Raw genomic sequence first — 175,861 nt, forward strand, 5'->3', positions numbered from 1 at the left:
TCGTCTGCAGTGATGAGTTGTTTTGGAAAAGCTTGCGAACGCAGGCAGAAGATAGTGCAAAAGGGGGCGAATAGGAATGGAGACGCTGAGGGCGAAACGGATTGCCGAGGCTGGGGAGGTCGTCCCGGTGATGTATGAAGGAAAATCGGTGATCATTCAACATGTCGATGAAGAGCAAGAAATGGCGCGCATTTATTTCGTCGATGAACCGGAACGCGAGCAAGATGTGCCGGTGCGTCTGCTCGAGGAACGATAGGCGATGGGCAAGTCGTCGCTGTTTTGTCAAGGGAAAGCCGATGACACGTCTTGTTCTGGTATGATATAATGATTGAAAAAATGACGTTTGAACATTGGAGTGACAAACATGAACATCGGCTTTGGAGAAATTGCGCTTATCGTCTTTTTCGCTTTGTTGATTTTTGGTCCGAAAAAGCTGCCAGAATTAGGACAGGCAGCCGGCAAAACATTGCGTGAATTTAAAAACGCAACAAAAGGCATCATCGATGACGACGAGAGGACAAAAGCACAAAAATAAGAGGCTAGGCAAAGAGGTCTAGCCTCTTATTTTTGTATTTCGTCCACGAGCCGTCAAACGATCTGCCGGTTTCCTTCGCTGGTCTGACAAAAAAGAGACAAGCTTGACTAGGAAAGGCCATATACATATATGAGAACATGTTGTTCGTTTCTTGTTGGCCGAATGGCCAACGCGGCGGAGGGATCAACCATGGTAATGAAAAAAATGATGGCAATCGTCGGGGGAAGCCTGCTGCTTGGCATCGGCATCAATGTATTTTTAGTTCCCCATCATTTGCTTGATGGGGGGATGATCGGTCTTGGGCTGATCGCCAAATACGTCTGGCACGTTCAGGCGGGGTTGACGATGATCATCTTGAGCGTCCCCCTTTATTTGGCGGCTTGGTTTTGTTACCGTCCGTTTTTTTACAACAGCTTGCACGGTCTTCTGTTTTCCTCGTGGATGATTGATGTATTATCGGTTTTGCGCGGCATTGTGACGTTAGATCCGCTCTCGAGTGCCATCATTGGCGGGATGCTTGTCGGCGCGGGCATCGGTCTGATGTTGCGAGAGGAGACAAGTACGGGCGGCACCGATTTACTTGCTCAGTTTATTTCCAAATGGACGAATTGGAACGTTGGGGTCATTATCTTTGTCATTGATGCCTGTATTATTACGAGCGGAAGCATCCTGATCGACTCCGTGCCATTCGTTCACTCCCTTATTGTTGTCACCGTTGTCGGTGCAGTGACAACGATATTGACGCGCCAAAAAACGATGGGGGTGTAGTCTAATCCCCATCGTTTTTCACGGCAGCTCTTCTTATGGGCGAAGACTATGTCGAGCCACTTTGACGTTTGGAGGCGGAAAAACGTACACCATGTCAATGGAGCGAGAGAATGGCTTATGACGAAGCGGCTGCGGATTTAGCCAACTCGAGCGCGCGGTAGACGTTAATGAGCCCATAGCCGTAATGCGGGTCTTTTCCGCGGTCGCCCAAATCGTCAGCACTTTGAATAATAATATTGCGCACTTCGTCATTGGTGAGGCGCGGGTTGACCGAGCGAATTAAGGCAGCGAGTGCGGTGACGTGCGGCGCAGCCATTGACGTGCCGGAAAGGGCGGCGTACCGATGTCCGGTAAACGTGCTGGCAATGTTTGTTCCAGGCGCGACGACGTCTACATAATCGCCATAGTTAGAGTACAATGCGTACGAAAGATCAGGGTCTACAGCCCCAACACTGATCACTTCCGGGTAAGCGGCCGGAAAGCTCGGCTGGGACGTGCTGTCATTGCCGGAAGCCGCCACAAGCACGACGTCATGGGCATCAGCGTATCGGATCGCTTCCTCGAGCACCGAAGATGGCTGGTAATTGCCGAGGCTTAAATTAATGACTTTCGCCCCGCGGTCAACCGCCCAATAGATGCCTTTGGCTACATCGATGCTCGTCCCGTAGCCGTCAGCGTTTAACACCTTGACTGCCATGATTGGGTTGAACCATGTGATGCCGGCGATCCCTTCCCCATTGTTTGGTTGTGAGGCGATAATGCCGGCCACATGGGTGCCATGGCCGTTTTCGTCATCCGGAGAGCGGTTATCAGCCAACACGTTGTATCCGTGGCTGAGTCGATGGGCTAAATCAGGGTGAGTTAGGTCGACCCCGCTGTCGATGATGGCGACAGGTACGGTTTGTTTGCCGCGTGACAACGTCCAGCCGGCTTCTGTATCAATGGCGGGCAAATTCCATTGGTAACGGGCGTAAAACGAGTCGTTCGGCACATCCGTTTGCCGCGGAAGGTCGTTTTGCATGTAAATGTAGTTCGGTTCGCAATAATCAACTGTCGGAAGCGTACGGAAATAGCGGCGCATTTCCTCGTACGTTCGTTTGTGCGAACGGAACACAAACACCTGATTCAACCGTTTGACCAGCCGTCCGTCAATGGCCGCCTCCATTTGCCGAATGTCATGGTTCGCAGGTGTTGTCCGGAAACGGACGATAATTTCATTATAAAAGTAGTGGCTTCGGTCGCCGCGGCGGTTATGGCGGATTTCTTGGATGCGTGGATGCTCGTTTAATCGTTGTTTCAGCTGTTCCCCCGCGCTAAGGCTGTCTAGGGTGACGACAGTCGGATGCGTATGCGCGTCTTTGGTGTCAAACGGCTTAAGCCGCGGAGGGACGGGAGCGTTTTTTTCGGTCGCCGGCCGGCTGAAACTAACGGCAGCGACGACAATCAAGGCGACGACTGCACTGATGGCTATCCATATTGTCGATCGGCGTTTCACCATGTTCACCTCCTTTTTTGTTAGGATGGGCGAATGACGGGCAAATGATGAAAAAATGGGATTCTCCCTTTGACAGGGGAATCCCATGAATCCATTTAGTGACCGGCCGATTGCACCATTTGTTGTGCTGCTTGTATATCCAGACGCAGCTGCTCTTGGACATTGGTCGGATGATAGTATCCTTTGTTGACCATATATTGGCTAATTTGTTCATGAAATGCAATCGCGTCATTTAAATGTTGTTTCAGTATGTTGCGCACTTCCGGGGTCGCTGCTTCGGCAAGAGCCGTCGCACACCCTTTGATCGCACTTTTTGCTCCAATGAGATAGTCAGCAGCGATTATTTGCTCATTTAATACACCGATTGGCATCGTTGTTGACTGCATCGTTGTTCCTCCTTCGTTCATTACGATAATAAGTTTTGCAAGTCGAGGATGTGCTGCGTCGTTTTTTGAATGTCTTGCTCGATGAGCGATTTCAGTTGCGGGTCGCTCACCATTTGCCGCATGGCCATACTTTTAGCGAGGCATGTATTTTTAAACATAAGTAGTTCGTGCAACTCCAACGCTTCGTGTGTTCCTATCACTTTCATCCCTTTCACCACCCTTTTGTGACATAGTATGTGCCTGCCTAGGTGCGGTATAAGTGGGGAGTGATGGAAAAGTTGGGGTGTGGAGTTTCCAAACAGCTGAATAATTGAAAAAAGAACCACATGTACCTCGAGTTTTCTTGGTGACAGGATACAAATTGTTACCGATGGCGGTCGCGTAGGTGTTGGTATGAGCTGCGTATCGATCCTCAGAAAAGTGGTTGAAGGGGATGCCGAGCCATGATTGAGGTTGCGGGCATGTGATTGATTGGTGTCGCTCACGTTGACCGCATTGGGAACAGTTCCCTTGCAATGGCCGCTGCTTGGCGGCTCACACTAATAGGCAAGGGAGGGAAAACAATGAACGAAACATGCTTTTATTGTCAGTGCGAGTGCGACGACAACGTGCATTACGTTTCGTTCTATACAAACGGCAAGGAACACGAGGAAACGCTCTGTCCGGAATGTTATGAAGAGTGGTTGCAAGGCATGAAAGGTTGATCTCTTTCCTAGCTTTTTCCTTGCTTGAGAGCAAGGTTCTTTTTGGCGGAGATAATAAACAAAACCGCACCGCGATCAAATCGGTGCGGTTTTTTCCGAGAGCGGCGGGGTGACGATGGTGTCATCCAAGTTGCACGTTTCGTCGTAACAACGGTATACAGCCCCCTTCCCCCTCGGGGTATGGAGCGACAGCAATAAAATGTGCTCACTTCCAGTGCGGGTGACCTTTGTTTCCATTTTGAGCGCCATATCATTCAGCGTCAGTGAGTAAAAACGATATGTCAAGCCAAGCCATGTACGTTCAGACTGGACGGTATCCGGATGATGGCGGATGAGTTCAGCGAGCTCGGCGAACGAATGACTTTCCCGCTGCATCCATTCATGGAGGGCAGAAGTTGTTTGCTTTATCCAATTTTTCCATGACAGTTTCATCAGCATCACCTTTTTTCATCCAGCATGCCCGTTTCCGCCGCTCATTATACAGGCAACCGGATGGAGAAGGTCGTCATGTTGGCATCAGACGAACAGCTGATTTCCCCGCCGTGGTCTTCGATCACTTTTTTACAAATGTAAAGGCCGATGCCCGTCCCTAATTTTTTTGTCGTAAAAAACGGCTCAAAAATGGTTTCAACAATATCAGCAGGAATCGCCGGACCGTTGTTGGCGATTTCAATGATGACCCTTCCTTCTTGGGAGCGGGCAGCAATCTTGATGCGGCGCGGCTTTTCCTTTTCTTTTACCGCTTCGATCGAGTTAAGCAAAATGTTTACTAATACTTGGCGAAGTTGGTCTTTATAGGCAAAAATATGTATTGATTCATCGATCGCCAACGAAATGTCGACATCGCTGTCGACGATCGTCGCGTATAAAAAATCCATGATTTCCTCTAACAATTGGCGCAGCGAAAATGTTTCTTTTTCGCTCTCAACAATTTCTTGGCGCGAGGCATGCAAAAATTGTGAAATGCGAAATTTCAGCTGCTGCAGTTCATGATCGATAATGTCTAAATATGGCAAATGAGGATGCTCAAATTTTAACAATTGGATAAAACCGATAATGGCTGTCAGTGGATTACGAAATTCGTGCACAAAACTAGACGACATTTGCCCGAGCAAGGTCAGCCGATCTTGGTGCGACCTGGCGATCAACATATTTTTCTCGCGCAGCTCTGCTTCTTTCAGTTCGTTATATTCCTTGACGGCATGAAATAAAAATTGGTCAAACAGCTCGTTCATATGGTCGATGAGCGGAGCTAGCTCGGTGATCGGCAATGGCGCGGTTAACGCGTGCTTAATGATCAACCGCCGCCCCAAGTTAACGTTGTAGACAAGGGTTCCGATCCCAGCGTTCATTTCCGCCCGTTCCTTGGCGACTTTGTTGGCTAGTCGTTCAACGGTCTCACCGGACAGCGACTGCGATAACGCTTCTTTGACTAGCGTAAACATTGCCAAGCTATTTTGCTCAACACGGTCAATGTATTTATCATCAGCGGCAATTTTCATCTGTTGCCGCCAATGGGCAAGAAAGCAAGGCAGATGGGCTTCTAAATGGGTGACGAGCTGTTGTGCGGCAGATACCAAAAAAATCCACCTCTCTTTCCATCTTTTATTATCATTATAAGAGGGAATATCGAACTAGAACAGAGGGAAAATCATAATATCAGGCGTGTTGATTATCCAATAAAATCCAAAGGGTATAGAAAAAAGAGCACCTTTCCTGTAGAATGTGAGTAGCGACACAAACAAACCCAGGAGGTGCTCTCTATGAACAAGCATACCACACTCCCGAATTTGATGCAAAAACTTGTTTCGGATGAAGAGATTCAACTGATTGCCGAAGCGGTTGGGTATCGTGATTCGTCTCGAACCTTTACGTTGCGCGAGTTGATTCACTTCTTCCTGCTGGCCGCCATGCATCAATGGAAAAGCTTTCGCCACGGAGCCGATGTGGGGCCTCTGTATGGATTGCCGCGATTCCATTATTCAACTGTATCCAAGAAAGCGAAAGAAGTTCCCTATGACATCATGAAACGCTTGTTGGCGTTGATCATTTCCAAGTGCAACCGCCAAACCCGCCGTTCGCTTCGGTTTCCCAAACCGCTTCGGGTGGTGGATTCGACGACCGTCACGGTCGGGAAAAACCGCCTGCCATGGGCGCCGTATCACGGCGAACGCGCCGGAGTGAAGCTGCACGTCGCGTATTCGCCGGAATCCTCGTTGCCGGCAGACGTGGTGGAAACCATCGGACTGCGTCATGATGGCCCGGTGGGAGAACAGTTGACGAACGCTCAACAAGTGCTGGTGGAAGACCGGGCGTATTTCAAAATCGAACGCCTCGATCGATTTGTGGAGCAGCATCAGCTCTTTGTCATTCGGATGAAGGACAACATCGAACTTCATCAGAAAAAAAGCTTGAAACGCCTTTCCAGCACATCCTCATCGGTTCAAGCCGACTTCACGTGCCAGTTGGGGACGAAACAATGCCGCTCCACCAAGCGTCACCGGGTGGTGATCTTTCGAGATGCGAATGGCCGCGACATTCGGGTCGTGACGAACCTCTTCCATGCGTCTGCGGAAACCATTGCCGACATGTACCAACAACGTTGGACTGTTGAGGTCTTTTTCCGTTGGGTGAAGCAATATCTGAATGTCCCGACCTTGTTTGGCACGACGGAAAATGCGGTATACAACCAACTGTTTGCGGCGTTCATCGCGTATGTGTTGCTGCGATGGCTGTATGATCAAACCAAAAAACAGACGAACGTCTCTCTTTCCTTCATTTCGTTCGTTCGCCGTTTTTTCTCTGGGCAGCTTCCTCTCGATTGGAAATCCGGGATGGCCGCTGCTTTGTTTGAGTATGCCCAAATTTATGGAAGGCGTATGTCTAATTTTGGATAATCAACACTCGTGTCATAATATAATCCGATAAAACTAGTTTTCTTTCACAAAAAAGACCAAGAAATGCCTGTCCACATAGGAAAGACAGACTGTTTGAACAAAAAAAGAAAAATCATGTATAATGAAGCAGACAGAAATATCTTCCAAAAAGGTTGGGGAACGTCATGAAACTGTATGACTCCATTTTAGACTTAATTGGCGGCACGCCGATCGTGAAGTTGCGGCGTCTTCCAGACCCAGACGGGGCGGATGTATATATGAAGCTTGAATCGTTCAATCCGGGCGGCAGTGTCAAAGACCGGCCCGCTTGGGAAATGATTCGTCGGGCTGAAGCGGAAGGGAAAATTACACCGGGAAAAAGCACGATCATCGAACCAACGTCCGGCAACACCGGCATCGGTTTAGCGATGGTATGCGCCGCTCGAGGTTATCGTTGCATCATTACGATGCCAGATAACGCGACGACCGAGCGGGTGAAAATTTTAAAGGCCTACGGAGCAGAAGTGCATTTGACACCGGCGGAGAAACGGATGCAAGGGGCGATCGATGAGGCGAATCGGCTCGCCAGCGAAATCCCTGGCAGCTTTATTCCGATGCAATTTGAAAATCCGGCCAACCCGGATGCGCACCGGCATACGACGGCAGTCGAAATTTATGAAGCGTTTTCCGGCCGGCTCGATGCGTTCGTGTTGACGGCCGGCACCGGTGGGACGGTGACCGGGACAGGAGAAGAGCTGAAAAAACGCATTCCGAATTTGCGCATTTACGTTGTCGAGCCATACGGCTCGCCCGTGTTGTCGGGCGGTAAACCAGGACCGCATAAAATTCCCGGCACGGGCCCAGGGTTTATCCCGAGCATCTTAAACCGTTCGATTTATGATGACATTTTTTTGATCAAAGATGAAGATGCCCAACAGATGGCACGTGAACTGGCGGCGAAGGAAGGGATTTTGGTCGGTGCCTCGGCCGCTGCGAGCGCCTATTACGCCGTCAAAGTGGCCAAGCAGTTTCCAAAAGGAGCGCGCGTTCTTTGCATGGCGCCTGATTCGGGCGAACGGTATTTGTCGTCCGATTTATTCGCGGATTAAGCAGAGGATGCAAACGTTGGTTTCACGGCTTGTTGCCTTGCAAAGGAAGGGACATTCCTCTCCGTCAAACAGGAGAGGAATGCTTTTGTTTATAGAAAGCAGGCAATAAGGCAGCCGTTGCTGTTCCCTTTTACTTTCGGACAGCCGTCAAAAGGCTCACGAAAGGTGGAGAGGAAGTGTTGAGGTTTGGAAAGAGAACAACGGTGGAACAACATCGCACGCATTGCCTTAACGTTTGTCATCGCGGCATCGGGCGGCGTCGGCTTCGCCCTTTTGCGCATTCCGCTTCACTGGGTGCTCGGTCCAGCGGCAGCGCTGCTTGTAGCGGGACATTTTCTGAAAGGAAAGCTGTATTGGCCGACGGCCATCCGCAACGCGGGGCTCATTCCGATCGGTTATACGCTTGGCACGGCGCTGACGGCAGCGACGCTTGGCGAGATGGTCCGGCAGTTGCCGTCAATGCTGTGGGCGACAGTGTTGATTTTGCTCTTTAGCTTCCTGTTTTCTTGCCTGATGGCGAACGTGACCGGTATTCCGCTCCGCTCTGTCGTCACTGGCAGCATTCCAGGCGGTTTGTCGCAAATGATCGTTCTTGGTGAGGAGCTAAAAGGAGTCGATATGACGGTCGTTACGCTCTTTCAAGTGATGCGCCTCATGGGCGTTGTCTTTCTCGTTCCGTTCATCGCCTTGAACCCGCTCTTTTCCGGACGCTCTGGAGCGGCTGTGGACGCCGGAACCGCACAAGAGCCGGATTGGACGATTGGTCTTGCTTTATTCTATTTTGTCGTTACCGTTGCCGGTGCACTCGTTGGCAAGCGCATGAAACTGCCGACTGCCTATTTGCTTGGCCCGATCATCGGAACGGCGGCGCTTGTGGTAGCTGGGGTGCCGGCGCCGGATTTGCCAGCACCGATATTGGATATCGCGCAAATTACGATGGGGGCTTATCTTGGTTTAATGCTCAAACCAGCCGACATCAAGGGGAAGCGGAAAATGATGCTTACGGCGGCTGCCATGGGTTTTTCTCTTATTTTGTTTTCTATGGCTGCTGCGTTCGTATTGACAAGCTTGCACGGCGTCCCTTATTTGACCGCGTTTATCGCTTTGGCGCCAGGCGGCATGGATCAGATGGGGATTTTGGCGCAAGAAGCGAAGGCGAGCCTGGCGATCGTTACGAGTTACCAAATGTTCCGCATTTTCTTCATTTTGTTCGTCGTCCCGCCGGTGCTGAAAAAGCTGTTCGCTGCCCGATGGTTTCAACGGATCGAACGTTGGCAAATGCGGCATGGCGGATGAGCATGGCGGATGAGGAAGGACGCGATGGCGATGGTCGCGGAAAAGTGAGGGCTGTGACAAGTGTCAGATATATGCTAAACTAGAAAGAAAAAGGAGGGGAGTCGCGATGAATCATTCGACCGTTTACCGTCCGCATAGCCCGATCGCCAAGCTGGCTGTTTCATTTCTGGCGGCGCTTGCTGTTGCAACGGCAGGGCTGTACGTGGGACAATGGGTGCCGGCCGGCCTTTATTTGCCGCTTTACGCGCTTGAACTGATTTTGCTTCTTGTGATGATTTTCGCCCGCCGCAAAAAAGCGGTCGGCTATCCGCTCATGTTTGCGTTTATGCTCGTCTCCGGCGCCACGCTGCACCCGCTGATCGGCTATTACATTTCCGTCATTGGTGCTGCGGCGGTGTTGAAGGCGTTTATGCTTGCGGTCGTATCGTTTTCCGGCGTCGCCATTTATGCGGCGAGAACGAAAGAAGATTTTTCGTTTCTTGGCGGGTTTTTAATGCTCGGCCTGTTTGCCTTGCTGGGCTTATTGATCATCCAATGGTTCATTCCGTTCTCAAGCATCGGGCAAATGGGAGTGGCGGCGTTAGGAATTTTAATCTTCCTCGGTTTTACGATTTATGACATCAACCGCCTCGCCCGCTACGGCTTTACGGAAGCCGATATCCCGATGATCGTCGTCAATATTTATCTTGATTTTATCAACTTGTTTGTTTATATTTTGCGTTTTTTCGCCAGCGATGAAGATTGAGCGCCAAAAAAGGGCTGCTTCCCAAAGGAGCAGCCCTTTTTCCGTGATGGTGTCATTAAAGCGGCAAATCGCGTTTGGAAAAAGTGACAATCCCCGCTGTGTAGCTGATAACGCCGATTGCCAATAGCAGACAGGATGGGAGCCATTCCGCTTGACCTTGAGCGATGGCTCCAGGCTCGAAGGCGGCAAAAATCGATCCATACCGGAGCCATTCCGCTTTTTCAGTCAGCTTGCCGATGAGATCGAAACTGTAAAACAGAACGGTGATCCCGCTGGATAAAGACAGCGCTCGTTTTTCGTCATTGGCTATGGCGCAAAAGAAAAATGAATAGCCGCTAATGGCGAAAAAGAGAAGAAAGCCACTGACATTGATTGCGAGAAATCGTTTTTGGTGCAGAGCATCATTCGTGACTAGCCATGCATCGGCAGCAAAGCCGGCCGCTGCGGAGGTGAGGATGATGGCTGCTAGTCCAGTGAGCAGCACGAGCGCTTGGGTGAAGGCGATGGTCTGCCGGGAATTCGGCGTCGCAAGCAAATATGCCATCGAACCGCGGTCGATGGGCCGAGCCAGCAGTTGATTGGCAGCAGTAATGCAATAAATGGACCCGAGCAAAAGAAACAGCAATCCGTAATATTCGCCGGCGATGAATTCAAGCAAATTGCCCATACCGGTGATGTTGAACGCTTTTAGAAACCCGCTTGGCAGCTGCTGTAAATAATGATTGATGATTTTTGAGTCTGCCAACGATGGATAAATGGCAGCCACCAGTACGATGTAAAAGGCAGATCCGGTCGAATAGCCAATGATCGTTTTTGTCTGTGCTTTGAGCATTTGTTTGTATAAGGAGACATTCATTGTTCATCCCCCCGGCGGTCATAGTAATGCATAAAAATATCTTCTAGGCTTTGTGTGCGGAGATCGAGATTTTGCACTTGGTATTGGGCCAGCTCGCGAATGAAGGCATTGTAGTCTCCTTGCACCGCGATGCAAACGTGGCGGCCGTCATGGTGGATGACCTCGAGCGGCGAGGAAAGCAATTGGGCAACCTCCTCTTCACGAGACAACATGACATCGAACAGTTTCCGCTGCATCGATTGCAATTCATGAACATCGTTGACCGCCATCAAGCGGCCGTCTTTCATGATCGCCACCCGGTCGCATGTCCGCTCGATTTCAGGGAAGATGTGCGAAGATAAAAAGATGGTTTTTCCTTTCTGTTTTTCTTCGCGAAGGAGATCGATAAACGTTTGCTGCATCAGCGGGTCGAGGCCGGATGTTGGTTCATCGAGAATGATCACTTCGGGATTATGCATGAGAGCGGCGACAAGGCCGACTTTTTGTTTTGTTCCTTTGGACATTTTCCGGATAGGGAGGCGGGTGTCTAATTGCAACCGTTCAATTAGTTCATCACGATAGCGTGTCGTTTTCATTCGCCGCATCCCGGCGAGCAGGTCAAGCAGTTCCATTCCAGTCATTCCTTCGGGAAAAGCGATTTCACCCGGTAAATAACCGACCAATGCCTTCACGCGGACGGACTCTCGCCAACAGTCGAATCCATGGATGAAAGCGCGTCCTTTCGTCGGTTTCAGAAATCCAAGCAAGTGCCGGATCGTTGTTGATTTTCCCGCGCCGTTCGGCCCTAAAAATCCGAACACTTCGCCTTGGCGGACGGTGAAGGTGACATCAAAAATGCCCCGGCCGTTCGGAAAGACTTTCGTTAACTGTTGCAATTCGATCATGACATGATCTCCCCTAGAGATAAATTTTGAAATGTTTATATAAAAATATTTCATTCCTATTATATTTTAAAATTTAAGTGTTTATCAATTAATTTTGTAATTTTTATTTCTGTTTTATTAAAATTAAGGGTAGAATGAAAATAAAAGAAAAGCGAGACGGAAGGTGGTTTTTGATGAATGGATTTGCCAAGCGGACGGAACAAAAAAAACAGGCGATCAAGCAAACGGTGTTGGAGTTGCTGCGGACGAGCGATCCACGCGGGATGACGATCCAAATGATCGCCAAGCAGGCTAACGTGTCGCCAGTGACGATTTACAATTATTTCGGGAGCAAGGAACATCTCGTCCGCGAAACGCTTATCGATTATATGATCCGCCAGGTGGAAGAATACGAAGCCTTTTTAAAAGAAGACCGCTCATTTGCAGAAAAAGTGAAATATATCATTTTTCAAAAGAAAAAAGTGTTGGGAGAAATCCAAGTTGACTTCATTCATCGCCTTATAAAGGAGGATGATGAATTTCGCCGTTCGGTCGATGTGCTTTACGAAACGAGGGTGCTGCCGCTGGTGATCGAAATGATTCGCGAAGCCCAAGAAAATGGAGAGATTGCCCCGTACTTATCCATTGATACGCTGCTTTTGTATTTGAATTTATGGCGCGACGTGTCAGAGAAAATCCCTGTTTCTTTGTACAGCGAACGGCTGATTGATGAGCTGCTGCTTCTGTTTTTTTACGGTGTGAAAGGAGAACAGGAGCGGTGAAAAGCAGGAATTGACGGAAAGGGAGGCGAATAAGGGAGAAAAATGGGGGGAGGAGTATGATGAAATTTGCCGTCAATGTATCAACGATTTTTACTGAAGTGCCGTTTCTTGATCGATTCGCGAAGGCGAAGCAGCACGGATTTTCGCTTGTGGAGTGCCAGTTCCCGTATGCGGCGGCGCCGGAAGCGATTGCTGATGAATTGGGAGAGCACGGGTTGTCGCTCGTGTTGATCAATTTGCCGGCTGGCGATTGGGAAAAGGGAGAGCGCGGGATCGCGATTTTCCCCGACCGTCATGATGAATTTCGCCGCGCTCTTGAAGACGGTGTGCGTTATGCACTAAAGCTTGGCGTGCCGTGCCTTCATTGCATGGCCGGGGTCGTTCCGAAGAGTGTACCGCGGGAACAGGCGAAGGAGACGTATCTCCGCCGCCTCGACGAAGCAGCGACAACGCTTGCCGCCCATGGCCTGACGGTAACGATTGAGCCGATCAATCCGTTCGATATGCCGGGTTACTTTTTAACGAATATTGAGGAAGCTGCGGCGATCATTCGCGAACTCGGTCGGCCGAACGTAAAGCTGCAGTATGACGTGTACCATATGGCACGGCTTGGTTTTGATGTGGCGGCAACGTTTGCCGCTTACGAGCCGCTCATTGCCCATGTGCAGTTTGCTGATCACCCGGGTCGGCACGAGCCTGGAACAGGAGTGCTGCCGTACGACGAGATTTTTTCGTTTTTGCAGGAATGCGGCTATGATGGGGTGGTTGGACTTGAGTACATCCCCGCGCGGGAGAGCAGCGAAAGTTTTGCTTGGTATGACGCTTATCGCATGAAAGGAGGAGTAGGACGATGACGAATGTCGGCTTTATCGGGTTGGGGGTGATGGGCTCGCGCATGGCGAAGCGGTTGCTTGATGCCGGGTTTCCCGTAACCGTGTACAACCGCACGCCGGAAAAAGCGGCGATTCTCGTTGAATCTGGCGCCCGGCAGGCAGAAACGATCGCGGCGTTGGCGAGTGAAGTCGATGTGATTTGTACATGCTTGTCCATGCCTGATGATGTCATCAATGTCTACACAGGGGAGGGCGGTGTTCTTAGTGCAGCCCGTCGAGGAGTGATTTGTCTCGATTTTACGACCGTCGGTCCAAAGACGAGCCGTTTCGTAGCCGGACGGGCCGGTGAGCGCGGTGTCGCTTATTTGGATGCGCCGGTAAGCGGGGGGCCGGAAGGAGCAGAACAAGGAACGCTTACGATTATGGTCGGTGGCGATCAAGCAGCATGGGAGCGGGTACGGCCACTTCTGAGCGTGTTAGGAAAAACAGTCGAATATTTAGGGGAAAGCGGCGCCGGCAGTGCGGCGAAAATACTCAATCAATATTTAGTTGCCGTCCATTCCGTCGCTGCGGCAGAAGCGATGGTCGCCGGCGTCGCTTATGGGTTGGATGCTGGAAAGTTGTATCGGTTGTTAAAAGAAAGCTACGGAGACAGTCGAATGCTGCGCCGCCATATGGAGCAGTTCGTGCTGCCGCGTCAATTCGCGCCTGGTGGGGCGGTGAAGTATGTACATAAAGATGTGCGCTTGGCGAATGCGTTCATGAACGAAATCGGCATCAATCGCTGCCTCGGCTCCGAGGCTGAAGAAACGTTTGCGGCGGCGATGGACGCTGGCCTTGCTGATTTGGATATGTCGGCGGTCATCCAACTATTTGAGCGACAGGTCGGAGTGACAGTAAAAGAGACAGAATGAGCAGAATGGTGTGTGAATTCAAAAAATTCATTGAAAAAAAGAGCCATCAATGCTTTAATAGAAGTAGAGTCACCTCCTGCAGGAGGTGGATTGGCTGAAACGTCAAGCACGTTTCGCTTTTTTTAAAAACTAAAAAAGAAACGTTGTTTCGTATTACGGAACAAAGGAGGGGCAATCATGCTCTCGTTGACATGGCTGGATGAGTTATGTGCGTTTTTGTCTCCGGAACAAATGGAAGTAAACGAATCTCCTCATCCGCTTGGCAATAGCGGTGCGGTGACCGTTTACCCGCAGACGGAAGAAGAAATCGCCGCTGTGCTCCGTTATGCCGACCGTCAGGGCAAAAAAGTCGTTGTCATGGGCCGCGGTACGAAACGAGGGTTTGGCGGACAGCGGGAACAGGCGGATATTTTGCTGTCCTTAGAAAACTATGCAGGCATTGTCGAACATGCGGCTGCCGACATGATGGTCACTGTGAAAGCGGGGACGGTGTTTGGCGATTTGCAGCGTGAGCTTGCCCCGTACCGACAAAAAGTAGCCTTAGATCCGTTCTGGCCGGATGAAGCGACGGTTGGTGGGGTGATTGCGGCGAACGACAGCGGTCCGAAGCGGCTTGGCTACGGAGCGGCACGCGATTCGGTCATTGGGCTGCGCATTGTGTATCCGAACGGTACGGTCATCCGTTCCGGCGGTAAAGTGGTGAAAAACGTCGCCGGTTATGACATGAACAAACTGTTTATCGGGGCGATGGGGACGCTCGGTGTGCTGAGTGAGGTTACATTAAAGCTCCGGCCGCTTGCGAAATATGAAAGTGTTGTATTGCTGTCGTTTCCAAGTGGCGATGTCCAATCGATTCACTCGTTCGCTGTTTCCTTCCTAGATACGATGATGGAGCCGATTTGTTTTGAACTGCTTACCCCGACGCTCGCCGAACGATTGACGGGACGACCTGTCTATACGCTCGTGATCGGATTTGAAGATGTGGAAAAGGCCGTTCACTACCAGGAGCAGTGGGTGGAGCGCCTCTGTCCAAAAGCAGCTTCAATGGCCGTTTTAGCCGGCGAGGAGGCAGAAGCGTTTTGGCGGACATTTTATACGATCGCGCCGAACGGGCGTCTGACGACAGCGGGAGGGGGCGTTGAAGCGGCGGTGAAAATTGGCGTTGTCAACTTGGATGTGCTCTCGGTTTTGCGAGAAAGCGAGTTAATCGCGGATCGCTGCCACGTTCAAATTGAGGCGAACGGCGGATTGGGTCATGGGCTTTGCCAAGCGTATGTGCGCGGCAGCGAAGAGGGAGTGATCGCCGCCGTTGAGGAGCTGCGCCAAATGGCGGTTCGCTTGGGCGGCTATGCGGTCGTCAGGCATTTGCCATTTTTCTTGCGCCAACGCATCGATGTCTGGGGAGGAAAGCCAGCGTACTTTTTCCTGCTCGAAGGGATTAAGCGGAAAATCGATCCGAATAAAACGGTCAACGATCAGCGCTTTATTGGGGGGATTTAACGATGAGTACAGTGACGAGTGAGCGGACGGGCAGCCCGGCGTGCGCAACCGCAAGCCTTGGCAACTACCGGTTTGCCGACTTGCCCGACCCGAGCAAATGGGCGGATTGCGTTCATTGCGGTATGTGTTTAGAGTCGTGTCCGACGTACGAACAAACCGGTGAAGAACAACATTCTCCACGTGGTCGTGTTCACTTGATGAAGTCGGTCGGTGAAGGGAAGCTTGATTTAACGCCGGATTTGCTTGACCCGATTTTTACGTGCTTAGACTGCCGCGCCTGTACGACAGCGTGTCCGGCTGATGTTGATGTCGGCGGTCTCATTGAACAAGTGCGCGGCCAGCTCCGCCAGGCGGTGCCGCTCACGGGGTGGAAGGCGCTTGTGAACGACTTCTTCTTAAAAGGGATATTCCCGCATCCGTCGCGCCTTGATTGGCTTGGTCGTCTGCTGAAGCTGTACCAACAAAGTGGACTGCAGACAGTGGCGCGCAAAACGGGGATGCTGCGGGTAATGCCGGACCATTTGGCCGAGATGGAAGCGATTTTGCCGAAGGTCGGCACGCCGGTGCGGAAAAAGTATAGGAACGAGCCGTTGATTAAGGCAAAAGGGGAAACAAAGCGGACGGTCGCGATCTTGACTGGCTGCATCATGGACGTGATGTTCTCAGATATTAACGAAGCGACGATCCGCGTGTTGACCCGTAACGGCAACGATGTCGTCATCGTCTCTGATCAGACGTGTTGCGGGGCGCTTCACGTTCATGCCGGCGACCGCGAAACGGGGCGGAAGCTCGCCAAGCAAAACATCGAGGCGTTTCAAGGTGTGGACCATGTGATCGTCAACGCCGCTGGCTGCGGTGCGATGTTGAAAGAATATCCGGAATTGTTCCGCCATGATCCAGAATGGCATGAAAAGGCGGAACAGTTTGCCGCGAAAGTCGAGGATGTGTCTAAATTTTTGTATGATACGGGCTTCAAGGCGCCAAAAGCAGAATTGAATGTGCGCCTCACGTATCACGATGCGTGCCATTTAGCTCATGGACAAGGCATCCGTAAGGAGCCGCGCGCCGTCATTGAAAGCATTCCAGGCGTGGAGATGGTCGCCATGCCGAACGCTGACCGCTGCTGCGGCAGTGCAGGGATCTACAACCTCACCCATCCGGACATGGCGCAAGCAGTGCTTGAAAGCAAAATGCAAAACGTGCCACAAGATGTGGAGCTCATCTCGATGGGCAACCCGGGCTGCATGTTGCAAATGGCGCTGGGCGTCATGAAGCATGGGCGAAATCAAAAAATCGTCCATACGGTGCAATTGCTCGATTGGGCATACCAAAAAGAGGAAGGGAAGGACGTGCGCATATGAGAAAACGGCCCATTGCAACGAATGACCCGCATATTCGGGCGCTTGCCCGCATCGTTGGGGAAGAGGCGATTTTGTATCGGAAAGAAGACTTAATCGCCTATGACTGTGACGGTTTCACCGTCCATCGCCATTTGCCCAAGGCGGTCGTGTTCCCAAACAGCACTGAGGAAGTGGCGGCGGTCGTCAAATATTGTCATGAGCATGAGCTGCCGTTTCTTGCCCGCGGTGCCGGCACGGGGCTAAGCGGTGGAGCGATTCCATTAAACGGAGAAGTCATTATCAGCCTGACAAGGATGAAGCGGCTTTTGCACGTCGATCTCGAAAACCGGCGCGCTGTCGTCGAGCCAGGGTTTGTCAACTTGAAGTTGACGAATTCCGTCGCCCACCGCGGCTACTACTACGCGCCTGACCCGTCAAGCCAATATTGCTGCACGATCGGCGGCAATGTTGCGGAAAACGCCGGTGGCGCCCATTGCTTAAAATACGGAGTGACGACCAACCATATTTTGGGACTTGAAGTAGTCTTACCTGATGGTGAAGTGATTGAAATCGGGGGAAACGGTGTTCCCGACCCACCCGGCTACGACTTGCTCGGGCTGTTGACCGGATCGGAAGGGACGCTCGGCATCGTAACGAAAATTACCGTTCGCTTGCTAAAAAATCCAGAGGCGAAACAGACGGTGCTTGCGTATTTTGATGAAGTGGAAGATGCCAGCCAAACCGTTTCCGACATTATTTCGGCCGGAATTGTGCCGGCGGCGCTCGAGATGATGGATCAAACGGCCATCGAGGCGGTCGAAGCAGCTGCGTTTCCAGTCGGACATCCAAAAGATATTGCCGCACTTTTACTTATTGAAGTGGACGGCATTTCCGCCGGGATTGGCGAACAAATTGACGATATTTTAACGATTTGCCGCCACCATCATGTGCGCGAAGTGAAAGTCGCTGAGTCGGAAGAAGAACGCGCTCGCTGGTGGGCGAATCGGAAAACCGGCTTTGGTGCCATGGGGGCGATATCACCCGACTATTTAGTGCAAGACGGCGTCATTCCGCGCAGCCGGCTGCCTGAAGTGTTGCGAGAAATTGCGAACATTAGCCGCAAGTATGGACTGAGAATCGCGAACATTTTCCACGCTGGTGACGGCAACTTGCATCCGCTCGTCTTGTTTGACGCCAGCCAACCAGGGGAGACGGAGCGGGCGCTTGCGGCCGGAAGTGAATGTCTCAAGGCGTGCGCGGCCGTCGGCGGGTCGATTACCGGGGAGCACGGCGTCGGTCTTGAGAAAAAAGAAGAGATGCGCTTTATTTTCAGCGATGAAGAAATCTTGGCGCAAACGGCGATCCGAGACGTGTTCAATCCGAAAAACTTGCTCAACGCGGGCAAGCTGTTCCCAACACCGGGGCGGTGTGTAGAGACAAAACAGGTGTCGTCGACAGTAAAATGAAAATTTTACAAAAACGATTGTCAGCGGTTTCGTTTCATGATATCATCTTTTTAGATTAATTTAGAAACAGTGTTTCGCAATAAGAAACAAGAAAGGAGAAAGAAACGATGACTGAGTATGTGCAAGCGGGGACAATTCAAGTCGCGAAAGTGTTGTATGAGTTTGTCAATGAGGAGCTGTTGCCGAACAGCGGACTTGACCAAGACAAGTTTTGGAGCGATTTTGCCGCGCTGATCGCCGACTTGACGCCGCGCAATAAAGAGTTGCTTGCGCGTCGCGACGAGATTCAGGAGAAATTGAATGAGTGGTATAAAGAACACCGCGGCCGCTTTGATTTTCATGAATATAAAGCGTTTTTAACGGACATCGGCTATTTGGAGCCAGAAGTGGAGGATTTTGAGATTACGACTGACAATGTCGATGAAGAAATTGCCGTGCAAGCAGGGCCGCAGCTCGTCGTTCCGCTGACGAACGCCCGCTACGCGTTAAACGCTGCCAACGCCCGTTGGGGCAGCTTGTATGATGCGCTGTATGGCACGGACGCCATTAGTGAAGAAGACGGCGCCGAGCGCGGTTCGTCGTACAACCCGGTGCGCGGAGCGAAAGTCATTGCTTACGGGCGGCAATTTTTAGATGAAGCAGTACCGCTTGTGGAACACTCCCATAAGGATGCTGTCCAATACGCCATTGTTGATGGGAAGCTTGTCGTGACGACAGAAGGAGGGGCGACGACAGGGCTGAAAGAGCCGGAAAAACTCATCGGCTTCCAAGGCGAGCCGCAAAACCCGACGGCGGTGTTGCTGAAAAACAACGGCCTTCATATTGAAATTCAAATCGACCGTGAACATCCAGTCGGCAAAACAGATAAAGCCGGCATCAAAGACATCGTCTTAGAAGCGGCCGTGACGACGATTATGGACGGCGAAGATTCGGTCGCAGCTGTCGACGCCGAGGACAAAGTGGTCGTGTATCGCAACTTGTTCGGGTTGATTAAAGGCGATTTGACGGCGACGTTTGAGAAAAACGGGAAACGGCTGACGCGCACCTTGAATCCGGATCGTGAGTACAAAACGCCAGATGGCGGGGAGCTTGTGCTGCCGGGTCGTTCGCTCATGTTCGTGCGCAACGTCGGCCATTTGATGACAAACAACGCTATTTTGGATGCGAACGGCGAAGAAGTGTATGAAGGAATCATCGATGCGGTAGTTACGAGCTTAATCATGAAACATTCACTCATCGGCAACACGCGCTACTTGAACTCGCGCAAAGGCTCGATTTACATCGTCAAGCCGAAAATGCACGGATCGGCAGAAGTGGCATTTGCCAATGAGCTGTTTGACCGTGTCGAGGATATGCTCGGCCTTGAGCGGAATACGATTAAAATTGGTGTTATGGATGAAGAACGGCGGACATCGCTCAATTTGAAAAACTGCATTTACGAAGTGCGCGACCGCATCGTCTTCATTAATACCGGCTTCCTCGACCGGACTGGAGATGAGATTCATACATCGATGGAAGCAGGACCGATGCGGCGCAAAAACGATATGAAGTCGTCGACATGGCTGGCCGGCTATGAAAAATCGAACGTGGCGGTCGGGCTCGCAGCCGGATTCCGCGGCCGGGCACAAATCGGTAAAGGGATGTGGGCGATGCCGGACTTGATGGCGGAAATGCTGAAACAAAAAGGTGCGCAATTAAAAGCCGGCGCGAACACCGCATGGGTACCGTCTCCGACTGCTGCTACGCTCCATGCGCTCCATTATCATCAGGTGAACGTTGCTGCCGTACAAAATGAGCTGGCCAATGATCGGAATGATTATCGCGACGACATTTTGCAAATTCCGGTTGTCGACAACCCGCAATGGACGGCGGACGAAATTCAAGAAGAGCTCGACAACAACTGCCAAAGCATTTTAGGTTATGTTGTCCGTTGGATTGACCAAGGGATCGGCTGCTCGAAAGTGCCGGACATCCACAACATCGGATTGATGGAAGACCGGGCCACGCTCCGCATTTCGAGTCAAATTCTCGCCAACTGGCTTCACCACGGTATTTGCACGAAAGAGCAAGTGTTGGAGACGTTCAAACGGATGGCGAAAGTCGTCGACGAACAAAACGCCGGCGATCCGAACTACCGCCCGATGGCGCCAAACTACGACGATTCAGTGGCGTTCCAAGCGGCATGCGATCTCGTGTTCCTCGGCTATGAACAGCCAAATGGTTATACGGAGCCGATTTTGCATCGTCGCCGCCAAGAAGCAAAAGCAAAATTTGCTGCCGTTCAACAGTAAGCGATCCATTGCAAATGAACAAGGGCCGAGCGCCCTTGTTCATTCCTACTCTTATTGATTAGAAAATTCAAAAAATAATAGAAAGGGGGCAGCTCCTAGTTGCTACTGGCCGGTTACAGAACGCAAAGCAGCATGAAGGCGGCATAGATGGGACGAGGTTAGTAGCTAGGGATTGGTTATGGAAAATTTGCGGGAACGAGCATTACTTGTCCACCGACAGGCAAAAGGAAAACTGTCGGTTGAAGTGAAAGTGCCTGTTGTGGATGCAAATGACTTAAGCGTCATTTATTCGCCGGGAGTGGCTGAACCGTGCAAAGAAATTTACGCCAACAAAGATGAGATGTATGACTATACGATAAAAGGCAATTTCGTCGCCGTTGTTTCCAACGGTACTGCGGTGCTCGGGCTCGGCAACATCGGTGCGCGGGCGGCGCTTCCGGTGATGGAAGGGAAAGCCGCCTTGTTTAAAGCGTTCGCCGGCATTGATGCGGTGCCGCTTTGCTTAGACACCGAGGACCCAGAACAAATCATCCAAACTGTCAAACTGCTCGAGCCAACATTTGGTGGTATCAATTTGGAGGATATTTCCGCCCCTGCCTGCTTTATCATTGAAGAGCGGCTGCGCCAAGAAATGGCGATCCCTGTGTTTCACGATGATCAGCACGGTACGGCTATTGTCGTCGCCGCTGGGCTGACGAACGCCTTGAAAGTTGTCGGCAAACGGCTCGCCGATTGTCGGGTTGTCATCAACGGTGCAGGCGCTGCCGGGGTGGCGATCGCCAAACTGCTGTTGTCGATCGGGGTCGGCGACCTCATTGTTTGTGATACAAAAGGCGCGATTTATGAAGGGCGCCCACACGGTATGAATGCCATGAAAGAGGAATTAGCAAAACAGACGAATCAGCGCCGTGTTTCCGGGATGCTGGAAGAGGTGATTTCAGGTGCCGACGTGTTTATCGGCGTCTCAGTTGCCGGTGCGCTGACGCCGGCAATGGTTCGGTCGATGAACCGGGGGGCGATTGTATTCGCCTTGGCCAATCCGGTGCCGGAAATCATGCCGGATGAGGCGAAAGCCGCAGGCGCTGCCGTCGTGGCAACCGGCCGCTCAGACTTGCCGAACCAAGTGAACAATGTGCTGGCGTTCCCCGGCATCTTCCGCGGTGCGCTCGATGTGCGGGCGACGCAAATTAACGAGGCGATGAAAATCGCTGCTGCCGAAGCCATCGCCGGGCTCATTCAGCCGGAAGAACTGACTGAGGAGTACGTCATCCCGAACCCGTTTGACCAACGTGTTGTGGCGGCGGTCGCTTCTGCTGTTGCCCGTGCTGCCATCGAGACCGGGGTGGCTCGGAACAAGGAGAAATATGAGGGAAAAACCTTGTTAGAGAGGGGTAACCACCAATGAAGTTTGCCCGTTTTATCGCCGCTGGCGAGATTCGCACCGGTGTAGTGAGCGGCGAAGTCATCCGTGAAATTGAAGGAGACATGTTTACGGCTTGGGATTATACCGGCAACGTATTTCACTGCAATGACGTTTCGTTTGTGGCACCGCTTGTGCCGCGCCATGTGATCGGCATTGGCGCTAACTACGTGGCAGCGCGTGAACAACTGCCGGCTCAACTGCCGGACATTCCTGTCTTTTTCTTTAAACCGTCTTCATCGGTCATCGGTCCGGAAGCGGACATTGTCATTCCAAACGGAATCGACGAAGTGAAGTTTGAATCTGAGCTGGCTGTTGTCATCGGCAAAGAGGCAAAACAAGTGAGCGAGGAGAACGTATGGGCGTACATTTTTGGTTATACGGTCGCCAACGATGTCACTGCGCCACAATTTTTCCATCCAGATGGGCATTGGACGGTTGGAAAATCGTTCGATACGTTCACACCGCTAGGGCCGGTTATTGAAACGGAACTCGAGCCACGGTCGGTGTCGGTTAAAGCGCGGGTCAATGGCGAGGAAAAACAAAACAGTCCGACCGAGCTGATGATTATCTCGATCAGCAAAATGATTTCGTATTTGTCTTCTGTGATGACGCTGCAGCCGGGTGATGTCATTTTAACGGGAAGCCCAGTCGGCGCTGAGCTTGTCGGTCCGGGAACTGTCATTGAGTGCGAAGTGGACGGCATCGGCACGCTCCGCAATACGTTCGTCGCCGCCAAAGCGCCGGCCGTCTCCTCCTAGCAAGGATCACACGCTATGTTCCGCTGTTTAGGAGAGGCGCTTATCGGCGTAGTGCCCGACGTGACACGGCGTCGCCTTCTGTGCCCACCGCTGCCGAGGCGCCTGCAAACGCCCGGCCGTTCGTGTATAATGGCGAGTGGAGAGAACAAATCGAGGTGAACAAAATGGAAAAAGAGAATATCGTCAAGTCTGTCAGCCGGGCACTTCAGATTATTGACATCGTCAGCACGAAAAAAGATGGGCTGGGTGTTACGGAAATCGCTAAACAAATGGACATTAACAAAAGCTCAGTGTACCGCATTTTAACGACGCTCGCCCAGCATGGTTATATCGAGCAGCATCCGGAAACAGAGCGATATAAGCTCGGTTATAAGTTTTTAGAAATTAGCTCGAAATTGCTTGATTCGATCGATTTGCGCCAAGAGGCGCGGCCGTATTTGCGCCAGCTTGAAAAAGAAACGAACGAAGTCGTCCATCTCGTCGTCTATGATCAAGGGGAAGTCATTTATATTGAAAAATTAGAGGGAACGGAAACGCTGCGCATGCATTCGAAAGTCGGCAAGCGGGCGCCGATGCATTGTACAGCGGTCGGCAAGGCGATTTTAGCTTATTTGCCGCCAACAGTTACCGCAGAGATCATCGATCGGAAAGGGCTGCCCAAGCATACCGATTTGACGATCACGGACCGCGAGGCGTTTTTCCGTGAGCTCGATTCCGTCCGGCAAAACGGATATGCACTCGATTTGGAAGAAAACGAGTATGGCATCCGTTGTGTGGCTGTTCCGATTTTTGATTACACCGGCAGTGTTGTTGCTGCTGTCAGCGTCTCCGGCCCGACGATTCGCATGACGGATGACCGTATCGCCGGGCTCGCTATGCGCATGCGCCAGATCGGCAAGGAACTCTCTGCTCGGCTTGGCCATCGATCGGCCCATTCCGTCCAGCTGTAACAGCTGGGCGTTTTTTTCTGTAGCCGGCTATAGCGTCGACAGTACATCATGGCGAGGCATGCCATCTAATAGGTGATAAGCGTTGTATCAAAAACTCCACACGGGCTATTTCCGTGAGCATCACGGGGCAAGCAGAGACAGGGGAAGGGGCATGGGGAGAGCAGTTTGCTTTGGCTGCCGCTGTTTTTTGCCATGCAAATAGAAGGAGTAGGCTATTCTCTCTTATTTCTTGTAAAATAGAAACGAGGTGATTTGCAACGTGAAAAAACAGACGCTTTCTGAATGGATCGAACAGCTCCGCCAAGATCCGAATGTCGTGTATTGGCACGAAATCGAACCAAAAGAAGCTGATACGGTCCCGTTTCCAGCCGAGATCGACGCGCGGCTGCGCGCGGCGCTTGAAGCGCGCGGCATCGCCTCGCTTTATACGCACCAAGCGGCGGCGTATGAGGCGGTGCAAAGCGGGCGGAATGTTGTTGCTGTGACACCGACTGCTTCCGGAAAAACGCTTTGCTACAATTTGCCTGTGCTTCAGGCGATCGCCAAAGCGCCCGAAAGCCGCGCCCTCTACTTATTTCCAACCAAAGCGCTCGCTCAAGACCAAAAAAATGAATTGAACGAAATAATCGCTGAGATGGACGTGCCGATTTATAGCTATACATATGACGGCGATACAGCACCGGCGTTGCGGCAAAAAATCCGCCAAGCCGGCCATATTGTAATCACGAATCCGGATATGCTTCATACGGCGATTTTGCCGCATCATACGAAATGGATTTCACTGTTTGAACAGTTGCGTTATGTCGTCATCGATGAACTGCATACATATCGAGGGGTGTTTGGCAGCCATGTGGCAAACGTCATCCGCCGCTTAAAACGAATATGTGCGTTTTACGGCAGCCAGCCGACATTTATTTGTACGTCAGCAACGATTGCTAATCCGCAAGAGCTGGCTGAGCGGTTGACCGGCGAGCCGATGACGCTCATTGACAACAACGGGGCACCGCGCGGGCGGAAACATATCGTATTTTACAACCCGCCGGTCGTCGAACGGACGATGAACGTTCGCCAAAGCGCAACAAAAACAGCGGTGGAACTAGCACGGCAACTGCTTGTCAATCGCATCCCGACGATTGTTTTTGCCCGCAGCCGCGTCCGTACCGAACTCATTTTGAGCCATTTGCAGGCGGCGGTGAAGGAACGGATTGGCGAAACGACGATTCGAGGCTACCGCGGTGGCTATTTGCCGAATGAACGGCGTGCCATTGAAAACGGGCTACGCAATGGGGACATTATCGGCGTGGTCAGTACGAACGCACTCGAGCTTGGCGTCGATATCGGCCAGCTGCAGGCGTGCATTTTGACCGGCTATCCGGGAACGATCGCCAGCACGTGGCAGCAAGCCGGGCGTGCCGGACGGCGTCATGGCGACTCGCTTGTGATTATGGTTGCCAGCTCGAGTCCGCTTGACCAATATATCGTCTCCCATCCGGAATACTTTTTCGCCCGTTCTCCGGAGACGGCCCGCATCAATCCAGACAATATGCTCATTTTGGTCGATCATTTGAAATGTGCCGCATATGAGCTTCCGTTCCGGCGCGGCGAGACGTTTGGCGGCATCGACGTTGAAGACGTGCTCGACTTTCTGGTCGACCAAGGAGTGCTTCATGAGCGGGCCGGGCGTTGGCATTGGATGAGTGATGCCTTTCCGGCGCAAAACATTAGCTTGCGCTCGGCGGCCCAGGAAAATGTGGTAATCATCGATATTTCAAATATAGCGCGCCACCGCGTCATCGGCGAAATGGACCGCTTCAGCGCCATGACGCTGCTCCATGAAGAAGCGATTTATTTGCACGAAGGGACGCAATATCAGGTTGAAAAGCTTGACTGGGAGGAGAAAAAAGCGTACGTCCGCCAAGTCGATGTCGAGTATTTCACCGATGCCAATTTGGCTGTACAGCTTGACGTGCTGTCTAATGACCGGAGCGAAGAGCGCGGGGCGATGGCGGTGCACTACGGTGATGTGTCCGTCCGGGCGATGGCGACGATTTTTAAAAAATTGAAACTGTCAACGTTTGAAAATATCGGCTCGGGACCGATTCGCCTTCCGGAAGAAACGCTTCATACGTCGGCAGCATGGTTTGAATGGAAAGAAGTTCCATCGGAATTTTCCCCAGCATTATTCGAACATTTGCTTGTCGGCCTCGCCAACGTGCTCAGCCATCTTGTTCCGATCTTTGTCATGTGCGACCGCTCGGACGTTCACGTTGTTCCACAGCTGAAGGCGCCGCACTCCGGACGGCCGACGATTTTTCTTTACGACCGCTATCCGGGCGGTGTCGGCTTATCGGAAGCTGTATTTGAACGGTATGAAGAAATACTCGAGAACGTAAAGGAATGGGTGAAGCGCTGTCCGTGCAGCGATGGTTGCCCGTCATGCATCGGCGTTTCCGACACAGGGGGGCAGCCGGTGAAGCGTGAGCTTATTCAGTTTTTAGATGAACAGCTTGCAGTATGGAGCGGCTCGCTTGTTTCGCACCGCAGTTGTGAAGAAAACTGAGTGGCGTCGCCAAGCTTGAGTGCCAGCGGGCGGGGAAACTAAAGCGGCTTTCTTGAGCGTTCGCGCGCTAAATTTATAGGAGGAAGAGAGCGAGCGGAAAGGAGGAGGGTGAATGAAACCGAAGCTGTCGCAGTGGAAAGAGCTGCTTGCCGCTCGGCACAAAAAAAAGACGGCGGATGAAAAGAACGAAATGGAACCGAGCGAACGTGGGGCGACGGACGTGCCTTATGTTGACATTTGGCAGGAATACGGGACGAAGCCGTACTGGTTTGCCGGGGATTATTGCCTCATCCGGGAGACGGTGTACCCGCTTGATTATCAGCATGGCTGCTACCGTCTTGGGGCGCTGCATGATGTGCACCGGCGCTGGCAGGAAGCGTCGTTTTCCCACCCGCTCTCGTGCCGCGGATTCGCTGTTAGCGACCTATTCTTTTTTGACACAGAAACGATGGGGCTTTCAAGCGGAGTGGGAACGGTCATGTTTCTGCTCGGCCATGCCCGCGTCCTTGGCGATCGCATCATCATCCGCCAGCACGTTTTGCCGCATCCGGGGGCGGAGGTGGCGCTGTATCAAAGCTTTTTATCCGATGTCGACTATACGACTCTTGTTACGTATAATGGAAAGGCGTTCGACTGGCCGCGGCTAAAAACACGCCATGCCCTTGTCCGCGACATGGTGCCGAAGCTGCCGGCGTTTGGTCACTTTGATTTGTATCACGCCGCTCGTCGTTTATGGAAAGACAAGCTCGATTCGCTTCGCCTAGCGGAGGTCGAAAAGCACATTCTTCAGATTGAGCGGGATGATGATGTGCCCGGCTTTTTGGCACCGATGATATACCAGGAATTTTTGCAAACGCCTCATCCGGATCGGATTATGCCGGTATTGCGCCACAACGAACAAGACGTGTTGTCGCTCATTGCGCTCTACATCCATTTATCGATTCAGTTGCTCGAAGCGATGCAGATCTCTGACCCGCGGGAGCAGCTGGCCGCGGCCCGTTGGCTCGAAGCGGTGGGGGAAACGGCGGCTGCTCGGGGCGTGTATGAACAAGCGAGCAGCAAAGAGGTGAAAGAAGCGCAGGCGGCGAAATGGCAGCTGTCGCTTTTGTATCGGAGAGAAAGGCGCTATGAAGAGGCGGTTGCCATTTGGCGCGACTTGTTCAATCATGGAAGCGCCTCTTGGAAGACGAAAGCCGGTCTTGAGCTGGCAAAAGCGTATGAGCATCATTTTCGCGATGCAGCCGAAGCGCACCGCTATGCCGCCGCAGCGTATGAAGCCTGGCGCTCGCTTGCCAAAGCAAGTCGGCAAGGCATGGAGAAGGAGGAACAGGAGTGGCGCAAGCGGCTTGAGCGGTTAACGCGCAAGAAAAATAAGTTAGGGAAATGATAGGCCCATTTCCCTGGCAAGCGCAAAATATGACAGAAAAATAAAAAAATTTTCCTTTTCGTTTCGAATCTTGTAGAAAAAAAGAAAAATGTGTACAATGGCATCGGAGTGAACGAAAACGATGGCAGGGAGAAGAGCGCGATGCGGAGCATGTACAAAAAAATTTTGTACCTCTTTTTTATTGTTATTGGCTTGACGTTTGTCGTTTTCCATTATGTGTATTAACGCAGTAATTCGTGAACGTTTTCCCAAATGAGGCTATGGCCGAACCGGGTTGCGCGGCGTCTTGAAATCGCGGGGCGGAGGAATAAGTGCGGCTGTCATTATGTATAAAATGGGTGCTTACACTAGTACAAGACCGACCTGTTCATCATAGGCTAGTATTGTCAATCAATAGCTTAGATGATGAAAGGAGAAGGATGCTATGCATTGCCCACCGTATGTGACGGCGCCGATCGTCCATCCGCCTCTATGCCGTGTTCAACACCATTTCCAAGCAACGATTGTACCACACATTCACCCATCACACACAACACACGTTTTTCATCACTTGTATGAACATCGTCATTATTTCCCGCATACGGAATCGGCTGTTGCTCAGGACGCCAACCGGCACTTGTGTTGTTCGGGGCCGATGGGGCCGTTTCCAGCTAGATACTAGATGTGAAAAACAGGGGCCGCTTCGTCGGCTTCTGTTTTTTTTGGCGGCGAATGGCCAACGCTGCCGGTTGTGTCGTCTTGGTTAGCGAGCGTTTTTCCGCGCGGGCAGGAAGGTTGCCTTCTAGCGTTATGTTGTCTGATTCTACGTGTTCGGCAGCACAAACATCAATTGACAACCGGCGTAATTTCTGAAAAAATAAAGGAAAGATGATTGTTGAATGCGGATTGAGGTGAAAAGCCATGTCAGCCAATCAGGTAAAACTGACACCAAAAGACATTTTGGAAAAGGAATTTAAGGTAAGTATGCGGGGGTACAATCAAGACGAAGTGGATCAATTTTTGGACATCGTTATTAAAGATTACGAGGCGTTCCAGCAAGAACTTGACGAGCTGCGCCAAGAAAATGCCCGACTGAAGCGGCAAGTTGAGGAGTTGCAAAAGCGGCCGACCACGCCGACAGGAACGACGAACTACGATATTTTGCAGCGCCTGTCGAACTTAGAGAAACATGTGTTCGGCCGGAAGCTGTATGAATAGATAGTTTGAAGAACAAGGTCAGTATATAAAAATAACAAAATTTCCCTCTTGATTTCATTCGAAAAATCATCTATACTGTAAGATGCTCGCAACGTTAATCATGTTCGGGTAATCGCTGCGGCCGGTTTCGGCCGTAGAGGAAAGTCCATGCTCGCACGGTGCTGAGATGCCCGTAGTGTTCGTGCCTAGCGAATCCATAAGCTAGGGCAGTCTGGCTTCGGCTGGGCTGACGGCGGGGAAAGAACCTACGTCCGAATGCGGATATGGTTCGATTACCCTGAAAGTGCCACAGTGACGGAGCTCTAAGGGAAACCTTAGAGGTGGAACGCGGTAAACCCCACGAGCGAGAAACCCAAATGATGGTAGGGGCACCTTCCCGAAGGAAATGAACGGAGGGAAGGACAGGCGACGCGTGTTGCCTGTAGATAGATGATTACCGCCGGAGTACGAGGCGAAAAGCCGTTGGCAGTACGAAGGTACAGAACATGGCTTACAGAACATGATTAACGTGGTGATGGAAGCGTGAAAAGCCCTCCTGCATGAAGGAGGGCTTTTCGTTTGCGTGTTTTTCGCAACTAGGCGGATATAATGGAAGTATGTCCAATTGGTGCGATACATACCGTTTGCGAGGGGGAATAGAATGAAATCATTTTCCATCATTGCGACGGCTGCGATGGGGCTCGAGTCGGTTGTTGCCGAAGAAGTGCGACGGCTCGGCTACGAATGCCGGGTGGAGAACGGCAAAGTGACGTTCGAAGGCGATGCGCTCGCCATTTGCCGAGCCAACCTTTGGCTGCGCACCGCCGACCGCGTGAAACTGAAAGTTGGCGAATTTCGAGCGACGACGTTCGAGGAGCTGTTTGAACAGACGAAAGCATTGCCGTGGGCTGATTATTTGCCGAAAGACGCTGAGTTTCCGGTCATCGGGAAATCGGTGAAGTCGACGTTGTTTAGCGTTTCAGACTGCCAAGCTATCGTCAAAAAAGCGGTCGTGGAAAGTTTAAAAGAGCGCTACCACCTGTCATGGTTTCCCGAAACCGGCCCGCTTTGCCGCATTGAAGTAGCCCTTCATAAAGACATTGCCACGTTGACAATTGATACAAGCGGTGTCGGGTTGCATAAGCGCGGCTACCGTGCTCGTCAAGGAGAAGCGCCGCTTCGGGAAACGCTTGCCGCTGCCTTAGTATTGCTCACGAACTGGACGCCGGATCGCCCGTTTGTCGATCCGTTTTGCGGTTCGGGCACGATCGCCATCGAAGCGGCGCTCATCGGGCAAAACATCGCCCCTGGGTTTAACCGCGATTTCGTTTCTGAACAATGGCCTTGGATCGGGGAGCGCGCATGGAATGAAGCACGCCAAGAAGTGGAAGATATGGCACGCTATGATGAGCCATTGGATATTTGCGGGATTGACCTTGACCCACACATGGTGGAAATGGCCAAGGCGAATGCAGCCGAAGCTGGGTTGGCCGATCTCATTTCTTTTCAAACAGGACGGGCGGAACAGTTTCGGACAGATAAATCGTACGGGGTGATTGTCAGTAATCCGCCATACGGTGAACGGCTCGGCGAACGGCGGGAGGTCGAAGCCCTCTACCGCGCCATCGGCCGCACTTTCTCCGCCTTAGACACATGGTCGGTATACATTTTAACTGCCCATCGCGGCTTTGAAACTCATTATGGCCGCCCGGCGACGAAGCGGCGCAAGCTGTTTAATGGCTTTATTGAGACGCATTACTATCAATATTGGGGGCCGCGGCCGCCACGCCGAAGCTAGAAGTTGACTTCTCGACGGTCATCCATCATAATATAATCTTGTTACTAGAATTAAGGCGCGCAACGATGTGGTTGCGCGCTTATGCATGATGATGCCGGGGGACTTTATGTCAATTGGAGGGGTGGCGGTGATGAGCCATAAACGTTATCCGTTTCTGTTAGAAAAAAACGAAAACTTTTTTGATAAGCTCAGCCAGTGGATCGGTGATGTCTTTTACGATACGTTGCCGGAGGCCGGCTTTGAGCTGCGCGATGAGCAAGTTTATATGGCGTTCCAGCTCGAGCGCGCATTTCGCGAAAAAAAGGTGATGTTTGCCGAAGCCGGAGTCGGTACAGGGAAGACGATCGTCTACTTGCTATACGCGATTTGTTACGCACGTTATACCGGCAAGCCGGCCATCATCGCCTGTGCAGATGAAACGCTTATTGAGCAGCTCGTCAAAAAAGAAGGAGATATCGCCAAATTGTCCAATGTGCTCGGGCTGCATATTGATGTCCGACTGGCGAAATCACCCGATCAATATTTATGTTTAAACAAGCTTGAAGAAGTGACGACATACGACGATGGCGATATTGAGCTATATGAACAAATTTATGACAATCTGCCGGCTTTCGTCCATGACAATAAAACGATGCAGTCGTTTTATCGTTACGGCGACCGGAAAGAATACGCCCATTTAACCGATGAGCAATGGAAAAAAATCGCCTGGGATCCGTTTCAAGATTGTTTTACGTGTGAAAAGCGGCACCGTTGCGGTCAGACGCTTTGGCGCGACTATTACCGGAAAGCGGCCGATTTGATCGTCTGTTCACACGACTTTTATATGGAGCATGTGTGGACGTACGAGGCGCGCAAGCGGGAAGGACAACTGCCGCTCTTGCCGGAGGCGAGCTGCGTCGTGTTCGACGAAGGACACTTGCTTGAGTTTGCCGCACAAAAGGCGCTTACATACCGAATGAAAGAGACGACGCTTGAGATGTTGCTGACGCGGCTTCTTGAAAACGATATTCGCGAAGAACTCGCCTATTTAATTGAAGAAACCATCGAAACGAGTGGGCGCTTTTTTACCGAATTGAAAGCGTGCGCGAAAGACATCCCTGGCTCAAACCGGAAAGAAATTTCACCGTCGCCGCAGCCCGAGCGCTGGGCGAAGCGGCTGCGTGACCAAATCGTTAGAATCGGCAATGAGCTCGTGTTTGAAAGTGAAACGTATACGATTGACCATTATCAGCTGAATATTGTTGACGAATACTTAGACCAAATTCACTATTTGCTCGACTTGTTTTTAACAAGCGCTGATGCCATCGCGTGGCTCGAGTCGTCGCGCCAAGAGGCCACACTTGTTGTCATGCCGCACACTGTGCAAGAAGTACTGCGTGAAAAAGTGTTTGCGAAACGCATGCCGTTTATCTTCTCATCGGCGACGTTATCGAACGGCAAGTCATTTCAATATATGGCTGACAGCTTAGGGATCGATGACTATTTATCGTTCAGTGTGCCGTCGCCATTTGATTATGACGAGCAAATGACCATTTATATGCCGACGTTCCGCGCTAATGAGGCGCTGTTTGCTGAAAAATACGCCTATGCGATGAAGAAATTGCGTGAAACGGGCGGACGGGCGCTCATCTTGTTTCCAACGCGCGAGGAGCTGCTTCAGTTTAAAGAAGCGGCGGCCGGGGAACCGTTCTCATTTTTGTTTGAAGGCGACCGCGAGATTAGCGATTTAGTCGCCGAGTTCCAACGCAACGAAGAAACCGTGCTTTGTTCGGAACATTTATGGGAAGGGCTTGACATTCCGGGATCGTCGCTGTCCAATGTTATCATTTGGTCACTGCCATATCCGCCAAACGATCCAGTGTTTCAGGCGAAGCGGAAGGCATATAGCGATCCGTTTTGGGATGTCGATGTCCCGTATATGCTTCTCCGTCTCCGCCAAGGGGTCGGACGGCTCATCCGCACGCGCGATGATCGCGGCATCGTCTCCATTTTTGTTACCGACCAGGAAGACAAGCAGGTCATCGCTGCGATCAAATCGGTCTTGCCAACATCTGTGAGGGAAGAGTAGCGTTCTTCCCTCTTTTCTTTTGGTGAAAAATGACGTTTCTTCGCGATCAAGGAGGAAAAGAGCACCTAGTTATGGAAATGATGATACGGCCATCCAAAACGAATAGGGGGACTGAGCATGGTGAAGCGAATGGAAGAACAGTTTTTGCAGTATGTCAAAAAAATGATGGGGTATCATGAGGCCATCAATTTAATGTATTGGGATTTGCGGACCGGTGCTCCGAAAAAAGGGGTGGAGCAGCGCTCTGAAGTGATCGGCATGCTGTCGGAAGAAGCGTTTAAAATGTCCACTTCAGAGGAAATGGCAGCGTTTATCGCCAAGCTGTCGCCAAAAGAGGTGTATGAACAGCTTGATGAAGTGACAAAACATACGCTTGATGAATGCAAAAAAGAGTATGAACGGAATAAAAAAATTCCAGTTGATGAGTATAAAGAGTATGTCGTGCTTTGCTCAAAGGCGGAAAGCGTCTGGGAAGAAGCAAAAGCGGCCGCCGATTTTGCCCGTTTTCGCCCGTATTTGGAGCAAATCATCGAGTTTCAGCGCCGCTTTATCAGCTATTGGGGATATGAAGGGCATCCGTACAATACGCTGCTTGATCAGTACGAGCCGGGCATGACGGTTGAGTTGCTTGACGGATTGTTCGGTCAATTGCGCGAACGCATCGTTCCCCTTGTGCACGCCATTTCTGCTGTGTCCGATAAGCCGGATACGTCGTTTTTGTTTGCGCCGTTTCCAAAGGAAAAGCAGCGCGCCTTTCTTTTGGAGTTGCTCAGGGAACTCGGCTACGATTTCGGCAAAGGGCGGCTTGATGAGACGGTCCATCCGTTTGCGATCGGGCTTAATCCGAACGATGTACGCATCACAACACGGTATGATGAGCGCGATTTTCGCACCGCTGTTTTCGGTACGATTCACGAGTGCGGCCATGCCCTCTATGAACAGCACATTTCTGAAGCGCTTGTCGGCACGCCGCTCGCGAGTGGGGCGTCGATGGGCATCCATGAATCGCAGTCACTTTTTTTGGAAAATATGATCGGCCGTCATCCATCGTTTTGGAAACGGCATTATCCACGTTTGCAGCAATACGCACCGGAACAGTTTGCGGACGTTTCACTTGACGCGTTTTATCGGGCGATCAATGAGGCGAAGCCGTCGCTGATTCGCATTGAGGCTGACGAGCTGACGTATCCGCTTCACATTATGGTTCGATACGAAATAGAAAAGCAGCTGTTTGCCGGAGAGCTCGAGGCTGCTGATTTACCGGACGTATGGAACGAGAAATATGAACAATATCTTGGCATCCGTCCACATAATGATGCGGTCGGCGTTTTGCAGGATGTCCACTGGTCAGGTGGCAGCTTCGGCTATTTTCCATCCTATGCGCTCGGCTATATGTACGCGGCGCAGTTTAAACAGGCGCTCGAAAAAGAGTTGGATCTTGCCCAATTGCTTGAGGAAGGGAACATCACGCCAATTCGTGAATGGCTGACGGCCAACATTCATCGGTTCGGCAAAACCAAAAAGCCGCTTGATCTTGTGCGTGATGCGACGGGGGAACCGCTTAATGCCGATTATTTAATTCAATACTTGGAAGCGAAATATAAACCTCTTTACAGACTGTAACATCGTTGCTGAGGAAGTCTTCGGATCCAAGCGAGACGACGTGGAAGCAGTTCAAACAATATCCCCCTCTTCACACCGAAGAGGGGGATAGCTTTTACCATAATTTATATCCTTTCGACCCTGGCGGGGCGTTTTGAATAATGTCGATGAGCGGAACGGTATATGCGATCAAAATAAGCGCAACGACAATGCCGATCCAAAGTTTCCAGTTTTCGAACACCAACACGACCCGTTCCTGCGGGGCGGCCGCTTCGGCGACTGGAAATTCTGTTTCGCCTTTCGGAGCGAAAAACGCCAAATTGATGACGATGACGAGCATGAGAATAATGCCGATAAACAAGATCGTTCCGCCGACAGCTTGTGCGATTTGGTACGGAATCCATTCAAGTGCTTGCGGCGAATTGCCGTACGTTGAGAACGCTGAACGTCTCGGTGCCCCAAGCAAACCGGCAAAATGCATCGAGCCGGACATAAATGTCATCCCGACGGCCCAAACGATCGTTTGAATGATGGCAAGGCGGTTCATCGCCTTCGTCAGCACCCGACCGGTCAAATGCGGGATGAGCCAGTACGATGCACCGAAAAATGTTAAGACAACGGTTGTCGCCACCGTCAGATGGAAGTGCCCAGTCACCCAAATCGTATTATGGACGACTTGGTTGAGCTGATGCGAGGCGTTAATAATCCCGCCTGTACCGGCCGGAATGAAAAACAGCATTCCGACAAACGGTGCGAAAAAGCGCGCATCTCCCCACGGCAGTTTCCGCAGCCAGCCAAACAAGCCTTTTGCTCCTTGCGAGCGGCCGTATGATTCAAACGTCGCAAACATGGAGAACGCCGTCATCAATGATGGAATGATGACCATAAACGTCAAGACGACTTGCACGTATTTCCAAAACGGTGAAATCCCCGGCTCAAGCAATTGATGGTGGAAACCGACCGGAATCGAAAACAGCAAGAACAAGATAAACGCTAACCGTGCGAGCGAATCGGAGAACATTTTGCCCCCGATCACTTTCGGAATGACGGCGTACCAAACCATATACGCCGGTAACAGCCAGAAGTAAACGAGCGGATGCCCGAAATACCAAAACAGCGTCCGGCTTAACAGCACGTTCACCCGTTCAGAGAGCCCGAGCGACCATGGGATAAGCTGAAAGACGACGGTTGCGGCAACACCGAGCGTACAGATGAGCCATAGCGCCATATTCGTTACTGACATGAATGTCAACAACGGGCTCGCCTGGCCGCGATGCGCTTTCCGCCAGCGCGCATAATGGGCAAACATCGCAAAACCGCTCACCCAGCTGCCGACGACAACAAGCGCTAAACCGATGTAAAAGCCGGCATGCGCTTGCAGCGGGGCATAAAATGTATACAATACAGCCGCTTGCCCCGTGAGGATGAAAAAGGCGCTCATGGCTGTTCCAATCGTCATCAGCCAAAAACCAATCCATCCGACCCGGCGCGTGCTGTCCGTGAATGCCCCAGCCGTGCGGCTGACAGCAGCAAACTGAAAGCCGATAATGAAAAAGGTCGTCAGTACAAGTCCGAGCAAGACGCCGTGCGTTGTTAAAATCGTATAGTAGCTGATGCCACCCGGCAATTCAAACTTGCCGGAACGGACGAGCGTTTGCAATAAGCCGGCAAAGCCGCCTAATCCGAGAGCGATAAAAGCGACAAATAAATGCGCCAACGCCAGTTTGGCGTCGCGGCGATCGACTTTTTCCAACGGTTGTACCATGTTACTCCACCACCTTAATGCGTGCCGTCATCATATGATGGCCGGCGCCGCAATATTCATTACAAAGGATCGTATATTCGCCCGGTTCATCAAACGTAGCCGTCAAGCTGTTGACGTAGCCAGGTTCGACCATCATGTTTATGTTTGTTCCTGGAATTTGAAATCCATGGATAACATCCTTCGAAGTAACGTTAATCGTCACTTTTGCTCCTTTTGGAATTTCAATTGCATTTGGTGTAAAGGAAAAGGCAGCAACGACGATGTTCAGTTCGTATTCATTCTCTCCTTTTTTGACAAGACCCGGCTGATCAAATGGCGGGGTCGTGTCTACTTTCTCTGGATCGATTGTCGTCAGGCAGCTTGGCGGCTGCTGTCCGGCAGCGAAAGCGCTCACACCGACGACGGTTAAGAAGACAACGAGACAGCCGATACCAAACGTCAGCCAAATTTTTTCGTACTTATGAATGTGCACATCAAGTTCCTCCTTCGCCGCTTATATCCGGTTTAGAAATAAAAAGTAGACGCTGACCCAAGCGAAAATGATGAAAAAGCCGAGCAAAAATACGGACGCCAGCGTGCCGCCGAGACCCGGCTCTTTCTCTTTTTTCGTTTGCTGGATCGTCGTAGTCGTTTTTGTCCACTCCGGTTTTGCCATGCTGTATCCCTCCTCTTTTTCAAATTCATCCCCCAGAACAGTAGTGAGGCAGGAGTGCCAACCGGCGGATTTCCCTGCTTTGACACTATCATAACTGTAGGAAACTGTGGTCACAGTGACTTTTCTCACAAAAATGATGTAGGAAGTTTGAACAAATGGTGACGATTGTGAAAAATGTATGAACAAGATGGAAAAAAAAGAGGTGCTGCAATGAATGATGGTTCTTCGTTGTGGCGTAGCTGGCATCGGTTTTGTTAATGAGAAGAATGAGAATGATAAATGAATGATAGTAAAAGGGTAAAAGCGAATAATTGTCATTTTTTATCCATCAATGTTCGTCTTTTTTAGTAAAAAATGCTTCTCAACCGCTGTCGCTCATGGTATACTGCTAATAAATGAATCACGCTGACTCACTCATATAATCGCAAGAATACGGCTTGCGAGTCTCTACCAGCCGACCGTAAATCGGCTGACTATGAGTGGCAATGTCAGGAGGGAGGCGGTCATGGCCGCCTTGTGCCTTCCGTTTTGCTTCGGCTTAAAAGACATTGCCTGACTCATGGAATGGGTGAGGCCGGTGTTTTTTAAGCTTTTTTTATTGGAGGGAATCAGTATGCGCGAATTGCTCGAGAAAATTGCCGCCGAGGGGGAGGTCGTCGCGGACGGAGTGCTCAAAGTCGACCGCTTCTTAAACCATCAAGTCGACCCGCACCTTATGAAACGGATCGGTGAGGAGTTTGCTGCTCAGTTTCACCGTGAGCGGCCGACGAAAGTGCTAACGCTTGAGTCATCCGGTATTAGCCCGGCGCTTATGGCTGCCTATGAGCTCGGTGTGCCTCTTGTCGTTGCCCGCAAGCGGCGACCGCTGACGATGACTAGTGAAGTGTATCGCGCGGAAGTATATTCTTTTACGAAGAAGGAGACGAACGAAATCATTGTTTCCCGGCCGCTACTGGATAGCAGTGACCGGGTGCTGATTATCGATGACTTTTTAGCCAACGGCCAAGCGGCGCTCGGGATGGTGGAGGTCGTCCGTCAAGCTGGAGCGGATGTTGTCGGCATCGGTATTGTCATTGAAAAAGCGTTTCAAGACGGCGGCCGGCTCCTTCGTTCGCAAGGATTCCGCGTCGTTTCGCTCGCCCGCATCGCCTCGCTCAGCGATGGCGTCATTCGATTTCACGAAGAGGTGATGAGCTGATGAAAATGAAATGGTGGCAAATCGGGTCATTAGGCATTCAGCACGTATTGGCAATGTATGCCGGGGCGATCGTCGTTCCGCTTGTCGTCGGCGGTGCGCTTCAGCTATCGGGAGAGCAGCTCACCTATTTAGTAGCCGTTGATTTATTGACGTGCGGCATCGCGACGTTTTTGCAAGTATGGAAGAATAAGTTGTTTGGCATCGGCTTGCCGGTCATGCTTGGCTGTACGTTTACGGCGGTCGGGCCGATGATCGCCATCGGCGGTCAATACGGAATGACAGCCGTATATGGTTCGATCCTTTGCGCTGGGCTTGTCGTCGTGCTCATCAGCCCGTATTTCGGCAAGTTGCGGGCGTTGTTCCCTCCGGTTGTCACCGGTTCGGTCGTAACAATTATTGGCTTGACGCTCATTCCGGCGGCTGTGAACAATATGGCCGGAGGACAAGGAGCAGAAGATTTTGGCGATCCAACTAACTTGGCGCTGTCGTTTGGCGTGCTCGCGCTCATTGTTGTATTGTACCGCTGTTTCAAAGGCTTCATTCGCTCGATTGCCATTTTGCTTGGAATGGCCGCCGGCACTGTTGTCGCGGCCGTGATGGGAAAAGTAGACTGGACGGCTGTCACCGAAGCATCGTGGGTTCATCTGCCGCAGCCGTTTTATTTCGGTGTTCCATCATTCCATGGCTCGGCCATCTTGACGATGGTGTTGGTCGCTATCGTCAGCCTCGTCGAATCGACCGGCGTCTACTTCGCGTTGTCTGATATTTGCCGTCGCCGGTTGACGGATGAGGATTTGGCGGGCGGTTACCGCGCCGAAGGGTTGGCGATCATCGTCGGCGGGCTGCTAAATGCGTTTCCGTATACGACATACTCGCAAAACGTTGGCCTCGTTCAATTATCGGGGGTGAAAACGCGAAACGTCATTTATGCCGCCGCTCTGTTTCTCATCTTGCTTGGATTTGTGCCGAAAATCGCCGCTGTGGCGACGATCATTCCAGCCCCGGTGCTCGGCGGGGCGATGCTCGCCATGTTTGGCATGGTCATCGCTTATGGCGTGAAAATGTTGAGCCAAGTCGACTTGACTGTGCAAGAAAACTTGCTGATTATCGCTTGCTCGATCGGCGTGGGGCTCGGGGTGACGGCGGTACCGAACTTATTCGCCGAGCTCCCGGCCGGCCTCCGCATTTTGACGGATAGCGGCATCGTCGCCGGCAGCATGACGGCCATCATCTTAAATGCAGTCTTCCATTTCGGTAAGGTAAGAAGATCGGCTACATTGCCGTTGCAGGAACAAAAAATTTCCTAATCGTGTTGTCCTTTCTAAATATCCAACATATTTAGACTCAAAATATGTTAGAGTGTCGTCTACATGTCATCAACGTTTTCTGATCAGATTGATTAAGAAAACGGGGGTGACATTTTTTATTTGCCATGAAAAAAATCAACTATGTGTTTAGATAATGTGTGGTGAACCATATCAAAAGTAAATGAGGTTTTTGTGAAAATTTGAAAAAGCGAGTTTGAAGTTCAATTCTGATCTGGTAATTATTTGAATTTCGTGAGATTACATCTCTGTTATATGAATATAATAGGACTTAACATGCTTACTCTTGTTTCTTTCCCGATTCATAAACAAAACCCCTACTCATTAAAAGCAGGGGTTTTGCTATAAGTAAATGATGATTTATTTGGTTTCAAAGTCGAAGCAACCTCTGAAATAATGACTACTCTCCCCCAGAACGGGGATCCTTGTTCGGTGTTACATCTTAAAAACTGAAAGAATCATCGCGTTTTAGTTTGCCATCTTCCATTTTATACACTTTATCGCAGTATTCCAGCATTCGTTCGTCATGGGTAACCATAATCGCTGCTTTGTTTCTTGTTTTTGTTTCTTTTGCTATGAGTTGAACCACTTCATGGGCGTTTTTCGAATCAAGACTTGCTGTTGGTTCATCTGCCAAAATAATAGAAGGATTGTTTATAAAAGCTCGAGCAATTGCAACTCGTTGGCGTTCTCCTCCTGATAATTGTTCGGGTAATTTTTCCATTTTTGCTGCTAAACCGAGGCTTTGTAACAATTCTTTAGCGAATTCCTTATCTTCCTTTACAAGTTTCCCTGACATTCTTTTCACGACAAGTAATTGTTCCAGAACATTTAAATAAGGGACGAGATTACTGTTTTGTAAGATAAATCCGATTTCCTTGAGCCGTAATTGGGCCAAATCCTTAGGTTTTAATTCATTCAGGCTCTTACCGTTAATGATGACCTCACCTTTCGTTGCATGAAGCAATGCACCTGCAATCGCTAGAAATGTACTTTTACCTGAACCTGATGGACCAATGACAGCAATAAACTCACCTTGTTCCACCGTTAGGGAGACATTATCAAGGGCAAGAACTTGATTTTCACCTTGTTGATACAGTTTAGAGACATTCTTGAATTGTATTACGGACATTATTCCATCCTCCCAATCGCTTGAAGCGGATCGATTTTTGTAATTTTTCGAACGGAAATCAAGGAACTTAAAATCGAAACTACAAGTAATAAAAGGGCATAAACAACAACTAATTTAGTATCAAGTGAAAATGGCATTTCATCCGGAAGAATAAGGGCTGTCCCATAAGTTAACAAGATTCCTACCACAATACTAATTGATGATAATAGAAATACTTGAGATACAATAGCTTTTCCGAGAAAACGATTGCTGGCACCAATGGCTTTTAAAATGCCAAACTGATTCGACTTTTGCAAGGTAAGTACATAAAAGAATACTCCGATTACAAATGCCGAGATAGCCAAAAGGAAGGCGAGCATCATCATAATTGTGCCATTCTCTTCTTTATAACCAGGCATTCCTTGTATGGCTGCGGCCTTGGTGACTGTTTCAGTATTCTTGAAGTGCTTATTTAATTTCTCTGGATCAATATTTTCCCCTTGCAGCATAATGGCATTTACAGGTTTTTCAATTCCTTTATCAGAGCCCGGTGCTGCAAATTGAATAGAGCGCCATTTATCTAGAGTAGTAAAAATAGCCGGTAAATGGTTGTATGTTTCATTTGTAACAAACCCTACAATTTTCACTTTTTCTAATGAGCCTTCTATTTCCAGCGTATCACCAATCTTAAAGCCTTTTTTCTTTAACGTATCATTGACTATAACTTCTAAAGGCTTATCTGCTTGAAGTGGCTTGCCTTCGATCACACTCGGTTCTAGAAAACTGCCAGGTGTGATTCCCAAGATGGCAACATCTACTTTTACTTTATCAGCAGAAGCAGACTTAAATACAGTTCCCATGGTTGCACCCATTGCTGATGCAGCTGTAACATTAGTTTGGTTTTCCAGTTCTTTTACCAATGATTCACTCAATAACGATCGGCTCATAGAGGCTCTCGATCCTTCTTCAAAAGTTACATAATGGGCATTCATATTTTTAAATGTTGCTGCACTAAGAGTGGAAAGGCCATTACCCAGTCCCGAAAGAATGAATACCAACCACGCAATCAGGACAGTAATAAGCCCAATCATTGAAAATCGTAATTTTCCATGCTTTTGTAACCGTCAAGTAAAATTGAACACTTTTTGCTCATTAATTTTGAACAGTTTCATCGCTGAAAATGGAAATTCTATGCTTCATGCGATAGCTGTCTCCGTTTAAATGAATCACCTCTGCCCGATGAATAATTCTATCTAATACGGCTGTAGTGATCGCTGGATCCCCCAGTAGTTCTCCCCATTCACTTGGTCCCTTGTTGGACGTTAAAATAATGGATGATTGATTGTACAAGTCATTGATCAAATGGAAAAACAAATTGGCTTCTCGTTGATCCATCGCCATAAACATGAGATCATCGATAATCACGAGGTTGGATTCTCTTAGACGCTGAAGACGAATTCGAGATTTGCGAGTGATTTCTTCTGTTTTTAACGCTTGAATCAACTCTCCCATGGTAATAAACGTCACTTTATACCCTTGATCAATCGCCTCCATCCCAAGTCCAATCGCTAAATGGGTTTTCCCTACACCTGGCGGTCCTAATAAAATTAAGTTAAAAAGTTGGTCTAACCATGCGAGTTCCCGCAATTGATGAAATTGCCGTTTTGTCAGTGATGGCTGTTCATCCAGCTGAAACTCGTCCAATGTCTTGTAATACGGGAAAGCTGCCCATTTTAGACGCCTTTCCCGTGCTTTTTTCTCCCGACAATCTTGTTCATACTGTAATACTATGGACAAAAAACGAAGATAGGTCATCTCGTTTGTTTCTGCTTGTTTCACTAGTACAGGCAGGTGAAAAGCCGTTTCTGTCAAACGCAACGTTCGCAATAACTCTTGTACTTTCGCCAGCTGGCTCATTTCGTTCTTCCCTCCAAAATCTCAATATATTCTTCGATGCTTCTGACAGCTGGTTGAGCTTCCAAAACCGAAAGGTTCCCCTCACGTAATGGTTGAATTCGGTTCACTGAAACGACTTTGTCGGAAGTGTTCCATCTATGTTGTCGTTGTAAGTAACCGACCATATCTGTAAATGCAGAGGCGCTATACAACTGTAATTCCATACATTTTTGCAGCGCTTGGCTGCACAGAGAGAGTGGAGATTGAGCCAGCTGCTTTTGAATGAGCTGTAATTGATCCCGTATATATCGTGGATCACGAGTGTTGATTATCCAAAATTAGACATACGCCTTCCATAAATTTGGGCATACTCAAACAAAGCAGCGGCCATCCCGGATTTCCAATCGAGAGGAAGCTGCCCAGAGAAAAAACGGCGAACGAACGAAATGAAGGAAAGAGAGACGTTCGTCTGTTTTTTGGTTTGATCATACAGCCATCGCAGCAACACATACGCGATGAACGCCGCAAACAGTTGGTTGTATACCGCATTTTCCGTCGTGCCAAACAAGGTCGGGACATTCAGATATTGCTTCACCCAACGGAAAAAGACCTCAACAGTCCAACGTTGTTGGTACATGTCGGCAATGGTTTCCGCAGACGCATGGAAGAGGTTCGTCACGACCCGAATGTCGCGGCCATTCGCATCTCGAAAGATCACCACCCGGTGACGCTTGGTGGAGCGGCATTGTTTCGTCCCCAACTGGCACGTGAAGTCGGCTTGAACCGATGAGGATGTGCTGGAAAGGCGTTTCAAGCTTTTTTTCTGATGAAGTTCGATGTTGTCCTTCATCCGAATGACAAAGAGCTGATGCTGCTCCACAAATCGATCGAGGCGTTCGATTTTGAAATACGCCCGGTCTTCCACCAGCACTTGTTGAGCGTTCGTCAACTGTTCTCCCACCGGGCCATCATGACGCAGTCCGATGGTTTCCACCACGTCTGCCGGCAACGAGGATTCCGGCGAATACGCGACGTGCAGCTTCACTCCGGCGCGTTCGCCGTGATACGGCGCCCATGGCAGGCGGTTTTTCCCGACCGTGACGGTCGTCGAATCCACCACCCGAAGCGGTTTGGGAAACCGAAGCGAACGGCGGGTTTGGCGGTTGCACTTGGAAATGATCAACGCCAACAAGCGTTTCATGATGTCATAGGGAACTTCTTTCGCTTTCTTGGATACAGTTGAATAATGGAATCGCGGCAATCCATACAGAGGCCCCACATCGGCTCCGTGGCGAAAGCTTTTCCATTGATGCATGGCGGCCAGCAGGAAGAAGTGAATCAACTCGCGCAACGTAAAGGTTCGAGACGAATCACGATACCCAACCGCTTCGGCAATCAGTTGAATCTCTTCATCCGAAACAAGTTTTTGCATCAAATTCGGGAGTGTGGTATGCTTGTTCATAGAGAGCACCTCCTGGGTTTGTTTGTGTCGCTACTCACATTCTACAGGAAAGGTGCTCTTTTTTCTATACCCTTTGGATTTTATTGGATAATCAACACGCCTGATCGTGGATAGTTTTTTCGTATACGTTCGAGATACTCCTTGGCCGCATCCGGATTTTCAAATTCATGGGCAATCCTCTCGAGATACACATCGATCCCTTTCGCTCGATCACGCAGATGATTCCGGTTTTGAATGAGTTTCCCTTTGCCGTGAGTGATCGGGTGTTTCCCTAAGTATTCCCCGGTTTCCAAATCATAGATCAGGAGTTCTTGTTCTGCCTCTTGAATGACGATTTGCACCGTTTTCCCAAACGATGTATAGGTTCCGCACGGAACCGTGTATCGATTGGATTTGTACAGAATGGTATTGTCCTTTCTCACCGTCCTTGTTATACTGTTGGTAAGGTTTGTTTTGGGGACACCAGTCACGTCCAATGATGGAGAGATCGGTCGTAAGTGTGCTTTTTCGAGTTCGAACACATCGGCCGGTCTCTTTTTTGTCGTATTATGAACTCTGCCGTTTCCTGTTCGGCGCAGCCAATTCCATCCTTGTTCATTCCATGCATCGATAGTAGTAAAGATCCGATGTTTGGCAAAGTTATGTTTGATAAATCCTACGACGTTTTCGATTTTCCCCTTACTTTCCGGATCTGCCTTTCGACATACATGAAGAGTCAAGTTTCGTTGTCTCCGATAGGCTTCAAATTCGGCCGTGAGAATGAGATCCCCGGCATTTTCGCTGACCACAATCAGGTTGTCCTGATCGTAAACCAGTTCGTTTGGGATTCCCCCAAACCATTGGAACGCATTCTCGTGCGCTTGGATGACATCTCTCGTCGTAAAGGACGATTCAGCCACTCCATGTATTTATAACGGGAGTGCGAAAGAACAAAGGCGATAAAATATAACACGATATCCTTTCCTTGTTGATTTTTTACTTTGACTTTTCCAAAATCGACTTGCGCTTGGTGACCCATTGGTGGATCTGGCACTGCTTGATATTGGCGGACAGAAGTTTCTTTTGGGATGTTCCACTCCTCTCGTAAATTCCTCACATAGCTGCGGACCGTACTTTCTCCCACACGGAGATCGGGATATTGTTCCTCCAGCCAATCTTGTACTTGAGACGCTGATAGATCTGGATGCTTCTGAATCCAATGTAAAATAATCTCTCGGTAAGGGTCTAACTTTTTTCTTCGCTGCTTCGTAGAAGCCAGCCATATCGTCATTTCCTCTGGTGAACGTTTTAAATAGTTATATAATGTCGTTCTGGATATGTTTAATTTTTTAGCGATAGTGGCTTTACTAAATCCTTGCTTTAAGAGCTGATAAATTTCCATGTACACTTCCCACTTATCCACCTTTTCCATCCCTCCAACAGCTAGATAGCATTCAACATCTATCATAGCTGTTCGGAGTAAAATTGGTAAATGAGTGTTCAATTTTATTTGTCGGATTCTGTCCATTTTAGTTTAGCAGTTACATGCTTTAACTCTCTTATAGCAAGAAACAATGTACGCCACTCCTTCTATAAAAAATTTTTAATCACATTTGATTAATTAGAGTCTATTAGTTTTTTGTGATTAGTCAAATGTGACTATATACAAAAAAATTATTTGTTTATTGCGTTGATGGTGTTGCAAAACTAGAGTGAAAACTCAAAATTATGGATAAATATGCATAATTGCACATGTAATAGATGGCGATGAAGCCCGTGCCACCGAGGTTGTTCTAACCCATTCATCTTTCATTGGTTAAATACTCGTTCGATGGTGCTACGGAGGCCAAACAGTCACTTCCCAAATCGAGTGTTCAAGAAGACGGGGATCACCCGGCCATAGGCATCGTGTCGTTCCTCGCTATTGCGTCAGTTCATCGGGGAAACGAAAAAGATGTCCCATTGCTCGGCCGTTTTACAGATCTGTTCCCTGTCATAGGCGGCATCCTCAAGTGCAAACTCGATGTCCCATCCTTGCAGAGACGAAAGCAGTTCCGGTGCCACTGCTGCGTCATTTCGATGGGCGGTAGTCAAAACATGGGATAAAATGGATCCCTTCCGTGGTGGTACACAGATGCAGTTTATCTCCTTTGAACCAATGGTACCGAGTCGACATGCCCTAATTTGCTTGGGAATCATACAGGCTGCTTCGAAGAGCTGTACGACCGATCATCACTACTTTTGGTTTTTGAACACCTAAATCGTTTAGAAGTTGGGCATTCCAATCGGAAAATCCTTGTTCTTGAAACCATTGACTGGCTCTTGAAAAAGTAGACAGATGAGGAACCTCCAGACGTTCACAAATTCGTCGGAAATAGCCAAACCGGTGGAGGATGTTCACCAACTGCCGTAAAGAATCCATCGCGAAGTAGGTTTTCAAAAAGAAACATGTGAGCAGTGCCTTTTTAGACACTGGGGGTCTTCCTGTCACATACGGTGTTTCCAGAAAAGAAAGTTGGCCGATGTATCGAAATCATGCCTCTAAAAGAGGATCGATTTCACCCATCAGTGCATGTTCGATCACGAAATTGGAAATCATGATCGTGTCCACCCCTTGGTAGTTGGTTTTGGTCACTGTATATGATTTCCAAGGTGGTGGATTTTTTATGTGCATTTATGCATTCGTTATGCGTTTTGCAACACGTTCTGCGTTGGTAATAAAAAAAAGAATCCTCGGTGGCTTTAACATCATAAGTATATAAAACTTAATTCGAATAAAGAAGAGATTGAATGGTTTTTTCAAGAAAGGAAATTTCTGCTTCTAACATTGTAATTTTATGTTCGACTGCAAGATTAACACCAGTTTGATTTACATGTACAGGGGTTTGTTTAAGTTGATCAATTAGTGTTTTGTTTTTCTTTAATCGTTCTTTCAAGGCTGGTATTGCTTGGTCCATAGGAAGAAAATCAATAAACATTAGCCCAATATCCCCTTGATAATTAACACTTTCAGCAGAAGACAGATTGTTTAATAGCAATTGGTAAAAATACTTTCGACCTCTTTCATTTATAGAATACACTTTGCGGATGGGTCTATTTCCTTTTTGCTCAAACTTAATATCAATAAAGCCCTTTTGATGTAGTTTATCCAGCGTAGCGTAAGCAGTAGACTTTTTCATATCTGTAACTATACTTAGGTTTTTTTCGATGAATTCATTAATCTGATATCCGTGTTGGCTTTGTCCCATTAGTAACCCAAGTAGAATTAGTGAGCGGTGTTCCACCGATATCCTCCCTCTAGAAATGTTGATTTATCAAGGCTTTTCGGCCTCTCAGGGGTGTCCAAAAAATATTTTTCGACAAAATCCCTTACATCCTTTTTCAGTTTTGTGGATATCTTACAGACCTAGGGTGCGCTTCGCGGCCATGGCTGGTTATATTTTCCTGACGTGGGGAGAAGCATATTCGATGCACCCTTTGGATCTCCGCGTCGCTGATGAGGACGAACCCTCCCATGTCTCCGGGCGTCTTCGCGCCAACATTCCCTCGTTCGGTCTCGTCATCAGGCGGAGGCCGGCCAAGCTCCTTTAGGGACTCAAGGTCGAATGGATGAAATCACGCCAGCTTCTCCGGTGTCATCTCGTTGTCCAACGATTCTTCCGTTCGCAGGGGGAGGCCTTAGGCCGCCCGTTGCACTTGGGACAAGACGTCCTGCTTCATTCGCTCCGCGTCAAACGCTTGTTTCTTCGTACAAATCGCAAACAGCACATTCAACAGCTTCCGGCACAAGGCGACGATGGACTGCTTTCCGGTCAGCGGGTTGACGGGGCGGGTTGTGTAATATTCATGCAGCTCGCGAAACGCCTCGTTGTGCCGGATCAGCGGAATCACCGCCCGAAACAGCACCGAGCGCAACCGTTTCCGTCCCCGTTTGGAGATGTGCTTTTGCCCTTTGCGCTGGCCGGAGGAGTTCTCCTTGAGCGTCAGGCCCGCCAACTTCACCAATTGGCGCGGGTCCCGATAATGGGCGAAGCTGCCGATCTCCGCCAGCAGATCGATGATCGTGGCGTCTCCCAACCCGTCGACCGTTTTCAACCATTGGTACTCCATCGTCGTTTGAACCAATGCCTTCAACTCGGCGTCCAGTGCGGCGATCTCCGCCTCCAATTGGCGGTATCGGCGGACGAGCGCGGCGATCTCAAACCGGGCCATCGTCGTCCCTTCCGTCACCCCAATGGAGTCCTTCGCGGCGTTGATCAACGCCTGAATTTTGGCCTTCTGCGGGCATTTCAGCCCTTCGCTTTGCCGGTACACCTCGATGAGCTCCTCGGCGGTCCGACCCGCCATATCAGCCGGAAGCGGCGTCCACTCCAACACCGAAAGCGCCGTTTTCCCCAAGTCACGAAACACGGTCCAAAACTCTGGAAAATACCGATCCGTCCAGCGGACGATCGCGTTTTTCACCGCCGTCTGTTCCTTGCGGAGCTTCTCTTTGAGCGTGCTCCCCACGCGCAAATCGGCTTCAATCTCGTGCAGCAGCCGGGGAACGAGGAATCGTCCGTCTTTTGCCAGTCTGGCAATGACCAGGGCGTCTTTGGCGTCGTGTTTCGTCGGCAGGTTGTCATCAAGTTCTTTCGACCGGCACACATGCGCCGGGTTGACCATGACCAACGGGATCCCGTGCTCCTCGAGGAAGTAGGCCAGGTTCAACCAGTAGTGCCCGGTCGGCTCCACGGCGACGATCACCTCTGACTTCCCGAACGCTTGCATCGCCCCCTGAATCGCTTTATACAGCTGTTGAAACCCCTCTTTCGACTGGAAGATCGGGAACGATTTGCGAAGCACGCGCCCCCGGTCATCCACGAAGCAGGCGTAGTGGGTTCGTTTCGCGATATCAATACCCACGACAAGCGTTTGTTCGGTGACTTGATCAATTTTATAGTTTTGTGTACAATTCATCTGAAGTCCTCCTTGGTATGGTGAGTGATGTGGTTGACACCCCTGCATCATACCAAGAGGGCTTTTTTTGATCAAGTCCCCGGAAAAGCTCCTAACGGGAATGCTCCTTTCTTTCACACTCTTTCTACGTTCTCTCGTATATTTTATTGGTAGTCAATTGAATGTCAATTCAATATTTTGGAGTTTTGGGTAAAGTTTGGATTTTCTTCGTTATTTTTAGAAAGTTATCGACTGTTTAATATCTATATTAACAGGGCCCCATCATCATTTTTTAATCGGAATAATCATCTTTATCGATTTTTAAATTCATTATAGGATATAAGCAATCAAAGAACAAATAGTTAAATTGATCGATGGTCACAGACATTAAGGGACATGAAATATCCCGCCGCTTTTCGGCTAGGAAACCATCGTTCACAGAACGCAGCAAAAAGTCAACGAAGTGTCGCTAAACGAATCTGGCAAGGGCTCATTCCTCAATCATTTGTACTATGCTTGCTTGAGTAGGAAAGCGAAATCCGCATCTTGAAAGCTGGATACACAACAAACGTCTTTATAGATGTCCCCGCTTATGACCATTTTTCCTTCCAAAACAGGCTGGTTTTGCCCACACCTGTTTTTTTGTTTGCCATAACGTTTCTTTCATTTTTTATGCTGCTTTTCTGTCGGCCACGAAGAAAAGGAGAGAATCGACCTGCTGTTTCCGAAAAAATAGGCGTATAAATGTGTTTTCGCATGCATATAGTCCGGCTTGTTGCACACTCTAATAGAAAAGAAGAACAAACCGAGGTGTTTGTATGCCGATCCTTTTATCTATCGGCACCGCAAAGATGCCATACATGGTTTCTCAACATGAGGTGAAACGTTATGTCGCCGAGTTGTTTGCCGGGCGTCTAATGCGCGCTGAACGGCTGCTGCAGGCGTTTGACAACGGCGGCATCCGCACGCGCACCTTTGTCAAGCCGCTTGCTTGGTATAGCCTGCCGCGCGGCTTCGGGGAGAAAAATGAGGTGTATATCGACAGTGCCGTTCGTTACAGTGGCGAGGCCGTCAACGACTGCTTGCATAAAGCCTCTACCGGCCCGATTCCGTATGAAGCGGTCGATGCGCTGTTTTACATCTCAACGACCGGTTTGTCGACGCCAAGCATCGAGGCGCGGCTGATGAACGTGCTGCCGTTTTCACCTTCTGTCGTTCGGGTTCCGATTTGGGGGCTTGGCTGTGCGGGCGGGGCAGCGGGACTGGCTCGAGCAGCCGATTATTGCCGAGCGTTTCCTAATGCCAAAGCGCTCGTGATTGCCGCTGAGTTTTGCAGTTTGACGTTCCAAGCGAATGACTTATCAAAAAGCAATGTAATCGGCACATCGCTTTTTTCTGACGGGGTGGCATGTGTGCTTGTCGCCGGCGATGAAGCGGCGCCAAAAAGCGGTGCGCCGCGTATCATCGCTGCTCGGTCGGTGCTTATGCCTCGTTCGGAGGACGTGATGGGTTGGGATATTCGTGATGAAGGGCTGTTTGTCATCTTTTCGAAAGATATTCCGTCAATCGTCCGCAGCTGGCTGCGACCGCAAGTGGAATCGTTTTTACAGGAAAACAAACTGCTGCTCAGTGACCTTCGCTATTTTATTGCCCACCCGGGCGGGAAGAAAGTGATCGAGGCGTACGAAGAAGCGTTCGGGTTCGGCCCGAAGCAGACAGAGGCTGCTAGAGAGGTGTTAGCCCAGTATGGCAATATGTCGTCAGCCACCGTTTATTTTGTGCTGGAGCAAGTGATGCAGAAGCCGCTTGCGCCTGGGTATGGGCTGCTCGTCGCCCTCGGCCCTGGCTTTAGCGCCGAGATGGTGCTGCTTAAATGGGAGGGATGATGATGCGGTTTGCATTCGTATTTTTGGTGGTGGCTGGGATGCGCTTGTTTGAGCTTGTGCTTGCAAAACGGAACGAACGGTATGTGAAAGCACTCGGAGCGAAAGAGGTTGGCGCCCGCCATTATCCGTGGATTGTATTGATGCATATACTCTTTCTTTTGTCGTTGGCTGTTGAGGCACTGCGAAAAGGCGCGCGCCCGTCGCCACGCTGGCCATTTTTGTTTCCGTTCTTTCTTGCTGTCGAAGGGCTGCGCGTATGGACGATTTTATCGCTCGGCCGCTTTTGGAATACGAAAATTTTGATCGTGCCCGACCGCCCGGTCGTGAAAAAAGGACCGTACCGGTGGATCCGCCACCCTAATTATGTCGTCGTCGCTTTGGAGATCGTGTTGCTGCCGCTTTTGTTCCAAGCACCTATGACCGCGCTTATCTTTTCACTTCTTAACGCAATCATGTTATCCATTCGCATCACCGCTGAAGAACAGGCGCTGTCAGCGTTCACTGATTATAAGGAGGCGTTTCAGGCTCGGCCGCGTTTTTTGCCGCTAGGAAGAAAAACGGTCGTGCGCGTTTAAGCAACTGCATGAAAAAACAGGAACAGCTAATCAGCGAAAGGGGACCGCGGATCGTTCTTATTTGGCAACAGCGGTCGCCCTTTTGCGGTTGACACAAAGGGAAACAAGCATATTTCCAACTAACTCCTGCTTGCCAAACGAACGGGCGGGATTTTTTTGTTTTTCTATTGGGAAATGGGACGAAATACAGTAAAATGAATGTAAACGATATTGACGGAAACAAGGGGTTTGGGTCATGGGATATGTTGCAACTGAGCGGCCGTCATTGCGGCCGTGGCTGGCGAAAATGATCGAGATGTATGAACAGCTTCAGACAACGGGGGACAAAGAAAACGCGAACAAAGTGAAGCAGCTTATGGAAAAAATGGCAGCCGGGGAGCTTATTGTCGCATTTTGCGGTCATTTTTCTGCCGGCAAATCAAGTTTGATCAACGCGCTGCTCGGCGAACCGCTGTTGCCGTCGAGCCCGATTCCGACGAGTGCGAATCTTGTGAAAGTGAAAGCCGGTCGGGATTATGTGCGCGTCTTTTACCACCGTGATGCGCCGGTCGAGTACGAACCGCCGTACGATCCGGAACTGATTCGTGCTCAATGCCGGGACGGGGAGACGATTGAATGGATTGAGATTAGTCGTGAAACAGACGCCATTCCGCCAGGAGTCGCCATCTTGGACACGCCGGGCATCGACTCGACGGACGACGCCCACCGACTGGCGACCGAGTCTGCACTTCATTTAGCTGATGTCGTCTTTTATGTCATGGATTATAACCATGTACAAGCGGAATTAAACTTTCAATTTACGAAACAATTAACGGACGAAGGAAAAACCGTCTATTTGATCATCAATCAAATCGACAAACACCGTGAGGACGAACTGCCGTTTGCTGCGTTTCGCGACTCGGCGGCTAGGGCGTTCCGAAGTTGGGGAGTCGAGGCGGCCGGCCTGTTTTTCCTCTCGTTAAAAGCGCCGGACCATCCGCATAACGAATGGCATGAGCTGTCAGCCTGTTTGCGTCAGTTGTTTGCGGACAAAGATGAGTGGCTCGTCCGCGGCGCCGAAGCCGGTTTAAAACGGATCGCCGACCGTCATATCGAACAGCTTTGTACCCGACATGAGCCGCTTGAACAAGAAATGCGCATGCAGCTTCAGAAGCTTGGCGGCGCGGATGATGAGGCGGCGGCTATGGAGGAGCTTGGACGGTTGGAGACGGAGTTGGCTAAGTGGCAGACGGCACCCAAGCGGGTGGAGGAGACATTTCGGACCGAACTTGAGCACGTGCTACAAAACGCCTATTTGATGCCGTTTGAAACAAGAGCGCGGGCGGAAGCGTACTTGCAGGCCATGCGGCCCGATTTTAAGGTGGGGTGGTGGTTTGCAAAGGCGAAAACAGAAGAGGAGCGACAACGGCGGTTCGCTGCGTTTTACGAAAGCGTCAAGGCACAAGCGGAGGCGCAAATTGAATGGCACGTCCGCCAGTTGCTTCTTCGGGTTGGAAACGAATGGAATGCTGACCGTGCTTGGCTTGGTAAGTGCCAGCAATGGACGGTGGAGTGGGAGGCGACGCTGCTCGCCAGCCTCGTCAAACAAGGCGCGGATACAAGCGGTGCGGCGCTATTAAACTATACGGATGAGGTCGCTGCAGCGCTGAAAAAATGTTACCGTGACTCGGCGTTCACCTTGTTTGCTGAGCTCTTGGAACAAATCGCCAAACAGGCGGCTGCCCAAATGGATGCATTGAGTGATGAGCTTTCGAGGGCGCGTGAAAAGGTGGAGCTCATCGGCCGCCTCGCCCGCCTCAAATTCGAGCGGGAAGAGCGCCAACGCTCATTTGAACAGCTCATCGCCGCTCCGGGTGATGACGCAACGCTTGATGAGACCCGCCTTGCTTTGCTGACTGCGCCGCCTGATTTCCGCAAGGCGCGCCATGTGGAAACGCCAAAACAGCAAGTCGCTGCCAAAGAGCAAGCGCTCGGTCAGAAAGGCGCGGTGGCTGGCAACGAATTGGAGGACGAAAGAACAGGGGAATCCCGTACGCCGTCAGCCGGTGGAAAACGGCGTAGCGAACAGGCCGCCGACCGGCTTGATGAAGCGGCGGCTTACCTTGAACAAGCGGATTTGTTGCGCCGTTTCGCTGGCCCGCTGCGCGACAAGGCGAGCCGGCTCCGCACGCGCGCGTTTACGGTTGCCTTGTTTGGCGCTTTCAGCGCCGGCAAGTCATCACTTGCCAACGCTTTGCTTGGCGCACCGCTTTTGCCGTCTTCGCCGAACCCGACGACCGCCGCTATCAGCAAAATCGCACCGCCCGACAAAGAGCACCCGCACGGTACGGCGATCGTAAAAGTGAAAAGCGAATCGCAAATTTGGGCTGATATACAAGCATCGCTCAGCCAGTTCGGCCATCAGGCGGATACATGGGAGGAAGCGCTTCGCCTCTGTGCCCGTCTTGCCGAGTCTGGGGCCGAACATCCGGCGCAAAAGCCGCATGTTGCCTTTTTGGCGGCCGTTGCGGCCGGCTACGAGCGGATGTGCGATCGATTTGGGGCAACGCTGTCGATCCGTTTCGAGGAGCTGGAGGGGTATGTGGCTGACGAAGCGGTGTCGTGTTTCTTAGATGAGGTTGTGCTGTATGCCGACTGTCCGCTCACCCGCCAAGGGGTGACGCTTGTCGATACGCCGGGAGTCGATTCGCTAAACGCCCGCCATACCGGAGTGGCGTTCCATTATATGAAACATGCGGACGCGCTACTGTTTGTGACGTATTACAACCATGCGTTTTCGAAAGCGGACCGCGAGTTTTTGCTTCAGCTCGGGCGGGTCAAAGATGCGTTTGCGCTTGACAAAATGTTTTTCATCATCAATGCGGCCGACTTGGCTCAATCAAAGGAAGAACTTGATGCTGTCATCGCCTACATGAACGATGAGCTCGCCCGTTTTGGCATCCGTTTTCCGCGTCTTTATGCTCTCTCAAGCCGCATGGCGCTGGCGGAAAAAATGGGGGTGGAGCCTAGCGCGCGCGGCGTCTTGGCGGATTCCGGTTTGCCCGCCTTCGAAGCAGACTTTTTCCGTTTCTTGACGGAAGAGCTGACTGAGGTGGCGGTCGAGAGCGCCTATGCTGAGCTCGAGCGGGCGTGGCAGACGGCGGCGGAATACGCGCGGGCCGCTGGGCAGAGCGAGGCGGAAAAAGCGGCGAAGCGGCGCGCGCTTGAGGAAGTCAAGGTAAAAATGCGCACCGTGCTCGCCGATGCCGTCGATGCCTACGGCCAGCACGCACTTGGCCAAGAAGCCGACGAACTGCTTTATTACGTGAAACAGCGTGCCTTTTTCCGCTTGAATGACACGTTTAAAGAGGCGTTCAATCCGTCGGTGCTTCGCGACGACCAAGGTCCAGTGCGCCGGGTGCTTGAGCGTTGTCTTGACGAGCTGCTTGCGTCCGTTGGCTTTGATTTGGCGCAAGAGATGCGGGCAACGAGCTTGCGTGTTGAGGCATTTTTGCATAAACGGCTTGCCGAGCAGTTCGCTCGCTTGAGCAGTGAGCTTCGCCGCCTTGATGAGGCGCTCGCACTCGTGCCGCCGGAGTCGTTTGCTTTTGCGGCACCGGAGTTCGCCAACGCCCTTAGCGATGTGGATCGGGGACGGTTTGCTAAGGCGCTTTCACTCTATAAAAACGCGAAATCGTTTTTTGAGCGCGATGAGAAGCGGCGGATGAAAGAAGAGATTGAAGCAGCGCTCGTTGAGCCGGTTGATCGGTATTTGGCCGAGCAAAAAGAGCGGCTCATCTCCGTATATGCCAAGCAATACGAGGATGCCGTCGCTGCGCTTACGGCTGCGCTCACCGATCAAGTTGACAGCTATATGGACGGTTTAATGGCAGCGCTCGCTGAAACAGCAGACTCCGAGGCGCTCAGCCGGATCGAAGCGGCGCTTCGCGGCCTTCTTTCTAGAGAAGACAGGGAGGCGCGCTGATGAACCGGTTTCACGCTTGTGCGACATGTATCCACTACGGCATAGAAAAGCGGGCCAACGGGTTATACACGTATTGCCGCCGGCTCGGCTATGCGACGAAACCGAATTACCAATTCAACTGCTGGATACCCAAACCTAATGTCCAGCGTTTGATGGAAAAAGAAGCAAGAAAGGACGAGAACCATTGAGTGAAGTGCATCAAGCGATTACTGCCCACGTACAAAAGCAGCACGCCATCTTAAAAAAGTTTGCCATGCTCGATGCTGAGCGCGAGCGGCATATCGAAGAAGCGGTCGAGCGGTGCCGCCGCGGCGAGTCGTTTACGGTCGAGCTGATCAATGAAGTGACGAAACAAATGAATGAACTGGCCAAAGGGGGCCTCGTACCGACCCGCCGGTACGTGACGCCGGAAATGGTGCGCGAATATGTGAGCCGCCTTGAAGGAAAGCGATCGTAACAGCGGGGAATAGATGAGGCTGTCATCAAGCTGCAGCCCATAGGAGCAGCGGCTGCCCGTCCATCCTCCTAGGGGCAGGCTGATTGGCAGGCAAAATGAAAAGGGGGAGAAGAACATGGCGTCTCTCGTTTCCCATGAATGGTTGCTTACTCATTTGTCTGAAGAAAACATCCGCATTCTTGATTGCCGGTTTTGGCTTGGTGATCCGTCTAAAGGAGCGGCCGTTTACCAGGACGATCATATTCCTGGAGCGGTGTATATGGATTTGGAACGCGATTTGTCCGGTCCGGTGGCGGAGCATGGGGGGCGTCATCCGCTGCCGTCCGCTGCTCAGGCGGCAGAGGTGTTTGGCCGTGCCGGCATCGATGAAACGGTGACGGTCGTTGTCTACGATGATCAACATGGGGCGATGGCTGCGCGCTGTTGGTGGCTGCTTCGCTATTTTGGCCATGAGCGCGTTTATGTGTTAGACGGCAATTACAGCGAATGGAAAAAGAAAGGGTATCCGGTGACCGACACGATTCCTGCCGTGTCGCCGCGGCGGTTTCAGCCGCAGCCCGATCGGTCATGGCTGGCAACGGTCGATGAGGTGCGCGCTGCTGTCCGCGATCGATCGGCCGTGCTCATCGATTCGCGCGAGTGGAAGCGATACGCCGGTTTAGAAGAACCGATCGACCGCCGACCTGGCCGCATTCCGGGAGCAGTGCATCGGTTTTGGAAAGATGGAGTGGCAGAAGGAGGCTATTGGAAAAGCGCAGCCGATCAAGCCGCTCGGTTTGCCGATCTTGACCGTGAGGCTCCGTTGATCGTCTATTGCGGCTCCGGCGTCACTGCCTGTCCGAACGTGCTCGCATTAAAAGAAGCCGGCTACCGAAACGTTCGGCTGTATGTCGGCAGTTTCAGCGACTGGATTTCCTACCCGGACCATCCGGTCGAAACGGACGATCCGTCATCTTCTGCATAAATGTTTTCAGGCAAGCGTATGGCAGGACCGCCGTCCCATGCATAGTTTTTCTCCGGCGGGCGATACTATGCGTGAATTGACTGAACTAGAGGAGGAGAGAGCGCATGGGACGGACTAAGCTCGGTAATGCCAATGCCCAACGGAACAACAACGCGAAAAAGAAAAATGGTTTTAACGAGTGGACGAGCGAATTCGCTTCCTACGCTGAAGTGGAAGCAGAAAAAATGAAAAATGACCATAAAAACATCCGTTAACGACGAGGGAGGTGTCCCTCGTTTTTTGGTGCAATCATTAGCGTTGGCAAGGACAAACGTATGTGCTATAATCATGGACAGAATGCCAAAGGACGCTGGCCGGCAGGGAGGGAAAAAGGTGCGAAAATGGTTGGTCATTTTGTTGTTTTTAACGGTTACTGGATACGGCCTTTGGAACGCGATGGCCGCGGAGAAACCGAATGAGGCAAGCGAAACCGAAACCGGCCCGAAAATCGGCCATGCTGCCCCCGATCTGACGCTGCCGACGCTTGGCGGCGAGCCGGTCAAGCTGTCTGATTTGCGTGGCAAGGCGGTCGTCCTCAACTTTTGGACGTCATGGTGTCCGCCGTGCAAAAAGGAAATGCCGGAACTTGAGAAGTTTTACAAACAGCATGGTCGTGAAGTCACATTGCTTGCTGTTCATTTGACTACACAAGACACGCTCGATAATGCGGAACGGTTTGTGAAAAGCAAGAAGTTAGCGCTGCCTGTCGCTTTAGATGTCCGCGGCGAAGCGCTTCATTACTATCGGGTTCAAACGATTCCAACGACCTATATCATTGATCCGAACGGCGTCATTCGGCAAAAAATCGTCGGTCCGGTGACTGCGGCTCGGCTTGAGAAAGAAACAGCGCGTTTCCGTTAACCATCAGTTGGTTTAACGGAAGGCGCTTTTTTTCATGACTCATTATTTTTCGAAAAGTTGTCATAATTTTTATCTTTTTTGGGCATGAATAAAAGTACAATAAAAGTGAGGGGAGGTTGGAGCAATGAAACGATCCCGCAAAATGACTCTCCAAGAATTGATCAGCGAGAATAAGCGGCAATTGCTAAATGACCGGGAAGCGCTCGAAAAGATCGAGAAAAAGCTGGAAGAGCGGATGCTTAAGAAAGCAGAATAACCCATGCATAGCGGTTCTCCGGGCGGACAGACTAGATGGCGAGGAGGCGAAGATGATGAGCAATCCGAAAAGAAGCCCCAACCACTTTGCGCCGAACCATATCGGCACACAGCCTCGCGCCGCTGGTGGAAACAAAGGCAAACAAATGCAAGACCAGTCCGGCCAACACGCTCAAGTCATCCAAACGAAGGGTGAATGAACCGAAACTTGCGTGAAGGAGGAAACGTCATGCCACGTCCGAAACCGGATGACCGCAGCGACAACGTCGAAAAGTTGCAAGATATGGTGCAAAATACAATTGAAAACATCGAAAAAGCCGAGGAAACGATGCAGTTTGCTTCTCCTGAAGAGCGGGAGCGAATCCGCGAGAAAAATCGCCGCCGCGAAGAGGCGATTGCCGCCATGCGCGCGGAAATTAAAGATGAAGCAGCTGCTCGCGAACACGGTTACCAATAAACGAAGCTGCCCCAATCGGGGCGGCTTTGTTTTTTCTGCTTGCCGCTTGAGCCGCCGGACGAACCAATGGTAACATAAAAGAGGAGAACCGGCAAAAAATGGAGGGAGAACGAACATGAAAGTAGCAGAAAAACAAATTGAAGTGCGCTATGCGGAAACGGACCAAATGGGCGTCGTTTACCATGCAAACTACTTAGTTTGGATGGAAGTTGGGCGTACGGAGTTAATCAAACAACTTGGCTTCCATTATGCCGAGATGGAGAAAGAGGGCGTCATTTCGCCGGTCATCGACTTGCAAGTGTCGTACAAAAAACCGCTTCATTACGGGGAAACGGCGACCGTCCGCACATGGATCGACGCTTATGATGGTATCCGTGTCACGTATGGCTACGAAATTCTCGCCCCGGACGGGGAGGTGGCAGTGACCGGCAAGTCGCAGCACGTTTGCGTCAAGCGCGATACGTTTCGGCCGATCGTCATTCGCAAATATTTTCCCGATTGGCACGAAGCGTATGAGCGGGCGAAACGGTAAAGGAGAGCATTGCGATGGCGTTTGGCATTCGCCGACATGAACTCGCGGCGTGGAAGGAGAAAGTGAGGCGCGGAGAAATCGCTTTTTTGACCCATTATTGGTATGACGAACGGTTTCCGCATTGCACGACGGTGACGAAAGTTGGTTGCGCCGATATTGATAAGCTGGCTGCTTGGGGACGGCAATACGGGCTGAAAGAAGAGTGGATCGACCGGCGCAATGAATTTCCGCACTTTGATTTGCTCGGAGAGACGCAAGCGCGCATTTTGCGGCAAGAAGGGCGGCTTGATGAGCTGGCACGGTTTACGAAACGGGGGAGGAAGGAATCATGATCGATTTGACAGTGATGAAAGAAATGGCGAAACATACGCTAATTGACACACTTGGCATCGAAATTGTCGAACTTGGTGAAGGACGCGTCGTGGCGACGATGCCAGTCGACCAGCGCACGCACCAGCCAGCTGGAATCTTGCATGGTGGGGCCTCAGTCGCGTTGGCTGAAACGGTGGCGAGCATCGGCGCGTACGCGCTTGTGGATCCGCAAACGGAAAACGTCGTTGGTTTAGAAATTAATGCAAACCATGTTCGCGCTGTTCGCAGCGGAACGGTGACGGCAACGGGAACAGTGCTGCACCGCGGCCGAACGACGATGGTGTGGGATGTACGCATCACGGATGAACAAGGGCAGCTCGTCTGCGTCTCCCGCTGCACGATCGCCATCATTCGAAAAAGCTAGCGCTAAGGCTAGCTTTTTCACTGTTTATTGGATCAGAAATACCGGTTCATCACCTTTTTCGTCTAAATCGATCGTCAAATCGTGCCCGTCAAAATACCATTGGTCGCTGTCTTCGACAAAAAAGGTCACGCCATCAACCGTCGTCTGCGCCGCTGGCTCTCCTGCCGGCTCGTCCTTTGCTATGCCGAGTGAAAACCCTTTTTGTACGGTGCCGCATCCCCCGTAGCGGGCGAACAGGCGAATCGCATCACCGGGTTTTAGTCCGAGCTCTCGCTTGTACCAATCGAACGCTTTTTTCGTGATCGTAATGTTCATGGCTTCCCCTCCTCACTTATTTATTATAAATGAACGGATGGAGCCGGTAAAATGATTGTGTGAACATTGGCTGACAATTTTAGGATAAAACGCTTTCCACAAAGTAGCACCCTCTTGCCTTGCTTCAATCGAGTAAAATGACGGCTAGCAGCAAACAGTAAAAGCAAAGGAGGTGAGAGCGGTGAATAAAAAGCTGCCATTTGCGCCAAGTTACGAATCCGATGGGGTAATGGGAAAGAGCAAAAAGCATCCGCGCCGTTCAGAACGAGGACAAACCAACAAACAAGCGTCTGATTTTTTCAACACAACGCCATCGAGTGAATAAGGCAGCCGGAGCAGCAATGTTTGAACATTATGCCGTTTGATGAATAAAGTAGCCAGTAGGCTGCTTTTTTTCATGGCAACTACTATACAAATGAACTGGTCCGCGTTATCATTACTTGAGGAACATTTTTTTGAAAGGAGTGGCGTTTTCGTATTATGAGTAGTTCAAGTTCGAACGAACCGGAACCGGAATATAGCGGGGAACGCGGCCTGTTCCTTTTCTCGCCCGCTGCTCATCATACGAAAACGGGCTCCGGGCGGAAAGGAAGAGGCGCCGCCTTCCTCGCGTGAAAAGGAGGAAGGATGCCAAATGATGAAAATGTATTTGTCCGATGCCAACGGAAAAATGCGGGAAATTGACCGGATTGAAAACGGCTGCTGGATCAATCTCGTTGCCCCGACGGAGGATGAAATTCGCTACATCGCTCACCATTTAGACATTCCGATCGATTCGATCAAAGACGCGCTTGATGACGAAGAGCGGTCGCGCGTCGAAAAAGAGGATAATCATGTGTTGATTATCGTCGACATCCCGATTGTCGCCCATGACGAAGTTGACGGCCCGATGTACGAAACGATTCCGATCGGCATGATCATTACGAATACGTGCTTTATTACGGTCTGTTTGCAAGAAAATCCGATTTTTGAGGAATTTTCAAAAAACAAAATCAAAAACTTTTACACGTTTATGAAAACACGGTTCGCTTTGCAAATGCTTTACATGATTTCGACATATTATTTGCGTTATTTGAAGCAGATTAACCGGCGGACGAGTGAAATTGAAAAAGAGCTGCACCAGTCGATGAAAAACAAAGAGCTGTTTTCACTTCTTAGCATGGAAAAAAGCTTAGTGTATTTTATGACGTCGCTGAAAGCGAACAATATCGTCATGGAGCGGCTCATGCGTCTGAACTATTTGCGCATGTACGAAGATGATCAAGATTTGCTGCAAGATGTCATTATTGAAAACAAGCAGGCGATCGAAATGGCGGAAGTATACAGCAGCATTTTAAGCGGCATGATGGATGCATTTGCTTCCGTCATCTCGAACAACTTAAACATTGTGATGAAATTTTTGACTGCCATTACGATCGTCATTTCGCTGCCAACGATGGTGGCGAGTTTTTACGGCATGAACGTGCCGATTCCGTTCCAACACTCCCCGTACGCCTTTGCCGTCGCTATGGTGCTTGCCGGTTCGCTGTCGGCAGTAACGGCATACATCTTTTGGAAAAAACGATATTTTTAACGGTCAGGACATATTTGAGTTGGCAAGAACGTATGTTGGTCGGAAATATGAACGGCTGCCCTGTCATTGGGGCAGCCGTTTTTGTTTGCGGACCGCGACGCCGCCGGAGAGGATAAACTTCATTGCCTCTTCCGGCGAGATATCGATGACTTCGACTTGCTCTTTCGGGACGAGAAGGGTAAGCCCGGCGACTTGAAACGTCTGTGGAATATAGACGGCGACATAATCAGCAAGCGGATCGTGCCAGGCGCCGACATTGTCCATCGTAATGAAGCCAAGGCATTTCCAGCCGCTCTCCGGCATCGTGACGAGCACGACTTGCGAAAACGACCGTTTTTCTCCGACAAAAGAAGCAATCGTATCTTTAGCGACCGAATAAACGGTCTTCATCAAGGGAATGCTTTCAAGCAACCGATCGACAAGCCGAATGAGACGGCCGCTCACATATTGCGTCGATAGCCAGCCGCAAACAGTGATGAGCACCACTGTTGCGACCAAGCCAAGGCCGGGGATGTAGCGGCCATCCAAATACGGCCGGACATACTGGCCGAGCAACCCGTCCAAAACAGCGAACACTTTATAGCATACATAGACGGCTAATAAAATCGGCACGATCGTTAGCATGCCGTTTACAAAATTTTTCACAAAAAAGCGCATCTGTTCTCCTCCCGTTCCTTTACCTTCTATCAACATACCAATTTTTTTCGATTTGCACAACCATTAATAATGTCGAACATTATAGATTTATATCGCTATAAAAGTTCGGTTTTTGTCTTGACGAATAGGTGAATGTCGCGTATACTTCCGAATGGAACATATGAAATGGGGGATGGCACAATGAACAACCATTACGATGTGATTGTGGTGGGCGCTGGACCTGCCGGCATTTTTACGTGTTACGAACTGACGCTCAAACTGCCTGGAGCGAATGTGCTGCTCATTGACAAAGGGCATGATATATATAAACGCAACTGTCCGATTTTGCAGAAAAAAATTGAGAAATGCCCGCCGCCAGCCGGCAAAAAAGATTATGCCGGCTGTGTGCCCGCCTGTTCGATCACGAACGGCTTTGGCGGGGCTGGAGCGTATTCGGACGGCAAGTTCAACATCACGAGCGAATTTGGCGGCTGGATGACCGACTATTTGCCGGCCTCAACCGTGCTTGAGCTCATCCGTTATGTGGATGAAATCAACTTAAAACATGGAGCGACGACGTCGATTACCGACCCGATGACGGACAAAGTGAAAGAGATTGAGCGGCGCGCTTATGCCGCTGGGTTGAAGCTGTTGCGCGCCTATGTTCGCCATTTAGGCACAGAGCAAAACTTAGCGATTTTACAAAGCATTTTTGAATATTTGCGCGAGCGGATTACGATGCGCTTTAAAACAGAAGTAGATGATATCGTGACGGAGCGGACGGAAGACGGCCATGAAGTGAAAGGGGTCGTCCTGAAAAACGGTGAAACGTTGACGGCGGAAAAAGTCGTCATCGCTCCGGGACGCGACGGCTCAGTCTGGCTGAGCAAATTGTTGCGCAAGCGCCGCCTGCGGATGATCAACAACCAAGTCGATATCGGGGTGCGCGTCGAAACATCGAACATTGTCATGCAAGAAATTAATGAGCATTTGTATGAAGGAAAATTTATCTTCAACACGTCGGTCGGGACGCAAGTGCGTACGTTTTGCAGCAATCCGTCGGGGCACGTGGTTGTCGAAAATCATTCTGGCATTATGCTTGCCAACGGCCACGCGTACAAAGATCCGAAGCTCGGCAGCAGCAACACGAACTTTGCGCTCCTTGTCTCGCATAAATTTTCCGATCCGTTTGATAAGCCGAATGAATACGCCCATGAAATTTCCCGGTTGGCGAACGCTTTATCTAACGGCGGCATCATTGTGCAAAAATACGGGGACATTTTAAAAGGACGGCGGTCGACGGAGAAACGGATCAAAGAAGGATTTATTGAACCGACACTAAAAGAGGCGGTGCCAGGCGATTTAGGTCTTGTCTTGCCGTACAACACGATGAAAAGTTTGATCGAGATGACAGAAGCACTTAACCATGTCACTCCAGGGCTCGCGTCTGAGCATACGCTGTTTTACGGCGTTGAGGCGAAGTTTTATTCGGCGCGTCCAAAACTGAACGATCGGTTTGAAACAGAAATCGCGGGGCTGTATGTCGGTGGCGACGGCGCCGGCATTACGCGCGGCCTCGCCCAGGCAAGCGCTTGCGGCGTTTGGATCGCCCGCGACATCGTTGAAAAACTGACGCGTTAAGCAAAGGAACAAGACAGGCTGTCCCAAAACGGCGGCCTGTCTTTTTTGTGTTGAGCGAAGGTGGCCATTCACAACACCGCGGACGTTGCTGTTTTGGATGTTGAACTATAGTAAACTCAATTTATAAATAGGTTGACAATTATCCGTCTTGTCCGCTACGATAAATGTAATGATGTGGAAAGGGGAGAGGGAAAATGCCAAATTGGCTGTCATTAGCTGAACAGGTGATGGAAGGATACGAGCTGGCCGATGAAGAGGCGTTGGCGATACTCGACTGTCCGGACGACGAGCTGCTCCTTCTTTTGCAAGGGGCGTACCGAATCCGCTCGGTCTATTACGGCAATAAGGTGAAATTGAATATGATCATGAACGCCAAATCCGGCCTTTGTCCGGAAAACTGCGGCTATTGTTCGCAGTCTGCCGTGGCGACGGCGCCGGTGAAGACGTATAAAATGCTCGATAAAGAAACGCTGCTGCGCGGGGCTGAAGAAGCGTACCGTTTGCAGATAGGGACATTTTGCATTGTCGCAAGCGGCCGTGGTCCGAGCGATAAGGAAGTAGACATTGTTGTTTCCGCCGTGAAAGAAATTAAAGAACGGTTCGGTCTGAAAGTGTGCGCCTGTCTCGGGCTGTTGAAGCCGGAACAAGCAGCGAGGCTGAAAGAAGCGGGCGTGGATCGCTACAACCATAATATTAATACGTCGAAACAACACCATCCGAACATTACGACGTCTCATACATATGATGACCGGGTGCGGACGGTGGAAACGGTGAAGGAAGCCGGTCTTTCGCCGTGCTCGGGCGTTATTATCGGCATGAAAGAAACGAAGCAAGATATTGTCGATATGGCGCGCAGCTTGCGGGAGCTCGATGCCGATTCGATCCCGGTCAACTTTTTGCATGCGATTGACGGAACGCCGCTGGCCGGAACGAATGAATTAAATCCGCGTTATTGCTTGAAAGTGTTGGCGCTGTTCCGCTATATGAACCCGACAAAAGAGATACGCATCGCCGGTGGACGGGAAGTGAATTTGCGCTCGCTCCAGCCGCTCGGGCTGTATGCCGCCAACTCCATTTTCGTCGGCGATTATTTAACAACCCTCGGGCAGGAAAAGTCCGCCGATTACAAGATGCTTGAGGACCTTGGCTTTGAGATCGAGTTTTCTCCAGCGCCGCAAATCGGAGCCGTATAACGGTTGATAAGGTTGGCCTAAAAGGTTGCCCTTCCTTAAGAGGTGCAACATATTGTCTTACGGTATATGATGACGGAAAAGGGTGCCCCGGTTGTTTTTTGGGACACTCTTTTTTCATGTGCGCCGCTAGAAAGAATCATAGGTGTGGAGGCGGCATACTAGGAGTGAGATCTAGGGCAATCAATTATTGAGGCGGTTTGACCAACGGAGGGAGCTAGCCTATTTGTGCTTCTTTGTTGGCACGAAGGGATGGTTATAAAAGTCGCCTATCTTTGGCATGAAAAACGGGTTTAGCGCGTACGATGACAATACAAGCGGTGAAAAAAGGCTTCACAAACATGAAAAAGCTCATTATAATAGCAACAAAGAGAAAGGAAGAGGATGGGGAAACATGGAAAAATCGTTTTACCGCTACTTATTGCGCTTCCGCCATGGGCATGAAGAAGATCCTGTTGTGCGGTTTGCGAACGGGGCGTATGACGACCACAGCTTTCCGAAAGGATCAGCGGATTATGAAGAATTAAGCGGCTATTTGGAGTTAAACGGTGATTATTTGGAAAGCATGGTTATTTTTGATGAACTGTGGGAGCAGTTTTTGCATGAAACATAACTAGGAAGGCGTTCCTGTTTTGAATATTGGTAGCGTTTTCAATCTGCTTTTTCCGCGCTGGCAAAGGTGTCCACCCTTTCATGCATGCATATACTATACTAACCATTTGTTCAAAAGGGTGGGAGATGCCAATGAGCACGCCGAAACGCCCGAAGTTTTCCGTCGGCGATATCGTTGTCAATACATTGTACGGAACGGTCGGAACTGTGACGGATATTCAACAAATTGATGGCACGTTTTTATACGAAATTAACCATGGCCATAGTTTGTTTACCGAGCAGGCGCTCGTTTTATTATCTGAATTTACAGATGATTTGTGGATCGCTGAAGAAATTGAAATCGAGTTGCCGTTTTTTCTCGGCGAAATTGTCCGTGTTCGTGATTATGACGGCCATTTGTTCAAAGTCGTCGGGGTTCGGACGGAAATTTACCGCTACTATGGAGAAGGATGGGAAGAGACGATTTATGAATTGAAGCGGCTGACGGACGGTTGGGAAATTGAAGTCCATCTTGAAGACATTACTCCGCTAGCTGATGGGGAAGAAACGTCCGTCACGCTTGTGCAAGATATTGTCATCGCTACGCCGATGAACGCATCGCTTCTGCTGCCGTCGGCTGATAGCGAAAACCGCGAACCATCGGTCGACGAGCTGCTCGACATGTACAACGACTATAAAGCGCTGTATAAATGGTTTGGCGATGATCAATATAAACGGATGATGGAAACGGTTGTTCAACGTTTACAAGAGATCGTCAATCACCAGAATAGAAACTGACAAAGAATAAAGAGAAAATATGGAATGCCGGCGAAAATGACGAGCGCAGCCAATCCGTTTACAACTGTTTCCATCATTTTATCCAATGCAGTCAGCTTGTCCATTTCGTTCCGACCTCCGTCTTTTTGTTTTGTTAATACATATGTATGGGGAAGGCCGAAAAAGTAGTACAACATGATTTTTGACATAAAACGGAAGACGGAGACATACAACATTACAAAGGGGGCGAAATGCGGTGAAGGAAATTGAAGTGATTATTGATACAGAGGAAATTGCCGAGTTTTTTTACCAAGAGCTCATTCGCCGCGGCTTTGTGCCAACGCAAGAGGAGCTGGAAGAGCTTGCTGATATCACGTTTGACTATTTGCTAGAAAAATGCATTATTGATGAAGAAATTGATGTCGACGACGAGTAAACCTCGTCGTTTCAGACTGTTGACAAAATGGGTTTCAGACGAATGTCTGAAACCCATTTTGTTCCATAAATAGACTATGTTTTCAAAAAAAGTGGGTAGGATGGGAAGCCATGCAAAGGAAAAGAAAGGGCGGTGCTTCGCCTTCCATAGGTAATTCGCCAGTTTTTTTAAATTCATGGCAGCACAAACAAGCATCGCCTGCGCCTCATTTTTTTCCAATCCCCGGTAATGCGTCCAGCGCAGACCATGCTTCTCTTTCATATCGGCGAAATCCCGTTCAATCGTCTCTTTTCGGAGGGCATAGAGTTCCCGGTATTCCGGAACATACCGCAAATGCTCTGCTTCTTCATAGTAGTCCTGCCATACGTGGCGAGTGACTACTTTGGTGTAGCTCTTGCTTTGCGTGCACTGATGAAGATACGGACAGCTTCGGCACACCGCCGGGTCCGATTTGTATTCCCGGTACCCTTCCCGATTCGTAGTAGAGTAAGATAGAACTTGATCATTGGGGCATAGATAACAATCAAAATATTCGTCATACACAAAATCTGATTTCCGAAAGAATCCATCTTTTGTTTTCGGGCGAGTGTACGGCCAAATCGGCTTTACCCCTTGTTCGAGTAAATACTTGGCAATGGCAGGAGTTTTATATCCTGCGTCTACACACACGGCTTCCGGACATGATTGGATTTCCCGTTTCACTCGTTCGAACAGCACAAAAAACGCTTGACTGTCATGGACGTTGGCTGCCGTCACGTAGGTCTGTAGAATCCATCCGTTGCGATCACAAGCTGTATGATACGAATAGGCAAACACTCGCTCCCGTTCATTTTTCACCAACAGTCCGCGACGACGAGTAAACCTCGTCGTTTTTATGATTTCTAAGGCGGGGTTAGACGCCCGCTGACTTGGCCGCCGCGATGGCGGCTGCTTTCATCATGGCCAAATGCCGTTTGTAACGATCGGTCATTTCACCTGACGCTGGAAGCGGAAGCGTCTCAAGCGCCCCCACGATCGTGTCATCGGTGAACCAGTCGCGCTGATCGCTAAAAGAGTGCGTAAGATCCGGCCACGCGGCCTCAAGACGAGGGCTGTAAAGGCGGCGGCCATCGTATGTTGCAGTGAACGATTGCGGCCAAAAGTCGGCGCGTGAACCGCTATGGGGAACACGGCGGGCAAAGCGATAAGCGCGGCGAAACAGGCGCGCATTAAACAGCAGTAAACTGTACAGCGTTTTGCCAATGTGGATGCGGTGATGAACATCAGCAAAATCGCGCACGGTCGTGCCAACTAAAGCACCGCGCCGGCCGCGCCCTAGAGGGATGAGCACATCATTGAACCCGAGCCATTGCTCAGCAATAAACGGCCAGCTGGACAGCACACGGGTGCGGAAAAACGGGTGCTCGATGACGCGAAGCTGGATGTACTGCTGTTCGTTAATGATTAAGGCGACAGTCAGCAGTGCCGCGTCGCCCGTTTCCCAAAAATGTTCCCAAAACGCTTTCATAAACCGGGAGACAGACAAAGATGGCAGCAAATGAAACAGCGGCGTTCCTTGACGCTTGCTTTCCTCATACAACAAGAGCTGCGGATAAGCGTCGTGAAAAATCAATGCATTGGCTCGCTCCAAAAACAAAAAGAGCGGCGCAGCCGTTTCTTTTGGCAATAAAAACGGGAGAAGGCCGCCGCGCAAGTCGGTCATGTTCCAGCCACCGTTACGCGAGACGAGATGAGCCAAAAACGCCCAATGTATTTCCGAGTGGCGCTCGAAAAACGCCAAATAGGCCGCCGTACGTGTGACGTTATTGCGGTTATGTTCCGCTGTTTTCCGCCGGATGGCTGCAACGATCGCTGTCTCCTCGGCGCTAAGTTGCCTAGGCGGCGAGGGCGAAAGGCGGGCGGTCATCCGGCGAAGCAAGTCAGCATCAGCAAGGCGAACCGGATGGCGGTATAAAAACGAACGATAAGCGTATTGGAGCGGGCGGCGCAACAAGGCGAGCGGGCGGTTGGGCATCTAGTGTTCCTCCCTTGTATAGATCGCAGATTTTGTCAAAAAAACCATGGCCGTTTCGACAAAAGGTGTGCCGTTTTGCCGAAGGAATCGACAAATGCAATCACTAATATTATAGGATAAAGACGACTGATTTATCGTGGGAAGGAAGAGGAAAACCATGGTTCGTTTATGGAGGAAAAAGATGTGGATGGCAAAACGTGCATATGAAGCGACTATTTTTCAAACGCCGCGCTTCGGGGAACCGAAATACCGACAAGTATGCCGGCTTACGGTGACAGCTTCAGATCATCACGAGGCGCTGTCAATCTTGTACCGAATGTTTAACGTTGTCGATTTGATGCCAAAAAACTGCCAGGCCCGATTTATGGGGACGGGTGATATTGTGCTCATCGATGAAGGACGCAAAGGGCAGACGTATTACCGTCTCTGCTCGGGTGGGTGGAAACCGGTGGAACGCCAGCGTGTTATTTTGACGGAATATTCAAAAATATAATCACACACGGATGGCTGATGGTGGTATAATAAAAGAAAAAATGTCGAATAACAGCTAGCGTTTTAGGGAACGGATAAGAAAGGAAAGGAGGCGGATTCGGTGGAAAATCAAAACCAGCGCCGCGACAACCGGATGGTGGCGCCGGGAATTGATGATGACGAGGAACTGAACGAAAAAGCAACGAAAGAAGAAATCGAACGCGGGGACTACACGAGAGTTGTCACGCTTGCTTGGGACGAAGTTGAGCCGTCGGAACCACGATAGAAACCCTTGTGTGGCACAAGGGTTTCTGCGATTTGTCACGATTCGGGGTTGTCGTGATGACCTGGACCGTTTTTCCGACCGCCGGCCGCGGAATATTCTTTGGCGTGCGCTTCGTCTTCGGCGATCAACGCTTCTTTTGGAATATGGTTATTCTTTTTCTGCCCGTTAATGCGGTTGCGGTGTTTTTTACCCACTGTTTTCCCTCCTTGAACCGTTGTCGTCGTTAGTGTATGCGGTCAAGGGGAGGTTCATTGGAGGAAAATGTTTGCAAACAGCTTCAGAACAGGCAGACCGGAATGAAGAGAGTAGAGGGAAGGGGACGAAACGATGGCCGCACTTGCGTTGTCACTGCTCTTATGTATTGTCTTGATCGCCGTGTCGCTTTGGGTGAAAGGGCAGATTGAACGGTTTTTGTTCCGCTGGAGAAACATTCCTCTTCTCCACGCCGCTAATATCGTAGCCATTGCCGCCATCGTCGCTGCTATATATTATCGATTGGGCGGCATTGACGTTTACTTGCGCAACTTGACGGAAATCAGCGGATTTTGGTATGTGTTCATCGGAGCCATGCAGCTGATTTTGCCGCTGTATTTGTTTGCTTGCTGGCTGCTCGCTAGGCAGCGTGAGCGTGAGAAAAAATATACACGCAGCAAAGATAAAAAGGTGCTGTATATCAATGAAAAGTATTTGGCGCGTCGCCACCGCGACCATTATCGGTCCAAAACGTCATAAAGGGAGAGCGGTTCTCCCTTAAAATTTTGTCTTCTCTTTTTTTGACGTCGACGGTTGGTTGTAGGCTTTTGACGACGGATTTGTTTTATTCGCATACTCCACCGCCTGCTCCAGTTTCTTTTTCACCGTCTTTCCTCCTTTCCTGACAAGTGAGCACGAATAGTATGCCCGATTGCCCCCTCAGCTACTCGAGATAAGACTGCCATTTTCCGCAAACATATGATATGATAAACAACGTCTAGCTTGATCATGATAGAAGGAGGAATTGCATTGAGCGTTCATATCGGAGCAAAGCCAGGGGAGATTGCCGAACATATTTTGCTGCCGGGCGACCCGCTGCGTGCCAAATATATTGCTGAAACGTTTTTGGAAGGGGCGGTATGCTACAACGAAGTGCGCGGCATGCTCGGTTTTACCGGAACGTATAAAGGGCATCGCATTTCCGTACAAGGAACCGGGATGGGAGTTCCATCGATTTCAATCTATGTTAATGAATTGATTCAAAGCTATGGGGTCAAGACGCTCATCCGCGTCGGCACGTGTGGGGCGATTCAGCCGGATGTGCGCGTGCGCGACGTGATTTTGGCGATGAGCGCATCAACGGATTCGAACATGAACCGGCTCATTTTCCGCGGCCGCGATTATGCGCCGACAGCTGATTTCCACTTGCTGCGGACGGCATACGACGTTGGCATGGAAAAAGGGCTGGCACTTAAAGTCGGCAACGTCTTTACTGCGGATATGTTTTACAACGATGAGCCGAATTGGGAAACGTGGGCGCGTTACGGCGTGTTGGCCGTTGAGATGGAAACAGCGGCGCTCTATACGCTGGCGGCGAAATTCGACTGCCGGGCGTTGTCTGTGCTGACCGTGAGCGATCATATTATCACTGGGGAAGAAACGACAGCCGAGGAACGGCAAACGACGTTTAACGACATGATTGAAGTGGCGCTCGAAGCGGCGATTCGCAACGATGCGTAACAGTTGTGCCGAGACCGTCTAGCGCGCTTCAAGAAACAGAAAAGGGGAAGACGAATGAACCAACGATGGAAAATAGCAATGTTGGCGTGCCTGCTGCTCGCTGGCTGCCAAACAGGGGAAAGTGGTGACCGCAGCTCGGTCGGCTCGTCTGAACAGCCCCCGGAAAGCGCGGTGCAGCCAGGCAGCCATGAACCGGGTGAAACAGACCAACACCCGGTTGACCCAGTTGACCCCGACTTGCAGCTTGAGGCGAAATATTGGAACGTCATTAAGGTGGAAAACGGGAAAAAAGTGATTATGAACCCGGATAACATTTTAGTGCTCGTTAATAAAGAACAGTCGCTTCCGCCTAGCTACAAGCCGGCCGATTTAGTTGTGCCGAACGTGCGGTTCTCGTTTGATGACCCGAAGGCAGAGAAGCGGCATATGCGGGCTGAGGCGGCTGCGGCGCTTGAAGAGCTGTTTGCTGCCGCCCGCCGCGACGGCATTGAACTTGTGGCCGTCTCCGCCTACCGGTCGTATGAGCGGCAGCAAGTGGTTTTTGCGGAAGAAGTGCGGCAAAAAGGGGAAGCAGAAGCCGTCCAAGCGGTCGCCTATCCGGGGCAGAGCGAGCATCAAACCGGGCTTGCGATCGACATTAGCAGCCGCTCGGCCGGCTATCAGCTGACGGAAGCGTTCGGAGCGACAAAAGAAGGACAATGGGTCGCCGCCCATGCGCACGAGTACGGGTTTATTATCCGCTATCCGAAAGGAAAGGAAGCGGTGACCGGCTATAAGTATGAGCCATGGCATATCCGTTATGTCGGGCGGAAGGCGGCCGTGGTGATGAAGAAGCGTGACTGGACGCTTGAAGAATATTTTCAAGCAGTAAAAAAAGTGTAAACAGAACTAGGCGCCTCCTTTCGTGTGATGACACATGAAAGGAGGCGTTGTTCATTGACTGGAAAGGGGGCATCATTGTTTAGAACAGTGATGAATGTCTTGTAAGCTATGTTTCGCACCAAAACACGCAATAACCGAGCCGGTCGCCGAATTGTGCAGTCAGCTGCTGATGCATCTGCCACATCTTTGCCATTTCCGGCGTCGATGGAAAGGCGACAATAAACGGTGCTCCTTGGCTCGGCGCTTCCGTAGCGGCTGTGTAGGAAAAATGGCGGCAACGGAATCCGTTTTGTTCAAGCGCCTCTTTCCACCCAGCCGGCGTCATCAGCCGCCGGAATCCATAAAAAGCGGCAATTTGCTGCTGCTCGGTTGCGGTTAACTTCTCATGACATGCTTCAATGCCGACGAACGTTCCACCTTTTTTGAGCACTCGGCGAATTTCAGCGAGCGCTTCTGGCAGTGAAACGAAGGCAAGCACTGACTCAGAAAGCACGAGATCGAATGTTTCGGCAGGAAACGGCAGCGCTTCGACCGAAGCGCGGTACAGGCGAACCGGGACGGCCATAGCGGCAAAGCGCTGTTTTGCTTTGGCGATCATTGTTGGATGGAGATCGATCGCCGTCACATCGGCACCGTACTGTTCGGCGATATACGCCGCTGTCTGTCCCGTTCCACAGCCGACGTCAAGCACCGAAGTTGAATGATCAATATAGAGTTTACGTAATATATTTTTTGTTAACATAAAACCTCCCGGGTGGGCGCCATCGATCCCCATTTCGGCCAACCAGTCCAAATACGAAGTCATGTTTTTCTCTCCTTTTTGCTTGAATTGGTTTATCATACGCAAAAGAGCTCGGTTTTGTCTTTAGGCAAAAAAGTTTGCTTGTCTCTATACTCATGAAGGGAGGCAATTTTCTTGCTATAGACCCAACCGATACCAAGCTGGTACACTGATACGTGCAAGAACGAAACAGCTAGGTTGGTGAAAAACGTGGAGTGGAAACAACGGGCTGAGGCCGGCGCGCTGCTAAGCATCGGTGTCTATCTTCTGCTGGCGGCCTGCAAACTTTTGGCTGGATCTTTAGCCGGGTCGGACGGAGTGAAGGCGGACGGCTGGAACAATTTGAGCGATGTGATCGCTTCAGTGGCTGTCTATATTGGCATGAAAATTGCCCAAAAACCACGCGATCGCAATCATCCGTACGGACATTCGCGGGCGGAGAACATTTCATCGCTTTTGGCCGCTTTTTTGATGATGTCGATCGGTATTGATGTTGTCATCAGCGGAGCTGGTGCGCTGCTTCATGGCGGAAAGGCGGACGCCCCTGATTGGCCGGCAGCGGCGGTTGCCCTTGCTTCGGCAGCGGTCATGTTCCTTATTTACACGGTCAATACCCGGTTGGCGCGGCGGACGAATAGTACAGCGCTCGCCGCTGTGGCGAAAGACAATTTATCGGATGCCCTTGTCAGCGTTGGAGCGGCAATCGGCATCATCGGGGCGCAGCTTGAGTGGCTCTGGCTTGATCCGCTGGCGGCTCTCATCATCGGCGCGATCATTTGTAAAACAGCATGGGAAGTTTTTATGGAAACAGCGCACACGTTGACCGACGGTTTTGATGAAAAGCGGCTTGCCGTTTACCGGGAAGAAATTGCTGCGGTGGAGGGTGTGCGTGATGTCGCTGACATTAAGGCGCGCACATTAGGTAATGATATTGTGCTTGAAGTGACGATCCGCGTTGATTCGCGTTTAACAGTGGCGAAAGGTCACGAAATCGCTGACGAAGTCGAACGTCTGATGAAAAAACGGCATAACATTCGTTCAACGCATGTCCATGTCGAACCAGAAGCGCGTGTGGATCGGCAAGGTTAAGGCGGCTCGCTTGTTCGTGTTTTACGGCGGACGTTTTCGACATAGTCAACGGCTCCTGATAGGGGGAAAGTCGTTGTTTGCACCATATCGGTCGAATGCTGTCGTGCTCAAGACAAGGTTTGTTTTTAACGGCGGGCGGGGAGTCGTTTTTGGCAAGCAATAGAACGAACACTGTACAGAAAGGGCGTCAGCCTATGGCGATTAACCATTCCCCTCGTCCGTTGCCGGAAGGAACGTTCAAACGCCATGCACCGACGGGCGGCCAATCGTGTTGGTTTCATTTTATCGCTGCTGTCAAGTCCGATTTGGAGCGACTTCTCTCGTCATTGTCGATCCACCCGCTCGCCGAAAAACGGCTGATCGATGGAACAGGCATTCCAACCGTCGATGAGTATGAAGGATACATCTTTCTTTCGTTGTTTATCATCGACCCGTCCGGTCGGATGGCAAACGTCCGCCTGCTCGCCGCGGAGCGGCATATCATCGCTACATGGATGAGTCTCACTCGTTCATCGGCCCTGTGAAAGAACGGCTGTTGGACCATTGCGATCAGGTGCTTTACCCTGGTTATGTGTTATTACCACTTTTTAAACTTGGCTGCTGCCTGCTTTTTTGCAGGTGATTGACCAAATGGCTGACCGCATCCAAGGGCTCGAACGGCAAGTATTCGAGACTCTGTTCGCGAATGAAATCGGGCGCGATATTTATCGGATGAAAACGTATCTTCATGAGCTGCGGCAAGTCGCCGAAGCACAGGAAAAACGATTCGCCATGTTGAGCTTCCGTATATGAACGCAGAAACGAATCCGTATATCGACGAGGTGGCGTCCCGGTTTGCCTGCGTTCCGGCGGCGCTTGATGCATTTAAGGAATCGTTGTCCGCCATCTTCGATTTGCAGCTGTCGCTTAAATCCGACCATATGAACGTCATTATGAAGACGGTAACATTAGTGAGCGTCATGTTTTTACCGATGACGTTTATTGCCGATGTCTATGGCATGAATTTTACATTCATGCCGGAGTTGAAATGGCGATACGGTTATCCGTTCGCTCTGTTGCTTATGGCTGCTGTCGCCGCACTCATCGTCCTCTATTTCAAACGAAACGGCTGGTGGGGGGAGATAGAAAGAAAAATAGGCGTTTTTCCACAAATATGGGCATTTGCCCGGCCGTTTGGGCAGGTGGGCGCATATGATGGCTCCGTGAATCCATAAGGGGAGGTGCCCGCCATGAGCGGTTTCGTCAGCAACGGTTATACACTTGTTATCGTCTTATTCATTTTATTAATTATTGTCGGTTGTGTTTGTGTCGGTTGGTAAGCGCCAGCCTAGAAAAACATAAAAACGGAAACAGGCAAAACAGTGCAGCCAAGCAAGGCTGCAAAAGGAAGCGGGGACGAGCGCCGTCTCCGTTTTTCGTTTGCTCGTCGGACGGCGCGTCCTGTTTTTTGATAGATAAAATGAGGCGGCAGCGGTATAATGGAACGGAAATGATCAAGGAAAAGGGGAACGTGACATGGGGTATTTTCGGGAAGAAAAGCAAGGTATCACATATACCGCCGTCTCGTATTTGTTATGGGGTGTGCTGCCGCTCTATTGGAAACTGCTTGAGGCGCGCCCAGCGCTTGAAATTTTAGCCCATCGCATCATTTGGTCGTTTGTCTTTATGGTGATTCTTTTGGCGGCGACTGGCCAGCTCACTGTCTGGAGACAAGAGCTTAAGGCGATGCGCCGCCGGCCGGCGTTGGCGTGGGGGATTGCCGCCGCCGCCCTGCTCATTAGTGCCAACTGGTTTATTTACATATGGGCGGTGACCAACCACCATATTGTCGAGGCCAGCCTCGGCTATTACATCAATCCGCTTGTCAGCGTGGCGCTTGGGACGATCGTATTGCGTGAACGGCTCAGCGTTGGACAATGGTTTGCTGTTTTTCTTGCTGCGGCCGGCGTGACCGTGATGGCAGCGGAATACGGCTCATTTCCATGGGTTGCTCTATCACTCGCTTTGTCATTCGGACTTTACGGCTTAGTGAAAAAGTTAGCGAGTGTTGACTCATCCGTCGGGCTGACGTTGGAAACGATGGTTGTGATGCCGCTTTCGGCCGTTTACTTATTATGGTTATACAATGAAACACCGGCGCTCGTCGAGGCAGCGGCATGGTGGCAATGGGTGCTCCTCGCCGGGGCCGGACCGGCTACGGCTGTGCCGCTTTTGTATTTTGCCAAAGGGGCAAAGCGCGTGTCGATGACAATGCTCGGCTTTTTGCAATACATTGCGCCGACAATCAGCCTTCTCCTTGGCGTCTTTTTGTTTGACGAACCGTTCACGAAAGCCCATTTGTACGCATTCAGCTGCATTTGGGCGGCGCTGATCTTGTTTTCTGTCGTACAAATTCGGCAGGCGTCGGGGCGAAAAAAATGGAAGCGAGATTCGCTGCAAGCGTAACGGCGGTCCGGGTGACGGGCCGTCTTTCTTTTTGCCTTCCGCGCGGCAAATACCCATTTTTGCTGAAACATCTAACCAATTTCTCGCTTCGTGAATAGTCTACTAGTACAAAAATGAAGGAGGTGCTGGCAAATGGGTGCAACTTACGGCGGCGGGTTTGCGTTGATCGTCGTTCTGTTCATTTTGTTAATCATTGTCGGATGTGCATGTATCGGTGGTTGGGTGTATTAATGCCCCCTACCTGCTAGCAAGGAGGTGACGAATATGCCATACGGCTTTTGCGGCTGGGGCGGCTGGGGCGGCTATGGCTTCGGTTATCCGGGCTATGGCGGCTACGGCTACGGCTTCGTGTTGATCGTCGTCTTGTTTATTTTGCTCATTATCGTCGGGGCAACTTGGTGCTAAGTGGATGATGGCACGGGGGAGGCAGCCAAGAAACGGTTGTTTCCCCCGCCATTTTTTCAAAAGAGACAGGAGGGAGGAAAGAGAGAAAGTGCGGTTCAAGGCGATATGTTAGCTGGAGAGGAAACCGGGTTGGCAATGGAAAAAGATAGAACAGACGAAAGGCCCGCTCGCCGCTCAGCTGTTAAGAGCGCTTCCAGCGGCAGAAGAGGATCACTTGCTTGTCGGAAAAGAAGGAGGGGATACAGCGGCTGCAACGATCGTTATTATCGATTGGCGCATCGATGACCATCCGCAACCAATCGAGGAGTTGGTTCGTCTGCCTCAATGGCGCCAGCTATATTTTAAGATGCCGCGGGTGGAGAAAGCGGCAATGATGGAAGGGATGATCAAGGACGAGGTTGGCACCGTGCTGTTCCGTCTTGGCTGTTTGCGAGAAGAGGAGCCGGGGGATGGCGAGGAGCTGACTGCGTATGTACATACGGAAAGCTTTGAAGAGCGCGAGGTGGGAAAAGACAAGGATCGGCTTTGACGCGCTGGCGTATAGGAAACAGCAGCCATCGGCAAAAGTGGCGGACTAAACGGAAACCGGTTATCAACCGGAACGGTTCACCGGTGAATCGTTTTGACGTCGTCGTAAAGAGGACGCCCGTCTATGGGCATCCTCTTTTTGCTGATATAGATGCTGCCCGGACGTCCCTCACGAGATGTGCGGCGTGCGTTGATTTCCGTGGCGGCGCCAGATGGCCCGCAGGCGAAAACTGAGGAAGAGCGCCCCGGCAGCCAACCCGGCGATGAGGCCGATCCAATAGCCGAACGCTCCGGCAGGGGTCAGCAGGGCGAGCGCACAGCCGACGGGAAGCCCGATGCCCCAATAGGCAAGAAGGGCAGCCCAAAATACGGCGTTGACATCTTTATAGCCGCGCAGCGCTCCTTGAATGGGGGCAGCGATAGCATCGGAAAATTGGAAGAAGATTGCATATAACAAAAATTTTCCGGTCAACGCTGCCACAGCGGGATCGCTCGTGTACAGTCGGGCGACATGGCCGCGGAAGGCGTAAAGAAACAGAGCGGCAGCCGCGGCGACAGCCAAGGTGATGGCAATGCCAATCAAGCAAAACTTTTTCGCATCTTCATACCGTTTAGCCCCCGCTTCGAAACCGACTGCGATCGTCAGCGCCATTGACAAACTGAGCGGGATCATATACAACAGTGAAGCGAAATTAAGGGCGCTCTGATGGGCGGCAACCGTTTCGGCGCCAAATCGCCCGACAAGCAGCGTTACAGCAGCAAAAATACTCGTCTCAAAAAAGATAGCCGACCCGATCGGCACCCCTGTTTTAAGCAGCTCTTTCCATGAGGCCCATGAAGGGCAGTAAACACGTACGAGCGCACGATACATAGCAAAACGGCGGAGTTTAATGGCAGCCAAGGCAGCGACAAAACAGTACGTATACGTGATTGCTGTCGCATAGCCGGTGCCGATGCCGCCAAGACGTGGGAATCCGCCGTGTCCGTAAATGAACAGCCAGTTGAACAGCATGTTAATAGGCAAAGCGGTGAGCGTAATCCACATTGTCACTTTCGTCTGCCCGAGCGCATCGATCGAGTAGCGAAGCACTGAATAAAGGAACAGCGGGATAATTCCAAACGACAATGCGAGCAAATAGTGAGAGGCAATGTACCGGACATCCTCTTCGAGTTGCATCTGTTTCAAAATAAACGGCACGGCAACCGAGCCGGCCAGGACGATGGCGAGTGCAATCGCGACGGACAAATAAAGCGCTTGGACGACGGTGCGAGCGATATCTTCATGACGTCCGGCGCCGAAATGCTGGGAGACGATGGGGGACAGAGCGAGCAAAATGCCACCAACCCCGGTAAACACCGGCACCCATAGGCTCGAACCAATCGCCACGCCGGCCAGATCTTCGGCGCTCGCGTGGCCGGACATAGCGACATCGGTAAAGTTCATCATATATTGGCCGGCTTGCGAAACAAAAATCGGTAAAAACAAAGTGAACAAACGCTTCCACTTTCCGCTGGCTGAAGCGGTCATTGCCATCATGGCTCCTCCTTTGTCTAAAAACAGCACATTGTGCTAAATCATCAATCTTTCCGTCTCCCCCGAGCTAGGGGGAGCGATCCCCCTGGAGAAGCCGCTTATGACGAAAAATAAGGCGGCTGGCTACGAAGCGGAAATTCCATAAGAAAACAAGTGCCACATGCGTCACTTTGCACTTTTATCGTTCCTCGATGCAGTTCGACAATTTTTTTCGACAGCGAAAGACCAAGACCTGTTCCCGTTTCTTTCGTCGAGAAAAATGGCTCAAAAATATGGTCGATGACCGGTGACGGAATGCCGGGCCCGTCGTCGCAGAAGCGAAGCTGGACGATATGGTTTACTTTCCGGCTGCTGACTTTCACATTCATTGTCTTTGCGACTTTCGCTTCGATGGAGTTGCGGAATAAGTTTAAAAACACTTGCAGCAATTGGCTGCGGTCACCGCTCATTTCATAATCGTCAAGCTGTTCATCAAGATCAAAATGGATGTTGACATTATGAAGCAGCGCCTCACTTTGCAGCAGAACACCGACGTCATCACGCAAAAAGCGGTGCAAGTTGAACGTCTCCATTTTCACGTCCCGTGGTTTGGCGATATTTAGAAAGTCGGTAATGATGTCATTCGCCCGGTCGAGTTCGGGGATGAGCAGCCGCTCAACGAGCGATGTAATGCGATCTGGCAAATCGTTTTTCAGCAACTGCAAATAGCCGCGTACTGTCGTCAGCGGATTGCGGATTTCATGAGCGATGCCGGCGGCAATGCGACCTGCGGCAGCCAATTTTTCCGTCTCTTTCATCATGTTGAGCGATTGGAATATGCTAATGACCCGTTTGACCGATCCGTCATCATTATAAATAAAGCGGGTGTTGACGATGCCGTAAAAGCGGTCGAGCACTTCGCGATTGTAAAGAGGCTCGCGCTTTTCCAACGATTCTAGTGTTGCGATTAGCTCATCGGGAAGTTTCAGCAGCTCGCGAATATGTTTGCCGATGATGGCATCGCGGTCGACGCCGGTATCCATGGCCGCTTGTAAATTGCAAAGCGTAATGATTCCATGATCGTCGACGAAGACGATATGGTGCGGAACAAGGTCAAGCAGCGGTGTTAAAAACGCTTCGACTTTTTCAAACGGCACATCACGATATAAGTCAATGTCCCACTGCCATTCTGTTTCCTTTCCAGGGGCGATCCGAGCCGGCGAAAGGCGCGGTTGGACATCACCGCGCCTTTTTTCGATGGTGATTCCGGTTTCGTAATCGGTAAACATGAATGGGAACGGGAGTTTTTCGATGAGCCGCTCATAAGCGCGCAGCTTTCGTTCAAGCTCTTCAGTTTGCTGTTGTACCAATCGATCGTTCATCCTTCCAAACTCCTTAACTACACATCTCATTTCCTATTTTACAAAAGTGAATCGCCTTTGGCTATGACGAACGTCCCTATGTCGGGCACTAAGACGGCCGATGACGGTTGGCACCGTTGCTAGGTGTTTCAGCGCAGGCCATCAAGCGCCTTAATAGAAAAATAGCTTGCGTCTTGTCCCTTTGTTGCCAAATAGGGGGGCTCCAAACACATCAAGCACTGACAAGTCGACGATTGTGCCAGCGTCAGACATCTGGCTGCCTTTTAGGTAAAACGTCGTTTCGGCCAATGTAACGACAGATGGATCACTGTCTTGCCGTCGTCGCCCTTGCTGCAACGTCCGGCGCTGCACAATGTGATTTTTTGGTCACAACCGTTTCATCCCTTCGCGTTCTGAATTCCTTTCTTTCATATTAGCAAATTCGCCTATGTTTTCCTATTCTCAAGCAAATTCGTTTATCTTTAGAAAAACATGTGTTTATGACGACTGTTCAGTAATTACTTTATATTTTTATAAAACTATGTGCTAAATAACCAATAAAAAATCCGCCGTAGCGGATTAAGAAGACAAGCGCCCCACTTCGTTGCGGGCGGCAAACAGCCCGTACAATCCTGCGCCGACAACGCAAAGAACGATGCCGAGCAAGTAAGGGAGCCCTGCCATATAGCTGAACAAGCCACCGCCGACAATCGGGCCGATGATGCGGCCGAGCGAGTCAAACGATGACAATAGTCCGGCAGCACTTCCTTGCCGACCGGCTGCCTGTTTCGTAATGAGCGATGAGACGCAAGGGCGGATGACGCCGTTTCCGATGCCGAAGATGGATAGAAAAAGAGCAGCCGTCCAAAAGTCTTGTACGAGCAAAATAGCTGCAAATCCAAGAGCCGAGACGGCAAGACCGCCCTGTAAGACACGTCCTTCACCGAACCGTTTAATCAGCCGTCCAAGGAGTCCTCCTTGAACGAGGGCGCTGGCGATTCCCATGATCATAAAAATATACCCGAGTTGAACGGAATCAAGACCGGCGCGGCGATCGGCGAAGTAAGCGAACGTTGCCTCAAGTCCGGCGAGGGCGAGCGTCGCCGTCCATTGCAGCAAATATAAATAAAGAAGCGGACTTTGTATCATTTCTCTCAGCGACCGCTGGCCTTCCGATTTAGCGGTCGTTGACAGGCGCGAAGGTTCTGGCAAAGCGAGCCATACGAACAGCGCTGTCGCCGCTGATAGTGCTCCTGCGATGGCGAACGGCAGATGCAAGCTCGTTTGCGAAAACATTCCTCCGATGGCTGGCCCGCAAATAAAGCCGAGCCCGGTTGCTGCACCGATCGCTCCCATCGCTTTTCCCCGTTCATCTGGCGGCGTGACGTCGGCGGCATATGCCATTACCGTCGGCATCGCTGCCGCTGACAGTGCCCCACCAAGAAAACGGGCGACAAACAGCATGATGAGCGTCTCAGCTACAGAAAAAAGAAAAAACGATAACGACAGCCCGGTGATGCCGATGAGCAACACCGGCTTACGGCCATAGCGGTCGGACAGCTGTCCCCACACCGGGGAAAACAACAGCTGCATTAACGAATAAACCGCCATTAACAGCCCGAGCTCAAGTGGAGTAGCTCCCACTTCTTCAGCAAGAAACGGCAATACCGGAATAATGATGCCAAACCCTGACATGACCAAAAACATGACCATCCATAAAAGCAACAGCGGGCGTCGCCGCATAAATCTTCCCCTCCTTCACCCTATTATCGTACGTCATCCGCCGAGGAAAAAGCAATATTTGTCGGCGATGAAACGTTTTGTATATAATAAAGCCGGGTGAAAAAGAACCGGTTGCCTGATCAGAAAGGGTGGTTTAGTGATGTTGACGTTGACAGACATTGAGCAAGCGCGGTTGAAAATGAAAGGCATTGTTCATGAAACACCACTTGAGCATTCGCAAACGTTCAGCCGGTTGTCCGGCAATAATGTATATATGAAACTCGAAAACTTGCAAAAAACGGGCTCATTTAAAGTAAGAGGGTCATTCAATAAAATTATGTCGTTGACCGATGAAGAGCGGTCGCGCGGCGTCATCGCCGCCTCCGCCGGCAACCATGCTCAGGGGGTCGCCTATGCAAGCGGCATGCTTCATATTCCGTGCACGATCGTTATGCCAAAAGGTGCGCCGCTGAGCAAAATAGAAGCGACGAAAAACTATGGAGCGGAAGTCGTTTTGCACGGCGATGTGTTTGATGAGTCGCTCGAGTATGCGCTCGAACTGCAGCGCGAGCGGGGGATGACGTTTGTACATCCGTTCGACGATTTGGCCGTCATGGCCGGCCAAGGAACGATCGGCTTGGAGTTGGTTGAGCAGCTTCCTGATGTGGACGTCGTCCTTTGCCCGGTCGGTGGCGGCGGCTTGCTCGCGGGGTTAGCGTTTACATTAAAACAGCTGAAACCGTCTGTCGAGGTGTACGGCGTCGAATCGTCAGCCTGCCCTGGAATGACAGCAGCCCTCCGCCATAAACAGCCGGTCGCCATCGCTGCATCGGATACGATCGCCGATGGCATCGCCGTGAAAAAGCCAGGCAATATTACGTACCAATATATTGAGCAGTACGTCGATGGAATCGTTTGCGTTGAAGAGGCGGAAATTTCACGGACGATGCTTTATTTACTTGAACGGAACAAATTGCTCGTCGAAGGGTCGGCGGCTTGTCCGCTGGCGGCGCTTTTGTACCAAAAGTTGCCGTTTCGTGATAAAAAAGTCGCCGCCATTTTAAGCGGCGGCAACGTCGACGTGACATTGATTTCCCGCATCATCGAGCGCGGTCTTGTCGAGGCCGGTCGGTTTGTGACGTTTACGACGATCATTTCCGATAAGCCGGGCCAATTGAACAAGCTGCTTCGCATTATCGCCGAACTAGAAGCAAATGTGATGTCGATCCACCATCAACGCATCGGTGCCAAAGTGTTGCCAGGCCAGGCGGAAATCCACTTTTCGCTTGAGACGAAAAATGAGGATCATATCCAGCAAATTTACCAAGTGTTATTGAAAGAAGGCTATGATGTACAGTTTTATCGGTAGGTGGCTCGAAAACGTTTTTTCTTTATTCTTTATTTCAAAAGAAGCGCTCCGGTTTCTAAGCGGGGCGAAAGTGGGAGACGTATTCGCTGTGGGTTGATGGCGGGGCACGTTCCGTACAATTCGCGGGGGTTGTCATTCCGTCAGAGATCTTTGCATGATAACGACCCGGTCTTTGCTCGTAAAATGTGGCTGTCCCCAGTGCAGACGGCTTTGTCTGGCGGGGACAGCCGTTTTTTGTCAATGGATGCGCGGCCCTTCTTGCGGTCGTGTGGCGCCGAGGCCTTCACGAGCCATTTTCGCTTTCAAGCTTTCGAACAAGTACAAGCCAAACATGCCGAGCAGCTCTTCATCGGTCATCTCACCGATCAGCTTGAGCACATCGCGGCGGTTGAGTTCATCCAAAATCGACATCGCCACCGCTTCAGCGTCTTCTTCATCCCCGGTCAGCCGGTCTTTGTAATATTCGTACAGATCGTCAATAAACTTCATCTGCATGACCGTCTCGCAGACAGAGAGCGGCCTTCCTCCTTTCTTCACGGTCAGCCGAAACTAACCATTCCCTCATCATTCCGCCATTGGCAGCGGATATACACTATAGTATAATGGAAAAAATATCATTCGAAAAGCGGGGGAGTGCTATGATTCGTCGGTTAACGGCCGAAGACCACCAACAACTATTTTCATTTTTGCAGCAAGATCCGTCGTTCAACTTATTTATCATTGGCGACATCGAGTCGTTTGGCTATGACGCTGATTTCCAAGACGTTTGGGGGCAATTTGACGATGCCGGTTCGCTGAAAGCGGTGTTGCTTCGTTATTATGATTCTTATATTTCATACGCGCCCGGCGATTTTGATGCTGATGGTTTTGCCCGCCTTATCGGTGAGACAGCCCGCACATTGACGATCGAGCTGTCCGGCAAAGAGGAAATTGCCAGGCAGTTTGAAGGACGGCTGGCGCTTGGGACGAAGCGGACGCTTTACTTTTGTGAGTGCCGGACGGACGAATATGCCCGTCAACAAATAGGAGCGTTCTCCATCAAGAAAGCTGGATTGGCCGATGTTGATCGGATTGTTGACTTGCGGCGCCGCATTCCTGAATTTGACACGAGACCGACGGCGCGCGACATGCTGGTGAAGGGGATGGAAACGAATTCAGCGAGAACGTATTATATTGAACAAGATGGCAAGATGGTGGCGGCCGCATCGACAACGGCGGAAAATTCGCTGTCGGCGATGATCGTCGGCGTCTGCACCGATCCGGAACATCGAGGAAAAGGGTACGCGAGCGCCATTGTGGCGAAGCTCGTTTACGATTTGCTCGCCGAAGGAAAGATGCCATGCTTGTTTTACGACAACCCAGACGCCGGGCGCATTTACCATCGTCTTGGCTTTCGGGATATCGGACTGTGGGCGATGTACCGCTAGAAAGGCGGAAGCCCCGCCAGCTTGCTTGTGTGCAAAAGCAAGCTGGCGGTTATTGTCCGTCTGCGCCGTTAGGCGTGACTCGGCGAATGTGTTGGTCGCCGTGCTCCCGCATCGCTTTTGTCTTGTCGTTGACAAGCTGTTTTTGGTCAACGATTGAGGATGGTGTTTGTTTTTGGTTTGCCATGTTGATCACCCCAGTGGAGAAGATTTGGCGCGCTGAATGAACATGTCCGCATCTTCAATCAATCCGCAGACTCCGCATTGGACGCGGTAGCTTGGACCGCGGTACGGGAGATGAAACGGTTCGAGCGCTTCATTTGTGTACTCTTGTTCAATGTCACCGGTATGGGGGTCGAGCTTGACCGCCCGCGGTTGCTGCTCGATAAGGTGAAACCGCGTCCGGTTTGTTTTGCAATTTGGGCATAACATCGGTTCCAACAGAAGCCACCTCCGTTTTTATCTTTTGGAAAAACAGTCGTGATTATGTATGAGACATTTGTTTTGTTTCGGTTCGTGCCGTTAGGAAACATGGTTCGAGCGATCGTTGCGGATGTCATGCGGCGAAAGACGCCTCCCATTTTTTCAGTCGGCGGAACGATTTTTATTGACAACAGCTACAACTGTCGAGTATCTTAATAAACAGGAAGAATATTTTGTCTTTTTAGAAATGTTTTACGATCGATGTGAAGGAGACTGTTATGGCCGATAAACCACTCAGAGATCGCATTATTGACACCGCTCTTCATTTATTTGAGAAATATGGCTACCACGGTGTAACGGTCGACCGTATCGTGGCGGAAAGTGACACATCAAAAGGTGGTTTTTACCATAATTTTAAATCGAAAGACGAGTTGCTTTACCATATTCATGACGTCTTTATCACGTATGCGCTTACAAAAGCGCGGGAAGCGTATGAAAGCTGTTCGACGCCGACCGAGCGCTTGTACGCCATCGTTCAATCGTTTGTCAAAGTGTTTCATTTATATAAGCCGCATATTACCGTCTTTTATCAGGAAAGCACGTACTTAAAACCGGAATATGCCGAGCTGATCAATAAGAAGCGAGAGGAATTTAAACAAATTATTTTTCGTGTCATCCGTGAGGGGATTGAGGCAGGCGAGTTTCGTCCGGAACTGTCGGTGGAGATCGCTGGCATGTCGATCATCGGCATGGTGAACTGGACGTACAAATGGTACAATCTGGACGGACCGCTGTCAATTGAAGAGATTGCGAGCTATTTTGCCGATTTCATTTTGCATGCGGTGCTTCGTGACCCGGAGCATCCGGCGGCGGCACAGTTTTTGTTGCGGCCGATCGTCGAATAAGCCGCTTATTGTTTCCAGACCAACTAGTCGGTCTTGGTTGCTGGACAAAGCAACTCATTTTCAACGTGATTAAAAACCGACTAGTCGGTTTTTATATAGTTATTCTTCAAATGGGGGAGAGGGAGAATATGGATTTTTCGCTGACGAAAGAACAACAAATGATTAAAGAAATGGTTCGCGACTTTGCGGAGAAGGAAATTGCGCCATACGCGGCGAAATGGGATGAAGAGGCGTATTTTCCGCGTGAAGTGTTCCGCAAAATGGGCGAGTTGGGGCTGTTGGGCCTTCCGTTTCCGGAATCGTATGGCGGCGCCGGGGGCGATACGATTTCGTACGCCATTGCCGTCGAAGAAATCGGCCGCGCCTGCGGTGGCACGGGGCTAAGTTATGCGGCTGCCGTTTCGCTCGGAGCGAGCCCGATTTATTACTTCGGATCAGAAGAGCAAAAACAAACGTGGCTTGTGCCAATGGCAAAGGGAGAAACGCTTGGCGCTTTCGGCCTTACGGAGCCGAACGCCGGGTCGGACGCCGGCGGCACGCGCACAACTGCGGTGCTTGACGGCGATGAGTATGTCATCAATGGCGAAAAATGCTGGATTACAAACGCCCAATACGCGCGGCAAGTGATCGTCACTGCGGTCACGGGCAAAGATGCGCGCGGCAAAAACATCATCACCGCTCTCATCGTACCAACCGACTCCCCAGGATTTACGATCCGTTCAAATTATGACAAAATGGGTGTCCGCGCTTCCAATACGTGCGAACTCGTTTTTGAGAACGTCCGTGTGCCGAAAGAAAACGTGTTAGGCGACCCGCAAAAAGGGTTTAAGCAGTTTTTGTACACGCTTGATGGCGGGCGCATATCGATCGCCGCTTTAGCTGTCGGTATTGCACAAGCAGCGTTTGAGAAAGCGCTTCAATATGCGAAAGAGCGCGTTCAATTTGGGCAATCGATTTCCAAGTTCCAAGCGATCCAATTTAAGCTCGCGGATATGGCGATGGAAATCGAGCTTGCCCGCAATATGGTGTACAAAGCAGCCTGGCTGAAAGATCAGGGGAAACCGTTCACAAAAGAAGCGTCATTTGCCAAGCTGTTCGCGTCGGAAATGGGGTTTCGCGTCTGCAACCAGGCGATTCAAATTCATGGTGGCTACGGCTATATGAAAGAATACGGCGTCGAACGCCACTTGCGAGATATTAAGCTCATGGAAATCGGCGAAGGCACATCGGAAATCCAACGTCTCGTCATCGCCCGCCAGCTCGGATGCTAAAAGCGGAAATATGCGCATATCCATAACAGTGAATTCGGACAAAGGGGAGGAGACGGTCGATGTTAACGGTGACTGTGGGGAAATTGCTAGAGGAGCGTGCCAGGCAATACCCGGATCGTGAAGCGGTCGTGTATGCCGATCGCAACCTGCGCCTGACATACCGGCAGTTTAATGACTATTGCCGCCTTGTGGCGCGCGGTTTGATGCGGCTTGGCATTGAAAAAGGGGAACATGTCGCTATTTGGGCGACAAACGTTCCAGAATGGATCGCCTGCCAGTTCGCGACGGGGAAAATGGGGGCGGTACTTGTTACGGTCAATACGAACTATCAAGCGGCAGAGCTTGAGTATTTGCTTAAGCAGTCCGATTCGACGACGCTCTTTTTGATCGAACAATACCGCGATTCTTCGTATATCGACATTTTGTACAGCATTGTTCCAGAGTTGCGTACTGCCGAACCAGGGAAGCTCCAGTCCAAGCGGCTGCCGAAGCTGAAAAACGTCGTTCTGCTCGGCGATAAGCGTTATCCGGGCATGTTCACATGGAACGACATCTTGGCGATGGCGCATGAGGTGACGGAAGAAGAACTCGATGAACGGTTAGAGAGCCTCGACCCGCACGATGCGATCAACATGCAGTACACATCTGGAACGACCGGATTCCCGAAAGGGGTCATGTTGTCGCATTATAACATCGTCAATAATGCCCACCAAGTAGCGCAATGTATGAAACTTGGCGAAGGCGACCGTCTTTGTATCCCGGTGCCGTTTTTCCATTGCTTTGGCTGCGTCATGAGCACCCTCGCGTGCGTCACCGTTGGAGCGACGATGGTGCCGGTGGTGGAGTTCCATCCAAAGCGGGTGCTCGAGACGGTTGCGGCGGAGCGATGCACGGCGCTGCACGGCGTGCCGACGATGTTTATCGCTGAACTGAATGACCCGGATTTTGATCAATACGATTTGTCATCGCTGCGCACGGGCATTATGGCTGGTTCTCCTTGCCCAGTCGAAGTGATGAAAGCAGTCATCAACAAAATGGGTATGACCGATATTACGATCGCTTACGGGCAGACGGAATCGTCCCCGGTGATTACCCAGACGCGCACTGATGACCCGATTGAGCTGCGCGTCGAAACGGTCGGCCGCGCGCTGCCGGGTGTAGAAGTGAAAATCGTTGAGCCCGGCACGTGCAACGAAGTGCCGCGGGGCGTGCAAGGCGAGTTATGCACGCGCGGTTACCATGTGATGAAAGGATATTACAACAATCCGGAAGCGACCAATGAAGCAATTGACGAAGACGGTTGGCTGCATACCGGCGATTTGGCGACGATGGATGAAAACGGTTACTGCCGCATTACCGGCCGGCTGAAAGATATGATCATCCGCGGCGGCGAAAACATTTACCCGCGCGAGATCGAAGAATTCTTATACAAACACCCGAAAATTTTGGACGTCCAAGTGGTCGGGGTGCCCGATGAAAGGTATGGGGAAGAAGTGATGGCGTGGATCATCTTAAAGGACGGTGAAACGGCGACCGCTGAGGAAATTCGCGAGTTTTGCCGCGGCAACATTTCCCGTCACAAAATCCCGCGCTATATCGAGTTTACCGATTCCTATCCGATGACGGCGTCTGGGAAAATTCAAAAGTTTAAGCTGCGAGAAATGGCGAAACAGCGCCTCGGCTTGACGACTTAAACCGCCGCGCCGGGCGGGCGAACCGTCCGGCGCCGGCAGCCCACTTTTTGTGAAAGGGTGAGAGGATGTTTGCGAAAGTGTTGATTGCCAACCGTGGCGAAATCGCCGTCCGCATCATTCGCACATGCCAAAAGCTCGGCATCCAAACGGTTGCTGTCTACTCGGAAGCGGATGCGGATTCGCTCCATGTTCAGCTCGCTGATGAAGCGTATTTGATCGGCAAGCCGCGCGTAGCGGAAAGCTACTTAAATATCGAAAAAATCATCGAAGTCGCCAAAGCGGCGAAAGCGGAAGCGATTCATCCCGGTTACGGACTGCTCTCGGAAAACCCAGCGTTTGCCCGTCGCTGTGAGGAAGAAGGGATTGTCTTTATCGGCCCGAAGGCGGACGTCATTGCTGCGATGGGCAGCAAAATCGAAGCACGCCAGACGATGGAAAAAGCTGGCGTTCCGATCGTTCCGGGCGTTTCCTTTGCATTAGACAGCCCCGATGAAGCGGCTGCAGCCGCAGCTTCCATCGGTTATCCAGTCATGCTGAAGGCATCATCAGGCGGCGGCGGTATTGGCATGCACATCGCTCACGATGAAGCCGAGCTGCGCCAAGCGTTTGAAGGCAGTCAAAAACGAGCTGCTTCGTTTTTCGGCGACGGGACGATGTATATCGAAAAATATATTGAACGCCCGCGCCATATTGAAATTCAGCTGCTCGCCGATGGGCACGGCAACTGCGTCTACTTATGGGAACGCGAATGCTCGATCCAGCGCCGCCATCAAAAAGTGGTTGAGGAAGCGCCATCGCCGTTTTTGGATGAAGAAACGCGGCGGAAAATGGGTGAAGCCGCCGTCCAGGCAGCACGTTATATCGGTTATGCGAACGCCGGTACAATCGAGTTTTTGGTTGATGAACAAAAAAACTTTTATTTTCTCGAGATGAATACTCGTCTCCAAGTCGAACATCCGGTGACCGAGGAAATCACCGGCATTGACATCGTCGAAGAGCAACTGCGCATCGCTGCCGGCGAGCCGCTTCGGTATAAGCAGGAAGACATTCGCCGCGATGGACACGCCATTGAAGTGCGAATTTATGCGGAAGACCCGAACACGTTTTACCCGTCGCCTGGCCGCATTGCCGCCTTTTCCGTTCCTCAAGGTGAAGGGATTCGTCATGAAACGGCGGTTCAAAGCGGCATCACCGTTACGCCGTTTTACGACCCGATGATCGCCAAAATGATCGCCAAAGGTTCGGATCGAACATCGGCGATTGAACGCTTGCTCGAAGCGCTTCGGGATTATCACGTCGAAGGCATTAAAACGAACATCCCGCTGCTTGAGGCGGTGTTGTCCCACCCGGCGTTCCGTGCTGGGGAAACGACGACCGATTTTCTTTCGAACTATTGGCAGCCAACTAAAACAAAATGAAGCAGAAACGGAGGAAGAAACGATGAACAAAGTCACTGCCACAATGGCCGGAAGTGTATGGAAAATTGTTGTCGCCGTCGGTGACCGTGTTGAAGAAGGACAAGATGTCGTCATTTTGGAGTCTATGAAAATGGAAATCCCGGTCGCCGCTGAGACATCCGGCACGGTGAAGAGCATTCATGTGCAAGAAGGGGATTTCGTCAACGAGGGCGACGTGCTTGTCGAGATTGAGTAGGAAAACATGCGCGTGAACCGTTCTACCAACAATGAAGTTCAGACTCGCCATCAGACGTGGCGAAAGGAACAAAAAGTACCTGAGGGACGGGGATAAAACGAAAAGGGGGGAGCGGACATGGGGCGATGGCCGACGAAGGTGACGATTAAGGAAGTCGGCCCGCGCGACGGTCTGCAAAACGAAGCATCACCGGTCGCCACGGCTGACAAAATTGCTTGGATCAATTTATTATCGGAAACCGGGTTGTCGTATATTGAAGTGACGTCATTTGTCCATCCAAAATGGATTCCGCAGCTTGCCGATGCCGCCGAAGTCGCAGCCGGCATCCGCCGCAAAGACGGCGTCACGTATGCTGCGCTCGTTCCGAATGAAAAAGGATTAGAACGGGCGCTTCGTGTCGGGGTGGATGAAGTCGGCGTCTTCATGTCAGCAAGCGAGACGCATAACCAAAAAAACATTAACAAAACAATCGCTGCTACGTTTCCGGTGTTGGAAGGTGTCGTGAAAGCGGCGAAGCAAGAAAGAAAAACGGTGCGCGGCTACGTTTCGACAGTGTTTGGCTGTCCGTACGAAGGGACGGTTGCTGTCGATCAAGTGCTCATGGTCGCTGACCGGTTGTTTGCGATGGGGGTCGATGAGCTGTCGTTAGGCGATACGATCGGTGTGGCGACGCCAAAACAAGTCGAAGACGTGCTTGCCGAGGTGCTCCGCCGTTTTCCGGCTGAGCAGATCGCCATGCATTTTCACGACACGAGGGGGACGGCGCTCGCCAATATTTTAGTCTCGATGGAGATGGGAATCACAACGTTTGACAGCTCTCTTGGCGGTCTTGGCGGTTGCCCGTATGCCCCCGGGGCATCAGGAAACGTTGCCACCGATGATTTAGTGTACATGCTGCATGGCATGGGGGTTGAAACCGGCATTGATGTGGAGCAACTGACGAAAGCAGCCTTGTTTATTCGCGACAAAATTGGTCGTCCGCTCCCAAGCCGCTATTTACAAACGATTTCATCATAAGCAAATTCATTTTGGGAGGAAGAGGAAAGTGGGAACGTTCGTATCGTTTGACATGCAGGAAAACGGCATTGGTATTGTGACGTTAAACCGCCCCGAGGCGGCCAATGCGCTTTCAAGAGCGCTTCTCCTAGAGCTTGGCAACTTGTTGCAAGAGATTAAGTTTCAAAAAGACGTGCGTGTCGTCATTTTGACCGGGGCGGGAGAAAAAGTGTTTTGCGCCGGCGCCGACTTGAAGGAGCGGGCGGGAATGAATGAAACGGAAGTGCGGCAGGCGGTCGCCTTGATCAGCAAAACAATCAATGAGGTCGAGAAAGTGCCGCAGCCGGTTATCGCCGCCCTAAACGGCTCGGCGTTTGGCGGCGGGCTCGAGCTCGCTTTAGCATGCGACATTCGTTACGCTGCTGATGACATCCAACTCGGATTGACAGAAACGTCACTTGGCATCATTCCAGGCGCGGGCGGCACGCAACGGTTGCCGCGTCTTGTCGGCATCGGAAAGGCGAAAGAGTTGATTTTTGCCGCGAAACGGATCACGGCCAAGGAGGCGGAGCGAATCGGCCTCGTTGAATACGCTGTACCACGCGCCGAACTAATGGAGCGGGCGCTTGAATTGGCTCGGCAAATCGCCGATAATGCACCAATTGCCGTCCGCCAAGCGAAACGGGCGGTGCAAAGCGTGTTTAACGTTGACTTGGAGACCGGATTGGCGATTGAGCAGCTCGCCTATGAGGCGACGATCCCGACAAAAGACCGACTCGAAGGCTTGCAGGCGTTTAAAGAGAGACGGAAACCGGTATACAAAGGGGAATAAGACGCTTCGACGCGGCCGGCTGAAAGCCCGGGGAACGCTACAGGCATAGGTTCAAATGGCCGTAAGCGCTTCAATACCAAGGGGGGAAACCGACGCGGCCAAGCGCGGCGTCGAAGCGGCTGCTTTGCGGTGCGGCACGTTGTGAAATATGCCGCCAAAGCGCTGCCTCAAAGTAGCCGGCCGCGGTGTGCAATGCTGTTGGACGTATTGGCGATGACATTCGATGGATAAAAGTACCGCCTGAGAAAACAGCGGAATGAACGAAGCAAGGAGGCGACAACATGGGGATGAAGGAAATAGCTAATCAACGAGTCACGCTGGCTGAGGAGCTAGCGAAACGGGCAGCTGACATTAAAAAAGGTGGAGCGCCGAAATATCATGAAAAGAACGCTGCCCAAGGAAAGCTGTTTGTGCGCGATCGGTTGAATTTGTTGCTTGATGACGGCTTGGAAGTGGAAGACGGATTGTTTGCCAACTGTTTGGCTGACGGACTGCCGGCTGATGGAGTTGTCACCGGCATCGGCAAAATCAACGGCCGGACCGTCTGCGTGATGGCGAACGACTCCACCGTCAAAGCTGGTTCATGGGGGGCACGTACGGTCGAAAAAATCATCCGCATCCAGGAGACGGCGGAAAAACTGCGCTGTCCGCTCATTTATTTAGTTGATTCGGCCGGCGCGCGCATTACCGACCAAATCGAAATGTTTCCCGGCCGACGCGGAGCGGGGCGCATTTTTTACAATGAAGTGAAACTGTCGGGGAAAGTGCCGCAAGTGTGCTTGCTCTTTGGTCCGTCGGCAGCCGGCGGCGCTTATATTCCAGCGTTTTGTGACATCGTCATTATGGTCGAAGGCAATGCATCGATGTATTTAGGCTCGCCGCGCATGGCGGAAATGGTCATCGGCGAAAAAGTGACGCTCGAAGAAATGGGCGGCGCTCGCATGCATTGTACTGTTTCGGGTTGCGGCGATGTGCTTGTGAAAACCGAAGAAGAGGCGATCGCCTATGCGCGCCGCTATTTGTCGTATTTTCCGTCCAACTACAGCGAAAAACCGCCGATGGCAGAAGCGAAGCCGCCGAAATCGTTCGACAAAACGATTGAAGAGATTTTGCCGGAGAACCAAAACGCACCGTTTAATATGTATGATTTAATTGAGCGGATCATTGATGAGAGATCGTTTTGTGAAGTGAAAAAGCTGTTTGCGCCGGAACTCATTACGGGCTTGGCGCGCCTTGCCGGCCAGCCGATTGGCATTATCGCCAACCAGCCGCGCGTCAAGGGCGGAGTGCTGTTCCACGATTCCGCCGATAAAGCGGCAAAGTTCATCACCCTTTGCGATGCATTCCACATCCCGCTTTTGTTTTTGGCCGATATCCCGGGCTTTATGATCGGCACGAAAGTCGAGCGAGCCGGCATTATCCGTCACGGGGCGAAAATGATTGCGGCGATGTCGGAAGCAACGGTGCCGAAAATTTCTATTATCGTGCGCAAAGCATACGGCGCCGGATTGTATGCGATGGCTGGACCGGCGTTTGAACCGGATTGCTGCCTCGCGTTTCCGAACGCGCAAATCGCGGTGATGGGACCGGAGGCGGCTGTCAATGCCGTCTATGCAAACAAAATCGCCGAACTGCCGCCAGAAGAGCGGCCGGCTTTTGTTGAGCAAAAGCGGGAAGAGTACCGGCGTGATATTGACATTTATCGACTTGCTTCCGAGCTCGTCATCGACGGGATCATCGCGCCGAACGAGCTGCGTGACGAGCTCATTCGCCGGTTTGACGCTTATATGTCCAAATATATGGCTTTTTCCGAACGGAAACATGGGGTATATCCGGTTTGAAGAACATGGGCCGCTGTCTCTCTTGCCAAACAACTGAAGATCGTGTATGATAATAATCACCAATCCGCTGCTGCGTTGTGCGTTGTAGAATGAAGTTTCAACCGATGGCAATGAAAAGGGAGTTCTATATCGAAACCGGAATGCCATGCCTCCCATTCGTTAGCGAGGACGGCAGGAACGTTTCTGCGAACACCCACCTAGTAGAGCGTGGTTGAGAAACTGCATTCAGCCGACGGCAACCGCGGCGCGGATTATCCGCATGAAACAAAGCGTCCAAACGGACGCTTTTTTTGTTTGTATGGCATGAATGGCTGCCGTTTTTCAACAGGATGGAAATCATTTTGCAGACGAAGGAAACAATATAGTTGATTTTCCTTATTAGCATGCTATAATTGTATTTCGCGTGGAAATAATTCGTATTGAAATTATTCGGGTTTGCTAGTTAAAGGAGGGGGGATAGATGGAAGGAATTGGACGTGACATTATGTATGCTATTGCTCGGGCGCAAAAGGCGCTGTACCGTCTCATCCGCGAAGATGCTGCCCGCGTTGGGATTACGGAAGTGCAGCTGATTGTCCTGTATACATTGCTGAAAAAAGAGCATATTCGCCTACACGATCTAGCGGAAAAGCTCAACTTAAGCAATAGCAACGTCAGCGGCACAGTCGATCGGCTTGTTAGCGCGGGGCTCGTCGTTCGCGAACCGTCCAAACGAGATCGGCGTGCTGTGATTCTAAGTTTGACGGAAAAAGGGAAGGAGACGGTGCTTGCTGCATTTGGTGAACAGTCGGTGCTGCGCCGGCGGCTTCAACGAATTCAGGAGCTGATCTCTCCGGAGGAAATCGAACAGTTTTTGCGGTTGCAAGAGAAAGTGAAAACCATTTTACTAGGGGAGGAATAAACGGTGAACGTGAAACGTTTGCTTGCACTGAACATCATCGTGCTTATTTTGCTTGTTGGCGGAGGATTTGCTGCCTATTACTATGTTAATGAAGCAACAAACTACATTAAAACGGATAACGCCCGTATTGATGGTCAAGTCATTCCGGTAGCGTCTCCGTTGTCAGGAAAATTGACGTCATGGTCTGGAAACATTGGAAAAACGTTTGCTGCTGGGGAGAAAATCGGTGAAGTGTCAGACGGCAAAAATACCGTGGAAATCACGGTGCCGCATCGGATGACGATCGTGCAGCAAAACGCGGTGGAGGGTTCGTTTATTGCAGCAGGAGTGTCACTTGCCAGTGGGTTTGATTTAAATGATTTGTGGGTGACGGCGAACATTGAAGAGACAGAGATCGAAGACGTCAAAGTTGGGCAAGATGTCGATATTTATGTCGACGCATATCCGGACCGTCAATTCAGCGGCAAAGTTGAAAAACTTGGCTATGCGACAGCGAATACGTTCAGCTTGTTGCCGAGTTCAAATGCAACTGGCAACTACACGAAAGTGACGCAAGTCATTCCGGTGACGATTTCGATCGACAACTACAACGGAGCCGAACTCGTGCCGGGCATGAACGTCACTGTCCGCATTCATAAGTAGGTGATCAGCGATGTCTACATTTATGATTAGCTATATCATATTTGCCGTTTTCGTCCTAGCGGTCCTCAACATCATGTTGCGCCGGCGCAAATCAGCTCCGGCCGCGGTTGAGACAGCAGATGGCGCAAGGGCGGATGTGCGCCCGGCTACCTCGTCCGGACAAAGTCAAGGTGGATTAGGTGACATCGGCAGCCGCGGCAAAGTGGTCGTGACGGTCATGCTTGGGGCGTTTGTAGCCATCTTGAACCAAACGTTGATTAACGTCGCACTGCCGCATATGATGCAAGATTTCAATGTCGAGACAGCGACGATCCAGTGGCTCGTTACGGGGTACATGCTTGTCAACGGGGTGCTCATCCCAATCAGTCCGTTTTTAATCGCCAAGTTTCCGACGAAAACATTGTTTGTCTCAAGCATGTCGTTTTTCGCCATCGGGGCGTTTGTCTGCTCGATCGCTCCAACATTTGCGGTCATGCTCGCAGGACGGCTGACGCAAGCGGTTGGAGCGGGCATTATTATGCAGCTCATGATGGTCATTATGCTGTCGATTTTCCCGCCGGAACGCCGTGGGGTGGCGATGGGAACAGTCGGGATTGCGATGATGTTTGCGCCGGCGGTCGGTCCGACGCTTTCGGGTTGGCTCGTCGAGCATTATACGTGGCGCCTTTTGTTTTATGTCGTGTTGCCGATCGCCATTGTGGATCTTGTCCTCGCTTCTCTTTGGTTGAAAAAAACGCCGCGCAAAGGAAATCCCGTTCTCGATATGAAAGGAGCGATTTATTCGACGATCGGGTTTGGCGGCGTTTTGTACGGGTTCAGTGAGGCCGGAAGCAATGGATGGGGGCAGACGGAAGTCGTCGTCTCGCTTGTTGTTGGTTCTTTGTTCCTCGTCTTGTTTACATGGCGTTCGCTCCGTTCGGAGCACCCAGTGTTAAATTTCCGCGTGTTTCGTTATCCAGTGTTTACGTTGTCAACGGTGATCGGTTCGGTCATTAATATGGCCATGTTTGCCGCAATGGTCTTGCTTCCGGTCTATTTGCAAAATTTGCGCGGCTTTACGCCGCTCGATGCGGGTTTGCTCTTGTTGCCGGGGGCGATTGTGATGGCGATCATGTCGCCGATTTCCGGTTGGGTGTTTGACCGCATCGGTGCGCGGGCGCTTGCCATCGTCGGCTTGATCATCACTGCCGTGACAACATGGGAATTTAGCAAACTGACGATGGATACACCATATAGTCATTTAATTTGGCTTTACATTTTCCGCATGTTTGGCATGTCGATGCTCGGGATGCCAATTATGACGGAAGGGTTAAACGCGTTGCCGCGCCATCTATACAGCCACGGCACAGCGATGGCGAACACGCTCCGCCAAGTGGCAGCTTCGCTCGGCACAGCCTTTTTGGTGACCGTCATGTCAAACCGGACAAAATTTCATGTGGAACAGTATCGCAATGAAATGACAGAAACGAATCCGTTCTTTATGGATGTTGTTAGCCAGCTAAAACAAGTGATCCCGAGTGACGAAGCCGTTAGTGAGCTGCTATATGGGCTTGTGCAGCAGCGCGCCACGGTCGAGGGGATCAATGACGCCTTTTTTGTCGCCACTGGCTTGACGGTGTTAGCACTATTGATGGCGTTCTTCTTAAAAGGAAAAAAACATAAATCGCCGTCGGCGTAAATGAAGGAATAGAAGCGGCTTTGAACGGCCGCTTCTTTTTTTACAAGCTTGCCGGCAGGTGATAGACGAAACCAATCAGCCGCTTGCGAACGGTATAACCGGAGCGGATGTTCAAGAGGCAATCAAATCGCGAGGCATAAAGCCAGCTGCGGGCAAGATGGAATGCAAGACCAATGGCTAGTCGGCTATACGCTACAGCATATTGCTGTGTTTTAGCTTGGTTGTGACCGGCCGAATGACACGCATCATTTGACCACGAGCAGAGAAGCGGCGTCTATCATTTGAGGAAGTGTTGGTCGGCCACCGAGACGTCCGCTGTTCGTTGCGGCTAGTATACAAAGAAAAAAACGTGGCCGAAAAACGGCTGAATCCGCGCCAAAGGCGAAGGAAAAACCGCGTCAGCCCGGCAAAAGCGAACAAGAAAACAAAAAAGCACGGAAAAGATTTAAGATTTGGGCTCCACCTAAGCATGAAAATGGCGACCGAAGGCGCGTACATTTTCACAGAAGAGAGCATGGCAAGAGGGTTCTTCACTCATTTTCGTGCGCATATACATAAAGACAAGCGCATGAAAAAGGAGGGAAGCGCTCATGGCGCATTTCGGGTCGAAAGGGTGGATCGTCGCCGAGTTAAAAAAGGCAGGCATCGCCCGCCATCCGGTCGGACAGAAAAAAATTGAAACGTACAAGGCGACTGAGCTGTACAGGCTGTATCGGAAATATGTGCAAAAAACATGTTGAGCCGGACGAAAGGATCCGGCTTCTTTTTTCGGGTAAAATAGTGGTGAAGGAAAGAGGAAAGGTGCTGAACGCGATGAAGAAAAAACGGTTTGCCGTAGCTGAAGGCGAAACGATTGCTGCCTGTTTAGAGCGGATGAAACAAGAAGGTTATCGCCCTATCCGCCGCATCGAGAAGCCGATTTTCCGCGAAGTGGAAACGAACGGCGAAACGACGGTGGAGCCGTACGGGCGCATCATCGAATTTGAGGCGGTGCGCGATGAGCCGTAGCCGGAGATGGTCATGGCTTGCGTCTCACTTGTCTTGTTGAAGCGTAGCTGCTAACTTTCCATCCAAAAAGCAAAAACGGAAAGGACATTCTTTTCCGGTTCAGCCGTGCGGCCATTCACGCGTTTTTTCGCCTCTTGATGGTCGCCGGTCGGGTTGCCGCTCGATGCTTCATAGCCGACTTGGTACACGTAGTTTTTCGGGGTGCGGATCACATTGTCCATCCAGTACTGGTCGAAGTCGTCTTGAAATTGCCGTTTGCTTTCTTGATCGCTCATCTTCGCGACCTTCTTGTTAATATCATTTGGCGGCATTTATTATGCGCGATTCGGACGAGCTTTACTCAAAAGCGATGGCCATGCCGCCGTCGACAAACAGCGTTTGGCCGGTCTGGCACGGTTGTCCATCTCATTCAATGGTTGAGGGGCTGATCATGGCAGCCAATGGTGAATTGGACGTTGCAGCCGAAGATTCAGGCCGCTACAATAAAGAAGGAGAAGAACATAAAGAGAAGGAGATGACGGCATGATTCATTCCACATGGGCGACCCGTCCGACGATCAAAAAAGTGAAATGCGTCCATACGAACGCGGAAAAATACATTGTCAACAATGTGTTGACGCCGGGAAACGTATATGAAGTGAAAAATGAAACGGATGAGTTTTATTTTGTTGTCGACAATAGCGGAAAAGTCGGCGGGTTTTACAAAGATTATTTTGAGGAAATCAAGTGACGGGGCAAGCGGCCATAAAAAACGGATGTCTGAAGGCGGACATCCGTTTTTTGTTCAGCTATTGGCGCTCTGTTGTGACGATAATAGCCGCAGCTGGCGTGCCGGCAAGGTGATCGTCAACGTCGTTCCTTTTTGGACAGTGCTCTCGACTTTCCACGTCCCGCCCATTTGTTCGATGATTTTTACTGCGACCATGGCGCCAAGCCCGGTTCCCTTCTCTTTCGTGCTGAAATACGGTTCACCGAAGCGGCGCACTTGTTCTTTCGTCATGCCGATACCGTTGTCGGAAATGGTGATGACGACGGATGTTTCTTGGTTCTCGACCGTCACACGGAGCGTGCCGCCGTTTGGCATCGCTTCGATGCTGTTTTTTAACAAATTGAGGAAACACTGTTGGAAATATTGCACATTCCCAATGACGATGCCGTGTTCAAGGGAAGAAGAGAGATCGACCGAATGCATATGCGCCATCGGTGCGATCATTTGCAACACCTTGCGAAGCTCGACGGCCACATCGATCGGTTCGGTCTCTTTCGGTGCTGGTTTGGCAAACGTTAAATAATCATGGATGATCCCTTCCGCCCGCTCGACTTCCTCTAGGGCGATGCGGATGTACCGCTCCTTTGTTTCGCGCGGCAGCGGCTCGGTTTGCAGCAGCTGAATGAACCCTTTCACGACAGTGAGAGGGTTGCGGATTTCGTGCGAAATGCTGGCAGCCAACTGGCTGACGATCTCCATTTTTTCCATCTTCATCAGCTCCGCCCGAGCGAGCTGCGCCTCATGGAGCGTTTCCATCAAATAGACGGCGAACATCATGACAAATGGCGGCATAATAATAAAATACACGATATACGGCTTCGTCACCGAAAAATCAGCGATAATGACGGCCACAAATGTTGTTAAGATCGCAATCAAAAACGTCAGCCAAAGCGAGGCGAACAGCTTGCCAGACCGAGGTAGACGACGGAATAGTGGAGAGGCGGCCGCCGCAACAACGAACATGATGGCATAGACGACGAATGTCAACGATTGAAACCCGTACAAGATAGTGCGTGCCAGCATTAACACAGCAAAAAACACGGCTCCAACGATACCGCCGCCATAGAGCGTTCCAAGCAAAAACGGAATTTGCCGGAAATCGTGGATGCACGTCGGATCAATATAAATGGGAAATCTCATGCACAGCACAGACGCCAGCGCCAAGCAGGCGCAAAGAAGCGTCCGGTTGTACAGCGGTTTGCGCTGAATTGCTGGGCTATGGTCATAAATGAATGAAAACGCAAACACAGTGACTAAAATATAAAACAAATTATTGAGGACGTGTTGATTAATATATAAACCTGCCATACAAAAAATCTCCTAATCGGGTGAACATCATTGTCTTCCATTATAATCGGAAAGCGGTTGAAAGAAAAATAGTTTTGTTGCCTCTGGTCTTTTGGCAGCCAAATGGCCAGGGTCGCTAAAAAGCGACAGCATGACGCAAAGCGGTATTATCGTACCAAGCGACGACAAATCGGTGATTCGGCCGGACACGACGGTGCCAAGCCGATGATTACGCGTCGGATGCTATGCTGATATGATTCGCCATCGCTCTTGGGCGTAGACGACAAAGGTTGCAAAACGGAACGACAACACTAGCCTGGTGATGAACAAGATTCGGCAATGCAAGCGGCTCTGTTCCGAGCGCTTGACTAGAGCTCAAGTTTTCCTTGCAATCCAGCTGATTTCTGTATACGACAGTTTCAAAGTCGAGCACAAAATGGGAAAGAGCGCCGGGATGACCGCCTGCATCGCATTGTTCGAAAAGTGGACGAGGCGGATGGCGAACAACATCGAGTAGACGATCATCTTGGCGCTCGTTCGTTCCATATGGGCGGCTTCCATTATTCTCCCCGTTCAATGCTAATTATACTTGATCATCACAAACTGAGAAAGCCCTACTTTCTCAGTGTGAGCGTCGGTGAGAATGCGTTCCATTTTTTTGTTTTTAATCACCACCATGGTAATTCAGCTTTTCTCTTCCAGATGCACTGATGATGAGTTTGACGTTCACAGATAGCGTGTCATTGTCGAGCGGGATAAGGCCATGGTTCTCATGTTTTTTCCAAAGATTCGGACGCTGGCGATACAGTTGCTCCGACAAGTTGAACATATCGATTCGCTGTTCGATGCTAAGCTTATATAGACGGTTGATTTCTTGCTTCACTGTTTGTTCTGCCAATTTCGTTAATTGTTTTCTTGGCAGATGTTTCCGCATTTCGATGATGGCTCCTTGCGCCTCGACTTGGATGTCAACTGCAGGCTTCCCGCCCTTTGTCTTGAAAGACCATTTTGTTTTCGGTTTTTGGACGACAAGAGTGGCGACCGTTTCCCCGTTTTGTTTGATATAAATCGGTGTACGTCGAATCTTCTGTTCAAACCAGCGAAGTCCTTGTAGATCGGAACGGCGCTCGCATCCTTGCAGGGCGTAATCGTGGATAAAACAGACACCCGATACAGCGAGCATTGGTTTTGGCTTATTGTTTTCTGTCCATCGGTCGCCGTCGATGGTCAAATAAGGAATTCTGGCTGTAGCAGCTTTTTCGTCCATCGTCGCAATCAGCCGGTTGAGTCGGATTGGACGGATGAACGAACTTTGTTGAAAAATTTCTTCCGGGTTGGACAACACCGAATAATACGACGAAGTATTCAACAGCGGCGTTGCTGCATACAGATCAGAAAGCGGCTCATCGGTAGCGTACACCCATGCTGTATGGCGGATTTCATTGTAACGGTTCAGTACATCGATCACATCAGCCACAAGGCCTTTTTGCAGGGCACGTTTCGTAAAGACGATGCTTTTGACATGTCCCCATGACACCCTTTGTTGAATGGAACGGTAGATCATGTCGGTTGCGATGTTAAATGTGTCGCCAGATGCTTTGCCGATGGAAACGGTCGCTTTGTCTTTGCCACCGCCTGCTTCGACTTTAGCAAGGGCGGTGAAGCTGATCAACTGGATGTAGGCGATCACCTTGCCGTCTTTGTAATCAACCCCGATGGAATGGACGTAGACAGTTTGATCGATATTGCGTGTATCCCAGCAACCGCCAAGCAACAGGACAGAGACGATGATGGGAATGACCCGATTCCTCATTGCCGTTCCCTCTCTTTTGCAATGAGATCTTTTGGACGCACAATGCGGTCGCGCGTGCGGAACTGTTTCCACGTGCTTGGAATAAATACTTTCCCGATATCTTTTGAAGGCGGTGCTAGCGGTGTCAAGTACGGAATGCCAAAAATGTGCAAGTTGACGATATAGGTCAAAAAGAAAAACAGCGACAAAATAAACCCAAACAAACCAAGGGAGGAAGCGAAAATGAGAACAATAAAGCGCAGCAAAGTGACGCTGCCGGCGATGTTTTGATTGACAAGCGTAAATGTCGAGATGACAGAAATAGCGGCAACAACGAGTGTGGCCGGGGCCGCGAGCCCGGCGTTGATCGCCGCTTGTCCGATAATCAAACCGCCAACAACCGACAGCGTCTGCCCGATGGCGATTGGCAGTCGCATCCCAGCTTCTTTAAACACTTCAAACAAAATCATCATGATAAACATTTCAAGCGGCACCGGAAGTGGCACTCCTTGGCGCGACAAAATGAGCGTTGCGAGTAAGGTGAATGGCAGCTGATCTGGATGGAACGAAGTGAGTGCGATCCAGGCGCCTGGCAAATAAATGGCGACCGAGGTGCCAACAAGCCGAAGCAGACGCTGAAATACAACAAATAGGAAAAATGTGTTATTATCTTCCGATGTGTTTAGCAAAAACGTTAAATTGCCCGGTCCAATCAAGGCGGTCGGTGACCCGTCCACTAAGATGATAAAACGGCCATTGAGAAGCGAATTGACGGCAAAATCAGGGCGCCCGGTATAACCGAACATTGGAAACAAAGCAATCTTGGTGTCGGACAGCCACTCTTCAATTTGAGAGGTGCTTGTTACCGAGTCAATGTATAAGCTGAGCAGCCGTCTTCTCACCTCATCGATGATGGCTGTGTTGGCAATATCTTCGACGTAGAGCAGCGCAACTTTTGTCTGGCTGCGTGTGCCGATAATGAACGACTCATAGGCGAGACAATTTGAGCGCAGCCGTTTGCGGATGAGCGCCACGTTCTTGTTGATCTCTTCAATAAATCCGTCTTTTGGTCCGCGAATCGACACTTCCGTGTTTGGCTCCTCTGGGTCACGGTTGGGCGGACTCGCAAGTGGCATTGCGTATAAGGCGTCGGCTTCGCGGAAATAAATGAGCAAATCGCCGCTAAACAGTCTTAAGTTGAGATCATCGATTCGCACTTCGTGCCCCATGTATTCGAGCGCGGGTGGTTTGCATGTTTCGATATCAGCGTGCGAGAAGCACGAATGCTGTTCACAAATCTTGCGGAACATTGGGTAGATGGTCTTTTGCAACATTTGTACATCGCACAATTCCTCACAATAAATAAATAACAAGTGTACAGTTTTTGATGACCCGTCAGAGAGCGGCGATGGAACGGCCGTCTCTGTCATGATGACGTCGCTGCATTTCGCGTACATCATCTGTAATGCCTCTTCGGAGATGATCACAGTCTCTAATCCGGTGTAATCGTCGTTCAGCCGCTTGCCTTGGGCGGCGCGCATAATCGGTTTCATGATGCCATCCCTCTTTTCTTTTTACGGTGCGTCAATAAAGCCAAAGCGCCTAACAAAACAGACAGCGCAAGACTAAACAGCAGCGACGATGGTAGTACCCAATGTTTGACAAAATACAAAAATTGTTCATCGCTGCCCGGTGTCAGAGATGCCAAGGTGATCGCCAAGTAGAGAACGATAAGCATCCAACGTCGTGTTTGTAAATGGCGGATTGGAAACAGCTCCACAATCAGCGCCGTTGACAGAGAAATACGGATGAAAGCGCCAGACAGCCACTGATAGACCGACAGAAAGTCCACATGTTCGATATATGTCCCTAAATTGACCATCCGCCATTGTTCAAAAGACGGATAGCGAAGGCGTGTCGCCTGCTCGGGTCCGAATTCGGCAATGGCTCCGAGCGTTGGACCGATGGTCAGACCGGCTGTGAAGAAGACAAGGGCGGCGAGTGCTTTCCATGAAAACGGACGGGGCAGTCGATGAGAGAGAAATAAAAGAACGATTATTTCCACATAACCTGCCCCAACGTACAGCATGCCCCGGAACACAGGCGTCATGCCGTGCTCAAGCATCGGCTTGAGCAGTGAATAGTCTTTATGGGGAATAGTGGACAGCATGACGAATAAACCGAAGGCGATGACGAACGGACAAATGATCATCGCTGTGTTGGCAATCGAATCGATGCCTCGATACGCGTTATAAAAACAAACGAGGGCGATGACAAGAATTAGCACCCATCTCGGCGTCGTCGTCAAATAAGAAGTCGTGGTGAACGTGATCGTATCACTTAATGTGACAAAGCCCTGCAGAAGTAAGAATATGCTGCTAACAATGGCCGTTACATAGGCGACTGGGCTTGAAAAATGGTTTTTTAACCAATCGAACAGACGTTCGCCATTCAGTTGTTTGATGATGAAATAAAGCAGCGGCAGCCAGATGACCAAGCCCCCCAATGCTCCCAAGGTGGCGATCCATGCATCGCGGTGAGCGGCCTCGAGTATGAAGGGGATGATGATCACGTGATTCATCAATCCAATTGACAGGATAATCATAAACAACAGTTGCAGGGTGCTAAGCGTCTGTGCATTCATCATGAATCCCTTTCTTTCTATGACCGTTTCTAGAACAGTAGTGTTCCCGGTATAGGTGAATTTATCCTTTCAAACGGCTGGGAGTGCAATACTTAGGAAGAAAACACCTAAGAAAGGCATGTCATGAAACAGCTTCAGTTAACGCCTGATCTAGCCATTCGCTTTATTTTATTGTTCGCCGTCGTCAAAATCATAAAAAGACAAATGGAAAAAAATACTTGAATTTCTACTGTTTTAAGTGTACTATTAGTTATAGTACGGTTGTGACGATGAGAGGAGGAGGGGAGATGTTTGAACTCGATGTACGAAGCCGGCAGCCGATTTATGAACAGCTGATCGAAAAAATGAAAGAAATGATCGTCCGCGAATTATGGCAGCCGCATGATCAGCTGCCGTCGGTCAGGGCGATGGCGAAACAACTGATGGTCAACCCGAATACGATTCAAAAAGCGTACCGCGAACTCGAACGCGATGGCTGGATTTATTCTGTTCCAGGGAAGGGGAGTTTTGTCGCGGCGCGCCCGAAAGAGCCAAACGCCGAGGCGATCGCTGCCGTTTATGAACAGTTCATCCGCCTCGTCAAGGAAGCGCGTTTTTTAGGAGTGACAAACGAGCAGTTATGGCAATGGATCATAGAAGGGGAGGAAGAGGAGGAGAACAATGATTCAACTCGTAGACGTGACGAAAACGTTTGATCGGTTTCCCGCTGTCAACGGTGCAACGATGACCGTGCCGAAAGGGGTGATTTATGGGCTGCTCGGACCGAACGGAGCGGGAAAAACAACGTTGCTGAAGCTAATGGCTGGCATTCTCCGCCAAGATCGAGGGACGATCGTGATCGATGGAGAAGAGGTATGGGAAAATGCCAACGTGAAGCAACGCCTTTTATTTTTGCCGGACTTCGTATATTTTTTTCCGCATACGACGATTCGGCAAATGGCGGACTTTTACGAACAAGTGTATCCGTCATTCAGCCGCGAGCGGTTTGTGGAGCTGCAGGAGGCGTTTTCGTTGGATCTTGATAAAAAAATTCAGCAGTTTTCCAAAGGAATGCAGCGTCAAGCCGCGTTTTGGCTCGCCTTTTCCGTTCAACCCGATGTGCTCATTATGGATGAGCCGCTCGATGGGCTCGATGCGTTCGTTCGTCGCCATGTGAAACAATTGTTGATTGATGAAGTGGTGGAACGGGAAATGACGATTGTCATCTCGTCACATAATTTGCGCGAGCTCGAAGATTTATGTGGCATTGTTGGGTTGATGGAGCGCGGCACGGTGCGGTTAGAGCGAGATTTGGATGAACTGCGCGCCGGCATGCATAAGTTGCAGCTCGCTTTTCGCGATGGCTTTCCGAGTGAATTGGTGGAACGCCTCGATATTGTGCATCGCGAGGAACGAGGAAGCATCGTCCTGCTTGTCGTCCGTGGGGAAAAGCGGCGCATAGAGGAGACGGTTCGCGCGTTTCATCCTCTCATCCTTGATGTGTTGCCGCTGTCACTTGAGGAAATTTTTATGTATGAAATAGGGAGGGGCGCTCATGTCTAGGAAACGGTGGTCGGCGAACCGCGCCATGTGGACGCAAAATATTCGCCAAATAGGTTGGATTGCGATCCTTCATTTGCTGCTATGGCTGGCGGCGATCGTGCTGCCGATCGCCTTGGTTTATTCCCAATATGACCCGAAAGTAGGCAATATGCCACAGTGGGACAGTGTATACCATATATCGAATGCGTTAGAAGCGCTGATCGCCTGGCTTGTTCCTGTGTTGGCGGCTGCCGGTGTGCTTCGCTATATGCATGACAAACGGTCGGCTGATTTTATTCATGGTTTGCCCATCCGCCGCACCGAGTTGCTCACAGGCCAAATCGTGTTTGGCTGGCTCATGTTGGTTGTACCGCTCGTTATGGTGGCTCTTGTTGCCATCGGCTGCTTGTACGGGCTAGACCTCCCATGGCGGCTCAAAGCGGCGGACGTATGGCACTGGTTCGGTGAAACGATTGTCATTGAAACGTTCATCTTTGCCCTTGGTATCGCTGTTGGTATTCTTGTCGGCCAATCAGTGCTCCATGTCGTGCTGACGAATATTTTTCTCTTTTTTCCAGCCGGCATGCTTGTTCTGATTTACAAGAATTTATCATTATTATTGTCTGGGTTTCCGGATATACACTATTATTATTATTTATCAACAGAATTGGAGCGGTTGATGATCCCGATTCGTTACGTGATGTTGATGGATCAGCCCATGAGTGCAGGGGAGATAGGGCTGTTGCTCTTATTGTCACTTCTCTTTTTTGCCATTGCTGTTTGGTTGTATGAGCGGCGACCGACAGAAGCGGCTGGGCAGGCGTTGGCGTTTCGAGCGCTCCGTCCACTGTTTGTGTATGGAGTAGCGTTTTGCACGTGGCTTGTTGGCGGTTTTTATTTTGAAGAAGTGGAGCGGCAATGGGGTTGGATTGTATTCGGTTATGTAACGTTTTCTTTGCTTGGGTACGCAATTGCTCAGATGGTCATCGCGAAAACGTGGCGCGTATTTCACCGCTGGAAAGGGTATGTCGCGTTTATAGGGGTAATGGTCGTTCTTTCCTTCATCATTCGCGCCGATCTTACCGGTTACGAGCAGCGTGTGCCGGCGGAGGCAGACATTAAGCAAGTGTACTTTGGTCAGTCGGCGATGAACTTTGAACGGCCAGAGCAGATCGGCCGCTCGTTCGTGGAATATGACCAATTTCTCCGCACAAAAGAAAACATCGAGGCGGTGCGGGCGTTTCACGAACAGCTCACGCACGATCAACCGTCGCCGTCCCATCTCAGCAACGTTCAGCGGGTGGTGATCGGTTATGTGCTCAAAGACGGCACGCGCCTCATTCGCTGCTATGAAGTACCGATCGAATCGTATATGACGCATTTTCGCCGCATCATGGAGTCGAAAGAATATAAACAGCAATACTATTTATTGCTTCGCCCAAGCGGCTACTCGCCAATCCGCGAGGTAACGATACGAAACATGAATACAGGACAGCCAGTGCTTGTTTTAGCTGAGCCGAAGGGAATTGAAGCGTTTATCGAGGCGCTCAAACAAGATTTATGGAACGAACCGGTTGAAAACATCATCATGGGGGGAGAAGTGTACGGAGAGATTGAGCTTTTGCAGAGCGATGGTGATACACTGTATTTTTCGATCAACGCTGATTATGTGCACGTTCGTCAATGGCTCGAACAACAAAAAGTATGGAACAAACTCACAGAATGACCGACTGAGTCAAAAGCGGGGAAGCGGATAGGCTTCCCCGCTTGATTTGTCAAGAGGGCGTGTTTTTTCGCCGCCGAAGCCATACAGTAAGCAAGTTAAGCAGCCAAAAGGTGAAAAAAAGAAACAAAAGAAACAGCTCAGCCGCTTCCATCATGGAAAATCGATCGAGTATGTTATCAAGTGATTGGTACACCGTTAATCCTAACAACATGTCCATTCCTAGAACTGTTCCGACTAACAGAAGCAGAAAGGTGAGGGAGGAGAATACGACTTTCAAAGCAAGCCACACCTGCCGTTTTTTGCTTAGTGTTCACCGGCTAGGGAGGAATGATGCACCCTCGTATATACTTTTGCCCGATTGCCTATAATGGAGGATAAAAGTGCCATGAAGCAAGGAGGAGAGGGGCATGTTGTTTCAATGGGGGATGCGTCGGCAAAAAAAACAGATGAACGACGGTGTGCAGCAAGAAGGCGACGACCATAGCGGTGAAGTGGCGGATGTCCCACAAGAGCCAATGTCAGCTGAACTGGCGGTGAACATCGACATCATCCGGCGGGCGACCGGAGAAAGCGACGATGTCGTCATTCGCCGTTTTTCCCTCGGCCAGGAAAAGCAAATGAAAGCAGCCGTTGTCTTTGTTGACGGGCTCGTTGATGAAAAAAACGTGTACGAGTTTTTGCTCACGCCGCTGCTTACGGCGTCTTTTCCGCTCGCACTCGAGGAAAAAGAGCGATTGCAATGGATCGAACAAAAGCTCGCTGCGGTTGGCGGAGTGAAGCATGTTGCTGACTGGAAACTACTGTTTTGCGAGTTGTTTTCCGGAGCGACGGTAATGATGATTGATGGGACATCGTTTGCCATTTGCGCGAGCACGAAAGGCGGACAATACCGTTCGATTGAAGAACCGCAAACGCAAATCGCTGTTCGTGGACCACGTGAAGGGTTTACGGAATCATTGCGCACGAATACAGCGATGATCCGCCGCCGCATCAAAAACCCGAACCTTTGGCTTGAGACGATGCAAATCGGCACGGTGACGCAAACCGATGTGGCTATCATGTATGTAAAAGGGATCGCCAATGACGAAATCATCGAGGAAGTGAAGAAGCGCCTTCGCCGCATCGATATTGATGGTGTGCTCGAGTCCGGCTATATCGAACAATTGATTGAAGATCAGACGTTCACGCCGTTTCCAACTACTTATCATACGGAACGGCCCGATATTGTCGCTGCTAATTTGCTTGAAGGGCGGGTCGCCATTTTTGTTGAAGGGACACCGTTTGTCCTTGTTGCACCAGCATTGTTTATTCAGTTTTTTCAAGCGGTCGAAGACTACTACGCTCGCTTTGATATTGCAACGGCTCTTCGCTTTTTGCGCGTGCTCATTTTTTTTATTTCACTTGTCGCACCAGCAGCCTACATCGCTGGGACAATGTTTCATCAGGAGATGATTCCGACTCTGCTCGTGATTGCCATTGCTGCCCAGCGTGAGGCGGTGCCGTTTCCGGCGTTCGTTGAGGCGCTCATTATGGAAGTGACGTTTGAAATTTTGCGCGAAGCGGGTGTCCGCTTGCCGCGCGCCGTTGGCCAGGCGGTATCGATTGTCGGAGCGCTTGTCATCGGTCAGGCGGCGGTTGAGGCCGGTTTAGTATCGTCAGCAATGGTGATCGTCGTTTCAATTACGGCTATCGCCAGCTTTGCGACGCCATCGTTTGCTATTGCCATCTCGGCGCGGCTCATCCGGTTTGCTCTCATGTTTTTGGCGGCGATGTTCGGGTTTTACGGCATTATGATGGGTCTTTTGGTCATGACGATTCATCTGTGCAGCTTACGTTCGTTCGGCGTCCCGTACATGTCGCCGCTTGCTCCGTTTATGCCGTCGAATATGGGTGATACGCTGTTTCGTCTCCCGACATGGATGTTTCGTGAGCGGCCTCGTCTTATCAGCCAAAAAAATATCGTTCGGCAATCAGGCGATCAAAAGCCACAGCAGCCAACGCCGTCACGCCAAGGGAAGGGGGATGAGTCATGAAACGGGCCTTCGCCCTTTTTATATCACTCACCGCCTATGTTTGTTTGCTTGCGGGTTGCTGGAGTCAAAGAGAACTGACTGATTTGGCGTTTGTCATTGCCATTGGCCTTGATAAAACGGAAGAAGGCGAATATTTAGCCTCGCTTCAAGTCGTCAATCCGGGCAACGTCGCCGGGGCAATGCCGAGCGGTGGTGGGGCGGGAGGCGTGCCGGTGTCGATCTATACGTCGACCGGAGACAGTGTGTCCGAAGCATCTAGGAAAGCTACGGAAAAAGTGTCGCGTCTCTTGTATTATGCCCATACGAACTTAGTTGTCGTCAGTGAAGAGCTGGCGCGCGAAGGATTGGATGAGGTGTTTGATGTCATGGAGCGGCACCATCAATTCCGGACGACAGCCAAACTTGTCATCGCTCGCGGCCATTCAGCGAAAGAGGTGCTCTCGGTGCTAACACCGATCGATAAAATTTCCGCCAGACAAATTATTCAAATGCTTAAGTTTTCCGAGCTGGCATGGGGAGAAACGAGCAATATCGATATATGGCGGACGGTTCGCGACATAGCCGTGTCTCAGAGAAACCCAGTGATGACCGGTGTAGCCATTGAAGGGGATCCTAGAAAAGGAAAACGGCAAGAAAATGTTCAGTCGTCCGTACCGGATGCACGCATCAAATTAGACGGGCTCGCTCTGTTTAAAAACGACCGCCTCGTTCGTTGGGTAGACGGGCCGACAGCAAGGGGCATGATGTGGGTGTTAGAACGTATTCAGCACACAAATCTTACCGTTCCTTGGGAAGGAAAGAAAGAAGCGATCGGCTATCGGACGACGCGATCAAAAACGAAGGTAAAGGCGAAAATCAAAAACGGCCGTCCGTCCATTTCGATCCATATCATAGCGGAAGGAGAACTCAGCGAGTCAAGAATTCCTATTAACTTAGCCGACACTAGTTTGTTATTCCGCTTAGAAAAAGAACTTGAACGTAGCGCTAAGGAGGACGTCACAAAAGCGATTAAAGCGGCCCAGCGTGAAAAAACAGATGTTTTCGGGTTTGGCGCCGCGGTTCACCGCGCTGCTCCACGCTTATGGAAGAAGATCGAGAAAGAGTGGCACGATCGCTATTTTCCTGAACTTGATGTCACTGTGACAACAGATATGCATATCCGTCGCACGAGAATGTGGGATAAGCCGTATTAATAATCAATCGTCGCCGGCACAGCCGGCACGTGGGGATGTGGACTAGGCAAAGGCGGTGAATACGATTGGAATCGAGCAAAATCAACGTGCGCCAGTTATTTGTGTTAATTGTGCTATTCGAGCACGGCAGTGCCGTCGTCATTCCACTTGGTGTGAGCGCCAAGCAAGATGTATGGATTTCCATTTTGCTTAGCTTGGCGATCGGACTGCTGTTATTTTTCGTTTATCGCCGTTTGTTTGAGTATTATCCCGATCAGCCGCTGACTGCTTATCTGCCACAAATTGTCGGAGCACCGCTCGGCAAGCTGCTAGCTATTGTCTATATTACATATTTTCTTTATATTGCCGCCCGTGTGCTGCGCGACTTTGGCGAACTGTTGTTGACGTTTGCCTATCCGGAGACGCCGTTGTTTGTGTTAAATGCGATTATGGCGGTGACTGTGATGTATGGCGTCTATAAAGGAATTGAAGTATTGGCGCGCACTGGTGAACTGTTTTTGATAGTGCTTTACTTTTTGGCCATCGGATTTGTCCTTGTTTTTGTTTCTGGGATCGTTGACGTGACCCAACTGCAGCCGATGTTGGAAGAAGGATGGAGGCGGGTATGGAAAACGGTGTTTACCGAAACGTTATATGTTCCGTTTGGTGAGATGATCGTGTTTACGATGCTGTTTCCCTATATCAATACTCCGACAAAAGTAGGACGAGCCGGGGTGGTCGGCATGGTGCTGAGCGGGATCAATTTGGCGCTCATTATGGCGATCAATGTGGCTGTCCTCGGACCCGACACGGTATCGCGCTCGTCGTTTCCGCTTTTGGATACGATCCGTCGCGTGCAAGTAGCTGATTTTTTAGAGCGTCTCGACGTCTTTTTTATGATTACCTTGATCACCGGCGGCTTTTTTAAAATCTCTATCTTTTTTTACGCCGGGATCGTTGGGGCGGCCAACTTGTTTGGTATTTCGAGCTACCGGCGGCTCGTCTATCCACTCGGTCTGCTTATTCTCATTTTGTCCGTTGTTATTGCCAGCAATTATGCGGAACATATTCAAGAAGGATTGAAAATCGTCACCTTTTACTTGCATGTTCCGCTCCAAGTCATTATTCCGGTGTTGCTGCTCATCATTGCGGCGATTCGTCGGCGGTTTAACCAGCCGGCAAAATAAGAAAAACGGACTAGATGGTTTTTGGCGAAAAAAGAAGGAAAATGAATGAAAAAGAGCGAATGAAACAATAGCATTGTTTTTATTTCGAAACAAATGGGTGGAATGGTGATAAAAATACATCCCGAAGGCGGGGTGGAAGAAGCACGGCGCCGAGGCGCATCTTTCGTTTCGGAAAGCCGGTGTCGGCTGAGGAACTAAAGATTTTACTATTAAAAGAAAAAGGGTTGAACGATGGTGAAAGCGAATGTACAGGCGATCGACCAGCTAGACGCTGAACGGTTGGGCAGCGGCATGATGATTACGGACCGCCGATTTTTCATTCTTGCGGTCAGCGAGCGAATGACACAGCGGCTCGGATGGGCCAAAGAGGAATTGATCGGGCGGCCGGCCAGCTCTCTTTTTCCGGTAGAACGATCTGCCGGCTTGTTTGACCATATCGCCCAAGCGGTGAAAAAGGACGGATATTGGCAAGGGGAGGCGCACCATGTAGTCAAAGATGGGCAGATGTACGCGAGTCGGATGAACGTTTATGCCTTATCGGGGAGCGAAGGGGAATGGCTCGTTTGGGAGTTTGCTGAACGAAAGACCTCGCTCTCTGCCTCCACTTTGACGTCGGCTGAGGTGTTGAGCACCATTTATGCTTCTGCGCCGTTTGCCGTTGTTCCAGTGGCAGCGGACGGGACGGTGCAAGATTGGGGGAACGGTGCCGAAGCGCTGTTCGGATACCGAAAAGAGGAAGCGATCGGACGTCCGATATGGACGCTTTTCCGCCACAGCGGTCAAACGCCGCTCCCGTTTCCACCTGAGAGGCGGCAATGCGGTGAAGGAATTGTACAACGCGAAGACGGTACGCCGGTCTATATCGCCTATACGATCATTCCGGTGCCAAGTTCAAGCGGATATGTTGTTCTTGCAGAAGATATCACCAAGCGAAAACAAAAGGAGGGTGAGCGTCGGCGCCAAGTCGAGCTGGCGAAAAAAATTCAGCACAATTTGTTGACACCGCTCATCCAAAATAAGGAAGTAACGATGGAAGCGGTCTATATTCCGTCCGATGATTTGTCCGGTGATATTTATGCCTGCTACCAAATCGATTTATACCGCTATGGGGTGATCGTCATCGACGTAATGGGTCATGGCATTTCCTCGGCTTTAGTGAGCATGCTGCTCCGCTCGCTTTTACGTGGGTTGATTGTGCGAGTTATTGATCCCGTTTCCGTGGCAAGTGAGCTGGAGAAGCATGTGCAAAACTTATTCCCGGACGAGACGAATGACATGCGTTATTTATTTTCGATGATTTATTTAGTTATTGATACAAAAGAGCGCAAAATTGAATACACGAATGCCGGCCATCCCGCCGGGCTGCTTGTCTTTGAGGATGGGAGTGTGCATGAGTTGGATAAAGGCGGCTTGGCGATCGGCAGCCCGTTTTCTTTGCCGTTTGAAAAAGGGGTGATCGATTACAATAGGCGAGCCCGCCTGCTTCTATATACGGACGGCATTTTAGAGGAAATGGATCCATCGATTTTGCAAAGCATTGAAAAAATTCGGACATGCACGCAAATGTACCGTCATTTGCCGGATAAAGGTTTCCTAGAACAATTAATCAGCCAAAGTCCTTCGCTCGCCAGGCCGACTGATGACGTTTGTTTGCTGTCAATTACAGTCCATGGGTAGGCGAGAGCTCACTTGGTGGCTGAGTGGGTGGTGCGCTGTAAGGCGAGCGAGGAGGCGATTGCATTTTGCGATCTGATCGCAGAGCAAACCGCCTGTTTATTTGCTGTCCGCGATGCCGAATTGTTTGTGCTGGCTGTGCATGAGGCGATTGTTAATGCGGTGAAAGCCGTTCGGCGGTTAGGACTGAACGAGGGGACGATTTTATTGTTTTTTTCCATTACAGATGATGAAGTGACGGTGGCGGTCGAGGATGACGGTGACGGTATCCCAAAGGAAATGTTCAAACAGCTTGGTAGAAAAACGCTTTCCGATGTGCTCCTAGCTGAATCAGGTCGCGGGCTATTGCTGATTCATGAAATTATGGATATGACGGCTGTAGTGGAGCGGGCGGATGGACGGCGGACGCTGGTGATGAAAATGCAAAGAGCGCAACAAAGACCGTTTTAGTCCAGCTTCTCGATGAACATAGGCGGCAGGGGCGGAGCAGGGTTGGTCAATGATAGGGGGATATGATGAAACAGCATTGGTTGTCGTTTGAACTGGAAATGATTACAGAACCTGCGTACGAGTGCATTAAGCTGACCGGGCGGCTCGCTTATGATACGCAGCTGGCTGCGGAACAAAAGCTGTTGGTTGCAGCAGCCGCCGTCAAGCGTCGCCTTGTTGTGATCGATGTAAGCGGCCTCCAATTTTTGGATAGCACCGGATTGGCGTTTCTTGTCCGCTTTTTCAAACAAGTGGTCAGCGCCAACCGTGCGATGGCCATGATCGTCCGGGATAATGCTGTGCTAAAAAAGATTTTGCTAATTGCCAAGCTTGACCGGCTATTGCCAATCGTTGCTGATGAACAGGAACTGCTATCGCTCCCTCCGTTGCGCTCCCCGGATTCTATCGGCCAAGAGGAGCTCTATTCGGCATGGCAACAATGCCGATCGTAAACCGGCCCCGTTGGGAACGGGATTATAAAAAGTGAGCCCCGGCTGTTTTGCAACTGCCGTTGGGTCAACTGTCGACTGGCAGCGTGAATGTTGACGCTGCGAGACCCCGAGCGGCCATGATCGGCTGTTCGGGGTTTTTTTGTTCACATCGCAAATAAGTTCTCAAGGCGTCATCATTGTCAAAGAAATGGTTCAAGTTTAGAATAAAACTAGAAATGAAAGTAAAGGGCGGCTCGGCACTTTGGCTGGAACAGGAGAGGGGAGGGGCGCAACGTGCGGCGAGTGCTTCTTTATTTGCGGCCGTATCGGAAGTGGATGGCTTTAGCTTGGCTGTTCATGTTGACAGAGCTGACGATTGAACTTTGGCAGCCGCTATTAATGGGGAAAATCATTGATGATGGTGTGATGAAACGGGATGTTACCGCCATTTTTACGTGGGGCGCCGTCATGCTTGGCGCTTCGCTGTTGGCGTTTGTCGCCGGCATTGCCAATTCGTTTGCCGCTGCTTACGTTGGGCAGGAGTACGGCTTTATGCTGCGCACAACGTTATTTGCCAAAATCCAGTCATTTTCGTTAGCGTGCATTGAACAGCTGTCGGCGGCTTCACTCATTACCCGGATGACGAACGATGTAACGCAAGTGCAAAACATGCTGTTTATGAGCTTGCGTATCGCTTTGCGTGCACCGCTTCTCGTCGTCTTTGGCGTTGCCATGGCGTTTGTCGTCCATTCCCGTCTAGCTCTTATTTTGGCAGTGGCTGTTCCGCTTTCAGCCGCTTTTTTATTATGGGTGATGAAAAAGGCGGTGTCATCGTTTTCCGCCGTTCAACGGGCATTGGACCGTGTCAATGGCGTGATGCGTGAAAATTTGGCCGGCATGCGTCTCATTAAGGCGTGGATGCGGGGAGGATATGAGCAGGAGCGGTTTACTGCAGCAAACGATGCACTTATGCGGCAGACGATGAGCGTGCTCCGCCTCGTTGAGACGATCGCGCCGGTATTATTGTTTGTCATGAACGCAGCCATCGTCGCGATTCTGTTTTTTGGACGCCTCGATATTGAGAGCGGGACGGCCAGCGCCGGGGAAGTCGTTGCCGTTGTCAATTATGCGACGCGGGCGACGGCGGCGTTATCGCTGTTTACGTTCATTACGATGGCGTTGTCGCGGGCGCGCGCCTCGGCCGCCCGCCTTGCCGAACTGCTTGATGCGCCGACAGAACAAACCGAAGCGAGCGAGACGGATGGGCTGACGATCCGGCGCGGCGAAATTCGGTTTGAGCGCGTGTCGTTCCGTTATCCGAACAGCAAGCATGATGCTCTTTCCGACGTATCGTTTGTCATCCGCCCACAAGAGACGGCGGCGATTTTAGGAATGACCGGATCCGGGAAATCGACGCTTCTTCAGCTGATCCCCCGCTTGTATGAACCGAGCGCTGGACGGGTGTTGATTGATGGCATCGATGTGCGTGAATTCTCAGCTAAGCAGTTGCGGACGGCCGTCCGTTTCGTCCCTCAGGAGGTGCTGTTGTTCTCTGGCACGATCGCCGATAACCTACGGTTCGGCCACACGTCGGCGACGGCAGAAGAGATGATGCAAGCGGCCACCGATGCGCAAATCCATGAAACGATCGCTCAGTTTCCGGACGGGTATGACGCTGTAGTCGGTCAAAAAGGCGTCAATTTATCGGGCGGGCAAAAGCAACGGCTGTCGATCGCCCGCGCGTTAGTCGGCGATCCAAGCATTTTGCTTTTGGATGACAGCACGAGCGCGCTCGACGCGGCGACGGAAGCGAAGTTGCTCGCTGCCTTGCGGCGATATGCGTGTACGACGGTGATGGTGACACAAAAAGTGAGTACAGCGATGGCGGCCGATACGATTTTGCTTTTAGAAGACGGGCGCTTAATCGCCCAAGGAAGTCATGAACAGTTGCTAGCGACAAGCGAACGATACCGACGGATTGTCGCTACGCAGGAAGGAAAGAAGGGACAAAGCAATGTCACTACGGCATAGCCACCACGGAGCCCGCCTTGGGACGGGGCAGCGGGCCAAAAACAGCGTTGGCACACTGCGGCGGCTTTGGACGTTTATCGCCCCGCAAAAGCGAAAGCTGCTCGCGGCGGTGACGATGGTCGTCACCAGCTCGGCGCTGGCGCTTGCCGGCCCGTATGTGATCGGCCGGGCAGTCGATCTGTATATTGTCGAGCGGAAGACGGACGGTTTCATCGCGACGCTTGTTTTTCTGCTGTCGATTTATGCTGCCCTTGGCGCAACGACGTTTTTGCAAAACTATTGGATGGTCGACGTCGCCCAACGGACAGTACACGCGATTAGAGAACAGCTGTTTCGCCATTTTCATGAGCTGCCGATTTCCTTTTTTGACCGCCGCCAGCAAGGCGAATTGATGAGCCGGATTACAAACGACATCGATAACATGAGTCAGACCTTTAACAGCACAGTGACCCAAGTGATCGCAAGTACGTTGACGCTGCTCGGCGCTATGGCGGTGATGATTTCGCTTAGCATAATATTGACGGTCGTAACGCTCGTCGTTGTGCCGCTCATGTACGCCGGGATGCGCTGGATTACGCGTCGGACGCAAGCGCGCTTCCGTGAACAGCAGCGCGCCCTTGGCGAGATGAATGGCTTTATTGAAGAGGTCATTTCTGGACAAAAAGTCGTGAAACTGTTCTCTCAAGAAAAGCGGATGGAAGCCGAATTGGCGCGTAAAAATGCCGAGTTGAAACAAGCTGGGTTTTGGGCACAAACGTATTCGGGCTTCATTCCGAAGTTGATGAACTTTTTAAACAACTTGAGTTTCGCGCTTATTGCCGGCATCGGCGGATGGCTCGCGGCGAAAGGGGCGGTGTCAGTCGGAACGATCGTCGTATTTGTCGAATACGCCCGTCAATTTACCCGTCCGCTCAACGACTTGGCCAACCAATGGAATACGCTGCTGTCGGCATTAGCCGGTGCGGAGCGGGTGTTGGAAATTTTTGATACACCACGCGAAGCGGAAGATGAACAGGAAGCAGAAGCGATCGATCGGATCAATGGGCGCATCGAGTTTCGCGATGTCGTTTTTTCATATAACAAGCATCACCCGGCGCTTGTCGGTGTGACATTTTCCGTCTCCCCGGGAGAAACGGTTGCGCTCGTTGGCCCGACCGGAGCGGGCAAAACGACTGTGCTCCAACTATTGACTCGCTTTTACGATCCGGATGAGGGGGCTATTTTCATCGATGGCCGTGACAGCCGCACGATCAAGCGGGCAAGCTTGCGGCGGCATATGGCGTTCGTGCTTCAGGATACGTTTTTGTTTGAGGGAACGATTCGTGACAACATTCGCTACGGGCGGCTTGAGGCGACGGATGAAGAAGTGGAGGAAGCGGCGCGGAAGGCAAACGCCCATTCTTTTATTATGAAGCTGCCGAATGGCTATGACACCATCTTGACACCGGGCGGCGGAGGAATCAGCCAAGGTCAGCGGCAGCTGTTGGCCATCGCTCGAGCGATGATCGCCGACCCGGCAGTATTGATTTTGGATGAAGCGACAAGCAATATCGATACGGTGACAGAAGTGCGCATTCAAGAAGCGCTCACACGGCTGATGGACGGTCGGACGTGTTTTGTCATCGCCCATCGGCTGAACACGATCCAACATGCTGACCGCATTCTTGTGCTTAACGAGGGGAAAGTGATCGAACAAGGAACACACGATGAATTGCTAGCGACGAAAGGATTTTACTTCCATTTGTACCGCCGCTATTGGGAACGCGGCACACAGCAAGCATAGGACAAAGTGTAAAAGGCGCCCCGACAGGCAAACGGAGTCTTGCAAAGCAAGCAGGAGTGCCGTTCCAATAGGGGCGCCTGTGTTGTGATTGGTGATATTTCGCCAGTTGCGCTAAACAGGTGAACGATGTTATCTTAATGGTTTATCGTTTCCTCTGATTGGTGAGGCGGTGAAGAAACGCTTCGCGCCAGCTCGTTGATAGGGCTGGGTGATGGGCGATTTGTTCTAGGGCTGCGATATTGTCCCGCTCATGATAGTAAATGTGATTCATATAGGCGATCGATAACTCCCCAGCGCCACGTTCAATGAGGATAAGCGGTGCATCCGGCTCGACGATGCCCTCTTTCAGCACCCGAAAATAAAATCCGCTTTTTCCCGTTTGACAGACGGCTTTCGGCAAATCCGGAAGCCGGTGGCGAAGTGCGAGTTTTGAACATGGTTGGCGCGGCTGCGACACTTGCACGAGCGCCGTGCCGGCGGCATAAATGTCGCCAAGGCATGCATTTTCTTCGGTCAGTCCAGAGAGCGTCCAGTTTTCTCCAAACGAGCTTGGGGGAAACGGACGGGCATATTTCTGTTCCCAATAGGCAAAATGTTCTGATGGATAGGCACAAATGGCTTTGTCTTCCCCGCCGTGATGGATAAGATCCGCTTGCCCGTCCCCGGCTACGTTTTGTTTGCCGACAGCGACCGATCCGGCGACTGGTGTTTTGTAAATGCCGGTCACTAGCCGCTCGCCATTGACCTCCACTGTTTTTGGCTTTCCGATGTTAATCGAAAGGATTCGCATTCGTTTCACCCCCATACCGCCTCAGCGATCAGCCGAAAAGAGGTGAGCTTGTCATGAAAATCGTATGTAATCGTGACGAGCATGATCTCTTCTGTTTCATACGCTTCGCTTAACCGGTATAATTCGTCTTTGACGCGCGCTGGACTGCCGACGATCATTCGTCTCCGGTTGTCCGCGACCCGTTTGCGTTCATACGGACTGTATGAGTACGCCGCAGCTTTTTCTGGGCTTGGCGTACCGTTCACCGCCATCCCTTGCTCGAGCATGAGCAACGTTAAGTCTAGACTCCCGGCAATCCACTCTGCCTTTTCATCTGTCTCGGCGCAAATCGCAAACACGGCGACCATCGAGCGCGGCTCGGCTAAATACGGTGACGGAACAAACCGCTCGCGATACGAGCGCATATATTGTTCGCCGCCTTCACCGTTAATAAATTGGGCGAACGCATATGGCAATCCTTTAGCCGCGGCCAACTTAGCCGTTTCTGAGCTTGAACCGAGCAGCCATACATCAGGTGGCGATTGGACGATCGGCGTCGCTTTCACTCCGTAAAGCGGATGCACCGGTGGAAGGGTGTCATACAAGTAGCTGAGCAAATCATCGATTTGTTCCGGATAACGGTCGACCGGTCGGCGTCTGTCGCCTTGCAGCGCGATCGTCGCCCGCGGCATGCCGCCGGGCGCCCGTCCAATGCCTAAGTCGACGCGGCCGGGATGGAGTCCGGCAAGTACATGAAAGTTTTCCGCGATTTTATAAGGGCTGTAATGCGGCAGCATGACGCCGCCGGAGCCGATGCGAATGCGCGACGTTTTCGCCCCGATATGACCGAGCAGCACTTCCGGAGACGAGCCAGCAAGGCTGGTTGTATCATGATGTTCCGATACCCAAAACCGCTTATAGCCGAGCTCTTCGACAAATTGTGCGAGTCGGACGGTGTTTGCAAGCGCCTCTTCTGCTGTCATGCCTTCAGCGATTGGCGATTGGTCAAGGACGCTGAGTTGCAACGGCATGTTCGTTCCTCCTCTTTGTTCAAGGTGAAAAATGGTTAGTTCTTATTATGCTTGGTTAGTCTTCGTTTTGTCTATTGATTTGCCTGACGTTGCAGCGGGCAAAAAATCATCCGCCGTTTCAAGGTGGCGGATTCGTCAAGAGTTTCCAAGGGAGCTTAGTTGTCGGCGATCGGTCGTGAAATCAAATGGGGAAGAGTCTAAAGGTGAACGGATTCTTTCTGTTCGGCCGTTTGACGATTCTTTTTTTGATGGCGTGCGCGTCCGGGGAAGAAGGAATGAAAGAGTTGTTTAACGCTGTCAACGATAAATGAACACCGTTCGTATAGCGCTTCTTTTAAGCTGTCGAGCTGGCGGGTGATTTTGTATTGTGACGCCTCTTGCGCTTCGAGCCGTTCGATCACCGTCTGATGAAAGACTTGCTGCAACTCGAGCTGATCAATGAGCTGTTGGTACAGTTTTTCTTGCTCTTCAAGGCGGCTAGTCATCGCTTCGGTCAGCTGTTCCCGCTCAGCTGTTCGCTGTTCAAGCTGGCGCAACGTTTCGCTTTGTACTGTCAACGCTTCAATGACCGATTGGCGTGCTGTTCCTTCTTTCGCGAACTGCTCTTCCCATTTATGCTGTTGTTCGTTTTCTATTTGCTGTTGAGCGATGAGCGATTGCTCAAGGCGAGCGAGCATGTCGGTGAGTTCGGCTTGCTCTGTCTGTCCGACAGCGAACCGCTGTTCGATGCGGGTGAGCGCTTCTGTCCATCGTTCGTTTTGCTGTGTCTGCTGTTCTTGTCCGGTTTCAACGGATTGCAAGAGGAGAGCAAGCGTTCCGGCAAGCTCCTGATAGAGCCTTGTTTGCTCCGTCTGCCCCGCTGCCATCGTCTGCTTGAGATCAGCGAGCGACCGGACGAGCTGACCACCAAGCTCATTCTGTTCCGCCTGTTCATTGATAAGCGATTGTTCGAGGTGAGCCAAGGTGCCAGCCGTCTGTTCGTACTGTTGCGCCTGTTTCAGCTGCCCTTCTTCCACCGTTTGCTCGATCCGAGCGAGTGTTTCCGCCAACTGTTCAAATAACTGTTTTTGCTGGTCGAGCAGTTCGTCTGCGGCGGTTCGGCGGTGATAGAACACGACGTGTGAGGATGGAGGAGGAGTCGCGCTGTATACGCGCGGGGTCATCCGCTTGTTCATGTAAATCAATGCATGCAAGCCTCCTTTCCATTCGCCTATGTGTCATCATATGCCATGCTTTTCGGTTCGGTTTGGGCGGCATATTTGTCGGGGTGTTCGCTCTTTGGTATAATGAGGAAGAAAAAACGGGAGAAAGGGTGTTCATGATGCCAGCTGTCGAATCGAATATGTTTCCGCTTGGCAAACAGGCCCCGTCGTTTGCCTTGACGAATGCCGTCGATGGCCGACTCGTTCGCCTTGATGACGTGAAATCTGACGTGGCGACTGTCATTATGTTTATTTGCAACCATTGTCCGTTTGTGAAGCATGTACAGCACGAGCTCGTCCGTTTAGCGAACGATTACATGCCAAAAGGGGTGTCATTTGTCGCGATCAACGCCAATGACGCCGAACAATATCCGGAAGACTCACCCGAAAACATGAAAAAAGTGGCCGAAGAGTTCAACTATCCGTTTCCATACTTATACGATGAGACGCAGGAAGTGGCGAAGGCATATGATGCCGCTTGCACCCCGGACTTTTACATTTTTGACCGTGAACTGAAATGCGTCTATCGTGGCCAGCTCGATGATTCACGTCCAAACAACGGCATTCCAGTGACCGGGGAGTCGATTCGCGCAGCGCTTGATGCCTTGCTGGCGGGTCGTCCCGTGCCGGAAAACCAAAAGCCGAGCATCGGCTGCAGCATTAAATGGAAGCCAACATCATAGTGATTTACTTGACTTCTCATTGTCAAACGGGTATGATAGGAAGAACATCATTCGCTCATCAAGGAATCGTCAACGCCGTGCCGTTGCATTGCGAGTGCAGCTGGCACGGCGTTTTGTTGCCGCCAATCGCTGACAAATTCACACTGGCGCCGCTTCGGAGCGGCAAGGATGGATGAGAGGAAGGGCTTCCATTGTTTTTGTTTCATTCTTTGAGTTTTCATAATTAACATTATGTAAACAACAAAGAGTGAGAAGATGGCGGCAAACGATATCGAGTATTGGTTTGTGAATAGCCTATTAGAAGAGAGAGGGGGAAGGCGCCTTCTTCCCCTAGTTACTCATTGGGCTCCGCCCTTCTCATTCGTTGCACGGGGCCTCCTGCGCTAAAATGATGAAGATGGGCGGGATGCTGGCAACCGCTTATGAGGGGCGCATACGTTTATCGAGCGGTTTTCCGCTGATTCCGTTCGGATTATGGCAATGTGTGGAGAAAATGTAACATGGATAGCGAATGACTAAGAACGGCTTGGGAGAGATAATCATTTCCCAAGCCGTTCCTTTTTGCATAAACATTCGTTTTTTCACCCTCTTTTTGAAACCGATTGCAAAAAACATTATAAAAATGCAGAAAAATTTTCGAAAAAAGGTTGCCAAATGATCGGTCTTTTTCTATAATAAAAACATGTTAGGAAAATAAACGTGTGAATGTGAGGTAATGTAACATGTTGAAATCGTTCGTTTCCTCTACCCAAGCGCCCCTGTTAGAACAAATTAAAGAAACGATCAAACAAAAAAGCGTTGAGCTTCTCCATTTGCAGTTCGTTGACATTGAAGGAATTTTAAAACATGTGACGGTGACGGTTGAACAGCTCGATGATGTCGTTGCGGGGAAAATCATGTTTGATGGTTCGTCGATCAAAGGGTTCTCGCCGATCAATCGTTCTGACTTGTACCTTGTTCCGGATTTAAATACGTTTGCGGTGTTGCCGTGGACGGTCGAGGAAGGTTATGCGGAAGCACGCTTCCTCTGCTCGGTGGCTAACCCTGACGGCACGCCGTTTGAAGGTGATCCGCGCAACGTGTTGAAAAAAACGGTTGAGCGGGCAGCAGAAAAAGGATACGCGATCTCAGTCGGTCCGGAACTCGAATTTTTCCTGTTTAAAGCGGATGAAAATGGCAATCCGACGCTTGAGCTCCATGATAACGGCGGCTATTTTGAGCCGTCCCCGAAAGACTTAGGGGAACGCGTCCGTCTTGAAATTTACCGCGCCCTCAAAGCGATGGGGTTTACGATCGAAGCATCGCACCATGAAGTGGCGGAAGGTCAGCATGAGATCAACTTCAAATACGCAGACGCGCTCGGCGCGGCAGACAATGCGACGACATACAAATGGGTCGTCAAAACGATCGCCGGCAAATTCGGTCTTCATGCGACGTTCATGCCGAAACCGGTTTTTGGTATTAACGGTTCAGGGATGCATGTGAATATGTCGCTCTTTAAAGACGGCGAAAACGCGTTCTTTGATCCGAATGATGCTAACCAGCTCTCGGAAACAGCGTACCAGTTTATCGCGGGGTTGCTGCATCATGTCAAACATTTCGCGGTGGTGACGAATCCGCTCGTCAATTCGTATAAACGGCTTGTGCCAGGTTACGAAGCGCCTTGCTACATCGCGTGGTCTGCTTCGAACCGCTCCGCGCTCATCCGCATTCCGGCGAAACGCGGTATGGCAACGCGTGTCGAGCTGCGCTGCCCAGACCCGTCGGCCAACCCGTACTTGGCGTACGCCATCATTGCTGCAGCTGGTTTGGATGGTGTGGAAAAAGGCCTAACGCCGCCGGCTGCAGTTGATGAAGACATTTTCCATATGTCAGAAGACCGCCGTGCCAAACTTGGCATTGATAACTTGCCGGAAAACTTAGGTGCTGCCATTGCGGCATTCGAAGGTGGAGAAATCGGCCGCGCAACGCTTGGCGAGCACGTATTCAATGAATACGTGGCGATGAAAAAAGACGAATGGAACAGCTACTGCACGGCGGTTCATGCGTGGGAAATCGAGCAATATCAAGGGAAGTTCTAATGGAACAAAGGGTGCTCTGCTTTGTTCAGGGCGTCCTTTTTATTTTTTTAAAAATTCATAGTTGACAACTATGTATAGTTGGAATTAAATTAAATGCATAAGTTACTCATGCCAAATCATGCAAACGGAGGGAGACGGATGAAAAAACTCATCGTTTTTGTGTTCGTTGGCTTCATCGCTCAGCTCATTGACGGATCGCTCGGGATGGCGTACGGCGTCACGTCAACGACGCTCTTATTGACGTTCGGCATTGCTCCGGCCGTTGCCTCAGCGTCCGTTCATCTGGCGGAAGTCGTGACGACTGCGGCGTCTGGTGTGTCTCATTGGAAATTTGGCAACATCGACCGCGATATGGTAGTTAAGCTGATCATTCCTGGATCGGTCGGCGCGTTTGTAGGAGCGTGCTTTTTAAGCAATTTGCCGGGGGATTTGATCAAACCGTACATTTCGTTGTTTTTATTGGCGCTTGGCTTTTATATTATTTATCGCTTTTTGTTTTTAAACGGCCGTTCGTCATCCAAATCGAAGAAGCAATGGTCAAATAAGCAGCTTATTCCGCTCGGATTGACGGCTGGTTTTCTTGATGCCACCGGCGGCGGGGGTTGGGGGCCGATCGCGACACCAATCTTGTTGGCGAATAAAAGCACGGAAGCGCGCAAAGTCATCGGCACAGTCGATACGTCCGAATTTGCCATCGCATTATCAGCGACATTGGGCTTTGCGATCTCCCTCGGTTGGGAGCAAGTGAACTGGTATTGGGTGCTGACGCTCATGGCTGGCGGGATTGTCGCTGCTCCGATTGCCGCCTGGCTTGTGCGCAAACTGCCGTCCCATTTGCTCGGAGTGCTCGTTGGCGGATTAATTATTTTGACGAATGCCCGCACACTCCTTCACGCTTGGGAGGTGCCGGCGCCAGTATATCCGACCGTTTATGGGCTTATCGTTATTGGTTGGGCCACCGCGGTATGGATGGCAATAAAAAACGGGCGGAAAGGGAAAGTGGCCAGCGGGGAGATGGTGTCATAAGCGTTCAAGAAAGTGTAAGTAGTAACAGTTTGAGTCAGATGATTGTTATGGATCATAGGTCATGGTATGGCATGAATAATGAAAAATGCTGGTGGGAGCAGCGATCGGTTGATTGGTGCAGGGATCGTCTCGCTCCCATTTCGTTTTTTGGGCAGATATAAGTCTGAATATTATAAAATGATTGACAGATAATTCAGTGAGTGATAAAATGCTTCTTGTAAAACGATTTACTAAAACGTTTTACAAAACGAATAATAAAGGGGGTGATGTGAATATGAGAAATGTTGTGATCCCGCTCAATGCTTTGGATAGAAACGAAGTGCGAGAAAAAGGGCAACGGTTTTTTATTCAAAAAATGTACGGGACGGGAGTTTCTGGAGTAGAGATTCGGAGGGAGCTGTTAACGGTTCACGATCATCCGCTTGGGCATTTGAAAACGATTGCTGACGAAATGGGGATGTTTCTTGTTTACTCTTCTCCCAGTCCTCTTTGGGCGGCAAACGGGCGGTTAAATGAAGAACTTCATCTTGTCATCCAGGAAGCAAAAGAGTTAGGAGCGGTGATGTTAAAAGTACCGTTAGGCTGTTACGATCCCCTTCTTTGCGAGATGGACGATTTAAAGACATTGTTAGAAGAAATCAAGGAACAGTTGCAACTGTTCATCGAAAATGATCAAACCCCTAATGGGGGGACCATTTCCTCTTTATACCGGTTTTTCAACGACATTCATGAGTATCAACTGCCTGTTTATATGACGTTCGATATTGGAAATTGGAAATATTGCGGAGAAAGTGCAGCGGTTGCCCTAAGCCATTTTCATCCCTTTATCCGTTACGTCCATCTGAAACATGTGGAAAAGTATGATGGGAGATTGAAAACGGTTCCGTTAACAGAAGAAAACTCGAAAGAATGGAAGGCGATTTTAAGGGCATTTTCGACTGACTTGCCGATTGCACTAGAATTTCCGATCAATGATGTTGAGTTCATACCATATTACATTCGTTTGCTTCAAGCACCGTAGAAAGAGGGGAGTCTGCGAATGGATGTTGTGACATTCGGAGAAGCGATGGTGATGTTTATTGCGACCGAAATAGGGCCGCTGCACCGTGTGCGTTGTTTTCATAAAGCGCTGGCCGGGGCGGAAGTGAATACGGCCATTGGTTTTGCCCGATTAGGTTTAAAAAGCGGATGGGTAAGTAAAGTTGGGAATGACGCCTTTGGCGCCTATATTATCGAACAGTTGCAAAGTGAGGGAGTCAATATTGAACAAGTAGCAATCGATCCGGAGCATCCGACCGGTTTTCAGCTGAAATCGAAAATGTCAGAGGGCGACCCGGAGGTGCAATATTTTCGGAAGGGATCTGCGGCCAGCTATATGCATATAGGTGATTTCAATGAAGCATATTTTCGGACAGCGAGACATTTGCACATGACTGGAATTCCATTGGCTATTTCCGATTCAATGAGAGAGTTCGCTAAGCATGTTCAATCGTTCATGCGAAAAGAGGGGAAAACGATATCGTTTGATCCGAACTTGCGTCCTTCTTTATGGAAATCAAGGGAAGAGATGATCCGTGTGATTAATGAGGTGGCGTTGGAAAGCGATTGCTTCTTGCCGGGGGTGCATGAGGGGGAGCTATTGACGGGATGTGCCGACCCAAGAGACATTGCCGACTTTTACTTAGAAAAAGGAGTGCGGCTCGTTGTCGTTAAGCTTGGGGACAAAGGTGCTTTCTATAAATGCGCCAATGATGAAGGATATGTTCCAAGTTTTTCGGTTTTGAAAGTCGTCGATACCGTTGGAGCGGGGGATGGTTTTGCTGTTGGCGTCATTAGTGGCTTGCTTGAAGGGCTTCCGATACGCGAAGCGGTTTTGCGGGGGAATGCCATCGGGGCGTTAGCCGTTCAGTCAGAAGGGGACAGTGATGGATATCCAACTCGACAACAGTTGGAACAGTTTATCAACATTCGGGAGGAGGGCCTAGCGTGAAAGGGACATTGGCGAAATCGCGGTGGTACCGCCTGATTCCGGTCGTATTTATTACGTATAGTTTGGCTTATCTTGATCGGGCGAATTACGGATTTGGCGCAGCAGGAGGTTTGGCCGAAGACTTAAACATTTCCGCTGCCACCTCGTCTTTGTTAGGGTCGCTGTTTTTCCTTGGATATTTTTTATTTCAGATACCAGGCGCCCATTACGCAGAAAAGAAGAGTGCGAAGAAATTGATTTTCTGGTCGTTAATTCTTTGGGGCGGACTGGCGAGTGCGACGGGGTTAGTCAGCAATATTCATTGGTTGATGGTAATTCGCTTTTTATTAGGGGTTGTCGAAAGCGCTGTCATGCCTGCGATGCTTGTCTTTTTAAGCCATTGGTTTACGAAAGAAGAGAGATCTCGGGCAAATACGTTTTTAATTCTTGGCAACCCAGTGACGGTATTATGGATGTCCATTGTATCAGGCTATTTGATTGAATCATTCGGTTGGAGATGGATGTTTGTTATTGAAGGAGTTCCTGCTATCATATGGGCATTTATTTGGTGGAAGTTGGTTGAAGATGAACCGAAGATGGCCAAATGGTTGACAGGAGAAGAGAAAGAGCAATTGCAGAAGCAGCTAGAACAGGAGCAACGAGGATTAAAACCGGTGAAAAATTATCGTGAAGCATTTCGGTCCAAAATTGTCATTCTATTAAGTTTGCAATATGCGTTGTGGAGTATTGGAGTATATGGGTTTGTGATGTGGTTGCCATCCATTATTAAAGCGGCGCCGCATATGGATATTGTTACAACAGGGTGGCTGTCATCAGTGCCTTACATCTTTGCGGTTATTTTTATGATTGTTTCTTCTTACTTCTCTGATAAAACATTAAATCGTTCAGGATTTGTATGGCCCTCTTTATTAATTGGTGCCATTGCGTTTTACGCTTCGTATGCCATCGGGACGAACCATTTTTGGATTTCATTCATCCTGTTGGTCGTTGCTGGAGCGGCTATGTATGCACCGTACGGACCATTTTTTGCGATCATTCCCGAGATTTTGCCTCGGAATGTCGCCGGTGGGGCGATGGCGTTAATTAACAGCATGGGAGCGCTTGGGTCATTTGCAGGGTCGTATGTTGTTGGTTATTTAAACGGAGTTACTGGCGGATTTGGAGCATCGTATATTTTTATGGCAGCTTCATTGCTTCTTGCATCATGGTTAACCATCATTGCTGTTAAAGGGGGCAATAAACAAAAAAAGGTGCCTGATGAGTGGGTTGCCCATCAAGCACAAAAAAGCATTGGCAACTAAATATTATACTATAGATAACAGGTTCTTGCATAGTTAACGTATCATGAGGAGTACGTTCATTTTCGCTACAGCCGGCAGTCAGGCATTCACTAGTCGGCTGGCTGTAGCTGTTGTAAAGGAGAGAAAGTATGTCGGTTTATTTTGAAATTGAAAAAATCGGGATTATTGCTATTCTTCGCCATATTCAGCCACATATGATGATGCCGGTTGCCGAGGTGTTACAAGAGGCAGGAATCACCATATTGGAGGTAACGATGGAAACTCCTGGGGCCTTAAACATGATCGAAACATTGCGTACGGAGTTTCCTGATCATTTAACGGTAGGGGCTGGCACGGTCTTGGATGCCGAGACAGCTAGAGCGGCTATGCTCTCTGGGGCGCAGTTTGTCGTTTCACCGACGGTCAATATCGAAATGATCCGTACTGTCAAGCGATATGGTGGATTATGCATGCCAGGGGCGATGACACCAACAGAAATCGTCATGGCCTATGAGAACGGAGCGGATATGGTAAAAATTTTTCCAGCCCATGTTCTTGGACCAACGTATTTTCGGGCGGTTTCCAGTCCGCTTCCACATATTCCATTCGTAGCAACAGGGGGAATCAACTTGGAAAATGCCGGATCTTACATTTCGGCGGGGGCTGTTGCGGTCGGATTAGGCCACTCGCTTTTTGATCCGCGTAAAGAAATGACGGATGAAGGATTCATTCAATTAAAAAAGACAGCTAGCAAATTTGTGGAAAAGGTAAGGAATGCCAAACGCTCATCAACCAATAGGGCAGCCAAATAGCTCCGAATTTGGGGAGACTTTGTTATTCTTGCTAAAATAAAAGGGATGACAAAACCAATTCATGGATAACAAAGGATGAGGCAAGTGAAAAAGGTCACATTGGCTGATGTTGCAAAAGAGGCAGGAGTATCGAAAAGCACAGTATCGCAATTTTTAAATCAACGGTATGAACATATGGGCGATGAAACGAGGGAACGGATTAAAGCGGCCATTGAAAAACTTGGTTATCGCCCAAACTATGTTGCCCGAAGTTTAAAACAAAAACGGACATCTATGATCGGGATTATTATCGCCAATATTATGCATCGGGTGTCAACGGAGTTTAGCCGAGCCATTGAAGATTATTGTCATGAACATGATATGCAGGCGATCATCTGTAATGCAGATGATGACCCTGCCAAAGAGAGAAAGTATATTGAAGTGTTGCGTGCGCGTCAAGTAGATGGGTTAGTCATTGTTCCGACTGGAGGCAATATCGAGCTTTATCAACAAATGGAACGGGAAAACTATCCTGTGGTCTTTATGGACCGGAAAGTTGATGGGATCAATGTCCATACGATCGTAGTGAATAACAAGGGAGCGGCATATGAAGCGGTATCTCATCTTATTGAACAAGGGCATACACGCATTGGAATCGTAACCCCACCTTTAACCGTCTCTCCACGCATTGAGCGGATGAGTGGCTATAAACAGGCATTAATTGATCATGGAATTGAGATCAGACCAGAATATATGATTTCTGATGAAATTCATCGTCTTACATCGCGATTAGAGGAGATGTTCTCCCTGCCGCAAAAGCCAACCGCTTTATTAGCAGGAAATGATTTATCCTTCTTTGAAGTGATGGCGTTTATTAAGCAGAATCGGATCCGCGTTCCCGAAGACTTAGCGGTCGTTGTTTTTGATAATATTCCATTTGCCGCTATTTCAACTCCAACGATCACCACCATTGCCCAGCCGGCATATGAAATGGGCAAAAAAGCGGCCGAATTGTTATGGAAACAAATTCATAATGAATGTGACGAGGCGCAATTATATACGTTTTTCTGTCAGTTAATCGTTCGTGAGTCTTCGGGAACGAAAAAAGCTGATGGCTAACTTACAGGATGAATGGAGAGTGGAAGATGTATATTCAGCTTGCGCTTGATCGAATGGATATCAATCAAGCAATTCAAATCACTCAACAAGTTGAGGAGTATATTGATTGGATTGAAGTAGGAACCTCGTTGATTAAAGAGTTTGGCATCAAAAGTATTGAAGCGATAAAGCGTGCGTTCCCTAGCAAAATGATTGTCGCGGATACGAAAACGATGGATAACGCTGTGTATGAATGCAACCTATGTTTCGAGGCGGGGGCGGACGTGATGACAGTCATGGGCGTTGCACCGCTAATGACGGTGGAAGCGTGTTTGAAGGAGGCTAGCATCCGCGGAAAAAAAGTCATGATCGATTTATTAAATACAAACGAGTCGGTGAGGCAGCAACTATTGCAGTATAAGGAAGCGATTTTTTGCATCCATGTCAGCAAGGATGAACAGGAGTTTGCACAGCAGCACAAAAACTTCAATTTCGCACATTTTCATCGCCCAACTGGTTGCAATCTAGCGGTTGCTGGAGGAATTTCAGCTGCTACAATGAAACAAATTCAACCGCTTCACCCCTCGATTGTGATTATCGGTTCGGCCATCACGCGGGCGGAGCATCCGGAACGGGCGGCGAGAGAATTGAGACAATTGGTTCGAAATAGGGGGATCGATGATGCATCCAATTGAAGTCATTTTTTCAGAAATAGAACAAGTATTTGCCGAATTTGACCATATGAGCATTGAGTGTGTAGCGATGCGTCTGGCGAAAGCGAAGCGGATTTTTGTGGCTGGCGAGGGGCGTTCCGGATTCATGGGAAAGGCGTTTGCTATGCGGCTGATGCATCTCGGCGCAACGGTCTATGCTGTGGGAGAAACGGTCACTCCTTCACTGCAAAGCGGAGATACGTTAATTGCTATCTCGGGCTCGGGAGTGACAAAACAGACGGTGTGGATTGCAGAAAAGGCGAAACAACTTGGATGTGAGGTGATTGCCGTCACTACGGATTTATCGTCCGCTTTGGCGAATATCGCTTCTCTTACCGTTCATATTCCGGCGGCCACCAAATACCGGCGTGGTCATGAGACGCAAAGTAAACAACCGCTAGGTTCCTTATTTGATCAATGTACGCACCTGATTTTAGATGCCATCTGCTTGCAATATGCGAATAATCAACAAGTTGAACACCAGAAAGCATTTCAACGGCATAGTAATTTAGAATAAGTGAAAGGAGCTCCAAGTCAAAAGGTGACTTGGGGCTCTTTTCATTTATGAAAAGTGAAATTGTTGGTTGGTTTGTGTTAGGGTCATTAGTAGCGTGAAATCAATCTTTATGTTAGAATATTCTGCATATGACATGTGAGGGGAGGAGAACAATGACACAGCCAATTAGTCTTGGACATCGTATGTCGCTCATCGATTTATACGACTTGCGTATGCCGCAGCGCACCGGTACATACGTGCTTCATGAAGAAAACTTAGCGATTATTGAAACGGGTCCAAGCCCGTCGGTGCCGCATTTGCTTGCTGGATTGAAAGCGCTTCATATTGATCCGGCTGATATTCGCTATATCATTGTTACCCATATTCATTTGGACCATGCCGGCGGTGTTGGGGTGTTGCTTGAACATTGCCCAAACGCTACGGTCATCGTCCATCCGAAAGGAAAGCGGCATTTGGCTGATCCGTCGCGTCTGATCGCCGGAGCGAAGGCGGTATACGGGGAGCAGTTTGACGCACTCTTTGATCCGATTGTTCCGGTTCCGGAAGAGCGGCTGCTCGTAAAAGAGGATGGGGAGACGCTTGTGCTGAGTGCGGAACGGACGCTCACGTTTTACGATACGCCCGGGCATGCCAACCATCATTTTTCCATTTATGATTCATACAGCGGTGGAGTGTTTACCGGTGATACGATCGGTGTTTTTTATCCGCAGTTGCAAGAAGCGGGGCTCGCGTTTTGCCTGCCGTCGACCTCCCCGAACCAGTTTAACCCCGAAGCGATGAAACAGTCGGCGGAGCGGCTCGAGAAGTTGAACCCGACGCGCATCTATTTTGGTCATTTTGGTGCGCTCGATCAACCGGAGGAGGCATTCCGCCAGCTTCGTTTTTGGCTGCCGAAGTTTGTTGCGGCCGGAAAAGAAGTAATCGCCCGTCATCCTGAGGCGCCGGCGGCTGAACAGGCGAAAGCGGTCACGAAACTGCTGCATAACGACATTACGGCGTTTCTTAACGAGTGCAGCATCCCGGCTTCATCACCGGTTTACAAGGTGATCGAGCTCGATTTACAAGTGTGTGCGATGGGGATCATCGATTATTGGCGGAAACAACGATAATCATTTGTCCTAGCTGATTCGGCTAGGCTTCTTTTTTGTAGGATGGCGTTTACATATGGAAGGCTTTGCGTCGTTTTTTGTATGGGAGGTTCTCTATGCAGTCGTATAGCCTGTCCGTAACAAATGGTATACATATTGATGCTCATACGTGTTTTGGCTGATGCCAACCGCTTCTCTCTGCTGATTGCCAAGATGTGCTCTTCACATGCTTGAAGCGGGAGTCTTCTTTCGGAACTATGATAAAATTGTGATACGTATGTTAGGGTGAAAATAAGTGGTCGACCATAAATGGAATGGAGGGGCACGAAAGGATGAAGCAGAGGCGGCCTGTCATGTACCGGATTGGCATCGGGCTTATCATTGCGTCGTTTGTTGTGTGGATCATTCCACCTCTTGCTCCGTTTTTGCCGCTTTCTGCGGCGGGCAAAACGTTGGTCGCTACCGGTGCCATTGTGGCGGCGGAAATCATGTTCTGGATAGGGGCTGTGTTGGTTGGAAAGGAAGCGGCCGCGAAGTTGAGAAAGTATTGGAATCCGAAACATTGGCGAATCAAACAGCGCCGCTTGGACGAAACAAATGATGACGAGACAAGTCGAGACCAAACGCAAGAGGGAATAATGCGGAAGTGAGGTGATTGGCATGCGACGCAACATTGTATCGCTTTTAATGATGGTTGCCGCGCTGTCTGCGCTGCTTTGGCTCGGCGGCCTTGCCTTAGTGGTGCAAGACCAGCTGTTTACGGCTGCCAAACCCTCGGTCGAACAAAAGCGGCCATCAGCCAACGAAGCAAAGAAGCGCGATGGGGAGATTGACATTGTCGCCTTAGGCGACTCGCTGACGCGGGGAACGGGCGATGAAAGTGGCAAAGGGTATATCGGCTATATGGTCGATGAGCTTCGCCAACAGACAGATGAACCGATTCGCGTCACCAATTTGGCGATCCGCGGCTTGCGCTCCGACGGACTGCTCCGTCAGCTTGGCCAGTCTGAGATTCAGCGGCAAATCGCCATGGCCGATCTGATTGTGATGACGATCGGCGGCAACGATTTGTTTCAGGGGGGAGAGGCGCTTGAGTGGAATGTGAAAGAGCTCGATGAGGCGAAACGGCAGTATATTGCGAACCTTGACCGCATTTTTGCCTTGCTTCGCCGCTTGAACAGCGAAGCGGTCATTTTTGCGATCGGCCTGTACAATCCGTTTAGCGATTTAGATGATGCCAAACGAACGTCGGCCATTGTTCGCGATTGGAATTTTGCATCAGCCGAAGTGGCGGCCCACTATCCGAATATCGTCGCTGTGCCGACGTTTGACTTATTTGCCTTGCATGTCAACGACTATTTGTATAGCGATCATTTCCATCCGAATAAGGAAGGGTACAAGCGGATCGGGGAGCGCGTCGCCTCGCTCATTACGTTGACGGAGGAGGATCGCCAGTGACGAAACAGGTAACGTTAGCAGTTAAAGAGCTGCGGAAAACGATTCGTGGCAAAGAAATTATTAAAGGGATTTCGTTTGAATTGCGCGAAGGGGAAGTGTTCGGATTTTTAGGACCGAACGGCGCAGGCAAAACGACGACAATCCGCATGCTTGTCGGACTTATTCGTCCGACGTCGGGAACGGTGGCGATTTGTGGGTATGATCTTCATCACCGGTTCACCGAAGCGATCCGTCATATCGGCTGTATTGTCGAAAATCCAGAAATGTATCCGTATTTAACAGGTTGGGAAAACCTTGAACATTTCGCCCGCATGATGCCCGAAGTGGGTGAGGAGCGGATCATGGAAGTGACGAAGCTCGTCGGCCTTGAACAGCGCATTCATGACCGGGTGAGCACGTATTCGCTCGGCATGCGGCAGCGGCTTGGCATTGCCCAGGCGCTGCTCGGGAAACCGAAGGTGCTCATTTTGGATGAGCCGACGAACGGCCTTGATCCGGCCGGCATTCGTGAAATGCGAGCCTTCATCCGCTTTTTGGCGGAAACGGAAGGACTGAGCGTTCTCGTATCGTCGCACTTGTTAAGTGAAATTCAGCTCATGTGCGACCGCGTTGCCATTATGGCGAAAGGGCGGCTTTTAGCTGTCGATACGGTCGAGCGGCTGTTAAAAGAACAGGCGCGTGTCGTTTGGAAAGCTGACCCTGTTGACAAAGCGCGGGCGCTGTTGGCCGAGGAAACGGAAGTGCTAAGAGCAAACGAGGAGATCATCGTCACGCCGTATGAGCCGGCCAAGCTTGCTGCTTGGAACACTAAACTCATTCGCGCCGGCGTGGCGGTCGCTCAAATTGAACCACGGCTGCCAACGCTCGAAGATTTGTTTATCGAGCTGACAGGGGGCGAAACGATTGATTAAGCTTGTGTACAATGAAATGCTGAAAATCGTCCGCAAAAAGCGGTTATGGGTGATCGCCGCCATTGTTGCGGTGCTTGTTGCTCTATTTACATACGCCCAATACCGGGAGACAGAAGAATTGAAGAAGCGGCTTGGCACGACTGATTGGCGGACGCAGCTGCAGCAGCAAATCGTCGACTTGCAAAACCGTCTCCAGTCACCAAGCATGTCAGAAGAGTGGCGCAAATATTTGCAAATCCGCCTTCAACAACAACAATATTACTTAGAGCATGACATTAACCCGTCCGCTCCCGGCGCGCCGACGTTTATGCGCGTTTTTATCGAAAACGCAATCGATTTGTTTTTGCCGCTGTTAGTGATGGTGGTGGCGGCTGATCTTGTGTCATCAGAGGCGAGCACCGGAACGATCAAACTGCTGCTCGTCCGGCCGGTGAAGCGATGGAAAGTGTTGCTAAGCAAATATATTGCTCTCTTGTTGTCTGTATCGTTTATTATGCTAACGACTGCGGTGTTGTCATATGTTATTTCCGGCCTTGTGTTCGGGTACGGCGGCTTTCGTCTGCCGCTATTGACCGGATTTGTACCTCAAGGGGAGGATCTTAATACAACGAACGTCCATATGATTCCTCAATGGGAATACGTGCTTATGGAGCTTGGTTTGGCAACATTTGTCAGCGTTGTTGTCGGCACGTTGACATTTATGCTTTCCGTGCTCTTGCGGAGCACAGCGGCGGTAATGGGGATTATGTTGGCGTCGTTAATTTCTGGTGCCATTTTGTCCAATATGGTGTCGTCATGGCATTCGGCAAAATATTTGTTTATGGTCAATTTGCGTCTCACCGACTATATTAAAGGAACGACGCCACCGGTGGAAGGAATGACGCTCGGCTTTTCAATGGCGGTGTTGGCCGTTTGGGGACTCGTCGCTCTCATCGTGGCTTTTGTTGTTTTTACGCGGCGGGATGTGTATTGAGAAGCAAACGAAACCCGTGGGAGGGACTCCCCACGGGTGTTTCAATGAGTGTTCATGCGTCGGAATCGCTCATCCGTTTCCCTGTTAAGGGAGCGCCTCCCCAATCGGCGCATCTGCTCGGTCAACGAGTCAATCCAGCTGATTCAAATCCACTGAACTGCGGCAGCTGTCCAAAAAGCCGTATATGTCGATCGCGACATAAAGCATGAGTCATCGCTCATCAAGCAGCGCTTTTGACTTTTCAAAATCACCAAGAAGCGAGTATAATATACGTGTGCTTTTCTATAAACAGCTCCCAAAAGATTAAAATAAAAGTCCGTGATATAACGATGTTGCCTTAAATTGCCGAACTAGGGAAAACGACGACGATCAGTGGGGGCATAAATGAATATGGGGATGGCAAGCTAAGAAAAATAAGCCTGTTTGCGCCGCGCCGGCGGAATGAGTGTCACAAAATCGCCTCCTTTTCCATGGTGCTGCATAATCGCCGCGTTGTTAATAGTTTTCTAAAAAGCAGTGACTATGTAGCTGGCAGTGGAAAAGCAATGGATTTCCGTTTTTTTACGCAAAAAAATATAAAAAACTATTGACTTTCTTAAAAGGTTCATATAGAATATGAATTGTCGCAAGGGAAAATAAACAAATGACGGGAAGTAGCTCAGCTTGGTAGAGCACACGGTTCGGGTCCGTGAGGTCGCAGGTTCAAATCCTGTCTTCCCGATCACTCTATACGGGGCCTTAGCTCAGCTGGGAGAGCGCCTGCCCCGCACGCAGGAGGTCATCGGTTCAAATCCGATAGGCTCCATTTGAACGCGGAGGAATACCCAAGTCTGGCTGAAGGGGGCGGTTTCGAAAACCGCTAGGGGTGTCACAGCCCGCGGGGGTTCGAATCCCTCTTCCTCCGCCATATTACATAGAAATACTAACCTGCCGATTATCGGCGGTTTTTTTGTTTTTGTTAGTCTCTATGACCACAAAAATGGAAGCAGATAATTTGCCTAGTTTTAACTAGATCGAGTACGATGAAGGGGAAGAGAGGCGGTTGGCCGGAGATCGGCTGTCTCCTCTCACGGCTGTGTCCAGAGTGGAAAAGAGGAGGAAGATGATATGGCCGTTCAACGCCACATTCGCCGTATCAAAACGGTGCAAATGACTGTCAACAGCCCGATTCACCAGAGCGGCCCAGTGCTCGAGCCCGGGAATTGGCAAGAGTATGATCCGTTTTTGTTGTTGATGGAGGACATTTTTCAGCGGGGCGCGTTTGATGTTCATCCGCACCGTGGCATCGAGACGGTCACGTATGTGATTCGTGGCGAACTCGAACATTTCGACAACAAAGCCGGTCACGACATGCTTGGACCTGGGGATGTACAATGGATGACTGCTGGCCGCGGCGTCGTCCATAAAGAAGATCCTGCACCCGGTTCGACCGTCCATAGTCTTCAGCTGTGGATCAACTTACCGAGCACGCATAAACTGACTGAGCCACGCTATCAAAACTTGCGCGCCGAGGATATGCCTATACGGAAAGAAGAAGGGGCGGTGATCCGCGTCTTTTCCGGCTCATCAAAAGGGGTGCAAGCGCCGACGAAAAACATCGTTCCAGTGACGATGGTCGAAATGACTGTTGAGCCAGGAATAACGGTTGTGCAAGATTTGCCGGGCCATTACAACGGCTTTTTGTATATTTTGGAAGGGAGCGGCACGTTTGGCGCCGGCAACACGGAAGGAAAGGCCGGGCAAGTGTTGTTGCTAAGCCGCCACAGCCGCGGCGAGGAAACGGAGTTAAAAGTGACCGCTCGCGAAAAACTGCGGCTCCTTCTTTACGCTGGCGAGCCGGTAAACGAACCGGTCGTTGCTTACGGTCCGTTTGTCATGAATACGCCCGAGCAAATTCGCGAAGCGATTCGTGATTACCAAGAAGGGCGGTTTGAATAGTGAATATGAGAACAGAGCCGGTTGCTTTTCGGCTCTTTCTCTTTTGTGACCCTGTAAGTAAAGGATTTAGCCGCAATGATTTTGGAAAACTCTAAACATTAAGGTTTATCTATTAGAGAAATACCTTGTTGCATTGCCTATTTGATTGACATCACTACTCTTAAGAATGAACCGAATTTTTGGATGAGGAGGACAAGGACATGAATAAAGTCATCGAAACCATTTTACAGCACCGTTCGATCCGCCGTTTTGAAGACCGGCCGCTGACTGATGAACAAATTCGTATGATCGTTGAATGCGCTCAATCGGCGTCGACTTCAAGTTATATCCAAGCATATTCGATCATTGGGGTGAAAGACCCGGAGAAAAAACGAAAGCTCGCCGAACTGGCAGGGAATCAATCCTATGTCGAGCATAACGGCCATTTCTTTGTCTTTTGCGCTGATTTTCACCGCCACGAACAGATCGGTGAAATGGAAGAAAAAGACGTACTCCCATCGCTAGAAAGCACGGAAAAATTTATGGTGGCGCTCATCGATACGGCGCTTGCGGCGCAAAATGCGGCGATTGCTGCTGAGTCGATGGGGCTTGGCATTTGCTATATCGGGGGGCTTCGCAACAACCTGCCGGAAGTATGCGAACTGCTTAACATACCGAAACGGGTCATTCCGCTGTTCGGGCTTGCCGTCGGTTATCCAGCTGAACAGCCGGGAAAAAAACCGCGGTTGCCGTTAGACCACGTGTATCATGAGGATGAATACGATCAAGACCGCGGCCGGTTCATCGAGCAGTTGCAGCGATATAATGAAACGGTGTCAGCTTACTATGAACAGCGGACAAATGGCCGCCGCTCTGATACATGGACGGGGCAAATGGCTGACATGCTAAGCCGCCAAGTTCGGATGTACATGAAAGAATTTGTGGAAGGGAAAGGGTTTCATTTGCGGTAGTCTTTCTTCAGGCGGAAGCAAAAAGGAGGGGAAACATGCAGCTGTTGTTTAAGAAGCGCGGAGCCATGCTGATTTTGATGTTCAATTTATTGCTGATTTTCATTGGCATCGGTTTGATTATCCCGATCATGCCGACGTTTATCGAGCAATTGGGCATCTCAGGAGGAACGGTTGGACTGCTTGTGGCCGTTTTCTCTTTAACACAATTTCTTTTTTCACCGGTAGCCGGCAGAATGGCAGATGCGGTCGGCCGAAAAAAATTGATCGTCTCAGGAATGCTGCTGTTTGCCTTTTCTGAGTGGCAGTTTGGCTATGCCGATCATGTTTTCGAGATGTTTTTTTCGCGGGTCATCGGCGGGATAAGCGCCGCCCTCACCATGCCAGCAGTGATGGCTTATGCTGCGGACATAACGACGAATGAAGAACGGGCGGCAGGCATTGGGTATATTAACGCAGCGATTACGATGGGATTTATGATTGGCCCAGGTATTGGCGGATACATGGCAGAATGGGGCATCCGCGTTCCGTTCAATTGTGCGGCGGCCGTTGGAGTGATGGCCGCTGTCATTACGGCGCTGTTTCTCCCGGAATCGCATTCATCTGCTTCCACGGGCACGGTTCAAAAGGATCACGTGCCGTTTTTTGTGCAGCTTGCCCAAGTTCATCGGCAACCGTATTTTTTCAGTTTGTTGATCATTTTTGCGCTGTCGTTTGGTCTTGCCAATTTTGAAACGATTTTCAGCTTGTTTGTCGATCATCGATTTGGCTTCTCACCGAAAGAAATCGCTTTGATCATTACAATTGGCTCGATTGGCGGCCCGCTCGTTCAGTTGACGACATTCGGCTGGTTGTTAGGCCACTTTGGTGAACAGCGCGTCGTTTCAGCTTGTTTGTTACTATCCGCCTTATTCATCGTGTTGACGTTGTTGGCTTCGACATGGACGATGCTTTTAGTGGCAACGGTGTTAGTATTTTTGGCAATTGATATTTTGCGTCCGGCGGTCAGCACGCAGATGTCTAAAATCGATGAGACCCAACAAGGCTATATCGCCGGCTTGAACTCCGCGTTTACAAGCCTTGGAAATATTATTGGTCCAGCTGTTGCGGGCGTTTTGTTTGATGTAGATATTCGTTTTCCTTATATTCTCGCAAGCGTTGTGCTTTTTCTATGCTTTGTGCTCTCATTACGGCAGGAAAAAGCGGTGCTCCACAAGGCCAGCAGCGATGCGTTGCGCATGACGAGAAAATGAAGAGAGACGCCAATAAAACAAGGAAGGATGATCGTGTGGAAAGTTGGCAGGCCAAAATATTTGGTGCTCCATCAACGAGGAAGTGGCAAAATCATCTGTCTTTTGCCTGTCGCCGTTGATTGTTGGTGGTTTTTTAGGTAGTAAAGGTAGGGACGCTCCATTTGCCTTAGCGGCAGATGGAGCGTAAGTGATACTCGATGATTTCTTCCATTTGTGAAGGAGATAGCTTGTCAGGTTGCATGATGCCGTGCATGGCCAAACCGTCAACCAAAGCGTATAGGCGCTCTGTTTCCAACTCAATCGACACGTCGGGTCTTAACAACCCGAGATTACGTAACAGTTCAAGCAACCTCTTTATTGCCGTTTGCAACTCGTTATAGATTTGCTCGCTCAGCGGTTGAAGTTCGGAATCCCAAAGCGCCCTTTGTGTAAAAACAAGCCACACCTCCATTTCTTTTTTCGTTTCATCGGTTAACGGCAAAATTTCAAGGAGACAACGTTTGATTCCTTCAAGAGGCGGAGTGGAGCGAGGGATGGCTTCAATCCGTTTCCGCACCCGTTCGGAGACAAGCTTCATCGAAAAGGCTAACAACTCCGATTGGGAAGAAAAGTAATAGCGTAGCGCCCCTGCAGACATCCCTGCCTCTTTAGCGATATTTCGTACGGTTGCTTTTTCGATACCGTCCCGCATGATCACGGCCCATGTCGCTTCTGCGATTCGTTCCCTCTGCTTTTCATGATCCACGATTTTAGGCATGTATCTAGTGTAACACAGTTGTTTTTTTGATACAATTGTGTTACTATTTTTTTGATACAATTGTATTAAAAAGGGGCGGCTGATATGATTGGGTGGTTGATTGTCGCGTGTGAAGTGCTGTTTTGGGTATTCGTCGTATCCGGATTGTTTACGCGTTATGTGTTAAAATGGAAAATGATCAGTGTATGTCTTTTTTCATGCACCATTTTGGCAGATCTTATTTTACTCGTAGTGTCGGTCGTAGACTTAGCACACGGCCAGACAGCGAAGTTATCCCATGCGTTGGCAGCTGTTTATATCAGTGTGTCCGTTGTGTATGGACGTCGTATGATTCAATGGGCGGACAATCAGTTTGCTCACCTTTTTTTGAAAATGCCTAAGCCGAAAAAAGCCCCGCTCTTTGGAAAGGAGCATGCAAAGCAAGAACGAGAAGGATGGTATCGCCATTTAGGGGCTTGGGCGATCGGTCAAGCGATTTTGTGGGGGATGGTTTGGTTTGCTGATGATGTGTCAAAAGCACAACAGCTGCTCGTGATGGCGGGCCGTTGGACGTTGGTGTTGGTGATTGATTTTGTATGGAGTTTCAGCTATACATTATGGCCTCGAAAAGAACCAAAGGCGACATTAGAAAAACCAAGCGATTGATAGGAAGGGAGAGAAACAACATGAATCCCATCGAACAGTTTGGACAGTGGATTCGAGAGGCTAACACGATCGCCGTCTTGACTGGAGCGGGGATGAGCACGGAGTCCGGCATCCCTGATTTCCGTAGCGAAAACGGCATTTACGCTCAAGAGGAACGTGTGGAATATTATTTGTCTGAGCATTATTATCAAAAAAATCCGGTTGATTTTTGGCGGCGGTTCAAGCGGATGTTTTCATTGAAACTGATGGGAGACTTTGCACCGAACGCCGGGCATCGGTTTCTTCGTTGGCTGGAGGATATTGGGAAAACAGTGGTGATTTTGACGCAAAATATCGATGGGCTGCACACAAAAGCAGGAAACACGAACGTCATTGAGCTGCACGGTACGTTGCAGACAGCGACGTGCCCATCGTGCGGCAAAACGTATGACTTGGCGTTTGTCAACCGCACCGATGTGCCGTGCTGCGGTGAGTGTGGGACGATTTTGAAACCGGATGTTGTTTTGTTTGGCGGACTCGTTCCCCATATCGAAGAAGCGTTTGCTAGGGCGGCGGAGAGCGACTTGTTGTTGGCTATGGGGACGAGTTTAGAGGTGGCGCCTGTGAATCAAATTCCGTTTTACGTTGCTGCTGAATCTCCGGCAACACGGAAAGTGTTAATTAACAAAACGGCGACAAGGATGGACGGAATGTTTGATCTTATCATTTATGGTGGAATCGGTGAAACGGTTGCCGCTGTACGAGAGCGACTCGAGCAAAAATAAATAAGGAGTAGAGCTGAAAACAGAAATGATTGGAAAAGGAAAGGACGATCATGGAGAAGCTACAATCGGTCTTGGGGCGATGGAATACTGCCAGCCAACGTCCCCAAAGACGCTTGTATCGTCGCTGATATGGAAAAGGCGGTCGGTTACCTTGCCAGTAAATCAGTATGGAACGCGGTGTTGGGCCATATCGTTCAAACGGCTGAACATCCTTGATTCGCAGCACTGGCACCAACAGGAGAACGTACTCAACGTTTTCCTGTTGGACAAAAGCATAAAAAAGTATTGTACTTTTCAGAACATTCGAATATAATGAAGGTAACATACCAACCGGTTGGTATTTATGGGAGTGGGAAGTCGCTTCAAAGTGTAATGAAAACGGGGGGAACCATTATGTACTTGCGCTTAACGGATGAGCAACGCATGGTCCAAAAGGCCATTCGCAAGTTTGTTGAAAAAGAGTTGATGCCGCTAGAAAATGAAGTATTGCGCAACGAGCGGGAAGGGAAGCCCGGGCTTACGCCGGAGAAATTAAAAGAGCTGCAATTAAAGGCGAAAGAGGCGGGTTTTTGGGGGATTAATACGCCAGAGGAGTACGGTGGCGCGAATCTTGGCCATGTCATGCAGGCGATTGTGCTCATGGAAGTGGCAAAAACGCTCGTTCCCTTCCAGTTTGGCGGGTCGGCGGATAACATTTTGTATTACGCCAACGAAGAACAAAAGAAAAAATATTTAATCCCAACGATCAACGGTGAGAAAAAATCGTGCTTTGCCATGACCGAGCCGGGGGCAGGGTCTGATACGCGCAACATTAAAATGACAGCGGTCAAAGACGGGGACGAATGGGTGCTCAACGGGGAAAAAACGTTCATCACTGGGGGCAATGACGCCGATTTCGTTATGGTCATTGCCATTACCGACAAAGAGCGGCATCAAGCGACAAACGGCCGTGAAGGGGTGACGTGCTTTATCGTCGACCGCGACATGGGCTGGCGCTCCGAGCCGATACATACAATGGGGCCGTCAACACCGGCTAGCTTAATTTTTGAAAACGTGCGCGTGCCGGAAGAAAACATTTTAGGTGAGCTGCACTACGGCTACAAGCTCGGTCTTGAGTGGATCGGCTATGCGCGATGGGTCGTCGGCGCACGCGCGGTCGGAACGGCCGAGCGGCTGTTGCAAATGGCGATCGATTATGCGAAAGAGCGTGTCACATTCGGCAAGCCGATCGCCGAACGGCAAGCGATCCAATGGATGATCGCCGATTCAGCAGTGGAAATTGAAGCAGCGAAATGGCTCGTCTTAAACGCAGCGTTTACGCTTGATGAAGGGGAGGACAACCGTCATTTGGCTTCGATGGCGAAACTGTTTGGTGCGAACATGGGCAACCGTGTGGTTGACCGGGTGATGCAAATTCACGGGGGCATGGGCTATACGAAAGAGATGCCGATTGAGCGTTGGTACCGCGAGGCGAGATTGTGGCGCATTTACGATGGCACCGATGAAATTCAACGTCTTATTATTGCCCGCAACTTAATTAAAGGACACGTCAAGCTTGGGCAGTTTCTCTAACAAAATGAAAGCGTTACTAAAAGGGGAGGAGAAAAACATGAGTCAACGGTTTGCAGGAAGAGTGGCGTTTGTGACAGGAGGAAGCCGCGGCATCGGAAAGGCCGTTGTTACCCGCTTTGCCGAAGAAGGAGCTAAGGTGGCGTTCATCGACCTAAACGCGGAGGCGCTTGAAGCAACGGCAGCTGAGTTGCGGGAAAAAGGATACGATGTTTACGCCAAAGTGGCGAGCGTCACTGACCGCGAACAAGTGGAAACGACGATTCAAGAAGTGGTTGAACGATTCGGATCGCTTGATATTTTGGTTAACAATGCCGGCGTCATTCGTGACAACTTGCTGTTTAAAATGACGGACGACGATTGGCAAACGGTCATGGACGTCCATTTGAAAGGGGCATTTTACTGTGCCCGCGCCGCGCAAAAATATATGGTCGAAAAAGGATATGGCCGCATCATCAACGTTTCGTCGACATCAGCGCTCGGCAACCGCGGCCAAGCGAACTATTCGGCAGCGAAAGCCGGCATTCAAGGGTTTACGAAAACATTGGCGATTGAGCTTGGCAAGTTCGGCATTACGACAAACGCTGTCGCGCCGGGATTTATTGAGACGGATATGACGAAAGCGACTGCCGAACGGCTCGGCATCTCGTTTGAGCAACTCATTCAGGCCAGCGTCGCCAACATCCCGGTCGGACGCAGCGGCCGCCCGGAAGATATCGCCAATGCGGTCGCATTTTTCGCTGATGAAAAATCATCGTTTGTCAACGGTCAAGTGCTGTACGTTGCCGGCGGTCCGAAATGCTGAAAAATGAGGAGGGCGAGTGATGTACCAAGACGATATTGGCAAACGGTCAGAGAAAGTAAAAAATGTCGTTGAGCGCGGAGCGGTGAAAAAATTCGCTGAAGCGATCGGCGACTTGAATCCGATTTATTGGGATGAAGAGACGGGAAAACGGTCGCGCTATGGGCGCAACATCGCACCGCCGACGTTTCCGCGCGTGTTTGACTACGGTGTGATTGAAGGGCTGAAATTACCGCCCAAAGGACTGATCCACGGCGAGCAGCGTTTCCGTTATGAGCGCCCGCTGTTTGTCGGTGAAGAGCTGTACTGCTATGCAGAGGTAAAAGACTATTATGAAAAACAAAGCAGCATGGGTCAGCTCGGCTTTTTAATCATCGCCAACAACGGCGAAGACACGAACGGGAATCTTCTATTCACTTCCACCTCGACGATTATTATCAACGAGGCGGTTAGAAAGGCGATGAGCGTATGACAACGATTCGCGAATGGCAAGTGGGACAGTCGCTTCCCGAGGTGACGCTTTCACCCGTATCCCGGCTTGACTTAATCAAATATGCCGGAGCATCGGGTGACTACAATCCGATTCATACGATCGATGAAGAGGCAAAAAAGGCCGGCTTGCCGGGGATTATCGCCCACGGCATGTGGACGATGGGCAACTTGGCGAAACTGTTTACGCCGTATTACGAGGAAGGGTTTGTTCAAGATTATTTCGTTCGCTTTCAATCAATGGTGTTTTTAAACGATATCATTACGTTAAAAGCAACGGTCAAAGAAAAGGATGACAAGACGATTCGGTTTGCCGTTGCCGCTGTCAATCAGCACGGGAAGGAAGTCGTCAAAGGCGAAGCCGTTTTTTCGCTGTATGAGTGAGGGGGCGCCGGGCACCGCTCCCTTTCCGCATACAGCACAAACGGGGGCTCGTCTCTCTCTGTTTAAACGCCGAGTCGATTCGGAGCCGTCTAAAAAAGTGAGGGGGGAATCGCGATGAAACGAGATGCCGTCATTGTGTCGGCTGTAAGAACGGCCATCGCCCGCCAAGGGGGCGCCTTGGCGACGCTGCCAGCGCACGTTTACGGTGCGGAAGTCATCAAAGAAGCGATGCGGCGGGCGAACATCGGCCCGGAACTTGTCGCTGATGTCATCATGGGCAATGTCTTAAGCGGCGGTGGCAACATTGCCCGGCTGACGGCGTTGCAGACGGGGCTGTCGCTTGAGCTGACCGGGCTGACCGTCGACCGCCAATGCGGTTCAGGCATTAATGCCGTCAATTTAGCGGCGCAAGCCATTTGGGCAGGCGACGGGGACGTCTATATCGCTGGAGGGGTGGAAAGCATGAGCCGCGCGCCGTATTTGATGGACCGCCCGGAAAAGCCGTACAGTTCGACGCCGCCAAGCTTCCGTAAATCGCAGTTGTCGCCGAAAGAGATTGGCGACCCGCCGATGGGCATCACGGCAGAAAATTTAGTGAAAAAATACGGCATCAGTCGTGAAGAACAAGATGCCTTTGCCCTGCGCAGCCAGCAGCGCATGGCGCGTGCTATGCAAGAAGGGCGGTTTGACGAACAAATTGTGCCGATTACCGTTCCGGTGAAAAAAGGGGAGCCGTTTGTCTTCGATACGGATGAACACCCGCGTCCGAACACGACGATGGAAGCACTCGCGAAACTGCCGCCGGCGTTTTTGGAAGGCGGAACAGTGACGGCAGGGAATAGTTCGGGACTCAATGACGCCGCTGCTGCACTCGTCGTCATGTCGCGGGAAAAAGCGGAACAGCTCGGCTTAACACCGCTTGCCGTCGTCCGCGCCTATGCGGTCGCCGGAGTCGACCCGAACATTATGGGCATCGGTCCGGTACCAGCGACAAGAAAGGTGCTTGAAAAGGTTGGACTGACGCTTGATGAGATGGATATCATCGAAATTAATGAAGCGTTTGCCGCTCAGGTGATCGCCTGTGACCGCGAGCTTGAGATGAATCCGGAAAAAGTAAATGTCAACGGCGGCGCCATCGCCCACGGCCATCCGCTTGGTGCGACGGGTGCAATTTTGATTACGAAAGCCGTGTATGAACTAAAGCGTCGCGGTGGGACATACGCCCTCATTACGGCGTGCATCGGCGGCGGCCAAGGGATCGCGACGATCATTGAACGAGCCTGAACACATGGAGACAATGGATATGAAAGAAAAACTGATGGAAGCCAGCATAGAGCTATTTGACCGCAAAGGGTTCAAAGAAACGTCTGTACAGGAAATCGTCGAAGCGGTCGGGGCAACAAAAGGGGCGTTCTATTACTATTACAGAAGCAAAGAAGAACTGTTGCGCGATATATGCATCTCCTATATCGAAGATTTGCTTGACCAGCAGAGTCGCCTGCTGCAGGAACCCGAGAAGAGCTGTACAGAAAAACTGCATGCGATCGTCTATATGGTGATTCGCAACATTCGCACACGGAAGAAAAGCGCCCGCATTTTCTTTCGCGAGATGCGGCATTTGGCTGATGAACATTTGAAGGAAATCCGCGAGAAGCGGCGGGCGTTCCGCAAGCAGTATGAACAGCTCATCCAGGAAGGGGTCGCCCGCGGCGAATTTAAGCCGTCGCTTCATGCAGAAATGATCACGTTCGGCCTGCTTGGCATCACGAATTGGAGCTACTACTGGTTTCAACCGGACGGGAGCGTTTCCGAAGAGGAGTTAACCGACATTTATGTCGACTTAATTTTAAACGGCATTCGAGGGCAGGAACGGCCAAAACGATAGGTTCTATCGAACTGTTCAAGTTGTTCACCTGTTTTCGGTGCAAGAGATAAGGGGGGATCGGGGTGGAATTGTTTATCCAGCAGCTCATAAACGGGCTGACTGTTGGAAGCGTTTACAGTCTTGTCGCCTTAGGCTTAACGCTCGTCTACGGCATTTTGCATATTCCAAACTTTGCCCACGGCGCGCTTTATATGATGGGAGGGTATGTTACGCTCACCGCGATGAGCCAAGCCGGGCTGCCGTATGGGCTTGCCATTGTTGTGTCGATGGTCGTAGTCGGGCTGCTCGGTGTCTTGATGGAACGATTGGTGTTTTATCCACTCCGTGATGCGCCGCCGCTTCACGATAAGATTGCGGCGATCGGTATTTTGTTGTTTTTGGAAGCATTTGCCCAATTCGTCTGGGGGGCGGACTATCAAACGATGCCGACGCCATATGGGAATGTTGTCACTGTTTTCGGCTTGACACTCACTGTTCAACGCATCCTCATCATCGCATCCACTGTTGTCATCATGATGCTGCTCTACCTCTTCCTGAAAAAGACATTCATCGGTGCTTCGATCATTGCGATGGCGCAAAACCGCGAAGGAGCGAACTTAGTCGGCATTAACACAAACAAAGTCGCCATGATGACGTTCCTTCTTTCCGGCGGTTTGGCAGCACTCGCCGCTTCGCTCGCTTCGCCGATCAACCTCGTGTTTCCCGGTATGGGTCATCTCGTCATCTTGAAAGCGTTTGTCATCATCATTCTCGGCGGCATGGGAAGCATCCCCGGCGCGATTGTCGGCGGCTATATTTTAGGGTTTAGTGAAAGCTTAGGGGCAACATACGTGTCGAACGACTATAAAGACATTATTGCTTTCGCCATTCTTGTCATCATTTTAACGGTCAAACCGAACGGACTATTTGCCAAGGAGGGACATTGATGGCCGTTTTCGAAAAACGACACCTATGGCTCGCTGTTCTTGCGGTGTTGGCACTTGCCCTCCCGTTGCTTGTGGCCAACGGCTATTACTTGCACATGATGACGATGTCCTTTATTTGGATGATCGCCGTTTACGGGTTGAACTTATTTGCTGGCTACACCGGGTATTTGTCGCTTGCCCACGCTGGATTTTTTGCCGTTGGCGCCTATACGCTTGGCATTTTGACCGTGAAGGTCGGACTGCCGTTTTGGGGGGCGTTCGCGCTCTCATGTGCATTCACATCGCTGCTTGGCCTTGCCATCGGACTGGTCGCCTTGCGGACGAAAGAGCACTTTTTCGCCATTTATACACTATGTGTCGGATATATCATTTATTTAGTGATTGATAAATGGGACAGCCTAACCGGCGGAGTGCGTGGATTCATCGGCATTCCGGCGCCAAGCGACATCGGACCGCTGTCGTTTCAGACACCGGTTGCCCAATATTATTTAGTTTTGTTTTTCTTGTTCGCCGTCATATTTGTGATGTACCGGCTCGTCTATTCGCTGACTGGAAGGACGTATATCGCGATTCGCAACAGCGAGGAGCTCGCATTGACGCTTGGCATCTCAACGATGAAAAACAAGCTCGCCTCATTCGTTTTGTCGGTCTTTTTCACTTCGCTTGCTGGGGCGCTGTATGCATCATTCATCCGTTTTCTTGGACCGGATATCGCGTATGTCACTGTCATGTTTGACTTTTTAACGTACTTGCTTGTCGGCGGTATCGGTACGCTGGCCGGACCGGTTGTCGGCACGCTGTTGATCACGTTTTTATCGCAGCAGTTGCAATTTTTGCAAGACTATCGAATGCTCATTTTTGGCCCGGTGTTGACACTTTTAATCATCTTTTATCCGCACGGCATTGCTGGCGGCTTCATCCGTTATCAAGCGAAGCGTGCAGAGGCGCGGCGCCTTGAACGGGAGGCCAACCAGACCGCTGCTGAACTAGCTGCCTCGCGCCAAGGACGAGACGGTCGGTACGTCAAGGAGGGATAAACATGTTTTTGCACGTCGAACGGTTGACGAAACGATTCGGTGGGTTGTTGGCGGTCAATGACGTCACATTTTCCGTCGAACAAGGGAAAATCAACGCCATCATCGGCCCGAACGGTGCCGGTAAATCGACGTTCTTCAATTTGATTAGCGGCTTGCACCGGCCGACATCCGGGACGATTACGTTTAAAGGACGCGACATTACCCGCCTGCCGGCGAATGAGCGGGCGAAACTCGGCATCGCCCGCACGTTTCAAACGACCCATTTGTTTGAACAGTCGACGGTGATGGACAACGTCATCATCGGCCATCGGCTTCGCACCGAATCGAATTTGTTTGACGCCATTTTGCGTACAAAACGACATCGCCGCGAGGAGCAGGCGTGTAAAGAAAAAGCGATGGAAGTGCTCGATTTCGTTGGGCTCACCGGTGTGGCGGATCGGCTCGTTGCGAATTTGTCGCAAGAACAGAAGAAGCGAGTGGCGTTTGCGCTCGCCTTGGCGACCGACCCAGAGCTTGTCTTGCTTGACGAACCGGCTGCCGGCGTCAACCCAGACGAAACAGAAGGATTGGAAGAGCTGATCGTCAAAATGGTCGAGGGCGGCCTGACGGTTTGTCTTATTGAACATAAAATGTCGATGATTATGAAAATCGCTGACCGCATTATGGTGCTGAATTACGGCGAAAAAATTGCCGAAGGGACGCCGGAAGAAGTGCAAAATAACGAGGCGGTCATTCAAGCGTATTTAGGGGGGAGCACCGTTGCTTGAAGTGACAAACGTGTCTGTCCGCTACGGCAGCTTCACGGCGATTCGCGATGTGACGTTTTCCGTTAGGTCGGGGGAAATCGCGGTGTTGCTTGGCGCCAACGGAGCTGGGAAAAGCACGCTGTTTCGCACAATTAGCGGATTGCATAAACCAGCGCAAGGCGAAATTCGCCTTGACGGAGAGCGCATCGACTCACTGCCGCCTGATCGGATCGTTCAGCGCGGTGTCGTGCAATGCGCCGAGGGGCGCAAACTGTTTGCCCGCATGAGTGTATACGAAAATTTGCTGATGGGTGCGTACGTTCATCGAAAAGATAAAGAAGGCATCCGCCGTTCAATCGAACATGTATATGAGCTGTTTCCGATTTTGCATGAAAAGCGAAATGAGACGGCTGGATCGCTTAGCGGCGGCCAGCAGCAAATGCTCGCTATCGGCCGCGCCTTAATGTCGCGTCCTGCGGTGCTCTTGCTTGACGAGCCGTCGATCGGGCTTGCCCCCCTCATCGTTGAACAAATGTTTGCAACGATTAAACAAATTAACGAAGAAGGGACGACGATTTTGCTCGCTGAACAAAATGCTCATGCGGCACTATCCATTGCTCATCAAGGCTATGTATTTGAAAACGGAACGATCGTCGCATCAGGAACAGCAGAGGAACTACTCGCCAATGACGATGTCCGCAAAGCGTACATCGGAACATGACATGTCACTGCTAGGACATTTCTACAGACGTTTATGGACGAGTTTCAGTCCGTCATGAACGCCAAAAGATGCTAATCCATCAACGATGAAAGGAGGTGAGCAACGAGTACTACCTTCATTCATCTGAATATTCGGTATAAAAATGGGGGGAGCAGAATGAAAAAAAGAAAATGGCCGATCGCCGCTATGATGACAGCGGTCATGGCGTTGATGCTTGCGGGGTGCAACAGCTCGACGACGAACAATCATGCCGACAGCGGCAACAATGACGACGGGAAGAACGTCGTCAATATTGGTTACAGCGGCCCGTTAAGCGGACCAGCTGCCTACTACGGGGAGCGGACATTAAACGGCGTGAAAATGGCAGCGGAAGAAATCAATAAGAACGGCGGGTTTGAAGTGAATGGAAAAACTTATCAAATTAATGTTGTATCATTAGACGACAAATATTTGCCGAACGAAACAGCGGCAAATGCAAAACGGCTTGTCCAAGAACATCATACGCCAATCATCTTCACTCCGCACAGCGGCGGCGTCATGGCGATGCAAGTGTTCAACCAAACGGACAATTTCATTATCGCGGCCTATACAAGCGAGCCGAAAATTACAGAAACAGGGAACAAGATGACGATACGTATTCCGCCGCGGTATGATGGGTACATTCCAACATTTACCGACTATGTGATAAAGCGATTTGGCAAAAAGCTGGCTGCTTTGCCGACGGCGACGCAATATGGGAAAGATTGGACGGAACAACTGTTACCATATTGGGAAAAACAAGGCGGAGAAGTTGTTTACAACACATCCATTGACTTCACCAAAGACACCGATTTCTTCACGATCATCACGAACGCATTGAAAGAAAAGCCGGACGTCTTATTTATCGGTGGACCGTCGGAACCGACGGCGAAAGTGGTGAAACAGGCGCGTGAGCTCGGTTTTAAAGGCGGTTTTATTGTCATGGACCAAGCGAAGTTAGATGAAATGAAGCGGACCATCGGATCTTACGAGATGCTTGAGGGAGCGATCGGCGTCATGCCGCTTGTTGAGTCGAAAGAGGCGGGAGCCCCGCAATTTGCGGAAAACTATCGAGCGAAATACAATGCCGAACCGAGTTCGGAATCTGCCTATAACTACTTGGCTCTTTACGCCTTTGTCGAAGCGATGAAAGCAGCTGGCACGGTTGATGATCCGGTTGCTATCCGCGAACATATGAACGAAGGGTTGAAAAACATCCCGGAAGACAAGCAAGTGTATATCGTCCCGAGTGTTGGTGAGGACGGCGGATTTGAATCGAAAATTACCGTTGGAGCGGTGGAAAAAGGCAAAGTGGTGCCGATTGAACTGAAGAAATAAGCAAACCAACACACGCGGAAAACGGGATGATTTTTCCTGTGTTGCGAGGCGAGCGATGACCTGATCGCCCCATCTTTTCCAATCGATTTGGAGCAAACATAACGTGATTCCATTCATGATAGCCGGCAAACGATCATCCAAGCGCGTCCACCTTCTTGCGTGGACGCTTTTTTTACGGTTTGTTGCCGCAAAAGTGGCAAAATAATCATTCCGATATTAAGTAAAACTATGTTCTAAATAATCAACATAAAAACAACAAAATCCAAAATTATAATAGAGAAGAGGTGGAATCGATGCAAGAAACAGCCATCGGCCTTGTTGTTCCATTCTTTTTTGACATCATTGGCGAGGTCGAGGTGCTGTTCTTGTCAGCTCCGTTTCCGAACCGGTGAGCGTTGCTCGGCTTTGCTATCATTGTCACCGGAATTTGTCGGCATAGCTTTGAGTGAGTAAGAAGAGTGGAACAACCGGCGCCGCTCATTCCAACCGTTCAGCACTTCGGTTAGATAGGGGGAGAGCCATGAGAATCATCGTGTATGTACTGCTCGCCTGTCAGGCGGCCGTCATCTACTATTGGATCAGCGATTGGCGCCAGCTTGTTACCCCAGTTGGCCTCTTCATATGGGGTGGCACAATCGCTGTCAGCCTTGCCGTTCTTCGTATGGGGAGATCCATATCGCCAAGATGGCGAGGCATGCTGAAAATGACGACAGCAGGAGTCAGCTTGCTTGCCGTTGTTTCCCTACTCATTGAATGGGCCACTCGTTCGATGCCATAGTCAAAATAGATGTTGAGGCCCGCAAAGTTGGTAAACACCTTCTTTGCGGGCCTATGAAGAATGCACCATTTAACAGGGCGGGCACTCTATATGCTGTGCCAAACGAGACGAGCTGCTAACGGCTTTGATGGACAGAATCGAACATCCCCGGTGCCAAACGGCGGCCAACAGCATACATGATCGGCGCGCCGATTGCCATGACGACAAACTCGCCGATGGCTGTCGTCAGCCATGTGAGCCAAAATGGGAAGCCGAGCGCCAGTTTCAGTTCGAGGGCGATGATGCCCATGGTGACAGTAAACGACAACGTATTGATCGCCATACGAGCCCAAACGTTCTCAATATAGCGCATAGAAACAATTGTGATGAGAAGCGCCAACACCGATTGGCCGACGCCAAATACAAGATCATACGCAACGATCGGTGAGAAAAATAAATTGGCGAAAAAGACGCCAAGCACGATGCCGATGGCGTATGTTTTGCGAAATACGACTAAGTGGTTTAATAGTTCTGATGCGCGAAACTGAATGTTCGTAAAGCCAAACGGCTGGATGAGCATCGTCACCGCGATATACACAGCGGCGATTAACCCGTTTGTTGCCAGCATTCGAACGTTCATGATGTTCTCTCTCCTCTTGTCAATGATGATATGATTGTAGCATGACCATCTCACAAACGGAAGGGCCGAGATAGATGGCTATTGAGGTCAACCAGCAAACAGGCAAGCTCGGCTCCGTCTGTGAGGTCGGAATCACGCCGCTGCCTCGGTTTGACGTCGTTTGGCGGACTGATGGCTCACCTTGGCTATTTTTCGGAATGGCCGGTGTGGGCAGTTGTTCTCGTTTCCCTCGTTGGCGTTGACTTCGCCTTTTGTTCGGTTGATATTTGATGTCTAACGGGCGGGCGTTCGGGGGTGTTCCCCCATCCGTCTAGGGACAGACGATCTTCTTGTTAACACAGACATATGTAAGTAGATGTTAAGGTCGATCAACAGCAAGGCGAGCCATGTGCCGACGGCCAAATGGATGATCGCCCAGGAAAGACGAATTTCTGTCGCAACGGTGATCACTCCGATCACTACTTGCAGCAGTCCGACTGCTGCAGCCAAAAGGAGTCGTCGCTCTAGCGGGCGCCCCCAGCGGCGCTTGTGCGCAACAAAAGCCGTCCAAATGGTATACAACACCGTCGCAGCAGCGGCGGTTCGATGGGCGGTTTGCCACATTTGGGCTTCATTGGACGGCCATAGTTGTTCTCCGCATGTCAGCCATCCGCATGACAGACCGTAATGTTGATGTTTCACATAGGCGCCAAGCAGCAACGTAGCTGCCAACAAAACGAAAAGAAGATGGATATGCCGTTTCGCCTCTATTCCAATAGATGTCCGCTTGACTGGTTGGTGCAGGTGTGGAGAATGATGAGCGCGCCGCCAAATCCAAAGGAGACAGCCTAAAAAGAGAAACGCGATGAAGAAATGAGTCGTGACGACGATAGGCGGGAGGTCAAACCAAACGACGAAAGCCCCTAGTATAATTTGGATGGCAAGCAAAACCGCAGCGGCCGCTGAAACAAAACGATCCGTTCCACTTCGGGAAGAGCGCCATAAGCGAAGGCAAAGCATCACCGTCAACAGCGCGAGCAAAGCGCCGATCAATCGATGGGCGTACTCGATCAGCGTCGCTCCTTTTAACACCGGGATGAGCACCCCGTTGCAAAGCGGCCAGTCGGGGCCACACCCCATTCCTGAATTCGAGGACGCTACATACCCGCCAAATACAATGAGAAAGTACGTCGTACATAGGGTCCAAAAAGCCAACGATTTCATCTCCATTCCCCCCTAACACCATTTCTCCCATTATAGCAAGTCCGCTGTCACATAACTGTGTACTCTATCACATCAGACAAAAAAATCCAAATTGTGAGAAAAATTGTCTGTTTTGTGATGAAGTTAACTGTGAGAAAACGCTACCATGCCCTATAGTGAAACTATCTTGACGAGGGAAAAGGGGGAATGGATAGCCATGTACCAACAAGCAGCGTGGGTCATCTCCGTTGTTTTCATCTTGTTTGTCATTTTCGTTTTTTTATACGTCGTCGCTCATTCCGGCCAGCGCTCCGAATATGAGCCAATTCAGAAAAAAGGCTATCGGATCCGGAATGTATGGTTTTTGGTCGTCATTGCGGCCATGGGTCTAGCGACGTTTTATACGCTGCGCGATTTGCCGTTTGAAAGGCCAGCGCATGCTGCCGATCCGACCGTTGTTCAAGTGGAAGCGCGGCAATTTGGTTTTGTATTAAGCCGAAATGAATTTCGTGTCGGTGAGCCGATCGCCTTTCAAGTGACGAGCGTAGATGTCAATCACGGAGTCGGCATTTATGATGAAAACATGGAACTGTTGGCCCAGACGCAAGCCATGCCGAAGTATACCAATACGATGTATTACACGTTTGAGAAGCCGGGGACGTATCAAGTACTTTGTTTAGAATATTGTGGCATCGGCCACCATGTGATGACGGCGACCATTACCGTCGTGCCGTCCCAAGAAGGGGAGGGGAAATAATGGAAGCGAACGTTCGGAAGATGACCGCCTTGTACATGTTCGTCAGCGGTATTGCGATTTTGCTTATGATGGTGCTTGGGCTGTTGATGTTGTTGGCACAAGGAAAGATGATTCCGCTTGGACAAGATACATTTTATGAAATGATGACCGCGCATGGCACGTTTATGGTTGGAGCGGCTGCGTTTGCTGCGTCGGCGGTTATGTGGTACTTTTTGCGCCAGTACGTCCGTTTATCGTTTCCGATTTTTGTGACCCATTTCGTGTTGTTTTTAACGGGGGCGGTGATGACAGCCATCAGTATTTTTGTCTTCCGTTTCGCTGGAGCATGGACGTTTTTGTACCCGTTGCCGGCGATGTCAGCCGGCATGTGGGGGAAAACAGGAGCGAGCCTGTACTTGATTGGCATGTTGCTGATTGGTGTCAGCTTTTTGCTTCTTTATCTTGATACGTCGCGAGCCATTATTCGCGAATACGGAAGCCTTGGTCACGGCCTTGGATGGCCGCAAATTCTCGGAAAAGTGAAAGGTTACGGTCCGCCGCCTACGGTAGTGGCAAGCACGATGGTTTCGATTGTCAATCTCGTTTCTTTAACGGTCGGGGCGAGCGTCCTAGTCATGAGCTTAATCAATTTGTTTCAACCATCGATTGAAATGGATCCGTTGCTGGCGAAAAACTTGATTTACGCCTTCGGACATATTTTCGCCAACTCGGTCATTTACATGGGAGTAATCGCTGTATATGAAATTTTGCCAAAATATACAAATCGTCCATGGAAATCATACAAAATTTTCCTTATTGCGTGGAACATGTCGACGTTGTTTACGATTATCGTTTATCCGCACCATTTATTGATGGACTTTGTCATGCCGAAATGGATGTTGATTATCGGACAAGTATTTTCCTATTTGAATGGCTTGCCGGTTTTGGTCGTGACCGCCTTTGGCGCGTTAATGATCGTCTATCGTTCCGGCATTGAATGGGATAGGGCGTCAAGCTTCATCTTCCTTTCAATGTTCGGTTGGGTTGCGGGCGTTATACCGGCGATTGCGGATGCGACCATCGTCATCAACCATGTGATGCACAACACGAAATGGGTGCCAGGACATTTCCATATGTATATGGGAGTCGGCGCGGTTTCTATGTTATTCGGTTTTATGTATTATTTCATTCGCGGAAATGAGCGAAAAATCGGCTATGCGGATATGGTCAGCTTCTGGGTGTATACGGTTTTCTTCCTCAGTTTATGCGGCACGTTCTTGCTTTCCGGTAAAGTGAGTGCACCGCGGCGGTGGGCTGTGCATTTTCCGGAATGGGTCCCGTATGACCGCATGGGAGCAGTGTTTGCCGTTGTCATTATCGCCGCGGTCACGGTGTTCCTTTACCGCTTTTTCGTTTCCGTGATCATCGTTCAGGCAAAGCAAAATATTGAGGTGGGGCCGCGTGCGTAACACCATAGCAATTGTCCTCACCCTTGTTTTTGGGTTTGGACTTCTATGGCACGGGACGGACGGGTTTCGCGCGTTTACGAGCGAAACCGCCCGTCGTCTTGCTATCTTGCAAGAGCCAAAACTGCTTCCGGCCGTTCAGTTGGAGGATCAAAACGGTCATACGTTTTCTTGGCAAGATCAGCGCGGCCAATGGGTTTTAGCCACTTTTATATATACAAGGTGCAGCGATGTGTGCCCGGTTGTTGAGATGAACTTGCGCCGCATTTATGATGCCATTCGCCAGTCTCCGCATAGTCATCGTCTTTCGTTTTTAAGTATTAGTTTCGACAGCCAAAACGATACCCCGGAGATGTTGATGCATCACGCCCATCATTATGGGGCAGATGGCGTCACTTGGCGTATGGCTCGTGTACCAAACGAGCGGGAACTTCAACGGCTATTAAACATGATGGGAGTCATTGTGATCCCCGATGGAAAAGGCGGGTATGAACATAACGCGGCGTTTTATTTGCTCGACAAAAAAAGGCGGCTCGTCCGCATTTTTGATTACAACAATCCGCAAGCGGTCATCGCTGAACTGAATCACCTGCTGGCCAAAGAGGCGTCCTCTAAGGTGGTGAAAAAGTGAGTGGAAAACGATATGCAGTTGGCGGGGCTTTCTTCATGGCGATACTCGTGCTGCCGCCGGTGTTGCGTTGGATGGAATCATCAATGATTGGCGTCATGCTCGGGCAAATTCCCGTGCTGGTGGTAGCCGGCTGGCTGTTTGGTTTCGCGTTGCCCCGCCGTTTCATCGAATGGCTCAACTGTTGGAACGAAAACGGCTTGCCTGGATTACTGTTGGCCATCAGCGTCCTCACTTTTTGGCTATTGCCGCGTTCGGTAGATGCTTCGTTGAACGAACCGTTGCTACGGCTTGCCAAATGGATGATGTTGCCGCTACTTGTAGGGATGCCGCTATCGTTAAGCTGGAAACGGCTTCACCCGATCGCCCGCGGCATCGTTCATACGAACGCGATTTCGATGCTCGTTGTCATGGGCTGGTTGTATTTATCTGTGCCAGTACGTGTGTGCAACAGCTACTTGCTCAGCCAACAAAATGCACTCGGCCGCATGATGATCGCGTTAGCCATCGTGCTCGCTGCTTTTTGGTCGCTGCGCCTGTTCGTTGCTACAACGCCAAATGAACCAACGACTCGCTAAGATAAATGAATCATTCCCTTTTGTTGGTGAACTCAGATTGACAGACATGCAGACGGATCTTTGTCATGAAGATTCGTCTGTTTTTTGTATCCTCTCCTTTTCGTTTGGGCGAAAAGAAGGATTTTTCATCGCCATGTCAAATACTTTTACCGATATTGGGGAAATGCGCTTGCTTCCGCTGCATGAACGCTAGATTTGGTTGGCAAGAAGGGGCATTCAAGTTAGATGATGCGGGTAAAAGAAGCGACAGTCCGTGCTTCTTTAAGCCGAGGTGGACGTTTGTCGAAGAAGGATAGCGAAAAGGGGAGGATAAAAGACAGATGAAGTGGCTATGGATGCTGATGGCTCTAGCGGCCGGGATGGCCGTCTCCATACAGGCAGGGGTGAACGGCGGCCTTGGCAGGCGGGTCGGGGTGTTGGAAGGGTCGTTCGTTTCATTTTTCATCGGAACGATCGTTTTATTTTTAGTGCAATTGTTTTTCGGAAAAGGCGAGTTGCTGGCCATGTTTTCTGTGCCGAAATGGCAGCTGCTGGGCGGCATTCTCGGCGCCTTTTACGTATTTGTCATCGTGCTGATCGTTCCGAAAGTCGGCGTGGCCAATTCGTTGATTGCCGTGATCGCCGGACAGCTTGTGATGAGTTCGATGATTGACCATTTTGGTTTGTTCGGCGGACAGCGCATTCCGTTTGATCTGACGCGCCTAGCCGCCCTAGGCTTTCTATTTTTGGCGCTTTGGCTTTTTTTCCGTAAATGAACATAAGTGGCCCAGTTTCGTTTAGTTTTCATGGATTCGCTCATACTAACAAAGGTCATCTATCATCGAAGAAAGGAAAGCGGATCCGTTATGAGAAAAGCTCTGTCCATATACATGAGCGATTTGAAGCAGCTGACGACCAATTGGGCCGCGGCTGTATTGGCTGCCGGACTGATCGTTCTCCCATCGCTTTATGCATGGATCAATGTGGAGGCCTCATTGGATCCTTATGATAATACGGTGAACTTGCGCGTTGGTGTCGTCAATGAAGACCGTGGAGCGGAATTAGCCGGCCATCGATTCCATGCCGGTAAAGAAATCATCAACGCACTTCGAAACAACCATCGCCTCGGTTGGCAGTTTGTCACAAAGGCCAAAGGAATGGAGGGCGTACGAAAAGGGGACTATTTTGCGACGATCGTCATCCCCGAGGATTTTTCCGCCAACTTGGCGACCATTGTCCGCGACCGGCCAAAGCGAGCTGTGATTCATTACTATGAAAACGACAAACGAAACGCCATCGTACCGAAAATTACTGAACGCGGAGTCAGCACGCTGTCGGCGCAAGTCGGGGATGAGTTTACAGCGATTGTCAACACAGTGCTGTTTTCCTTATTCCATGAAGCAGGAGTGACGCTTGAGCAACAGCTCCCGGATATTCGTCATTTTGAAACGCTATTGTTTCGACTGCAAAACGATTTGCCGACAATTGAGAGGCAGCTCGATAAAGCCAGTCGTGACGCTGCACAGGCAAGGCAGTTCATCCAACGAGCAGAACAGCTGTTGCCGAAAGCGGAACAGGTAGTCAATCAAGGGAGAGAGTGGCTGGATGGGGCGGGACGTTTTTTTGCTCAAACAAAGGAAACTCCCCGGCTGTTTATGGCACCGACTGAAGCGTGGCTGCGCACTCTTGAAGAGCTCACTGTTTCGTTGGAACAGTGGGCAGCTGCCCCGCCTCGTTCTGATGATGATTTCGAACGGTGGGCAGCAACCGGCAAGGCAATAGCAACAGATGGCGAACAGCTTTTGTCCCAGTTGGACGATGCACTGCATCGGCTAGAAGGAGCTGCGGATATCGATCGCCCTGCTCATCTAAGGAATGCGCTGATTCGTTTGCGTCAGACGTTTGCGGACATGCAAGACATGGCAATGAGACCGGCTGGGCAATCATTTGAAACGATAGTTGAACATGTTCAAACGCAAGCTGCGGCTGTGGACGCTGCTGTGAAAGGCGTTCGGCAAGCATACGAACAACAGGCGTTGCCGCTCATCCAAACGAAATGGGCGGAAATGGCGCCGCTCTTTCAGCAGACGAAGCAAAGACTTGAAAACATGGCTGGAGTCATTTCTCGACTTGAACGTCTATTTACGAACGCCGACCGTGACCTTAAGGCAACCGAACAGTGGTTGACGGCGGCAAAAACGGAGTATCCGTTTCTTGCCCGCCATGTTAGCGAATTGACGGCGTTAGTCGCCAAAATGAAATCAGAAACGGACATCAATGAACTCATCCACTTATTGAAACAAGATCCGCAGGCGAAAGGTGCCTTTTTAGCCCATCCGGTCGATGTCAAAACTTATCGTCTCTTTCCGCTGCCGAACTATGGATCGGGCATGAATCCGTTTTATACGGTGCTAGCGATTTGGGTTGGAGGGTTGTTGCTTGTTTCAGTGCTAGTGATTGACCCATTTAGAGAAAACGGCAATACGGCACGAGCGATGTATATCGGCCGACTGCTCACATTTTGGACGCTCAATCTATTGCAGGCGTTTGTCGTTACGGTTGGTGCAGCCATGTTTTTGCCTCACATTTTCATTCGTGATCCGCACTGGTTTGTGATGTTCGGCCTGCTGGCCGGCATGGTATTTACGGTCATTATTTTTACTTTGGTGTCTTTGTTTGGCAATGTGGGAAAAGCGATGGCGATTATCCTGCTTGTCTTGCAAATCGCTGGAGCAGGGGGAACGTACCCTGTTGAGCTGATTCCCCCATTTTTTCGCCTGTTGAATCCTTGGTTGCCGTTTACGTACGCAATTGATTTGATGCGCGAGGCGGTTGGTGGCATCGTATGGGAAAACGTGAGGCGCGATGTGGTGCGACTCTGTTTGTTCGCGGTCGCAGCGCTTTTAGCCGGCCTGTCGTTCCAAGCTCCGCTTAGCCGATGGATGCGGGTGTTCAAAGAAAAAGTCGCTGAGAGTAAGTTGTTTCATTGAGTGCCTGCTGCCCGCGTCCATGCGGTCGAACCGGAACATACAGGCGTCTTATATCGGTTTGCCAAACAGCGGGTTCCTGCTGCCGCACTGTAAAGGCTGGTGATTGGATGAGGAATACGGATCAAAAAGACAGCTTCTGCAATGGAAAGGTTCACCTTCGCTTCCTTTGAAAACCGCTGTACGGCAGGGAATGATCGTTTTTCACTAGCCTGATGAGAAAAACCCCTATTTTCCTTTGGAAATGTTTGCTACAATACAAATGGGAATGAACGTCTTTATCGCCAACCGGGCAGCCCGCGGGCGGGAGCATCACTTTTCACTTCTTGACGGCTGCCTAATGGCCTGATGCATTTGATTTCGCCGCTTGTTGGAATCCAAACGTGGCGGGCGGCTAAAAGGGGAGAGAATCGTGTCAGTTTATCGACTGCTTGGCCTTGCTCTCATTTTCTTTGGCATTTCCTTGTTTGTTGAGCGCGTTTGGTGGGCCGGCGCGGTTTGCCTATTGATTGGCGGGGCCATGATCTTGATGCACCGGCCGCGGCGAAACCGTATGGCGGAAACAACAGAAGCTGAAAAGATGCTTGATGTTCGCAGCAAAGAACGTAGGGAAGAATCGATTCCACTTCGTCCAAGCGGCAAAAAGGGAAGTCGCCCCGTGCGCTGAAGCCTGAATGACACTAGCAAATGTTACGAATTTAGCATTGGGATGAAAGATTGAAGCCAATGCACAATCAAGAGATGGAACGGTTAAACAAATGAGAATGAGGGATTTAAACAGAAAAAAGCGCCTTAGACCGGGCGCACAGCACGACTAGCGCCAAGTAGGGGGCCCCCTCGAACGTGTTGTGAAATTTGAGACAGCGCCCATGTAAAGGCAATTGGAAACACTTAATTTCACACAAAAATCCCGTGGCTTTATCCATTGGGAGGTTCAGACTCGATAAAGGAGAGGGGAACGATGACGTCCATTATTCGTATGAACGATGTCTCGTGGGTGCGGGGAGAGCGCACGATTTTACACGGGGTTAACTGGGAAGTGAAAGAGGGAGAACAATGGGCCATTCTTGGTTTAAACGGCTCGGGGAAAACGTCGCTTCTCAATATCGTCACTGGTTATCAATACCCGACGCGCGGTGAGGTGGAAGTTTTAGGCTATCGATTTGGGTAGGTGAGCCTGCCGGAGTTGCGCCGGCAGATCGGGTTTGTGAGCAGTTCACTGGATCAGTTTCATGAAACTTTGCAAGCCGAGGCGGTCGAAGATATCATTGTGAGCGGCAAGTTTGCCACGATCGGCTTGTATGATGCCGTCACTGATGATGATCGGAGCATGGCGGAATCGTTCATCGAATCGTTCCGCCTTGAAGCCCTCAAAGGGAAACGGTATGCGACGCTGTCGCAAGGGGAAAAGCGAAAAACATTGATCGCCCGGGCGCTGATGGCGAATCCAAAGCTGTTGATCTTGGACGAGCCGACCGTCGGCCTAGATTTATTGGCGCGCGAAGAGATGCTTTCTTTGATCGAACAAATCATCGCTCGGCCGTGCCATGTGTTATACGTCACCCATTATATTGAAGAGATTGTGGAATCGATCACCCATGTGTTGCTTCTTGCAAGACGGCCGCATCGCTGCCGCCGGCCGAAAAGAGGATGTGTTGACCGATGAGCGGCTCTCAGAGGCGTTTCGCCTCCATATCCGCGTTCATTGGGAAAACGGGCGGCCTTGGGTGTCCGTGCGCCGCTAAACCGGCCGATTCCATCATGGTGGGTTCAGTGTAAACAGACCGTGCCTCCGAGGAGATCGGCCGCTATGTTTGTGCAAACCGCCAATCCCTCTTGGCCAAGGTAGCGGCCGACCGTGCGGTTGCTCATAGTACTGTCATGTCAATCAGCATAGCCCCTTCAACACAAAGAGGATGTCCGAAAGACAGCGCGACATCCTCTTTGTGACTGTGACAGAAGGCGCTATGTCCTAACGCTTCAAAACGCCCGGTCAGCAGGTGGAAAATCGATATCGTCCGCATCTGCCTCTTGGCGACCGTCAGCTGGCGTGATTTCAATGACCGGCGGCCGCCCGTTTTCAAAGCCGCGGGCGATATCGCGAATCGGACTCATTTCATCAGGAACACCTGTTCCTGGAGTGTAGCGCGGACAGCCAAACGTAGCGCCTGATTCATCCCAGCGATCCATCATGCCAATGCACCTCCATTTTTAGTATCGCTGTTTCCCGACAGGATACGAATGGCAATGTCCTCCTCTCCGCCCAGCTCTTTTCGGAGCGGCAACCGTCGTCTGAGGCATACTATAAACGACAAGGCTTATGGGCAACGTAATGGTCGACTCGGAAGACACGCGTTATAAATGATGGCGGATTTGGCGACGTCAATGCAGAATGCAAGGGCGTAGCAATGTCGCTTGTGTTCCAGCGTTTTTGGCGGAATGTGTAGAGCTTGGCTCCACAAGGTAGCCCCAATTGGATCACATTGCGCACTTCGCTGAATCTGGCAGCGCCGCAGCTGTAGTGGATGCGGTGCTACACTAGGCGAACGAACATCCGTCGACCGACTCCCTCGATTTCATGGATTGGGGTGGAACATGAGCGGACATAAACGTCAATGATCATCAAAGCAAGGGGAAGAAAGGCGGTGTAGGGATGGTATGGGTCATCAAAGCGAAGCATGAGAGTGAAGATGGGAAGACCACTGCACTCGAACTGAAAGCGAGGATGGTTGGCTTGACGCCAACGTCCGTTGGGACGGATGCATGGAAATTCATTTGTACTCGGTTACCGAGGAAGGACGTGAATGGAGCGATACGTTCCGCACGTGCGATTTGCAAGGGTTGATTGAACAACTGCAATCGCTTGATGCGCTCTGCCAATCATTTTTCGAGTCTCAAGACAACTGGGGAGAGGATAAAGGACGCACCGATGACGGTGCGGCTGATCTCATCGATCGATGAACGGAAAGCCCATATCGCGGCTTCCCCTCTTTTTGATGGTTCTCGCTTTCTTGCTTGCGATTCAAGCGTCCTTTCCGCGAAGCGAGCGGGTGATCATCGCCTCCGTTTCTCCTTTTACTGTGCTCGGAAGCGGAGGCTTCTCAATGAGGAGGATAAAAGGATTTAAAATATTCTAAATATATTGTATAATAAAAGAAACAACATACTGACCAGTTAGTATACATTGTTTTGAAAGCGGGTGTAAAAAGAGTGGAAAGGAGGGAGAAACGTGAGGTTGAACGGAAAAGCTGCTATTGTCACCGGCGGCGCCAGCGGCATCGGCCGGGCGACGGCGGTACGGTTTGCGGCTGAGGGGCGAAAGTCGCTGTGAGCGATATTGATGAGGTAGGTGGAGAGGAGACGGTTCGTCTCATTCGGGAACGCGGAGGCGAAGCCATTTTTGTCAAGACGGATGTGTCCGATTCCAAGGGGTGAACGATCTTGTTCAAACAACAGTCAATGCGTTTGGGGGCCTACATATTCTTTTTAACAACGCGGGCATCGGCCATTCGGAAGTGCGGAGCACCGATTTGTCCGAAGAAGAGTGGGATCGGGTCATCGACGTCAACTTGAAAGGGGTGTTCCTTGGCATCAAATACGCAGTGCCAGCCATGAAAACATCAGGTGGTGGGGCGATTGTCAATACATCGAGCTTGCTTGGAATGAAAGGAAAAAATATGAATCGGCTTATAACGCTTCCAAGGCCGGTGTCATTTTGTTAACGAAAAATGCAGCGCTCGAATACGGCAAGTTCAATATTCGCGTCAACGCCGTCGCCCCAGGCGTCATTGACACAAATATTATCACGCCTTGGAAACAAGATGCGCGCAAATGGCCGATCATCTCGAAAGCGAACGCCCTCGGCCGCATCGGAACACCGGAAGAAGTGGCGAACGCTGTGTTGTTTTTGGCATCCGATGAGGCGTCCTTTATCACCGGAGCGACGTTGTCGGTCGACGGCGGTGGACTGACGTTTTAGAAGTGGGAAGGCTTATGAGAGCAACGACTGTATTTGAAATAGGTCCTGTGTGATCGAGGGAACAAAAGAGAAAGGGAGAGGAAAACGGTGCGTTTTTCGAATACAGTAGCAGTGGTCACGGGAGGGGGAAGCGGCATTGGCCGGGCGACGGCCATCCGCTTGGCTCAAGAAGGAGCGCACGTCGTGCTTGTTGGCCGCACCGCCGCCAAACTGGAAGAAACGGTACAAGAAATCGCGCGTCTCGAGGCGCCGGCGGCTGCAGACTGGTTTGCGGCCGATGTCACTGATCGCGAACAAGTGAAAGCGTTAGCCGAGTATGTGGAAAGCCGATACGGCGACTTGCATGTGCTTATCAATAATGCTGGCATTTCGACCCATACGAAATGGCTCGAGCTCACGGAACAAGAGTGGGATGATGTGCAACGCGTCAATATCAAAAGCGTCTTTCTCGTATCACAAACGCTCGCGCCGCTGATGATCGAAGGGGCGAAGAGGGAGCGCGTCAACCGGGCGATTGTCAATGTCGCATCGCTATCCGGACATCAGGCAGGAGCGCACATTCCGCACTACAGTGCCGCCAAAGCCGGTGTGATCAACTTGACGAAATCGCTCGCCTTGGAGCTGGCTCCATACGGCATTCGCGTCAATTCCGTTTCACCTGGCTTTGTCGAGACGCCGCTCACGGAGCAGGGCCTGCAAAACGAGCGGTTTGTTAAAGCCATTGAGCGCAACACCGCCTTAGGCCGGGTGGGGACGCCGGAAGAGATTGCAAGCGTTATTGCGTTTCTTGCCTCTTCGGAAGCATCGTACATGACCGGCTCCGATGTGTTGGTCGATGGCGGTTGGCTCATTAAATAGCAATCATGTTCATTGGAAATGAAAGAAGGAAAGGAAGAGGGACATGGAAACCATGCATTTGCTTGTGGAACAGTCCGGCTCGGTCTTATGGCTGACATTGAACCGTCCGGAGCGGCTCAATGCCTTCAGTCCGGAGATGATCGCTGGACTGACTCGTGCAATCGAACGCGCTGCGATGGACGACGCTGTTCGGGCGATCGTTCTATCCGGTGCCGGCCGGGCATTCAGCGCCGGCGGTGACGTCAAAGCAATGGGGCAGTCGAGCGCCTCGCAGGCGTATGAGCATATCGGCCGCCTTAATCGGCTCATTATGACGATGAAATCATGTGAAAAACCAATCATTGCTGCTGTGCATGGCGTGGCGGCTGGGGCAGGGTTCAATTTGGCACTGGCTTGCGATCTCATTTTGGCCGCCGAAGATAGTCAATTCATTTTGAGCTTTGCGAATGTCGGCCTTGTCTCCGACGGCGGTGGTTCGTATTGGTTGCCGCGGCTTGTCGGCCCTCATTTGGCCAAGCAATTTTTCTTCACCGCCGAGCCGATTTCGGCCCACCGTCTGTATGAACTCGGTGTGTTAAGCAAGATCGTTCCGGCCGAAGAGTTGCGCGAGGCGGTGGAAGCGCTCGCTGCCAAACTGGCCGCTAGACCGACAAAAGCGATCGGCAAACAAAAACGGCTGATCGAGCACGCTTTGACGGCGACGCTCGAAGAAATTCTCGAAGAAGAGCGGCTCATCCAAGGATTGATGGTCGAAACGGACGACCATCGCGAAGGGGTGGCGGCGTTTAAAGAGAAGCGAAAGCCGGTGTTTCAGGGAAAATAATCAGCAGTGAGAAACATGGTAACCGGTCTTATTCATATGGGATCTCGACATCTTGATGCCTAAGTGTGAAGCTTCTTGAAATGACATCAGCCCCTCCGTCGTGACGCAATGGGCGAGAGGGGCTTTTGTTCCGTTGATTTTAGAGCACCCTAGTTTGTGCTAGGTCGTTTTCGGCCAATAACTGTTTGACATCGGCGATCAATTCGTCAACGTGGTCATACGGCGCGTCTAGCTGCAGCATTTTCCGCAACATCGCTCGGGCTTTCGGGGATAAGTCGAGCTCTTCTTCCCAGCTTTTTTCGTCCTCACTTGTCGGTTCGTAAGCGGAATATAAGAGGAATAACGTGAAATGACCGAGCGCATAAAAGTCGCTTCGCGGGTGTGGTTCGCGCCGCAGCTGCTTTTCAAGCGGATCGTCATCGCGCAAATCTACTCGTTCACCCATGCGGCACGCCAACCCGAAGTCGATAATGGCTACCGTCCCATGGCGCCAAATGATGTTGGGGATGCGTAAATCGCGGTGGACGATGCCCGAAGCGTGAATATACCGCACGACGTCAAGCACATCGAGCAACAATCGAAACGCCGCTTGTTCCGTGTACGTGATCCCGAGCCCGAAAATTTGATCTTCTACCGTCTGCCCGTCGATATAGTCCATGACAAGATGCGGCTGTCCGCCTTCGATAAACGTATCGTATCGTGCCGGAATTTGTGGATGACGTAAACGCGATAGCACGTCCGCTTCACGTTGAAGCAGACGGCGGCCGTCTTCCCCTTTTGTCCGCCGCGCCTGTTTAATGACGACAAGGCGTCCGGTGTCGCGATCACGTCCTTTGTAGGCGATGCCGTAGCTCCCCATTCCGAGTTCTTCGATGATTTCATAGCGGCCAAAAAGCACCTTCCCGCTCCGGTGCGGGCGGTCAATCCAGCGGGCGATGAACGGATGGCGGTCAATGAATCGCTTCATCAGCTGCCAAAAAGCTCGAGAAAAAGCTGCCGCTATGATGTTTCTTTTGTAATGGTAATGGCCGTACTGGGACGGGTGCTTATAAGAATAAGATTTCGGCATATGGTAATCGCTGCTGCTGTAATGTTTCTTATAGTACCAGGAGTGATGGTTCTGCCCCAAAAGCCCCTTTAACAACTTCTTGAACATCATGATCGCTCCTTTGCGGTAGATTTACTTATATATACGGAGTGAAGAGAAAGAAGGTTTCAGATTCAGCGATACAAAGAAACCGCCAGAGTCATAGCTTCTGGCGGTTGACAGTGATTATTCCTTTTTTTCAAGTGCCTGTTTGAGCAGCTCTCCTAAGCTTGTGCCAAACGATTCATTGGACGGGCTGTATTTTTGAGCAACGCCCGCTCCGTTCCTTTCGCGGATGTGCGTTTCGTTTCTTCCGCTTTTCTACAATGTTGCATGGGCGGCACTGGAAATAGAGCCCGGCCTTTCCTTCATGCATTTCCATGCGTCGGTGGCATTGCGGGCAACGGCGATTCGACAACTTCGGATCACGTCTTCGGCGGTAGCGGCATTCCAAGTTGGAACAGACGAGCATCCGTCCGTCTTTCGTTTTCCGCTCTTTTAAGAGTGAACCGCATTCCGGACAGGTGAGATTCGTGAGGTTTGGCGCTTTGTACGTCTGTTCACTCTGCTTGATTTCAGTGACGAGCTGCTCCGTTTGTCGGCGGATGTTAGCCAAAAATTGTTTTGGATTTCCTTTTCCACGAGCGATCGCCTCGAGCTCACGCTCCCAGCGGGCGGTCAACTCCGGCGATTTCAGTTCCTCGTTGACCAGTTCGATCAACTGTTTTCCCTTTTCGTCGGATAAAAGCGTCCGTCTTTCCGCTCGACCACTTCCGTTTCGACGAGCCGCTCGATGATGTCCGCTCTTGTTGCCGGTGTGCCGAGTCCATATCTCTCCATTTGTGCAAGCAAATCGGCTTCTGAGTAACGGGACGGCGGTTCGGTGAACGATTGTTCCATCTCAAGTTGTACCGATGCGAGCGTCTGGCCTTCCGATAGATGTAACAACGTTGGTTTCGCTTCTGTTTCTTCTTTGCCAAGAACGGCTTTAAACCCTGCGTTCACGACCGCCGTCTCCCGGGCGACAAACGTTTCGTCGCCGATCTCGAAGACGACGGTTGCCGTTTCGTATTCATACGGTGGGTAAAACAGTGCCAAAAAGCGGCGGGCAATCATGTCATACAGCTTGCGTTCATCCACCGACAGCTTCGCGAGGTCCAATCGTTCATCGGTCGGAATGATGGCGTGGTGATCGGTCACTTTGTCATCTTGGAACACCCGGTTGGCTGCCTTGACGTTCTTTTGGTGAGCAGGGAGGAGATCACGTCTTCATAGCCTGGCTTCATCGCCAAAAGCCGATCGGTCATCGTCGCTTTCATATCGCTTGGCAAATAGCGTGAATCCGTGCGCGGGTACGTAACGAGCTTGTGCTGTTCATATAGCCGCTGCAATACCGAGAGCGTTTTTTCGCCGAAAAGCCAAACCGCTTGTTCGCCTCCCGCTGCAACTCGGTTAAATCATACGGCAACGGGACCGGTTCACTTTTCCGCTTCCGCTTGACCGATGTAACACGCGCCGGCTGGCCTTTGAGGCGAGTCATCAGCTCATTGGCTTCGTCTTTGTCAAACAGCCGTTTCCCACCGTGCCGTTCCCATACCGCAGTGACAGAACCGATGCGGGCGTGAATCGTCCAATACGGAACGGGAACGAACGATTGAATCTCCCGTTCGCGTTCGATGATCATCGCGAGCGTCGGCGTTTGCACACGCCCGGCTGAGAGCGGATCGTTGTATTTCGTCGTCAAGGCGCGGGTCACGTTCAACCCGATCAGCCAGTCCGCTTCGGCGCGGCAGATGGCTGATTCATACAGCCGGTCAAACTGCGTCCCGGGTTTTAACTGGCGAAAACCGTCGCGAATGGCTTGATCGGTTTGCGATGAAATCCATAAACGCCAAATCGGCTTCTTCCAGTCGATTTTTGCAAAATCCAACGCGCGACCAGCTCCCCTCGCGGCCGGCGTCGGTCGCAATAATGCAATCTTTCACATCGCGGCGTTTGGCTAAACGTTCAATGGCGCGAAACTGGTGGCTCGTTTGCCGGATCACTTTCAAGCCCATTTTTTCGGAATGATCGGCAAGTCCTCGAGCCGCCACGTTTCATATTTCCGGTCATAGTCTTCGGGCATTTTGAGTTCAACCAAATGCCCAAGCGCCCATGTGACGATGTAGCGCGGCCCTTCCAAGTATGATTTATGTGTTTTTGCAGCCGAGCACGCGGGCGATGTCACGGGCGACGCTCGGCTTTTCCGCTAAAACGAGCGATTTCATAAAAAAACTCCTTTCTGTCGTCTCCCACTAGGTGCGGTCTGTTTATTAGTATAATGGAAGAAAGAAAAGACGCACCCGCTAGGCTTGACCCTGAGCGAAAAGGAACAACGGTGGCGGCATGAAGATCTACTTAGGAAGAGCGATGATGCACAGCATCGTTCATTGAGTGCATTGCGTGGAGAATCCGAATGAATGCGGTTTTCCTCTTCGCTTGACCACTCACAACCGGCTCCATCGTATGCTCACCAGACTTCTAGAAGAACGGTGATAGAATAAAGAGAAGCATGTTGAATGAAAAAACGTCGTCAAACCAGCCTTTCCTCATATTCAAAGACGGGGACCGGACGGATATCACGGTTTTTCCCATTCTTTTCGACTATATCCATACTTTCTGCACATTTTCAAGATAAAATAGCAAAATTGGAACAATCATACGGATTTGATCGATAAGGAGAGAAACACGTTCAAAAATCCCGTCTGTGCCTTTTCCGTGGCGAATGTTACATGTCATGATGCGCAGTTTCATCGGTGATCTTCCCTTCCTTTCACGCTCCATTTTGATCATCATGGACGTATCTTAGTCAGAAGGAAGAAGATAAAAGTTGTCACTCCTTCTGGATACGCTCTCCATCATTTTCGTTTATGATGAGGAAGAGGGGCATACCTATGAAAAAAGTGGCGGGAGGCTTGTTGGCTATCGTGTTGGCGCTAAGGACAGGAACGGATTGTCTTGGCCAACACAAACGGTCTGCTCATGTTTGACTAAATGCCCCTCATATGAAAAGCATGCATCCGAACTTGTCGGAGCGACAGTTGCTAGATATGTATAACGTCTACCACAAAGAAGCGACTTGCATCGCAAGGTAGCGGATCCATGAAAGAAAGGATAGAGGAAACGCCGTCTCCATCATCCGACGCTTATCGAAGTGTTTTTTTGTTACGAAAAGAAGATAACGTGTTGTAACTATATACCCCTTCGGGTATAATGTATATAGACTAAAAGAAGAGGTGAATAAGATGACTCACCCGTCACAAGAAGAACATGTGCTTCATGGAACGATGATCCCGCGTACGAAAGAGGAAATCGAAAACATTATGAAACGGCTAAAACGCATCGAAGGACAAGTGCGCGGGGTGCAGAAAATGGTGGAAGACAATCGCTATTGTATTGATATTTTAGTCCAAATTTCCGCCATCCAAGCGGCGCTGCGCCAAGTGGGGATGCAACTGCTTGAACGCCATGCGAATCATTGCGTAGCAAAAGCGATCCGTGAAGGAAGCGGCGAACAATCGCTCCGCGAGTTGATGGATGTGATCAAACAGTTTGCAAAATAAGGGAGGGTTGACCGATGGGAGAGCCAAAAACGGTGACGCTCCGCATCACCGGCATGACGTGCGCCGCCTGCTCGAACCGGATCGAAAAGTGTTGAACAAACTAGACGGGGTCAAGGCGAACGTCAACTTGGCGATGGAAAGGGCGACGATTCAATATGATCCTGAAAAACAGCGCCTTAAGGATATTGAAACGAAAATTGAGCAATTAGGTTATGGCGTGGCGAAGGAAAAAGTGACGCTCGATATTGCCGGCATGACGTGTGCGGCGTGCGCGACGCGGATTGAAAAAGGGTTAAAACGAATGGACGGCATTACCGCGGCGACGGTCAACCAGCGACGAACAGCGCTGTCGTTGAATACGAAGAAGGTGTGTTGTCCATCGAGGATATCCTAAAGAAAATCGAGCGGCTTGGCTACAAAGGACGCCTCCGTGAGGAGCGGTCGGGCGTTCGCAATGAAGACGAATGGAAACAAAAGCGGCGCCGACTCGTTTTGTCAACGGTGTTCTCACTGCCGCTGTTGTATACGATGATCGCCCATTTGCCATTCGATCTCGGTCTGCCGATGCCGCATGGGCTGATGAATCCGTGGGTGCAGCTTCTGCTGGCCACTCCGGTGCAGTTTTACATCGGCGGCCCGTTTTATCTCGGTGCGTACCGGGCGTTGCGCAACAAGAGCGCGAACATGGACGTTCTTGTCGCTCTCGGCACGTCAGCGGCCTATGTTTACAGCTTGTATGAGGCGCTCAAAACGTTGGCTGTCCCAGGCTATGCGCCAAGATTGTATTTTGAGACAAGCGCAGTGTTGATTACGCTTGTTTTGGTTGGCAAATATGTTGAGGCGCTCGCCAAAGGGCGGACGACGGAAGCGATTTCGAAACTGTTGAGCCTGCAGGCGAAAGAGGCGACGGTCATCCGCAACGGAAGCGAACAAAGGTGCCGCTCGAACAAGTTGTTGTTGGCGATACGATCATCGTTCGGCCGGGGAAAAAATTCCGGTGGACGGAACGGTCATTGCCGGAGCCTCGTCGGTCGACGAGTCGATGATTACGGGTGAATCGATTCCGGTCGATAAAAAGAAGGCGATTCCGTCATTGGTGCGACGATCAACCAAAACGGCGTTTTGACCATCCGAGCCGAAAAAGTCGGGAAAGATACAGCGCTCGCCCACATCGTCCGCATCGTCGAGGAAGCGCAAGGGTCAAAAGCGCCGATTCAGCGGATGGCCGATGTCATCTCCGGCATTTTGTCCCGATTGTTGTCGCCATCGCGACCGTTTCGTTCTCGTTTGGTACTTGATCGTGGCGCCAGGCGATGTCACCGCCGCCCTTGAAGCGGCCATCGCCGTGTTGGTTATCGCCTGCCCGTGCGCGCTCGGCCGGCGACACCGACATCGATTATGGTCGGCACCGGCAAAGGGGCGGAGTACGGCATTCTCTTTAAAGGAGGTGAGTACTTAGAGAGAACGCAGCAAATCGAAGCGGTGTTGCTTGATAAGACAGGAACGGTGACAAAAGGCAAACCGGAAGTGACCGATGTGATCACGCTCCGGGAAGACATGCTTGCCTACGCCGTTTCGGCCGAGAGCGCTTCGGAACATCCGTTGGCGCAAGCGATCGTTGCGTATGGAAAGAAAAAGGAATTGCGCCAAAGCCGCTCCGCCGTTTCTCGGCCATGGCCGGGCATGGCATTGAAGCGGTGGTGGATGACCAATCCGTGTTGGTCGGCACGCGCAAGCTCATGACCGACCGTTCGATTGATGTAGCGAGCGCAGAGGAACGAATGGCGGCGTTGGAAGCACAAGGAAAAACGGCGATGCTTGTCGCCATTAACGGAGAGCTGGCCGGTTTAATCGCCGTCGCCGATACGGTGAAAGAGAGCTCGAAACGAGCCATTCAGACGTTAACGCAAATGGGGATTGATGTGTACATGGTGACCGGCGACAACCGCCGCACCGCGGAAGCGATCGCCAGCCAAGTTGGCATTCGTCATGTATGCGGAGGTGCTGCCGGAAGAAAAAGCGAACATCGTCGCCAAGCTGCAGCAACAAGGAAAGCGGGTGGCGATGGTCGGCGACGGCATTAATGACGCTCCGGCCTTGGCGAAAGCCGATATCGGCATGGCGATCGGCACCGGCACCGATGTGGCCATTGAAACGGCTGACGTGACGCTTGTCGGCGGTGATTTGGCTCATATTCCGCAGGCGATCGAGTTGAGCCGGAAAACGATGAGAAACATCCGCCAAAACTTGTTTTGGGCGTTGGTTTACAACACGATCGGCATTCCGGTCGCTGCCGCCGGCTTATTAGAACCATGGATCGCCGGTGCGGCGATGGCGTTTAGCTCCGTATCGGTCGTTGCGAATGCGCTTCGTCTGAAACGGGTGAAACTATCACAATAACGGGAGGAAAAAACGATGACGCTCACTTTACACGTGCAAGGAATGACATGCGGCCATGCAAAGCCGCCGTCACGAACACCTTACAACAGCTCGATGGCGTCCGCCGGGTCGACGTCCATTTGGAACAAGGGACGGTCGACGTCGAGTACGATGAGGCGAAAGTGACCGTGGATCAGTTGAAAGCCGCGATTGAAGATCAAGGATATGATGTCGTCTAACGATTGGGCATTCCCTCTCCTTTGAGGGAATGCTTTTTATTTCGCCGCGGCATAGGGGCTGATCACGGCTTGCACCGGTACTGGAAATGATGAAGCGGCGCCAAAAGAAAACGCCAGCCAAGAAGAAAACCCCATGATGCCGATCACGGGAAATGAACCACTCCGGTTTAGGCGATGTCCCGGCCGGATTGGAAGAAGCCCAACAACCCACCTACCTGGTCGGAAGCAAAATCATCATTCACGCTGACCATATGCCGGAGATGAGCGGGGCGGAAGCGACTGTTTCTGACGCGTTTGACACGACTGTCTATACAGTGACACACCCCGACGACCGGCGGAAACTCGGTGAAAAACCATAGATGGGTCATTCATGAGGAAATCGAAAGCGCTGGGGAAGAGTCGTTTCAGCCAGGGGATGAAAGTCGTCTTGAACGCTGACCATATGGAAGGGATGAAAAGCGCGAAAGCCATCATCGATTCAGCCCAACAAACGATAGTGTATATGGTTGATTACATCGATACAGAAACTGGCGAACAAGTACCAAACCACAAATGGGTGACGGAAGATGAACGGTCGCCCGTGAAATAGTGAATAAGCGACGTTTGCGTCACGTGCACAGCAAGAGTGTCTCCAAAGCGGTGAGAACCCCTTCTTCTATAGATCCCATACTGAACAACGTCACCATGGTACATTTCGTGATTCAGTACGGGGATGATCTTTAGAGATCTTCTCGTTTCTCTTTTATGGAAATAAAGGTATAATGAAACCGATATGGAATGAAGAGTATGATAGATTACAAAAGGTGTGAGCGAGAAAACCTATCCCTTTTATGAAGATGAAAGCAAGCATTTTCCTATATGGAATGATTGAGGGAGAGAAAACAATGAAATGGTTTTGGCTGGGGTTCAGCTGTTTTGCTTATGCTGGTTCGTATATGGAGTCGGAGTCAGTTTGTATCGTTTATGGGTCGAGCAACGAGTGGACGGGCAAGCACTGATTTTGGCGCTCGGCATGGCGGTCATGAGCTGGC

General features: G+C 50.5%; 190 protein-coding genes, 3 tRNA genes, 2 other RNA genes, 6 pseudogenes and 1 riboswitch (1 of these 202 cut by a window edge). Of the genes and pseudogenes, 148 read left to right on the forward strand and 53 right to left on the reverse strand.

The genetic code is table 11. The annotated features are described in order from the left end of the window. The 4 genes from IC804_RS17360 to IC804_RS17375 form a co-directional block, all read left to right on the forward strand. Nucleotides 1–74, forward strand: partial view of a hypothetical protein gene (locus IC804_RS17360; protein ID WP_223812841.1) — the end only. Its footprint begins 169 nt before the window's first position; the window shows 74 of its 243 coding nt (coding positions 170–243); its start codon lies off the left edge, out of view; the stop codon is at nucleotides 72–74. 2 nt (nucleotides 75–76) lie between these two features. Further along, nucleotides 77–256, forward strand: a complete 180-nt coding sequence (locus IC804_RS17365) for an H-type small acid-soluble spore protein (RefSeq protein WP_008879350.1) — start codon at nucleotides 77–79, stop codon at nucleotides 254–256. A gap of 108 nt (nucleotides 257–364) precedes the next feature. Further along, nucleotides 365–535: a twin-arginine translocase TatA/TatE family subunit gene (locus IC804_RS17370; RefSeq protein WP_029760881.1), complete on the forward strand. Its 171-nt coding sequence runs from the start codon at nucleotides 365–367 to the stop codon at nucleotides 533–535. A gap of 189 nt (nucleotides 536–724) precedes the next feature. Beyond that, nucleotides 725–1,303, forward strand: a complete 579-nt coding sequence (locus IC804_RS17375; protein WP_008879348.1) for a YitT family protein — start codon at nucleotides 725–727, stop codon at nucleotides 1,301–1,303. Between the two features lie 115 nt (nucleotides 1,304–1,418). Here the strand turns inward: IC804_RS17375 and IC804_RS17380 are convergent, their stop codons facing one another. The 3 genes from IC804_RS17380 to IC804_RS17390 form a co-directional block, all read right to left on the reverse strand. Beyond that, complete coding sequence (locus IC804_RS17380; protein ID WP_081157369.1) at nucleotides 1,419–2,798, reverse strand: S8 family peptidase; 1,380 nt, start codon at nucleotides 2,796–2,798, stop codon at nucleotides 1,419–1,421. Nucleotides 2,799–2,893: 95 nt separating this feature from the next. After that, entirely contained in the window at nucleotides 2,894–3,184 is a 291-nt protein-coding gene (locus IC804_RS17385) for a spore coat protein (protein ID WP_035498240.1), read from the reverse strand. A 20-nt stretch (nucleotides 3,185–3,204) separates the two neighbouring features. Beyond that, nucleotides 3,205–3,390, reverse strand: a complete 186-nt coding sequence (locus IC804_RS17390; protein ID WP_008879345.1) for a hypothetical protein — start codon at nucleotides 3,388–3,390, stop codon at nucleotides 3,205–3,207. Nucleotides 3,391–3,747: 357 nt separating this feature from the next. Between IC804_RS17390 and IC804_RS17395 the strand changes: the two genes are divergently transcribed. Next, entirely contained in the window at nucleotides 3,748–3,888 is a 141-nt protein-coding gene (locus IC804_RS17395; protein WP_008879344.1) for a hypothetical protein, read from the forward strand. Between the two features lie 75 nt (nucleotides 3,889–3,963). Here IC804_RS17395 and IC804_RS17400 read toward each other — a convergent pair whose 3' ends face one another. Together IC804_RS17400 and IC804_RS17405 are read right to left on the reverse strand one after the other, a co-directional pair. After that, complete coding sequence (locus IC804_RS17400) at nucleotides 3,964–4,320, reverse strand: hypothetical protein (protein WP_008879343.1); 357 nt, start codon at nucleotides 4,318–4,320, stop codon at nucleotides 3,964–3,966. 44 nt (nucleotides 4,321–4,364) lie between these two features. Continuing rightward, the gene (locus tag IC804_RS17405) at nucleotides 4,365–5,468 is read right to left on the reverse strand and encodes a histidine kinase N-terminal domain-containing protein (RefSeq protein ID WP_081157366.1); all 1,104 of its coding nucleotides are present in this window, start codon (nucleotides 5,466–5,468) and stop codon (nucleotides 4,365–4,367) included. Nucleotides 5,469–5,651: 183 nt separating this feature from the next. Between IC804_RS17405 and IC804_RS17410 the strand changes: the two genes are divergently transcribed. The 4 genes from IC804_RS17410 (at nucleotide 5,652) to IC804_RS17425 (ending at nucleotide 9,914) form a co-directional block, all read left to right on the forward strand. After that, complete coding sequence (locus tag IC804_RS17410) at nucleotides 5,652–6,785, forward strand: IS4-like element IS5377 family transposase (protein ID WP_015374614.1); 1,134 nt, start codon at nucleotides 5,652–5,654, stop codon at nucleotides 6,783–6,785. 164 nt (nucleotides 6,786–6,949) lie between these two features. Beyond that, nucleotides 6,950–7,873, forward strand: coding sequence for a cysteine synthase A (cysK, locus tag IC804_RS17415; RefSeq protein WP_008879341.1), 924 nt, complete (start codon nucleotides 6,950–6,952; stop codon nucleotides 7,871–7,873). Nucleotides 7,874–8,059: 186 nt separating this feature from the next. Then, nucleotides 8,060–9,169 (forward strand): AbrB family transcriptional regulator, encoded by a 1,110-nt coding sequence (locus IC804_RS17420; protein ID WP_008879340.1) that lies wholly within the window; start codon nucleotides 8,060–8,062, stop codon nucleotides 9,167–9,169. Between the two features lie 106 nt (nucleotides 9,170–9,275). Then, nucleotides 9,276–9,914, forward strand: coding sequence for a Bax inhibitor-1/YccA family protein (locus IC804_RS17425; RefSeq protein WP_008879339.1), 639 nt, complete (start codon nucleotides 9,276–9,278; stop codon nucleotides 9,912–9,914). A gap of 55 nt (nucleotides 9,915–9,969) precedes the next feature. Here the strand turns inward: IC804_RS17425 and IC804_RS17430 are convergent, their stop codons facing one another. Both IC804_RS17430 and IC804_RS17435 read right to left on the reverse strand, forming a co-directional pair. Beyond that, on the reverse strand, nucleotides 9,970–10,770 hold the full coding sequence (locus IC804_RS17430) for an ABC transporter permease subunit (protein WP_081157378.1): 801 nt from the start codon (nucleotides 10,768–10,770) through the stop codon (nucleotides 9,970–9,972). Next, the gene (locus tag IC804_RS17435; RefSeq protein ID WP_081157379.1) at nucleotides 10,767–11,654 is read right to left on the reverse strand and encodes an ABC transporter ATP-binding protein; all 888 of its coding nucleotides are present in this window, start codon (nucleotides 11,652–11,654) and stop codon (nucleotides 10,767–10,769) included. The genes IC804_RS17430 and IC804_RS17435 overlap by 4 nt, the downstream gene beginning before the upstream one ends. Nucleotides 11,655–11,827: 173 nt before the next feature. Here IC804_RS17435 and IC804_RS17440 point away from each other — a divergent pair, with 173 nt between their 5' ends. From IC804_RS17440 to IC804_RS17525, 19 genes are all read left to right on the forward strand, one after another. Next, nucleotides 11,828–12,415, forward strand: coding sequence for a TetR/AcrR family transcriptional regulator (locus IC804_RS17440; protein ID WP_008879336.1), 588 nt, complete (start codon nucleotides 11,828–11,830; stop codon nucleotides 12,413–12,415). A 59-nt stretch (nucleotides 12,416–12,474) separates the two neighbouring features. Further along, nucleotides 12,475–13,269 (forward strand): hydroxypyruvate isomerase, encoded by a 795-nt coding sequence (hyi, locus tag IC804_RS17445; RefSeq protein ID WP_081157385.1) that lies wholly within the window; start codon nucleotides 12,475–12,477, stop codon nucleotides 13,267–13,269. Next, complete coding sequence (locus IC804_RS17450) at nucleotides 13,266–14,162, forward strand: NAD(P)-dependent oxidoreductase (protein ID WP_081157380.1); 897 nt, start codon at nucleotides 13,266–13,268, stop codon at nucleotides 14,160–14,162. Before hyi ends, IC804_RS17450 begins: the two co-directional genes overlap by 4 nt. A 177-nt stretch (nucleotides 14,163–14,339) precedes the next feature. Continuing rightward, complete coding sequence (locus IC804_RS17455) at nucleotides 14,340–15,662, forward strand: FAD-binding oxidoreductase (protein WP_081157381.1); 1,323 nt, start codon at nucleotides 14,340–14,342, stop codon at nucleotides 15,660–15,662. A 2-nt stretch (nucleotides 15,663–15,664) separates the two neighbouring features. Then, the gene (locus IC804_RS17460) at nucleotides 15,665–17,023 is read left to right on the forward strand and encodes a (Fe-S)-binding protein (protein WP_008879332.1); all 1,359 of its coding nucleotides are present in this window, start codon (nucleotides 15,665–15,667) and stop codon (nucleotides 17,021–17,023) included. Continuing rightward, the gene (locus IC804_RS17465) at nucleotides 17,020–18,468 is read left to right on the forward strand and encodes an FAD-linked oxidase C-terminal domain-containing protein (RefSeq protein ID WP_081157382.1); all 1,449 of its coding nucleotides are present in this window, start codon (nucleotides 17,020–17,022) and stop codon (nucleotides 18,466–18,468) included. Before IC804_RS17460 ends, IC804_RS17465 begins: the two co-directional genes overlap by 4 nt. 107 nt (nucleotides 18,469–18,575) lie before the next feature. Next, nucleotides 18,576–20,759 carry a malate synthase G gene (locus tag IC804_RS17470; protein ID WP_081157383.1) on the forward strand — a complete coding sequence of 728 codons (2,184 nt, stop codon included), beginning with the start codon at nucleotides 18,576–18,578 and terminating at the stop codon, nucleotides 20,757–20,759. 178 nt (nucleotides 20,760–20,937) lie between these two features. Next, nucleotides 20,938–22,164, forward strand: coding sequence for an NAD(P)-dependent malic enzyme (locus tag IC804_RS17475; protein ID WP_060475815.1), 1,227 nt, complete (start codon nucleotides 20,938–20,940; stop codon nucleotides 22,162–22,164). Then, nucleotides 22,161–22,940, forward strand: a complete 780-nt coding sequence (locus IC804_RS17480; protein ID WP_011887305.1) for a fumarylacetoacetate hydrolase family protein — start codon at nucleotides 22,161–22,163, stop codon at nucleotides 22,938–22,940. The genes IC804_RS17475 and IC804_RS17480 overlap by 4 nt, the downstream gene beginning before the upstream one ends. A gap of 164 nt (nucleotides 22,941–23,104) precedes the next feature. After that, nucleotides 23,105–23,890, forward strand: coding sequence for an IclR family transcriptional regulator (locus tag IC804_RS17485; RefSeq protein ID WP_008879327.1), 786 nt, complete (start codon nucleotides 23,105–23,107; stop codon nucleotides 23,888–23,890). A 259-nt stretch (nucleotides 23,891–24,149) separates the two neighbouring features. Continuing rightward, nucleotides 24,150–26,450 carry a DEAD/DEAH box helicase gene (locus IC804_RS17490; protein WP_008879326.1) on the forward strand — a complete coding sequence of 767 codons (2,301 nt, stop codon included), beginning with the start codon at nucleotides 24,150–24,152 and terminating at the stop codon, nucleotides 26,448–26,450. A 112-nt stretch (nucleotides 26,451–26,562) separates the two neighbouring features. Continuing rightward, nucleotides 26,563–27,837 carry a ribonuclease H-like domain-containing protein gene (locus tag IC804_RS17495; protein ID WP_008879325.1) on the forward strand — a complete coding sequence of 425 codons (1,275 nt, stop codon included), beginning with the start codon at nucleotides 26,563–26,565 and terminating at the stop codon, nucleotides 27,835–27,837. A gap of 90 nt (nucleotides 27,838–27,927) precedes the next feature. Further along, nucleotides 27,928–28,062, forward strand: coding sequence for a hypothetical protein (locus tag IC804_RS18945; protein ID WP_255505869.1), 135 nt, complete (start codon nucleotides 27,928–27,930; stop codon nucleotides 28,060–28,062). 199 nt (nucleotides 28,063–28,261) lie between these two features. Next, nucleotides 28,262–28,498 carry a CotD family spore coat protein gene (locus IC804_RS17500; RefSeq protein WP_078172623.1) on the forward strand — a complete coding sequence of 79 codons (237 nt, stop codon included), beginning with the start codon at nucleotides 28,262–28,264 and terminating at the stop codon, nucleotides 28,496–28,498. A gap of 239 nt (nucleotides 28,499–28,737) precedes the next feature. Continuing rightward, nucleotides 28,738–29,034, forward strand: coding sequence for a cell division regulator GpsB (gpsB, locus tag IC804_RS17505; protein WP_008879323.1), 297 nt, complete (start codon nucleotides 28,738–28,740; stop codon nucleotides 29,032–29,034). Between the two features lie 100 nt (nucleotides 29,035–29,134). Continuing rightward, nucleotides 29,135–29,532, forward strand: an RNA gene (gene rnpB, locus IC804_RS17510) — RNase P RNA component class B. Between the two features lie 142 nt (nucleotides 29,533–29,674). Continuing rightward, the gene (locus tag IC804_RS17515; RefSeq protein ID WP_029760867.1) at nucleotides 29,675–30,811 is read left to right on the forward strand and encodes a THUMP domain-containing class I SAM-dependent RNA methyltransferase; all 1,137 of its coding nucleotides are present in this window, start codon (nucleotides 29,675–29,677) and stop codon (nucleotides 30,809–30,811) included. A gap of 130 nt (nucleotides 30,812–30,941) precedes the next feature. After that, nucleotides 30,942–32,879, forward strand: coding sequence for an ATP-dependent DNA helicase (locus tag IC804_RS17520; protein WP_008879321.1), 1,938 nt, complete (start codon nucleotides 30,942–30,944; stop codon nucleotides 32,877–32,879). A 117-nt stretch (nucleotides 32,880–32,996) separates the two neighbouring features. Further along, nucleotides 32,997–34,502, forward strand: a complete 1,506-nt coding sequence (locus IC804_RS17525) for a carboxypeptidase M32 (protein WP_060475816.1) — start codon at nucleotides 32,997–32,999, stop codon at nucleotides 34,500–34,502. 94 nt (nucleotides 34,503–34,596) lie between these two features. Here the strand turns inward: IC804_RS17525 and IC804_RS17530 are convergent, their stop codons facing one another. Genes IC804_RS17530 through IC804_RS17540 form a run of 3 tightly spaced genes read right to left on the reverse strand, consistent with a single transcriptional unit; the run spans nucleotide 34,597 to nucleotide 36,901 of the window. Next, nucleotides 34,597–36,246 (reverse strand): b(o/a)3-type cytochrome-c oxidase subunit 1, encoded by a 1,650-nt coding sequence (locus tag IC804_RS17530; RefSeq protein WP_029760864.1) that lies wholly within the window; start codon nucleotides 36,244–36,246, stop codon nucleotides 34,597–34,599. Between the two features lies 1 nt (nucleotide 36,247). Then, complete coding sequence (locus IC804_RS17535; protein WP_008879317.1) at nucleotides 36,248–36,718, reverse strand: cytochrome c oxidase subunit II; 471 nt, start codon at nucleotides 36,716–36,718, stop codon at nucleotides 36,248–36,250. A gap of 21 nt (nucleotides 36,719–36,739) precedes the next feature. Further along, nucleotides 36,740–36,901, reverse strand: a complete 162-nt coding sequence (locus IC804_RS17540; RefSeq protein ID WP_008879316.1) for a cytochrome c oxidase subunit 2A — start codon at nucleotides 36,899–36,901, stop codon at nucleotides 36,740–36,742. A gap of 394 nt (nucleotides 36,902–37,295) precedes the next feature. Further along, nucleotides 37,296–37,397, forward strand: a riboswitch (purine riboswitch). Nucleotides 37,398–37,514: 117 nt separating this feature from the next. Here IC804_RS17540 and IC804_RS17545 point away from each other — a divergent pair. Further along, entirely contained in the window at nucleotides 37,515–38,099 is a 585-nt protein-coding gene (locus IC804_RS17545; RefSeq protein ID WP_029760862.1) for a xanthine phosphoribosyltransferase, read from the forward strand. Further along, nucleotides 38,099–39,406, forward strand: a complete 1,308-nt coding sequence (locus tag IC804_RS17550; RefSeq protein ID WP_008879314.1) for a nucleobase:cation symporter-2 family protein — start codon at nucleotides 38,099–38,101, stop codon at nucleotides 39,404–39,406. Before IC804_RS17545 ends, IC804_RS17550 begins: the two co-directional genes overlap by 1 nt. 460 nt (nucleotides 39,407–39,866) lie before the next feature. Here the strand turns inward: IC804_RS17550 and IC804_RS17555 are convergent, their stop codons facing one another. The 11 genes from IC804_RS17555 to IC804_RS17595 all read right to left on the reverse strand — a co-directional run bounded on the left by IC804_RS17555 (nucleotide 39,867) and on the right by IC804_RS17595 (nucleotide 49,568). Then, nucleotides 39,867–40,556 carry an ABC transporter ATP-binding protein gene (locus IC804_RS17555; RefSeq protein WP_008879313.1) on the reverse strand — a complete coding sequence of 230 codons (690 nt, stop codon included), beginning with the start codon at nucleotides 40,554–40,556 and terminating at the stop codon, nucleotides 39,867–39,869. Then, the gene (locus IC804_RS17560; RefSeq protein WP_190300634.1) at nucleotides 40,556–41,626 is read right to left on the reverse strand and encodes an ABC transporter permease; all 1,071 of its coding nucleotides are present in this window, start codon (nucleotides 41,624–41,626) and stop codon (nucleotides 40,556–40,558) included. Before IC804_RS17560 ends, IC804_RS17555 begins: the two co-directional genes overlap by 1 nt. Before the next feature lie 61 nt (nucleotides 41,627–41,687). Further along, nucleotides 41,688–42,452: an IS21-like element helper ATPase IstB gene (gene istB / locus IC804_RS17565; protein WP_081157650.1), complete on the reverse strand. Its 765-nt coding sequence runs from the start codon at nucleotides 42,450–42,452 to the stop codon at nucleotides 41,688–41,690. Between the two features lie 307 nt (nucleotides 42,453–42,759). Then, nucleotides 42,760–43,893: an IS4-like element IS5377 family transposase gene (locus IC804_RS17570; RefSeq protein ID WP_015374614.1), complete on the reverse strand. Its 1,134-nt coding sequence runs from the start codon at nucleotides 43,891–43,893 to the stop codon at nucleotides 42,760–42,762. A gap of 80 nt (nucleotides 43,894–43,973) precedes the next feature. Continuing rightward, entirely contained in the window at nucleotides 43,974–44,792 is an 819-nt protein-coding gene (locus tag IC804_RS18760; protein ID WP_223812842.1) for a hypothetical protein, read from the reverse strand. Continuing rightward, nucleotides 44,684–45,295, reverse strand: coding sequence for a helix-turn-helix domain-containing protein (locus IC804_RS18765; protein ID WP_223812843.1), 612 nt, complete (start codon nucleotides 45,293–45,295; stop codon nucleotides 44,684–44,686). The genes IC804_RS18760 and IC804_RS18765 overlap by 109 nt, the downstream gene beginning before the upstream one ends. 506 nt (nucleotides 45,296–45,801) lie before the next feature. Then, nucleotides 45,802–46,071, reverse strand: coding sequence for a transposase (locus tag IC804_RS18770; RefSeq protein ID WP_223812844.1), 270 nt, complete (start codon nucleotides 46,069–46,071; stop codon nucleotides 45,802–45,804). After that, a complete protein-coding gene (locus IC804_RS18775; protein ID WP_233129512.1) occupies nucleotides 46,052–46,345 on the reverse strand; it encodes a transposase in 294 nt (97 codons plus the stop codon). The genes IC804_RS18770 and IC804_RS18775 overlap by 20 nt, the downstream gene beginning before the upstream one ends. 292 nt (nucleotides 46,346–46,637) lie before the next feature. After that, a complete protein-coding gene (locus IC804_RS17585) occupies nucleotides 46,638–47,156 on the reverse strand; it encodes a PadR family transcriptional regulator (RefSeq protein WP_008879311.1) in 519 nt (172 codons plus the stop codon). 394 nt (nucleotides 47,157–47,550) lie between these two features. Further along, the gene (locus IC804_RS17590; RefSeq protein ID WP_087959816.1) at nucleotides 47,551–48,831 is read right to left on the reverse strand and encodes an IS110 family RNA-guided transposase; all 1,281 of its coding nucleotides are present in this window, start codon (nucleotides 48,829–48,831) and stop codon (nucleotides 47,551–47,553) included. Nucleotides 48,832–49,400: 569 nt separating this feature from the next. Next, the gene (locus IC804_RS17595) at nucleotides 49,401–49,568 is read right to left on the reverse strand and encodes a hypothetical protein (RefSeq protein ID WP_190300635.1); all 168 of its coding nucleotides are present in this window, start codon (nucleotides 49,566–49,568) and stop codon (nucleotides 49,401–49,403) included. Between the two features lie 60 nt (nucleotides 49,569–49,628). Here IC804_RS17595 and IC804_RS17600 point away from each other — a divergent pair, with 60 nt between their 5' ends. The 14 genes from IC804_RS17600 to IC804_RS17665 all read left to right on the forward strand — a co-directional run bounded on the left by IC804_RS17600 (nucleotide 49,629) and on the right by IC804_RS17665 (nucleotide 59,536). Then, complete coding sequence (locus tag IC804_RS17600) at nucleotides 49,629–50,696, forward strand: type III polyketide synthase (RefSeq protein WP_008879310.1); 1,068 nt, start codon at nucleotides 49,629–49,631, stop codon at nucleotides 50,694–50,696. After that, on the forward strand, nucleotides 50,693–51,271 hold the full coding sequence (locus IC804_RS17605; protein ID WP_011887309.1) for an isoprenylcysteine carboxyl methyltransferase family protein: 579 nt from the start codon (nucleotides 50,693–50,695) through the stop codon (nucleotides 51,269–51,271). Before IC804_RS17600 ends, IC804_RS17605 begins: the two co-directional genes overlap by 4 nt. Before the next feature lie 235 nt (nucleotides 51,272–51,506). Continuing rightward, nucleotides 51,507–55,235 carry a dynamin family protein gene (locus IC804_RS17610; protein ID WP_029760856.1) on the forward strand — a complete coding sequence of 1,243 codons (3,729 nt, stop codon included), beginning with the start codon at nucleotides 51,507–51,509 and terminating at the stop codon, nucleotides 55,233–55,235. Further along, on the forward strand, nucleotides 55,235–55,423 hold the full coding sequence (locus tag IC804_RS17615) for a hypothetical protein (RefSeq protein WP_008879307.1): 189 nt from the start codon (nucleotides 55,235–55,237) through the stop codon (nucleotides 55,421–55,423). Before IC804_RS17610 ends, IC804_RS17615 begins: the two co-directional genes overlap by 1 nt. Beyond that, complete coding sequence (locus IC804_RS17620; RefSeq protein ID WP_029760855.1) at nucleotides 55,420–55,692, forward strand: YpbS family protein; 273 nt, start codon at nucleotides 55,420–55,422, stop codon at nucleotides 55,690–55,692. Before IC804_RS17615 ends, IC804_RS17620 begins: the two co-directional genes overlap by 4 nt. 115 nt (nucleotides 55,693–55,807) lie before the next feature. Next, a complete protein-coding gene (locus IC804_RS17625) occupies nucleotides 55,808–56,656 on the forward strand; it encodes a sulfurtransferase (RefSeq protein WP_081157530.1) in 849 nt (282 codons plus the stop codon). 104 nt (nucleotides 56,657–56,760) lie between these two features. Continuing rightward, entirely contained in the window at nucleotides 56,761–56,910 is a 150-nt protein-coding gene (locus tag IC804_RS17630) for a hypothetical protein (RefSeq protein ID WP_008879304.1), read from the forward strand. Nucleotides 56,911–57,028: 118 nt separating this feature from the next. Beyond that, a complete protein-coding gene (locus tag IC804_RS17635) occupies nucleotides 57,029–57,556 on the forward strand; it encodes a TlpA family protein disulfide reductase (protein ID WP_029760853.1) in 528 nt (175 codons plus the stop codon). Nucleotides 57,557–57,680: 124 nt separating this feature from the next. Continuing rightward, nucleotides 57,681–57,812 (forward strand): FbpB family small basic protein, encoded by a 132-nt coding sequence (locus tag IC804_RS17640; RefSeq protein ID WP_008879302.1) that lies wholly within the window; start codon nucleotides 57,681–57,683, stop codon nucleotides 57,810–57,812. A gap of 55 nt (nucleotides 57,813–57,867) precedes the next feature. Next, nucleotides 57,868–58,011, forward strand: coding sequence for an acid-soluble spore protein N (locus IC804_RS17645; RefSeq protein WP_011887312.1), 144 nt, complete (start codon nucleotides 57,868–57,870; stop codon nucleotides 58,009–58,011). Between the two features lie 29 nt (nucleotides 58,012–58,040). Continuing rightward, a complete protein-coding gene (tlp, locus tag IC804_RS17650; RefSeq protein WP_008879300.1) occupies nucleotides 58,041–58,268 on the forward strand; it encodes a small acid-soluble spore protein Tlp in 228 nt (75 codons plus the stop codon). 115 nt (nucleotides 58,269–58,383) lie between these two features. After that, a complete protein-coding gene (locus IC804_RS17655; protein ID WP_008879299.1) occupies nucleotides 58,384–58,800 on the forward strand; it encodes an acyl-CoA thioesterase in 417 nt (138 codons plus the stop codon). Between the two features lie 14 nt (nucleotides 58,801–58,814). After that, entirely contained in the window at nucleotides 58,815–59,132 is a 318-nt protein-coding gene (locus IC804_RS17660; RefSeq protein WP_008879298.1) for a hypothetical protein, read from the forward strand. After that, complete coding sequence (locus IC804_RS17665; protein ID WP_008879297.1) at nucleotides 59,129–59,536, forward strand: hotdog fold thioesterase; 408 nt, start codon at nucleotides 59,129–59,131, stop codon at nucleotides 59,534–59,536. The genes IC804_RS17660 and IC804_RS17665 overlap by 4 nt, the downstream gene beginning before the upstream one ends. 24 nt (nucleotides 59,537–59,560) lie before the next feature. On the opposite strand, the gene IC804_RS17670 is transcribed toward IC804_RS17665, so the two are convergent. Continuing rightward, nucleotides 59,561–59,851 (reverse strand): HesB/YadR/YfhF family protein, encoded by a 291-nt coding sequence (locus IC804_RS17670; RefSeq protein WP_008879296.1) that lies wholly within the window; start codon nucleotides 59,849–59,851, stop codon nucleotides 59,561–59,563. A gap of 181 nt (nucleotides 59,852–60,032) precedes the next feature. Between IC804_RS17670 and IC804_RS17675 the strand changes: the two genes are divergently transcribed. Both IC804_RS17675 and IC804_RS17680 read left to right on the forward strand, forming a co-directional pair. Further along, nucleotides 60,033–60,176 (forward strand): hypothetical protein, encoded by a 144-nt coding sequence (locus tag IC804_RS17675; RefSeq protein WP_165478175.1) that lies wholly within the window; start codon nucleotides 60,033–60,035, stop codon nucleotides 60,174–60,176. A 309-nt stretch (nucleotides 60,177–60,485) separates the two neighbouring features. Beyond that, nucleotides 60,486–61,424: a magnesium transporter CorA family protein gene (locus tag IC804_RS17680; RefSeq protein WP_008879295.1), complete on the forward strand. Its 939-nt coding sequence runs from the start codon at nucleotides 60,486–60,488 to the stop codon at nucleotides 61,422–61,424. A gap of 63 nt (nucleotides 61,425–61,487) precedes the next feature. Here the strand turns inward: IC804_RS17680 and IC804_RS17685 are convergent, their stop codons facing one another. Beyond that, the gene (locus IC804_RS17685; protein ID WP_081157529.1) at nucleotides 61,488–62,081 is read right to left on the reverse strand and encodes a DUF502 domain-containing protein; all 594 of its coding nucleotides are present in this window, start codon (nucleotides 62,079–62,081) and stop codon (nucleotides 61,488–61,490) included. Nucleotides 62,082–62,261: 180 nt separating this feature from the next. Here IC804_RS17685 and IC804_RS17690 point away from each other — a divergent pair, with 180 nt between their 5' ends. The 4 genes from IC804_RS17690 (at nucleotide 62,262) to IC804_RS17705 (ending at nucleotide 66,280) form a co-directional block, all read left to right on the forward strand. Next, nucleotides 62,262–63,701 carry an NAD(P)/FAD-dependent oxidoreductase gene (locus IC804_RS17690; RefSeq protein ID WP_029760850.1) on the forward strand — a complete coding sequence of 480 codons (1,440 nt, stop codon included), beginning with the start codon at nucleotides 62,262–62,264 and terminating at the stop codon, nucleotides 63,699–63,701. Between the two features lie 194 nt (nucleotides 63,702–63,895). Then, nucleotides 63,896–64,894, forward strand: coding sequence for a biotin synthase BioB (gene bioB / locus IC804_RS17695; RefSeq protein ID WP_029760849.1), 999 nt, complete (start codon nucleotides 63,896–63,898; stop codon nucleotides 64,892–64,894). 391 nt (nucleotides 64,895–65,285) lie between these two features. Beyond that, nucleotides 65,286–65,504 (forward strand): YozE family protein, encoded by a 219-nt coding sequence (locus IC804_RS17700; RefSeq protein ID WP_029760847.1) that lies wholly within the window; start codon nucleotides 65,286–65,288, stop codon nucleotides 65,502–65,504. 131 nt (nucleotides 65,505–65,635) lie between these two features. After that, complete coding sequence (locus IC804_RS17705; RefSeq protein WP_029760846.1) at nucleotides 65,636–66,280, forward strand: hypothetical protein; 645 nt, start codon at nucleotides 65,636–65,638, stop codon at nucleotides 66,278–66,280. Here IC804_RS17705 and IC804_RS17710 read toward each other — a convergent pair. Further along, nucleotides 66,262–66,468, reverse strand: a complete 207-nt coding sequence (locus IC804_RS17710; protein WP_190300703.1) for a hypothetical protein — start codon at nucleotides 66,466–66,468, stop codon at nucleotides 66,262–66,264. The two genes, IC804_RS17705 and IC804_RS17710, sit on opposite strands and share 19 nt — an antisense overlap. 47 nt (nucleotides 66,469–66,515) lie before the next feature. Between IC804_RS17710 and IC804_RS17715 the strand changes: the two genes are divergently transcribed. Further along, nucleotides 66,516–66,695: a YozD family protein gene (locus IC804_RS17715; protein WP_008879287.1), complete on the forward strand. Its 180-nt coding sequence runs from the start codon at nucleotides 66,516–66,518 to the stop codon at nucleotides 66,693–66,695. On the opposite strand, the gene IC804_RS17720 is transcribed toward IC804_RS17715, so the two are convergent. Further along, nucleotides 66,648–67,532, reverse strand: coding sequence for a transposase (locus tag IC804_RS17720; protein ID WP_370543779.1), 885 nt, complete (start codon nucleotides 67,530–67,532; stop codon nucleotides 66,648–66,650). The two genes, IC804_RS17715 and IC804_RS17720, sit on opposite strands and share 48 nt — an antisense overlap. A gap of 55 nt (nucleotides 67,533–67,587) precedes the next feature. Beyond that, nucleotides 67,588–68,709: a DUF2515 domain-containing protein gene (locus IC804_RS17725; RefSeq protein WP_008879286.1), complete on the reverse strand. Its 1,122-nt coding sequence runs from the start codon at nucleotides 68,707–68,709 to the stop codon at nucleotides 67,588–67,590. A 157-nt stretch (nucleotides 68,710–68,866) separates the two neighbouring features. Here IC804_RS17725 and IC804_RS17730 point away from each other — a divergent pair, with 157 nt between their 5' ends. Both IC804_RS17730 and IC804_RS17735 read left to right on the forward strand, forming a co-directional pair. Then, nucleotides 68,867–69,202 carry a hypothetical protein gene (locus IC804_RS17730; RefSeq protein WP_011887321.1) on the forward strand — a complete coding sequence of 112 codons (336 nt, stop codon included), beginning with the start codon at nucleotides 68,867–68,869 and terminating at the stop codon, nucleotides 69,200–69,202. Between the two features lie 99 nt (nucleotides 69,203–69,301). Continuing rightward, on the forward strand, nucleotides 69,302–69,466 hold the full coding sequence (locus IC804_RS17735) for a hypothetical protein (protein WP_008879284.1): 165 nt from the start codon (nucleotides 69,302–69,304) through the stop codon (nucleotides 69,464–69,466). 35 nt (nucleotides 69,467–69,501) lie between these two features. On the opposite strand, the gene IC804_RS17740 is transcribed toward IC804_RS17735, so the two are convergent. Next, on the reverse strand, nucleotides 69,502–69,660 hold the full coding sequence (locus tag IC804_RS17740; protein WP_008879283.1) for a hypothetical protein: 159 nt from the start codon (nucleotides 69,658–69,660) through the stop codon (nucleotides 69,502–69,504). 133 nt (nucleotides 69,661–69,793) lie between these two features. Between IC804_RS17740 and IC804_RS17745 the strand changes: the two genes are divergently transcribed. The 3 genes from IC804_RS17745 (at nucleotide 69,794) to IC804_RS17755 (ending at nucleotide 72,061) form a co-directional block, all read left to right on the forward strand. Beyond that, complete coding sequence (locus IC804_RS17745; protein WP_008879282.1) at nucleotides 69,794–70,198, forward strand: hypothetical protein; 405 nt, start codon at nucleotides 69,794–69,796, stop codon at nucleotides 70,196–70,198. 270 nt (nucleotides 70,199–70,468) lie between these two features. Beyond that, nucleotides 70,469–71,179, forward strand: a complete 711-nt coding sequence (gene deoD, locus IC804_RS17750) for a purine-nucleoside phosphorylase (protein ID WP_029760844.1) — start codon at nucleotides 70,469–70,471, stop codon at nucleotides 71,177–71,179. Between the two features lie 54 nt (nucleotides 71,180–71,233). Then, entirely contained in the window at nucleotides 71,234–72,061 is an 828-nt protein-coding gene (locus IC804_RS17755; protein WP_011887322.1) for a M15 family metallopeptidase, read from the forward strand. Between the two features lie 106 nt (nucleotides 72,062–72,167). Here IC804_RS17755 and IC804_RS17760 read toward each other — a convergent pair whose 3' ends face one another. Continuing rightward, nucleotides 72,168–72,866, reverse strand: coding sequence for a class I SAM-dependent methyltransferase (locus tag IC804_RS17760; protein WP_081157113.1), 699 nt, complete (start codon nucleotides 72,864–72,866; stop codon nucleotides 72,168–72,170). Between the two features lie 174 nt (nucleotides 72,867–73,040). Here IC804_RS17760 and IC804_RS17765 point away from each other — a divergent pair, with 174 nt between their 5' ends. The 9 genes from IC804_RS17765 (at nucleotide 73,041) to IC804_RS17805 (ending at nucleotide 77,310) form a co-directional block, all read left to right on the forward strand. Next, on the forward strand, nucleotides 73,041–73,931 hold the full coding sequence (locus IC804_RS17765) for a cation diffusion facilitator family transporter (protein ID WP_011887323.1): 891 nt from the start codon (nucleotides 73,041–73,043) through the stop codon (nucleotides 73,929–73,931). 194 nt (nucleotides 73,932–74,125) lie between these two features. Then, nucleotides 74,126–74,455 (forward strand): CorA family divalent cation transporter, encoded by a 330-nt coding sequence (locus IC804_RS17770; RefSeq protein ID WP_223812847.1) that lies wholly within the window; start codon nucleotides 74,126–74,128, stop codon nucleotides 74,453–74,455. Nucleotides 74,456–74,543: 88 nt separating this feature from the next. Continuing rightward, on the forward strand, nucleotides 74,544–74,723 hold the full coding sequence (locus tag IC804_RS17775; protein ID WP_011887324.1) for a hypothetical protein: 180 nt from the start codon (nucleotides 74,544–74,546) through the stop codon (nucleotides 74,721–74,723). Then, nucleotides 74,720–75,145: a CorA family divalent cation transporter gene (locus IC804_RS17780; protein ID WP_008879274.1), complete on the forward strand. Its 426-nt coding sequence runs from the start codon at nucleotides 74,720–74,722 to the stop codon at nucleotides 75,143–75,145. Before IC804_RS17775 ends, IC804_RS17780 begins: the two co-directional genes overlap by 4 nt. Nucleotides 75,146–75,160: 15 nt before the next feature. Beyond that, on the forward strand, nucleotides 75,161–75,250 hold the full coding sequence (locus IC804_RS17785) for a YjcZ family sporulation protein (RefSeq protein WP_078172624.1): 90 nt from the start codon (nucleotides 75,161–75,163) through the stop codon (nucleotides 75,248–75,250). A gap of 196 nt (nucleotides 75,251–75,446) precedes the next feature. Further along, a complete protein-coding gene (rarD, locus tag IC804_RS17790; protein WP_008879273.1) occupies nucleotides 75,447–76,376 on the forward strand; it encodes an EamA family transporter RarD in 930 nt (309 codons plus the stop codon). Nucleotides 76,377–76,508: 132 nt separating this feature from the next. Next, entirely contained in the window at nucleotides 76,509–76,607 is a 99-nt protein-coding gene (locus IC804_RS17795) for a YjcZ family sporulation protein (protein ID WP_008879272.1), read from the forward strand. Between the two features lie 33 nt (nucleotides 76,608–76,640). Next, complete coding sequence (locus IC804_RS17800) at nucleotides 76,641–76,781, forward strand: YjcZ family sporulation protein (protein WP_008879271.1); 141 nt, start codon at nucleotides 76,641–76,643, stop codon at nucleotides 76,779–76,781. 214 nt (nucleotides 76,782–76,995) lie between these two features. Next, entirely contained in the window at nucleotides 76,996–77,310 is a 315-nt protein-coding gene (locus tag IC804_RS17805) for a hypothetical protein (protein ID WP_008879270.1), read from the forward strand. Nucleotides 77,311–77,478: 168 nt separating this feature from the next. Here IC804_RS17805 and IC804_RS17810 read toward each other — a convergent pair whose 3' ends face one another. The 4 genes from IC804_RS17810 to IC804_RS17825 form a co-directional block, all read right to left on the reverse strand. Next, nucleotides 77,479–78,843, reverse strand: coding sequence for an MATE family efflux transporter (locus tag IC804_RS17810; protein WP_081157114.1), 1,365 nt, complete (start codon nucleotides 78,841–78,843; stop codon nucleotides 77,479–77,481). 98 nt (nucleotides 78,844–78,941) lie between these two features. Further along, the gene (locus IC804_RS17815; protein ID WP_029760838.1) at nucleotides 78,942–80,204 is read right to left on the reverse strand and encodes a two-component system sensor histidine kinase NtrB; all 1,263 of its coding nucleotides are present in this window, start codon (nucleotides 80,202–80,204) and stop codon (nucleotides 78,942–78,944) included. A gap of 150 nt (nucleotides 80,205–80,354) precedes the next feature. Next, the gene (locus IC804_RS17820) at nucleotides 80,355–80,555 is read right to left on the reverse strand and encodes a hypothetical protein (protein WP_081157115.1); all 201 of its coding nucleotides are present in this window, start codon (nucleotides 80,553–80,555) and stop codon (nucleotides 80,355–80,357) included. Nucleotides 80,556–80,762: 207 nt separating this feature from the next. After that, nucleotides 80,763–81,926: an MFS transporter gene (locus IC804_RS17825; RefSeq protein ID WP_008879267.1), complete on the reverse strand. Its 1,164-nt coding sequence runs from the start codon at nucleotides 81,924–81,926 to the stop codon at nucleotides 80,763–80,765. 139 nt (nucleotides 81,927–82,065) lie between these two features. Between IC804_RS17825 and ilvA the strand changes: the two genes are divergently transcribed. After that, nucleotides 82,066–83,274, forward strand: a complete 1,209-nt coding sequence (ilvA, locus tag IC804_RS17830) for a threonine ammonia-lyase (protein ID WP_008879266.1) — start codon at nucleotides 82,066–82,068, stop codon at nucleotides 83,272–83,274. Nucleotides 83,275–83,511: 237 nt separating this feature from the next. Here the strand turns inward: ilvA and IC804_RS17835 are convergent, their stop codons facing one another. Next, nucleotides 83,512–83,769 (reverse strand): DUF6154 family protein, encoded by a 258-nt coding sequence (locus IC804_RS17835; protein ID WP_008879264.1) that lies wholly within the window; start codon nucleotides 83,767–83,769, stop codon nucleotides 83,512–83,514. A 143-nt stretch (nucleotides 83,770–83,912) separates the two neighbouring features. Here IC804_RS17835 and IC804_RS17840 point away from each other — a divergent pair, with 143 nt between their 5' ends. Next, nucleotides 83,913–84,701, forward strand: coding sequence for a GNAT family N-acetyltransferase (locus IC804_RS17840; RefSeq protein WP_081157116.1), 789 nt, complete (start codon nucleotides 83,913–83,915; stop codon nucleotides 84,699–84,701). Nucleotides 84,702–84,750: 49 nt separating this feature from the next. On the opposite strand, the gene IC804_RS18950 is transcribed toward IC804_RS17840, so the two are convergent. Both IC804_RS18950 and IC804_RS17845 read right to left on the reverse strand, forming a co-directional pair. Continuing rightward, a complete protein-coding gene (locus IC804_RS18950) occupies nucleotides 84,751–84,885 on the reverse strand; it encodes a hypothetical protein (protein ID WP_255350169.1) in 135 nt (44 codons plus the stop codon). A gap of 5 nt (nucleotides 84,886–84,890) precedes the next feature. Continuing rightward, nucleotides 84,891–85,139 (reverse strand): hypothetical protein, encoded by a 249-nt coding sequence (locus IC804_RS17845; protein WP_008879262.1) that lies wholly within the window; start codon nucleotides 85,137–85,139, stop codon nucleotides 84,891–84,893. Nucleotides 85,140–85,399: 260 nt separating this feature from the next. Here IC804_RS17845 and IC804_RS17850 point away from each other — a divergent pair, with 260 nt between their 5' ends. The 7 genes from IC804_RS17850 to IC804_RS17880 all read left to right on the forward strand — a co-directional run bounded on the left by IC804_RS17850 (nucleotide 85,400) and on the right by IC804_RS17880 (nucleotide 92,472). Beyond that, nucleotides 85,400–86,026, forward strand: a complete 627-nt coding sequence (locus IC804_RS17850; protein ID WP_081157117.1) for a TetR/AcrR family transcriptional regulator — start codon at nucleotides 85,400–85,402, stop codon at nucleotides 86,024–86,026. A gap of 128 nt (nucleotides 86,027–86,154) precedes the next feature. After that, nucleotides 86,155–87,297, forward strand: coding sequence for an acyl-CoA dehydrogenase (locus IC804_RS17855; RefSeq protein ID WP_008879260.1), 1,143 nt, complete (start codon nucleotides 86,155–86,157; stop codon nucleotides 87,295–87,297). A gap of 59 nt (nucleotides 87,298–87,356) precedes the next feature. Further along, entirely contained in the window at nucleotides 87,357–88,991 is a 1,635-nt protein-coding gene (locus IC804_RS17860) for an AMP-binding protein (protein ID WP_008879259.1), read from the forward strand. A 65-nt stretch (nucleotides 88,992–89,056) separates the two neighbouring features. Further along, nucleotides 89,057–90,409 (forward strand): acetyl-CoA carboxylase biotin carboxylase subunit, encoded by a 1,353-nt coding sequence (accC, locus tag IC804_RS17865; RefSeq protein ID WP_008879258.1) that lies wholly within the window; start codon nucleotides 89,057–89,059, stop codon nucleotides 90,407–90,409. 22 nt (nucleotides 90,410–90,431) lie between these two features. Next, a complete protein-coding gene (locus tag IC804_RS17870) occupies nucleotides 90,432–90,644 on the forward strand; it encodes an acetyl-CoA carboxylase biotin carboxyl carrier protein subunit (RefSeq protein WP_008879257.1) in 213 nt (70 codons plus the stop codon). Nucleotides 90,645–90,761: 117 nt separating this feature from the next. After that, nucleotides 90,762–91,661, forward strand: coding sequence for a hydroxymethylglutaryl-CoA lyase (locus tag IC804_RS17875; RefSeq protein ID WP_011887330.1), 900 nt, complete (start codon nucleotides 90,762–90,764; stop codon nucleotides 91,659–91,661). 28 nt (nucleotides 91,662–91,689) lie between these two features. Then, complete coding sequence (locus tag IC804_RS17880) at nucleotides 91,690–92,472, forward strand: enoyl-CoA hydratase (RefSeq protein ID WP_008879255.1); 783 nt, start codon at nucleotides 91,690–91,692, stop codon at nucleotides 92,470–92,472. Nucleotides 92,473–92,542: 70 nt separating this feature from the next. Here the strand turns inward: IC804_RS17880 and IC804_RS17885 are convergent, their stop codons facing one another. Continuing rightward, nucleotides 92,543–92,692: a hypothetical protein gene (locus IC804_RS17885; protein ID WP_190300636.1), complete on the reverse strand. Its 150-nt coding sequence runs from the start codon at nucleotides 92,690–92,692 to the stop codon at nucleotides 92,543–92,545. A 67-nt stretch (nucleotides 92,693–92,759) separates the two neighbouring features. Between IC804_RS17885 and IC804_RS17890 the strand changes: the two genes are divergently transcribed. From IC804_RS17890 to IC804_RS17920, 7 genes are all read left to right on the forward strand, one after another. Further along, on the forward strand, nucleotides 92,760–94,313 hold the full coding sequence (locus IC804_RS17890; RefSeq protein ID WP_369802828.1) for an acyl-CoA carboxylase subunit beta: 1,554 nt from the start codon (nucleotides 92,760–92,762) through the stop codon (nucleotides 94,311–94,313). Nucleotides 94,314–94,376: 63 nt separating this feature from the next. After that, nucleotides 94,377–94,565, forward strand: a non-coding RNA gene (gene ssrS / locus IC804_RS17895) — 6S RNA. 208 nt (nucleotides 94,566–94,773) lie between these two features. Next, nucleotides 94,774–95,214, forward strand: coding sequence for a MarR family winged helix-turn-helix transcriptional regulator (locus IC804_RS17900; protein WP_008879253.1), 441 nt, complete (start codon nucleotides 94,774–94,776; stop codon nucleotides 95,212–95,214). A 3-nt stretch (nucleotides 95,215–95,217) separates the two neighbouring features. After that, complete coding sequence (locus IC804_RS17905) at nucleotides 95,218–95,856, forward strand: HlyD family secretion protein (RefSeq protein WP_029760831.1); 639 nt, start codon at nucleotides 95,218–95,220, stop codon at nucleotides 95,854–95,856. Between the two features lie 10 nt (nucleotides 95,857–95,866). Continuing rightward, the gene (locus IC804_RS17910) at nucleotides 95,867–97,534 is read left to right on the forward strand and encodes a DHA2 family efflux MFS transporter permease subunit (RefSeq protein WP_008879251.1); all 1,668 of its coding nucleotides are present in this window, start codon (nucleotides 95,867–95,869) and stop codon (nucleotides 97,532–97,534) included. Nucleotides 97,535–98,124: 590 nt separating this feature from the next. Continuing rightward, entirely contained in the window at nucleotides 98,125–98,274 is a 150-nt protein-coding gene (locus tag IC804_RS17915; protein WP_008879250.1) for a DUF2639 domain-containing protein, read from the forward strand. Nucleotides 98,275–98,347: 73 nt separating this feature from the next. After that, nucleotides 98,348–98,542: an NETI motif-containing protein gene (locus tag IC804_RS17920; RefSeq protein ID WP_029760829.1), complete on the forward strand. Its 195-nt coding sequence runs from the start codon at nucleotides 98,348–98,350 to the stop codon at nucleotides 98,540–98,542. 50 nt (nucleotides 98,543–98,592) lie between these two features. Here IC804_RS17920 and IC804_RS17925 read toward each other — a convergent pair whose 3' ends face one another. Beyond that, entirely contained in the window at nucleotides 98,593–98,817 is a 225-nt protein-coding gene (locus IC804_RS17925) for a hypothetical protein (protein ID WP_172437865.1), read from the reverse strand. 26 nt (nucleotides 98,818–98,843) lie between these two features. Between IC804_RS17925 and IC804_RS17930 the strand changes: the two genes are divergently transcribed. Further along, nucleotides 98,844–99,068, forward strand: coding sequence for a hypothetical protein (locus IC804_RS17930; protein ID WP_223812848.1), 225 nt, complete (start codon nucleotides 98,844–98,846; stop codon nucleotides 99,066–99,068). Then, entirely contained in the window at nucleotides 99,065–99,271 is a 207-nt protein-coding gene (locus IC804_RS17935) for a DUF6501 family protein (protein WP_008879246.1), read from the forward strand. Before IC804_RS17930 ends, IC804_RS17935 begins: the two co-directional genes overlap by 4 nt. A gap of 54 nt (nucleotides 99,272–99,325) precedes the next feature. On the opposite strand, the gene IC804_RS17940 is transcribed toward IC804_RS17935, so the two are convergent. From IC804_RS17940 to IC804_RS17960, 5 genes are all read right to left on the reverse strand, one after another. Continuing rightward, the gene (locus tag IC804_RS17940; protein ID WP_081157120.1) at nucleotides 99,326–100,618 is read right to left on the reverse strand and encodes an ATP-binding protein; all 1,293 of its coding nucleotides are present in this window, start codon (nucleotides 100,616–100,618) and stop codon (nucleotides 99,326–99,328) included. 354 nt (nucleotides 100,619–100,972) lie between these two features. Further along, nucleotides 100,973–101,143, reverse strand: a complete 171-nt coding sequence (locus tag IC804_RS17945; RefSeq protein ID WP_223812849.1) for a fosmidomycin resistance protein — start codon at nucleotides 101,141–101,143, stop codon at nucleotides 100,973–100,975. A gap of 118 nt (nucleotides 101,144–101,261) precedes the next feature. Continuing rightward, nucleotides 101,262–102,410 carry a Ger(x)C family spore germination protein gene (locus IC804_RS17950; RefSeq protein ID WP_008879243.1) on the reverse strand — a complete coding sequence of 383 codons (1,149 nt, stop codon included), beginning with the start codon at nucleotides 102,408–102,410 and terminating at the stop codon, nucleotides 101,262–101,264. Further along, complete coding sequence (locus IC804_RS17955) at nucleotides 102,407–103,942, reverse strand: spore germination protein (RefSeq protein ID WP_008879242.1); 1,536 nt, start codon at nucleotides 103,940–103,942, stop codon at nucleotides 102,407–102,409. Before IC804_RS17955 ends, IC804_RS17950 begins: the two co-directional genes overlap by 4 nt. After that, complete coding sequence (locus IC804_RS17960; RefSeq protein WP_035498226.1) at nucleotides 103,939–105,036, reverse strand: GerAB/ArcD/ProY family transporter; 1,098 nt, start codon at nucleotides 105,034–105,036, stop codon at nucleotides 103,939–103,941. Before IC804_RS17960 ends, IC804_RS17955 begins: the two co-directional genes overlap by 4 nt. Nucleotides 105,037–105,320: 284 nt before the next feature. Between IC804_RS17960 and IC804_RS17965 the strand changes: the two genes are divergently transcribed. The 3 genes from IC804_RS17965 to IC804_RS17975 are packed head-to-tail and all read left to right on the forward strand — an operon-like array spanning nucleotide 105,321 to nucleotide 108,280. After that, nucleotides 105,321–105,728, forward strand: a complete 408-nt coding sequence (locus IC804_RS17965) for a GntR family transcriptional regulator (RefSeq protein WP_081157121.1) — start codon at nucleotides 105,321–105,323, stop codon at nucleotides 105,726–105,728. After that, complete coding sequence (locus tag IC804_RS17970; RefSeq protein ID WP_008879238.1) at nucleotides 105,694–106,575, forward strand: ABC transporter ATP-binding protein; 882 nt, start codon at nucleotides 105,694–105,696, stop codon at nucleotides 106,573–106,575. The genes IC804_RS17965 and IC804_RS17970 overlap by 35 nt, the downstream gene beginning before the upstream one ends. Beyond that, nucleotides 106,568–108,280 carry an ABC transporter permease gene (locus IC804_RS17975; RefSeq protein WP_011887341.1) on the forward strand — a complete coding sequence of 571 codons (1,713 nt, stop codon included), beginning with the start codon at nucleotides 106,568–106,570 and terminating at the stop codon, nucleotides 108,278–108,280. Before IC804_RS17970 ends, IC804_RS17975 begins: the two co-directional genes overlap by 8 nt. Nucleotides 108,281–108,329: 49 nt before the next feature. On the opposite strand, the gene IC804_RS17980 is transcribed toward IC804_RS17975, so the two are convergent. Continuing rightward, on the reverse strand, nucleotides 108,330–108,497 hold the full coding sequence (locus IC804_RS17980) for a YczF family membrane protein (protein WP_155121002.1): 168 nt from the start codon (nucleotides 108,495–108,497) through the stop codon (nucleotides 108,330–108,332). A gap of 190 nt (nucleotides 108,498–108,687) precedes the next feature. Here IC804_RS17980 and IC804_RS17985 point away from each other — a divergent pair, with 190 nt between their 5' ends. The 8 genes from IC804_RS17985 (at nucleotide 108,688) to IC804_RS18020 (ending at nucleotide 119,080) form a co-directional block, all read left to right on the forward strand. Beyond that, the gene (locus IC804_RS17985; protein WP_081157122.1) at nucleotides 108,688–110,313 is read left to right on the forward strand and encodes a spore germination protein; all 1,626 of its coding nucleotides are present in this window, start codon (nucleotides 108,688–108,690) and stop codon (nucleotides 110,311–110,313) included. Continuing rightward, nucleotides 110,310–111,506, forward strand: a complete 1,197-nt coding sequence (locus tag IC804_RS17990; RefSeq protein WP_081157123.1) for a Ger(x)C family spore germination protein — start codon at nucleotides 110,310–110,312, stop codon at nucleotides 111,504–111,506. The genes IC804_RS17985 and IC804_RS17990 overlap by 4 nt, the downstream gene beginning before the upstream one ends. Nucleotides 111,507–111,571: 65 nt before the next feature. Further along, a complete protein-coding gene (locus IC804_RS17995; RefSeq protein WP_081157124.1) occupies nucleotides 111,572–112,672 on the forward strand; it encodes a GerAB/ArcD/ProY family transporter in 1,101 nt (366 codons plus the stop codon). 231 nt (nucleotides 112,673–112,903) lie between these two features. Continuing rightward, nucleotides 112,904–114,349, forward strand: coding sequence for a SpoIIE family protein phosphatase (locus tag IC804_RS18000; protein WP_008879233.1), 1,446 nt, complete (start codon nucleotides 112,904–112,906; stop codon nucleotides 114,347–114,349). A 12-nt stretch (nucleotides 114,350–114,361) separates the two neighbouring features. Next, on the forward strand, nucleotides 114,362–114,796 hold the full coding sequence (locus IC804_RS18005; protein WP_011887345.1) for an ATP-binding protein: 435 nt from the start codon (nucleotides 114,362–114,364) through the stop codon (nucleotides 114,794–114,796). A gap of 62 nt (nucleotides 114,797–114,858) precedes the next feature. Beyond that, the gene (locus tag IC804_RS18010) at nucleotides 114,859–115,287 is read left to right on the forward strand and encodes an STAS domain-containing protein (protein WP_011887346.1); all 429 of its coding nucleotides are present in this window, start codon (nucleotides 114,859–114,861) and stop codon (nucleotides 115,285–115,287) included. A gap of 273 nt (nucleotides 115,288–115,560) precedes the next feature. Beyond that, the gene (locus tag IC804_RS18015) at nucleotides 115,561–117,297 is read left to right on the forward strand and encodes an ABC transporter ATP-binding protein (protein ID WP_008879230.1); all 1,737 of its coding nucleotides are present in this window, start codon (nucleotides 115,561–115,563) and stop codon (nucleotides 117,295–117,297) included. Then, nucleotides 117,281–119,080 carry an ABC transporter ATP-binding protein gene (locus IC804_RS18020; RefSeq protein ID WP_008879229.1) on the forward strand — a complete coding sequence of 600 codons (1,800 nt, stop codon included), beginning with the start codon at nucleotides 117,281–117,283 and terminating at the stop codon, nucleotides 119,078–119,080. The genes IC804_RS18015 and IC804_RS18020 overlap by 17 nt, the downstream gene beginning before the upstream one ends. A gap of 142 nt (nucleotides 119,081–119,222) precedes the next feature. Here the strand turns inward: IC804_RS18020 and IC804_RS18025 are convergent, their stop codons facing one another. The 3 genes from IC804_RS18025 to IC804_RS18035 all read right to left on the reverse strand — a co-directional run bounded on the left by IC804_RS18025 (nucleotide 119,223) and on the right by IC804_RS18035 (nucleotide 122,055). Continuing rightward, nucleotides 119,223–119,870 carry an MOSC domain-containing protein gene (locus IC804_RS18025; RefSeq protein WP_081157125.1) on the reverse strand — a complete coding sequence of 216 codons (648 nt, stop codon included), beginning with the start codon at nucleotides 119,868–119,870 and terminating at the stop codon, nucleotides 119,223–119,225. Nucleotides 119,871–119,875: 5 nt separating this feature from the next. Beyond that, on the reverse strand, nucleotides 119,876–120,880 hold the full coding sequence (locus tag IC804_RS18030; protein ID WP_081157126.1) for an LLM class flavin-dependent oxidoreductase: 1,005 nt from the start codon (nucleotides 120,878–120,880) through the stop codon (nucleotides 119,876–119,878). A gap of 197 nt (nucleotides 120,881–121,077) precedes the next feature. After that, nucleotides 121,078–122,055, reverse strand: a complete 978-nt coding sequence (locus tag IC804_RS18035; RefSeq protein WP_223812962.1) for a coiled-coil domain-containing protein — start codon at nucleotides 122,053–122,055, stop codon at nucleotides 121,078–121,080. Nucleotides 122,056–122,201: 146 nt separating this feature from the next. Here IC804_RS18035 and IC804_RS18040 point away from each other — a divergent pair, with 146 nt between their 5' ends. From IC804_RS18040 to IC804_RS18145, 22 genes are all read left to right on the forward strand, one after another. Next, entirely contained in the window at nucleotides 122,202–122,765 is a 564-nt protein-coding gene (locus IC804_RS18040; protein ID WP_029760814.1) for a thioredoxin family protein, read from the forward strand. Between the two features lie 32 nt (nucleotides 122,766–122,797). Further along, nucleotides 122,798–122,941 (forward strand): hypothetical protein, encoded by a 144-nt coding sequence (locus tag IC804_RS18045; protein ID WP_172437871.1) that lies wholly within the window; start codon nucleotides 122,798–122,800, stop codon nucleotides 122,939–122,941. A 546-nt stretch (nucleotides 122,942–123,487) separates the two neighbouring features. Beyond that, on the forward strand, nucleotides 123,488–124,846 hold the full coding sequence (glnA, locus tag IC804_RS18050) for a type I glutamate--ammonia ligase (RefSeq protein ID WP_008879224.1): 1,359 nt from the start codon (nucleotides 123,488–123,490) through the stop codon (nucleotides 124,844–124,846). Nucleotides 124,847–124,984: 138 nt separating this feature from the next. Continuing rightward, complete coding sequence (locus IC804_RS18055; protein ID WP_029760812.1) at nucleotides 124,985–125,872, forward strand: sulfite exporter TauE/SafE family protein; 888 nt, start codon at nucleotides 124,985–124,987, stop codon at nucleotides 125,870–125,872. 274 nt (nucleotides 125,873–126,146) lie between these two features. After that, complete coding sequence (locus IC804_RS18060; RefSeq protein WP_029760810.1) at nucleotides 126,147–126,893, forward strand: sugar phosphate isomerase/epimerase family protein; 747 nt, start codon at nucleotides 126,147–126,149, stop codon at nucleotides 126,891–126,893. Between the two features lie 18 nt (nucleotides 126,894–126,911). After that, complete coding sequence (locus tag IC804_RS18065; protein ID WP_081157128.1) at nucleotides 126,912–127,862, forward strand: sugar kinase; 951 nt, start codon at nucleotides 126,912–126,914, stop codon at nucleotides 127,860–127,862. Then, the gene (locus tag IC804_RS18070) at nucleotides 127,859–129,163 is read left to right on the forward strand and encodes an MFS transporter (protein ID WP_029760808.1); all 1,305 of its coding nucleotides are present in this window, start codon (nucleotides 127,859–127,861) and stop codon (nucleotides 129,161–129,163) included. The genes IC804_RS18065 and IC804_RS18070 overlap by 4 nt, the downstream gene beginning before the upstream one ends. A 128-nt stretch (nucleotides 129,164–129,291) precedes the next feature. Next, nucleotides 129,292–129,954 (forward strand): bifunctional 4-hydroxy-2-oxoglutarate aldolase/2-dehydro-3-deoxy-phosphogluconate aldolase, encoded by a 663-nt coding sequence (locus IC804_RS18075; RefSeq protein ID WP_011887352.1) that lies wholly within the window; start codon nucleotides 129,292–129,294, stop codon nucleotides 129,952–129,954. Nucleotides 129,955–130,038: 84 nt separating this feature from the next. Then, nucleotides 130,039–131,052: a LacI family DNA-binding transcriptional regulator gene (locus IC804_RS18080; RefSeq protein WP_008879218.1), complete on the forward strand. Its 1,014-nt coding sequence runs from the start codon at nucleotides 130,039–130,041 to the stop codon at nucleotides 131,050–131,052. 26 nt (nucleotides 131,053–131,078) lie between these two features. Next, nucleotides 131,079–131,726, forward strand: a complete 648-nt coding sequence (gene hxlA / locus IC804_RS18085; RefSeq protein WP_081157129.1) for a 3-hexulose-6-phosphate synthase — start codon at nucleotides 131,079–131,081, stop codon at nucleotides 131,724–131,726. Beyond that, nucleotides 131,713–132,261: a 6-phospho-3-hexuloisomerase gene (gene hxlB / locus IC804_RS18090; RefSeq protein WP_008879216.1), complete on the forward strand. Its 549-nt coding sequence runs from the start codon at nucleotides 131,713–131,715 to the stop codon at nucleotides 132,259–132,261. The genes hxlA and hxlB overlap by 14 nt, the downstream gene beginning before the upstream one ends. Before the next feature lie 152 nt (nucleotides 132,262–132,413). Continuing rightward, entirely contained in the window at nucleotides 132,414–133,370 is a 957-nt protein-coding gene (locus tag IC804_RS18095) for an MBL fold metallo-hydrolase (protein ID WP_008879215.1), read from the forward strand. Between the two features lie 332 nt (nucleotides 133,371–133,702). Beyond that, on the forward strand, nucleotides 133,703–133,999 hold the full coding sequence (locus tag IC804_RS18100; RefSeq protein ID WP_008879214.1) for a transporter suffix domain-containing protein: 297 nt from the start codon (nucleotides 133,703–133,705) through the stop codon (nucleotides 133,997–133,999). A 10-nt stretch (nucleotides 134,000–134,009) separates the two neighbouring features. Further along, nucleotides 134,010–134,807, forward strand: a complete 798-nt coding sequence (locus IC804_RS18105; protein ID WP_011887356.1) for an SGNH/GDSL hydrolase family protein — start codon at nucleotides 134,010–134,012, stop codon at nucleotides 134,805–134,807. Next, a complete protein-coding gene (locus IC804_RS18110) occupies nucleotides 134,804–135,718 on the forward strand; it encodes an ABC transporter ATP-binding protein (RefSeq protein ID WP_008879212.1) in 915 nt (304 codons plus the stop codon). The genes IC804_RS18105 and IC804_RS18110 overlap by 4 nt, the downstream gene beginning before the upstream one ends. Continuing rightward, entirely contained in the window at nucleotides 135,711–136,691 is a 981-nt protein-coding gene (locus IC804_RS18115) for an ABC transporter permease subunit (protein ID WP_011887357.1), read from the forward strand. The genes IC804_RS18110 and IC804_RS18115 overlap by 8 nt, the downstream gene beginning before the upstream one ends. 647 nt (nucleotides 136,692–137,338) lie before the next feature. Continuing rightward, nucleotides 137,339–137,412 (forward strand) — tRNA-Pro (locus IC804_RS18120). An 11-nt stretch (nucleotides 137,413–137,423) separates the two neighbouring features. Beyond that, nucleotides 137,424–137,496 (forward strand) — tRNA-Ala (locus IC804_RS18125). 9 nt (nucleotides 137,497–137,505) lie between these two features. Next, nucleotides 137,506–137,598 (forward strand) — tRNA-Ser (locus IC804_RS18130). A gap of 200 nt (nucleotides 137,599–137,798) precedes the next feature. Continuing rightward, nucleotides 137,799–138,629: a pirin family protein gene (locus tag IC804_RS18135; protein WP_011887358.1), complete on the forward strand. Its 831-nt coding sequence runs from the start codon at nucleotides 137,799–137,801 to the stop codon at nucleotides 138,627–138,629. 200 nt (nucleotides 138,630–138,829) lie between these two features. Beyond that, on the forward strand, nucleotides 138,830–139,579 hold the full coding sequence (gene nfsA / locus IC804_RS18140; RefSeq protein WP_008879209.1) for an oxygen-insensitive NADPH nitroreductase: 750 nt from the start codon (nucleotides 138,830–138,832) through the stop codon (nucleotides 139,577–139,579). Between the two features lie 35 nt (nucleotides 139,580–139,614). Continuing rightward, the gene (locus IC804_RS18145; RefSeq protein ID WP_011887359.1) at nucleotides 139,615–140,829 is read left to right on the forward strand and encodes an MFS transporter; all 1,215 of its coding nucleotides are present in this window, start codon (nucleotides 139,615–139,617) and stop codon (nucleotides 140,827–140,829) included. A 166-nt stretch (nucleotides 140,830–140,995) separates the two neighbouring features. On the opposite strand, the gene IC804_RS18150 is transcribed toward IC804_RS18145, so the two are convergent. Beyond that, the gene (locus tag IC804_RS18150; protein WP_011887360.1) at nucleotides 140,996–141,586 is read right to left on the reverse strand and encodes a TetR/AcrR family transcriptional regulator; all 591 of its coding nucleotides are present in this window, start codon (nucleotides 141,584–141,586) and stop codon (nucleotides 140,996–140,998) included. A gap of 84 nt (nucleotides 141,587–141,670) precedes the next feature. On the opposite strand from IC804_RS18150, the gene IC804_RS18155 reads away from it, so the two are divergent. The 14 genes from IC804_RS18155 to IC804_RS18220 all read left to right on the forward strand — a co-directional run bounded on the left by IC804_RS18155 (nucleotide 141,671) and on the right by IC804_RS18220 (nucleotide 153,688). Beyond that, on the forward strand, nucleotides 141,671–142,231 hold the full coding sequence (locus IC804_RS18155) for a hypothetical protein (protein ID WP_008879206.1): 561 nt from the start codon (nucleotides 141,671–141,673) through the stop codon (nucleotides 142,229–142,231). 20 nt (nucleotides 142,232–142,251) lie between these two features. Then, on the forward strand, nucleotides 142,252–142,995 hold the full coding sequence (locus IC804_RS18160) for an NAD-dependent protein deacylase (protein WP_029760802.1): 744 nt from the start codon (nucleotides 142,252–142,254) through the stop codon (nucleotides 142,993–142,995). Nucleotides 142,996–143,388: 393 nt separating this feature from the next. Next, nucleotides 143,389–144,567: an acyl-CoA dehydrogenase family protein gene (locus IC804_RS18165; protein ID WP_008879204.1), complete on the forward strand. Its 1,179-nt coding sequence runs from the start codon at nucleotides 143,389–143,391 to the stop codon at nucleotides 144,565–144,567. Between the two features lie 37 nt (nucleotides 144,568–144,604). Continuing rightward, a complete protein-coding gene (gene fabG / locus IC804_RS18170; RefSeq protein WP_008879203.1) occupies nucleotides 144,605–145,369 on the forward strand; it encodes a 3-oxoacyl-ACP reductase FabG in 765 nt (254 codons plus the stop codon). A 19-nt stretch (nucleotides 145,370–145,388) separates the two neighbouring features. Further along, a complete protein-coding gene (locus IC804_RS18175) occupies nucleotides 145,389–145,838 on the forward strand; it encodes a MaoC family dehydratase N-terminal domain-containing protein (RefSeq protein ID WP_029760800.1) in 450 nt (149 codons plus the stop codon). Further along, the gene (locus IC804_RS18180) at nucleotides 145,835–146,239 is read left to right on the forward strand and encodes a MaoC family dehydratase (protein ID WP_008879201.1); all 405 of its coding nucleotides are present in this window, start codon (nucleotides 145,835–145,837) and stop codon (nucleotides 146,237–146,239) included. Before IC804_RS18175 ends, IC804_RS18180 begins: the two co-directional genes overlap by 4 nt. Before the next feature lie 114 nt (nucleotides 146,240–146,353). Next, nucleotides 146,354–147,523: a thiolase family protein gene (locus IC804_RS18185; RefSeq protein ID WP_008879200.1), complete on the forward strand. Its 1,170-nt coding sequence runs from the start codon at nucleotides 146,354–146,356 to the stop codon at nucleotides 147,521–147,523. 19 nt (nucleotides 147,524–147,542) lie between these two features. After that, entirely contained in the window at nucleotides 147,543–148,124 is a 582-nt protein-coding gene (locus IC804_RS18190) for a TetR/AcrR family transcriptional regulator (protein ID WP_011887364.1), read from the forward strand. A 62-nt stretch (nucleotides 148,125–148,186) separates the two neighbouring features. Continuing rightward, a complete protein-coding gene (locus IC804_RS18195) occupies nucleotides 148,187–149,050 on the forward strand; it encodes a branched-chain amino acid ABC transporter permease (protein WP_008879197.1) in 864 nt (287 codons plus the stop codon). Next, nucleotides 149,050–150,087 carry a branched-chain amino acid ABC transporter permease gene (locus IC804_RS18200; protein WP_008879196.1) on the forward strand — a complete coding sequence of 346 codons (1,038 nt, stop codon included), beginning with the start codon at nucleotides 149,050–149,052 and terminating at the stop codon, nucleotides 150,085–150,087. Before IC804_RS18195 ends, IC804_RS18200 begins: the two co-directional genes overlap by 1 nt. Before the next feature lie 2 nt (nucleotides 150,088–150,089). Next, on the forward strand, nucleotides 150,090–150,854 hold the full coding sequence (locus IC804_RS18205) for an ABC transporter ATP-binding protein (RefSeq protein WP_008879195.1): 765 nt from the start codon (nucleotides 150,090–150,092) through the stop codon (nucleotides 150,852–150,854). Next, nucleotides 150,847–151,554, forward strand: coding sequence for an ABC transporter ATP-binding protein (locus IC804_RS18210; protein ID WP_008879194.1), 708 nt, complete (start codon nucleotides 150,847–150,849; stop codon nucleotides 151,552–151,554). Before IC804_RS18205 ends, IC804_RS18210 begins: the two co-directional genes overlap by 8 nt. A 156-nt stretch (nucleotides 151,555–151,710) precedes the next feature. Further along, nucleotides 151,711–152,910, forward strand: a complete 1,200-nt coding sequence (locus IC804_RS18215) for an ABC transporter substrate-binding protein (protein ID WP_008879193.1) — start codon at nucleotides 151,711–151,713, stop codon at nucleotides 152,908–152,910. 520 nt (nucleotides 152,911–153,430) lie between these two features. After that, nucleotides 153,431–153,688 (forward strand): hypothetical protein, encoded by a 258-nt coding sequence (locus IC804_RS18220; RefSeq protein WP_008879191.1) that lies wholly within the window; start codon nucleotides 153,431–153,433, stop codon nucleotides 153,686–153,688. Between the two features lie 115 nt (nucleotides 153,689–153,803). Here IC804_RS18220 and IC804_RS18225 read toward each other — a convergent pair whose 3' ends face one another. Beyond that, entirely contained in the window at nucleotides 153,804–154,307 is a 504-nt protein-coding gene (locus tag IC804_RS18225) for a QueT transporter family protein (RefSeq protein ID WP_008879190.1), read from the reverse strand. Nucleotides 154,308–154,427: 120 nt separating this feature from the next. Between IC804_RS18225 and IC804_RS18230 the strand changes: the two genes are divergently transcribed. Beyond that, nucleotides 154,428–154,577 (forward strand): hypothetical protein, encoded by a 150-nt coding sequence (locus tag IC804_RS18230; protein WP_155121001.1) that lies wholly within the window; start codon nucleotides 154,428–154,430, stop codon nucleotides 154,575–154,577. Nucleotides 154,578–154,580: 3 nt separating this feature from the next. Here IC804_RS18230 and IC804_RS18235 read toward each other — a convergent pair whose 3' ends face one another. After that, nucleotides 154,581–155,510, reverse strand: a complete 930-nt coding sequence (locus IC804_RS18235) for a COX15/CtaA family protein (protein ID WP_081157130.1) — start codon at nucleotides 155,508–155,510, stop codon at nucleotides 154,581–154,583. 196 nt (nucleotides 155,511–155,706) lie between these two features. Between IC804_RS18235 and IC804_RS18240 the strand changes: the two genes are divergently transcribed. The 9 genes and pseudogenes from IC804_RS18240 (at nucleotide 155,707) to IC804_RS18280 (ending at nucleotide 163,608) form a co-directional block, all read left to right on the forward strand. Then, complete coding sequence (locus IC804_RS18240; RefSeq protein ID WP_008879188.1) at nucleotides 155,707–156,246, forward strand: cupredoxin domain-containing protein; 540 nt, start codon at nucleotides 155,707–155,709, stop codon at nucleotides 156,244–156,246. Beyond that, nucleotides 156,246–157,694, forward strand: a complete 1,449-nt coding sequence (locus tag IC804_RS18245; RefSeq protein ID WP_008879187.1) for a cbb3-type cytochrome c oxidase subunit I — start codon at nucleotides 156,246–156,248, stop codon at nucleotides 157,692–157,694. The genes IC804_RS18240 and IC804_RS18245 overlap by 1 nt, the downstream gene beginning before the upstream one ends. Continuing rightward, nucleotides 157,687–158,322 (forward strand): SCO family protein, encoded by a 636-nt coding sequence (locus tag IC804_RS18250; RefSeq protein WP_008879186.1) that lies wholly within the window; start codon nucleotides 157,687–157,689, stop codon nucleotides 158,320–158,322. Before IC804_RS18245 ends, IC804_RS18250 begins: the two co-directional genes overlap by 8 nt. Further along, nucleotides 158,319–158,897 carry a hypothetical protein gene (locus IC804_RS18255; protein ID WP_008879185.1) on the forward strand — a complete coding sequence of 193 codons (579 nt, stop codon included), beginning with the start codon at nucleotides 158,319–158,321 and terminating at the stop codon, nucleotides 158,895–158,897. Before IC804_RS18250 ends, IC804_RS18255 begins: the two co-directional genes overlap by 4 nt. After that, nucleotides 158,878–159,090 (forward strand): hypothetical protein, encoded by a 213-nt coding sequence (locus tag IC804_RS18260; protein WP_190300637.1) that lies wholly within the window; start codon nucleotides 158,878–158,880, stop codon nucleotides 159,088–159,090. The genes IC804_RS18255 and IC804_RS18260 overlap by 20 nt, the downstream gene beginning before the upstream one ends. Nucleotides 159,091–159,217: 127 nt before the next feature. Then, entirely contained in the window at nucleotides 159,218–159,652 is a 435-nt protein-coding gene (locus tag IC804_RS18265; protein ID WP_008879184.1) for a DMT family transporter, read from the forward strand. A 114-nt stretch (nucleotides 159,653–159,766) separates the two neighbouring features. Further along, entirely contained in the window at nucleotides 159,767–161,866 is a 2,100-nt protein-coding gene (locus tag IC804_RS18270; RefSeq protein WP_223812851.1) for a YhgE/Pip domain-containing protein, read from the forward strand. Nucleotides 161,867–162,275: 409 nt separating this feature from the next. Continuing rightward, on the forward strand, nucleotides 162,276–162,530 hold the full coding sequence (locus IC804_RS18275; RefSeq protein ID WP_008879182.1) for a hypothetical protein: 255 nt from the start codon (nucleotides 162,276–162,278) through the stop codon (nucleotides 162,528–162,530). Between the two features lie 294 nt (nucleotides 162,531–162,824). After that, nucleotides 162,825–163,608 (forward strand): annotated as a pseudogene (locus IC804_RS18280) (ABC transporter ATP-binding protein). 235 nt (nucleotides 163,609–163,843) lie between these two features. Here IC804_RS18280 and IC804_RS18285 read toward each other — a convergent pair. Next, entirely contained in the window at nucleotides 163,844–164,056 is a 213-nt protein-coding gene (locus tag IC804_RS18285; RefSeq protein ID WP_008879180.1) for a hypothetical protein, read from the reverse strand. A gap of 570 nt (nucleotides 164,057–164,626) precedes the next feature. On the opposite strand from IC804_RS18285, the gene IC804_RS18780 reads away from it, so the two are divergent. From IC804_RS18780 to IC804_RS18305, 4 genes and pseudogenes are all read left to right on the forward strand, one after another. Continuing rightward, nucleotides 164,627–164,824, forward strand: a complete 198-nt coding sequence (locus tag IC804_RS18780) for a hypothetical protein (protein ID WP_223812852.1) — start codon at nucleotides 164,627–164,629, stop codon at nucleotides 164,822–164,824. Between the two features lie 268 nt (nucleotides 164,825–165,092). Then, nucleotides 165,093–165,842: pseudogene (locus IC804_RS18295) on the forward strand (SDR family NAD(P)-dependent oxidoreductase). A gap of 87 nt (nucleotides 165,843–165,929) precedes the next feature. Further along, nucleotides 165,930–166,700: an SDR family NAD(P)-dependent oxidoreductase gene (locus tag IC804_RS18300; protein WP_008879177.1), complete on the forward strand. Its 771-nt coding sequence runs from the start codon at nucleotides 165,930–165,932 to the stop codon at nucleotides 166,698–166,700. 43 nt (nucleotides 166,701–166,743) lie between these two features. Continuing rightward, on the forward strand, nucleotides 166,744–167,523 hold the full coding sequence (locus IC804_RS18305) for an enoyl-CoA hydratase/isomerase family protein (RefSeq protein WP_008879176.1): 780 nt from the start codon (nucleotides 166,744–166,746) through the stop codon (nucleotides 167,521–167,523). A gap of 139 nt (nucleotides 167,524–167,662) precedes the next feature. Here the strand turns inward: IC804_RS18305 and IC804_RS18310 are convergent, their stop codons facing one another. The 3 genes and pseudogenes from IC804_RS18310 to IC804_RS18320 all read right to left on the reverse strand — a co-directional run bounded on the left by IC804_RS18310 (nucleotide 167,663) and on the right by IC804_RS18320 (nucleotide 171,445). After that, a complete protein-coding gene (locus tag IC804_RS18310) occupies nucleotides 167,663–168,490 on the reverse strand; it encodes a serine/threonine protein kinase (protein WP_190300638.1) in 828 nt (275 codons plus the stop codon). A 306-nt stretch (nucleotides 168,491–168,796) separates the two neighbouring features. Beyond that, nucleotides 168,797–170,877: pseudogene (locus IC804_RS18315) on the reverse strand (DNA topoisomerase III). A 376-nt stretch (nucleotides 170,878–171,253) separates the two neighbouring features. After that, the gene (locus IC804_RS18320) at nucleotides 171,254–171,445 is read right to left on the reverse strand and encodes a hypothetical protein (protein ID WP_011887370.1); all 192 of its coding nucleotides are present in this window, start codon (nucleotides 171,443–171,445) and stop codon (nucleotides 171,254–171,256) included. A gap of 449 nt (nucleotides 171,446–171,894) precedes the next feature. Here IC804_RS18320 and IC804_RS18325 point away from each other — a divergent pair, with 449 nt between their 5' ends. From IC804_RS18325 to IC804_RS18340, 4 genes and pseudogenes are all read left to right on the forward strand, one after another. Beyond that, the gene (locus IC804_RS18325; RefSeq protein WP_008879170.1) at nucleotides 171,895–172,212 is read left to right on the forward strand and encodes a metal-sensing transcriptional repressor; all 318 of its coding nucleotides are present in this window, start codon (nucleotides 171,895–171,897) and stop codon (nucleotides 172,210–172,212) included. Between the two features lie 14 nt (nucleotides 172,213–172,226). Then, nucleotides 172,227–174,612: pseudogene (locus IC804_RS18330) on the forward strand (heavy metal translocating P-type ATPase). A 15-nt stretch (nucleotides 174,613–174,627) separates the two neighbouring features. Then, a pseudogene (gene copZ / locus IC804_RS18335) lies at nucleotides 174,628–174,830 on the forward strand (copper chaperone CopZ). 58 nt (nucleotides 174,831–174,888) lie between these two features. Then, nucleotides 174,889–175,419 (forward strand): annotated as a pseudogene (locus tag IC804_RS18340) (DUF1541 domain-containing protein). The last annotated feature ends 442 nt before the right edge of the window (nucleotides 175,420–175,861 follow it).

This window comes from Geobacillus sp. 47C-IIb (assembly GCF_014679705.1).
Classification (GTDB): domain Bacteria; phylum Bacillota; class Bacilli; order Bacillales; family Anoxybacillaceae; genus Geobacillus; species Geobacillus thermodenitrificans.

Coding starts and splice junctions, on each gene's coding strand:
- IC804_RS17365 (WP_008879350.1), top strand. CDS start 77: ATGGAGACGCTGAGGGCGAAACGGATTGCCGAGGCTGGGGAGGTCGTC.
- IC804_RS17370 (WP_029760881.1), top strand. CDS start 365: ATGAACATCGGCTTTGGAGAAATTGCGCTTATCGTCTTTTTCGCTTTG.
- IC804_RS17375 (WP_008879348.1), top strand. CDS start 725: ATGGTAATGAAAAAAATGATGGCAATCGTCGGGGGAAGCCTGCTGCTT.
- IC804_RS17385 (WP_035498240.1), bottom strand. CDS start 3,184: ATGCAGTCAACAACGATGCCAATCGGTGTATTAAATGAGCAAATAATC.
- IC804_RS17390 (WP_008879345.1), bottom strand. CDS start 3,390: ATGAAAGTGATAGGAACACACGAAGCGTTGGAGTTGCACGAACTACTT.
- IC804_RS17395 (WP_008879344.1), top strand. CDS start 3,748: ATGAACGAAACATGCTTTTATTGTCAGTGCGAGTGCGACGACAACGTG.
- IC804_RS17400 (WP_008879343.1), bottom strand. CDS start 4,320: ATGAAACTGTCATGGAAAAATTGGATAAAGCAAACAACTTCTGCCCTC.
- IC804_RS17410 (WP_015374614.1), top strand. CDS start 5,652: ATGAACAAGCATACCACACTCCCGAATTTGATGCAAAAACTTGTTTCG.
- cysK (WP_008879341.1), top strand. CDS start 6,950: ATGAAACTGTATGACTCCATTTTAGACTTAATTGGCGGCACGCCGATC.
- IC804_RS17425 (WP_008879339.1), top strand. CDS start 9,276: ATGAATCATTCGACCGTTTACCGTCCGCATAGCCCGATCGCCAAGCTG.
- IC804_RS17430 (WP_081157378.1), bottom strand. CDS start 10,770: ATGAATGTCTCCTTATACAAACAAATGCTCAAAGCACAGACAAAAACG.
- IC804_RS17435 (WP_081157379.1), bottom strand. CDS start 11,654: ATGATCGAATTGCAACAGTTAACGAAAGTCTTTCCGAACGGCCGGGGC.
- IC804_RS17440 (WP_008879336.1), top strand. CDS start 11,828: ATGAATGGATTTGCCAAGCGGACGGAACAAAAAAAACAGGCGATCAAG.
- hyi (WP_081157385.1), top strand. CDS start 12,475: ATGAAATTTGCCGTCAATGTATCAACGATTTTTACTGAAGTGCCGTTT.
- IC804_RS17450 (WP_081157380.1), top strand. CDS start 13,266: ATGACGAATGTCGGCTTTATCGGGTTGGGGGTGATGGGCTCGCGCATG.
- IC804_RS17455 (WP_081157381.1), top strand. CDS start 14,340: ATGCTCTCGTTGACATGGCTGGATGAGTTATGTGCGTTTTTGTCTCCG.
- IC804_RS17460 (WP_008879332.1), top strand. CDS start 15,665: ATGAGTACAGTGACGAGTGAGCGGACGGGCAGCCCGGCGTGCGCAACC.
- IC804_RS17465 (WP_081157382.1), top strand. CDS start 17,020: ATGAGAAAACGGCCCATTGCAACGAATGACCCGCATATTCGGGCGCTT.
- IC804_RS17470 (WP_081157383.1), top strand. CDS start 18,576: ATGACTGAGTATGTGCAAGCGGGGACAATTCAAGTCGCGAAAGTGTTG.
- IC804_RS17475 (WP_060475815.1), top strand. CDS start 20,938: ATGGAAAATTTGCGGGAACGAGCATTACTTGTCCACCGACAGGCAAAA.
- IC804_RS17480 (WP_011887305.1), top strand. CDS start 22,161: ATGAAGTTTGCCCGTTTTATCGCCGCTGGCGAGATTCGCACCGGTGTA.
- IC804_RS17485 (WP_008879327.1), top strand. CDS start 23,105: ATGGAAAAAGAGAATATCGTCAAGTCTGTCAGCCGGGCACTTCAGATT.
- IC804_RS17495 (WP_008879325.1), top strand. CDS start 26,563: ATGAAACCGAAGCTGTCGCAGTGGAAAGAGCTGCTTGCCGCTCGGCAC.
- IC804_RS17500 (WP_078172623.1), top strand. CDS start 28,262: ATGCATTGCCCACCGTATGTGACGGCGCCGATCGTCCATCCGCCTCTA.
- gpsB (WP_008879323.1), top strand. CDS start 28,738: ATGTCAGCCAATCAGGTAAAACTGACACCAAAAGACATTTTGGAAAAG.
- IC804_RS17515 (WP_029760867.1), top strand. CDS start 29,675: ATGAAATCATTTTCCATCATTGCGACGGCTGCGATGGGGCTCGAGTCG.
- IC804_RS17520 (WP_008879321.1), top strand. CDS start 30,942: ATGAGCCATAAACGTTATCCGTTTCTGTTAGAAAAAAACGAAAACTTT.
- IC804_RS17525 (WP_060475816.1), top strand. CDS start 32,997: ATGGTGAAGCGAATGGAAGAACAGTTTTTGCAGTATGTCAAAAAAATG.
- IC804_RS17530 (WP_029760864.1), bottom strand. CDS start 36,246: ATGGTACAACCGTTGGAAAAAGTCGATCGCCGCGACGCCAAACTGGCG.
- IC804_RS17540 (WP_008879316.1), bottom strand. CDS start 36,901: ATGGCAAAACCGGAGTGGACAAAAACGACTACGACGATCCAGCAAACG.
- IC804_RS17545 (WP_029760862.1), top strand. CDS start 37,515: ATGCGCGAATTGCTCGAGAAAATTGCCGCCGAGGGGGAGGTCGTCGCG.
- IC804_RS17550 (WP_008879314.1), top strand. CDS start 38,099: ATGAAAATGAAATGGTGGCAAATCGGGTCATTAGGCATTCAGCACGTA.
- IC804_RS17555 (WP_008879313.1), bottom strand. CDS start 40,556: ATGTCCGTAATACAATTCAAGAATGTCTCTAAACTGTATCAACAAGGT.
- IC804_RS17560 (WP_190300634.1), bottom strand. CDS start 41,626: ATGATTGGGCTTATTACTGTCCTGATTGCGTGGTTGGTATTCATTCTT.
- istB (WP_081157650.1), bottom strand. CDS start 42,452: ATGAGCCAGCTGGCGAAAGTACAAGAGTTATTGCGAACGTTGCGTTTG.
- IC804_RS17570 (WP_015374614.1), bottom strand. CDS start 43,893: ATGAACAAGCATACCACACTCCCGAATTTGATGCAAAAACTTGTTTCG.
- IC804_RS18770 (WP_223812844.1), bottom strand. CDS start 46,071: ATGATTCCCAAGCAAATTAGGGCATGTCGACTCGGTACCATTGGTTCA.
- IC804_RS17590 (WP_087959816.1), bottom strand. CDS start 48,831: ATGAATTGTACACAAAACTATAAAATTGATCAAGTCACCGAACAAACG.
- IC804_RS17595 (WP_190300635.1), bottom strand. CDS start 49,568: ATGCGAAAACACATTTATACGCCTATTTTTTCGGAAACAGCAGGTCGA.
- IC804_RS17600 (WP_008879310.1), top strand. CDS start 49,629: ATGCCGATCCTTTTATCTATCGGCACCGCAAAGATGCCATACATGGTT.
- IC804_RS17605 (WP_011887309.1), top strand. CDS start 50,693: ATGATGATGCGGTTTGCATTCGTATTTTTGGTGGTGGCTGGGATGCGC.
- IC804_RS17610 (WP_029760856.1), top strand. CDS start 51,507: ATGGGATATGTTGCAACTGAGCGGCCGTCATTGCGGCCGTGGCTGGCG.
- IC804_RS17615 (WP_008879307.1), top strand. CDS start 55,235: ATGAACCGGTTTCACGCTTGTGCGACATGTATCCACTACGGCATAGAA.
- IC804_RS17625 (WP_081157530.1), top strand. CDS start 55,808: ATGGCGTCTCTCGTTTCCCATGAATGGTTGCTTACTCATTTGTCTGAA.
- IC804_RS17630 (WP_008879304.1), top strand. CDS start 56,761: ATGGGACGGACTAAGCTCGGTAATGCCAATGCCCAACGGAACAACAAC.
- IC804_RS17640 (WP_008879302.1), top strand. CDS start 57,681: ATGAAACGATCCCGCAAAATGACTCTCCAAGAATTGATCAGCGAGAAT.
- IC804_RS17645 (WP_011887312.1), top strand. CDS start 57,868: ATGAGCAATCCGAAAAGAAGCCCCAACCACTTTGCGCCGAACCATATC.
- tlp (WP_008879300.1), top strand. CDS start 58,041: ATGCCACGTCCGAAACCGGATGACCGCAGCGACAACGTCGAAAAGTTG.
- IC804_RS17655 (WP_008879299.1), top strand. CDS start 58,384: ATGAAAGTAGCAGAAAAACAAATTGAAGTGCGCTATGCGGAAACGGAC.
- IC804_RS17660 (WP_008879298.1), top strand. CDS start 58,815: ATGGCGTTTGGCATTCGCCGACATGAACTCGCGGCGTGGAAGGAGAAA.
- IC804_RS17665 (WP_008879297.1), top strand. CDS start 59,129: ATGATCGATTTGACAGTGATGAAAGAAATGGCGAAACATACGCTAATT.
- IC804_RS17670 (WP_008879296.1), bottom strand. CDS start 59,851: ATGAACATTACGATCACGAAAAAAGCGTTCGATTGGTACAAGCGAGAG.
- IC804_RS17680 (WP_008879295.1), top strand. CDS start 60,486: ATGATGAAAATGTATTTGTCCGATGCCAACGGAAAAATGCGGGAAATT.
- IC804_RS17685 (WP_081157529.1), bottom strand. CDS start 62,081: ATGCGCTTTTTTGTGAAAAATTTTGTAAACGGCATGCTAACGATCGTG.
- IC804_RS17690 (WP_029760850.1), top strand. CDS start 62,262: ATGAACAACCATTACGATGTGATTGTGGTGGGCGCTGGACCTGCCGGC.
- bioB (WP_029760849.1), top strand. CDS start 63,896: ATGCCAAATTGGCTGTCATTAGCTGAACAGGTGATGGAAGGATACGAG.
- IC804_RS17700 (WP_029760847.1), top strand. CDS start 65,286: ATGGAAAAATCGTTTTACCGCTACTTATTGCGCTTCCGCCATGGGCAT.
- IC804_RS17705 (WP_029760846.1), top strand. CDS start 65,636: ATGAGCACGCCGAAACGCCCGAAGTTTTCCGTCGGCGATATCGTTGTC.
- IC804_RS17710 (WP_190300703.1), bottom strand. CDS start 66,468: ATGTCAAAAATCATGTTGTACTACTTTTTCGGCCTTCCCCATACATAT.
- IC804_RS17725 (WP_008879286.1), bottom strand. CDS start 68,709: ATGCCCAACCGCCCGCTCGCCTTGTTGCGCCGCCCGCTCCAATACGCT.
- IC804_RS17730 (WP_011887321.1), top strand. CDS start 68,867: ATGGTTCGTTTATGGAGGAAAAAGATGTGGATGGCAAAACGTGCATAT.
- IC804_RS17745 (WP_008879282.1), top strand. CDS start 69,794: ATGGCCGCACTTGCGTTGTCACTGCTCTTATGTATTGTCTTGATCGCC.
- IC804_RS17755 (WP_011887322.1), top strand. CDS start 71,234: ATGAACCAACGATGGAAAATAGCAATGTTGGCGTGCCTGCTGCTCGCT.
- IC804_RS17760 (WP_081157113.1), bottom strand. CDS start 72,866: ATGACTTCGTATTTGGACTGGTTGGCCGAAATGGGGATCGATGGCGCC.
- IC804_RS17770 (WP_223812847.1), top strand. CDS start 74,126: ATGGCGATTAACCATTCCCCTCGTCCGTTGCCGGAAGGAACGTTCAAA.
- IC804_RS17780 (WP_008879274.1), top strand. CDS start 74,720: ATGAACGCAGAAACGAATCCGTATATCGACGAGGTGGCGTCCCGGTTT.
- IC804_RS17785 (WP_078172624.1), top strand. CDS start 75,161: ATGAGCGGTTTCGTCAGCAACGGTTATACACTTGTTATCGTCTTATTC.
- rarD (WP_008879273.1), top strand. CDS start 75,447: ATGGGGTATTTTCGGGAAGAAAAGCAAGGTATCACATATACCGCCGTC.
- IC804_RS17795 (WP_008879272.1), top strand. CDS start 76,509: ATGGGTGCAACTTACGGCGGCGGGTTTGCGTTGATCGTCGTTCTGTTC.
- IC804_RS17800 (WP_008879271.1), top strand. CDS start 76,641: ATGCCATACGGCTTTTGCGGCTGGGGCGGCTGGGGCGGCTATGGCTTC.
- IC804_RS17810 (WP_081157114.1), bottom strand. CDS start 78,843: ATGGCAATGACCGCTTCAGCCAGCGGAAAGTGGAAGCGTTTGTTCACT.
- IC804_RS17815 (WP_029760838.1), bottom strand. CDS start 80,204: ATGAACGATCGATTGGTACAACAGCAAACTGAAGAGCTTGAACGAAAG.
- IC804_RS17825 (WP_008879267.1), bottom strand. CDS start 81,926: ATGCGGCGACGCCCGCTGTTGCTTTTATGGATGGTCATGTTTTTGGTC.
- ilvA (WP_008879266.1), top strand. CDS start 82,066: ATGTTGACGTTGACAGACATTGAGCAAGCGCGGTTGAAAATGAAAGGC.
- IC804_RS17835 (WP_008879264.1), bottom strand. CDS start 83,769: ATGCAGATGAAGTTTATTGACGATCTGTACGAATATTACAAAGACCGG.
- IC804_RS17840 (WP_081157116.1), top strand. CDS start 83,913: ATGATTCGTCGGTTAACGGCCGAAGACCACCAACAACTATTTTCATTT.
- IC804_RS18950 (WP_255350169.1), bottom strand. CDS start 84,885: ATGGCAAACCAAAAACAAACACCATCCTCAATCGTTGACCAAAAACAG.
- IC804_RS17850 (WP_081157117.1), top strand. CDS start 85,400: ATGGCCGATAAACCACTCAGAGATCGCATTATTGACACCGCTCTTCAT.
- IC804_RS17855 (WP_008879260.1), top strand. CDS start 86,155: ATGGATTTTTCGCTGACGAAAGAACAACAAATGATTAAAGAAATGGTT.
- IC804_RS17860 (WP_008879259.1), top strand. CDS start 87,357: ATGTTAACGGTGACTGTGGGGAAATTGCTAGAGGAGCGTGCCAGGCAA.
- accC (WP_008879258.1), top strand. CDS start 89,057: ATGTTTGCGAAAGTGTTGATTGCCAACCGTGGCGAAATCGCCGTCCGC.
- IC804_RS17870 (WP_008879257.1), top strand. CDS start 90,432: ATGAACAAAGTCACTGCCACAATGGCCGGAAGTGTATGGAAAATTGTT.
- IC804_RS17875 (WP_011887330.1), top strand. CDS start 90,762: ATGGGGCGATGGCCGACGAAGGTGACGATTAAGGAAGTCGGCCCGCGC.
- IC804_RS17885 (WP_190300636.1), bottom strand. CDS start 92,692: ATGTCATCGCCAATACGTCCAACAGCATTGCACACCGCGGCCGGCTAC.
- IC804_RS17890 (WP_369802828.1), top strand. CDS start 92,760: ATGAAGGAAATAGCTAATCAACGAGTCACGCTGGCTGAGGAGCTAGCG.
- IC804_RS17900 (WP_008879253.1), top strand. CDS start 94,774: ATGGAAGGAATTGGACGTGACATTATGTATGCTATTGCTCGGGCGCAA.
- IC804_RS17910 (WP_008879251.1), top strand. CDS start 95,867: ATGTCTACATTTATGATTAGCTATATCATATTTGCCGTTTTCGTCCTA.
- IC804_RS17915 (WP_008879250.1), top strand. CDS start 98,125: ATGGCGCATTTCGGGTCGAAAGGGTGGATCGTCGCCGAGTTAAAAAAG.
- IC804_RS17920 (WP_029760829.1), top strand. CDS start 98,348: ATGAAGAAAAAACGGTTTGCCGTAGCTGAAGGCGAAACGATTGCTGCC.
- IC804_RS17925 (WP_172437865.1), bottom strand. CDS start 98,817: ATGAGCGATCAAGAAAGCAAACGGCAATTTCAAGACGACTTCGACCAG.
- IC804_RS17935 (WP_008879246.1), top strand. CDS start 99,065: ATGATTCATTCCACATGGGCGACCCGTCCGACGATCAAAAAAGTGAAA.
- IC804_RS17940 (WP_081157120.1), bottom strand. CDS start 100,618: ATGGCAGGTTTATATATTAATCAACACGTCCTCAATAATTTGTTTTAT.
- IC804_RS17945 (WP_223812849.1), bottom strand. CDS start 101,143: ATGGAACGAACGAGCGCCAAGATGATCGTCTACTCGATGTTGTTCGCC.
- IC804_RS17950 (WP_008879243.1), bottom strand. CDS start 102,410: ATGAGGAATCGGGTCATTCCCATCATCGTCTCTGTCCTGTTGCTTGGC.
- IC804_RS17955 (WP_008879242.1), bottom strand. CDS start 103,942: ATGAAACCGATTATGCGCGCCGCCCAAGGCAAGCGGCTGAACGACGAT.
- IC804_RS17960 (WP_035498226.1), bottom strand. CDS start 105,036: ATGATGAATGCACAGACGCTTAGCACCCTGCAACTGTTGTTTATGATT.
- IC804_RS17965 (WP_081157121.1), top strand. CDS start 105,321: ATGTTTGAACTCGATGTACGAAGCCGGCAGCCGATTTATGAACAGCTG.
- IC804_RS17970 (WP_008879238.1), top strand. CDS start 105,694: ATGATTCAACTCGTAGACGTGACGAAAACGTTTGATCGGTTTCCCGCT.
- IC804_RS17975 (WP_011887341.1), top strand. CDS start 106,568: ATGTCTAGGAAACGGTGGTCGGCGAACCGCGCCATGTGGACGCAAAAT.
- IC804_RS17980 (WP_155121002.1), bottom strand. CDS start 108,497: ATGGACATGTTGTTAGGATTAACGGTGTACCAATCACTTGATAACATA.
- IC804_RS17985 (WP_081157122.1), top strand. CDS start 108,688: ATGTTGTTTCAATGGGGGATGCGTCGGCAAAAAAAACAGATGAACGAC.
- IC804_RS17990 (WP_081157123.1), top strand. CDS start 110,310: ATGAAACGGGCCTTCGCCCTTTTTATATCACTCACCGCCTATGTTTGT.
- IC804_RS18000 (WP_008879233.1), top strand. CDS start 112,904: ATGGTGAAAGCGAATGTACAGGCGATCGACCAGCTAGACGCTGAACGG.
- IC804_RS18010 (WP_011887346.1), top strand. CDS start 114,859: ATGATGAAACAGCATTGGTTGTCGTTTGAACTGGAAATGATTACAGAA.
- IC804_RS18020 (WP_008879229.1), top strand. CDS start 117,281: ATGTCACTACGGCATAGCCACCACGGAGCCCGCCTTGGGACGGGGCAG.
- IC804_RS18025 (WP_081157125.1), bottom strand. CDS start 119,870: ATGCGAATCCTTTCGATTAACATCGGAAAGCCAAAAACAGTGGAGGTC.
- IC804_RS18030 (WP_081157126.1), bottom strand. CDS start 120,880: ATGCCGTTGCAACTCAGCGTCCTTGACCAATCGCCAATCGCTGAAGGC.
- IC804_RS18035 (WP_223812962.1), bottom strand. CDS start 122,055: ATGAACAAGCGGATGACCCCGCGCGTATACAGCGCGACTCCTCCTCCA.
- IC804_RS18040 (WP_029760814.1), top strand. CDS start 122,202: ATGCCAGCTGTCGAATCGAATATGTTTCCGCTTGGCAAACAGGCCCCG.
- IC804_RS18045 (WP_172437871.1), top strand. CDS start 122,798: ATGATAGGAAGAACATCATTCGCTCATCAAGGAATCGTCAACGCCGTG.
- glnA (WP_008879224.1), top strand. CDS start 123,488: ATGTTGAAATCGTTCGTTTCCTCTACCCAAGCGCCCCTGTTAGAACAA.
- IC804_RS18055 (WP_029760812.1), top strand. CDS start 124,985: ATGAAAAAACTCATCGTTTTTGTGTTCGTTGGCTTCATCGCTCAGCTC.
- IC804_RS18060 (WP_029760810.1), top strand. CDS start 126,147: ATGAGAAATGTTGTGATCCCGCTCAATGCTTTGGATAGAAACGAAGTG.
- IC804_RS18065 (WP_081157128.1), top strand. CDS start 126,912: ATGGATGTTGTGACATTCGGAGAAGCGATGGTGATGTTTATTGCGACC.
- IC804_RS18075 (WP_011887352.1), top strand. CDS start 129,292: ATGTCGGTTTATTTTGAAATTGAAAAAATCGGGATTATTGCTATTCTT.
- hxlA (WP_081157129.1), top strand. CDS start 131,079: ATGTATATTCAGCTTGCGCTTGATCGAATGGATATCAATCAAGCAATT.
- hxlB (WP_008879216.1), top strand. CDS start 131,713: ATGCATCCAATTGAAGTCATTTTTTCAGAAATAGAACAAGTATTTGCC.
- IC804_RS18095 (WP_008879215.1), top strand. CDS start 132,414: ATGACACAGCCAATTAGTCTTGGACATCGTATGTCGCTCATCGATTTA.
- IC804_RS18100 (WP_008879214.1), top strand. CDS start 133,703: ATGTACCGGATTGGCATCGGGCTTATCATTGCGTCGTTTGTTGTGTGG.
- IC804_RS18105 (WP_011887356.1), top strand. CDS start 134,010: ATGCGACGCAACATTGTATCGCTTTTAATGATGGTTGCCGCGCTGTCT.
- IC804_RS18135 (WP_011887358.1), top strand. CDS start 137,799: ATGGCCGTTCAACGCCACATTCGCCGTATCAAAACGGTGCAAATGACT.
- nfsA (WP_008879209.1), top strand. CDS start 138,830: ATGAATAAAGTCATCGAAACCATTTTACAGCACCGTTCGATCCGCCGT.
- IC804_RS18145 (WP_011887359.1), top strand. CDS start 139,615: ATGCAGCTGTTGTTTAAGAAGCGCGGAGCCATGCTGATTTTGATGTTC.
- IC804_RS18150 (WP_011887360.1), bottom strand. CDS start 141,586: ATGCCTAAAATCGTGGATCATGAAAAGCAGAGGGAACGAATCGCAGAA.
- IC804_RS18155 (WP_008879206.1), top strand. CDS start 141,671: ATGATTGGGTGGTTGATTGTCGCGTGTGAAGTGCTGTTTTGGGTATTC.
- IC804_RS18160 (WP_029760802.1), top strand. CDS start 142,252: ATGAATCCCATCGAACAGTTTGGACAGTGGATTCGAGAGGCTAACACG.
- IC804_RS18165 (WP_008879204.1), top strand. CDS start 143,389: ATGTACTTGCGCTTAACGGATGAGCAACGCATGGTCCAAAAGGCCATT.
- fabG (WP_008879203.1), top strand. CDS start 144,605: ATGAGTCAACGGTTTGCAGGAAGAGTGGCGTTTGTGACAGGAGGAAGC.
- IC804_RS18175 (WP_029760800.1), top strand. CDS start 145,389: ATGTACCAAGACGATATTGGCAAACGGTCAGAGAAAGTAAAAAATGTC.
- IC804_RS18180 (WP_008879201.1), top strand. CDS start 145,835: ATGACAACGATTCGCGAATGGCAAGTGGGACAGTCGCTTCCCGAGGTG.
- IC804_RS18185 (WP_008879200.1), top strand. CDS start 146,354: ATGAAACGAGATGCCGTCATTGTGTCGGCTGTAAGAACGGCCATCGCC.
- IC804_RS18190 (WP_011887364.1), top strand. CDS start 147,543: ATGAAAGAAAAACTGATGGAAGCCAGCATAGAGCTATTTGACCGCAAA.
- IC804_RS18200 (WP_008879196.1), top strand. CDS start 149,050: ATGGCCGTTTTCGAAAAACGACACCTATGGCTCGCTGTTCTTGCGGTG.
- IC804_RS18205 (WP_008879195.1), top strand. CDS start 150,090: ATGTTTTTGCACGTCGAACGGTTGACGAAACGATTCGGTGGGTTGTTG.
- IC804_RS18215 (WP_008879193.1), top strand. CDS start 151,711: ATGAAAAAAAGAAAATGGCCGATCGCCGCTATGATGACAGCGGTCATG.
- IC804_RS18220 (WP_008879191.1), top strand. CDS start 153,431: ATGAGAATCATCGTGTATGTACTGCTCGCCTGTCAGGCGGCCGTCATC.
- IC804_RS18225 (WP_008879190.1), bottom strand. CDS start 154,307: ATGAACGTTCGAATGCTGGCAACAAACGGGTTAATCGCCGCTGTGTAT.
- IC804_RS18235 (WP_081157130.1), bottom strand. CDS start 155,510: ATGAAATCGTTGGCTTTTTGGACCCTATGTACGACGTACTTTCTCATT.
- IC804_RS18240 (WP_008879188.1), top strand. CDS start 155,707: ATGTACCAACAAGCAGCGTGGGTCATCTCCGTTGTTTTCATCTTGTTT.
- IC804_RS18245 (WP_008879187.1), top strand. CDS start 156,246: ATGGAAGCGAACGTTCGGAAGATGACCGCCTTGTACATGTTCGTCAGC.
- IC804_RS18260 (WP_190300637.1), top strand. CDS start 158,878: ATGAACCAACGACTCGCTAAGATAAATGAATCATTCCCTTTTGTTGGT.
- IC804_RS18265 (WP_008879184.1), top strand. CDS start 159,218: ATGAAGTGGCTATGGATGCTGATGGCTCTAGCGGCCGGGATGGCCGTC.
- IC804_RS18270 (WP_223812851.1), top strand. CDS start 159,767: ATGAGCGATTTGAAGCAGCTGACGACCAATTGGGCCGCGGCTGTATTG.
- IC804_RS18285 (WP_008879180.1), bottom strand. CDS start 164,056: ATGATGGATCGCTGGGATGAATCAGGCGCTACGTTTGGCTGTCCGCGC.
- IC804_RS18780 (WP_223812852.1), top strand. CDS start 164,627: ATGGAAATTCATTTGTACTCGGTTACCGAGGAAGGACGTGAATGGAGC.
- IC804_RS18305 (WP_008879176.1), top strand. CDS start 166,744: ATGGAAACCATGCATTTGCTTGTGGAACAGTCCGGCTCGGTCTTATGG.
- IC804_RS18310 (WP_190300638.1), bottom strand. CDS start 168,490: ATGAAGCGATTCATTGACCGCCATCCGTTCATCGCCCGCTGGATTGAC.
- IC804_RS18320 (WP_011887370.1), bottom strand. CDS start 171,445: ATGATGATCAAAATGGAGCGTGAAAGGAAGGGAAGATCACCGATGAAA.
- IC804_RS18325 (WP_008879170.1), top strand. CDS start 171,895: ATGACTCACCCGTCACAAGAAGAACATGTGCTTCATGGAACGATGATC.